Here is a 179466-nt window from a genome sequence, read left to right as displayed (position 1 = left end):
GCCCGTTCAGACTACAATTGATCCCCCGGATCAATTGCTTAACGTCTTCACCTCGTCAGCCGCATAACCTGAAGGTCGCAGGTTCAAATCCTGCTCCCGCAACCACTTGGGTCGAACAGAGTCTCGAACAAGCCGCCTCAGGGCGGCTTTGTTCGTTCTGGGCCAACCCAATCATCGCTGAAAGTGCCCCTTCCAGTTCGATCTGAACGCTATCCTGTTTATGTTGGACCGAGACACGCTCGATCAGGCCCCGGATGATCTCCAAAGCCCCTGTACGGATCGACGGATCCGATACGCGATAGGCTTGAGCATGCTCTTCACACACAGTGGCAGGTTTGACGCCCTGCCGGTTCTCCCGCAAGACCGGGGGGAAGGAGCGGGGGCCGGATATTGTCTTATGACAAATGGGGGTGTAGCGGAATTGGTCGAGAAGCGCCTTGGGCTTATCGAAAGGCTGTCCCGCCTTGAGGTCCGGGCGCCTGTCGCCGGCATTACCTTTGGATCAAGCGTCTTTGCGGAACAGTCTGTAGTTCGGGCAGCCGATCCGATGATGTATATCGTGCCCGGAGATCAACCGCTTCACGTGTCCGCACGGATATCACCGACAGATATCGAGCAGGTCTACACCGGTCGGGATGTATCGCTGATGTTTACCACGTTCAATCGACGCACGACTCCGGAAGTTGCAGGTAAAGTCGTCCGCGTTGCCGCTGATGCTGCGTGAGATGAAGCCACAGGTGAAACGTTCTACGAGGCGATCCTCATGCCAGACGTGGCAGCGCTCGAGGCTCTGGAAAATGTCTCACTTGTTCCAGGCATGCCGGCCGAAGCCTTCCTCAAGACCGAGAACCGGACTCCGCTAAGTTATCTGACGCAGCCGCTCGCTGTGTATTTTCAGCGTGCGTTTCGCGAGGATTAAATCACCGGCCCCAATAATGCCGGTGGTGCACACGTCCAATCTTCCAATTACGATAATGTTCTGTATCGGCTCTGATCAGGGCTGCGCTAAAATATATCAGTCTTGGACTACGCCGTTCTCAAAGGAAAAGAAAGCCGATGAGATTTGGGTGACCTTTTAACGCCAACTCGTTCGCCGACGTCTATTGAACCAAACTTTTCAACTCATCATGATGAATTAAAAACTGTGCACAGCAGTATCGTTAGGACGTCAATTTTGCGGACGTTCGGCAAAGGCCAAATCCTGCTCCCGCAACCACTTGGGTCGAACAGAGTCTCGAACAAGCCGCCTCAGGGCGGCTTTGTTCGTTCTGGGCCAACCCAATCATCGCTGAAAGTGCCCCTTCCAGTTCGATCTGAACGCCATAGAAAAGGCGACACTAGCGCGCTGACCCTGTCCGCCTTTCTTGCAGATTGATGCGAATGTGGCGCGGTATTAAGTTTGTTAATTCTAGCTGAGCAGAGTTGAGCACGATTCGACCTCATTGCGTCTCCCGCTATGCTCATTGATCCTTGTCAAGATTTGAGCGGGCAAGAAGTGGTACAATCAATGATAACTCAGGGGGGATTCATGGAAGAGTTAGTTGAAATCGGTAGATCCTTCGTCCAGGCCATGCGTGAGCGCAGGGGCATTGGAAGTGTCGATGAAATGTATGCCGAAAACGCACAGTCGATAGAGGCAGTCGTGCCTCCGGCTCGACAATTCCGCGTTTCAAAGGGGCGAGAAGCCATCAAGGGAAAAAGAGAGGATTGGTTGGCATCGCACGAAATCCAGGAACTCGACGTGGATGGTCCCTACGTCCACCCACCCAACCGCTTTGGAGTGCGTTTCAGGGCTGAAGTGATTCAGAAATCTACGGGTGAGCGCATTTCGCTGCGCGAGATCGCTTTGTATTCGGTGGCGGACGGCAAGATTGTGCTGGAAGAGTTCTTCATGCTGCCGAAATAAATAGAGCGACTGACAACAAAATCTATTTGTTGGTTTAATCAGTGCGCACGGCGCTGGGGCGAAGTGAAATTCCGGACGGAGGTCGGGAATGCGACACAGAACAGTGGCATATTATGTAGGAGTTGATGCTGACGACGCGTCGATTTTGGAATGCGCTAAAACTGCCCGCATCCAAAACGGCCACTTGATTTGTGTATTGATTGCGGCTTTACCCAACCTGCCTTATCTAAACTATGGATCAAACAGGTTCGTTGAGGCGGGTCTCCCTTCAAACTGGTTGGATGTTCTAGACGAAAAAAATGCCGCCTTGAAGTCCCGCGCCACCGAAGTTGAAGCGCTTCTGGCCGCGCAGGGTGTATCGGCAAATGTAAACGCCTTTATTGGATCTGGAACTGACTTACAGCATCTTGTGGCAGGCCAAGCCAAATGCTGTGATATCGCCTTTCTTGACGCTGAGTTGCGAAAAGATCCCGATTTGTTTCATAAGGTCGCGTACGGAGTATTGTTCCATTCTCCAGTCGCCCTAATGATCAATGGAGACCCGTTTGCCCAACGTGAACGCATTTTTTTAGCATGGAATGATAGCCTGCCTGCGTCTAGGGCTGCACATTTAGCTTTACCTTTTTTTCTGGCGGCCAAGAAAGTTGTGGTTGGGTGTTTCGATTTGCGGTCGTCTGATGACGTCGAAGGCGAAGAACCCGGAACTGACGTTGCTGGATGGCTCCGTCATCACGGTTGCAAAGTGACCGTGTCGCAGTTTCCGTGTGGTGGGGACTCGATCGAACGCTGCATTCAGGATAGCGCAACAGAATTGGGAGCCGATCTCGTTGTTATGGGCGCGTATGGGCATTCCCATCTGCGCGAGTCAGTCTTTGGGGGAACGACGCAAGCAATGTTGGAGCAGACAGGGTTGCCAGTGCTATTAGGACACTAATGAAGCGAACCGGCGACTGTGATTTTCTGGTAAATACGAGAGTAGCCAGCTGTTGTTAGGATATCGTTTGAGATTAATGCTGATTGGCCCGGCCGTTTCCACCAAGAAAATCTACCACAGTAGACGTTAATTCGTCCCAATCAGTAAACTCCCGTGCACCATCTCGTGGATCGATTTTTCGACCCAGCAAGACAACGTGCTTTAGGATCTCCCTCTCAAAATATCCGTAGCTTTCGGGCCTCACTGCGCCTGCGACCAACGCTGTTGCATCTGGTTCAAAACCTGTTCGCATTAGCATTTCGTTGAGATAGTCTTGCGCTTCTTCTCGACCTGACGCGAAAGCAGCTTTTAGACCGACGGAAAGCACGAGAGACTTTCGTTCCATTAGGGCATTTCTATTTGAAGCGACAAAAGTCTCGAATGACTCGGGATGCCTACGCTCGTGGACAGGGGCCAGAAGAACAACCTTGACCACATCGTCAAGTGATATGTGGCTGGACATTTCATCGGTATTGATAAGCTTTGCGTTGAATCCGGCATTCTTCGCGACACTGCTGATGAAGCGCGCAATCTTTGCTGTCTGGCCTTCGACTGTAGCGAAGGCGATGAGTACGATCATTCCGATCCTCCCATAAATCGGTCTGAATAGATTGCTGATTATGAATAAGTGGCTTGGTTTGCCCTTGATCTCCATCAAAGGCGTTACTTGGGAGCGTATCGCGAGAGTTGTGGTTCGCTTTTGCTGTCCACGCAAAGCATGTTTTTAAGGAAGATCGCAACGACCTACATCTCGAAGCAAGTCGGCTTTTCTGGGCTGACAATTTTTGAAGCTGGCTATGGCCCGATGGTTTGTTTTGCTACCTTAAGGAAAAGGCCAAAACAGCGACGAGGATTACAAAACTGATGCACCACACCGTGACCTTCACTTGTTGGCTTGCGGGCAGATTTCTGAGCAGTCTAGTCATAGTCAAACCTTTCAGACAAAATCCGGTGTGACGCGGTGCCCCGAGCGATCAGATGATCTTCGACGGCGTCCATCATGGCCGGGGGGCCGCAGAGAACAAAAAGCCAGCTCTCAAATTGTTCAGATGACAAATTGCGGTCCAACAGGGGACCGTCGATCAAACCAGTTTCGCCGCGCCAATCCTTGGGCGGTTCGGATAGAACAAATACTGTTTCTTCTTTGGACAACTCCCGAGGATAAACAATCTGCTCCTCCACCCGGTTGCCATAGATAAGCTTGAGATCGCGTTGTGTTCCGCTTAACCTTACTTGACGCATAATGCTCAACATCGGCGCGATACCCACACCACCTGCGATCAGAACAATGCCTTTCTCAGGACGGTGGCTGATCGACAAATTTCCGTGTGGGGCATCCAGATAGACAGGGGTTTGCGGAGCGATCTGTCCGAGACCGCATGTGAAATCCCCAAGTTCCTTTATCACAAAGGACACTTCGGGGCCTTCGGCTGGTGCCGAACTAATCGAGAATGGGTTCTCGTGCAGCGAGAAAGCACTGTGGCCGACATTTAGCCAAGCAAACTGCCCTGCTTCGAAAGTTAGTCCGGTGTGACCATCGGGCTTGAGCCGCAACTCCCATTGCTTTGGTGTTAGTCGACATAGAGAAGCAACGCGCCACGGCCTTTTCCTCTGACGCAAAGGGCAAACGAGATAGACATACAGTAAAGTCCCTACTGCAATAGTGGTCAGGGCAAGCCAGAGAAACGTCATTAGCGGATGTCCGCCGTAGCGCCCGGCATAGACTGTGTGGTGCAACAGCAGGCAGGCAATCACCAAGGCTCCCAGCCCGTGCAATAGGCGCCATGTCTCGTACTTGTAATCAAGGGATTTACGGGCAATTGCCGAGGCAACCAGAATGAACAGTAAAAAATATGCGCCGATGCCCGACGCCAGGGCAGAAAAGTCGGTCGAAATAGTAAGTTGACTTGTTTCATCCCACGGGCGGCGTCCGCCAGATGGCGTACCCTGGTACAGCAGCGGGTGTATTAGCGCAAAGCCAAGCGCTGTACGCGCCATCATCTGATGCACCCGCATAGTCACATCCATACCCAGACCGGAAGAGATGAATCTGAACCGCCCAGACAGCAAGAACTCAACTAGTATTATTGAAAAAGCAAGCATTCCAAGCCCGGACGCGAGCTCTTGATGAAATGATCGCGGTTGCCATCCCAGAGACCAAGAAAAACCCAAGGGGGCCAAGATCAGCAAAACGTAGATCAGCGCCAGATAAGGCCATTTCATACGGCTTTGCTCCAAATTTCTAAAGGTAGGCAACCCGGGCTCATTCAGAATAAACGCTAAGCTGACATGGGACTCCGATCAAGACTGCTGAGATTGGTCTGAATTGTAGCATGACAGGGCAAGAGTGTTTGCCGACGGTTCCCATTTCTGTTCGTCCGGTCGGTACGTGCGATCTGGCTGAAGCTGAGGCTGCATGCTTGCGCAAGATCAAGGTCATTGACCGCGTTTCCTGTCATAATGTTGCGCGCGCGAAATCCGACCAAAGGAGGAGGCTCAAAAAATGCTAGAAGACAAAAAGTCCCCGCAACTTTTCACTGGAACGCATCCGCTCTCCGACAATTTTCGACGTGAAATGGAAACCCTGATGTCGCGGTTTTTTGGGGGAGGATCACCTTTCCTACCTATGGAAACGGCTGCGCAACGCACGGGTTTTCCGTCTCTTGATATGACAGGCGCGATTTCTCCGGCAATCGATGTCCAAGAGACGGATTCTGCGATAGTCCTAACGGCTGAATTGCCGGGGCTCGAAGAGGATGATGTAGAAATTGAAATCAAGGATCGCAGGCTAATCCTGCGCGGTCAGAAGAAGATTGCGCATGACGAAACGGGCGATCTGCGTGTAAGCGAAAGAAGCTATGGCAGCTTTTCCAGAGCCATGTCGCTGCCAGATACTGTGGAAGTCGACAAGGTTTCAGCAACATTCGACAAGGGCGTTTTGCGTATTCAAATGCCGAAGACTGAACCTCAGGATCCAAGCCGTAAGATCAAGGTATCGTCGAAATAAACAGACTGTTGGCGCGATACGGTGCTTGCAAATGCCAAAGCAGAGGGCTGATCATGGATCGGCCTTCTTCGGACTGCGGTCTGATAGATGTGTTGGGTTGAATCCGGCAGACATCGCAGGTGCTTGTTTAAATGTGCTTTTTTGTACATTCGCGTCAAACCATGGGTTTGGTGTTGCGGCGTGATAGAATGCCCTCACGCGTTTGGATAGGGGGCCACAATGCGCAAACCAGAAGTGAGCGACATGACACCCTCAGTGAATGGTGGTGAAGGTGAGGTGCGGGCCTTTTTGGAGAGCCTTACAGGTCCATCGCGCGGAAACGTGAACTGGCTTGTCGACAATGCCCTGACTGTCTCTGTTGGTGATGGCAGGGTGTTAAGCATTCGACCTAAAGATGACCTGCCTCCCCATGACAACGATATTGCCACACTACAGTGGGCTGACGACGGTTACACAATAGCCGCATCGGTTGGGCGCAATGTATGGGTAAACGGGCAAAAAGCCTCTGCGGCGTCTCTTAGGCATGGTGACATGATCGAGTTCGGCGAAAAGGGCCCCATGTCTCGATACAGGTTGTGCGATCACTCATTTCCCGCACACCACACAGTCGAAGATATCCTCAGCGACGCATATGCTTACACCCGAACGAGCCGTCGACCCTTCGCCAAAAAGATGTCTGGTGCCTTGCGCGATAGTGGGCGGCGGCTTGCCTCTCAAACCACGATACTGTTCAGGATCACGGTTCTTGCAACGCTTCTTGTGATCGCGGGGTTTGGGTACCTGCTTTACCAAAACGACCGGCGCTTGGCGGATAGTATCGAACAGGAGTCCCGCAAGATCGAAGCGGTCGCGGTTATGCTTGCCCAGACGCGAGAAGATGCACTTACGCCTGATGACTTGGTTTCGTTGCGTGACGCTTTTGAGAACCAGGTTCTGTCGACCGAGCGGCGTCTTGGAACCTTGGAGCAACGCGCGGGGGCACCCACGCGAGTGATAGCTGCCTCCACTCGATCTGTCGCTTTCCTTCAGGGAGCTTATGGATTGCGCCACGTGGAAAGCGGGAAGATACTACGGCACGTTTTGGGACCGAACGGAGAAAACCTGAAAACCCCGTTTGGTCAGCCTTGGATCGAACCGGACGGGACCGGCGAACCCGCAGAGTTTCAATTCACCGGAACGGGGTTTTTGATCGCTGGGGTCCCGTTGATGGCGACCAACCGCCATGTCGCTTTGCCCTGGACCTCGGGGAACCGAGAAAAAGCGCTGAGCGACGCTGGTCTTGAGCCAGAGATGTTGAAGCTGCTGGCCTATTTGCCTGATCAGACGGAACCAATAGAGGCGCGGCTGCTTCGGTTCAGCGAAGCGGCAGACTTGGCGATTTTGGAAGTTGAGCCAAGCCGCGTTCAGGACCTTGGAATTCCGTTGGCGGATACCAAGTCGCGCGTAGGTGAAGAGCTTTATCTGTTGGGATACCCAACGGGTTTGAAAGCATTGATCGCGCAGGCTGGTCCGGGCTTTTTAAAGGGATTGGAGGCTGACGGAACGTTGAACTTTTGGTCGATAGCGTCCCGGCTTTCCACACAAAGCAAGATTCATCCGCTAGCAAGCCGGGGGATCGTTGCGCGGACAAGTGAGAGCGCCATCGTTTATGACGCTGAGACCACGACCGGTGGGAGCGGAGGACCAGTATTGAATCGGCGTGGTCAGGTCGTTGCCATCAATGCTGCGATCCTGCCCGAGTTCGGTGGTTCAAACATCGGCGTCCCGGTCTCACATCTCAGAGTTCTGCTGGGAGAGGTGGAAAGCCAGTAATCATTCGCTCGTTCGGAAGCGTGAGTTTTGTACGAAGAACACAGTAGCGAGTGGAACGATCACTGAGATCATGGCCACGCAGATCAGCAGGTATCCAAGTTGACTGTAGTCTGCGGTCGACGTGACCGCACCGGTTTCTGGATTTGTGACAGCGCGAGTCACAACGAATGTTTGGTTGAGGTATTTGGTGCTGAGGCTGCTGGCCGACAATGCCATGTTGGTAAACGATGCCATCACCGCAAAGAAGGTCGCTTTCAACTGAACAGGGGCATTGCGTGCAATCCAAGCCAACATCGGGACCATGGCAATCTGCCCAAGCGGCGATTCAACAGCTGTATCAAGAATGGCAATGAACCTTGCATCGACAACTCCGCCGGTACGCGCTGCCGTCCATTCATGCACGCCGTAATATAAGGCGAGGTTGGGCATGGCGAGAACGCCCGCGGCGATCGTTAACAATACCACCACATGCGCAATAGAGCGATTGGCCATAAATGGCCGGAGAACGATTAACCCCAACAACGCCAGCAGCGAAGTTAATAGTGCCAGGATTGCCAGGAACTGTTCATCGAACCCAAGTTCATCGATTTCAAACCAAGTCAGGCCTGGCCCCGGCAGAGGAACGGCACGGAATACAAAAATGATTGTCGCTGTCCCGATCAAGGCCATGGCTTGGGCCGGTTCCAGCTCTTTCAGCAGACGCGACATGAGGTACAGGATCACCGTTAGAGAAACCGCAAAGACTGTTTCTTGCGCAAACTCGAAATCGGCGGTTCCCAACACGATGCTAAGCACAACGAATGCCAGGCCGCCCAGTAATATGGACCATTTGACTTCGGTGACTTCATCCGGTGTGTGAGACGAGTGGCCGCGCTTGATAAGTTGACGCTGGAAAAAGCTGTGAAGAACCACTCCACTGACGGACAACACCGGGATGGCCAGAGCTATCAGGTACACTTGGCCATAAAGCGCAAGACGTTCCGATTTTTGCAGATCTTCAGTTCCAGAGAAAATCCAGATGTTCACAGCCGCAACCGCCGCAAACCCGGAAATGATCGAAACTCTGCCCAAGGTTTGCATTGTCGTGTGCTGTGCACGGGTTTCTTCAGGCGTAAACGGAAGGCCGTGCTGGTTAACCCTGGGGACCGCTTCGACCGTCATGGCGTCCGCAACAACGTCTTGAATGGCATAGCCTGAAGGCGCCAGCAGCAGGGCTAGGACATACCAGTCTTCCAGTGGCATGAAATTGGACATCACGGCAGGCGCGGTCACGAGACCGTACATTGTGAGCAAAGACAACGTGATCAGGGATGCGCCAAACAGGATCAGCAGGGACTTCCAGCGCCAAAACAGGTCCACGACATGACCAAGCGGCATTTTGAGTATCCACGGGATACCAGCCCAAAACGCGAGTCCTGCAACGAAAGAGGCGGATAAATCGAGATAGTCTTTTAGGAAAAAAGCGCCGACGACCGAGGTCAGGCCGGACACGCCGGCCGCGAAATAGACCATCAATGGCGGCAAATAGGACCATCGCAGCTGCTGAATCAGATCCACAAATGTTCTATGCCACCAGCCTGAGAGTTTTGATCCTATGGAAGTTTGGTCAGTCGTCATATGCTGTGGTAGCTCTTGGAAGCCTTTGGGTCGTTGTATTTAGTTAGAGAAATCCAGATCCGAAAAGCAATGCACTGGTGATCACCCCAAGGATCGGTACCACAAAAGGAACGCGGAAGTGCTTGGTGGCCTCATCCGGCTGCATCTTCAACAGGATCAGCGAAATGTTGACGAGCACAAAGACGCCCAGAACGATCTGGGATGTGCGCTCTGCCAAAGTACCAATCGGTATAGTTTGGGTCAGCAGAACGATGATCACCACGACCAGCAAAGTAGCAACTACTGGTGTCTGCGTTGCTTTCGGGACAATCGCCAGAACCTTCGGCAGATGGTCACGGTCAGCTAGTCCATAGATCACCCGCGAGGCCATAATCATCTGGATCAGTACTCCATTGACCGTCGCTACAATCGCGACCGCGGAAAAGCCCTGTTTAATCATCTCAGGGGCGTTTGAAAACACAAGCGCGAGGGGTGCTGCGGACGTCGAAAGAACATCAATCGGAACAACAAGTAGGACCGTCATTGAAGTTCCCAGATACAACACGGTTGCCAGAACGAGCGTTAGCAAAATCGCTTTTGGGATGGTGTGCACTGGGTCTTTCACCTCTTCCGCGACATTGGCCATGTCCTCGAAGCCAACAAATGCAAAGAAGGCGAGAAGTGATGCCGCGAAAATGCCTCTCCAAGCGTCGAGTTCCAGCGGCGGAAGCATCGAACTGATCTCGTATCCCTGCGGATCCTGGATCGACATGCCCCAGCCAATCACAAAGAGAAGACCTGCGATCTCGATGATCGTGATGACAGCCGCAACAAAGACCGACTCAGTGATCCCCCAAAGCGCGATTAGACCCATGATCAAAACGACGCTGATGGTCAAAACAGGGATCGCAAAACCGGTCAAAGCATGAAGGTATGATGCTGCGCCAATTGCAACGGCAGAGGCGGAGATAACGCCCGAGGCTGCCACCGCAAGCCCAACGAAAACCGCCATCCATCTTTTCTGAAATCCCGCTTCAACATAGGCCGCTTCACCTGCGCTCACTGGAAATCGAGTTGCGAGTTCTGCATAGGAAAGCGCGGTGAGTGATACGACGAGGGCGGCTACAACAAACGACAACGCCGCAAACGGTCCGGCAATGTCTGCTGTTGCACCGACCAAAACGTAAATGCCCGCGCCGACCGTTACCCCAAGGCCATAAAGCGTGAGCAATGGGGTAGTAAGGGCTCGTCTGAGTTTCTGTTCATTTGGATCAACAGAGTTCATAAGTGATTTCCGCCAACTGCCCATTCCGAACGTCGTCAGTAGCGTCCTTCTCTTTTTGTCTCGATTGGCGCAGCGGCTTAGTCCTATGGTCCAAGCCACACCGAATGCCTTATGTCTCAACGTCTGGGCGCATTGGGCGCCAATCAACTAACTGGGGGGCTCGCCATCACTCCTGCCGAGCCCCCGTGGGTGGAACCTCCACTCCTTCAAAATTCCGTTCACCTTTGTGTTTACTTGGGGACAGGAGGGTGAACGTAGAGTATGTTGAAACATTCGAATTTCACTATGTAAATCGTATTGGTGCTTTGATCTATGTCAATCAACTCGCGGCTTCTGGTCTGCGAGGCTGAACGCAAACCAACTATCGTTTGTCGTCGGACTTAAAGGCAAAGCAAACATGTTAGGTGTTGTGAGATTTAGGGTGGAAGGCAATTCGTGATGCTCTGGAACCTGTTACCAGCCCTGGGTGGCATCGGCCTATTCCTTATCGGCATGCTGTTGATGACGGACGGTTTGAAGGCTTTGGCAGGGGCGCGACTGCGAGATATTTTGGGCCGATTCACATCGACACCTTTTACCGGGGCGGTAACGGGCGCGGTCACGACAGCTGCAATCCAGTCTTCCAGTGCGACCACCGTTGCGGCCGTTGGATTTGTCGCGTCTGGTCTGCTCACGTTTCCCCAAGCGCTTGGGATCATCTTTGGGGCCAATATCGGAACGACGATGACAGGTTGGCTTGTCGCGCTTTTGGGGTTCAAGCTGGACTTGGGGCAAGTGATGTTGCCCGTTGTTTTTGTTGGGGCTTTGCTGGCGCTTTCGGGAAGGAAAGCGGTTGCCGGCTTTGGGCTGGCGTTGGCCGGATTCAGCTTGATTTTCATTGGGATCGAGCAACTCAAATCCGGGCTTGACGCCTTTCGCGGCGTAGTTACCCCTGCCGATTTTCCACCTGATACGCTGCTGGGCAGGCTGAAGCTTGTATTGATCGGTGTCGTTATCACCATGGTGACGCAGTCTTCGAGTGCTGGTGTTGCAACGGCATTGGCTGCGTTGAGCGCCGGTGCCGTGAACTTCCCCCAAGCAGCGGCTCTGGTCATTGGAATGGACGTGGGGACAACTTTCACCGCTGTTCTGGCCACCTTGGGCGGGGGCACGATGGCGCGCCGCACCGGTTTTGCTCATGTGATCTACAACGTGATGACAGGGGCAATGGCATTTTTTCTGCTGGGGCCGTTTACTGCGGTCTTTGTAAGCGCGACGGGGGCTGGAAACTCTCTCACTGCGCTTGTCGCGTTCCATAGTTTCTTCAATGCGATAGGCGTGGCGCTGATCTTGCCGTTCGCGAAACCTTTCGCCAGATTTGTTGAGGCGCTCGTACCCGACAAAGGGGCTGAGTTAACGAGACCTCTGTATCCTCTCGTCCTCGGGATGCCGGAAATAGCGGTGGATGCAGCAAAAGCCGCAGTCGAACAAATTGTAAGGGCCGAAGTGGCGCACCTTCGGTCATGTATCGGGGCATCTCAGCCAAGCGGACCCGACTATGGGCGGGACAGCATTGAGACTGCTGTATCGGAAGCGCGCTCGTACCTAGACAAGATTGAACTGCCCAGCAGGTCCGACGCAGAGATATCCAGCATCAAGGGTATGTACCATGTCCTCGACCATCTTGACCGGCTGCTTTACCGGTGTAGCCAAGATGATCGGATAAGCGAGTTACCAAAAGACCGGCGTTTGAAACGGCTTGCTTCGGTGTTGATTACAGCGACTGACGGCTATTTAGTGATCGACAATCCAGTGCAGTGTGAAAGCACGCTGAACCGTCTTCGCCGTTTTATGCGGCGACAGAGGAAACTTCGCAGAGACTTGCTCATCTCCGACGCTGCAACTGACAGTCTGCCGGACGACGTCGTTTGGGCTCGGTTGGATGCTCTCAGATGGCTGCATCGGGTGTCTTATCACCTCTGGCGAATTCGCTGGCATTTGAACGCATTGGAAGGAGTGCCGTCTGGGCGCAAGGGTGCTGAGGTCAATGACGACGTGGCGTAGTTGGAGGCTGGCCTTGATTCGATTTGGCACGTGCTCAAGCGCTATTCGACCTAAACGCCAATCTTCGTGCTGAAGGGTGCAACATGAGCGAGGTCAAAGAAGTTTCTTAAGGATGCGCATTAACAAGATTTGCATCCGGGGCAGCTAATTGGAGGAGCGTATGCAGATTGTTCGCGGGATTTTACTGGCACTGTTCGTCACGGGGCCCGTACTAGCGCAGGAGGTCAGCGTCGATGAGGGACGAGATTTGTACCGGACGTATTGCTGGCAATGTCACGGTTTCGAAGCAACCGGAGACGGGCCAATGGCGGAAATGCTTGCTATTCGAACACCTGACCTCACCAAATTGGCAGGCGAAAACGACGGTGTGTTTCCGATAGATCGTATAGCTGAACAGATTGACGGCCGTTCGCAATTGCTCGCCCATGGGGGCGAAATGCCAATCTTTGGTGCGGTGTTTGAGACAGACCAACAAATCGCGGTGGCTTTGCCTAGTGGGCAACGAATGATGGTAGGCCTGCCGTTGGCGAATTTGCTCGCCTTTTTGGAATCGATTCAGGCTGAATAGCCACGGGTCAATCTGCTAATCTGTATCAGCCGTGCGTCTGATTGACATGAGAGTCAGTGGCGGCCCCAACACTTCGAAGGCCACAGTGCTGGCAATAGTAAAGGCCATGATGGACGCGGCCCAATTCGGAAATTGCTCTCCGGCAACGAGGGCCATTCCTACCGCGACACCAGCCTGTGGCAACAAAGCGGGGCCGTACCAGCGGGTCTGATGGCGAGGCAGGCCGCCCAGTCTCGCTCCGCAATACCCTCCGACAAGACGGGCCACGGCGCGCAAGATCAGGAAAAGTGCACCAGCCCAACCCATCAAGCCGAAGGCTTCGATATCCAACGTGGCACCCGCCAACAGGAAGAACAGGATCATGAATGGCCACTGAATGTGCTCGATCTCATGAAAAGCACGGTCATGATGGCGGGCAAGATTCCCGATAGCTGCGCCCGCAACCATGCCTGCTACCAAGAATGAAACTTCCAGCCAAAGCGCGAGGCCCGCTGTCAGAAAGACTATACCCACTGCTTCTGCCTGCATCGGCTCTCCCGGTTTCAAGCGGCCGGTCAGGTAAGCGGATGGCACGCCTAGTGCGGCACCCAACAAAATAGCCCCTCCGAAATCCCACATCGCTGTGGTCGTGACTGTGGCCCAACCATCCGAATGACCGGCCAGAACTAAGGCGATGCTGAAAACGATCAGACCCCAAGCGTCATCAATTGCGACGACGCCCTTTAATGTCTCGGTGAAGCTGTTGGACACCCCAGATTGATTGATCACGTCTGTCATGGCGGCCGGAGCTGTAGCCGTAGCAATTGCCGCCAGCACCAACGCCAACCCGAAGGGCACGCCAATTGCGGTCAGTCCAGCAGACACAATAGCAAGGGTTGCAACCACGATTGAAATTGAAATCGTAAGGATGGCTCGACCATGCCTAACCAGGTTCTCGCGGGTCAAAGAACCCCCAAGAAGAAACGCGACCATCGTCAAGGCTACAATGGAAATCTCGTCGAACCACATTGCAACTTCTAGTGGGATCAAACCAATTCCGGCGTTCCCTGCGATCAGACCGAGGAAAAGTAAGGTTGTAACACGAGGAAGATGCGTGGCCCGGCCAAGTTGGTCAGCCGCCAATCCGGCAAGGAAGAGGATGCCAAGGGTAATCAAAAAGCCGGCAGTGTGCATAGAAAACCAAGCGTTAAGTTCTTGTCCAGACTACTCTAACTCCAACACTGCCTGCTAGGAACCGGTGTCGGAGAGAATGCGAATGTCCCGTCGCAGCCTAAGCTGAAGATCCTAAAAATAGGGATATTGATCTGTATTAAGGCGAGAGCGCGCAGCAGGTGGCACAATAGCTCATTCAGGAAACGAGGAGGAATTTTCGATGCCGACAAAGAAATCTAGCACAAATAGCCCGACCTCACTTGTGGATGTTTTCAAGCAAATGCAGCCGCCCATGTCTGGCAATCCGGCCTTCGGCGCCCAGATCGAACAATTTTGGGACGCGCAAGAAAAATTGCTCGAAGAAACAGAGGCCTTTGCGCAGCATTGGTTCGAACGGCGTCACGAGGCGGTTCGGACGGCTCTACAAGCTGCACGCAGAGTGTCTTCTGCGAACCCGTCCGATCCAACGAAAGCGCTTCAGAGTATGACGGAATGGCAGCGCCATTCGGCTGAGCGGTTGGTTGCTGACGCGCAGGAATGGTTCGAAACCGTGTCCCGTTGTGCATCTTATGTCACTGAAACCGAAGTTGCAGCTGTTGAGAAAACAGTTGGTGATGTTGCAGCCGCTACAAAGAGCGCGGGGAAATCTTCAAAGTCCGAGCCTGTTTAAGGTTTGTGCTGCCGAAAAACCAAACTGAAATCATCGGAGCAGTAGATAGGAGGTCAAATGTACAAGAACATCCTGATCCCGGTTGCTCTGGACCAAGAACACGATGCACAAGCGTCGTTTGAAGCCGCGCGCCAATTGGCTGATGCGGAAGCTGTATTCACCGTGATACACGTCCAAGAACCAATTCCGGCGTATGTAGGGTCTCAGATACCCCGCGAGGTACTTGCCAATACGCGGCATGAAATCCTGGAAAACCTGCATCAGACTGCTTCTGAAATTCCGGGCGCGAAGGCTCGGCTTATCTCTGGGCACGCGGGCAGGGCTATTGTCGACTTCGCAAATGAGAACGAGTCGGATTGCATCGTCTTGGCTTCGCACAAGCCTGGTTTTGAGGACATATTTTTAGGTTCCACTGCGAACAGAGTCGTGCATCACGCCAGGTGCTCGGTTCATGTAATTCGTTGAGCCAGTGTTAGCGGTGTGGCTTCCTTTTTGAGTGGCCCGTGAGCCAAATCAGATCGAGAGAATTGACCGCTGAGCCAAAGAACCCTTGGACCGCAGCTGACCTGCGGTTTCGAATTTATTGGAATGCTGGATTACTTTATTGTGCAGAGCAGTTGCTGGTCGGTCGCTTGGAGGCTTTCGACACTTGAGTTGCCTCGGAGCCTCAGTTTGTGTTTCGAGACGTAGTCTACTTTCCTTTTCTTCGATGGACGGTTGTTCGATGAAGGCCAAATCCTGCCCCCGCAACCAATAATCCCAGACAGATAGCAAAGCTCTAGCGCCGCCTTCGGGCAGTGTTTCTATTTGTGCCATCACAACTGGAAGCACTGTGAATGCAAACAGGAGCGAACTCACACTGAGGCGAACGCAGCAACAAACTCGTTGTTGCCATTGTTTTTGACGGTGCATTGTTGGCCGGACATGATCCCCAAACGCTCCTATCGCCTTTCCCTGTCTGACACGCTATTCTGCGGTGCAGAATGGCTGTTGGAGGCTTGATCTATGGGTGGTCGTATAATCTGTGTGGCGCAGCAAAAGGGCGGGGCGGGGAAGACGACGCTTGTCTCGAACTTGGCAATCGCCTTCCTGCAAGAAGGGAAAAGCGTCGCGCTTGTGGATACCGATCCGCAGGGAAGTCTTGGAAAATGGCTGGACGTGCGCGAAGAAACGTTTGGCGAGAACGCAGACCTTCGGTTTTCGACGGCGACCGCATATGGAATTTCACGGGCAATTCGTGGCGTCGGCGGGGATGCTGACATAGTGCTTGTCGATACGCCGCCCAAAGCCGACAGTGACGTGCGGTGGGTCCTGCGCGAGTCGGATCTTGTGTTGGTGCCGGTCTCGGCCAGTCAGGCGGATGTTTGGGCAACTCATGATATTCTGGATCTGGCTGATCGTATTGGGAAGCCGACGCAAATCGTTTTGAACCGAACCCGGGCCGGCACTCGCGTCGGTGAAGATGTTGCGAAATCCCTTAGCGAGATTGGCGCGGCGCAGTTTCAATCCTCATTGGCCAATAGGGTGATATATGCGGAAGCTTTAGGTCAAGGGCTGGGTGTGCTTGAGGCGAAGCGCGCCAGTTCCGCTGCGGAAGAGGTGCGCGCGCTTGCGGATGAGGTCGCGGGGCTTTTGAATGGCTGACCCCTGAAAGCCGCTCACTTGGAATTTTGCGGTCTTGGATCGTCTGTGGCAGAGAGCGTGAATGAACGAAACATCACCCAATCTGTTTTCGACGGTTTCAAGTGACTTTATCGCCGACTGGCTGTCGGCGTTGGAGCCACTTTGCACGGTTTCACATTTTGGGTCGTTATTGGAACGGTCCGAACTGCCGTCGGCGGGCGATACACGTCAGGACCGGGTAACGCTGGATCAGATTGTCGACCTGTATCAGCTGGCGGCTGTTGAAACCGGAGACGAGATGATGGGTCTTTGGTCGCGGCCGATTAGACCCAGAGCTTTGCAGCACTTGCTGACGTCTGTTCGCGAAGCGACGTCATTGTCATCGGCGCTCTAACGGTTCTCAACCTTCTGGAACCTGTTACTGGACGACTATCAGTTCAAATTGACCGAGGCCGATCAAGCCGTCGAACTGGCGCTTATGCCTGTGCACGAGGTCGAGGCCCAGCGGTTTGGTCATATGTTGATCCTAAAGCTGGCCCACGGCCTCATGTCCTGGCTGGCCCGAGGTGAAGTGCCTGTCAAAGCCGTGGGGTTTTCGTTCGACCGTCCGGTCTTTGACGAGGATTATTCGGTTATCTTTCCTGCGCCGGTATATTTCGCCCGGCCGGCCTCCTTCATTTCTTTTGACGCAAGTGTATTGGGTCCGATTCATGCCCGCCAGACGAGCGACCTAGACCTGTTTCTGGAAAATGCGCCAAGAGATTGGATATTCACGCGATCAAGTGAACACACCCAGTCTCTGCGGGTGCGCAGTTTCCTAACCAAAACGGGGTGGGATCACGCGAACCTGTCGGCGGCTGCGAAAGCAATGAATATGACACCGCGTACCTTGATGCGCCGATTGGAATCAGACGGCACATCCTTTCAGGCGATCAAAGACGCACTGCGCCGGGACATTGCTATTGGGCACCTTCAGGCAGGGCGCAAAAGCGTTGAGGCGATCGCTCAGGATCTTGGGTTTTCGTCGTCGGCCAGCTTTCACAAAGCGTTCCAAAGATGGACAGGGGCTGCTCCGAGTGCCTACAGGCGCTCGCCGATTGGATCTCGATAATTTTGTCACTTTTGGACAATTGTCTGTCGTCTCATGAGATGGCGAGCATCCTGACGCGCGGATAGAACCCTTAAAAATAAATGTAACGTTCAGTGTGCCGAATTCTCTTGCTTCTGGGGTGGTCGGTGGATTGACGATTTCGGGCAATATTGCTTGTGAAAGGACTTCTCATGACAGAAAAACTCGCCACAATTCTTGAGGCCGCGCGCCAGCATGCCGAGGATGTCATTGCACCCAACGTGGATTCATGGAACGCGGCGCGGGCCTGGCCTCGTGACGCCTCGGACAAGGCGGGTGCTGTCGGGTTGACGGGCCTGTACGCTCCTGAGGAGTGGGGCGGTCAGGGTCTTCCTTTGTCAGAAGGCATTCAGGTCTACGAACAACTGGGGCTTGGCGATGGCGCCTATGCTTTTGCATTGTCCATGCATAACATCTGCACTTTCGCCGGATGTGGTTACGGGACCGATGCATTCAAGGAAAAATGGGCACGTGATCTGACCTCTGGGCGCAAATTGGCGAACTTCGCGTTGACCGAGCCTCAATCCGGGTCTGACCCCATGAAGATGTACACCCGAGCGACCATCAACGGGGACGGTACGTGGACGATCAGCGGTGCCAAGGCATGGGTCAGCCTGGCGACTGAGGCGGATGTATATTTCACTGTCGTCAAGACAAGCGACGCGCCGGGCCACAAGGACATGGCGATGATCGCGATTCCCGCTGACGCACCGGGTGTCAGCTTCGGGCCATTGTACGACACACCCTCTTACGGTTTCCTCCCGATTGGTGAAATGTATCTCGACAAGGTTGTTGTCAGCGAAGACAACATCATTTTGCCGGTTGGTCAGGGACTTCAGGGATCATTGATGGCGATCGATATAGCCCGGGTTTCGATTGCTTCGGGGTGTTGCGGGCTGATGCAAGCGGCGTTGGATACCGCGCTATCCTATTCGAAAAACCGCAAGATGTTTGGTGGCACAAACCTTCAGCTGGATGGAATTCAGTGGATGCTGGGTGAGGTCGCGACCGAGCTTGAAGTCTCGAAGCTTCTGTACCGCAAAGCGGCAGAGGCGCTGGGAACGCCCGAAGGCCCGTTGATGGCAGCCCATGCCAAACGGTTCGTGCCGGATGCGGCGGTCAAGGCGGCCAATACCTGTACACAGGTTCTTGGCGGAATGGGCCTGCTGCAACCCTACGGGCTTGATCGCTTGTCGCGTCTGGCGCAGATGCTGCGTATTGTGGACGGAACGACCGAGATCAGCCGGGTTGTGATCGGCCGGGCGCTGCAGAAACGCGCTGCTGGTCTGCCTGATCTTCCGGTGCCTAAAGGGTTCGGAGAAACTGACGACGCCAGCCCATCCGTTGCGGCCGAATAAGTCAGATGCGGCGTGCCTGCCGGCACAAGACTGCAAAGCCCAGCTTTCGAAAGAAGGCTGGGTTTCTTGCTTGAGCGCAAGCCCGGGTCGGATCAATCTCTTGGTTTGCGCGACATTTTTTTAAGGCTCGCGGGGACTGCTGCGCTCACTTAGCCATCACCATGGTTTCGGTGCCTTGGGTTTAGATTGCGAAGAGGTGACGGACGCGTCGCGAACTTCCCCAGTGGAATTGCTGATTTGAGGTCACGTCCGCGTCGCGCTGGGTTTGCATAGGATTTTGCGCCTCAATAGCAGAGCTACTGACATTAACAAAGTTTAACTCTCCGCCCGACATTCGTTAATCGGGCCAACCTTTATCGACTGTGTACCCCGCAACATCACCTTAATGATAAAGGAGGAGAAGATGGACTACGCACAGACAGCCAGCCCTCGGAAGGGTTTGTTTTTTAGCTTGTTTTCGAACTATGCAGAAGCGCGCGTCGAACAATTTCGCCGTAAAATTTATGGCAATACAGTCCGCGTTTTGGAGAAGCTGAGCGATCAACAGCTGGAGGACATCGGCATCCCCCGGAGCGAGATCAAGCAGCGCGCGTATCAAAGCGTCTATCACCAGATGCCGTATGACCACCGCGTGCAATAAGCGTCGCATTGTTGAAACTGGATTTGAAGGTGGAGGGATATGATGCTTGATACACATACTTGCTCGGGCGCAACCCCAAGCACGAGCGCTTTGGTGCTGTTTGACCGGGCAATGAAAATCCATGCTATCCGTGCCGATATCGTTCGAGCCGCGCAAGAACTGAACTGCCTGAGTGATCGTCAGCTTTCTGAGATGGGGATCAATCGCACGGATATTGACGAGATGATCGCAAGGTATATCTGAGATGCCTGCCCCATCCCTTGCCGACAATGATGTAGGACGCGAGAGAACCAAAAAAGCCGCTCTGAGGGTTTCAGAACGGCTTTTATTCGCATGAAGGTTTGTGGTGTGGTCAGGCCTGGTGATCGACCACTTGCAGATGTTGGGCCAGCTTGTCGATTTCGGCCATCCAGGCTTGCACCAGTTTCGGATCGCTGGGGGCGGCATGCACTCCGGCGGGGATCGCGCGGTTCAGAACTGCCTCAACTGCCAAGGATACCGGGATCGAGACCAGACGCGCCATCGCCGTGCCTCGCGCGTCACCCCATGCATCCATGACATAGGTTTTGTGCCAGGTCTCGACGCCTTCTTTCTCGGCTTTCAGGCCCACGCACAGAACAACGCGGTCGGGCTCGCCTTCATCATAGGCGTTCTCATCCCAGAACTGGTCCGACATCTCTTTCAGACGCGCGTCGCCTTTGGGGCCGGACAGGGTCTCGATCTCGGTGAACACATCCGACCACGCATCGGCCCAGCCGTTCAGGCGCAGGGTGCCGCGGACGAATTCTTTGACCGGCCAGTGATCCTCGAACTGGTATTCGGCCATGAAGGGGATCGAGTCGCGGTTTGGGTAAACCTCAAAGCTTTCGGGTGTGGGCAGCGGCGCGACATAGCTGGTGATCGCGTCCCACGGGCGGGCCACATCCAGCGGGGCGTAGTCCCGGATGGATTTTGAGGGCGACCGCAGGGCTTTCAGAACGCCCAGCGGCGACCAGCTGAACTTGTAGCGGAACGGGTTGGGGTTTTTCGGGATGCCACCGCAATAGGAGATAAAGCTCAGGTGGTTTTGCGCATCGAACGCGTCGGACGCGCGATAATCGGCCACCAAGGCGTGCGCCATCAGGTGGTCAATGCCCGGGTCCAGCCCAACCTCATTGACCAGAGCCGCACCGGCCTCGCGGGCTTTGTCATCCAGCGCGCGCATTTCGGGGGCGATGTAGGACGACGAAACGAAATTCGCCTCTTTGGAGATCGCCAGTTCCGCCAGCGGAACGTGCCAGTCACCCGGCAGCATAGAAACGATCACGTCGCCCTTGACCAGCACCGCGCCCAAGGCGTCGATGTCAAAGGCGCGGATGTCGTCGGTCAGGTCTCCGACCTCAGCCTTGGCCTTGTCGATGGTCCGGTTCCAGACGGTGACCTTGTGACCGCCCTTGATCAGGCGGCGCAGGCCGGGGATGGCCGACAGGCCGGTGCCACACCAGTGAATCGTCATCTCTCAGATCCCTTCAATATGGGTTTTGTAAGTTGCTTCGGCCCGGCCCCAGACGCCGCTGTTCAGATCGGTCAGGCTCAGCAGGGAGGGCAGCAGCTGCGCGGCGTAGTCTTCCGAGCTTTCGACCGGCAGCATCGAGGGCAAGTTGTCGATGGCCATCACGTCCATCACCGGATCGTTTGCCACGCGCAGGGCGGGCGCGTCCCAAGTGGTCGCGCGGTCATAGACCGGCACCGGGTTGTAATCGCTGTCCGGGTCGCAGGCCACGTCGCCGATGGCGGTCAGGTTGCGCGGTGCGCTCAGCGCCTCGCGCGGGACAAAGACCGGTGTGCCGGGGCGGGCAAAGATGCAGTTCAGGAACAGGTCATGGTCAAGGATTTCGGGAAAAGGCCCGCCGCTGGCGGTCTCGGCCATGTCCCATTTGGTGACGGAAACGCCCATCGCCTCGCACATATCAGCCGCGCCCGTGCCCACGCGGCCCAAAGCGCCGATGACGATAGCGCGAGGGCGGGTGCCCGTGGCGCCCAACTCGGCCAGCAATTCGGCGTTCAGCGCGTCTTTGTTCGGGTACACCCCGACCGGAGGGCATTCCTGCCCCCGCTGCTGTGCGGCCCATGTTTTCAGCGTTACCGCCGCGCCCGCGTATCCGGCCCAATAGCCAAAGGCGGCGACCCGGCGGTCGTTTTCGTCCACCAGATATTCCAGATCATAAAGCGTGCCGCCCCCGGCCTTGAAGCGTTCCAACAAAGCCCGCCCGGAATGCTGCCCCTTATAGGCGTGGCCGAACATGATATGACGGTGGGGCAGGGGTGTCCCGTCCTCGGGCAGTTCTTTCAGGCCGAAGATGACCGCATCCAGCGGGGCCTCGGGCCAGGAATTCTCGGCCGCGATCTCACAGCCTGCGTCCGTATAGCCCTGCAACGGAATGGCGCGCACGGAACTTTCCTCGACCGTCACGCGGATGCCTGCGGCGATCAGGGCGGCGGCACCTTCGGGGGTCAGCCCGACCCGTTCCTCGTTCGGGCGCTGTTCTGCCCGGACCCAGAGATGTGTCATGTCAGTTCCTTTTGTTCAGAGCATCCCGGCGGCGCGCACGGCCTGCACGGACGCCCGCGCCTCCATCGCTTCGCGGAATGCGATAATCTTGGGAAAGGCTGTGACGTCAACGCCGTCGCCCTCCAGCCAGCTGCAAACCACATACAGATAGGCGTCCGCCAGTGAGACCTCATCCCCCAGCACAAATGGACCCCGCAGCCCGTTTGAGCAGATATAGTCACAGGACGCAGTCATCGTCTGCGCCACCTTGTCCTTCATGTCTTTCCAGCTGGATTTCTTGTCGGCCCACCGCGCCCCGCGCATCTTGTGGGCGTGGTTCACATGCATGGTCGAGGCAAGGTAATACATCACCTCGCGCATCCGAGCGGCCATGATCGGGTCCGAGGGCACCAACCCTGCCTGCGGCGCAATCGTGGCGACATAATCCAGCAACGCGCCTGTTTCGGTCAGAATGCCGCCATCCACCACCAGCGCGGGCACGCGGCCCTTGGGGTTGATCTGCTTATAGGCGGGTTTGGTCTGCTCACCCCCGGCAAAGTCCAGCTTGATCGCCTCATACTCCAGCCCGGCCTCTTCCAAAGCGATGGCCACGGCGACCGAGATCGTGCGGGGGGCGTAATAAAGCTGCATCGGGGCCTCCTTACAGGTGAGTTTGGGCGTAGTGCCGGTCGGGCGCTTCCAGATGGGGCACCGCGTTGAACAATACCGGACTCAACTGGCTGCCAATCGGATGCAGACGATGCATCGATGTGTTCATGATGGCAAGCGCCACCCGCGCCATCGCCGGAATGTCCAGCCCCATCGCCTGGCGCACTGCCATCGAAATCAGCGCGCCTGAGGTCACCACAATCGCCGGCCCGCCTTCGGTTCCGATATCGTGCAAGGCGTCTGCGACGCGCGCCTCGAACGCGGCAAAGGTTTCGGGCGCATCCGCGATCTGGCCATTGGCCCATGCCGTGAATGTCCGGGGCAGGTGTTCGACGAACCCCTCACGGTCGGTGGGAACCATAACGTTGTGCTGTTGTTCGAAAAGCTGCGCGAGGGTGAAATACTCGACCTCGTTCAGACGCGGATCGCGGATCGGCTCCGGCAATCCCATGCTCGCCGCTGTTTCCACATGCCGGGTCAGCGTGCCGCTGTAGACACGGGGATAGTGCGCGCGGGTGTCCTGCAGATGCCCGCCCAGCCAGCGTGCTTGCTGATGACCCAGATCGCTGAGTTTGTCATAGCTTTGCTCGTCTCGCGCGGCGGTGTTGGCCTGCCCGTGACGCACCAGTGTAATATGTGACATGGTCGTCCCTCTTGCCGCAAAGTCTTAGGGCAGGTTGTGGGCCGGGACCAGAGGCGTTTGGAATTCTGTTTGCAAAATCTTGGCCGTTCGAAGCTTTCCCCATGGTCAGTTTTTTACGCGGGACAGCGGGGTTTTCTATTGCGCTACGAAAAAAAGTTTCCTATAGGAAACCAAGCTGTGGCATGCGGGTGTATACACCATTCCCGAAGGTACTGCAGCCCACTCTGGCGTGGAACACGTGTCTAACTCTGTTGACTTACAGCAAAGGAGTGGGAAGCTGGCGGAACACCGCCTTTTTGCAGGACGGGGTGTTTGCGACAGTCTGTGACAACGGCTTAGGAAAGCGACCACCCATGACCGAGATTAAGCGCACGCCTTTGTATGATCTGCACGTTGAGTTGGGCGGCAAGATGGTTGATTTTGCGGGCTGGGAGATGCCGGTTCAGTATCCGCTGGGGATCATGGGGGAACACAAGCAATGTCGCGAAAAGGCGGCGGTGTTCGATGTCAGTCACATGGGTCAGGTGATCCTGCGCGGCGAGAATGTGGGCGAGAAGCTGGAAACGCTCTGCCCGCAGGCTTATGCTACGCTGAAGGACGGCAAGGCGCGGTACGGGTTCTTTACCAACCCGGAAGGCGGGATCATGGATGACCTGATCGTGTCGAATGCAGGGGATCACTACTTCGTGGTGGTGAACGCGGCGCTGCGTCATCAGGACATTCCGCATATGCGCGAACATCTGGACGGCGTCGAAGTGATCGAGATTTTCGACCGTGCGCTGGTTGCGGTGCAGGGACCAAAGGCCGAGGATGTGGTGGGCGCGCTCTGCCCTGTGGCGCGGAATCTGAAATTCATGGAAACCACTGTGGCGGATATCAACGGCGTTGAATGCCGTATCTCGCGCCTGGGTTACACCGGTGAGGACGGGTACGAGATCTCGATCCCCGAGGACAAGGCCATCGATATCACCCGCGCCTTTCTGGCGCATGAGGATTGTGAACCGGCGGGCCTTGGCGCGCGCGACAGCCTGCGGCTGGAGGCTGGGCTATGCCTTTATGGCAATGACATTGACCAAACGACCTCGCCGATCGAGGCGAGCCTTGGCTGGGCGATCCAAAAGCGCCGCAAGGAAGAGGGCGGCTTTCCCGGTGCCGACCGCATCCAGAAAGAACTAACTGAGGGCGCCGCACGCAAACTGGTCGGCATAAAACCCGAAGGCCGCGCGCCCGCCCGTCAGGGTGTTGAGATCCAGTGCACGGAAGGCAACACCATCGGTCAGATAACCTCTGGCGGGTTCGGCCCCACGGTCGGTGGCCCTGTGGCAATGGGCTACGTGTCCGCAGGCCATGGCGAGCCGGGCGAGGTGGTCAACTTGATCATTCGGGGCAAGCCGCAACCGGCGCAGATCGTGGCGCTGCCCTTCGTTACCCAGAATTACAAGCGTTGAAGTCAGGAGAAAAACCCAATGGCAACCTATTATTCCGAAGAGCATGAGTGGATTGACGTCGATGGTGACACCGCCACTTTGGGCATCACCAAACACGCGGCGGAACAGCTGGGCGATGTGGTCTTCGTGGAACAGCAGGAAGTCGGCGAAGAATTCGCCAAGGACGGCGAGATCGGCGTGATCGAATCCGTCAAGGCGGCGTCCGAGCTTTATGCTCCGGTTGATGGTGAAATCATCGAAGTGAACGAGGCGCTGGCCGACAATCCGGGCGCGCTGAACGAAGACCCAGAAGGCAATGCATGGATCTACAAAATCAAGATCACGGACGCGTCGCAGCTCGAAGATCTGATGGATGAGGCCGGCTACAAGGACTTCATCGGTTAATTCAACGGCGGATCTTTACACGGATCCGCCCTTCATCTGGCTAAAATACCTCCGCCGGAGGCTCCCGCAGCCTCCGCCGTGTCTGACTTATTCATAGGAGCGCTGCAATGGCTTTCAAACTGACCGACTACGAAGCCTATGACTTTGCCAATCGCCGCCATATCGGGCCCAGCCCGACCGAGATGCGCGACATGCTCAAGGTGATCGGCTTCAAGACGCTGGACGCGCTGATCGACGCCACCGTCCCGCCCGCGATCCGCCAGAAAGAGCCGCTGGACTGGGGTCCGGCGATGACGGAACGCGATGCTCTGTTCCATATGAAAGAGGTGGCGAGCAAGAACAAGGTTCTGACCTCGTTGATCGGGCAGGGATATTACGGCACCACCACGCCTGCTCCGATCCTACGCAACATTCTGGAAAACCCGGCCTGGTACACCGCCTATACGCCCTATCAGCCCGAGATCAGCCAAGGCCGGCTTGAAGCGTTGTTGAACTTCCAAACCATGGTCAGCGATTTGACCGGGCTGGACGTGGCCAATGCGTCCTTGCTGGACGAAGCCACCGCCGCGGCTGAGGCCATGGCGATGGCCAAGCGCGGTGGTCGGTCCAAGGCCAACAACGCCGCCTTCTTTGTCGACCGCAACTGCCACCCGCAGACCATCGCGGTGATCAAAACGCGCGCCGAGCCGCTGGGCATCGATGTGCAGGTGGCCGACCCGGATCAACTAGACGCGGGCGCGGTTTTTGGCGCGATCTTCCAATACCCCGGCACCCACGGCCATGTGCGCGACTTCACCGCCGAGATTGCGGCGCTGCATGAACACAAAGCCATTGCCATTGTCGCCGCTGACATCCTGTCGCTGGCGCTGCTGAAGTCACCGGGCGAGATGGGCGCGGATATCGCCATCGGCTCGACCCAACGGTTCGGCGTGCCGATGGGCTATGGCGGGCCCCACGCGGCCTATATGGCGACCACCGACAAGCTGAAACGCGCGATGCCGGGCCGGATCATTGGTGTCAGCATCGACAGCCGTGGCAACAAGGCTTATCGCCTGGCGCTGCAGACCCGCGAGCAGCACATTCGGCGCGAGAAAGCCAACTCGAACGTCTGTACCGCACAGGCGCTGCTGGCGGTGATGGCCTCGATGTACGCTGTCTATCACGGTCCCGACGGCATCAAGGCGATTGCGCAATCTGTTCACCGCAAAACCTCGCGTATGGCCGCCGGTCTGGAAGAGGCGGGCTTCTCGGTCGAACCCGAAGTGTTCTTTGATACCATCACTGTTGAGGTCGGCCACTTGCAGACGACCGTCATGGAGGCCGCCGTTGCCCGTGGCATCAACCTGCGCAAGGTCGGCGAGACGAAAGTGGGCATCAGCCTGGATGAACAGACCCGCGCCGAGACGATTGAGGCGGTTTGGGGCGCCTTCGGCATCGACCGGAAGGATGACAGCTCGAACGTCGCCTACCGCCTGCCGGATTACGCCCTGCGCGAGACGCCGTATCTGACCCACGAGATCTTCCACAAGAACCGGGCCGAGGCCGAGATGACCCGCTATATGCGCCGTCTGGCCGACCGCGACCTGGCGCTGGACCGGGCGATGATCCCGCTGGGGTCCTGCACCATGAAGCTGAACGCCACGGTCGAGATGATCCCGGTCACCTGGCCCGAGTTCGGCAATCTGCACCCTTTCTGCCCCGAAGATCAGGCGCAGGGCTATCACGAGATGATTGCCGATCTGAACGACAAGCTGTGCCAGATCACCGGCTATGACGCGATCAGCCAGCAGCCCAACTCGGGCGCGCAGGGCGAGTACGCAGGTCTACTGACTATCCGCAACTATCATTTCGCCCGCGGCGAAGGGCACCGCAATGTCTGCCTGATCCCGACCTCGGCACACGGGACCAACCCGGCCTCGGCGCAGATGGTGGGCTGGCAGGTGGTGCCGGTGCAATCGGATGAGAACGGCAATATCGACCTTGCGGACTTCCGCGCCAAGGCCGAGAAGCATTCGGATCATCTGGCCGGCTGCATGATCACCTACCCATCGACCCATGGCGTGTTCGAGACCACCGTGCAGGAGGTCTGCCAGATCACCCATGACCACGGCGGTCAGGTCTATATCGACGGCGCCAACATGAACGCCATGGTCGGCCTGTCGCGCCCCGGTGATATCGGCGGCGATGTCAGCCACCTGAACCTGCACAAGACCTTCTGCATCCCGCATGGCGGTGGTGGCCCTGGCATGGGCCCGATCGGCGTCAAGGCACACCTGGAAGAACACCTGCCTGGTCACCCGGAATACGGCACCGCCGTGGGGCCGGTCTCGGCGGCGCCCTTTGGCTCGCCCTCGATCCTGCCGGTCTCATGGGCCTATGTGCTGCTGATGGGTGGTGCGGGTTTGACGCAGGCGACCAAAGTGGCGATCCTGAACGCCAACTATATCGCAGCGCGTCTGCAGGAAGCCTATCCGATCCTCTACACCTCCGAGACCGGTCGGGTCGCGCATGAATGCATCCTCGACACCCGTCCGCTGGACGCCGAGGCGCATGTGACCGTCGATGACGTTGCCAAACGTCTGGTCGATTCAGGTTTCCACGCCCCGACGATGAGCTGGCCGGTGGCAGGCACCCTGATGGTCGAGCCCACGGAATCTGAGCCCAAGGATGAGTTGGACCGCTTCTGCGACGCCATGCTCTCGATCCGATCCGAGGCGCAGGATATCATCGACGGTAAGATCGATGCGGAGAACAACCCGTTGAAGAACGCCCCCCACACGGTGCGCGATCTGGTTGGTGACTGGGACCGGCCTTACAGCCGCGAACAGGCCTGTTTCCCTCCTGGCTCGATGGGCGTCGACAAATACTGGTCCCCCGTCAACCGCGTCGACAACGCGTATGGCGACCGCAACCTCGTTTGCACATGTCCGCCAATGGACGCATACGCGGAAGCGGCGGAATAAACAGAAAACCCCCGCCTTGGCGGGGGTTTTTCTTAGGGAACGAAGCCTTTTGGCACCCCGAATGGCGGGGAGTCCACGCTGGATCCCGTCAGTGCGTCGAGGAATGCCAGGAGACTCGCGATGTCAGCTTCGGACAATTCCAATGGCGTGATGTCTACCTTGCCGCGCACACGCGCCATTTCCAACCGGTCGTCCCAGACGACGAAATCGGCTTTGTGCAACCAAGGAACGTTCGGCAGGTCGGCCATATCACGATTCCATTTCGACAGGCTGTTTTCGGGGTTCAGGTGATGACGGATCATGCCCTCGAGGTCGGGGAAAGCTCCGTTATGACCATAGGGCGCCGTCAAGGCCACGTTGCGCAACATCGGCGTGCGAAAGCGATAGGCGTCCTCCAGCCGGTCGCTTTCCCCCATGCGGCCGACGTCGCGCACATAGGGGTCCCATTGCCGCGTGCGGCCCGGCCCAAAAGGGGGCAAGGCCAAGGCGTGAAATTCCTGATCTGACATCAGCGGCCCGGAATGGCAGGTCGAACACTGCGCTTTGCCATAGAAAAGATCCATCCCGCCCTTCTGTTCCGCCGTCAGCGCCGAGGAGTCACCCGCGAGGTATTGATCGAACGCGCTGTCGGTGCTGCGCCATTCAACCGCCATGAACGCGGCTAAGGCGTTGGCGATCTGGGTGATTGTGATGTCCTCGGTCGTGTTGACCTCATCAAAAGCAGCGACCATGGCCGGGCCATAGCGCGGATCGGTGCGCACGCGCTTGGCAAGGATCGGCCAGCCCAGATCAATTCGGTCGGCAACCGCTCCGGTCACCTGATTTTCGCCGACATTGCCGGCCATTTCGAATTGTGAGGTCAGCGGGATCAGCGCCTGTGCGGCGAGCAGCGAGTTCAGCCCCTCAGGCAACCATTCCTGCGCCGGAGAGTTAAACCCGTTGCCGTAGACATCCGAGATACTCAGGCGGCCATCGTGGAATACGGTGTGAATCTCTTTCGCGCCAAGGTTCCACAGCCCCGGTGAATTACGGGGGATGCGTTTGCGAATCTTATCGGTTCCTACGCCCGGTGTCCGATCTGGCCCCAAGCCTTGCCCGCCTTCACCAATACCCAGCGATAACCCGTCCGAGGTGCCGAAATCAGGATGATGGCAGTGGGCACAGGAAATGTTCTGGTTGCCCGACAGAATGGGGTCGTAAAACAGTTGATGACCAATCGCGGCCTGTTCCATATCAAAGAGGATAAAGTCATCATCGGTCAGTGGGCGCGGCAAATCCTGAGCCGCAGCCGCTCCGACGAAAAGGAAAAAAACCCCATGCGCCAGCTTGTATTTGCCCTTTGCCTTTTTGCGACCCCGGCGCTGGCCGAATTGGAACAAGCGCGCGACATGATGGAAGCGGGCGAATTTGAGGCCGCGCGTGAGGAACTGCTGCCAGCGGCGCGCTCTGGCAATGCCGAGGCCGAAGAACTGATCGGCGTCATGTACGGCCTTGGGCTGGGGGTCGAGCAGGATTACGAGCGGGCGTTTGACTGGTATCTGCGTGCTTCGATGAAGGGGCATCCGGGGGCGCAGTCGGGTGTCGGCTGGTACTATGAGCTGGGTCTGGGCATGCCCGCGCCCGATCTGGTGCGGGCGTATATGTGGTACACGCTCAGTGCCATTGGCGGTGATCCCGATGCGGCGATCAGCCTTGAGGAAGTGGTCAAGAAAATGTCGCCGGAGCAGATTGAAAGGGCGCATGTGCTGGTGAATGATTACAAAGGGTGGATGTACCCGTTTCGGTAAGGGCCGGACGCAGCGCCCGGCCCCTTTCGCTTAGTTCAGATCCGCATCGCGAGAGGCGTTGATATCGGCCTCGGCTGCTGCAACCGCTTCGGTCAGGGCGTTGAACACCTCGTCCCCGCGGGCCACGTTGGACTGGAACCAGTCATAGACCGGCGTTGCGGCTTCTTTGAACGCTGCTTTCTGGTCAGGTGTCGGCACATAGAGATCCCCGCCACCGGCGACGAAATCTTCATAAGCCTGGATCGACTTGCGCTTGGGCGAGGCAAAGGTGGCCTGCTGCAGAGCATAGAAGCCATCGACCACCACGCGGCGCATGTCCTCGGGCATCTCCTGGAACTTGGCGTTATTCATCCACCACAACGCACCCATGTAGGCGTGGCCGTCCAGCGTGACGTATTGCAGACCGGCATCGGGGAATTTCATCCCCATGATGTCGGTGATCCCGTTCTTGGACCCTTCAACCACACCGGTCTGGAAGCTGGTGAACAGTTCAGGCCACGGGATCGGGGTGGGCGATGCACCCAGTGCCTTGACCAGCTCTTGCGGCAGGTCAGCGACCACGGTGCGGATTTTCAGACCTTCCATATCCGCAGGTTCGGCGATGCGACGCTGGGTGTTGGCAAAGTTGCGCCAGCCGCCGGTGTTGCCAATGGTCATCAGACGGATCGCGCCGCCAGAATCCTCAAGCGCCATGTCGCGGACCTTGCGGGTGAAATCGCCGGACAAGACATGCTCGGCCACGCGGTCATCGGCCATCAGATAAGGCAGGTCCAGAACCTGCACGTAGGGGAAGATGCCCGACGCGCCGCCCGAGGTCGAAATATAGATGTCGATCGTGCCATCAGCCACGCCTTGCAGGCACTCGGCCCCGTTCGAGCACAGCTGCGTCCCGATGAACAGTTCCACCTCGATGGCGCCGTTCGAGGCAGCCTCGACGTAGTTCTTGAAGACGATCAGACCATCATAGTCTTCGTCGTTTTCGTTCGAGTTGGCTGTCGCGCGCAGGGTATAATCTGCGGCGGTGGCGGCAAGTGCGGATGCAGCCACCAGCGAGGTGGCCACCGCAGCGGTTTTGATGAAGTCTCTGAGCATTCGTTTCCTCCCTGTGATACTCAGTTCAGTTTGCAAATCCCGTTATCCTCGGGATCGTCATGGATAGTGCGGGGACATAGGTGATCAGGAAGATCACTATGATTTCGACAGCCAGAAACGGCAGGATCGCCTTGGCAATGGTTTCGACCTTTTCGCGCGATACGGCGGCGGCCACGAACAGCACCAGCCCCATGGGCGGAGTGGCCAGACCGACGGTCAGGTTAACGCTCATGATAATAGCAAAGTGGATCGGGTCCACGCCGAGGCTGGTAAAGATCGGGCCAAGGATGGGACCAAGAATGATGATTGCCGGGCCTGCGTCCAGAAACATGCCCACGACAAACAGCAACAGGTTGATCAGGAACAGCAGGATCAGCGGGTTTTCTGACAGGCCAAGGATCAGTGCCGCCAATTGTTCAGGCGCATGGCTAAGGCTGACAACGGTCTTGAATGCCATCGCCGCGCCCACCAGCAGCAAAACCACGGCCGAGGTCAGGCCCGCATTACTGAGGATCTCGGGCACTTCTTTCAGGGTCAGTGTGCGCAGGACGAAGAAGCCGATGATGAAGGCATAGCCCACAGCGACCGCAGCAGCCTCGGTCGGAGTAAAGATGCCGCCGAGGATCCCGCCCAGAATGATAACGGGGGTCAGCAGCGGGAAGAACGCCTTGAGACTGGCCTGACGACGCTCGCCCCATGTGTATTTGCGGCTGGCGACGGGGAAGTCGTATTTGTCGGCCATCACTTTGATCATCAGCATCAGGCCAACGCCCACCATCACACCCGGCACAATACCCGCAAGGAACAGGGCGGCCACGCTTTCACCCATCACATAGGCATAGATGATCATGATGCCCGAGGGCGGAATGATTGGCCCGATCACCGAGCTGGCCGCTGTGATCGCAGCGGCGAAGCGGCGGGTATAGCCCTGTTTTTCCATCGCCGGGATCAGCATAGACCCCAGTGCCGAGGTATCTGCGACCGCCGAGCCCGATAGTCCTGCAAACAGGATCGAACTCAGGACATTCACGTGGGCCAGACCGCCGCGCAGGTGCCCCATCAGGGCCTGCGAGAACTCGACCAGACGAATGGTGATGCCGCCACGGTTCATCAGCTCTCCGGCCAGCATGAAGAAGGGAATGGCCATCAACGGGAAGCTGTCCATACCGTTGTAGACGTTCCGGTACAGCAGAGTGATGTCGGCGGTCTGACCGTTCAGCCACAGCAGAATGCCGGGCGCGGCCAAAAGCGCGAAAAAGACCGGCAGGCCGATCGTCAGGAAAATCAGGAAGGTGGGCAGGAACCAGATCAGCATCTATTCAGCCCCCACCGGTGCATCTGCGATTTCGGGCAGCAAGTCCCCGCCGCCCATCATCTTGACGATCGACCGCAGGATAAGCTCGATATTGACGACTAGCAGAAGGATGACCCCCACCAGCAACGATGCCATCATCCAGCTGCGCGGGACGCGGTACCACTCGTCAAACCCCAGCGAGGTCGGAATATAGAGCGCCGCCGTGGCGAAGCGGCCGCCAAAACCCGTGACCTCGGACCAGCCGATATTCACGGCGACGGCCAACACTGCCAGCGAGACGAAAAGCAGAAACAGCATCAACACCTGCCCCAGCACGCGCGGCAGCATCATGGGCAGCATATCAATAGCCACAAACCCGCCGCGCCGGAACGCGGTGGGGGCCATCAGCCCGGTCATCCACAACATGCAGAAGCGCGCGGCCTCATCTGGCCAGGGTAGGGCGTTGCCTAAAACGTATCGGAAGAACACCTGAATCAGGATTGCGATCACCATCAATGCAATCGCAACGACACCAACCGCGCGGCCCAAACGCAGCACGGTTTCGTTCACGAATGCAATCGGCGCAAGCGCCGTTGCCAGTCCGCCCATGCGGATCCTCCCTTGTTCAGCCGCAGGTTTGTCCCGCGGTCGTCAAATCACGCCTAGTGCTGCGCGAATTGGCCGAGTTTCCCGGCGTAAAAGGTCAGCGCGTCTCCGTCCGCCATGCTGACTTTCAGGACTTTGCCCACCACGATCACGTGATCGCCTGCATCGTGATAGGCGTGCTGTTCGCACTCAAACCGCGCCAGACAATCCGGCAGCAGAGGTGTTCCGTTCCCGCAGCGGTCGTGGTCGATATCCCGCAGAGCGAATGCGTCTTTCGAGCAGCCAAAACACAGATCGGCCTGTTCCGACGATAGCACGTGCACGCTGAAATGGCGCGCCTTGTGGAAATAGGGGAACCGGCGCGAATTGCGGTCGCCTGCCCACATCACCAACGGGGGGTCCAGCGACAGCGATGAAAAGCTGTTGGCGGTGATGCAGACTGGGCCATCGTCGCTGTCACAGGTGACGATGGTCACGCCGGTCGCAAACTTGCCAAAAGCGTCCCGCAAGGTGCGGGTGTCGTCTTTGTGCGGGACGAATGTGTGAGTGATGTCCTTTGAGATTGCGTTCATCATGGTACCTCATGCCCCAGCGCCGCCTCGTACAGGCGGAACCAGCTTTCGCGATCCAGATTTACTTTCAATGCGTCCGAGATGCTTTTGATCCGGTCCAGATTGTTCGTGCCCATAACCGGAAGAATTCCTGCTGGGTGCGCCAATAGGAAAGCGATGGCGACTGCCGCGCGATCCACGCCGAATTCGGCAGCTATCTCATCTGCAACTATGCCGACCGGAGGGTTTCCGGCCATCAGCAACCCACCCCCCAGCGGAGACCACGCCATAACGTGCTGGCCGTGCTGCTGATGAAAGGCAAGATCGCCATTGGTGAAAGGGTCGATCTGACCCAGAGACAGCTCGATCTGGTTGGTGACCAGCGGCGTCTTCATCGCCGATTGCAGCAGGTTCCAGTCCCAGGGACGGAAGTTCGACACGCCGACAGCGCGCACCTTGCCACTGGCGACCACCTCATCCAGTGCGGCGCCGGTTTCATGGTGGTCCATGAACGGATCAGGACGGTGGATCAGCAACAGGTCAATATGGTCGATGGCCATCTCGGTCAGAGAAGTATCGACCGATTTCAGGATATGCGCGCGCGAAGTGTCGTAGTACTTGACCTTCGCGTCCGAATACCGTCCGCAGGGCGCGACGATATCGCATTTGGTGACGATCTCCATCTTTGACCGCAGGGTCGGATTGGCGCGCAGGGCCGCACCCAGAATGCCTTCGGCCGTGTAGTCGCCGTAGATATCCGCCTGATCGAAACTGGTGATCCCCTGATCCAGACAGGCTTGTATCTTGGCCTCGACATGCGCGGCCGAGGTGTCATCGTCATCCCCGATGCGCCACATACCATATACAATGCGGCTCAGTTCCAGCGTGTCGGATAGTTTCACACGTTGCATCAGCGACGAACTCCATTGCCCAGCGGGGTGGCCGGGGTCTTTGCAGGCACGCGCCCGTATTCTTCGGGCAGCGAGCAGGTTTTCAGATTGGGCAGGACGCGGGCCCCGAAATGCTTGGCCTCATCCATGTGCGGATAGCCCGAGAAGATGAAAGCGCGGATACCCATCTTCTGATATTCCTCGATTTTGGACATCACCTGATCGGTCGATCCGACCAGAGCCGCCCCACAGCCCGAGCGCGCGCGCCCAACGCCGGTCCACAGGCCCGGTTCGACATAGCCATATTCGTCCGCCAGATCGCGGTTCTTGGCCTGATGCGCCACACCCAAAGAGGTCGAGTCCAGCGCCCGTTCTCGGATCGCACGACCATACTCGTCATCCAGCTTCGAGACGATGTAGTCCGCATATTCCTGCGCTTCGGCCTCGGTATCGCGGACGATCATGTGAACGCGCAGACCGTAATCCAGCGTGCGGTTGTAGTTTTCAGCCACCGCGTGAACGGCCTTCATCCGCTCGGCCAGTTGATCCTTGGTTTCCGGCCACATCAGGTAGACATCGCAATGCTCGCCGCAAAGATCGAGCGCAGAGGGGGAGTAGCCTCCGAAATACAGCAGCGGACCTCCGGTCTGATAGGGCTTGGCCGGGTCAGTGGTCAGGCCAGAGAAGTTATAGACCTCACCCGCATGGTTGATCTCATCCTGTGTCCAGGCTTGCTTGAGAATCTCGACCACCTCGCGGGACCGCTGATAGCGGAACGCGCTGTCGGCCTTTTCGCCGGGGAAATCGGACGAGATGATATTCACCGTCAGCCTCCCTTGCAGCATGTGATCCAGCGTCGCAATGGTGCGGGCCAGCATGATCGGCTGCATCTCGCCGCAACGCACAGCAGCCAGCAGGTTGATCCGGTCCGTGATCGGCGCGCAGCCAGCCACGAAACTCAGCGTGTCCTGACCGACCTGATAGGAAGACGGGCACAGGATGTTGCGGAACCCTTGCGCCTCGGCTTCGCGGACGATGCCGGAACAATGCTCCCAACTCGACCGCAAGTCACCATCAGGGACACCCAGAAACTGATAATCGTCTGAGCACAGCGCGGCGAACCACGAAACCTCGGCCGCATCCAGATCGGGGGATGTGATGGGGACGATGGTCATTTGATTCGTTCTCCGTGCATCTTTTGACTTTCCTCTTGCGTAGCAATCACTTTGATGTAGATCAATAGTGTATCAATTTTTTCCACGACTCGGTGAAGCACCTCGAAAATGACTGCCAACAGCCGCAACCCCAACGCGCTGCCGATCTATGTGCAGATCGCCGAGCTTCTGATCCGCGACATTGCCGCGGGTCGGCTGATCGACGGTGAACGTTTGCCACCCGAACGAGACATGGCTGCGAACCTCAATGTCTCGGTCGGGACGCTGCGAAAATCGCTGGCGGAGCTTGAGAAAAAAGGGATGTTGGAGCGTATCCAAGGCTCGGGCAATTACATCCGCGAGACCGGGACGCAGAACAGCGTTTATGCGATGTTCCGGCTGGAACTACCCGAAGGCGGGGGCCTGCCGCGCGCGGATATCCTGTCGGTGGATCATCTGGAAAAGCCCTCAGATCTACCTGAATTCGGTATATCGCCCAATGGGTCGCGAGTGCGCCGGATGCGCTATTTGAATGACACAATCATCGCGGTCGAGGAAATCTGGCTGGATTATTCCGCCGGAAAGGTCGATCAGGCGCTGCTGTCGGATTCGCTTTATCGCTATTACCAGCAGCAGCTTGGGTTCTGGATCACGCGGGCCGAGGATCGGGTTTCGGTCCGTGCGCTGCCCCATTGGACGCCTGAGACCTTCACCAAACCCGCTGGCGAAACGGCCGGTTATATTGAGCGGTTCAGCTGGTCCGAGGGGCCAGAACCGGTCGAGTTTTCAAAAACGTGGTTCGACCCGGATCGGGCCACCTATGTCCAACGTCTGAAATAAAAGGAAAAACGCATGACCCGGACCTTCCATTACGGGCTGATCGGTTGCGGTATGATGGGGCAGGAACACCTGCATAATATCGCGTTGCTGGAAGGTACGCGCGTCTCGGCGATTTTCGAACCCGACGCCGCGATGGCCAAGGCAGCGCAGACGATTGTACCGGATGCGCAGATGGTGGGTTCGGTCGAAGATCTGCTGGCCGTGGATGATCTGGACTGCATCGTGATTGCCAGCCCCAACCATCTGCACGTGGACCAGATCGAGCAGATCGCGCGGGTGCGACCTTTGCCTTTGCTGGTCGAGAAACCTCTGTTCACCGACCCGGCAGATGCGGCGCGGCTTGACGCCATCCAGCGTGACTACCCTCATCCGATCTGGGTGGCGATGGAGTATCGCTATATGCCGCCCATCGCAGCCTTGATTGAGGGGGCGCAGGTGACCGGCGGTGTCAAAATGCTGACCATCAAGGAGCACCGCTTTCCCTTCCTGGAAAAGGTCGGCAACTGGAACCGCTTCAACCGCAATACGGGCGGTACCTTTGTCGAGAAATGCTGTCACTTCTTCGACCTCATGCGCCTGATCCTGCAATCGGACCCTGTGCGCGTGACAGCCAGCGGGGGGCAGGCTGTCAATCATTTGGACGAGGCGTATAACGGCGAAACACCCGACATTCTGGACCACGGTTATGTCATGGTCGATTTCGCCTCGGGTGCGCGAGCAATGCTGGAGCTGTGTATGTTCGCGGAAGGTGCGCGGTATCAGGAGGAGATCTCGGCCGTCGGGTCGGACGCGAAGATCGAGGCGCTGGTGCCCGGACCGGGCCGTTTCTGGCCCGAGCATCTTGGTGATGCGCCGGTGCCGCAACTGATCGTTAGCCCACGTGCGCCTAAGGGACCGGTCGCCAAGGACATCCCCGTTGATCCAACGCTATTGGCCGCGGGTGACCATAACGGGTCTACTTTCTATCAGCATCAAGGATTCCTAGCCGTCCTGCGTGGTGATAAACCCGCCCCCGAGGTGACTCTGCAGGACGGGATGTGGGCTGTGCGCATGGGTCTGGCCGCGCAAAAGGCGCTGGAGACCGGAGAGGCGGTTTGGTTCTAGAACTACTGAGCGGCCTCTTTCTGATGTGCCGACGCCAACAGTGTCGCCAGTTCCGGGCGGCATGAGCCGCAATTGGTTCCGGCCTGTAACGCCTCACCAATGGCTTCGACGCTCATCAGCCCTTTGGTCTCAATAGCGGTCAGGATGGTGTTCACGCCTACGTCGAAACAGGAACACAGGACCGGACCGGGATCGGGCCGGTCGGCCGGCGCGCGGCCTGACAGCAGGTCGGGCACCTGTGGCAGAGTCGCAAGATAGTCGCGCATCACCGCCACTGGCTCGGGCGAAATGAACAGTGCAGCGACCAGTTGTCCGTGTTCGTGAAACGCCAGCCGCGCCATGCCGCGCGCCGGGTCCTCAACTATGGTTGTCTGCGCCTCGGGCAATCCGAAAAGATCACGCGCGGTGGTTTGCCAGTCATTTATTGTGCCCATCCCGGCCAGCTCAGCGCGATAGCCGGTTTTGGTGGGGGTCTTCGCCCAATATTCGCAGGACGGCTGCATTTCGCGATCTGACACCGCAAACCCGTACCACTCGGCGTTGAACCGGGTGACATTTACAACGGACGCTTTGCTTTCGGGCTGCCCGGATACAGGGTCGGTCGCCGCAGCGACCACGGCGTCGATCCGGGCTGAAGGGGCGGTTTCTCCGGTCCAGTGTATAGGCGCAAAGACCTGTCCTTGTGTGACATCGCTGGTAATCCGCGCCCGCAGGATGGATGTTCCATGCGGGCTTGCGACCTGCACCAGATCGGCGGGGTTTATCCCCGTAACGTGCGCATCATCGGGGTGAATGTCCAAAAACGGCTCGGGCAGATGCGCGGACAGGCGCGCGGACATACCTGTACGGGTCATCGTGTGCCATTGGTCGCGCAGCCGACCGGTGTTCAGCCAGAACGGATAGCGCGGTTCTGTTTTGGCCGCAGGTGCGCGCGATGTAACTGGTAAAAGCCGCGCCTTGCCGTCGGGGTGATAGAATTGGCCATCCGCAAAGAACCGTCCGCCCTGCCGTGTCGCGGTGACAGGCCAGCGCGTCGGCTGAAGAGCGTCATAACCCACAGCATCCAAGTCGCTGAGGCCCGAGATATCGAAATCGCGTCCAAACTTGGCGGCAATGCCGGACAGGGTTGCATACTCACGAAAAATCTCTCCGGGCGTTTGATAATCGAAGGCCGAGGCCCATCCCATCCGTCGTCCGACCTCGGCCAGAATGTCCCAATCCGCGCGCGCTTGTCCCGGTGCGGGCAGGACCGAACGTTGTCGGCTGATCGTGCGGTCGGAATTGGTGACTGTGCCGTCTTTCTCGGCCCACGCAGCGGCGGGCAAAAGCACATCGGCCAGTCGCGCCGTATCGGTGCGGGCGGTGATATCCGAGACCACGGTGAACGAGCAGGCGGCGATGGCGTCGCGCACCGCGTCGGCCTCGGGCATTGAAACCACGGGGTTCGTGTGGATCACCCACAGCGCCTTGACGCGCCCGTCGCCCACGGCGCGGAACAGGTCCACGGCCTTGAGGCCCGGGGCCTCGGGCATGGTCGGGGCGGACCAGAAATCGCGCACGGCGGCGCGGTGATCGGCATTTTCGATATCCAGATGACAGGCGAGCATATTGGCCAGACCGCCGACCTCGCGCCCACCCATCGCGTTGGGCTGACCGGTGACCGACAGAGGCCCGCAGCCGGGTCTGCCAATGCGACCCGTGGCCAGATGGCAATTCAGGATGGCGTTGACCTTGTCGCTGCCCGAACTGGATTGGTTCACGCCCTGACTGAAGATCGTCACGACCTTTTCGGTGCCCATCCACATCTGGCAGAACTGCGCGATATCGTCGGGGTTGAGCCTGGTGACCGACACATCGTCGGCCAGCGCACTGTCCAGCGCCTCATGAATACCGGTGGTGTGGGTCAGGGAATCCGCATCCACCAAACCGGCAGTGTCGATTTGTGACAGCAGATGGTTGAACAGTGCGACATCACTGCCCGCGGCCAGCGGCAGGTGCAGATCGGCGCTGTCACAGGACGCCGTGCGGCGCGGATCGACAACGATGATCTTGGTCCCGCGCGCCTGCCGGGCTGCCATCAGGCGTTGATACAGAACCGGGTGGCACCACGCCAGATTGGATCCGACCAGCACGACCAGATCGGCCTCGTCCAGATCCTCATAAGTGCCGGGCACGGTGTCGGTGCCAAAAGCGCGTTTGTGGCCCGCAACGGTTGAGGCCATGCACAGCCGCGAATTCGTGTCGATATTGGCCGAGCCGATGAAACCTTTCATCAGCTTGTTGGCGACATAGTAGTCCTCGGTCAGCAACTGGCCCGATACATAGAAAGCCACTGAATCCGGCCCGTGTTCGGCGATGGTCTCGCGGAACCGGTCCGCGACCAGTTGCAGCGCGTGGTCCCAGCCAGTCTCTTTGCCCGCTACCAAGGGTGCTAGCAGTCGCTGCGACAGGCCCACCGTTTCGGCCAAAGCCGAGCCTTTGGAACACAGCCGCCCTTGATTGGCCGGGTGATCCGGGTCGCCGGTGACGGTCAGGCCACCCGCGCCATCCGGTTGCAGCAGAACCCCGCAGCCCACCCCACAATAAGGGCAGGTCGAGCGTGTGGCGCAGGCACTCAGGTCTTTCACGCGGCGCTCCTTTGCCCCAATGAGGTGCTGTCGAGCAGAATGCGCTCTCCGTCCAGCTGCACCGGGTAGGTGGCGATCTGGCCTTCATCCGCGCCTTGTGCCTGACCCGAGTTCAGGTCGAAAACCCAGTTGTGCAGCGGGCAGGTGACGGACTGGCCATGCACGATGCCCTCAGATAGCGGACCGCCCTTGTGGGGGCAGGTGTCCGAGGCGGCAAAGACCTCATCTTTGGCAGTGCGGAACAGGGCGATGCAGCCCACGGGCGTTTTCACCACGCGCGCGCCGCGCAGGGGGATGTCGCCGATATGTCCGATGTCGATCCAGCTCATTCTGCGGCCTCCAATGTCAGATCGGCCATGGGCGCAAAGCGCGGGGCCTCTTTGGCCTGCTCGGCCCATGGGTCTTTGCGATAGATGGATTGGCTGAGTTCAAACCGCTCAACCAATGCGCGGCGGTTTTCGAGGTCATCCACCACGGTTTCCTTGATCCAGTCGAGACCGACCTTCGCCATCCATTTATACAAACGGTCCAGATACTTGCCGCCCTCGCGATAGGCTTGGGTGACGGCCATCACGACCTCAATCGCCTCATCCTCGGTCGGAACCTGCACCAGCAGTTCGGTTTCCTTAACGTCCATGCCCGCCGCGCCGCCGATGCTGATCTGGAAGCCCGAGTCCACACAGACCACACCGATATCCTTGCAGGTCGCCTCGGCGCAGTTGCGCGGGCAGCCCGAGACCGCCAGCTTCAGCTTGTGCGGCGTCCACGAACCCCACAGGATTTTCTCAAGCTTCACGCCGAGGCCCGTGCTGTCTTGCGTGCCGAACCGGCAGTGATCGGTGCCGACACAGGTTTTCACCGTACGCAGACCCTTGGAATAGGCGTGACCTGAGACCAGCCCGGCCTTGTTCAGATCGGACCAGATATGGGGCAGGTCGGACCCTTTCACGCCCAGCAGGTCGATACGCTGACCACCGGTGACTTTGACAGTGGGCACATCGTATTTCTCGGCCGCATCGGCGATGGCGCGCAGTTCCGCTGGGTTGGTGATGCCGCCCCACATTCGGGGCACAACGCTGAAAGTGCCGTCTTTCTGGATGTTGGCGTGTTTGCGTTCGTTGACGAAGCGGCTTTGCGGGTCGTCCTGATATTCCACCGGCCAGTCGGCCAGCAGGTAGTAATTCACCGCCGGGCGGCAGACATGACAGCCGTTGAGCGTCTTCCAGCCCAGCTCCTGCCAGACGGCCTCCTGGCTTTTCAGCTCTTGCGATTTGATCAGGCGACGGACGTCTTCATGGGTCAGGTCACAGCAGCCGCAGATGGGCTGTGCAGTGGGCATCTGGAAGTCATCGCCCAGTGTGACCTGCAGCAGTTGCTCGACCAGTCCGGTGCATGTTCCGCAGGAGGCGCTGGCCTTGGTGGTCGCGCGGATGGCGCCCAGATCGGTTGCGCCGCCTTCGATAGCGGTGGTGATGTCGGATTTGCAAACGCCGTTGCAGCCACAGATTTCCGCCTCAGGCGGCAATGCTGCAACGGCTGAGAGAGGGTCCGCAGAGCCGCCCCCCTGATAGGCCGGGCCGAAGATCAGCGTCTCACGCATCTCGGACACGTCCTCACCATCGCGGATCAGGCCGAAGAACCAGTTGCTGTCGGCGGTGTCGCCATACATGACCGCGCCAACCAGCGTGTCGCCTTCTAGCACCAGCCGTTTGTAAACGCCGCGAGCAGGGTCGCGGAAGACGATGTCCTCGCGGGTCTCGCTCTCGGCAAAGTCCCCTGCACTGAACAGGTCGCAGCCGGTGACCTTCAGCTTGGTCGAGAGCGAACGTTGTTTGAACGCCGCATCCTCGCCCAGCAGGGTCTGCGCCAGCACTTTGGCCTGATCGTACAGCGGCGCGACAAGGCCAAAGACCTCGCCCTGATGCTCGACGCATTCGCCCACGGCATAGATATCGGCGTCCGAGGTGATCATCTGGTCATCCACATGGATACCCCGACCCACGGCAAGGCCCGTTTCCTGCGCCAGCGCGGTGTTGGGTCGGATGCCCACAGCCATCACCAACAGGTCGCAGGGCAATTCCGTGCCGTCCTCCAACAACAGCGCCCGGGCCTTGCCATCCTTGCCCGCGATTTCGGTCGATTTGGCATTCAGCAGAACGGTGATGCCTTTTTCTTCCAGCGATTTCTTGAGCAGATACCCTGCAGCAGGGTCCAGCTGACGTTCCATCAAGTGGCCCATGATATGCACGACGGTCACATCAGCTCCGCGCGCGGCCATGCCTGCGGCGGCCTCAAGCCCCAGCAAACCGCCGCCGATCACGACGACCTTGTTGCCCGCGCCCATGCCCATCATCTGTTCTGTGTCTTCCAGATCGCGATAGGCGATGACGCCGTCCAGATCATGCCCCGGCATCGGGATCATGAAAGGGTTCGATCCGGTGCCGAAGATCAGCTTGTCGTAAGGCACATGGCCGTACTCGCCTTCGACCACCTTCAGATCACGGTCAATTTTGACCACTTTCTCGCCGAATCGACAGGCGATGCCGCGCTCCGCGTACCAAGTGTCGTCATGGGTGACGATCTCTTCATAGGTCTGATCGCCTGCCAGAACCGGGCTCAGCATGATGCGGTTGTAGTTCCCGCGTGGTTCGGCGTTGAACAGGGTGATGTCGAACGCATCGGGGGCAGCGTCGGTCAGGTGCTCCAGCACCCGGCCCGAGGCCATGCCGGCTCCGATGACAACCAGTTTCTGTTTCATGTCATTCACTCCGCAGCGATGGCTTTGGGGGTAGGGGATTTGGGCTTGGGTTTCGCGCCGTGCTCGTATTCCTCAAGGAAATCCAACACCTCTTGCCGGTATTCGTAGTAGTCGGGATGGGCCAGCAGCGCCTTGCGGGTGCGCGGGCGCGGCAGGTCGACATTGGTGATCTTGCCGATGGTGGCCTGCGGGCCGTTTGTCATCATCACCACGCGGTCGGCCAGCAGGATCGCCTCGTCCACATCATGGGTGACGCAGATGGTGGTCACTTTGGTACGTGACCAGACTTCCATCAAAACCTCCTGCAGCTCCCATCGGGTCAGGCTGTCGAGCATCCCGAAGGGTTCATCCAACAGCAGCAGTTTCGGCGACAGGGCAAAGGCGCGGGCGATGCCAACACGCTGGCGCATCCCGTTCGACATGTCGGCGGCGGATTTGTCCATCGCGTCGGCCAAACCGACCCGTTCGAGGTAATATTCCACCACATCCTGCCGCTCGGCCTGGCTGGCGCGCGGATACACGCGGTCCACACCGACCGAGACGTTTTCTTTGGCGGTCAGCCAAGGGAACAGCGAAGGCGACTGGAACACCACGGCGCGTTCAGGGTCTGCGCCTTCGACGTGGCGGCCATCCAGCTTGATCGCACCCTTGGAGATTTCGTTCAGACCGGCGGCCATGGTCAGCACCGTGGACTTGCCACAGCCCGAGTGACCGATCAGCGAGATGAACTCTCCACGGTTGAGCTTCAGGTTGAAATCCTCGACCACGGTCAGCGGGCCTTTGGGCGTGGGGTAGACCTTGTGCAACTGGCTGAAATCCAGATAGCGATCTTCGATCAGACCCGACTGCGCCTCTTTCACCGCTGCCGGTACACCGTGGATCGGGGTGACGTCGGGCAGGGTCTTGGTGCCTTCGACCTTGGCCTCGATGCCCACATCCATCAGGTATTTCGTGACCTCGCCACGCAGCGCCTTGAACGTCTCATCATGGTTCATGGCGGACCGGTCGCGGGGGCGGGGGATCGAGACCTTGAACTCGGTCCCCAACGTGCCATCGGGGTTCAGCGGCATAATGCGGTCGGCCAGCAGGATCGCTTCGTCCACGTCATTGGTGATCAGGACACAGGTCTTGCGGTCGGCCTCCCAGATCTTTTCGATCTCTTCCGCCAGATTGCCACGGGTCAATGCATCCAGCGCCGACAAGGGCTCGTCCAGCAGCAGAACCTCGGGGTCCATCGCCAGCGCGCGGGCCACGTTCACCCGCTGCCGCATCCCACCCGACAGCTCGGCAGGGCGGCGACCAGCGGCGTGGCTAAGGCCGACCATGCGGATGTAGTGGGCAACCTTTTCCTCTTTCTCAGCCTTGGGCATCTTGGGAAAGACCGCGTCCACGGCCAGCCGCACATTGCCCGTCACCGTCAGCCACGGCATCAGCGAGTAGTTCTGAAAGATCACCCCCCGTTCCGGCGCGGGGCCGGTGATGGCTTTGTCGCGAAAGGTTACGCTGCCCTTGGAGGGGAATTCGATCCCCGCCATCAGGTTGATCAGCGTGGTTTTACCGGTGCCAGAAAAGCCCAGCAGTACCACGAATTCACCTTCCTGAACCGAGAGGTTGATGTCTTTCAGCACATCCGTCGCAGCGGTGCCGGTGCCAAAAGATTTGCTGACATTCTTGAAGTCGATCACAGCCATTTGGGTCACCGGTTGTTCGAGAAGGTAAACAGCGACTGCAGCGCATACATCACGCGATCCAGCAGGAAGCCAATGATGCCGATGGTAAAGACGGCAACCATTATCTTGGCGAGTGAGCTGGACGAGCCGTTCTGGAACTCATCCCAGACAAACTTGCCCAGACCGGGGTTCTGCGCCAGCATTTCAGCCGCGATCAGAACCATCCAGCCAACGCCAAGCGACAGACGCAGGCCGGTGAAGATCAGCGGCAGGGCCGAGGGCAGCACCAGCTTGGTGATCTTGGTATAGGTGTTCATTTTCAGAACTTTGGAGACGTTCACCAAGTCTTTGTCGATCGACGCCACACCCAGCGAGGTGTTGATCAGCGTGGGCCACAGAGAACACAGCGTCACGGTGATGGCCGAGATCAGGAAGGATTTCGCGAACCAGCCGTCATTGGTGACGTAAACGGCCGACACGATCATAGTCACAATCGGCAACCAGGCCAGCGGCGAGACGGGTTTGAAAATCTGGATCAGCGGGTTCAGCGCCGCATTTGCGGTGGGTGACAGGCCCGCAGCGATACCCAGCGGCACAGCGACAATAGTGGCGATCAGGAACCCGAAGAACACGGTTTTGATCGAGGTCCAGATCTGGTTGTAATAACTCGGTGCGCCGGTATAGGCGACCTCTTTGACTTTTTCGGGCTGGCCCGCGTCGATGAACTTCTGGTTGCGCTTTTCAACCATGGCCTCGAACTTGGCCTTTTTGGCGGCCTTGGCCTGCGCGTCCTGATGCAGGCTAATGGCTTCGGACCAGACCTGCGCCGGACCAGGCACTGCGCCCAGCGAGGTTTGCACCTTGGGTGCCAACGTGCCCCAGAGAACCAGAAAGGCACAGATGGCCAGCAGAGGCACGACCAGCAGGCGCCAAATTTCGCCCATCTGCGCGCGCGGGTTGTCGCCTGCACCGGCCTTCAGGATGGGGGTGATCCAAGCCAAGCCCAGAACCTGAAACCATTTATCGGCGGCGTTGATCCGGGTGAACAGGCGGGCGCGTCGGGCCTCGCGTTCAGCATCAGCGGATAGCGTATCGTGGTCGATGGCTGTCATCTTGCGGTCTCCTGGCCCGGTCGTTCAGCGCCGGGCGGGGGTGGAATTCTGTGTGAATGGGGAAGCCCCCCAGCCACCAAGGGCCGGGAGGCAGGGGAGTTAACCCTGAACTTCGGTGCCGACGACGACCTGTTCGCCTTTCAGGCCGATCGGCAGGCTTTGCAGATAGGCGTTGGGCTGACGGGCGTCATAGGGAATGCCGTCGATGATATCCTCGGCGGGCGTGGGGGCCTTGTAGCCGTCGCTGTCCCAGGGGAAGTCGGCCTCATTCGCCAGGCCTTCGTCGACCAGCATTTTGGCGGCGTCCAGATAGATGTCCGGGCGGTAGACGGACTTGGCGACCTCGTCATACCAGGCATCGGTCTGCGGTTCGGCGATCTGGCCCCAGCGGCGCATCTGGGTCAGGTACCAGATGGCGTCCGAATAGAACGGGTAGGTCGCGTTATAGCGGAAGAAGACGTTGAAATCGGGCACTTCACGCTTGTCGCCTTTCTCGTACTCGAATGTACCGGTCATCGAATTCGCGATCACGTCATAGTCAGCACCCACATATTCCGGCTGGCTCAGCATCTCGACCGCGGCGGGGCGGTTGGCGTTGTCGTTTTCATCCAGCCACATCGCAGCGCGGATCAGAGCTTTGGTAACAGCGCGGGTGGTGTTGGGGTACTGCTCGGCGAACTCGGCATTTATGCCAAAGACCTTTTCGGGGTTGTTCTTCCACAGCTCATAATCGGTGATGACCGGCACGCCGATGCCTTTGAACACGGCCTGCTGGTTCCACGGTTCACCTACGCAATAGCCATAGATGGTGCCTGCTTCCAATGTGGCCGGCATTTGTGGCGGAGGCGTCACCGACAGGAACACATCCGCGCCGATCTGGCCGGTTACGTTTTCAGGGCTGTAATAGCCCGGATGCAGGCCGCCAGCGGCAAGCCAGTAGCGCAGTTCGTAATTGTGGGTCGAAACCGGGAAGACCATGCCCATGTTAAAGGGCTTGCCTTCGGACTTGTATTTCTCGACCACCGGGGCCAGAGCCTCGGCACTGATCGGGTGCTGCGGGCGACCGTCATCCATTTTCGGGATGTTGGGCTTCATCTCTTCCCAGACCTCGTTCGACACGGTGATGCCGTTGCCGTTCAGGTCCATCGAAAAGGGGGTGATGATATGCGCCTCGGTGCCATAACCGATCGTCGCGGCCAGCGGCTGACCGGCCAGCATGTGCGCACCGTCCAGCTGTCCGTCGATCACGCCGTCCAGTAGCACTTTCCAGTTGGCCTGCGCTTCGAGCGTTACGAACAGGCCCTCATCCAGGAAGTACCCATTCTCATAGGCCACAGCCAGCGGGGCCATGTCGGTCAGTTTGATAAAGCCAAAGGTCAGTTCGTCCTTCTCCAGCTCCAGCGTTTCTGCCAACGCGGGGCTGATCAGGGCGGTGGTTGCGACAAGGCCTGCAAGCAATTTCTTCATGTGGGTCTGTCCCTTTCTTGGTCCCGGTCAACCGGGTTGGTGAAAAACAAAAAGCCGCTGCACGCTCTGGCCGGGAGGAGGTGACCAGAGAGTGAGCGGCTTTGCTCAGTCGTTCCCAAACTTTGGGAGGAATTCTTGCGACACACGCCTTTGTGTGCCGATGGGTCCAGAGTGGTAAATGCGCCGTTGCCGATCAAGCGATTTTGCTGCAACGCGGCGTTAAATGCTGCAATCGCGCGGTGTTGCGCTCGCGTCTGCCTAATTCTTAGGCGTCAGAAATCCTGAGGATCAAAAATGCGCCCATCCAAGAACGCATCCCGCTTTAGCGACAGCTGCCCGTTATGGGAAGCAACGGGCGTGGTCTCACGAATCGCGCCTTCCAGCTTTTCCGACGCACCGGGCAGATCGGCCCCCAATCCTGCTAGTTGATTGCGGTAGATATCGCTGCGGAACACGCTGCCCGCTTGGGCCAGCGCCAGATGTGGGTCCAGACCGTATCTTTGCGCCAGACGGTGGGCGATCCACTTGGCCTGACTGCGCCATGGGAAGTTTGCGGCCCCGTCGTGGAACTCGACAAATCCCGGCACCTCGCGCTGTTCGGCGTGGCCGGTGATGGTAAAGCGCCCCGAGAGCGCCCGGTCGATCAGTTCCGAAGGCAGGTTCAGATAGGTGTCTCGGGCAAGGATTTCAGCGGCGGCGGTGTGGCTGCCCGGCTGGCCCAGCCAGCGTCCGGCGCGCCAGACGGCCCGCATCAGCTTGCCCAGCAGGTGCGGCTCGGTATCCGCCCAGTCGGTGCGCACGGCCAGCACCTTTTCCGGCGCAAAGGCCCAGATCGCCTGACCGGGCAGCAGTAACGCCCCCGCCTGCGATTCCACAGCGACCGAACCCCAGGGTTCACCCACACAGAACGCATCCACATCACCCTCGGCCAAGGCCTGCGCCATCAGCGGCGGCGGGATGGTGCGCACCTCGACCCCGATTTTGGACAGTTCGGTGGCCTCAAGCCAGCAATGCAGAAGTTCCACATGCAGCGAGAACGGGAAGGGCACGCCGAAGACCAATGGCCCATCCGCGACCGAGGCCAGCGCAGTAGCGGCCTTGAACGGATCGCGGAAATCGAACTCATAGCCTGCGTCGCGCAAGCGGATCTCCAACGCGCGGCTAACACCGATCACATCGCCGTTTACCGATAGGACCGACACGGCGGACAAGGGTTGTGTCACCCCGCCCAGCCCCAAGGCCATGGCAACAGGGACCGGCGACAGCAGGTGCGCGGCATCCACCCGCCCAAAGGCCAGCATATCGCGCACGGATGACCATGAGGGCGCTGCGATCAGGTCCAGTTCGATCCCTTCAGCCCGGGCCAGACCCATCTCATGCGCCACGATCAAGGGGGCGGCGTCCACCAGCGGAACATAAGCAACGGGCAGCGTCACAGCGTTCATGACAACAGCCCCGAGGCCGTGACCAACGCCTCGGCCACGTCGGCGACGCGGCGGCCCTGATCCATCGCGGCCTTGCGCAGCAGGGCATAGGCCTCTTCTTCCTCAACCCCGCGCGCCTTCATCAGCAGACCCTTGGCGCGGTCGATCACCTTGCGTTCCTCCAGCGCACGTTTGGTTTCGGCCAGTTCGCGGCGCATCTGGCGCACGATCTGAAACCGCGCGATGGCGGCATCCAGCACGGGCTTCAGCCGATCCGGCTGCATCCCGTCAACCACATAAGCCGACAAGCCCGCCTCAATCGCGGTCGAGGCCAGATCTCCGGCTGCGCCTGAGACGAACATGGCCACGGGCCGTTCTAGAGGCCCGGATGCAAGCGTCAGTTCCTCAAGCATATCGCGGGTCGGGTTGTCGATGTCGATCAGCACCACATCCGGAATCAAGGCGGCAATCTTGCGCGCAAGGCTGGAGACATTGCCGATCACGTGCACATCATAGGCCCCGGACGCGTTGAGTGCGTCGACGATGGCAATCGCACGCTCGCGGTCTTCCTCTACTACGACAATGGTCAGGGTGTCTGGCATGGCACCTTTTCACCGGGTGGCTGCGCGATCTCAAGAGTTCGGTGGCTTTTCCGTCGGGACGCGAGACAGAGTGCCTAAAAAACAGTCAACCCCACCGCGTGAATGTTCATGGCGCGCAAATCTTTTCGCCTATCGGAAACCTATGACCGTGTGCGGAGCGAAAAGTGATGTCGTTTTTCGGCATTCAAACGTCTTTTCTGCTTGCTGCACTGCCGAGGGGTTTCTAGGTGTGGCGGCGGGACACCCCTCCCCAACGAGGGGCGTGTATCTGGAAGGGTAATACACATGAGCATTGAACAACCGGCTACGCGGCCGGCGAATCCGCGTTTTTCCTCGGGCCCCTGCGCCAAACCCCCCACATTTGATCTGAACAAGTTGGCCGATGCCGCGCTGGGCCGGTCGCACCGTGCTGCCGTGGGCAAGGACAAGCTGAAAGCGGCCATCGAAGGCACGCGCGAGGTGCTGGGTATTCCGGCGGATTACAAAATCGGTATCGTTCCCGCATCGGACACCGGCGCGGTCGAGATGGCGCTTTGGTCGCTGCTGGGCGAACGCAAGGTCGAGATGCTGGCGTGGGAAAGCTTTGGTGCCGGTTGGGTCACCGACGTGGTCAAGCAACTGAAAATCGACGCCGAGGTGAAAACGGCGGAGTACGGACAGATCGTCGATCTGGCCTCGGTCGATTTCGTCAACGATGTGGTGTTTACGTGGAACGGCACGACCTCGGGCGTGCGAGTACCCAATGGCGACTGGATCGCGGATGACCGTCAGGGTCTGACGATCTGTGATGCAACCTCGGCTGCCTTTGCGATGGACCTGCCGTGGGACAAGCTGGATGTGACTACGTTTAGCTGGCAAAAGGTGCTGGGTGGTGAAGCAGCGCATGGCATGCTGATCCTCAGCCCGCGTGCGGTGGAGCGACTGGAAAGCTACACCCCCGCATGGCCGCTGCCCAAGATTTTCCGCCTGACCAAAGGCGGCAAGCTGATTGATAGCATTTTCACCGGGGCCACGATCAACACGCCTTCGATGCTGGCGGTAGAGGATTACCTGTTTGCGCTGGACTGGGCGCGCTCGGTGGGTGGCTTGCAGGGCCTGATCGCCCGCGCCGATGCCAATGCCGGAGCGGTGCATGCGTTTTGTGACCAGAACGACTGGATCGCCAATCTGGCCGAGGATGTGGCGACGCAATCGAACACGTCCGTCTGCCTGAAATTCACCGATCCTCGCATTCAGGATGGCGCGACCTTTGCCAAGGCCGTGGCCAAACGGCTGGAAGCCGAGAATATTGCGCTGGACATAGGTGCCTATCGCGATGCCCCTGCGGGCCTGCGCATCTGGTGCGGCGGCACGGTCGAGACCTCGGACATTCAGGCCATGCTGCCCTGGCTGGCCTGGGCCTTTGAGGCCGAGATCGCTGCGCAATCGGCAGCCGCCTGACAAGATTTTTCGACGAAAAATCTGGGCCCGCCTGTGGCCCGGACATCTCCCTATATTCAAGGACCAGAGAAATGGCCCCCAAAGTACTCGTATCTGACAAGCTCAGCGAAACCGCCGTGCAGATTTTCCGCGATCGCGGCATTGATGTGGATTTCATGCCCGATCTGGGCAAGGACAAAGACAAGCTGGCCGAGGTGATCGGTCAGTATGACGGCCTTGCCATCCGCTCGGCCACCAAGGTCACGCCGACCCTGTTGGAGAAAGCCGACAATCTTAAAGTGATCGGTCGCGCCGGGATTGGCACAGACAATGTCGACAAGGAAGCGGCCTCGAAAAAAGGCGTGATCGTGATGAACACGCCGTTCGGCAACATGATCACCACCGCCGAACATGCCATTGCGATGATGTTCGCCGTGGCGCGGCAAATCCCCGAGGCCAGCGCCTCGACCCACGCCGGCAAGTGGGAAAAGTCCAAATTCATGGGGATTGAGCTGACCAACAAGACCCTCGGTGTCATTGGTGCAGGCAACATTGGCGGCATCGTTTGTGAGCGCGCGCTGGGCCTGAAGATGAAGGTCGTCGCCTATGATCCCTATCTCAGCGAAGAGAAAGCCGCCAAGATGGGTGTTGAAAAGGTCGAACTGGATGACCTGCTGGCCCGCGCCGATTTCATCACTTTGCACGTGCCTCTGACCGACCAGACCCGCAACATCCTGAGCCGCGAGAATCTGGCCAAGACCAAGAAGGGCGTGCGCATCGTCAATTGTGCTCGTGGGGGTCTGGTTGATGAGGACGCGCTGGCCGAGATGCTGCAATCGGGCCATGTGGCTGGTGCGGCCTTTGACGTGTTCAGCGAGGAACCGGCCAAGGAAAACGCTTTGTTCAACCTGCCCAACGTCGTCTGCACGCCGCATTTGGGCGCCGCCACGACCGAGGCGCAGGAAAACGTAGCGTTGCAGGTGGCCGAGCAAATCTCGAACTATCTGCTGACCGGGGCTGTTGAAAACGCTCTGAACATGCCCAGCGTCACCGCCGAAGAGGCCAAGATCATGGGCCCGTGGATCAAGCTGGCCGGGCATTTGGGTGGATTCATCGGCCAGATGACGGATGAACCGATCAAGGCGATCAACATCCTCTATGATGGTGTGGCCGCCGAGATGAACCTGGCCGCGCTGAACTGCGCCGTGGTTGCGGGGATCATGAAAAAGGTCAATCCCGATGTGAACATGGTCTCGGCGCCGGTCGTTGCCAAGGAACGCGGGATCAAGATTTCGACCACCAATCAGGACAAGTCCGGTGCGTTTGAGGGTTATATCAAAGTCACCGTTGTCACCTCGAAACGCGAACGTTCGATCGGTGGGACAGTGTTCAGCGATGGCAAGCCCCGGTTCATCCAGATTAAGGGCATCAATATCGACGCCGAGGTCGGGGCGCATATGCTCTATACCACCAACGAAGACGTGCCGGGCATCATCGGTGCGCTGGGTCAGACGATGGGCGAGAACGATGTGAATATCGCGAACTTTACCCTTGGTCGGTCTGAGGCAGGGGGCGAGGCCATCGCGCTGCTCTATGTCGATGAGCCGGTCCCGGCTGAAGCGCGCGCCAAGCTGGCCGAAACCGGGCTGTTCACTCAGATCAAGCCTTTGGTATTTGACGTGGCCTGATCTGCGGCAAAGCGGAAACAACTGATGCCCGCGCCGATGAATGCGCGGGCATTGTCTTTTTTAAGTTACTCAGATGCGCCACAAGACAGCAGAGTTTCAGGAAAGGTAAAGCCGTGACGCCCCCCATCTATGCCATCGGAGATATCCACGGGCAGCTTGACATGCTGAAAGACGCCCTGGCGCGGATCGAAGCGGATGGCGGGCCGGATGCGCGTGTGGTCTTTCTTGGTGACTATGTTGATCGTGGTCCGAGCAGTCGCGGCGTTCTTGACCTGTTGAACGAAGGTCAGCGTGCGGGTTGTAACTGGGTCATGGTCCGGGGCAATCACGACCGGATGATGGCGCGGTTCGTGCAGGATTGCGAGGTCGCGGACAGCCACTTGCCGGTCACGCTCAGTTGGTTGCATCCGCGTTTGGGCGGGCGCGAGACATTGGCCTCTTACGGTGTGGATGTCACCGACAATGACCGCATCATCCATGTCCATCAACGCGCGGTCGAGACTGTTCCACCGCAGCATCTGGATTTCCTCAATGCTCTGCCGAACTATCACCAAGAGGGCGAAATGCTGTTCGTTCACGCGGGTATCCGACCGGGCCTTCCGCTGGAGCAGCAATCCGAGAATGACCTGATCTGGATCCGCAACGAATTCCTGATCGAAGCCGCGCCGCATCCGTGGCTGATTGTCCATGGTCACACGCCTGTCGATCAGGCCGAGCATTGCGGCAACCGGGTCAATCTGGATGCGGGCGCAGGTTACGGCCGTTCATTGGCCACGGCGGTGTTTGAGGGGCGTAAGTGCTGGCTTTTGGGCCCAAACGGACGCGTGCCGCTTAGGTAAACAGCTCGGCGAAACGCTCGCGCAGGGCGTTTTTCTGCACCTTTCCCATCGTGTTACGCGGCAGCTCGTCCAGAACGATCAGCTTGCGAGGATGTTTGAAACGGGCCAGTTCGGCCTGCGCACGGGCCATGATCGCGTCCAGATCAAGAGTCGCGCCTGGTTCCGCCACCAGCAGGCCCACGGGGGTTTCGCCGAAATCCGGGTGCGGCACGCCGATCACGGCGCTTTCCAGAACGCCGGGCTGGTCGTCCAGTAGCATCTCAAGTTCCTTGGGATAGATGTTGAACCCGCCCGAGATGATCAGATCTTTGCCGCGCCCGACGATATGGACATAGCCATCCTCGTCCACGCGCCCCAGATCGCCGGTGATGAAAAACCCATCCTCGCGCAGTTCGGCGGCGGTTTTCTCGGGCATTTGCCAATAGCCCTGAAACACGTTTGGGCCGCGCACTTCGATCATGCCGATCTCACCCAGCGGCAGGGTCTCGCCGCTGTCGGGGTCGGTCACTTTCAATTCGACATCGGGCAGGGGGAAACCGACAGTACCGGCGCGGCGCTCACCGTCATAGGGGTTTGAGGTGTTCATGTTGGTCTCGGTCATGCCGTATCGTTCAAGAATGCGGTGGCCGGTACGGGTTTCGAACCGCTCATGGGTTTCCGCCAGCAACGGGGCTGAGCCCGAGATGAACAGCCGCATATGCCGGGCCAGATCACCGGTGAACCGATCATCCCCCAACAGGCGGGTGTAGAAGGTCGGCACCCCCATCATTGACGTCGCCTGCGGCATCAGGCGCATCATGTCATCCAGATCGAACTTGGGCAGAAAGATCATCGACCCGCCCGAAGCCAGCACAACATTCGTCGCCACAAACAGCCCGTGCGTGTGGAAAATCGGCAAGGCGTGCAGCAGCACATCATCTGCGCTGAACCGCCATTCCCGCACCAGCGTTTCCGCGTTCGACAGCAGGTTGGCCTGCGACAGCATCGCTCCCTTGGAGCGCCCGGTTGTCCCTGAGGTATACAGTAAGGCGGCCAGATCTTCCTCGGACCGGCGCACGGGTTCAAACGCGGGCAGCATCCCAAGCGCGCGTCGCATGAAACTGCCCGATCCATCGGCGTTCAGTGTTTCCAGCCGGGCGTTTTGGGCAGTGGCAATGGGGGCCAGACCCTTGGATTTCGCGTCATCGCAAACCACTAGCGCGGCTTCGCTGTTTTCGATGAAATATTGCAGCTCGGCCGTGGTGTAGCCGGTATTGAGAGGCAAAAAGATCAGTCCGGCCTGCGCGCAGGCGGCGTACAGCGCCAGCGCCTCGGGGGATTTTTCGACCTGAACAGCCACACGGTCGCCGGGCTCAAGCTCATACCCGATCAGCGCATTGGCCAGCCGGGCTGACATGTCCAGAAAATCGGCATGAGTCACAGTCTGACCGTTCGGAAGATGCAGGAACGGTGTGTCTTTGCCCGCGTGAATGCCGAACAAGCGATCGTAAAGCGGGTTGCTCATGACAGATGTTCCTTTCGCCAGATCAATTTCGTGGAAATCTGGCGCGGATCGGCAGGACGGTAAAGCCAATTCGTGACGAAATCAGAACTGCGTCGTCATGCGGTAGCCGGCCGCGAAATACATCTTGGCGAAAGTTACAGGCTGGCCTTCCAGCCAAGTGATGCGCTCACCGGTGAAAACGGGCTCGCCTTCAGGAACGTCCAGAAATCCGGCAACCATTGCGTCGGCACGGCTGGCCAGGAACGTCAGTTCGACATTTGTGAAAGGTACTGTCTGGATCAGCCATTCATTCGGTCCGATCTGCGAGAAATCCGCTTGCATCACTTGCGGAACGCTATCGACGACGATCCAACGGTCTTCGTATTGAAACGGCGTGTTGCCCGAAAAGTGCATGCACCTGACATGCATCACCGGTTGCCCCGTACGCAATGCCAGCCGGGCCGCCAGCCAGTCGGGCGCGTTTTCCTGAGCCGAAGAGACCAACGCATAGCGATAGGTCCCGCCAAGGGCCTCAACCTCGTCTCGGACCATCGGAATGGTAAATCTGGCTTGCCTCTGAGGGGCGCTCAGAACCCGTGTGCCTGCTTTGCGTCGACGCTCAAGATATCCTTCGTCGGCCAGTTCGCGCAGGGCGCGGTTCACTGTGGTGCGGGTGCATGAAAACTCGGCGGCCAGATCCTGTTCGTTGGGCAGCAGAGAATCCGGCCCCCAATCCCCGGACCGAATACGAGACAGGACCGTTCTCTTGATGTCCTTGTAGCTGGTGGTCTCGGATGTCTGGGTCATGTGCGTCCTGCTTTCAGGGATTCGTTTTAGACGTCAGTCAGCAGCTCGGCAATCGCAGCGCGGTAGGTATCTACAATGCGGTCGCGTGCGACATGGCGGCCTTCGCGCACCATGTGCCGCCCGGCGGACCAAAGATCCGTGACCAACCCATCGGGGCCCGCAAAACACAGCCCGTCCAGTACCTGATCATCCGTCAGCGGCCATAAGGACGGATGGGAGCGATCGAAGGCCACAAGATCGGCCAACTTACCAATGGCTATCGAACCAGAATCCCGATCCAACGCCTGCGCTGCTCCGCTGGTGGCGCCTGTATAAAGCGCATGGCCCACGGACCCTTCTCCGCGAACCAGAACAGCGCGTTCGCGGTCGCGCAAGCGTTGCGAATACTCCAACATTCGCAGTTCTGCGGGCAGTGAAATTCTGATGTTAGAGTCGGAACCAACACCAAACCGACCCCCTTCGTTGATAAAGGCGGAGCCGTTGAAAATACCGTCGCCAAGGTTCGCCTCGGTTATCGGACACAGCCCTGCTACAGCCCCGGATCGCGCCAGCATGCGGGTTTCGGCATCGGTCATGTGGGTGGCGTGGATCAGACACCATCTTTGGTCGACATCCATATTGTCCAACAGCCAAGCCACAGGGCGTTGGCCTAATGCGGCCTCGACATCGGTAACCTCTTGTACCTGTTCAGCGATGTGGATGTGGACCGGGCCAGTTGGGTCCAGTTGCATCAGCTGTTTCAGGTCACCGGGCGAGGTCGCCCTCAGCGAATGAGGCGCAACACCGATCCTGCTGTCTGCATGCGGCAGGATCGTGCGGCACTCTTCGGTCAGGTCACAATAGCGGTCCAAGCTGTTCCCAAATCGCAACTGCCCGCCCTCTAAAGCCTGTTGCTGTACGCCCCCGTAGGAATAAAGGACCGGCAGGTGTGTCAAGCCGATCCCGGTTTGATCCGCTGCGGCAAAGATTCGTTGGCTCAGTTCGGACAGCGTGTCATAGGGCTGCCCGCCGGGCTGGTGATGGACATAGTGGAACTCACCAACTGCGGCAAAGCCGGCCTCTTGCATCTCCACATACGTCAGCGCAGCTATGGCCTGGATTTGATCGGGCGTCAGCCTGTCGAGAAATCGATACATCAAGGTGCGCCAGGTCCAAAAGCTTTCACGCCCTGCCGCTCGGGTTTCGGTCATGCCGGCCATGGCGCGTTGAAACGCATGGCTATGCAGGTTTCCCGGCGCCGGCAGCAAAAGGTCGACGCAGGTATCCCCAGAGACTGCCGCGCTGGTTTCAAGTCCGGATATCCGGCGATTCCGAACGTGGACTCGTATGTTCTTAGCCCATCCCGTTCCCAACAAGGCTGTCTTCGCGTGGATCGTCATGGCATATCCAATTTGTGTAGACTTTAAATTTTTATAAGTATACTTAAAAATAAACAACCACGGAAACCGAAAAGAGCTTCGATGATGACAAATATGGTCATTTTTGCGGGAAATGTCGCAACCATGGAGTGCGACCGGGAGCCCTACGGTTTGTGCGTGGACTCAGCGATCGCGATCGAGGGTGGTCGGATTGTCTGGGTCGGATCGAAAAATGAGTTGCCCGAGCGATTCTCGGGCTGGGAGGCCACGGATTATGGTGAAAGGCTGGTGACCCCGGCCTTGATCGACGCGCATACGCATCTGGTGTTCGGGGGCAACAGGGCGGCTGAATTCGAGATGCGGTTGAACGGTGCATCGTATGAACAGATCGCGCGCGCCGGAGGGGGCATTCTGTCGACTGTGAGCGCCACCCGCGCGGCATCCGAAGAGGCGCTGTTGTCCGACGCTTTGACCCGTGCTGATGCTTTGGTGTCTGAAGGTGTCAGCTGTGTCGAGGTGAAATCGGGATACGGGTTGGACGTAGAAACCGAACTGAAAATGCTTCGGGTTGCACGAAAAATAGAAAAACTGCGCCCGATGCGCGTGAAGACCACCTTTCTTGGCGCGCATGCTGTTCCGCCCGAGTACAAGTCCCGCCCCAAAGACTATTTGACCGAGGTTTGTATCCCGACCCTGCACGCAGCCCACGCCGAAGGGCTCGTGGATGCGGTTGACGGTTTCTGTGAGGGCATTGCCTTCACCCCCGCCCAGATGGCGCTTGTCTTTGATGAGGCGCAATCTCTTGGTCTGCCGGTTAAGCTGCATGCTGAACAACTGTCCAATCTTGGCGGGGCCAGATTAGCTGCCAGTTACGGAGCACTGTCGGCTGATCATGTGGAATATCTGGATGAGGACGGTGTCGCGGCCATGGCGGAGGCGGGCACGGTAGCCGTGCTTTTGCCGGGCGCGTTTTACACGCTACGCGAAACTCAGGTTCCGCCCGTGAACAGACTGCGAGACAAATCCGTGCCGATGGCATTGGCGACAGATTGCAATCCGGGGTCGTCTCCGCTGACGTCTTTGTTGCTGACGATGAATATGGGGTGCACCATGTTCCGCCTGACGCCCGAAGAGGCGCTGGCTGGTGTGACCCGGAATGCGGCGCGTGCGCTGGGCTTACAGGACACGGGCGAAATCACTGTGGGCAAACGGGCGGATCTGGCTGTCTGGGATGTGCGGCACCCGGCTGAACTGGCGTATCGGATCGGGTTCAATCCCCTCCACCAGCGAATCTTCGGAGGGATGTGATGGCGCACCTCACCGTAACACCCGGAGGCGTAACCCTTTCGGAATTGGCCAAGATCTACTGGAATCGGCCATCTGTGCGACTGGACCCTGCCTGCGAAACTGCCGTGCAGCGCGCATCACAGCGCGTTCAGCACGCCGCCGAGGGCGACGTGGCCGTCTATGGCGTCAACACCGGGTTCGGGAAGCTGGCCAGCCACAAGATCGCCCCCAAGGATACTGCGGTTTTGCAGCGCAACCTGATCCTCAGCCATTGTTGCGGTGTTGGGCCGTCTGTCCCGCGCCGTATAGTTCGGCTTATGATGTCGCTGAAACTGCTGTCCTTCGGCCGCGGCGCGTCGGGCGTTCGATGGCAACTGATTGCGCTGTTGCAAGACATGCTGGCACACGATGTTATCCCGGTCGTTCCGGCGCAGGGGTCGGTCGGCGCGTCTGGTGATCTGGCACCCTTGGCCCATATGGCGGCGGTCCTGATTGGCGAGGGTGAGGCCGACTGGAACGGCAAGATGATGCCGGGGCGTGACGCGTTGAAAGCGGCAGGGTTAGAACCTGTTGCGCTGGGCCCAAAAGAGGGGTTGGCCTTGATCAACGGCACTCAGTTTTCGACAGCCTACGCTTTGGCGGGCATGTTCGAAGCCTGGCAAGCGGCGCAAACTGCGCTCGTCATTTCGGCCTTGTCCACTGATGCGATCATGGGATCTACGGCCCCTTTGCGGCCCGAAATCCACACCCTGCGCGGACATCGCGGCCAGACCGAAGCCGCCAGCGCCATGCGCGCTGTGCTGGCCGGGTCAGAGATTCGCGAAAGTCATCGCGAGGGAGACAGTCGTGTGCAGGATCCCTATTGCATCAGATGCCAGCCACAGGTCACGGGGGCGGCGATGGACGTCATACGTCAGGCCGCTGCGACTTTGGAAATCGAGGCAAATGCCGCCACTGACAACCCGTTGGTTCTTGAAGATGCGATAGTCTCTGGTGGGAATTTCCACGCTGAACCCGTTGGATTTGCCGCTGACATGATCGCGTTGGCGCTGTCCGAGATCGGCGCGATCGCGCAGCGCAGGATCGCCCTCATGGTGGACCCTGCGCTGAGCTTTGATCTGCCACCCTTCCTGACACCCGATCCGGGCTTGAACTCGGGCCTTATGATCGCCGAAGTCACCACTGCCGCATTGATGAGCGAGAACAAGCATCTTGCCAACCCATGCGTCACCGACAGCACGCCGACCTCTGCAAATCAGGAAGATCACGTTTCGATGGCTGCGCATGGGGCGCGGCGGTTGGGACGGATGGTCGAAAACCTGACCTACATCCTTGGGGTAGAATTGTTGTGCGCCGCGCAGGGCGTCGAGTTTCGCGCGCCGTTGGCGACCAGCGCCCCGCTGCAGCAAGTCATCAACCGACTACGCCGCGAGGTGCCTACATTGGATCAGGATCGCTATATGGCGCCAGACCTTGAGACAGCGAAAGCACTGGTAGCGCGCGGTGACATTCTGAAGGCGGCTGGCAACCCGATGCCAGAGTTGCGCTGATGCAGGTCGTTGGTGTCCAACAAGGTGACAGCCCGGTTGTGCTAGGCCAACCGCACGGCGGGACGTTGGTTCCGAACGAAATAGCTGGGCGATTGAACGCAGCGGGCGCTGCGCTGACAGATACGGATTGGCACATAAACAGGCTCTATGACGGGCTATTGCCGGGTGCGACCGTGGTGCAATCTCATATCCACCGCTATGTCGTTGATGCAAATCGCGATCCCGAAGGTGCCTCGCTTTATCCTGGGCAGAATACGACAACGCTCGTGCCCGAGACGGGTTTTGACGGTCAGCCGATCTGGCAAGCCGGTCAGGTGCCCTCAGCCGATGAGGTCCAGAAAAGGTGCAGCGCATACCACGCTCCGTACCACGCGGCGCTTGCGGCAGAGCTGGATCGCGTCAGGGCCAAGCATGGCGTGGCGGTCTTGTTTGATTGCCATTCGATCCGCAGTCGCATTCCGTTCCTGTTTGACGGTGTTCTGCCAGACTTGAACATTGGAACAGACGGCGGAACGACCTGCGCGCCGGAAATCGAGGCTGTTGCGTACGAATTTGCGGACTCGTCGCCGTATAGCACCGTTTTGAACGGACGTTTTCGCGGCGGGTGGACCACTCGGCACTACGGTCGACCGAGCGAATGTGTACACGCCATTCAAATGGAGATTGCGCAGTCCGCGTACCTAACCGCCGAGCGCGCGCCGTGGCGCTATGACACTGCGAAGGCCGACCGTCTGCGCCCGTGGTTGCGCGATATTCTGGATGCCATCCAAGACACAGTATTGGAGCTTACGCCATGAACGATCCCCGTAAGAACGCGCGAGATATCTATCCGCCGACTGGGCCAGAGCTGAACGCCAAAAGCTGGATGACCGAAGCGCCTTTGCGGATGCTGATGAACAACCTGCACCCGGACGTGGCCGAGAATCCGCATGAGTTGGTGGTTTATGGCGGGATTGGTCGCGCCGCACGTACATGGCAGGATTTCGACACTATTGTTGAGGGTTTGAAGGATCTGGAAGAGGACGAGACTCTGATTGTCCAGTCTGGCAAGCCCGTGGCCATCATCCGCACCCACAAGGATGCACCGCGCGTTCTGATCGCCAATTCCAACATCGTGCCGCATTGGGCCAACTGGGATCACTTCAACGAGCTCGATAAGAAGGGCCTGATGATGTACGGCCAGATGACGGCCGGCTCGTGGATCTATATCGGCACGCAGGGCATCGTTCAGGGAACCTATGAGACCTTTGCCGAGGCCGGGCGTCAGCACTATGGCGGCGACCTGACCGGCAAGTGGATTCTGACCGGCGGCTTGGGTGGTATGGGCGGCGCGCAGCCTCTGGCGGCCGTCTTTGCCGGGGCTTGTTGTCTGGCGGTGGAATGCAACCCCGACAGCATCGACTTCCGCCTGCGCACCAAATACCTGGATGAAAAGGCCGAGACGCTGGACGAAGCGCTTGAGATGATCGACCGCTGGACCAAAGCCGGTGAGGCGAAATCCGTCGGTCTGCTGGGCAATGCCGCCGAGGTTTTCCCCGAGATCTACCGTCGCATGGCCGAGGGGGGCATGCGCCCCGATATCGTTACCGATCAGACCAGCGCCCATGACCCGATCAATGGATACCTGCCTATCGGCTGGTCCATGGCACAGTGGCGGGAAAAGCGCGAAACAGAGCCTAAGTCGGTGGAAAAAGCCGCACGTGCGTCTATGAAACAGCATGTCGCGGCCATGGTTGATTTCTGGAATGCAGGCGTCCCGACACTGGATTACGGCAACAACATCCGCCAGGTGGCGCAGGATGAAGGGCTGGAAAACGCCTTTGCCTTCCCCGGTTTTGTCCCTGCTTACATACGCCCGCTGTTCTGCAAAGGGATCGGCCCGTTCCGCTGGTGCGCCCTATCCGGCGACCCCGAGGATATCTACAAAACCGACGCCAAGATGAAAGAGCTGTTCCCCGAGAACGAGCACCTGCATCGCTGGCTCGATATGGCGCAGGACCGCATCGCGTTTCAGGGTTTGCCCGCGCGTATCTGCTGGATCGGGCTTGGGGATCGGCATCGTGCTGGGCTCGCCTTCAATGAGATGGTGGCCAATGGTGAACTAAGGGCCCCTATAGTGATCGGGCGGGATCACTTGGACAGCGGTTCGGTCGCCAGCCCGAACCGCGAGACCGAGGCGATGCTTGATGGCTCAGATGCGGTCAGTGACTGGCCTTTGCTGAATGCGTTGATCAACACAGCCAGCGGGGCGACATGGGTGTCGCTGCACCATGGCGGCGGCGTTGGCATGGGCTTCAGTCAGCACGCGGGTGTGGTGATCTGCGCTGACGGGACCGAGGACGCCGCGCGGCGGTTAGAGCGGGTGTTGTGGAACGATCCGGCCTCGGGCGTGTGGCGTCATGCGGATGCCGGGTATGAGGCGGCGAAGGATTGCGCCCGTGCGCATGGGCTGCGGTTGCCGGGTATTCTGGGCTAGGGCGCATCTGTCCTCTGGCGAAAATGCTGCACCTGCGATATCTCGCAGGTGAGCTTGCCGGAGATTGAAGATGTATGTTGCCACCCTTTTGACCAACCCCGAGAAGAACACGTTTGATCAGGCGTTGGTCGACTCCCTGCGCAATGCTTGGGGCGGCGGAGATGTGCAGTGGTTGAGCCCGGATGAAGCCGCAGAGTTTTCGCTGGCGGGCTTGCCGGATAATCAGTGGGACGTGTGGGCTGATTTGCAGAACATGGGTGTCGATCTGGTGGTCCAACCCGCCGACGGTCGCCGCAAGAAGATGCTGCTGGCCGATATGGACAGCACCATGATTCAGCAGGAATGCATCGACGAACTGGCCGATGAGGCGGGCGTTGGCGAGCGCGTCAAGGACATCACCGCGCGGGCCATGAACGGCGAGCTGGATTTCGAGGGCGCTCTGACCGAGCGTGTCGGGTTGCTGAAAGGTTTGGACGAGGCCGTGATCGACAAGGTGCTGGCCGAGCGAATTACCCTGATGCCGGGTGGCAAGGAACTTGTTGGGACCATGCGGGCGAATGGGGGTTATGCCGCATTAGTGTCGGGCGGGTTCACGGCCTTTACGTCCAAGGTTGGGGCCGAACTGGGCTTTGATGAGAACCGCGCCAACACGCTGCTTGCCGAGGGCGGCAAGCTGACCGGTGATGTCGGGCGTCCCATCCTGGGTCGTCAGGCCAAGGTGGATGCTTTGGAACAGATCACTGCGCGGTTGGGTCTGTCCGAATCGGATGTGATCGCCGTGGGCGATGGCGCGAATGATCTGGGTATGCTGGGCCGGGCTGGAACCGGGGTGGCGCTGCACGCCAAGCCCTCGGTCGCGGGACAGTGTCAGGTGCGGGTAAGCCACGGAGATCTTTCGGCTTTGTTGTTCCTGCAGGGCTATGCACGATCTGAGTTTGCGGCCGGTTAACACAGCGCGGCTTTCTTTTATTTAACAAAAATGTTAAACAATGGTCATGAACACTCTTCTGACCACATTTTCCGCGTTGTCTGACGCAACGCGATTTTCCATCGTCGAGCAGCTTATGCAGGATGGAGAATTACCTGCCGGAGACCTGATCGAAGGACGCGGCATGTCCGGCGCCGCGATCTCGCGCCATTTGAAACTGCTGCGCGAGGCGGGGCTGATAAATCAGCGCGTGCAGGGCAGCCAGCGGATGTATTCGATCCGCGCCGAGGGGCTGCGGGCGATTGCGGAATGGACCATCTCGAAACGTCAATTCTGGGAAAGCAGCCTGGACCGCCTGGGTGATGCAATCGAAAAGGAGACCTCATGGCCGATTTGAAACTGGAGCGCGCTTACCCGCTTGCACCGGACGATCTGTATGCGTGGATCAGTACCCCCGACAAGCTTCTGCAGTGGTGGGGACCCGAAGGGATGCATGTGCCCGAGCACAACCTGGATTTCTCTCGCACGGGGCCGTGGTATTCGGTGATGCAAAATGGCGAAGGGCAGCGGTTCAAGGTTTCGGGTCACGTGACGCATGTCGATCCGCCCAAATCAGTTGGGTTCACATGGGGCTGGCATGACGATCAGGACCAGCGCGGAGCCGAAAGCCATGTGATGTTGGTGGTCGAGGCAGCAGAAGAGGGTGCAAAGTTGATCATCGACCACCGCGAGCTGGGCGATGACGAAATCGCAGCGAACCACAGCAAAGGCTGGACGTCGACGCTGAACAAGCTAGCGGCACAGCTGACATAGGATTTCATCAGGGAGGAAATAAATGCCACAGTTTCTATTTGTTTATCACGGCGGTCATACCCCGACCGACCCCGCTGAAATCGAAGCGACCATGGCCGCCTGGGGCGCGTGGTTTGGCGGAATGGGCGAAGCACTGGATATCCCCGGAAACCCGGTTGGCCAGTCTTACACCGTCAGCAGCAGCGGTGTTGTCGACAATGGCGGCGCCAATCCGGCCTCGGGTTTCACAGTTGTCAAAGCCGACAGCATGGATGCTGCGACCGAGATGGCCAAGGGCTGCCCGATGGTTGTGAACGGATCCGGTTCGGTCGAAGTGGCCGAGATTCACGAGATTGAGATGTAGCCTTTAGCTGGGGAACCCCGGTGCGGGTTTGATCACGCCGCATTCCAGCCCGCGACGGCTGTATTGCGCGGCGTTCAGAAATTTGCAGGTGGCTGGATGGTCGGCCTCCAGCACGCCCAAGCTGACCAGAATCGCGGCAATGGCACATTCGCTGGCGCGGGTGGCGCCGTCGGTGATTTTCAGTGCCACGCCCATGCGCTTATCCGGTAGGATCGCGACGAACACGGCCTCGGCACCGGTTTTGATGGCAACGCGACCACCCATGGCGCGCATCAGTTCGGTGCAGGCTCGGGTTTCACCGGCGACCAGCTCGGGGTGTTTCATCATTGCGGCCGTCAGCTGTTGCGCCGCGTCGCTGGCCCGATCTGACCGATCCGAGGCGCTGGCAAACCACGCCATCGAACGCGCCAGCCCCGCCAGCGAGGTCGCAAAGTTCGGGGCCGAGCAGCCGTCAATCCCATAGGCAGGGCTGGTCTCGCCGGTTGTTTCCTCCAGCGCGGACAGGCAGGCTTGTTGTACGGGGTGGTCGATTTCCAGATATTCCGGTCCGGCGCCCATATGCTGAGCAACGGTCAGAAACCCGCAATGCTTGCCTGAGCAGTTGTTGTGAATCTGACAGGGCGTGTCGTCGGCCAAAATTAACCCGTCGCGCGCAGCCATGTCCTGTGGCTCTTGCGGGCCGCAGCGAAGATCGGGTTCCGCCAGACCCAGATGGTCCAACCAGGCCGAGACGCGATCCGTGTGGATATGTGCACCGCTATGCGAGGCGCAGGCCAGCGCCAAGTGTTCCGAATTCAGCCCGTATTTTGCCGCAGCACCCGAGGTGATCAGCGGCAGCCCCTGAATCATCTTGGCCGAGGATCGCGGATAGATCACAGCGTTCGGGTCCCCCCAACTTTGAACGATCTGGCCGGTATCGTCGCAGATCACCGCATGCCCAAGATGTAGGCTTTCCAACAGGGGTCCACGCCACAGTTCTGTCATTGGTACGGCTTGTGTCATGCGAACCCTCCTAAACATGCGCAAAATTCTGCCAATCGCCCTTTCGCCTGTGGCGAAACCTGCGTTACAGTGTGTATGTCGGCAAACACCAGAAGACGCAACTTACAGACGAACCAGGCAGGGTTCGCACGCGACGATGGTGGGTATGAGGTAATAGTCGAGCTAGGAGGCTGGACGATGGGATCAAAGCTTGTCCGCGTGATCGCGGGCCTTTGCGTGGCGGGGCTGGCCACAACTGCAACCGCTCAACAGGCAACAAGCACCAACAGGGTGGCTGCCAAAACCGATTGGAGCGTTTTCGTCGAAGACGACCCAACCGAGTGCTGGAGCGTTTCTGCACCTAAAGAGACAGTGAATACCCGTGGCGGTCGCGTAGTCTCGGTGCGCCGCAGTGATATTTTGCTGTTCGTGTTCTACCGCCCCAACGCCGAGGTTAAAGGTCAGGTTACCTTTACGGGTGGCTATCCCTTCGCGGCAGGGTCAACCGTGAGTCTTGATGTCGATGGCACCAAGTTCGAGCTGATCACCGAAGGCGAATGGGCGTGGCCTGCGACCGAAGGCGAAGACCTGAAGGTTGTTGCCGCGATGAAACGCGGGACCGAGGCTGTACTGACTGCGCGCTCTGAGCGTGGCACGCAGACCAAGGACACGTTCTCATTGCTGGGGTTCACTGCGGCGATTGAAGACGCGGAAAAGCGCTGCACTAGCTAAACTGGGCATTTGCCTGACCGCTGCCCCGCCAGTTCGGCGGGGTTTTTGCTTTGTGACAAGGCATTGTGCAGCGTTCTGGAGGCGGCACCCGTATTCAGAACTTGATTCCGGTCAAAGAAATGAATGCAAATATCTGCATGTATAAGGCTCTGAACTAGTGAAGGAGCCCGAAATGCCAACGAAATCACTCACCACCGTCTTGATGATGGCCGCCCTTATCCTGAGTGCCTGCGAGAAAGAGGCCGATACATATCCGGTCACGGGCGAGCAATGCGGGCCGGATGATCCGGTTCAAACGCTGGACGCAACGGATTGCAATATCCTGCCACCGGGCATTTGACGCATGCGGGTCCCATCGTGGCACGGCCATGTCGTCGTGCCTGGGGCTTCGTAGCTTTGGGATGAACCCGGGCCTGTGCTAGTATTGGGCAACCAAAAGGGAGCTGCCTGATGCGCTTTGCATTTTTGATTTTGTTTCTGTCCTCCGCTGCCAGTGCCGATCCAGCACTAGAATGTCTGGATGCTGGGTCTCAGGTAGAGATCGGCGCATGCGTGGGCGCGATGGAGGACCGCGTCAATCAGGCGATAGATGCAAGTTACGACATCGCCATGCAGTCGGCCAAAGAACTGGATGATGTTACCGGACGTGTTGTGGCAGTGCCCGCGTTGGACAGCGCTCAGACCGCGTGGCTGGCTTACCGCGATGCCCAATGCGAGGCTGTTGGCGCGTCGTTCGGCGGTGGGTCAGGTACCGGCATTGGCATTACCGCCTGTCGGGTAGAGTTGGGCCGGGCACGTGTGGACGAATTGCTGCGCTACGCGAATTAAACGCGACGATTTCTTTTGATCTTTGCGCTAGGTCCTATATAGAGGCGCATCCCAAGCCAGAATCTGCCGAGATAGCCCCATGTCGCCCAAAGCGCCGATCACTCAAGACGTCCTGACCCTCCCTCGCAAACTGCCCGAGGGAAAGGTGAACCTTGTCGGCTTGACCCGCGACCAGATGCGTGCGGCTTTGATCGAACATGGCACGCCGGAAAAGCAGGCCAAGATGCGCACCGGTCAGATCTGGCAGTGGATCTATCAATGGGGCAAGCGCGACTTTGCGGATATGACGAACCTTGCCAAAGCCTATCGTGCCCAACTGGCCGAGAATTTCGTCATCGAAATCCCCGAGGTCGTGACGCGGCAAGTGTCCGAGGACGGCACCCGAAAATACCTGTGCCGCATCGCCGGCGGGCATGAGGTCGAGGTGGTCTATATCCCCGAGGAGGATCGCGGCACGCTGTGTATTTCCTCGCAAGTGGGCTGCACGCTGACCTGTTCTTTCTGCCATACAGGCACACAGAAACTAGTGCGCAACCTGACCGCGGCCGAGATCGTGGGTCAGGTAATGATGGCCCGCGATGATCTGGACGAATGGCCCACCCCCGGTGCGCCCAAGGATGAAACCCGTTTGCTGTCGAACATCGTTCTGATGGGCATGGGCGAGCCGCTCTATAACTTTGAAAACGTCCGCGACGCGATGAAGATCGCCATGGACCCCGAAGGGATTTCTCTGTCGCGCCGCCGGATCACCCTGTCCACGTCCGGCGTTGTCCCTGAAATCGCCCGCACCGCCGAGGAAATCGGCTGCCTGCTGGCAATCTCCTTCCATGCGACAACGGATGAGACCCGCGACGTGCTGGTCCCCATCAACAAGCGTTGGAACATTGAGGAACTGCTTCAGGCGCTGGCCAGCTATCCTAAAGTCTCGAATTCCGAACGGATCACGTTTGAATACGTGATGCTGGATGGTGTGAATGACAGCGACGCTGACGCGCACCGGTTGATCGACCATATCAAGCGCCACAAGATCCCGGCCAAGATCAACCTGATCCCGTTCAACGAATGGCCCGGCGCGCCGTACAAGCGCAGCTCGAACAACCGAATCCGGGCTTTTGCGAATATCATCTATCAGGCGGGCTATGCTTCACCCATCCGCAAGACTCGGGGCGAGGACATTATGGCGGCCTGCGGCCAGCTGAAGTCAGCTACGGAACGCGCGCGCAAATCTCGCAAGCAAATCGCAGCCGAAGCGGGGTTGGACAGGCAGTAAGCGCAATATTTCAGCGATATGTGAACAGATTTAATGCGCCGTCCGCTGTCTATTGTATGCGGAATTTGGTATGTTTGTCTGGCCTGAGTGGTTGAAGCACTGACATACCAGCGCCTGACCAAGCGCAAGCTTTACCCATTTTGGCAAGATTAAGCGTGGCCGCTATCCACTTGCCACTCACATGACGTGCTGCGTTCCTGTGAAACGAATTACCGGTTGGGCCATAGAATGCTATTGGAATTGATACGACGAATCCCCGGCATATTTCCGGGGCTATGTGTCGGCTGTTTGGTTGCAGTTTCTGCTGTAGCCCAGTCCGAGAGTGAAAGCGCACATCTTGCCATCGAAAATCCTGCTGAACTGTCCAAGGAAGAAGCGTCCGGCATCTATAGCTCGCTGCAAAAGCGCATGGCGCGGGGATATGCCTCCGCGCAAATGGAAATCATCAGAAACTACCAAAGCTGGCCGCTGTTCAATGATGCGCCTTACATCTCTGAGACACATGGCCGGCGGTTCGTGAACAGCTATGCAAACCGGATGGCACACAACTATGGCACTCTGACTGAGGGCGAAAAACTGCCCATGGGGTCTGTGTTGGCGAAGGACAGCATGACCGTCACGGATACCGGCAATACGCATCCCGGCGCATTGTTCGTAATGGAAAAGCTGGCCGAAGGCGTTAGCCCCGATACGGCGGATTGGCGGTACATCATGGTGATGCCGGACGGGTCGGTGTTCGGTGACACGATGGGAGATCGCTCAAGCGCCGTAGCCTATTGCCACGATTGCCACGAGGCTGTGGCTGATCGGGACTATACTTTTTATGTACCCGAAGAATATTTGGTGCAGAATTGAACCTTACTTTGACCCGAACCGGGCGATTCCGATCACATCGATCAGGTTTTGCCTGACTGGTTCCGGCTGCGCTTCGACGGCGCTCAGCACCTCACGCAGTTCGGCGCGCAAACCGTGCATCTGGTCGATAAGTGAGATCATCATCGACAGCGCGTCGGTCTCCATGTCGTATTGTTCATGCAATTCACAGGCCAACTCCAGCCGGGCCACGTCGAGGCTGTGGTAGACCAGCCCTTGTTCAGTGTTCTCAGGGATCACGATTTCGGCGGCCAGATACTCGGTCAACCGGGCCGAGGTCAGGCGGGTCACGGATGCGATCACTTCGGATTCGGTCAAGGTGCGGTTCATGACGGCATTCCTTTGCGAGGATCATAGCTGTGCGTGTCGCGCCAATTTTCCATGAAAGCCCTTAGGTCATCGTCGACCTGGTCGGGCATGGCGACGGTCAATTCGATCAGTTGGTCGCCCCGTTCGGCCGAGCCGCGTTTTTTGACCCCTTTGCCCCGCAACCGCAAGGTTTTGCCGCTGCTGGTGCCGGGCGGCACGCTGACGTTGACGCCGCCGTCAATAGTTGGCGCGGGGATTTTGCCGCCCAGAACAGCCTCGTCAATGGTGATGGGCAGGGTAATGTGGATGTCATCACCCTGACGTTCAAACACCGGATGAGGTGCGACTGTCACGGTGACCAGGGCATCACCTGCAGGCCCGTCGCCAAACCCGGGATCCCCCTTGCCGCGAAGTCGGATGGTTTGGCCGTCTGTAATGCCTGCCGGGATCTTAACCTCGATCCGGTCGCCGTCAGGCAATGTCAGTTTCTGGCTGGCGCCAAACACAGCATCTAGAAAGCTGATCTGCAGGCTGTAGCTGCGGTTATGCCCCGGCGCGTGGAAGCCCTGGTTGCGCTGGCCATAGCCGCCACGCCCGCGCATGAACTCGGCGAAGATGTCCGACATATCGTCCGAGTCTGCGGCGCGCCCACGATAAGGGTTTCCGGCGGCTTCGGCATAGTCGCGATAGTATTGCTGCTGGGCGCGTTCCTGACCCGAAGCGTCAATCTCGCCCCGATCAAACTGCGCGCGCTTTTCGGGGTCTTTCAGCAGGTCATAAGCGGCAGCTGCGGCTTTGAACTTGGCCTCGGCCTCGGCATCGCCGGGCTTTAGGTCGGGGTGGCAGTCTTTGGCGATGCGCCGATAGGCTTTTTTGATCTCGGCATCGCTGGCGTCTTTGGTGACGCCAAGGGCGGAATAGGGATCGTCGCTCATCTCACCTCTCGCGGCTCGGAGGAACAGGATGGTTTTATCATGCGTTTTCAACGGCCCAAAAGGAAGAGGCTTTTGAAACCGCTCGCAAATCCCTATAGATCTGCTAACATACGCATGTTTTTATAGATTGACCGGAGGCCCCATGACGCGCCGATTGAAATCCATTCTGGCCTTGCTGGCCGGGAACGCCATCGGGCTGCTGCTGGCGGCGATCCTATTGCCCGAGTTCGCGATCCGACCGATCTCGTTCATTGTGGTGGTGATCGTTTTCACGCTTATTCAATGGATCGCCGAGCCGCTGATCCTGAAACTGGGGGCAAAGCGCGCGCCTGCGATCAAGGGTGGCATCGCGCTGATCGTGACCTTTGTCGGCTTGTTGCTGACCGATCTGATCACAAACGGCCTGACTGTAGGCGGGATTTCCAACCTGCTGGCCTCAACCCTGCTGGTCTGGCTGGGGGCGTTGATCGCCAGCATCGTGCTGCCGATCTATGTGTTCACCGAGTTGCGCGAGCCCAAGAAGTAATCACAGCGCGTTAAGGCTGGCGTTTATCGCCTGCCACAACTCCTCGACCGGTTCACAGCCGACCGAAAGTCGGATGAAGGCTGGGTCCACATCGTCGCCCCAGCGCGCGCGGCGTTCAGCCGAACTGTGGACGCCCCCAAAGGACGTGGCAGGACGCAGCATCGGGCAGGCGTTGATGAAGGTTTCGGCTTTGTCTTCACTGTCCAGCGTGATCGACAACAGAAACCCGAACCGCGTTGTCTGCGCTTTGGCCAGCGCGTGCGCGGGGTCAGAGGGCAGACCGGGATAGCGGATGGCTTTCACCGCAGGGTGATCCGCTAGCCGCTCGGCCAGTACCTGCGCCGAGGCGCACATTCGGTCGAACCGCACATCCAGCGTTTCCAATCCGCGATGCAGCAGCCATGCCTCATGCGGGCCGGGGATCGCGCCCGAGACTTTGCGCCATTCCTCGACCCTCTCCATGATCTGCGGATTGCGGCTGGAGACATGGCCCATCAGCAGGTCGGAATGCCCGCCCATCGCCTTAGTGTCTGAGGCCACAACCACATCCACGCCCAGATCCAGCGGGCGCTGGCCCAGCGGGGTCATGGTGGTGTTGTCGGCAATCGTGATCCCGCCAGCAGCGCGCACTGCCTGTGCAATCGCGGGCAGGTCCATCATATCCAGACCGGGGTTCGAGGGGCTTTCGACAAACACCACATCGAACCCGTCAAATCCGCCCTCGGTAAACGCGGTCGTGGGGCGTTCGGTGACCGACACGCCCAGACCCGACAGAAATCGATCCGCCAGCACGCGGGTGACGTAGTAGCCGTCGGATGGGATCAGGATACGCGACCCGGCCTTGATGGCGGCAAACAAAGCGGCCGAGATCGCCCCCATGCCCGAGGGGAACACGAGGCAAGGCGCGCCCTCCAGATGGGCCAGAACATGTTCCAGATGCACCCATGTGGGGTTGTCGACGCGGCCATAGGTCGGCAGGCCATCCGGCGCGCCTGGCAGGTGGTACATGCTGCTTTGGGTCAAAGGCAGCGCTACAGGGTCGCCTGCATTCAGGGCATTGCCGCGCAGGTGCAGCATCTCTCCGGGTTTGGGGGCCATCTCTCAGCGCCCCGGAATGTCGTCGCGGGGCGGGGCGGGTTCCCAATTCTCGATGATGTCGACAGCCTCTTGCGCGGTGTCGACAAAGCGGAACAGGTCCAGATCTTCGTCCGAGATGGTGCCCGCATCTGCCAGCGCTTCCCAGTTGATGACTTTCTCCCAGAATTCACGGCCAAACAGCAGGAAGGGCACGCGGTCCATCCGGCCGGTCTGGATCAGGGTCAGCGACTCGAACAGCTCATCCATCGTGCCGAAGCCGCCGGGGAAGATGGTGATGGCGCGAGCGCGCATCAGGAAGTGCATCTTTCGGATGGCGAAATAGTGGAAGTTGAAGCTGAGCTCGGGCGTCACGTACTCATTCGGCGCCTGCTCGTGCGGCAACACGATGTTCAATCCGATGGAACAACCGCCTGCATCTTGCGCGCCGCGATTGCCAGCCTCCATTACGCCAGGGCCGCCACCGGTGACGATCACGTTCTCACGGCAGCCGGCCTGGTTCGACTTCTCGGTCATCAGCCGGGCGAATTCGCGCGCCTCGTCATAATACTCCGACAAATCAGCCAGCGTTTTCGTGCGGGCGGTGTGTTTCTGCGACGGTTCCGGGATGCGTGCACCGCCGAACATGACGATGGTCGAGGTGATCTGACGTTCGCTCATGATCATCTCAGGCTTCAGCAGTTCCAGCTGCAGGCGCACCGGGCGCAGCTCATCGCGGCACAGGAACTCGTCATCGGCAAAGGCAAGGCGATAGGCGGGGGAGCGCGTCTGCGGCGTATCCGGCACCTCGCTCGCGGTCGAGCGGTCGGTCTGCGCGTCGCGAAACGGGCTGTGGCGGTCTTCTCTCATAGGTGATCGATCCCTGCTTGCGTGTTTCCAAAACAGCTATAGGGTTCGCGGGCGGAGTGCCAGTCACGGAAGTACAAGAATGAATTGGAAAAACGAAATTTCAGCGGCCGCAGACCGCATCGCCGGATATGCTCAGGTTACACCCGTAGTGGAAAGCCATGCGCTGGGGCTGGACTATCCCGTCGAGTTGAAGCTGGAGCATATGCAGCACACTGGCAGCTTCAAAGCGCGCGGGGCGTTTAACACGTTGCTCAGCATGGATGTCCCCGAGGCCGGTGTGGTGGCCGCATCGGGTGGCAATCACGGGGCAGCGGCGGCCTATGCGGCGCAGACGCTGGGCTATCCGGCCAAGATTTTCGTACCCAAACTGGCGGGTCCGTCCAAAATCGCATTGATCGAACAAACGGGAGCGGACCTGAGTGTGGTCTCTGGCGAATACGCGAACGCGCTTACGGCGGCGCAAGATCATGAAGCGCAGACCGGCGCGATGCAGATCCACGCCTATGACGCGCCGGGCACCGTCGCCGGGCAAGGCACGTGTTTCGCCGAATGGGAGGCGCAAGGCCTGCAAGCCGACACAGTTCTGGTCGCTGTCGGTGGCGGAGGGCTGATCGCCGGAGCGCTTGCTTGGTTGCAAAATGCGCGCAAGGTCGTGGCCGTAGAACCCGAAACCTCATGTGCTTTGAATGCCGCCTTGCAGGCCGGTGAGCCGGTGGATGTCCGGGTGTCCGGGATCGCGGCCAATGCGCTGGGTGCGCGGCGTATTGGGTCAATCTGTTATGGGTTGGCTCAGGGCATGACCTCGGTCCTGGTTCCCGATGAGGCGATTGCCCAAGCGCAGCAACTGCTTTGGCAAACCCATCGCATCCTTGTCGAGCCCGCAGGCGCGACCGCATTGGCTGCGCTGTTATCGGGCGCTTATACACCTGCGCGCGGTGAAAAGGTTGCAGTACTGGTGTGCGGGGGCAACATCTCACCCGACCCATTTATGGGCTGAGAATGCGGCTTGTGATCAGTGACGGTGGATTTTATCTATAATTCATGAGCGCGACCATTGCCGACATTATCTATGACACCCTCAGCCAGCAAATCATTACCGGAGAGCTGAGCGCGGGGGAAAAACTGCGTCAGGACCACATCGCGCGGGCTTTTGATACCAGCCATGTCCCGGTGCGCGAAGCTCTGCTGCGTTTGCAAGCCCATGGGCTGGCCAAAAGCGAACCCCGACGCGGGATGCGTGTGACGCCACTGGATCCGGTTGAAGTGCGCGAAGTGATCGAAATGCGTGTCGCCCTTGAACCGTTGGCCTTGCAATACGCGGTGCAGAACATGTCGATGAACGCGGTCACCCGGGCAGAACAGGCGCGGTTGGCCTGCGATGCGGCTGAAACGATGCCCGAGTGGGAGGCCAAAAACCGCGCTTTCCACCGCGCCATTCTTGCACCATGCGCGCTGCCCCGGCTGCTGCGGACGATTGATGACTTGCACATTGCCAGCGCGCGCCATCTGTTCGCGCATTGGCGGCCAAAATGGGTGCAGCGGGCGGATACGGATCATGCGGCGATCATGCAGGCGATCCAAAAGAAAGACACCGCAGGGGCGGTTGGGCTTCTGGTTCGGCACATCCGGCGCGCGCGTTGACCACTGCTGTAGCCTTTGATTGCGATCGGCCCGACGCAAACGCGCCCACCTGCGTCGCATTGCGCCAAGGTTGGCGCTTGCGTATAGGCAACACCAACATGAACAGATTCGTCAGGGAGCCCCGAAATGTCCAACGCGCAACTGGAAGCCGCCATCGAAGCCGCCTGGGAGGCACGCGATACAATAACCCCCGCCACCACCGGTGAACAGCGTGAAGCCATCGAAGATACGCTGAATGCACTGGACAGCGGTTCCCTGCGGGTTGCAGAAAAGCTGGACAGCGGCGATTGGCACGTAAACCAGTGGGCCAAAAAGGCGGTTCTGCTGGGTTTTCGCATCAAGGACATGGAAATCCAAACGGGTGGCCCGCAGGATGGCGGTTGGTGGGACAAGGTGGACAGCAAGTTCGCCGGTTGGGGTGAGAACCAGTGGAAAGCCGCCGGTTTCCGCGCCGTGCCAAACTGCGTGGTGCGTAAGTCGGCTTATGTCGCGCCCGGCGTGGTCTTGATGCCGTCCTTTGTGAACCTTGGCGCCTATGTGGACGAAGGCACCATGGTCGACACATGGGCCACTGTCGGGTCCTGCGCACAGATTGGCAAGAACGTCCACCTGTCGGGCGGCGTTGGTATCGGCGGCGTGCTCGAGCCGATGCAGGCTGGCCCCACGATCATCGAGGACAATTGCTTTATCGGTGCGCGGTCGGAAGTGGTCGAGGGTTGTATCGTCCGCGAAGGGTCGGTTCTGGGGATGGGCGTGTTCATCGGCCAGTCGACCAAGATCGTCGACCGCGAAACCGGTGAGGTCATGTATGGCGAGGTGCCGCCCTATTCGGTGGTTGTGGCCGGTTCGATGCCGTCGAAAAACAATGTCAGCCTTTACTGCGCCGTCATTGTGAAGCGGGTAGACGAAAAGACCCGTTCCAAAACCGGGATCAACGAGCTGCTGCGCGACTGATCCCGAGCGTTCGCGGGAAAAGGTCATGTTTTGTGGATTTGGCCTTCTCCTGCAGTCTGAAGAATTGACCGGCTCTTTCTCGCACCTTTTGAGGTCTTCATGATTCCCGTTGACGTGGTCATTTTGTTCATGAGCGTTGCCATCGCTTTGGCCGCGGTGCCGGGGCCGGACAATATTTTTGTACTGACCCAATCGGCGCTTTATGGCCGGATGTCAGGGCTGATTGTGACGCTTGGCTTGGCATCGGGGCTGATTGTACACACCACTGCGGCAGCGTTCGGGGTTGCGGTGCTGTTTCAGACCTCGCAGGCGGCCTTTGCCATGTTGAAATATGCCGGGGCGGGGTATCTGGTCTATCTGGCGTGGAAAGCCTTCACGGCCACCGAAACCCGGCTGGACAGTGCAGATGCACCCCGTATCGCGACGCGCAAGTTGTTTCTACGCGGTTTGATTATGAATATTGCCAATCCCAAGGTGACAATCTTTATGCTGGCGTTTCTGCCGCAGTTCGTCGACCCGAATAACGGGCCGATCATTGGGCAGTTCTATCAGTTGGGCGCTCTGATGTTTCTGGCTACGGTCGTGGTCTTCGGTGCTGTGGCGCTGGCCGCGGGTACTCTGGGCGGGCTGCTGCGCGGGTCGCCGGGCGTTCAACTGTGGCTGAACCGGATCTCGGGCGTGATCTTCGTGGCGCTGGCGCTCAAACTGGCGACGGCCGAGCGTTAGTGCCCCGCGCTTGACCAACACGCGGCGCGGCGATAAGGCCGGGCGCATGGAAAAGCAAAAGAAACCCTCTCGTCAGCAAGTTTACACCCTGCTTGTGCAGATCGGTCGCAAGGAAGGCGATGGTTTGCCCGAAGGTGCAACCGGTGCAGCGCTGATGTGCTTTGCCAGTGGCGTGGACGAAGCCGAGGCCGTGCGTGAAACCGTCGCCATCCTGAAACAGGCTGACACAGCGCCTTTGGATGTGACCGGCTATGGCACGCTGGTTGAACGCGAGGCGCAGGGGCATGACATCGACCCGGATGAGCGCGCCCTGATGCAGCGCGCGCTGGATGAAAACGCGGTTATTGTCGCCCAGATGACACCGTTTTTCGGGGATGAGGAACCAGCTTAGTTCCGCGCCCCGAACCATTTGCGGTAGATCTCGTCATAGGTTCCATCTTCGCGTAGCGCCAGCAGCGCCTGATTGACATCCTCGACCAGAGGCGACCCGGTGGGAAAGGCTATGCCGTAGTTTTCGCGCAGGAACACCCCGCCCGTCATGGACGCGAATCTGCGTCCTTCGTGCGATGCATAGTAGGATAGGATGGGCGCATCAAAGACGATCGCGTCCAGTTCTTCGGCCCGGAATGCGTCCAGCAAGGGTTCAAGACTGTCGTATCCGGTAAATTCGATCTCGCGCCGGTTCAGGAAGCTGGCCGCAGTCGAGTTCGAGATCGTTCCGACCTGTTTGCCGTACAGATCATTCACCGAATTCACGTTGCCGCTGATCGCATCCACCGTCATCACCGAGGTGATCCGTGCGGTAAAGACAGACACGATGAACAGGGATGATACGACCAAAACAACACCCAGCAAGCGCCCAAAGGGCGTGCGCGGCATCCGTTCCTCGAACCCGCCATTCACGACCAGATTGAGCGCCCACCAGAAGGACGGAAACCACGCTTCGTCCAGCTTGCGATCGAAATAGGGCTGCGAGCGGCGCTCGAACACCCACATCAGCATTCCTCCGCCCAGCAGGATGGCAAAGGCCAGCCCGATTGCGATGAACAGCTCGACTGACAACAACGCCTGCAACAGTGACGGGCGGCGCATCGCGTCCGACGGCACCATGATCTGAAGCCCGGCCTCGAAAATCGGTTGACTGAAATCCATCTGGGTTTCACGCGCTGCCGTGATCGAGATATTGGCGATGGCCAAATCTGCTGATCCGTCCTGCACTGCGACCAGCATATCTCCGAACCCCTCGACCCGGTTGATTTGGTAGTCCCAGTCCAACGATTGTGCCAATGCAGCCAGAAGATCCATCGAGAATCCGGTCTCTGCCCCGTCCTCGACATACGAGAACGGTTGGCGGGTCACAGTGGTGACCGTCAAAGTCTGCGCCTGGCTTTGCTGTGCAAGAACGGCGAAAGTCAGGCAGATCCAAGCGATAAAAGCGCGTGTCATCGAAATTTACCTGTTTCGCGGCCCTCTAACGCGATTTCGAATTGGGCGGCAAGGCAATCGCAACGGAAACGCCAATGTTTTGTTGACATGTCAACGCGAGATAGACTGCAAAAAAGCGTGTGAAGCGTGCCGTGCGGGGGTTGGCAATCCCGCCAATTCGTTGAATCTGTGCGCGAAGATGCAGTTCAGTGCAGAGAAAGGGCAAGAAATGACAGATGCGGTAGAATTGACAGCGGACCTGATCCGTTGCCCATCGGTCACACCTGATGAAGGGGGCGCCCTTGTTCTGTTGGAAAAGCTGCTGGCGGAGGCGGGGTTTGCCTGCACCCGTGTCGATCGCGGCGGGATTTGCAATCTGTTTGCACGCTGGGGCGACAAAGGGCATCCGCGCAGCTTTGGTTTTAATGGCCATACAGACGTCGTGCCGGTTGGGGATGAGGCTGCATGGACCATGCCACCTTTCGGGGCCGAGGTGAAAGATGGCGTGATGTTTGGTCGAGGCACGACGGACATGAAATCCGGAGTGGCGGCCTTTGCCGCAGCGGCCGTTGATTTTGTGCGCGACACGCCGCCCGACGGGGCCGTCATCCTGACCATCACCGGGGATGAGGAAGGCGACGCGCTGGACGGCACCACCGCCCTGCTGGATTATATGGACAGTGCCGGGGAAAAGATGTCGGTCTGTCTGGTGGGCGAGCCGACCTGCCCCAACACAATGGGCGAGATGATGAAGATCGGGCGGCGTGGCTCGATGAACATCTGGTTCACCGTGACCGGGGTACAGGGTCACGCGGCCTATCCGCACCGCGCCAAGAACCCGATGCCCGCAATGGCGCGGCTGATGGATCGGTTGGCCAGTCACGAGCTGGATCAGGGTACGGACCATTTCGACGCCTCAACACTGGCCGTGGTGACGATCGACACGGGCAACCCGGCAACCAACGTGATCCCCGCGCAATCTACAGGAGCGGTGAATATCCGGTTCAACGATCTGCATTCTGGGGCCAGCCTCAGCGATTGGTTGCGGGCCGAGGCCGCTGCAGTGGCCGATGAGTTCGGGGTTGAGATCGACCTGCGCATCAAGATCTCTGGCGAGAGCTTTCTGACCCCGCCGGGGCCTCTGTCCGCCCTGGTCGCCAAGGCGGTTGAGGCGGAAACCGGTGTGGTGCCCGAGATGTCGACCACGGGCGGTACCTCGGACGCGCGATTTGTGAAGAACCACTGCCCGGTGGTGGAATTCGGCCTTGTGGGCCGCACCATGCATCAGGTGGATGAATGCGTCGAGGTGGCACAGATCGAACAGCTCAAGGCCATCTACACGCGCATCCTGCGGGACTATTTCGCCTAACATGCAGCGCACTCTCGTGATCATGGTGAAAGAGCCGCGCCCCGGTCGGGTGAAAACCCGGCTGGGCCGCGATATCGGTATGGTTGGGGCGGCTTGGTGGTTTCGCCACCAGACACGCTCGTTGATCCGGCGGCTGCGTGATCCGCGTTGGCAGATTGTGCTGGCGGTCGCGCCTGACCGCAAAGGTCTGACCAGCCGAATCTGGCCTGCTGATCTGCCGCGGGCGGCGCAGGGGCGCGGAGATCTGGGTGACCGGATGGGTCGGATGCTGCGCGGGATGCCGCCGGGGCCGGTCTGCCTGATCGGCGCGGATATTCCGGGCATTACCCGCAGCCACATTGCCCGCGCGTTCACGGCGTTGGGGTCCGCGCAGATGGCATTCGGCCCCGCCCCGGATGGCGGCTATTGGCTGGTGGGTGCGCAAAGATATGGCGCGCTTCCCAACAACCTGTTCCGCGATGTGCGCTGGTCCACCGAACATGCACTGGCCGACACGCTGGCCTCGATCTCCGGCGCACGGGTGGCGCTGCTGGACCCGTTGCGCGATGTGGACACGGTGGCGGATCTGAAACCCTGATCCGTTTTTGGTCATGACGCCGTCGCACGCCCGTGTTACGCCAAATATATGAGTCGTATCCCCACCAAGCAGGAGGTCCTTGACTGGATCTCGGCGAACCCCACCCTGACCTCGAAACGCGATATCGCCAAAGCCTTTGGGATCAAGGGCGCGGCGCGGATCGACCTGAAACGCATCCTGCGCGAGCTTGAGGCCGACGGCCATCTGGAAAAGCGCAAGCGCAGCTATGGCGACCCGGATCGTCTGCCGCCGGTTAGTGTGCTGCAAGTGAAGGCTCCGAACGCGGACGGAGACTTGTTCGCCCGCCCGCTGGAATGGCATGGTGAAGGGGTTGAGCCCATCGTCTTGTTGATCACTCGCGCCAGTGACCCGGCTCTGGGCGAGGGCGACCGGATTCTGGCCCGCCTGACCGTGGTGCATGAGGAAGACCACAATTATGAGGCACGCCTGATCCGCCGGATCGGCACCAACCCGCGCAAGATCGTCGGCATTTTCCGCAAAGGGGCCGAGGGCGGACGGATCGTGCCCATCGACAAGGCGGGCCAAAACGAATGGCTGGTGACCGATGGCGCGGTGCATGGGGCCAAGGATGGTGAGCTGGTCGAGGCCGAACAGGCTGGCCCCAAGAACCGCATGGGCCTGCCCCGCGCGCGGATTGTCGAACGGTTGGGTGATCCCACCGCGCCCAAGGCGGTGTCGCTGATTGCGATCCACCAGCACGGCATCCCGGATGATTTCCCCGACAAGGTGATCGATGAGGCCGACAAGGCCAAGCCCGTCGGCCTGAAGGGCCGCGAAGACCTGCGGGATATGCCGCTGCTGACCATCGACCCTTCGGACGCGCGCGATCACGACGATGCCTGTTACGCGCACGCTGATGACGACCCCAAGAACCCCGGCGGTCATGTAATCTGGGTCGCTATCGCAGATGTCGCCGCTTACGTGCAGCCCGGCACCGCGCTGGACCGTGAGGCACGCAAGCGCGGCAATTCCAGCTATTTCCCAGACCGCGTTGTGCCGATGCTGCCGGATCGTCTGTCGGGCGATCTTTGTTCGCTGCACGAAGGCGTACCGCGCGCCTGTATCGCCGTCCGGATGCAGATCGACGCCGAGGGTAACAAGATCGGCCACCGGTTTGTGCGGGGGCTGATGCGCTCGGCTGCATCTTTGCATTATGCCGAGGTGCAGGAGGCCATCGATGGCACCCCCAACGACCGCACCGGGCCCCTGTTGGAGACAGTGCTGAAACCTCTCTACGCTGCCTATGCCGCGTTGAAGTCCGCGCGTGCGGTGCGACAGCCATTGGAGCTGGACCTGCCCGAACGCAAGATCGTCCTCAGCGACACCGGTGAAGTGACTAGCGTGGCGTTTCGCGACCGGCTGGATGCTCATAAGCTGATTGAGGAGTTCATGATCCTCGCCAACGTGGCCGCCGCTGAAACGCTGATTGCCAAACGCCGCCCGCTGCTGTTCCGTGTCCACGAAGAACCCGCGCCCGAGAAGTTGGAAAGCCTGCGGGAAACTGCTCAGGCTGCAGGTTTGAACCTTGCGAAAGGGCAGGTGCTGCAAACACGTCACCTCAACGCGCTGCTGAACGCTGCTGCGGGCACTGAAGATGCCGAGTTGATCAACCTGACCACCCTGCGGTCGATGGCGCAGGCCTACTACAACCCAGAGAATTTCGGCCATTTCGGTCTGGCGCTGCGGAATTATGCACATTTCACCTCGCCCATTCGCCGCTATGCGGACCTGATCGTGCATCGGGCGCTGATCTCGGCCCATGGTTGGGGCAAGGATGGGCTGACCGAGGATGAAATCGCGCGACTGGACGAAACCGCCACCCATATCTCGGACACCGAGCGGCGTTCGATGATGGCTGAGCGCGACACAACCGATCGCTATCTGGCGGCCTATTTGAGCGAGCGGGTGGGCAATGAGTTCACCGGCCGCATCAGCGGCATCGCGCGGTTCGGGGCCTTTGTGAAGATGGACGAAACCGGCGCTGATGGGTTGGTGCCCGTGCGATCCTTGGGGCGTGAGTTCTTCCACTTCGACCGCGAAGCCGGGACGCTGATGGGATCAGACACCGGGTTGATCATCGCCATCGGTCAACGCGTCACCGTGCGTCTGACTGCGGCGACGCCGGTTACGGGCGGGCTGGAGCTGGAGCTGCTGTCCATCGACGATCAAGCCCTGCCGCGCGGCCGCGGCCCAGTGAAACGCGGCGCACGGCGAAAGGCGGTCAGCAACAAGCGCAAGAAAGACAAGATCAAACGCAAAGTCGAACGCAAACGTCGTCAGAGGTGATAGGTGAGCGCCCGCGCAATCAGCCATCCGTGGCGGTTCGCGTCAATCTGGCGGGGGTCGTCGAAAAGAACTGCCCGGTTGCCTTCCAGCCGATCCTCGTCTGGGAAGGACGAAGTGAAATCACTGATCAGACGGCTTTGGCAATGGACGAACAGTGCGAAACTGGCGGTCTTGTGGCCCCCTAACCTGATCGTGGACCCTTTGGGTGCCAAGTAGGCGGGTTGCCCCCAGCGCAAGGCTTCTTGCAGCGGTTGGGCGCTGGGAAGAGTTAGGGCCGTTTCAAAGATCAATTCACGCAGGGCCAGCACACCCTTGTGGGTGTCTGGCTTGTACCCGTCGAAAACGGACTGAACAGCGGGGTCTTGAAAGGGCGTCATAGGGGGATCGCCTGCTCTAACCGGTCCAAATAGCTGTTAAGCAAGCTATCGGTTTTGATGCGTCGCGTCAGCTGAGTTTCTTTTGGTGTCGCGCGCATCGCCGCCAGTACAGGCCCGACGCTCATATCTGCGGCGGTTGGGCTTTCACCGAACAGGAAGGGCGACTGCCACAGAAAAGCTGATATCGCTACGAGGTCACGTTCCAGGCGATCTGTGCGTTCAGTATCCGAGAACCGCGAGACACCGGCCCCGTCCATTCGCTTCATCACCGATTTGCGGATTGCGTGGGTCACGGGGCGACGGATCAGTGCAGGAACCTCGGTGAAGAACATATCGCGCAGGATCGGCCAGACCTCGTCATTGCCCCAGCGATCCAGAACGACGTGGTTATAGATATGTTCTTCGGCCATGCGGATCAGGGCGCGGGACTGGGCCTTTTGAATGTCGCTAAGGTCTGCATCGAAATTGGCCCCTTGTGTTTCCAGCCAGTCCCGGATCAGGTCGCTGTCGGCCACCAGCCTTTGAGACGTGCGCAAAACAGGCAATTTCTGGTGGGGCATCTTCGATGGGTTCAGCATATCGGACCGCTGCCAGCTTTGGCCGGACAGTTGCAACATATAAGCCGTTTTGACGCAAAAAGGGCTGGCGCTGAATTGGCCAAAGGCGGCAGGGAAGGTCAGAAGGGTCAGCATCGTTGGCTCCGGAGTCGTTAAGATGCCGTTTGGATAAGATGCCATAATGACAGTTTTTGTCATTAGCCTTAGTCTAGATTGCGATATGTCTCGCACCGCTCGCCTGTTCCAATTGATGCAAGCCTTGCGCTCTGGCCCGTCGCCCAAGACTTCGGTCCAACTGGCGCAGGATCTGGGCGTCTCAGCCCGCACCGTTCATCGTGACATCGACGCTTTGCGCGGACTGGGAGCTGTCATCGACGGAGAGGCAGGGTTTGGGTTCACCCTGATCGAGGATGCGACTCTGCCGCCTTTGGGCTTCACCGATGACGAGCTAGAGGCACTGGTTCTGGGCTTGCGCGAGGTGCAATCCATTGGCGATCCAGGTCTAGCAGATGCGGCTGGGGCGGTTCTGCGCAAGCTGCAGGGACGCTTGCCACACCGCCAGTCGCATCGCCTGTCACACGCCGTCCTGACGGCCACCCGGTTTGATCGCCCGACCCGGCCAACCATCGATGTGCGCGATCTGAGACAAGCCACATGGGATGAACGCACAGTCGAGTTTGCCTATACCGATGCCAAGGGGGATGCCACCCGTCGTCGGGTGAATCCGCTGAGTATCGTATATATGGACCGGGCAAGCGTTTTGATCAGTTGGTGCCATTTACGGCAGGACTTCAGAATATTCCGGCTGGACCGTATGCGCGACATGGCCCTGACCGAAGACTTTTTCCGGCCCAACAGGGTGCCTCTGCTTCGGCAAGCGCTGGATCGGTTGCGGGCCGAGCGGGCAGCAAAACTCCGCGAGGACGAAACCTGAGCTCTTTGTGATTTCGCCATTATGCGCTACCTTGGTGTTGAGCAGTAATCAGGAAAATCGGAATGCATAAATGCGTAAGCGGCGTCATGACCGCTGCATTATGGGCATCCATAGTGCAGGCGGATCCTATCAACTCGGCCAATGGCCCACAGATTCACGAGCTCGCATCGGCCGATGTCACCGTGTCGATACGGCCGGTTGTTCGGCCAGAGTTTAAGGAGATCCGCGTGTCAACTGAAGGGAATGCGCGCTTTCAGGCGTGGCTGGGAGTGTTCCGCGAACGCGCGTTGCAGCAAGGTATATCTGCGACGACGTTGGACCGGTCATTGGCGGGGCTGACTTACGATTGGGACGTTATCAAGCGCGATCGCAATCAAGCCGAGTTCTCGAAGCCAATCTGGGAGTATCTGGACTCTGCCGTATCAGACCGGCGAATTGCGAATGGACGCGCCGGGTTGGAGCGCCATGACGCGGTCTTGACCCGGATCGAAGCGCAATATGGCGTCGAGAAAGAAGTTGTAACGGCCATCTGGGGGCTTGAGACCTCGTATGGTTCGTTTCGGGGCGGAGATCAGACGATCCGGTCGCTGGCAACGCTGGCGTTCGACGCACGACGGGCGTCTTTCTTCGAGGCGCAGCTGGTGGCCGCCTTGCAGATCATTCAGGCTGGCGATGTCGCGCCCGGCGCGATGACAGGCAGTTGGGCGGGCGCAATGGGTCATACGCAGTTTATGCCGACCTCGTATTTGGAACATGCGGTGGATTTTGATGGCGACGGACGGCGAGATATCTGGTCCGACGACCCGACAGACGCTTTGGCTTCGGCGGCGTCCTACCTGGCGCGACATGGGTGGAAAAAGGGTCAACCCTGGGGGATCGAAGTGCAGTTGCCAGACGGTTTCGATTTTGCCTCGGCCAAGCGGGATCACAGGTTGATGCCATCCGAATGGGCCGCGCTTGGTGTTGTTGGACGTGATGGACAGGCCATTCCGGATCATGGGAAGGCGGCCATTCTATTGCCGGCAGGCGGGCAAGGCGTGGCCTTGATGATATTCGAGAATTTCAAGGTGATCGAGAAATACAACGGTGCCGACGCCTATGTGATCGGGATTGGCCATTTGTCGGATCGGCTGGTTGGCGGCGCGCCATTTCAGGCATCTTGGCCCCGCGATGATCGGATACTGAGCTTTACCGAAAAGAAAGAGCTGCAGAGCCTTTTGACCGAGGCTGGGTTCGATACCCAAGGAATCGACGGGCGCACAGGCCCGAATACTGTCAACGCGGTGCGGGCCTATCAGTTGGCGCAAGGTCTGGTGCCGGATGGTTATCCAACCCTACGGTTGCTAGAGCGGTTGAGGTAGGGGAGGGGGCTCTGCCCCCATCGCGGCAAGCCGCGATTCCCCCGAGATATATTTGGCCAGATGAAGCTGCGCGGATCAGCTGGCGGCTTTCATCAGCCCTTGTTCGATGATGTCGGCTTGAGCTTCGTCCAGCGATTTGTGGATGCGCACGAACATCTCGTCGATATCCGATGGGGTCAGGATCAGCGGAGGTGAGATGATCATCCGGTCCCCCACATGGCGCATGATCAGGTTGTTGCTAAAGCAACGGTCGCGGCAGACATAGCCGACGGTGCCGGGGGCTGAGGCGAACTTAGCGCGGCTTGCTTTGTCGGGCGTCAGCGCAATCGAGGCCATCATACCGACGATTTTCGCTTCGCCCACCAGCGGGTGATCGACCAGCGCCTCCCATTTTTCTTTCAGGTAGGGGGCGGCGACGTCGCGGACGTGGTCCACGATCTTTTCCTCTTCGAGGATGCGCAGGTTTTCCAGTGCCACGGCGGCGGCGACCGGGTGGCCGGAATAGGTGTAGCCGTGGTTGAATTCGGTGCCGCCAATCACCTCGGCGATCTCATCATTGACGATAGAACCTCCGATGGGCGCGTAACCCGAGCTGAGGCCCTTGGCGATGGTCATGATATGGGGGCGGATGCCCACGGTTTGAGACCCGAACCAGTTGCCAGTGCGGCCAAAGCCGCAGATGACCTCATCCGCGATCAGCAGGATATCGTATTTGTCGCAGATACGCTGGATTTCAGGCCAATAGGTGTCGGGGGCGACGATCACGCCACCTGCGCCCTGAACCGGCTCGGCGATGAAGGCCGCGACGCGGTTTTCGCCCAGTTCAAGAATTGCCTCTTCCAGTTCCTGCGCGCGGGCCAAACCGAACTCTTCGGGCGTCATGTCGCCGCCTTCGGCCCACCAGTTCGGCTGGTTGATGTGGTGAATGTTCGGGATCGGAATACCACCCTGCGCGTGCATCCCTGCCATACCCCCCAGCGAGGCCGAGCCAACGGACGAACCGTGATAGGCATTGTGGCGGCTGATGATGATATTCTTGTCTGGTTGGCCTTTTTCGGCCCAATAAGTGCGAACCAGACGGATATTGGTGTCATTTGCTTCAGACCCGCCAGCAGCGAAGAACACATGGTTCAGATCGCCAGGCGCCAGTTCGGCCAGCTTTTTAGCCAGCGCGATGGCGGGGACATGCGTGGTTTTGAAGAAGGTATTGTAGTAGGGTAGTTCGCGCATTTGTCGCGCAGCCGCCTCGGCCAGTTCGTCGCGGCCATAGCCGACATTGACACACCAAAGACCGGCCATGGCATCCAGGATTTCCTCGCCTTCGCTATCGGTCAGATAGACGCCCTTGGCGCGGGTGATGACGCGAGCACCCTCTTTCCCGAGCGCGCCATTGGCCGAGAATGGGTGCATGTGGTGGGCGGAATCCAGTGCCTGCAATTCGGCAGTAGGCATGTGATTTGTGATGGTCGACATCGGGGAATCTCCTGCAAGAGCGATTAGCGGTCACAATATGATCAAATTTTTTTCTGTCAATCGAATCGCATTTATCTAGGTAGATGACAAGGCACCTGCCATCAGCTCCATTCCCTGTTCGATGTCCTGCGCGGTGGCTTTCGCGACCCTGTCGGGGTCCTTACGGCGGAGCGCCGTTATGATATCTTTGTGGCGGTCGGGCAGGCTTTGGGTTCCGAAACGACCGCAAACGACACGCAGTGAAGGGCCGAACCGCAGCCATAACCGTTCCGCCAAATCGTTGAGAATCGGAGCGTCTGCGTAGGAATAGAGCGTTTCATGAAACAGGTGGTTGAGGCGCAGATATCCGCCGACGTCGCCGTCGGCGATGGTACGGTCCAACTGTTTATCGATCTGAGCCAGGTGATCTATTTCTACAGCGCTCATGTTGGTTGTCGCGCGTCTGGAAAGCTCTGATTCTATTGAAATTCTAGCGAAAATCATCTGCTGAACATCGCTATGTTTCAGCAAAGGTACGCTGACCCGGCGATTGCCCTGAAACATAAGTGCTCCGTCAGAGATCAGCCTGCGAATCGCTTCGCGAACAGGGGTCATGCCAACGTCCAGCGAATCAGTCAGCCCTTGAATGGTGACAGGCTGTCCGGGGACCAGATCGCCATACATGATCTGGGCGCGCAGCGTCTGATAGACCTGCTCGTGGGCAGGTCGTTTCTGATCATCGGCCACTGGCCTCGGTGCCTTATTTTTGATCAAATCCAATTGGTTTGCCCTGTTTGCGATTGTGTTGACTTGCCAGGTGCCTGACCTCGTGAAACCATACGACGGATCGGGGAAAAACGCAAAACTTGATCAAATCCAAAAAAACGGGAAAATACCCGCACACTTGCAGGGAGAATAAAATGTCAATCAAAACGCTGACACTGACAGCGGTCATCGCATTGGGGACTTCGGCGGCCTTCGCTGAAGAAGTGCGTGTCTACAACTGGTCGGATTATATCGACGAAGACCTTTTACAGAAGTTCGAGGAAGAAACCGGTCTGACGCTGATCTACGACGTGTTCGACAGCAACGAGGTTCTGGAAACCAAGATGCTGGCCGGTGGGTCTGGCTATGATGTGGTGGTTCCGTCCGGCACGTTCCTTCAGCGCCAGATTCAAGCGGGGGCTTTCCAGCAACTAGATACTTCCAAGCTGGATAACTCGGGGAATCTTTGGGACGTCATTCAGGAACGGACCGCAGGATACGACCCCGACAACGCCTTCTCGATCAACTACATGTGGGGAACCACGGGGATCGGCGTCAATGTTGGTAAGGTCAAAGAGGCGCTGGGCGATGACGTCGCGCTGAATAGCATGGAGTTGGTGCTGAACCCGGAAAACATGGAGAAGCTCGCCGGGTGCGGTGTGCATTTCCTGGATGCGCCTGCCGAGATGATCCCCATGACGTTGCAATATCTGGGCGAAGATCCGGACAGCCACGATCCGGACGTCATCCAGAAGGTCGAAGAAGTTCTGACCAGCGTGCGTCCGCATATCCAGAAGTTCCATAGCTCGGAATACATCAACGCTCTGGCCAATGGTGATATCTGCGTGGCCGTGGGTTGGTCAGGTGACATTCTACAGGCCCGCGACCGTGCGGCCGAGGCCGATAACGGGGTCGAGATAGAATACCATCCGTTCGCTGAAGGCTCGCTGATGTGGTTTGACCAGATGGCCATCCCGGCAGATGCTCCAAACCCAGAAGGCGCGCACAAGTTCCTGAACTTCATTCTGGATGCCAACAACATGGCTGCGGCGTCGAACTATGTTTATTACGCCAACGGTAACAAAGCCTCGCAAGAGTTCCTTGAGGAAGACGTGATCGGCGATCCGGCGATCTACCCGGACGACGCGACGATGCAGAATCTCTACATCACCACGCCCTACCCGGCAAAAACGCAGCGGGTTGTGACCCGTCTGTGGACCAAGATCAAATCGGGTACCTGATCCGATTTCCTAAGGCAGGGCGGGTTTCCCGCCCTGCCGTTTTTCTCAAGATTGCCGAACGGGGGCTGTAGTGAACTCTGACGTCTTTGCGCCGTGGGAAGACCCACAGGCGAAACCCTTGATCCAATTCCAGAATGTCACCAAGCGGTTTGGAGACTTTACGGCAATCGACAACCTGTCTTTGGATATTTTCGAGAAAGAATTTTTCGCTCTGCTGGGGCCATCGGGCTGCGGCAAAACCACGATGATGCGGATGTTGGCGGGGTTCGAAACACCCACCGAGGGCCACATCATGTTGGGCGGTCAGGATATCGACCCGATCCCGCCGAATAAGCGGGCGGTAAACATGATGTTCCAGTCTTACGCCCTGTTTCCGCACTTAAGCATCTGGGAAAACATCGCCTTTGGCCTGCGCCGGGACAACATGCCCAAACGCGACCTTGAGGACAGAGTCGAAGAAATGCTGCGCCTGACCCGGCTGACGCAATTCGCTCGTCGTAAACCGCACCAGATCTCGGGCGGGCAGCGGCAGCGGGTCGCTTTAGCGCGGTCTTTGGCGAAAGCGCCAAAACTATTGCTGCTGGACGAACCGTTGGGCGCGCTGGACAAGAAGCTGCGGCAGGACACGCAGTTCGAACTTATGGATATTCAGGAAAAGACCGGCACCACCTTTGTCATCGTGACCCACGATCAGGAGGAAGCTATGACCGTGGCCAGCCGCGTGGCCGTGATGGATCAGGGACAGCTGATGCAGGTCGCCACGCCGGACCGGATTTATGAGAACCCCAACTCGGTCTATGTCGCCGACTTTATTGGCGACGTAAATATCATCGAAGGCCGCGCCACCGCCAATGGCGAAGACACATATCAGATCGATTGGGCCGAAGGGCAGGCCCCGTTGACCGCGACCTCGGCCAATGGGTTCGCGCAGGGGCAGGCCTGTCATCTGGCGATCCGCCCCGAGAAGGTAACTATCTCGGCCGACCGCCCGGCGGACGCGATCAATGCGGTGCAGGGCAAGGTCCATGACATCGCCTATCTCGGTAACCTGTCCACCTATCACGTCGAATTGCCCAACGGCACGATCATCAAGGCGCAGACGGCCAATACCCGCCGTATCTCGCGTCGGTCCTTTACCTGGGAAGACCCGGTCTGGCTGTCCTGGACAGCAACGGCTGCGGTTCTGCTGGCCGACTGATGCGCCGCGCCTTTCTGATCGCCGTCCCATATGTCTGGCTGCTGGCGCTGTTTCTGGTGCCGTTTTTTATAGTCCTGAAAATCTCGCTGTCGGATATCGAACTGGCGATCCCGCCTTACACGCCAACGCTGGACTTCTCGCAGGGCTGGTCAGGAATCAAAGAGTTCTTCAGCCAATTGGATTTCGAAAACTTCGTCTGGCTGACCGAGGATGACCTGTATTGGAAAGCCTACCTCTCTAGCGTCAAAATCGCGGTGATTTCCACGTTTTTCACGCTGCTGGTTGGCTATCCCATCGCTTATGGCATGGCCCGCGCGCCGGTTGAATGGCGGCCGACGCTGATGATGCTCGTGATCCTTCCCTTCTGGACCTCGTTCCTGATCCGCGTCTATGCGTGGATGGGCATCCTGTCGAACGAAGGCTATCTGAACCAGTTGCTGCTTTGGACAGGGCTGATCTCGACCCCGCTGACCATTCTGAACACCAACACTGCGGTCTATATCGGCATTGTCTACACCTATCTGCCGTTTATGATCCTGCCGATCTATTCGGCGCTGGAACGGATGGACGAATCCCTGATCGAGGCCGCCGAAGACCTTGGTTGTTCGCGGGTTCAAGCCTTTTGGCTTGTGACAATCCCGCTGTCGCGCCCCGGTATCATAGCAGGCTGTTTCCTTGTGATGATCCCGGTGATTGGCGAATTCGTCATCCCCTCGCTTCTGGGCGGGTCAGGCACGTTGATGATTGGCAAGGTTTTGTGGGAGGAGTTCTTCTCGAATCGCGACTGGCCGGTGGCGAGCGCCGTGGCGGTAGTGCTTCTGCTGATCCTTGTGATCCCAATCGTGCTGTTCCAGCGAAACCAGCAGAAACAGACGGAGGCCGAGCAATGAACAGGCTAAGCTGGTTCAACGCGGTCTCGCTGACGCTGGGATTTGCGTTCCTCTATATCCCGATGATCATCCTGATCATCTTTTCCTTTAACGAAAGCAAGCTGGTCACCGTTTGGGCTGGCTTCTCGACCAAATGGTATGGTGAGCTGGTCCAGAACGAGGCGTTTCTTGATGCGGCATGGGTGACAGTCCGGGTGGCTGTGTTCTCGTCTACGCTGGCGACCATTCTGGGCACCGCCGCCGCCTATGTGCTGGTGCGCGGGGGGCGTTTCTTCGGTCGAACGCTGTTCTCCGGTATGATCTACGCCCCGCTGGTGATGCCCGAAGTGATCACCGGCCTGTCATTGCTGCTATTGTTCATAGGCATCGGGCTGGATCGCGGTATCCTGACCATCGTTCTGGCGCATACGACCTTTTCGATGTGTTTCGTATCGGTCGTTGTCTCGTCGCGCTTGGTCACGTTCGATCAGTCGCTGGAAGAGGCTGCTCTGGACCTGGGTTGTTCGCCCGCGCAAGCGTTTCGCCTAGTGACACTGCCGATCATTGCGCCTGCCGTGATTTCCGGCTGGTTGCTGGCCTTTACCCTGTCGCTGGATGATCTGGTGATTGCGTCCTTTACCTCGGGGCCGTCGGCCACAACCCTGCCGATCAAGATCTTCTCGGCAGTCAGGCTGGGTGTCAGCCCCGAGATCAACGCGCTGTCAACGTTGATGATCGCCGTCGTGACAGTGGGCGTCATTACCGCGTCGCTGGTGACAAAACGCGCCATGATGCGACAAAAGCAGGATGAAATGGCCGCGGCGCGTACCGAATGAAACGGCTGTTCCCGGACTACACTTATGGCCCCGGACCCCGGGAAGGTTGCTGGTGGGATGAAACCATTCCCAGCCTGAATTGGCCGGAAATGAAAGGAGACCTGACGGTTGATGTCGCGGTTGTGGGTGGTGGGTTCACGGGCCTTTCCGCGGCGCTACATTTGGCGCAAGCGGGTACGTCTGTTGCTGTGCTTGAGGCCGAGACGCCCGGCTGGGGCGCGTCCGGGCGAAACGGTGGGTTCTGCTGTCTGGGTGGTTCAAAACTCAGCCCGAAGGCAATGTCCCGCAGGTTCGGAGCTTCTGCTGCGCGTGAATACGGACAAGCCGAAGCGGACGCCGTTCATCTCGTGGCTGGTCTCCTAAGGAACCATCGGATTGAGGCGGATATCCATTCGAAAGGAGAAACCCAGCTGGCGCACAATGCGCGGGCCATGTCAGCCCTTAGGAAAGGTGCGGATTCGACCGGAGTTTTGCACGAAGCCAAGGACTTGCCCGGTCTCGGTTTTGGTGGCGCGTTTCATGGCGGGTATACGAACCCTGTGGGATTTGGCCTGAATCCCCGGAAATACTTGTTCGGACTGGCCGAAGCGGCGCAGCGAAATGGTGCAAAACTGTTTCAGAAAAGCGCCGTTCAGACACTGCAAAAGATCGCTCAGGGTTTTGAGGTCACAACACCTGTAGGGAAAGTGCGTGCATCAAATGTCCTGATTTGCACCAATGGGTATTCCAGCGAGGATGTGCCGAACTGGATGTCCGGGCGCTACATGCCCGCCCAGTCCACGGTACTGGTGACTCGTCCCTTAACCAATCTCGAGTTGGCGGCGCAAGGCTGGACCACGGATCAGATGTCTTATGACACGCGGCACCTGCTGCATTATTTCCGGCTGATGCCCGACCGGCGGTTCCTGTTTGGAATGCGCGGCGGGCTGCGATCCTCACCCCGAGCTGAGGCCGCGATTCGCCATAAGGTTCAACGTGACTTCACACAGACGTTCCCGGAATGGAGCGCAGTGGATATCACCAATATCTGGTCGGGAATGGTGTGTTTGACACGGGGGTTAACGCCCTATGTGGGGCCAGTTTCGGGCCAGCCTGGCATGTTTGCAGGGTTTGCGTTCCACGGCAACGGCGTCGCAATGGGGACTTATTGCGGGCGCGCACTTGCCCAGTTGGCCATTGGTCAAGGCCCGCAGCTTCCCACTCCGATGACGCGCACTCCTACCCGGTTTCCGCTGGGGCCCTGGCGGAGGGCACTGATGCCGCCCGCCTATTGGATGATGGGGCTTGCGGACATGTGACCCGGTCACAGTGACTCGAGTTCCAGTTCCAGACCCTTTGCATAGTCTTCGGCCCCGCGCTCGATACGCCACAGGCAATAGGCCGCCATGCGCCAGGCATACCAGGGACGCAACGCAAGATAGCGTGACGTTGTGGCCGGGTGATTATAGGCCGCCAAAAAGGCGTTTTCCTCATCGGAGGTCAGGGGCGCGCCGCGATAGACTTGCTGCATGGCAGGCGACAGGAACATGGCAAGGTCTTCGCAGGGGTCGCCCTGTGCGGGGCATTGCCAGTCGATCAAAGTCAATGCCGAACCGTCGACCAGAATATTGCCGGCCACCGGATCTCCATGGATCAAGCAGGTTTGGTGAGACGGCGGAACCGATGTCGTCGGGCGCATTCGGTTGAAGCGGGCCTTCATCGCGGACTCGCACCCGCTCAGAATGTTTAGCGTGTGAGCCTCCAAATCGGCGCTTCCGTTGCACCCGGCTGGGGCCTGAACCGGGATTTTAAGGTCGTGCAAATCGCGCAGTAATGCACCGACAGCCTCTGGCCCGGTCGACCAGGGCGATCCCGGCGCATGGTCGTAGAATACCCAATGACCCTGCCCATGCGTCCCGGTGGTTCGCAAACGCGGCACAAAACCGGTCTGTTCCAATGCGCGCAGACACCGCGCCTCAAGTTCGGGATCATTGCGAAACAGGGGATTGCACCGATTGGCACGGTAGAGCTTTAGGACTTTGTCACCATCTCCGCCGAGCACTTTCCACACCTGATTGGTGCGCCCGCCATACAAGGTGCGAAACTGCGCACCCGCTCCGATAAGCCCGGCGTCGCGCAGCCGGTTGACAAGGTCTTGTGGAGGAGGCGTCTGGTCAGGCAGCGGGATCACCGTTTGAAAAACGAGTCGAGGGTTGCAAACCTTTGGCCTGTCTCGCCTCTTAGATCAAGCGCCCGCTCTGACTGCAGTCACGTCTCCAACCGGCACAACCTCCCCGCTTTCCAAGGTCAGAAGGACAGCACCCTCTCCAATTTGTGCTTCCACCACCCGGTTGTAGACCGCGGCCAGCTGCTGTGACACAAGCTCTTCGCCGTCATAGCTTTCCAAAGTGGCCGAATAAGAGCCGGTTGGCAGGGGCGTGCCGATACCGTCTGTGCCTGCCCATTCGAACTCTGCCTGATCGGTCGGAACGGGGATGCGGTCGATCACTGCCCCGTCCTTGTCGCGGATGACCATGACGGCGCTGTCCGCCGCCGCGCTGGCCTGCGCAAGCAAAGTAACGGGCTGGCCATCAAAGCGGAACGCGGCCGGTGACCGGACTTCCATCCCGACCCAGCTGGCAAGCTCGCCCATATCCACGTTGCCCATCGACAAGGCCAGACCGGTCAGAAGGTCGTTGGTCTGGACCTGTTGCTCGACCATCGAAAACTGCGCCAGTTGCGAGGCGTATTCCGTCGAGTCCAACGGCTCAAGAGGGTCCTGATTCTTTGCTTGAGCCGTAAGCATCAGCAAGAAGGTTTCAAAATCCGAGGCCAACCCGGATGAAACCGAAGGTGCGGTGGTCTGTGCCGTGTTACCGGGTTGAGTTGCAGATTGAATAGGAGTGATCATTGTTAAAGCCTTATGTCGATGCGCCCTAGGGTGCCAATTATTGGTCGGGCCGAAGGGTCTGGTTGCGCTTGGGTCGCGTGTTCGGGTTCTGATGCCGCAGTGTGCGCATCGTTCTGTTCGTCCGATCCCGTGTCAGACGAAGTCCCGAGATCGAAAGACAAATCCCCCAGTCCAAGGGACTTGAACTCGGCCTCCAGCAACGAGATGTGCCGCCGCATCATGTCCAGTGTTTCGGGGCGTTCGGTGGCGATCGTCAGATGCAGCCCATCGTCACGGCCATTCATGACGATCGAAACACGCCCCAGTTCTTCGGGGTTAAGAGCGATCTCGATCATACCTGATTGCGGTCGCGCGTGGATTGCCGCAGCCATTTGACCCGCGACGGCGCGGGCCGTCTCGGCGCGAGCAGATGCGGTCAAAGCTTGCGCGGCCGCCAACGTATCGCGGGCTGAGGATGTGGGTGATACATCTTTGAAAGCCGAGATTTCGTCTAATTCGGGTGTGTTGGTAACGTCGGGGACAACAGGGTTTTTTCTGTCGCCATGATCTGCATTTGAACAAGGCTGGTCGCTGTATTGATTGGCGTGCGTGGCTGCGCGGCCGGAGCGTCCTGAACTGGCTCGACCAGATTCGGATCGGCTGCATTTTCTGACAGAACCGGTGTAGGCGGCTTCGACGTTTGAGTTGCTTGGGCCAGTGATGTCGAATTCACCGCCCGATTAACGTCAGGCGCTACGGGCACGGGAGTCTTGGTCGGTGAAACATGCGGCAGATCAGACGCGACACGGCCGGAATGTTGGGTTGGTTTATCCGACTTGACGATGATGGCAGCCGCCGCCTCGCCCCTGACCGCCGGTTTTTCCGGCGCTAGTGCATTCCCAAAATCTAGAATGGCGCGATCTGGTTGGACCTCAGGATTGCCATTGGCCAACGAGGTTGGTTGGTCACTTGGCAAAGGCTCGGCATCTGTAGGTTCGTCGCTGATGGGCAGCTCATGTTGTACCGCCTCAGCCTCTGGCGTCGGAACATCCGGCGTTTCGGCATCACCGGTGGTCGTTTCTGTTTGCTCGTCCAGAACGGATTGAAACGAACCCGCCTCTTTCTGTTCAGGCTGTTCCTGCGCGTTCTGGTTGCCTTTTGCATGGGTGGTCGGCGCTGACATCGCCGCTGTAAGAGGGTTGGGCATTTTGCTCCGACTCCGGTTGTGTGACCCGAAATCTGCCTGCAGGAAGTTACGTTTATTTTAACCGCTTTCGCCTTTGATCAAGAAAGTTCGACGTAAATTTCGGAGAAAACAATGCAGATCTCTGCGACCTTACCTACGCATCAAACACCCACCACATCCGACAGGCTGCGCTCTGCCGCGGTCGAGATTGAGGCAGCGTTTCTTTCGGAAATGCTCAAGTCGGCAGGGTTGGGTGAAGCGCGCAAAGCCTTTGGTGGCGGTGCGGGCGAAGACCAGTTCTCATCTTTTCTTGTTCAGCACCAAGCACGCCAGTTGGCCGAATCCGGTGGCGTTGGCCTTTCAGAAATTCTTTTGCGGTCCATGATGGAGAAAACCAATGCCGACAAAATCTGAACCTGATCTGGTGCAGTCTCTTGAAGAGGTTTTGGATCTGGAGCGCTCTGCTCTGATCGAAGGTGATCTGGATCGCCTTAATCATATGGTCCCTGCAAAGGAAAAACTGATTGGGGCGATCAACGAACTGGATGTGTTCGACAGCGAGGATTTGATTCGCGTGCAAAAAAAGGTCGAGCGGAACCAGGCACTGCTGAACAGCGCGGCGGATGGGATTCGCGCTGTGGCCGCGCGCATGGCCGAACTGCGCCGGGTGCGTCAGGAATTCAGCACTTACGGGGCTGATGGGCAACGCAACGGCTTCGCGGTCCGTAGTCACCCGAAACTGGAAAAACGGGCATAGATGTCGGTTTGATTCAAATCCGAATTTTTCCGCGTTTGGGTTTTAGCACTCCGTTAGGGGATCGGCGGCAAAGGTGGTCGGGCATCTGAAACAGCAGGTGGCGCGAACAGCCCGACGGCGGATCGCAATGATCAGAAAGACGTTAAAGCCCGCATGTGGTGCGGGGTTAGCACGGGCGCAAAGGGCCCATACGAAAAAAGGAAGAAGCTATGTCCAGCATTCTGACCAACAATGGCGCAATGGTTGCGCTGCAGACCCTGAAATCGGTTAACAAGAACCTGGCGATGACCCAGAACGCGATCTCGACCGGTAAAGATGTTGCTACGGCCAAGGACAACTCGGCTGTGTGGGCAATCTCGAAAGTCATGGAATCCGACGTCAAAGGGTTCAACGCGATCAAAGACAGCCTCGCCTTGGGTGAGTCAACTGTCGCGGTGGCGCGGAACGCATCGGAAACCGTGACTGACCTGCTGAACCAGATGAAAGGTAAGATCGTCGCGGCGCAGGAAGACAACGTGGATCGCGGCAAGATCAACGACGACGTGACCGCGCTGCGCGATCAGATCACCGCTGTTGTCGGAGCGGCCCAGTTCAACGGGCTTAACCTGGTTAACGGGTCGGCGGGTTCAGCTTCTATTCTGGCTTCGCTGGATCGTGACGCGACGGGCGCTGTTACGGCTTCTTCCATTACCGTCACGGGGCAGGATCTGTCGGTTGGGGGTTATACGGCCAATGACATTTTCTCGGGCAGCTCAGCGGGTGCCTCGGCCAACGGTGACACTGTCGCGATCGCGCTGGATAATGGTGGCGGTAACGAACAGATTGAAATCGCCGAAAACGCCACCGCCTTTGCAGCCGGAGACAGCGTTAGCCTTACTGTTGGCGACAAGACCGTGTCCTATACCGTGACCGCTGATGATGCTGCAGCGACAACAACGGCTGACATCGTTGCCATTGCTTTGAAAGGCAAAGTTGACGAGTTGGGTATCGCCGGTTTGACCGTGGATTATGACAGCGGCACACCAGGTACACTCGATTTCACCAATGCCGGTGGCAATGACCTGACTGTCAGTGGTCAGTTCGCCAATGCTGGTTCTGGTGGTCTGGGTGCTTTGTCTTCGATTGATGTGTCCACCGGTGCCGGTGCCACCGCCGCTCTGGGTACGATTGAGACATTGATCGACACGGCTATTGATGCCTCGGCGGCCTTCGGTTCGTCGCAGGGCCGGATCGAAACCCAGAAAGAGTTCATCTCGAACCTGGCGGACTCGTTCAAATCCGGTATCGGTTCGCTGGTTGACGCCGACATGGAAGAGACCTCGGCCCGTCTGCAGGCCCTGCAGGTGCAACAGCAGCTGGCCACCCAGTCGCTGTCGATCGCCAATCAGGCACCACAGTCGATCCTGTCGCTGTTCCGTTAAGTTCAGGAACCTGGACGGGGCGTGGTTTCGCGCCCCGTCCCTGATCGCCCGCAGACGGCCTATTGGAAGGATTTCAAGTGACTCCGCAAACTCTTGCACAGCGTGCGTATGCACAAACCGCCGCCCCGACCCGCACACCGCGAGACACCGAGTATGAGGCGATTTCAAAGATCACACATCGCCTTAAGGCAGCGGCTGCGCGCCAGAAATCGGATTTTGGGGCATTCGTTCACGCGTTGCACGAAAACCGCCGCCTGTGGACGGTACTGGCCAGTGGTGTCACAGATTCCGACAACGCGCTACCAAATGAGCTGCGCGCCCGGATTTTCTATCTGGCCGAGTTTACCGAACAACACAGCAGCCAGATTCTGGGCAACAAGGCAAGTGTTGAGCCATTGCTCGAGATCAATATGGCGGTACTGCGTGGTCTCCGTCAGAGGGGGACTGCCTGATGGGAGGACTTGTTCTAAAACTCGCCCCGAAAGAGAGAGTGTTAATCAATGGGGTTGTCGTTGAAAATGGCGATCGTCGAAGCCGATTTTCGATCATGACCCCACAGGCGAATGTGTTGCGTCTGCGCGATGCAATACACCCGGATGAGGTCAATACACCTGTCCGCCGTGTTTGCTATGCCGCCCAGCTTGTCCTGTCGGGCGATATGGAGCCGGGAGACGCCCGCCAACAGCTGTTGCGCCGGGTTGAGGAACTGAGCCAGGTGTTTACCGACGCAGATAGTCGCAAGGTTCTGGCTGAAGCGACCGAAGCGCTACTGACCGAGCAGTATTACAAATGTCTCAAATCCTTGCGTGCGCTGTTGCCGCGTGAGGAACGGTTGATGGCCTATCAGCAATGACATTCCAGCCGGTCATTCCCACTGGCGGCATTGTTGGCTGGCGTTTTCTGCAGCGCACTTATGACGTGCAGATCGAGAGCTTTGCATCGTCTGCCGTCAATGAGCGAGAGTCGCAATACTTCTTGGACAACATTGGCAAAGTGCAAACCGCCGAGGATTTGGTTTCAGACCGACGGTTGCTTCAGGTGGCATTGGGTGCGTTTGGACTGGAGGGTGATATCAACAATCGCTACTTCATCCAGAAAATATTGTCGGACGGAACCAGCGCGGATGACGCCTTGTCCAATCGGCTGGCAGATGGCCGGTACCGAGAGTTTTCCGAAGCTTTTGGTTTGGGCCCAGGTGAAATTCGACGCACAGGCCTAGTCACGTTGATGGAAGACATCGCGCGCGACAATATTGTCTCGCGGTTCGAAGTTACCGTTGGAGAACGCGACGATACGATGCGTATTTCGCTCTATGCGCGCCATGCTTTGGCTGATCTCGCGGCGGAAGACACAAGCGCGGATACGAAATGGTTTGATCTGATGGGTTTGCCTCCGTTGCGCAGCATGATGGAAACAGCGCTTGGTTTACCATCCAGTTTTGCGCAACTCGACCTGGACCGACAGTTAGAGGTGTTCAAAGACCGGCTGTCTCGCGCAACAGGATCAGAAGATCTGAGCCAGTTCACTGACGAATCTGCAATCGACCAATTGACGGACAGGTACCTTGCACGAAGTCAGATTTCCCAGCTGCAAAGCACGATCTCGCCGGCGCAAACAGCCCTGATCCTGCTGGGTGGTTAGCCATTGGCGTTACGCCAGCAGGATTAATCGAAACCCGTTCAAACAGGAACTGTGGTTTCAGCCGTTCAGGACGGCGTCTGCAGCCGTTCGCAGCGCATAGGACTCGACCGGTTTCGACACATTGTGAAGCTTAACATCACCCAGTGGGATAGCGTCGGCACATGCGGGAACAATATCGGCCGAAACCACGATCCGGTGATTGACTGTTTTGCCATATTCCCCAAGGCGTGCAGCAACATTGGCGGCTTGGCCGACCACTGTAAAATCCAGCCGTTCACGCGACCCGACATTGCCGTAAGTCACGCGCCCAAAGGCCACGCCGATCGAACAATCGCAATGAATTTCTGATACCGATTGACGCAACTCGCCCAGCTTTTCGACTATTTGCACGGCCGTTTTCTGCGCATTGTCACGTGCCGACTGGGCATCTTCCCCGGCGGGGAAGACAGCCAGAACCGCGTCTCCGATGAATTTCAGGACTTCACCTGCGTTCTCATGGACGATGTTTGAGACGGTTTCAAAGAAATCATTCAGAAGACTGATGTAGGTTTCCCGCCCCAACCGTTCTTCAAGGCTGGTCGAGTTGCGCAGATCACAGAACATGATCGCCGCATCAATCTCGTCCCCGTCACCCCGCCGGATTTCACCGCCCAGCACTCGCGCGCCCGAGCGTTTGCCCACATAGGTTTCCAGAAGGACCTGCGCGTTTTCCCGCTGCATGAACACCTCGTAGAACCGCGCGATGACCGAGGAGCATTCGAATACCAGCCCCAGATTCTCGGTGGTGAAGCCATCCGGATGGTCGCAGGTCAGCGTTATGACATTGGTGCGCCCGTCAGAAAACGGCAGCGGCATGGCGACGTAATCGGTCGCACCTTTGGCGCGCAGATCCTCAATAATGGGAAAGCTATTGTGCGGGTTCTCATCATTCAGGCGTTGTCGTACACCGCCCAACCCATTGGAAACATGGCGCAGTGGGCTGTTGATGTAAGCGGGATGATCATGGATTTCGTAGGTCGGCACATTGGTCGAAATCTCGTCTTTGTCCTTTTCCCAGATGTAGTGTTTGCCTGCGATCAAAGGGTGCAGTGACCAGACAAGAATACTCAGCCGCTGAATTGCGATCCCGTGTTCCAGCATCTTTTCTGCCAGCGCCTTGGTAAACTCCTCGGACGTCTTGATGTCCGAGGCCCCCCGCATCAACCAGTCGATCAGCGGGCCGCTTATATTGCCGTCATCTGGCGTCTTGAGCCGGTTATCGCCCAAATCCATCCGATCATAAGCGGTTGATGCAAACCCTATATGGCCCTGAATGATCTTGCTTTCAGGCAGGGCATCTTCGTAAGCCCAGACTGAGTTTGCCAAGGTTTCACCCGGCAGCAACACGTCCTGATAGGTGGCGGTGCCTTTGAACGGGCAGAAGGTTTGCAGATCGGTTTCAGCGCTCAGGTCGATCAGAACATCCTGGCGCGGGATATAGATCATCGGCGGCAACCGTGTTTCGTACATCACCTTGGCGTCTGCGCTTTGCGCCAGCAGGATGTCACCCCGGTATACCGAGACCAAGCCATTCAATCGTTCGACAGTGATTCCATAGCCACTGGACTGTGGTGCTGCGTGGACGTTCATAGGTAACCTCCTTGGCACAGGTTCCTAAAGGATGGGGCTTTTGCGCAGTTATTCCAAGGGGCGCGGTGCATTTTTCGAGAGCGTGAACCGCGCAATCAAACCATCTGAATGACGTCTTTCTCGATGGACAGCATGTACCCTTTTTTGGCGATGTTCTTGACCAGCAACTCGCTGACCATCTGATTGCCCAACGCATCCCGCAACCGTTTGATCCGTGTCGCGCCCGCGGCCTCGTCGCAATCGGCAGCATCCTTGCCTGAAATCACAGCCTCAATCTGAGCGCCTGACAGCATCTCGTCATCCAGCCGGGATTCAGCCAGAACAGACAAGGTCTCCATCGCGGCAGGGGTCAGTTTGAAATCCATGTTGTTGAGGTAAACAGTGTTTTCTTCGCGGCTGACCAAAAGGGACGTAACTTGTATACCCGTACGTTCGATCTGGGCCATGCGCCGGTTCAGCAAAACCAACATGACCAGAAACACAAGCGCAGTGACCAGCATCGCGCTGGCGAACACCAACAACACGAAAATCACCATCCGATAGCTTGAGAGCGTATCCGCAAACGCCGTGCCCGATTGGGCCAGAATCTCGAGCAGCCGGATTTCGGTCTGCGCGGTCAGATCGCTTTCGACAAACAATCGTTCGACGCGGGCGTTAAAGGCGTTTGCGTCGGGCAGAGTCCAGAATAGGAAGATGGCGGCCGTCACCAGAATCAACACGATTGCTGCAATTCCTGCGCCGACCAGACGTACTCCGGATCGTCGGGCCTCAGTAACGGAGATAGAATTGTCCGGCATTTGCCTTCCTTTTACCCAGCCCTTCCGGCCCAAACACCGACATCACGTTCAGCAAGGTCCAGCCCGACCCGCGCAGCCGTTGCGACACTTCTTGGGTCGCCTTGCCCTTGTCGCAGGCCGACACTTGCATCACCCCGTAGTGCAGGCGCAGGGGGTTGTCCTGTTTTGCCTTGTAATCGGCATAACAATCCGCCGCTGCCACCGAGCTTGCGACCGATATCAGGGCCAGAACAGCCAAGAAAGATAGGATCTGTTTCATAGGCCGCATCCTGCGCATGGCTTGGCCTGATATTCAATAACCCAAGGGGTTTTGGTGTCCTGATATTCGATAACATTTGCCCGTTATTGCTTGTCTGAGGGGGGCGTCCTCATTGTCGGTGCAACGAATTCGCGATCGTTCACGGATCGCCCCAGCACTAAAAGGACAAGCACCATGCATCGGAAATTCATCGCCCTGATCGTAGCAACTGCCATCACCATAACAGGTGTTTCAGTGTCGCAGGCGCGGGCCGCAGATGCCAAGGACATTCTGGGTGGCCTAGCCGCCATCGCGATCATTGGCGCCGGCGTGCACTACTACAACAAAGAAAAAGACAAAGACCGTGACCGTCGTCATCGTTCGCACGTTCAGACACCCAAGCCGGTTCACCCACATCACCCGGTTCGCCCGCTGCCCCACCGCGTGGCCAAGTATGATCTGCCGAAACACTGCCTGCGGACGTACGAGCGTTACGCGCCTCACCATGCGCTTTTGGGGCCGCGTTGTCTGAAAAAGTATTACAAATACACCAATAGCCTGCCGCAAGAGTGCAAAGTCGGTTTCTGGAATGGCAAAAAGGTCAAGCGCGCCTACGAGCCCGCCTGCCTGCGCCATCATGGGTACCGCGTGGTTTACCAGTAACCGTTTTCGAGCAGGAGCGGCGCCACAGAAGCGCCGTGCAGGAGAGGGTGGCGCAAGCTGCCCTCTCTTTTTTGTTGCGGACGGTGGCGAAACACGGTTTGCCAGAAAGGATGACGACTCCGAATTATGACATCGAACAATCAGTCAAAGCCCATGGGTATGTGCGGATCGCGGGCGTGGATGAGGTGGGTAGGGGCCCCTTGGCCGGACCCGTGGTTGCTGCTGCAGTGATTCTGAACCCTGGGGACATTCCGCAGGGGCTGAACGATTCCAAGAAGCTGACCGACAAGCGTCGCGCTGCGTTGGACACTTCAATACGTGAACGGGCCGAGTTTGCGGTGGCCCAGGCCACAGTTGCCGAGATTAATACACACAACATCTTGCGCGCCTCGCATATCGCGATGGAGCGCGCAGTGGCCGCCTTGGACCCGCCCCCGGATTATGTGCTGATCGACGGCAACATGATTCCGCGCGGTTTGTCGATCCCGGCGCAGGCGGTGGTCAAGGGGGATGGGCGGTCGGTCTCAATTGCAGCGGCATCGATCCTTGCGAAAAACTGGCGCGATCAGGCGATGGTGGATTTGGCGCAACAGCATCCCGGCTACGGGTGGGAGTCGAATGCAGGCTATCCGACAAAAATGCATCGCGAAGCGTTGCGAAATCTTGGTGTGACCCCACACCATAGACGTTCGTTCAAACCGGTCCACAATATCTTGTATCAAGAGTAAATCGTAAGCTGCTGATTCAAAAAAGAAATTGACGGCGATTCGTCTTTGACTCATCCTTGTCTCAACCAAATGAGCGCAAAAGCGCCGTGGATACTTGAGGCAGTAAAATGACGACAACCACCAAAAAGGGCGTAAAAGCGCTCCCTTTAAACACGATTCTATCCGGGGACTGCATCGACGTGATGAACAGTCTGCCCGAGGCGTCGGTTGACCTGATCTTTGCAGACCCGCCGTATAATTTGCAGCTGAAAGGTCAGTTGCACCGCCCGGATAACTCTCAGGTGGATGCGGTTGATGATCACTGGGATCAGTTTTCCAGCTTCGGGGCCTATGACCAGTTCACGCGCGAATGGCTGAAAGCAGCGCGTCGCCTGTTGAAGCCCAATGGTGCGATTTGGGTAATTGGTTCATATCACAACATCTTCCGCGTTGGCTCTGCCCTTCAGGATGCTGGGTACTGGATTCTGAACGACGTCGTCTGGCGCAAATCGAACCCGATGCCGAATTTCCGCGGTAAACGCTTTACCAACGCGCACGAGACGATGATTTGGGCGTCAAAGCGTGAAGGTGCGAAATACACGTTCAATTACGAGGCCCTGAAGGCGTTGAACGAGGGCGTACAGATGCGCAGCGACTGGGTGCTGCCGATCTGCACCGGTCATGAACGTCTGAAAGATGAAAACGGCGACAAAGCGCATCCGACGCAAAAGCCTGAATCGCTGCTGCACCGCGTGTTGGTCGGTTCGACCAATCCGGGCGATGTGGTGTTGGATCCGTTCTTTGGTACGGGCACGACCGGCGCGGTTGCCAAGATGCTGGGGCGTGAGTTCATCGGCATCGAACGCGAGGAAAGCTATCGCAGGGTCGCCGAAAAGCGCATCGCCAAGGTTCGCAAATTCGACCGCGAGGCGCTGGAGGTCAGCGCCAGCAAACGCGCCGAGCCGCGCGTGCCGTTCGGCCAGTTGGTTGAACGCGGCATGCTGCGTCCGGGGGAAGAGCTGTATTCCATGAACCAGCGTCACAAGGCCAAGGTGCGCGCCGATGGCACGCTTGTGGGCGACAACGTCAAAGGCTCGATCCATCAGGTGGGGGCGCATCTGGAAAACGCGCCGTCCTGCAATGGCTGGACCTATTGGTGTTTCAAACGCGACGGCAAGACCGTGCCGATCGACGTGCTGCGCCAGCAGATCCGGGCTGAAATGCACAACTGAATACCGCCGGTGCCTGTGGCCTGACACAAGGCACTAAGCCTTGCCCCGCCGTTCTCGGCGGGGTCTTTTGTTTTCATCACATTCCCATTTCGGTATGAATTCGATATAGCCCGCCGCGCACCGAGGGAGCCTCAGCCATGTCGGATACCACAGCCAGCGAATCCCGGTTTGGCCGGTTTTTTGTGACACAACCAGACAGCTACGATCTGGACAACAAATACACCGAGGCCGCTCTGGAAAAGCACAAGCGCGAAGGGTTGGAACTGGCCGTACGCGCACGTTGGGTCGCGATGGGACTAACCGGTGTGCTTTTGGTCTTTCTGAACCCCCAGTGGGAGGTGATGTGGTATCATTTCATTCTACTGCTGATCTGCGCAAACGGTTGGTTCATCCGACGTGCGGGCCGTGTCGGGCAATCGCGGGTCGAACTGCTTTTGATCTTTGTGGATCTTCTGATCATGACGCTGGGCATGATCATCCCGAACCCGTTCAGCGACGACGTCCGGCCACTGGCCATGCAGTACAGGTTCGATAACTTTCAGTATTTCTTCATTATTCTGGCGGCGGGAACACTTGCTTATTCCTGGCGGACAGTTGTGGCAATCGGGTCGTGGACTGCGATGATGTGGACTATTGGCTGGATCGTTGCGTGGTGGGTTGCGACTCCGATACCCGGTCTCAGCGAACGGGTTGCTCAGGCGTTGGCTGGCTATCCTGACGTGGCCGAGTTCATGGACCCAAACAGCTTTATGCCGTCGCTGCGCATTCAGCAGGTCATTGTGTTCGTGATGGTTGCCGTGACCTTGGGTATCTCGATGCGACGGCTGAACCGGTTGTTGATGACAAATGCCGGGTTGGAGCGGGAGCGCGCCAACCTGTCGCGCTATTTTTCGCCCAATGTGGTGGAAGAGCTGAGCCAAAATGATGAGCCGCTCAAACAGGTGCGCAAGGAAAATGTCGCGGTTTTGTTCATAGATATCGTTGGGTTTACCAAATACGCGGCCGGGCGCGATCCATATGAAGTGATCGAAGTCCTACGCGGGTTTCATGCCCGGATGGAGACCGAGGTGTTTCGCCATCACGGCACGTTGGACAAGTATCTGGGGGACGGGTTGATGGCCACGTTCGGAACTCCGGTGCCCACGCCGCTGGACGCCAGTAATGCTGTGGCTTGCGCGCGGGACATGGTGGGGGTCATCAACCGTTGGAATGTTGAAAGACGGCGGCTGGGCGAGCCGGAAATACGGGTTGGGATCGGTGTTCATTACGGCTCGGTCGTATTGGGAGATATTGGGGCGAACCGGTTGGAATTTGCCGTCATAGGCGATGCGGTGAACGTGGCCGCAAAACTAGAGGCGCTGACCCGCGATTTTGACGTCAAAGTGGTGCTGAGTGACGAAGTTTGTGCCCAGCTTTCCGAGGAAGGATCAAACGCTGCGACTTTGACCGAAGGATTTGTGCGACGTACAGGTCAGAGCGTGCGGGGTGTAGAACATCCGATGGATATTTGGGTGATGTAGGTGCTCCCGCCAGTCTGTACAGCATCAAAGATGCCCTAAAGACTGTTGGGCCGGGCAGCGCGCGGGAGCGCGCTGCGGTCATGCGGAGGGCAACGGGTTTCGCGACTTATTGTAGGGCGTCCAGTCGGTTATCTCGGGGTAGTATTGCCGCCTCCATGCCTTGACACGGGGGTTCATCACGCGCCTCCAAAGGGGCGGTATCATGGCGGCAACAGTCATAACGGGATAGCCGTAGGGCAGTTGCGGCGCCGCGTTCTGTGAATGGTGTTGCAGCAGGGGAAAGCGGCGGTTGGGTTTGTAGTGGTGGTCCGAGTGGCGCTGTAAATTGATCAGCAGCCAGTTCGACGCTTTTTGCGAGGCATTCCACGAGTGGCGGGGCTGGACATGCTCGTATTTGCCCTCGCCCAAGTGTTTCCGGGTCAGGCCGTAGTGTTCGACATAATTCACCAGCTCCAGTTGCCAGATCGCAACGCCCGCCTGAATCAGGAACAGGGCAAGGCCCGAAAGACCTCCGATCAGTAGGGCCAGCAGCAGCATTCCTGCCTGCAGCGCCCAATAGCGCCAGAACGGGTTTGCGCGGTCTGTCCACGGGCGATCTTTGCGGGCTAGCTTTTCGCGCTCGGCGCGGAAGGCCGAAGTTAGGCATTGCCACAGGACACGAGGGTAAAAGCGATGGAAGCCTTCGTTATATCGGGCGGTGACAGGATCTCGGGGGGTGCCGACAAAGCGGTGATGGACCAGCAGGTGTTCCGATCGGAAATGTGAATACAGCACCATCGCCAGCAAGATATCCCCCAGCCAGCGCTCAGCCCGGCCTTTTTGATGCATCAGCTCGTGGCTGTAATTGATCCCGATCGTGCCCGAGATTACGCCCATGCCAAAGAACAGCCCGATCTTGGACGCCGTGGACAGGTGGTTTGTATGTGTCGCGAACCAGATCAACCCGAACAGGGTCAGGAACTGAACCGGCACCCACGCTTTGGTCAACAGGATATACCAGTGCAGCGCAGTGTCGGGAGTGTCGGGGTCGGCGTTGCTTAGTTCCAGCCCGGTTAGCTTATCCAGTGCGGCAAAGGCCCACCATGTTGAAAGTGGCACCAAAACCACCCACCACCCGCCTAGAACAGCAGTGACCCAGATCAGTGGGATTAGCAGGAATGAAACCCAGAACGGCAGGGCTGATTGCCATCGGGACAGGATGTCTGGTGCGATCATGTATCAGGCTCCGCAGAGATTGAGGCGAGTCTAGCCACAGTTCGAATTGCTGTACAACGCGTTATCGACCGCGCCACAGGTCGTGCGCCTTGCGCATTACCGTTGGCAGATCACCTGGGCGAAACTGGTGTTTGTCTAAGATTATCAGACCGTCGGGCGACGTGTCGTCTGGCAGGTCGGTCGTCCAGACGCGCAAGATCAGATGAAAATGAGTGAAGGTGTGGCGCACCTCTGCAGGCAGAACTTGCCAATCGGCAGCAAAAGGGGGCGTTTCGACCGGCGCGTCGGACCAATCAGAGCCAGGCCAGCCTAGCATTCCGCCCAACAGTCCTTTGTCGGGGCGGCGTTCTAGCAAAACGGCCCCGTCTCGTCGCTGGGCGATGTAAACATGGCCGTATCGCGTTGGTTTTGGCTTCTTTGGCGTTTTGCGCGGCAGGTCCGCCTGTGTTCCGGCCTTGCGGGCCCGACAGGGTTCGCGCAAAGGGCAAATTCCACAGGCCGGAGATTTTGGCGCGCAGATCGTTGCGCCTAAATCCATCACGGCCTGAGCATAATCTCCGGGTCGGGCCTGCGGGGTGTGTGCGGCGGCCTTGTCTTTCAGCTGCGGTTTTGAGCCGGGCAGGGGGTCGTGTATGTCGTGCAGCCGTGCCATGACACGTTCGACATTGCCGTCCAGCACCGTCTCGGGGCGATCAAAGGCAATGGCCGAGATAGCGGCGGCAGTATAAGGGCCGATGCCGGGCAGCGTTAGCAAAGCTTCGTAGGTGTCGGGGAACTGACCGCCATGTTCGTCCGCCACCAGGCGGGCGCATTTCAGCAGGTTGCGAGCGCGGGCGTAGTATCCCAAGCCAGCCCACTCGCCCATGACCTGATCATCTGGGGCTGCGGCCAGCGCCTGCACCGTGGGCCAACGCGTCGTGAACCGCATGAAATAGTCGCGCACGGCGGCCACGGTGGTCTGTTGCAGCATCACTTCGGACAGCCAGACACGATAGGGGTCGGGCAGCACCCCGGCGGCCCGATCTGTGGGGCTGACGCGCCACGGCATCTGGCGGGCGTGGCGGTCGTACCAGCACAGCAATTCGCTGCTGACGTCAAATTCGCCTGTGTCACGCAATTTTTAATCATCTCCCTGTCGGGTTTCGCTGGCGCCCGGTGTTCTGCCCTCTACAATAGTGGTGCAGGAGTTGGAAACCAGATGCAGCGCAGACGTTCTTCGACCCGCGGGTTCAAACGCACCGCGACATTGCTGAATACGCAGATCAGGCGTGCGGGCGAAAGCCGCGGGTTTGCCGTGTCGCGCATCCTGACTCACTGGGCCGAGATCGTGGGACAGGATTTGGCCGCCATCGCGCGGCCGGTGAATGTGGGCTATGGTAAGGGCGGCATGGGGGCGACGCTGACTGTGCTGACTACCGGCCCGCAGGCACCGATGCTTGAGATGCAAAAGGAACAGCTGCGCGGCAAGGTGAACGCGGTTTACGGCTATAACGCCATCAGCCGGGTGCGTATCACCCAGACCGCTCCGACAGGATTTGCCGAGGGGCAGGCCAGTTTCGATCACAAAGCGAAGCCGGCGAAACCCATACTGAAACCGGAAATCGCGGCCGAGGCGGACCGGGCAGCGCAAGGCGTCCATGATGGCGATCTGCGTGCAGCCCTTGAACGTCTGGGCCGTAACGTTCTATCCAAACAAAAACGCTGAGAAAGGGCTGATTCATGAGCCGTATTGCAACCGGAATTTGCGCGGCCGTCGCCATTGCCGCAGGCGGCTTTTTGCTGTCGTCACCGAACGCGTCATTTTCGCTGATCGGCAGCGCCGAGGCGCAAGAGGCCGAGCTGGACACCTCGACCATCGTCGAGATGACCCTGGGGGCCGAGGACGCACCGGTCGAGATCATCGAATATGCATCCTACACCTGCCCGCATTGCGCGAATTTCCACAAAGGGCCGTATAAGCAGCTCAAGAAGGATTTCATCGACACCGGTAAGGTTAAGTTCACCTACCGCGAGGTTTACTTCGATCGCTACGGCCTGTGGGCCTCGATGGTCGCGCGCTGTGCCGGACCCGATAAATTCTTTGGCATCTCGGACCTGATCTATGAAGGCCAGTCCGAATGGACGCGCGCTGGCGGTCCTGCTGAAATCGTGGATGAACTGCGCAAGATCGGGCGTCTGGCAGGGATCGACAACGATCAGCTTGAAGCCTGTCTGCAGGACGGAGACCGGGCGCGTACTCTGGTCGCTTGGTATCAGGAAAATGCCGAAAAGGATGGTATCCAGTCGACACCTTCGTTCATCGTGAACGGTAAAAAGGTCGACAACCAGTCATATGACGAGTTCAAGAAGCTGATCGAAGCTGAATTGGGCAGTTGATATGGGTTGGCCGGTCTTAGGACCGGCCGCTACCTACGGCGACGGTGCGATTTTAAGTAGCATCTGCCTGACGTTATCGGCCTCATTGACACGCAAACGGACGGGCAACGTTATTACTTTGCTGCGAAAGGCGGCGGGCAAACGAACAGCATCTTTTTCCGTTGTGACCATTTGAGCGCCCAACAAACGTGCCTCGTTTTCCAGGCGGGTCATCAACGCCGAGGTCAACGGCTGATGATCGTCCAAGGCTTCGGCCCGCAAGAGTGTTGCGCCTTGATTGCGCAAGGTAGCAAAGAACTTTTCCGGGTGTCCGATACCGGCAAACGCCAATACGGGAGTGTCGCTCCAGTCCATACCCGTTTGCAGAGGCCCGACCGCACCGGTGACATTTGGAACAGTTAAATCCCCTGCCCAACGGTCTGAGAATTGGGCCTGTGCATCTGCGTCGCCCAACGACAAAACCAGATCGGCCCGCTGCAGTCCTACGTCGACCGGTTCGCGCAACGGGCCTGCGGGCAGGCACAGGCCATTCCCGAACCCGCGTTCCGCATCCACAACGATGACCGAGAAATCCTTTGCGACCGAGGGATTTTGAAACCCGTCATCCAGCACAATAACCGTTGCTCCAGCTTGGGCTGCGGCTTTTGCTCCGGCGGCGCGATCTTTGGCGACCCAAACATCGGCGAATGCCGCCAGCAAAAGCGGTTCATCGCCAACATCTGCTGCGGTGTGTTTGCCGGGATCGACGCGAACCGGCCCGTCCAGCGATCCGCCATGGCCGCGGGTGACCACATGGGTCTGATGCCAGGCGTCGCGCAGTTGTTCGATCATCCAGATGACCGTAGGCGTTTTGCCAGTGCCGCCTGCGTTCAGATTACCGACACATATAACCGGCACACCGGGGGCAAAGCCGAGATCGCTTGCAACGCGGCGAGCGGTTGCTGCAGCATAAAGGTGCCCAAGCGGCGACAGAAGCCGGGCCGCCAATGACGGTTTGTCCGGCGCAGTATTCCAGAAATCAGGTGCTCGCATGATCTTGGCCCCGCTGGTCCAGACTGTCCTGTACAATTTCGATCAGGTGATCCGTTTGCGGAGCGCCTTCTGACACGATTTCCCAACCCGCCAGAGCCATTCTCGCGGCCTCGTCAGGTGCCAGAAGTTCCACCACTGCATCGCCCAGTTCGGTCGCGGTGCGCACCAATCTAGCCGCACCTGCTCTGTTTAGCTGATCATATAGCTGCTGATGACGATGCACGAAAGGTCCGTGAATGACCGCGGATCCCAGAGCAGTTGCTGTCAGCGGATCGCGCCCACCCGCACCCCGTTCAAGTGAGCTGCTCATGAATGCTACGGGTGACAGACGATACCACAGACCCAGATTTTCAGGGTCCGATGTCAGTATAACCTGTGTTGTATCTTCGATTGTCCCTCCGTCGTCCCAATTGACGCATCTAAGGTCCATCGAGAGCAGCCTGCGATGCAGTGGTTCGGTCTCGGACATGTCGGCGACATGTAGGATAAGAGCCAAGCGCGGCAGCATCCGCATTGCCTGGCGGTGCGCGCTGAGGACCGAGATGAATTCCTTGTCCTGAACCCAGGTTGCCAACCACACTGGCCTGCTGGACAGCGCGTGCGTCATTTCGATCAATTCATCTTCGGGCCAGGGACTTGGATTGGGGCTGACGTGCAACGGCGGGGCCGTGTCGACTTTGGAGGCCGGGACGCCGAGCCTGCGAATGTGTCGAACTGTTTCGGGTGATGTGGCAAGAATTGTTTGAAAACAATCAAAGGTGTATCGTGTGATGTCGGGCAACCATCGTGCGCCGCGTGCCACGTGGATATCAATCTCGGCTTCGATCAGAATCAGGGGTAGCCCACGTTCTTCAGCGCGGGTGATCACGTTGGGCATTAACCCGCCACCGACCCATAGACCAAGGTCGGGACGCCAATGATCCAGAAATTCTCGTGCGGCACCAGTCTGTTCGGACGGTAGATTGACCAAAGGATGGCTGCTTGCATCCCAACGGATCAGGTCAGCTTGAGGGGGCGCAGTCAACAAGACCGACAGGTTGGGACGGGATTGGCGCAGACGTTGGCAGAAGCCCTCGACCACGCGCTGGCGATCCTGAGAGGCGATATGTATCCAGATCAGCTCACCTTCGGGGCGCGGGATGTAGGGTTTGTCCGTCCCGTTTGGAACGCCCCAGGACAGAACGCGATAGGCCGCAAGGCTAAGAGAGCGCGGTTTGCTCATGCCTGTATTCCTGGGCCTTCCGGAGCCAGTCTTTCCGACAATTGGGTGTGAATCCGCTGCCCCGCAGCGATGACCCCGTTCAGGCGCGGATTCGGGTTGTTGAACCGCAATAGGCCTCCAGTGCGATCAGTGCAGGCTCCTCCGGCCTCGCGAATGATAAGATCTCCGGCGGCGATGTCCCATTCCCAGCTCGGGCGTAGGGTCAGCATACCGTCGAACCGCCCCTGTGCTACCAGCGCCAGTCGATAGGCCAAAGACGGACGATAGGTCCGGATGAAGTCTGGCACATCTTGGTTGCGCCAGTGACGCGCGTCCAGATTTGGCTTTGCGGCCAGAACCTGTGAGGTTTCCAAGTCCAAGGCGCCGGACACCCTGATCGGCGCGCCGTTAAGCGTGGCCCCCTGTCCTTTGGCTGCAGCGTAAAGCATGTCGCGCAAAGGCAAATAAATCACTGCGGCCGTGACTTCGCCCTGCTGGGCGACCGCAAGCGAGTGCGCCCAGGTTTTTGACCCTTCCGCAAAACTGCGGGTGCCGTCGATCGGGTCAATGATGAACACGCGATCTTTGGACAGACGCGCCTGCGAGTCTTCGGTTTCTTCGCTGAGCCAACCGTAGTCGGGCCGCGCAAAGGGAAGGCGTTGTTCCAGCATTGCGTTCACGGCCAGATCGGCTTCGGTAACTGGACCGGCTCCGTCGGGTTTGTCCCAGCGTTGCGCTGTTGTGCCAGAGTACCGCGTTGCGATCCTTCCGGCCTCAAGCGCAGCGTCGATCAGCAGTTGCAGGTCAGTTGCCGGCAAGTGTCATCCCTTCGATCAGAACCGACGGCACAACGCGCGACAGGTAAGGTCGTGCGTCATTTGCCGGAATGATCCGCCTGAGCATGTCGCGCAGATTGCCCGCAATGGTACATTCGTTGACCGGGTAGGCGATCTGCCCATTTTCGACCCAGAACCCCGAGGCCCCGCGCGAGTAATCGCCAGTATTTGGGTTGATCGTGGACCCGATCATCGACGTGACCAGCAGCCCGGTGCCCATGTCACGCAGCAGATCTTCGCGGCTTTGCGTGCCCTGGGTCAGGCTCAGATTCCAATTGCTGGGCGAAGGTGGGCCAGACACGCCGCGTACCGCGTTCCCGGTCGAGACCATATCCAGTTTGCGCGCACTGGCCAGATCCAATGTCCAGCCAGTCAGGACACCGTTTTCGACAATAGCCCGGCGTTGGGTGGGCAGTCCTTCGGCGTCGAAAGGGCGTGATCCGGCAATGCGCGGACGATGCGGGTCTTCGATCAGGGATAAGTGGGCAGGAAGCACCTGCTCTCCCAGACAGTCGGACAGCCACGAAGATCCACGCGCGATGGCGGCTCCGTTGCTTGCACCCAGCAGATGACCGATCAACGAGGACGATATGCGTTCGTCAAACAGGACCGGGAACGTACCGGTCACTGGCTGGCGTGCGCCGACCAGCTGCACAGCCCGTTCACCCGCGCTGCGACCGATGTCATCGGGGCTGCGCAAATCGGACTGGAATGTACGGCTGTCGCCGTCATAGTCGCGCTCCATCTCGGTTCCCTCGCCCGAGATTGCAACGCAAGAGGTCGACCGGCTGCTGCGTTCATACCCGCCCGAAAAGCCGTTGGTCGCTGCCAGATGCACGCGGTGAACCCCGTAGGCCGCCGCCGCGTCCGATACTTGTGACACGCCTTGCACAGCCAGCGCGGCTGCTTCCGCCGCCAGAGCATCCTTTAGCAAGTCTTCGGCACTCGGCTCAGGCGTTGGATCGAACAACTCAAGTGCCTCTACATCCCAATCAGCTGCCAGCTGATCCGTCCGTGCCAGTCCGGTAAACGGATCCTCGGGTGCTTCTTTCGCCATAGCAACTGCTCGTTCGGCCATGGCTGTCAGGGTCTCGGGGCGGTTGTCAGAACTTGAAACGATCGCCTGACGCTTGCCCAGAAACACCCGCAAACCCAGATCAGCCCCTTCCGAGCGTTCCGCATGTTCCAACGCTCCGCCGCGGACTTCGACCGAAACGGATGACCCGTCAAGTACGATGGCGTCTGCAGCGTCTGCTCCGGCCTTGCGGGCGGCGTCCAGCAGATCTTGGCTGATATCTTCGGGCGTGCGGGTCATGAAACCTCCGGTATGGTTGTATTGGACCTAGCCTTGGACAGCTTGTCCCGCAAGGGCTGTGGGTGGATCAGGACCTTAGCAGCTGCGTGAAGGGTGCAAAAACTTTCGGTTTTCAGCAAAAAACCGGCTGCTAAGGACTGGGGCATGGGCTAAACCTGATTGCGAAATGAAGGCTCTGCACGGGTTGGCGCAGGGCAAACGGGCAGGGCAGTTTATGCAAGATCTTCTCTCGTTGCGTGGGGTTCGGATACCGAATGATCCGGATGTCATCACGCCTCAGGTTGCACGATCCATTCGCGCGGAACGGTACGAGAAGGACGAGGTGACCGGCCTGCCGAAATTCATCGATCCCGAGGACCGCGTGGTCGAGCTTGGGGCCGGAATCGGGTTCATCTCGTCCTATCTGGCAACCCAGTTGAATGTTCGTCGCGTTATGTGCATCGAGGCCAACCCAACCCTGTGCGACTTTATCGGCCGCGTCCATTCCGCGAACGGAATTGAAGGGGTCGAAGTTCTGAATGCGGTCGCGCTGGCGGACTCGCACGCATTGGGGATGTCGACGTTTTACATTCGTGATCCGTTCTGGTCGTCTTCTCTGGATCCGAAACCCGACTATGTACAAGAGGTCAGCGTGCCCGAACGGCACTTGTCAGAAATTCTTGGCGACTTCGACGCCAATGTTCTGATTGTCGATATCGAAGGCGGCGAGAAGTACCTGTTCGACGGAGCCAATCTGGCGAATGTGGACAAGGTCTATCTAGAGGTGCACACCCGCAAGATCGGGCTGCGCGGGATAAAAGCGTGTTTCGACCACCTGTCCGCCCTTGGGTTCGCCTATGATCAGCGCGTCAGCAGTGGCGGGTCTGTACTGTTTCGGCGCGTCGGCCGCAGGTAAAGGGGAAGGCCCCGACAGAAGCCTTCCCTCGATGGTTATTTGATACGCTGGCCGTTCGCCAGAATCTGGCCCTCTTCGGTGAATTCAATCTTGGAGTTCAGCGTGTCAGGTTCTTCGCCCGGAACCGCCATAAGACCCATCATCATGCGGGCACCCAATGCGTCGCTGTCCGACATCAGCCCCATGCCGATCAGCGTGTCGATCAACCCGTTCGCGCCGACAAGCTGCAGGTTCGCAGTACCTTTTGGCGTGGGCAGGCCGTCGAAAGCCTCGGTGTTTGCGTTGTCAAAGGCGAAATCGGCATCGCCGGTCAGCTTGGTTCCCACCAGCGAGATCAACAATTCGTTGATCTTCATCGAATGCAGCTCGCCCGGTGCGGTATCGGACAGGGCAAGTGTCTCAACTGCGTTGGGGTCAAAAAAGTTGGTCAGGATTTTCGCCGTACCGGTCGTGTCCAGCGCAATTGTTGCCGGGTCGCGAGGCAGAGCGCCTGCGGGGTCAAAGATGCTCCACAATACGTCAGACATAGTGAAGTCTGTCAGATTCATCGCAAAGCCAAAGGGTTGAATTTCTTCAGATTCCTGGACCGGGAACTCAAATTTCAAACCCGCATTTTCCATCGCGACTTCGATCGGGAACGGCAGGTCTGCCGTAGTCACAGCCACTTTGGTGCTGTTTTGTTCGATGTCGTACGCCAAGCGCTGCGCGTCCAGGCTGGCGGCTAGGCGCCCGCCTTGGGACTCGCTTCCCAGTGAAAACGCTTGGCCTTCGCTGGTTCCCGCCAAAGCGGATTTGCCTGAGTCGTAGGTGAAGCGGCCGGAAAAGGCGAAGCCGGCATCATAGAAAGCCTGCGGATCAGCGACGTCGAAATCTGATGGAATGACCGTGGTGCCTTCAAACGCGAGTTGTTGAAGCGCACCGTCCACATTGGCCGTCTCGCCGCTTTCGGGATCGTTGAAAACCAGCCCGTATGTCAGGTCGGCGGCTGTAAAGTTCTGGTCAACATCGCGGTTCTCACCGATTTTCATCCGCGAGCTTCCGCTTACGTCGTTCAATGCGATGCTGACGGCCAGCGCGTCCGCGGGCATTTCTTCGCCATTTACGGTAAACCCATCCAACTTGGCCCCAATCGAGCCAGCCGAATAGTCATATGTCATATCCTCGGGCGAGCCCGAGACAACCATCTTGAGGCCGGTATGGGTGTATAGGATTTCGGTCGAGAAGGTCTCGCCACTGCCATCACCCTTCACGGTCATCGGAAAGCTTTCGGGGACGTCTACACTGACGGTGCCGTCTCCGTTTTCGGTCAGGGTCATCTGAGGGACGACCATGTCAAAGGATCCATCCTCTTCCGGCAGAGCCATCGTCATGGTCATATCGGTGACTGTCAGCACATTGCCGTCTGCGGTTTCCTGAGCTTCCACAGTATAGCCCATTTGGGTCAGGTAGGATTTCCAATCATCCCAGACATCCTGCGCGGTGACATCAGCCAGCGCCCCCTGAGAGATTAAGGCATAGGCCAATACAGCACCGCAGCTGCGGTGAAGGAAAACGGACATTATAGAACCCTTCTTGATCAATTTTACAGGCATCGTCGTGTCTGTGACGGCGGGCGTCAAGGGGCAAGGACTGGACCCTTTCCCCCTTCGCGCGGTAGACGTTCACACAATCTCAAAACAACGGAGGTACAGGGTCCACATGCAAGGAAAAACCGTACTGATCACAGGGGCCAGTCGCGGCATTGGGGCCGAGGCGGGGCGCGTTTTTGCCGCAGCCGGGGCGAATGTCGCGCTGGTGGCGCGCAGCCGGGACCAGATTTCTGCACTGGCTTCGGAACTTGGGGACAACGCGATCGCGCTTCAAAGCGATGTCAGCGTGTTTTCGCAGGTCGAGCAAGCCATTGCCGATTGCGTGGATCGCTTTGGTGGGCTGGACGTGCTGATCGGCAATGCAGGGGTGATTGATCCGATCTTTCACCTCGGAAATGCGGATGCAGATGCGTGGGGCAATGCCATAGACATAAACCTTAAAGGCGTTTTCCATGGTATGCGTGCGGCCTTGCCGGTCATGCGAGCTGCTGGGGGCGGTACGGTGATCACTGTCTCATCCGGTGCAGCTTCGAACGCCATTGAAGCATGGAGTCACTACTGCGCCTCGAAAGCGGGGGCAAAGATGCTGACGGAGTGCTTGCATCTTGAGGAATCAATGCACGGCATCCGCGCTATGGGCCTTTCGCCGGGTACTGTGGCCACTGAAATGCAGCGGGTGATTAAGGCCAGCGGCATAAACGCGGTCAGCCAACTGGATTGGAGCGATCATATCCCGGCCGACTGGCCCGCACGGGCGTTGCTTTGGATGTGTTCACAGGATGCCGATGAGTTTTTGGGCACCGAGATTTCCCTGCGGCGGGAAGACATTCGAAAAAGGGTAGGTCTGACGTGATCGAACTGACACAGGTGGATGGTCTTTGGACCGTTACACTTAACAATCCCGACAAAGCCAACGCGCTGACCGGGGCCATGCTAACCGAACTCTGCCAGATTGCCGAGGCGGCAACCGATGCCCGCGCTCTGATCCTGACCGGGAACGGCAAGGTTTTCAGTGCGGGCGCTGATCTGGACGAAGCGCGGGCCGGTCTTGCAACTTCGGATCTGTGGGAGAGGCTTTCAGGGGCCATAGCTGCTTTGCCCTGTCTGACCGTCGCTGCACTGAACGGAACACTGGCCGGTGGGGCCAATGGCATGGTGCTGGCCTGCGACATCCGAATTGCGGTGCCGAATGCCAAGTTTTTCTATCCGGTAATGAAGCTGGGTTTTCTGCCGCAACCGTCCGATCCAGGTCGCATGGCGGCTCTGATCGGACCATCGCGTACGAAGATGATCTTGATGGCAGGGCAAAAGATCACCGCCAAGGACGCCTATGATTTCGGTCTTGTCGACCGCGTGGTCGAGCCAGACGCATTGATGCCAACAGCTTTGGAACTGGTTGCGGACAGCGTGGCCGCCGACCCGGAAACTGCCGCGGGTATCGCGGCGCTGTGCCCATGAGGCTGTCTGCTGTAAGGTTGCGTGTTGCCGATCCTGACCGGTTGGCGGCGTTCTACGGTGATACGCTGGGCATGTCCGCGCGTTCTCAGGGCGCTAGTCAGCGTGTGGGGTATACTGGTTTGGATGCTGACCTGGTCCTGATGCCCGGCGGCGGCGGGTACAGTCACGACCGCGGGCAACGGTATTGGAAGATCGGTGTCACAGTACCGGATGTCGATCTGGCGGTTAACGCTCTGCGCGCCAAAGGGGTCGAGGTTTCGGACCCCAAGCAGTTTCTGGACATCGGTTACCTGTGCCACCTGCAAGACCCCGAAGGGTTTGTGATCGAAGTGTTGCAGCATGATTTCGAAGGCAACCGGCCAGACAATGCTGCAAGCCCCGACGCGCCCTTTGCTGATGCGCGGATCGGGCAGATCACGTTGCGTACTGGCGATATCGCGGCCGAAGATGCGTTTTGCCGCGCGCAGGGCATGCGCTTAATGTCGATGCAGGATGTGGCACAGTACGGGTTCGATCTGCATTTCTATGCGTTTTCAGAAGATACTCCGCCAAACGCGGATTTATGGTCCGTGGAAAACCGCGAATGGCTTTGGAAACGCCCTTATACGACATTGGAGTTTCAGCACCTCGCTGGTGCCCAGTTTGCCCCTGTTCCTGATTACCGCGGGTTGGAGTTTGAAGGGATCGACAGGCCTCGTGCGGATGCATTTGGTGATCGGGTCTGGCCGGCTTGATCATCGCCCGCGTCGCTTGCCCGGAACTTTCGAGCGGAATCCGGGCGGGCGTTTGCGGACCCAGCTCAGGAATTTCTCAAGTCGGGGATGCGTGCGCAGAGTTTCGACCGTGTTATAGCTGCGGGCCAGTTCGGCCTCGGACAGGGTGGCGTGGACCTCTTTGTGGCAGATGATATGCAGCAAAACCGTAGGTCCGCCCTTGCCCCCTTTGAGTTTTGGGATCAGATGGTGCAGGCTGCCGCCTCCGTCTGGGATGGGGCGGTCACACAGCGGGCAGATGGGATCGCGATCTGACATAGGGCAGAATGTGCGCCCGCAGATGCGAAAAGCAAGAGGACGGCAATGGAGCAAGCGGTGGTAATCGGGGCCGGTCCTGCCGGTCTGATGGCGGCAGAGCAGCTGGCCGCAGCGGGCCATGATGTGCTGGTGGCCGAGGCCAAGCCATCGGTCGCGCGTAAGTTCCTGATGGCAGGAAAATCCGGTCTGAACCTAACCAAGGATGAACCGCTCCAGACGCTGATGCCCAACTATGGCAGTGCGGCGGATTGGCTGCATCCGATGGTGGCCGAATTTGACTCAGATGCCGTGCAGGACTGGGCGCGCGGGCTGGGGCAAGAGCTGTTCACCGGCTCGACCAGGCGAGTGTTTCCCAGCGCTATGAAAGCCTCGCCATTGTTGCGGTCATGGTTGCGACGGTTGGATGAAGCGGGTGTGCAGATAAGAACCCGCTGGCGCTGGCTGGGCTGGGATGGCGACGCGCTGTCGTTTGACACGCCCGAGGGGGTGCAGGCAATTGCATCTGACGTCACCGTTCTGGCGTTGGGTGGGGCAAGCTGGGCGCGGCTGGGGTCGGATGGGCACTGGGCGCAGGTACTGGCAGAGAAAGGTGTGGCGCTGGCCCCGTTTGAACCGGCGAACTCTGCCTTGTCGGTGGCGTGGAGCCCCCATATGCAACCTCATTTTGGCAAGGCGCTGAAAGCGGTGCGCTGGCTGGCCGGAGAGCTGGAAAGCCGTGGGGAAACCACGATTTCCGCCACCGGGTTGGAGGGCGGGGGCCTTTATTCCCTGACCCCGGCTCTGCGTTCGGGCGCGGACTTACATGTTGATCTGTTGCCTGATCTGGACGCGGCGACCTTGCAGGCGCGGCTTGCCGCAAAAAGCGCGAAAACCACGTTCACGCAATGGATGAAAAAGGCGCTGAAACTGCCGCCGCAGAAAATCGCTCTGTTTCACGAGATGTCCAAGCAAGCTGCCGTGTCGCAAGGACATGAGGTGGCGGCGCTCAAACGCCTGCCCATCGTTGGCGCACGCCTGCGCCCGATGGACGAGGCGATCTCAACTGCAGGCGGGGTCCAGCGAGACGCGTTGGATGGCCACCTAATGCTAACGGCCAAACCCGGTGTGTTCTGCGCCGGAGAGATGCTGGATTGGGAGGCCCCGACCGGGGGCTATCTGTTGACCGGCTGTCTGGCCACGGGCCGCTGGGCGGGGCACGGGGCCGTTCGGTGGCTGGATCGTTAGCGAGACCGGGCCAGCATCGCCAGACGGATCATGGCACGTTCAACCAAAGCCATAGCGGGCGCAGTTTGTCCGGCAGAGCGCAAGGACAGGTCCGTATCGGTCAGAACGGTCAGCGCGGTTTGCAGTTTTGGCGCGCCCCAGCCCTGCGCTTGCCGCAATATCCGGTCGCGCCGCTTGCCATAGACCGGCGGACGCAGCTTGCCGATGCCCTGCGCGGCCCCTCCGGGGTCCGAAGCGCAGGCATACAGAGTTCGAAAATGCCGTGTCGCGCCGATGCACAAGCTGACCGCGTTGGTGCCCTGCGACTGCAAGCGCCGGATCAGAGGGCCGATTTCGCCTGCCCGACCTTCGGCCACCACGTTCAGAACATCGTCCAGCGCTGCCTCGGTTGAGCGTGGCGCGCAGGCCTCGATATCCTCAATGCTTAGCTCGGCGCTATCGCCACGTTTATACAGCGACAGTTTCTCGATCGTCTGGGCAAAGTCGCCCGGGCTGATACCGGTGGCCAGCTCGGCCAGTGCCGACATTGCTTCGTGCGGGATTTTCTGCAACCCGGACTGACCTAAGATCCTTTCGATTTCTCCGCGCGAGGGCGGGTCGTCGTAAATGCCCACCGCATAGGCCGAGGTATGACCCTCGAACGCCTTGCGGATTTTCGAACTGGGCTTCAACTGACCCGCAGTGACGATGATCTGAGCATCGCCGGGGGCCCAATCCTGAAGCGCGGCAATGATCGCGGGGGCGGCAACATCGGTGGTGTCTTCGACAAAGACAGCGCGCGGGCCGGGGAAAAAGCCCACTGCCTTTACCGCATCCAGCAACAGTGCGGGATCGCCGCGCAGGTCGCCCCCCGGCATTCGGGTTAGGCGCATTTCCTCTTCGGCGTTCGCGCCGAGCAAGGCGGCCAGAACCTGTTGGCGCTTCAATGCCACTCGCATCGCGTCCGCGCCATAGATCAGCAGCCCGGCCTTTTCGGTGTCGGGCCGCGCAAAATACCCCTCAGCCTCGCGCGGGCTGAGCTTCATTGCGCAAGATCCGGTGTCGCGTAAAGCCGACTGACGATCTGATCTGACAGAATCACCATCAGACGTTCATTCGCGTCCCGTTCATCCGCCAGTTCGGATACCGTCGATCCTGCGGCCGAGAAACCTACGAAATCCGCGACCGAGCCAGAGGTGATCACCTGGCCCGTCGCATTGGATCTGAGTGCGAATTCCGCTCGTCCTTCGATCGTGTAACGATCCGTTTCATTCGTTTGCGTAATCGCCGCCCGTCGACGGACGGTCGACACATTGACGTTCAGCGCGTAGTCCGAGCCCGAACTTGCACTGCGGCCCAGCCTTTGTTCCAGATTTTGAACCAGAAGATAGCTGTTGACCGAGTTAGGGGCAGAAACCTCGACCCTGCCATTCAGAGCCGAACCCGATCCGCCGGGGGCGTAAACAGGCTCGAACCCGCAAGCGGCCAGCGCCAGCGGTAATAACAAAAGGGTTCTGCGATCAAACAACGACATTCACGATCCGGCCCGGCACAACGATCACCTTCTTCGGCGCATTGCCATCCAGCGCCTTTTGCACAGCTTCGGTGCTGAGCGCGATTTTTTCAACCTCTGCCTTGTCCATATCCTTGGGAACGCTGATTTCCGCACGGCGCTTGCCGTTGATCTGAATGGGCAGGGTGATGGTGTCATCGACCAGCATCGCTTCATCAGCGATGGGCCACGGCGCGGTGGCGACCAGACCTTCGCCGCCCAGCAGCTTCCACAGTTCTTCGGACAGGTGCGGGGTCATCGGCGACATAAGCTGCGCCAGTGTCTTTGCCGCTTGACGTTTGGCATCGGTGCCGGCCTTGGACTTCGCCAACGTGTTGGTGAAGGCATAGAGCTTGGCGATGGATGCGTTGAACCCAAAGGATTCGACCCCGCCCGACACATCATGGATGGCCTTGTGCATCTCACGCAGAAGGGTTTCGTCTTCTCCGTTGGCCGGAACGTCCGACTCGGCGATTTCCGATGCGATGCGATGTACGCGGCTAAGGTGCTTGAACGCGGCCTCAGCCCCGGATGCGGTCCACTCGACGTCGCGTTCGGGCGGCGAATCGGACAGTACGAACCAGCGCGCGGTATCTGCGCCGAAGGCCGAGATGATGCTGACCGGATCAACCACGTTCTTCTTGGATTTCGACATTTTGGCCGAGGGGATGATCTCGACCTCGGTGCCGTCGGCCAGTTTGCCGTCGGTCACGTCCTCTGGCAGGTGATAGACCGGGCGGCCATTGGCGTCGCGGGTCTGATAGATTTCGTGTGTCACCATGCCCTGAGTGAACAGCGCGTCGAATGGCTCGATGGCTTTCTTCGGTAGGTGGCCGGTGATCTGCATGGCCCGCGCAAAGAAGCGCGAATAGAGCAGGTGCAGAATCGCATGTTCGATGCCGCCGATATACTGGTCGACATTCATCCAGTATTCGGCCTCGGCCAGATCAGTGGGGGTTTCGGCGCGGGGCGCGGTGAAGCGGGCGAAATACCAAGACGAATCGACGAACGTGTCCATCGTGTCGGTTTCGCGCTTGGCCGGTGCTCCGCAGGACGGGCATTCGCAGTCGCGCCAGGTCGGGTGGCGGTCCAACGGGTTGCCGGGTTTGTCGAATGTCACATCGTCGGGCAGGCGAACCGGCAGGTTCTCTTTCTTCTCGGGCACCACGCCGCAGGCATCGCAATGCACGACGGGAATCGGGCAACCCCAGTAGCGCTGGCGGCTCAAACCCCAGTCGCGCAGGCGATATTTGGTGACACCTTCGCCCCAGCCCGCCTTTTCGGCGAAATCGACGGTGGTGTTGATGGCCTCATCACCCGTCGCCTCGGTCAGGCCGGCGAAGTGATTCACCCAGCGGACTTTCTCGGTTTTCGGCGGAACGAAAGCGATCTTGTCGACCGGGGTGTCATCGTCCAGTGCAAAGAACGTATCGACCACCGGCAGACCGTATTTGCGGCAGAAGTCCAAATCACGCTGGTCATGGGCTGGGCAGGCAAAGATTGCGCCGGTGCCGTAATCCATCAGGATGAAGTTCGCGATCCAGACTGGCAGTTCCCAATTCGGGTCCAGCGGGTGTTTGACGGTGATGCCGGTGTCATAGCCCAGCTTTTCTGCGGTCTCGATGGCCTCTTCCGTGGTGCCGCCCTTGCGGCATTCGGCTACGAATTCAGCGACTTCGGCGTTTTCAGCCTCCAGCTGCTTGGCAATCGGGTGATCGGGCGAGATGCCGACAAAAGACGCGCCCATCAGCGTATCGGGGCGAGTCGTGTAGACGGTGATCGGCTCGGCACCATCGGTGCGTTCAAAACTGAACTGCAGGCCGCGCGATTTGCCGATCCAGTTTTCCTGCATCAACCGCACCTTGGCGGGCCAGTTTTCCAGTGTGTCCAGCGCGCCGAGCAATTCTTCGGAATAGTCGCTGATCTTAAAGAACCACTGGGTCAGTTCACGCCGCTCGACCAGAGCGCCCGAGCGCCAGCCGCGCCCGTTTTCCACCTGTTCATTGGCCAGAACGGTCATGTCGACCGGATCCCAGTTCACCACGGCGTTTTTGCGATAGACCAGCCCGGCCTCAAGCATATCCAGAAACAACGCCTGTTGCTGGCCGTAATATTCCGGGTCACAAGTGGCGAATTCGCGCGACCAGTCGATCGACAGGCCAAGCGGTTTCATTTGCCCTCGCATGTCGGCGATGTTGCCGTAGGTCCAGTCTTTGGGATGGCCGCCGATAGCCATCGCAGCGTTCTCGGCAGGCATCCCGAATGCGTCCCAGCCCATTGGATGCAGCACGTTGTGCCCAGTCGCCAGTTTGTGCCGCGCGATCACGTCGCCCATCGTGTAGTTGCGTACGTGTCCCATATGGATTCGGCCAGACGGGTAGGGGAACATCTCAAGCACGTAGTATTTCGGCTTGTCCGCCTTGTGATTAGCGGCAAAGATTCCGGCCTTGTCCCAGGCCTCTTGCCATTTTGCTTCGATTTCGTTGGCCGAGTAGCGCGACATCATGCGGTCCTTCGTGAATGAAAACGCCGGGTGAGAGCCCGGCGTGGTATTAGTGTGATTTTCCGCAAGTTGCTAGAACTTGTTGTCCGCGATGCGCAGCTGGCGGGCTCGGGACAGGATGGCGTCTTCTACCGCGCGTGTGGTCGCTGCGCTGACCGGGTTGCCTCCGCTGGTTTGGAGTGCCACGGAGAGCGACCGCGCTGCGAGGGCTGGATCGCTGATGTGGACGGTCGCGCGATATTGGCGCCCGCCACCCGGTGGGGTGCCGTAACCCGTTACAATTACACCGGTAAACGGATCGACTTCCTGCACAGGCAGAAAGTTGAGAACATCCAGAGAAGCCGTCCACAGATAACGGTTCACATTCGCGACCTGCTCGGCATTGCCGGTATTGAAGACATCCCAGATGGTTGAACGATTTGGGTCGTTCAGTTCCCGCTCGTCCGAACGTCCACCATCCACGTTTCCAAGATTGGGGTTGGGGGCAGCGCTCCGATTCTGTCCGCAGGTCGACACGAGTGCGGTCGCTATGATCAAGCCGAAAATCGTCTGCAGGCGCATTGTAGAGGTGTCCTGTTTCACTGGGTCTCACTTGCTAGGTGATACTCCTAGACAAGGTCCAGTGCGGCAACAACCCTATTATTGTCACATACGGGTGGGTTTACTGACTGAAGAGGTCACAAAACTGACTGTGACATCCTTGCACCAATCTGTGGCCAATGCGGTCTTCACGTTTATGCCATACTTGCGTGAAGGGGGCAAAAAGAGCGAAACGGTTCCCGTGCTGAGACATGTGCAATGACACTTGTCGAGTTAGAAAACTTTGAAACCGAGGGAAACAAGATGAAAAAAGTTCTCTTCGCATCGACCGCTCTGATCGCAACCGCATCGGTTGCCGCGGCCGAAGTTAGATTCAGCGGTTATGGCCGCTTTGGTATTGGTTACCTGGAGGATCGTGGCTTCACGACCACCACCACCACTGCAAGCGGTGCAACCAACACTTTCTTCAACGAAGCCGACGAGACCATTCTGGTTTCTCGCTTCCGTCTGAACCTGGACGCAAACGTTGAAACCGACGGCGGCGTCGAGTTCTCGGGTCGTGTTCGTCTGCAGGCTGACGAAGATGCAAGCACCGGCGAAGCCAACTCGGCTGGCCTGAACGGTGCGCGTTTCTCGGTCATCTACGGTGGTCTGCGTGTTGACGCGGGCAACGTCGCAGGTGCATTCGACAACCTGGCAAACTACTACGGTAACGAGCCTGGCCTGGAAAACTTCATCGGCCAGTACTCGGGCGTTGACTATAACTTCCTGGGATACTCGTCGACCGGTTCGGGTTCGAACGCTGTGTTCTTCCAGTACGCAGTTGGTGACTTCGCATTTGGCGCTTCGTATGACCAAGCGACCATCTTCCAAGGTCAAGGTGTAAGCAACGACGCTGACCGTTGGGACATCAGCGCGACCTACACCTTCAACAACATCACTGCTGCTCTGGCATACGGTCAAACCGACTCGGACGGTATCCTGGACGACGATCCAAGCCTGCTGGTTCTGACGCTGGGCGCAGAATTCGGTGACTTCTCGGGTACTGTGTTTGTCGCAGACGATAAAACCGAAGTCGACGAAACCGACGGCACCGCATGGGGTGTTTCGGCGGCCTATAATGTTGGTTCGGCTCTGACCCTGACCTTCGCTTACGGTGACGGTAACGCGGACGGTGACCTGCAGCAGTACGGTATCGGTGCTCTGTACGACCTGGGTGGCGGTGCATCGCTGCGCGGTGGTATCGGCAACAGCGACTGTGACATCTGCGACGACTCGCAGCTGCGCGCAGACTTCGGTGCCCAGTTCAACTTCTAAGTTGATCTGAACCGCAAGGTTTAAGGGCAGGTCTTCGGACCTGCCCTTTTCTTTTTGATCGACATGGTGTTTTTCTGCCCCCAAGCTAGAATGAGGAATCCCATGTCACTGCAGGAAATCTCTGCCCGTATTGCCAAAGCCGAAACCGCCGCCGGGCGGCCGGAAGGTTCAGTTCAACTGATCGCCGTCTCCAAGGTGCAGCCCAACGAACGTATCCGCGATGTACTGCAACAGGGTCATAAGTGCTTTGGTGAGAATCGCGTGCAGGAGGCTGCAGGGAAGTGGCCCGAATTCTCTGCAACCTACCCCGATATTGACCTTCATCTGATTGGCCCCTTGCAAACCAACAAGGCCCGGCAGGCGATGGAGCTATTCAGCACAATTCATTCGGTCGATCGCCCGAAGCTGGCGAAAACTCTTGCCCGTTTGGCGCAAGAGATTGGGTCATGTCCCGACCTGTTTATTCAGGTCAATACAGGTGAAGAAGATCAGAAAGCTGGGATTCTCCCAGCTGATGCTGATGCGTTTATTGCCGAGTGCCGAGACCTTGACCTGCCTGTGAAGGGGCTGATGTGCATTCCTCCGGTGGAAGAAGAACCTGCGCTGCATTTTGCCTTGCTGGCCAAGATCGCCGAACGCAACGGTTTGGTAGGCTTGTCGATGGGTATGAGCAGCGACTTTGAGCGCGCAATCGCGCTGGGTGCGACCCATGTGCGGGTTGGATCTGCGATATTTGGCGCACGCGTTAAACCTCAGGAATGATCAGCCGCGTGCCCGGTTGAACATGGGCAGCAATCCAATGGAGGTGATCGCGCCGGAAGGCGACACAGCCTTCAGTTGGATAACCTGGCCGCCGCCATTGATGCAGAAAAATGGCCGACCCTTGCCCTGGTATTGCATTCGGCCAGTTCCAATCCGTGAGCAACACCAGATCATATAACGGGTCGGAACGGCGCAGCTTTTCGTGGCTGCAGGCGTAGGGCGCGCTGACCAGTTGGTTATATCGCGCGTCGCACACATCATCAGACCACAGGTCGCGGGGCCCGATCGGAATCGCCCAAGCGGTTGGGGGTGAAATCCGGTCTGGCCGATAAAGCATTCCGACGATTTGGTGCTCGCCAGTTGGGGTGGCGCCGTCGCCTTCGCGTTTTGTCGGACTACGCCCGCCTTTTCCGATTGAACATGGAAACATGCGGCCAGCGAACCGAACCCCACGAGGCGTCAGCACCAGATCTTTTGGCGTCACAGCAGATGGCCCGACTTGGCTGCTTTTGTAGCCAGATACCCTCGGTTATGTGCAGTTTCACCAACCTTGAGAGGTACACGTTCGGTCACGGCAATGCCGGTTTTTTCCATCATGGCGATTTTGGCGGGGTTGTTCGTCAACAAGCGCACCGCGTTGAACCCTAGCGACTTCAGGATATCTGAACCCAGCCGGAAATCACGTTCATCATCCTCGAACCCAAGGCGGTGATTGGCTTCGACCGTGTCAAAACCCTGATCTTGCAGGAAATAAGCGCGCATCTTGTTGGCTAGGCCGATCCCGCGCCCCTCTTGGTTAAGATAAAGCAGGACACCAGCCCCTTCAGATCCCATCTGCGCCAGCGCGCCGCGCAACTGTGGTCCGCAATCGCATTTCAGGCTGCCCATCAGGTCGCCGGTAAAACAAGCCGAGTGCAAACGCGCAAGAACCGGTTTGCTGCGATCCGGTCGCCCGATTTCAATGGCGTAATGCTCTTCACCCCCATCTTCGGGGCGGAAGACGTGCAGGCGTCCGGCCTCGGAAACCTCCATGGGCAGGCGCGCGGCGACTACCTCGTTCAGCAGGCTACGATCTGCCAGATGCGGGGCAGCGCGGGTATGGTCGATGCAGGTCAACCCGTTCGAGGCCGCAAAACCGCGCCCATCTTCGATCTGCACAACAACAGCAGAAGGCAGAAGCCGCGCGGATTTGGTAAGGGCAATGGCGATACGGTGAAGGTTCGCATTGCCCGTACGTTCGCTCATCAACGGCCCCTTCATCGGAGCGTTCAGGTCGTCCGAGGGGTCGGCAACGGCCTGAACCCAGGAAATATCGACGTCGGCCGGAACCACGACCCGCGCCAAATCACCGTCATAGGCGCGTGCCTTTAACGTCTCGGCACGGCGAACGGTGATGGCAACCACCGGGTCACCATCCAGGCCTCGCAAATCGGCAAGCCGTTGTGCGCTAAGTGTTTCTGCGGCAATGGCGACAACGCTGAACCCGGTGTCATCGGTCAGAACAACCGGAACGCCCATACGCAGGTCGGCCCGCGCCCGCGCCAGCAGTTCAGAGATATCCGGAATGAGACTCATGTATGTTACCCTATAACGGTCAAAACATCCTCTAGCGCGATCTGAAAGAAATGTGAAACAATTCCTACTCGCCGGACACGAGGGCGTGAGACGATTGCAGCAAACCTTGTTGAACGCGTGTTCTACGCGCAAGTGTCCGAAAAGGCTTAGGAGGACCGGGAATGGCACAGCTTAAGAAAATCCTGTTGGTGGATGATGACGAGGATCTGCGCGAAGCGCTGAGTGAGCAACTCGTGATGACCGAAGACTTCGACGTGTTCGAAGCGTCAGACGGTGCCTCGGCAATGGAGCGCGCCCGCGAGGCGATTTACGATCTGGTTATTCTGGATGTTGGCTTGCCGGATACCGATGGCCGCGAGCTGTGCCGCCTGATGCGCAAGCAGGGCGTCAAAAGCCCGATCCTGATGCTGACCGGTCATGACAGCGACGCCGACACCATCCTGGGCCTGGATGCCGGTGCGAATGACTATGTTCCTAAGCCGTTCAAATTCCCGGTTCTTCTGGCCCGCATTCGCGCCCAGCTGCGTCAGCACGAACAATCCGAAGATGCCGTTTTTGTTCTGGGGCCGTACACCTTCAAGCCCGCGATGAAGATGCTGATCACCGAAGAAGATCGCAAAATCCGTCTGACCGAGAAAGAGACGAACATCCTCAAGTTTCTCTATCGTTCGGCTGATGGCGTTGTCGCGCGCGATGTGCTGTTGCATGAGGTTTGGGGATACAACGCGGGTGTCACCACCCATACGTTGGAAACCCACATCTATCGCCTGCGTCAAAAGATCGAGCCCGATCCATCGAACGCGCGCCTTTTGGTCACAGAATCGGGCGGATATCGGTTGGTATCTTAACTTTGATGGTATGACGCAGATCAAAGTGATACTCTGAAGATATATTTAGGTTACTCCCAACCCGTGCATGTCCGGGTAATGACATGTACCTCCCTGTTGGACTGCCGGGCCTTTGGCCCGGCTTTTTTTGGCTCGAGCGCTCCCCCATAGTCTTGATCCAACTGCTTGACTTATCAGTGGTTCGCGGTGCCAATTCTGCCCAACGAATTGGGAGGCGTGAGACTTGGCAAACGAAATCTGCACTCTGTTGAATATTGAAAAACCCGTTCTGTCGGCCCCTATGGGTGGGGCCGCTGGACCTGAACTTGTTGCGGCTGTCTGTAATGCAGGCGGGTACGGAGTGATTCCCCTATGGGGTAAGCCTGCGGGTCAGGTCTCGGACGGGATAGATGCTGTGCGTGCGCTGACGGATCGCAATTTCGCCGTTAACCTGAACCTTGCCTTCCCGTACGAAGACCAGCTGCGGGTATGTATCGACAAGCAGGTTCACGCCGTTTCGTTGTTCTGGGGGATGGAACCTTCGGCCATCTCGCACGCCAAGAAAGGCGGGCTGTGCGTCATGGTCAGTGTCGGTAACGCTGCCGAGGCAAAGGCCGCGCAGGATGCCGGAGCGGACATCATCGTTGCTCAAGGGTGGGAAGCAGGTGGCCATGTCTGGGGGCAGGTCGCGACAATGGCGCTGATTCCGGCCGTCGTGGACGCGGTTTCGATTCCTGTTGTTGCCGCTGGCGGAATCGCCGACGGGCGCGGTATGGCGGCTGCGTTGATGTTGGGGGCATCGGCGGTTTGGGTCGGTACTCGGTTTTTGGCCAGTGCCGAGGCAACGATACACGAAGACTATCGTCGCCGAGTGCTGAATGCGTCTGAGGCGCAGACCGAATGGTACACTGATCTTTATGATGTGAAATGGCCGCAAGCACCACATCGCGCGTTAGCCAATTCTACCGCGCAAACGTGGAAAGAAGCAGGCTCGGCCGCTTCGGGGCATCGCCCGAACGAAGGCGAAATCATCGGGCAGCGCCCGGGTGGAGAGGACGTTGTCCGATACCAGAGCTATACTCCGTTGTCAGGGACAGAAGGGGATATCGAGGCGATGTCACTTTGGTCTGGGCAAGGTGTTGCAATGGTTCGTGACATCATGCCTGCCGCCCAAATCGTCGAGGAGATTTTTACCGAAGCGCAAGCGCTTTTGAACTCCGCCCCTGCTCGATTTTAGGCTGGGAAAGCGCTGCTTTTTCCGATGGCACCTTGTCTTCTACCGCGTTAACGTCGCGCGCAACCGCGATAAAGGAATCCCCCATGCCTTTCACTCTTGCCACCTGGAATATCAATTCAGTGCGTCTGCGCGAACCTATCGTGCTGAAATTGCTGCAGGAAGAGGCTCCCGATGTGCTGTGTCTGCAAGAGTGTAAATCACCCGTCGAGAAAATCCCGACCGAAGGCTTTGCGGAACTGGGCTATACCCACATGGTTGCGCGCGGGCAAAAGGGCTATAACGGCGTAGCTATCCTGTCGCGTATCCCGATGGAGGAGGTGGGCGACAAGGACTTCGCCGGTCTCGGCCATGCCCGCCACATTGCCGCGCGGCTGGAAAACGGTGTGACCATCCAGAATTTTTATGTTCCTGCGGGCGGTGATGTGCCCGACCGCGAGGTGAATGAGAAGTTCGGGCAAAAGCTGGATTACCTCGCGGACATGCGCGACTGGTTCCGCGCTGAAAAGCCCGAGAAATCCATTCTGGTTGGCGACCTGAACATCGCCCCGCGTGAAGATGACGTTTGGTCGCACAAACAACTGCTCAAGGTCGTCTCGCATACACCGATCGAAGTTGAGGCGCTGGCCGAGACACAGGATGCAGGTGGTTGGGTTGATGTCACCCGTCAGGATATCCCCGAAGGGCAGCTTTATAGCTGGTGGTCCTACCGCGCGCGCGATTGGGATGCGGCGGATAAGGGGCGGCGTTTGGATCACGTCTGGGCGACACCCGATATCTCGAACGCGGGGCATTCCAGCCGGGTCCTGCGCGACGCCCGCGGGTGGGAGAAACCCAGTGATCACGCCCCGGTTTTTGCTACTTTCGACCTATAACAGCACAAATCTGCCCTTGGTTTTCGCGACGCGCGGCTGCATATAAGGCGCAAGTTTGAACCGGAGACGTATCGCCATGGACCTTCTGAACACTGCCACCGGCCCTGCCGCCACTGACCTGATCAAGGACGGGTCCGAGGCCACGTTTATGGCCGACGTCGTCGAAGCCTCGCAAGACGTGCCGGTCATTGTCGACTTCTGGGCTCCGTGGTGCGGCCCCTGCAAAACCTTGGGCCCGATGCTGGAAGAGGCCGTCACCGCCGCCAAGGGCGCGGTCAAGATGGTCAAGATCAATGTCGACGAGGCGCAGATGATCGCAGGCCAGTTGCGCATTCAGTCGATCCCGACCGTCTATGCGTTTCACAAGGGCCAGCCTGTTGATGGTTTTCAGGGCGCGTTGCCGGGATCCGAGATCAAAGCGTTCATCGACCGCGTGATCGAAGCGGCGGGTGGCGAAAGCCCCGGGGGACAGTTGGACGAAGCCGTCGCCGCAGCCGAGGAAATGCTGGTCGAGGGCGCGGCCACGGATGCTGCTCAGACCTTTGCGGCCATTCTGGGCGAAGACCCCAACCACGCCGGTGCCTATGGCGGGCTGGTGCGCGCCCATATTGCTGCGGATGATCTGGAGCAGGCCGAGGCGATCCTGAACGGTGCTCCGGCCGAGATTTCCAACGCGCCCGAATTGGAGGCTGCCCATGCGCAGTTGGAACTGGCCAAACAGGCCGCCGATGCCGGCCCCGTGGCCGAGCTGAAGGCGGCGGTTGAGGCCGACCCCGACAACCATCAGGCCCGGTTCGATCTGGCGCAGGCGCTGCACGCGAACGGCGATGTGGAAGAGGCCGTCGCGCAATTGCTGGACCTGTTCCGTCGCGATCGCGAATGGAATGAAGGCGCGGCCAAGGCGCAGCTGTTCACGATCTTTGATGCACTCAAGCCCAATGATCCGATTGTTCTGAACGGGCGGCGCAAGCTCAGCTCGATGATATTTGCCTAATTTCCGATCAGAGCTACACTCGGGTACATGATGCATCCCGCCGACCTGCCGGAAACGGTTTCCGTATTCCCTCTGCCCGGGGCGCTGCTGCTGCCCCGCGCGCGCCTGCCGCTGCATATCTTCGAGCCGCGCTATCTGCAGATGCTGGATGATGCGTTGAAAACACCGGAACGATTGATCGGGATGGTGCAACCCAACCCGTCTGCCAGCGACGACGCGCGTCTTCACCAGATCGGCTGCGCAGGCCGTGTGACGCAGTTTTCCGAGACCGAGGATGGGCGCTATCTGATCACGCTGTCCGGTGTATCGCGGTTCCGCATCCGGTCAGAGTTGGACGCTTTCACCCCCTATCGCCGCTGTGCCGTTTCGTGGGAGGGGTTTGACCGCGATCTGGGTAAAACCGAACAGGATGACGGGTTCAATCGTCCACGTTTCCTGAACCTGTTGGAAAAGTTCTTTTCGTCGCAAAACCTATCGACGGATTGGGACACGTTGAAAGATGCGGATGATGAGCTGCTGGTGAATTCGCTGTCGATGTTGCTGGATTTCGACCCCGAAGAAAAACAGGCGCTACTTGAGGCACCCTGTCTGCGCACCCGCCGCGAGACCTTGGTAACATTGATCGAATTTGCCATGCGCGGCGGATCGAACGAGGACCACTTACAATGACTGAACACGCGTTTGACCGCCACATGCTTGAGGCGCTGATCTGTCCGCAGACCCACACGACCCTGCATTATGACGCGGACAAGCAGGAGTTGGTGTCGAAAGCCGCCGGGCTGGCGTTTCCGATCCGCAATGGTATTCCTGTTATGCTGGTCGATGAGGCGCGCGAGCTGGACTAGATCGCGCGGCCTTGCAGCAGTTTGGGCAGGTCTCCGGTCAACCCTGCGGCCTCGCGCACAAAGCCGCGCCGTAGGCCCGGCAGCGATCCGACGATCCCCATCCCGATATCGCGGCCCATCCGCAGCAGCGGATTATCGTTGGAAAACAGCTTGTTGAACACATCCGTCGCCATTGCCAAAGAGGCCGTGTCGAACCTCCGCCATTCCTGAAAGCGCTCCAGCACCAGCACCGATCCGATATCCTCGCCGCGCCGTCCGGCGAGCGTCAGAACTTCGGCCAATGCCCCCACATCGCGCAGACCAGCGTTCAGCCCTTGGCCTGCAATCGGGTGCATCCCGTGGGCGGCATCCCCGACCAGAGCCATGCGGTCACCGATAAAGGAATTGGCGATGGTCAGGTTCAGTGGATAGGTGAACCGGTCTCCGGCGATGCGAATGTCGCCCAGAAAATCGCCGAACCGAGGGCGCAGGATTTGTAGATAGTCGGCCTGGGGCAGCGCATTGATGCGCTCGGCAGCCTCGGTCCGTTCGCTCCAGACGATCGAGCTGCGATTGCCGGTCAGTGGCAGGATCGCCAGAGGGCCGGGCGGCATGAAGAACTGATGCGCGATACCGTGATGGGGCAGGTCATGTTCAATCGCACAGACCAGCGCGGTTTGGCCGTAATCCCACCCTATCCGCTTGATCCCCGCACGCACCGCTGTGCCACTGCGGCGGCCATCGCAGCCCACTAGCAGTCCGCCCGTCACAGCCGCGCCGTCATCCAGCGTCAGAGTTACGCCGGTGGCGTCGACCTCTTGCGCGACAACTGTGCGTCCGTTGATCTGCGTGATCCGGGGCTCCTCGGCCATGGCGTCCAGAAAGGCGCGGCGCAGGTGGCGGTCTTCGACCATAAAGCCCATCGGGCCCTCTTCGATCTCGGCATGGTCGAAATGCATGAAGAACGGAGAGGGGCCCGCGCCCGCATGTCCATCCGTGACCTTGATCTCCAGCATGGGTTGGGCGTGATCAGAGACCTTGTCCCACACACCCACAGCATCCAGCAGCCGTTGCGAGGCCAGCGCCAGTGCATAGGCACGTCCGTCAAACGCCGCGTTCTTGCGGACTTTTTGGGCCAAACTGTCGATGACGGTGACGGAATGCCCCGTCTGTGCCAGCGCCAAAGCCAAAGCCGGGCCATTCAGGCCGCCGCCTACGATCAGGATATCGGTCTTGTGTTCCATGCCCCGCAATATGCGCCCCCTTTCGGGATTGTCCATGTGCGGTCCTGTCGCTACCGTCCCGTCAGCAGAATTTTCCAAGGGGGCAGGGATGCAGGACTGGTTGACCATGACGGCGTGTGATCTGGGGCGGGGGATCGGCATGGGCCAGATTGACCCGGTCGAGCTGACCGAGACCTATCTGACCGCCATCGACGCCCATCCCTACCGCGACCGCATCTATGCGCGCGTCACCCACGACCGCGCCCGGGCCGAGGCCAAAGCCGCGCAGGATCGCGCCGCGCTGGGTCTGCGCCGGTCACTGCTGGACGGGGTGCCGATCAGCTGGAAAGACCTGTTCGATACCGCGGGCACCGGGACCGAGGCCGGATCGGCCCTGCTGAAAGGCCGGGTGCCGCAGGCGGACGCGGTTGTCGTGCGCAACGCCACGGCCATGGGCACGGTCTGTCTGGGCAAAACCCATATGAGCGAGCTGGCCTTCTCGGGCCTTGGTCTGAACCCCATCACCGACACGCCGCCCTGCATTGATGATGTGGAAGCCGTGCCGGGCGGGTCATCCTCGGGCGCGGCGGCCTCGGTCGCTTGGGGTTTGGCGGCTTGTGGGATTGGGTCCGACACCGGAGGCTCGGTGCGTATTCCCTCCGCATGGAACAATCTGGTGGGTCTGAAAACAACTGCAGGGCGGGTCAGCCTTGAAGGCACGGTGCCGCTGTGCCTGCGCTTCGACACCGTGGGCCCGCTGGCCCGGTCGGTTGAGGACGCGGCGCATATGCTGGCCCTGTTGGAAGGCGGCACACCCGCCGATCTGCGTGGGGCCAGCCTGAAAGGCCGCCGCTTTGCCGATCTGCAAAATATCGCCAAGGATAACCTGCGCGACACTCCTCGCGCCGCTTATGACAGCGCGCTGGAGCGTCTGCGCGATGCCGGGGCCGAGATCGTACCGCTGGAAGTGCCCGAACTGGCGGATGCGATGGCGCTGTCCGGTGTGCTTTACACGACCGAGGCCTATGGCCTGTGGCGCGATGTGATCGAAGCCAACCCGGACGCGATGTATCCAGAAATCCTCGAACGGTTCCGCACGGGCAAGAATGTCTCGGGTGCGGATTACATCGCGGCGTGGTCCAAGCTGAAGGCCTCTCGCGCTGCCTGGGATGCGGCCACATCCGGGTTTGATGCTGTTCTGGCACCGACTGCTCCGATTCTACCGCCTAATCTGGATCGGTTGCTGACCGATCACGACTATTACGTCACTGAAAACCTGCTTGCTTTGCGCAACACGCGGATCGGCAACCTGATGGGTCTGGCCGCGCTGACCTTACCGACAGGAACACCGGGCTGCGGGGTGATGATGATGGGCTATCCTGGGTCCGAGGAGGCTCTGCTACGGATCGGATCAGCGGCCGAGGCGGCATTGGCCTGAATGCCACAATCCCCTGATTTGCCATCACTTTGGCTGGACGAAACGGGGTGCGGCCTGTAACCTGCCTGAAAACGGGGCGCTATGATCCCGAACTTGAGGCAGTAGATATGAATTTCCCCGAGCGGTTTTCGAACCTACCGGAATACGCTTTCCCGCGTCTGCGCACCCTGTTGGACCACCATCAACCGGGCGGCGATGTGATTCACATGACTATCGGCGCGCCGATGCACGATTTCCCGGCCTGGGTGACGGATGTCATCTCTGAGAATGCCGCAGGGTTTCAAGGTTATCCGCCCAACGAAGGCTCACCCGAGCTGCGTGGCGCGATCACCGACTGGATCGCGCGCCGCTATGGCGTGACGATGGACCCCGACACCAACGTGATGGCCCTGAATGGCACGCGCGAGGGGCTGTATAACGCCGCCATGGCGTTGTGCCCCGAGGAAAAGAATGGCCAGAAGCCGGTCATCCTGTGCCCGAACCCGTTCTATCAGGTCTATATGGTGGCCTCGATCTCGGTCGCGGCGGACCCTGTTTTTGTATCGGCCACTGCTGCCACTGGACACCTTCCCGATTATGCAGGCCTGCCCGAGGATGTGCTGAACCGCACCGTCGCGGCCTATATCTGTTCACCCGCCAACCCTCAGGGCGCTGTGGCCTCACGCGACTATTGGGCCGAACTGATCGGGTTGGCGGAAAAGTACGATTTCCGCATCTTCGCGGATGAATGCTATTCCGAGATCTACCGTGACGAGGCACCGGTCGGTGCACTGACCGTCGCGCAAGAGATGGGCGCAGACCCTGAACGTGTGGTGCTGTTCAACTCACTCTCGAAGCGGTCGAACCTGGCTGGGCTGCGCTCGGGTCTGATTGCGGGCGGGCCGGATACGATCAAACGGGTCAAACAGCTGCGCAACTATGCCGGATCGCCACTGCCTTTGCCGTTGCAGGCCGCCGCCGCACGTGTTTGGGCGGACGAGGAGCATGTCATCCAGAACCGCGCGCTTTATCAGGAAAAATACGCCATCGCGGATGACGTGTTTGCAGGTGTGCAAGGCTATATGTCACCCGAGGCTGGGTTTTTCCTGTGGCTACCGGTCGATAACGGCGAAGAGACCGCATTGAAGCTCTGGCGTGAAACCGGGGTTCGGGTTCTGCCAGGCGCATATCTTTCCCAAGGCGATCCGGGACAAAACCCGGGCGAGCATTTTATTCGGGCCGCGCTTGTGGCTCCAAAAACAGAGTTGCAGCAGGGGCTGATTACGCTCCGCGACTGCATCTATTCGTGAGGTACGAGGGCAAAATGGCATCATTGAACGCGCGCAACCGCGATCCATTGCTGGACAGTACAACGCAAGCCGCCATTGAGCGGCGCAGCAAGGAATTGATTGGGATTGCCTTGATCCTGCTGGGGCTGGCAGCTGCTGCTATGATCTGGTCCTACACGCCGGATGATCCGAACTGGATGGTCTCGACCGATGCGCCGGTGCAGAACTGGATGGGGCGTATTGGTGCATCTATCGCGGCGCCCTTGTTCATGATCGTGGGCTGGGGCAGCTGGAGCATTGCCTTGGTTCTGATCGGCTGGGGCGTGCGATTTGCGGGACATTTTGGCGAGGATCGCGCGATTGCCCGGTTGATCTTTGCGCCGATCTGGATTGCCGTCGTCTCGGTCTATGCAGCGACCTTGGTGCCCGATGAGGCTTGGCGTTCGACCCATAGTTTCGGCCTTGGAGGGCTGTTTGGCGACACCGTCATGGGCGCGTTGCTAACCCTGTTGCCGGTCGCGTCGCATTTCGTGGTCAAGCTGATGTCGCTGGCCATGGCGCTCGGGATGCTGGCGCTGGGCATTTTCGTCTTGGGCTTTACGAAGGACGATGTGCGCAAAGGCTTCCGGGCGTTTTTGCTGGGCTTGGTGATGTCTTACGACGCGCTGATGAACCTGCTGGGCCGCAGTGCGTCGGCAACCGCGCAAGCGGCTCGTGACCGCCGCGCGCAATGGGATGAGCGCAAAGCCGCGCGTGTCGAAGCCGCCGAAGCCGTGTTCGACGATGAACTGGCTTACGCCGATCCGCCGTTCGAAGAGCCTCCGCTGACTGCGCCCGAGCCCGTGAAATCGGGCTTGCTGTCGCGTATCCCCGATCTGATCCGCCGCCCGGACCCTATGCCCGAGCCCGAATTGATCGACCGCGAGCCTCTCGCCGATTTTGAAGAGATGCCGGGCGAAGACCGCATCCGGTCCAAGATTTCCGCCGCTGTGCGCAACCGCAAGGTCGCCGCGGGTGAGATGGTACCTGAACATGACCCAAACCTGCCGCTGACCAAGGGGCGGGGACGTGGGCCCGATCCGTTGATCCTGAACTCTGGCGCGGGTGAATTGCCGCCGGAACCGCCGATGACGTCGACTGGTTTGCCACCCGAGCCGATGCTGACGGCAGAACCAACCGAATGGCATGAACCTCTGCATCAGGATTTTGCGCCCGAGCCGGACTATGATGAGGCCGTGTTCGAGGATGAGCCGATGGTTGAACCCGAGCCCGCCCCTGAGTCGCGCCCGGCGATGAAAATCCCGGTGGCTGAACCGCGCAAACCGGTTGTCGCGCAACCTGTGCGTCGCGCGCCGCAGCCTTCGCGCCGCGCGCAGGCCGAAGCGCAACCTGCGCTGTCGTTCGAGGACAAGCATTCCGATTTCGAATTGCCGCCTTTGGGCCTGCTGGCCAACCCCGCCAGCATTCAGCGCCATCACCTCAGCGATGAGGCGTTGGAGGAAAACGCCCGGATGCTGGAAAACGTGCTGGATGACTATGGCGTCAAGGGTGAGATCGTCAGTGTTCGCCCCGGTCCCGTTGTCACCATGTATGAACTGGAACCGGCACCCGGTCTGAAAGCCAGCCGTGTGATCGGTTTGGCCGACGATATCGCACGCTCGATGTCGGCGCTGTCCGCACGTGTTTCGACCCTGCCCGGGCGCTCGGTCATCGGCATCGAACTGCCCAATGAGAACCGTGAGATGGTGGTGCTGCGTGAAATCCTTGCCAGCCGTGATTTCGGCGACGGCAACCATGCGCTGCCGTTGGCCTTGGGTAAGGATATCGGCGGTGAGTCGGTCGTGGCGAACCTTGCCAAGATGCCTCACCTGCTGATCGCAGGGACCACGGGGTCCGGTAAATCGGTGGCGATCAACACGATGATCCTGTCGCTGCTCTATAAGTTGACACCCGATGAATGCCGCCTGATCATGATCGACCCCAAGATGCTGGAACTGTCGGTCTATGACGGCATTCCGCATCTACTGTCGCCCGTTGTGACTGACCCGAAAAAGGCGGTTGTCGCCCTGAAATGGGTCGTGGGCGAGATGGAGGACCGCTATCGCAAGATGTCCAAGATGGGCGTGCGCAACATCGCGGGCTACAACGGTCGTGTGAAGGATGCTCTGGCCAAAGGCGAGATGTTCAGCCGCACGGTCCAAACGGGCTTTGACGATGAAACCGGCGAACCCACCTTCGAGACCGAAGAATTCGCACCCGAGGCGATGCCCTATATCGTCGTTATCGTCGACGAGATGGCCGACCTGATGATGGTCGCGGGTAAAGAGATCGAGGCGTGTATTCAACGTCTGGCGCAGATGGCGCGGGCGTCGGGTATTCACCTGATCATGGCGACGCAGCGGCCTTCGGTCGATGTGATCACCGGCACGATCAAGGCAAACTTCCCCACCCGGATCTCGTTCCAGGTGACCTCGAAAGTCGACAGCCGCACCATTTTGGGCGAGATGGGCGCCGAGCAACTGCTGGGGCAGGGCGACATGCTCTATATGGCTGGCGGGGCCAAGATCACCCGCTGCCACGGCCCGTTCGTGTCGGACGAAGAGGTCGAAGAAATCGTCAACCACCTGAAACAGTTCGGCCCGCCCGATTACATGAGCGGTGTCGTCGATGGCCCGGCCGAGGAAAAGGCCGACAATATCGATGCAGTTCTTGGCCTGAATACCGGTGGCAACACCAATGGCGAGGATGCTTTGTACGATCAGGCGGTGGCGATTGTGATCAAGGATCGCAAATGCTCGACCTCGTATATCCAGCGGAAACTTGCCATCGGTTACAACAAAGCCGCCCGTCTGGTTGAGCAAATGGAGGACGAAGGCGTTGTTTCCGCAGCCAATCATGTCGGAAAGCGCGAAATCCTCATCCCCGAGCAATAGGATATTTAATAACAAGGGCAGAAGGCCTATCTGTGCCTTATGAAACAGATTGCTTTTGCCCTTGCTTTGACATTGACCGCACCCGCCGCGTGGGCCGCGGATAAGCTGCCATTGTCGCAGATATCAAACTATCTGAACGAGTTGAAAACCGTTCAGACCACCTTCACTCAGGTCAATGATGACGGGTCGCTCAGCACCGGTAAGCTGTGGATTGAACGGCCGGGCAAGATGCGGTTCGAATACGACCCGCCTAACAGCGCTGTTGTTCTGGCGCGGGCTGGGACGGTTCAGATTTTCGACCCAAAGTCCAATCAACCACCCGAGCAATACCCCTTGCGGCGCACACCGCTGTCATTGGTTCTGGCGAGGAACGTGAACTTGGCTCAGGCGAATATGGTGGTCGGGCACGACTTTGACGGCACGGCTACGGTTGTGACAGCGCAAGATCCCAAAAACCCGGATTCGGGCCGGATCGAACTGATGTTCACCGGCGATCCGGTAGAGCTGCGCAAATGGGTGATCCATGACAACGCAGGCAGCCAGACTACGGTCTTGCTAGGGCCGCTTGAGACGGGCGGGAACCTGGATAACAACCTCTTCTCGCGCCGGACCAGAAGCGGGTCAGGCAATCGCTGACCCGCTGACCTTTTAGTAACGGCAGCCTGACAGTTGTGCCTGATACAGTTTGGCGCGTGCATCTACATTGTTGGCGACGTTCAACAGCCAAGTTTTGCTGTAATGACTGCCGCGAGCATAGCCGGTATGGCCCTCATGATACGCCAGATACTGGTTACGCGTGTCGTGCAGTTGGATCCCATTGCGATCTAGACTTTTGGTCATGTACCAGCCGATAAAGTCGGACGCATCACGGATACGGTCCCGCTTGGCACGGCGTTTGCCGGTCTCGCGCTGGTATTCCTCCCACGTGCCGTCCAAAGCTTGGCTAAAGCCATAAGCGCTGCTTTGGCGGCCCATCGGGATGACACCCAGCACGTATTGGTGTGGAGTGCGCGCATCGTGCCGATAGCGGCTTTCCTGATAGATTGTCGCCATCTGTACGTGAACTGGGACACCCCATTTCCGCTCTGTGGTTTTGAATGCCTTGATAAAGTCGGGCCGCTCGCGCGCAATGCTGCACGCGTCATTCAGCTTGCTGGGCGGCTGTTTCGAGCCGCCACTACAGGATGCCAAAAGCAGCACCCCGAAGAGTACGATAAGAATTCTGCTCATGTGCCTCGTGCCTTTTTTCTTTATTCTAGCGCAGATTGAGCGTTTTGGAAATCACAAACGCTACAGCACAATAGCTAGAATTATGGGCATTGCGCCCACCGACAACACGGTCGAGACCATAACCATACCCGCTACTGCGTCCGCGTCGGCTTCGAACCGTTCGGCCAGCAAGTATGAGGTCACGGCCACAGGCGCACACATTTGCAGCACCAGAACCCCGAATGCGACCGAATCCAAAGCGAACGCCAGTGCGATACCCCAGCCAAGCGCGAAACAGACCGCCAGTTTCAACGCTGAAAGCCAGATAGCCTGCCCCAGTTTCCGGGTGGTCAGGCGCGCTATTGCGACGCCGACAGTGATCAGCATCATTGGAATAGCCATTTGCCCCAACAGATCCAGTGTATTGGTCAGGAACAGTGGCGTTTCCCACCCGCGCCACAGAAATAGCGCGCCTAGCAAAGTGGCCCATACCATCGGTTCGCGTGCTACTTTGCCAAACGCGCCTTTGCCAGCAACCAGATAAATCCCGTATGTAAAAGAGAAAAGTGCAGTGACGGCCAGAAAGATCACGGCAAATCCAAGCCCGGCCTGGCCAAAGGCAAAAATGCAAAGCGGTAGCCCCAAATTGCCCGTGTTTCCAAAGATGAGCGGTGCAAGGTAGGTTCTGCGATCCAGCCCGGAAAACCGCACAAATAAACCGAATGCGACAGCAAGTACCAGATGGCCAACAATGGCCGCCAGTGTGAACCGCGTCAGCTCGCCTGCGGGAATCTCAGTTTGCATAAGGGCAACAAAAATAAGGCTGGGTACTGCAAGCGTGACCGCCAAACGAGTCACGAATTCCAGTCGGTATTCGAATCCGAACCTGACCCACGCATAGCCGATTCCGGCTAAAAGAAAGACCGGAGCAACAATTTCAAACACTGTCAGTAAGAGGTTCACAGACTGTTTCCCTTAATTTCCGATCATTGATTGGCATTTCAGCGCATAAAAGAGTAGTAAGACCTTTGGGGGCTGAAGATATGCTGAAGACAAACGCCAAGTACCGTCTGGGTCAGGTGGTTCGCCACAAAAAACATCCCTTCCGAGGGGTCATTTTTGATGTGGATCCGGAATTCTCGAACACGGAAGAATGGTATCAAGCGATACCGGAAGACAGTCGTCCGCTCAGGGAACAACCGTTCTATCATTTGCTGGCCGAAAACGACCAATCCTTCTATGTTGCTTATGTTTCTGAACAAAATCTGGTTGCTGACCAGTCGGGCGAACCGGTGGAACATCCCGATATTCCCGACATGTTCGGTCCGTTCGAAAACGGTGCGTACCCTTTGCACTTTCACCTGAACTGACAACGGGGCAGCCGGCGCTTGGTCAGTAGCCAAGCGCGCAACCATCTTTTCTGGGATCGCTTGCGCCTTCAAGCACACCGTCCTCTTTGATGAGGATTGCCTGGGCGCCGCCGAGCGGGGTTTCCGGAATTTCAACTTTGTGACCCATATCGCCTAATTGTTCAGCCACCTTGCGCGGAATTCCGCGCTCGAGTTTCAGTACACCCCCATCAGCGAATGCGCGTGGCGCGTCGATGCTGGCCTGAAGGTCCAAACCGTGATCGGTGAGGTTCGACAACAGGCGCGCATGGCCGGTTGGCTGGAACGCTCCGCCCATCACGCCGAAGGGCATGGTGATCCGGTTGTCCTGCATGACCATGCCTGGAATGATGGTATGCATCGGGCGTTTGCCGCCGCCCATTTCGTTGGGGTGGCCCTGTTGCAGCGTGAATCCAGCGCCGCGGTTTTGCAGCAAAATCCCATATTTCTCGGATGCGATGCCCGAGCCAAAACTGTGGAAGATCGAATAGATCAGTGACACTGCCATTCGGTCGCGATCGACGACGGTGATATAGATCGTATCTTTGTGAATTGCTTCAGTGACCGGTGCAGCAGCGGGCATCGCGCGATTGGGGTCGATTAACGCGGCTAAGCTGTCGGCAATACCCTGATCAGTGAACTTCTGAGCCTGTGCCATATGATCGGGGTCAGCAATGAACCGGTTGCGGGCGTCATAGGCCAATTTTGAGGCTTCAGCCTCAATATGAATACGCTCGACCCCGAACGGGTCCATACCGGACAGATCAAAGTTCTTCAGAATATTAAGCAGAAGAATCGCCGTGGCCCCCTGACCGTTGGGCGGATGTTCGAACAGTTCGGTGTCATGGTACCGGCCGCTCACCGGTTTCGTCTTGGAAAAGGCGGTCGAGGCGAAGTCCGCTTCTGTATGTACGCCGCCGCGGCTTGTCAGGGCATCGATCATGTCCAGCGCGATGTCCCCGGTGTAAAACGCATCCCTGCCGTATTTGGCAATCTGCCGCAGCACCTGGGCCTGACCGGGCGCGCGAAAAACCTGCCCGATTTTGGGTGCGGCCCCGTTGAACAGATAGTGGTCTCGTGCGGCGCCTTGCAGGTTGGATGCGCCCGATATCCAGTCAAATGCCACCCGCGGCGCGACCGGAACCCCGATTTCGGCATAATGAACGGCGGGTTGAAGAATGGTTTCAAGCCCGAGTTTTCCCTCGGTATCAGCCAAATGGCAAAATGCATCCACCGCACCGGGGATTGTCACAGCTTCGGGCGTGTTCAAGGGGACAGTCTCCAAACCCTTGGCGCGCAGGTCTTGCGCTTTGGCCGAAGCAGGCGCGCGACCTGATCCGTTAAGAGCCCGAACTTTGTTTTCGCCCGCACGATTGAAAAGTGCAAAGCAATCGCCGCCGATACCGGTCATTTGCGGCTCGCAAATTCCCAACAAGACCGCTCCTGCGATCGCGGCGTCCATCGCATTGCCGCCCTGCTGCAGAATTTGCAACGCAACCTGAGCCGCCAAAGGATGTGACGTGGCACACATGCCTTCGGTCGCCAGAACCTGTGACCGGCCCGGTGTATGGAAATCGCGCATAGTGATGCTCCCGTGACTGAACGCGCCGAACGTATCGCGCGGGTTGGTGTTGTCCAGTCAAATCAAGGGGAAGTTCCTCGGCGCCGTTCACTGGGTGGGGGCTGTGACACTAGGCGCCGAGGGAAGCTATCTGAGCTACGAGTTAACTTTTGCTCTTTGTTTGCGGCGCGACAATGGTCTGATCTGGGCGTTATTGTGACATTTTCGGTCTAGCCCAAGCGTGGAAAGTCAAAGCGCAGGGACAGACGATTGCAGCCGTTCGTGTGTTCATAACGGATTTCGCTGGTCAATTCATGGATCAGAAACCAGCCAAACCCGCCTTCGGGCAGATCATCCAGCGAGGAGCCAAGCGGGGCAGGGACCCCGTCAGGTACGCGAAACCCCGGCAGTGGGTTGCCTGTGTCCGAGATCAGGATCTCAAGCCAGTTTTCGTGCAATCGGCATCTGACCTTGACCTTTGCCGGTGTAATTCCCGCATATGCGTGTTCAACGACATTATTGATCGCCTCGGCCAGCGCTATCTTGACGTCGGCGGCTTTGTGTTGCGGCAGGCCCTGAGCTTCTAGGCAGGTGCTAATTCTGGCGATGCCAGTGCTGGCTTCAGCCTCGGTCGCGGCAAAGTTCAAATCCATGCAATTTTCGTCACACATGGCCATTGCGCCCATTCAGATCCGTCAGTCCGCCGCAGCCGTCAGCGCATCGTCCAATGTCGGGTACAGCTTGAACACCGTATCCATGCGCGTTAGCCGAAACACCTTTTCGACAAATGGGTGCAGCCCGGCCAAATCCAGGCGTCTTTCGCTGCCGAGTTGCTTCATCGACGCCACGATGGCCCCAAGCCCGCTGGAATCAATGAATTCCACATCCGTCAAATCCAGAACGACCCGTGGCGCCCCGCCTTGTGCCGTGCTTCGCATGTCTTCTTTGAACTGGATGGCCATCGCGGCATCAATCCGGTCGGAATGGACCGTAATGACCTGCGTTGTGTCAGTCGTTTTGCTGGTCAGGCTCATACGCGACTATCCTTCAAACTGAAAATAAATGGTAGAAATACGCTAGACGGCAAATCTTACCATTCGGTATCCAAAGGTAGGGAAGTTGAGAGGAGCATCCGTATGAAACAGGTCGTGATCGCAGGGGCTGCACGCACTCCGATGGGTGGATTTCAGGGGATGTTCGACGGGGTCACCGCTGCCGAACTAGGTGGGGCCGCAATCCGTGCGGCGCTTGATGGTGCACAGGCCGACACAGTGGACGAGGTTTTGATGGGCTGCGTTTTGCCGGCCGGTCAGGGTCAGGCGCCGGCGCGGCAGGCGGGCTTTGCTGCCGGGCTTGGCGAGGACGTTCCCGCCACCACTCTGAACAAGATGTGCGGGTCGGGCATGAAGGCTGCGATGATTGCGTACGACCAAATCGCCTTGGGTCATTCCGACACGATGATTGCCGGCGGGATGGAGAGTATGACGAACGCACCTTATCTGCTGCCCAAGATGCGTGGCGGTGCTCGGATTGGTCATGGGCAGGTCGTAGACCACATGTTTCTGGATGGGCTCGAGGATGCCTATGACAAAGGCCGTTTGATGGGAACCTTCGCCGAGGATTGTGCCGAGGCGTATCAGTTCACGCGTGAAGAGCAGGATGAATACGCCGTGCGTTCGTTGTCCAACGCGCTGTCCGCGCAGGAAACCGGTGCTTTTGACGCCGAGATCACACCTGTCGTGACCCGCTCTCGTAAGGGAGAGATCACTCATTCGGCTGATGAACAACCGCAATCGGCGCGTCCCGAAAAAATTCCGACGCTAAAACCAGCATTTCGCAAAGACGGGACGGTAACGGCAGCCAACTCCTCCTCTATCTCGGACGGTGCTGCCGCTCTGGTTCTGGCGTCGACCGATGCTGCCGAGGCCCGCGGGCTTACCATACGCGCGCGCATTCTTGGCCATGCCAGCTTTGCTCAGGCACCGGGTTTGTTCACCACTGCTCCGGTTCCTGCGGCGCAGTCCTTGTTGGCTAAAATCGGGTGGTCCAAGGACGATGTGGATCTGTGGGAAGTCAACGAAGCCTTTGCGGTCGTGCCCATGGCCTTCATGCGCGAGATGGGCCTGCCCCGTGACATCGTCAATGTCAACGGAGGGGCCTGTGCGCTAGGGCACCCAATCGGCGCTTCGGGCGCACGGATCATGGTCACGCTTTTGAATGCGTTGGAAAAGCGGAACCTCAAACGGGGTGTGGCGGCCATCTGCATTGGTGGCGGTGAAGGGACGGCGATCGCAATCGAACGGGTTTGACGCTTTGGCGTTTTCGGCATAGGTCGCTGCACAAAGCAAATTGATCCGGACCAGTGACCATGACCGTCGACTATGCGCAGCTTGCTAAAGCCATTGCCGCTCTGACCGAGGGTGAAACGGATGAGGTCGCCCTGATGGCGACCGTCACCTGCGAGGTGCATCACAGCGATGATCGCTTTAACTGGACCGGGTTTTATCGGGTGACCGAGCCCGACCTGCTTAAGATTGGTCCCTACCAAGGTGGCCACGGTTGTCTTGTCATCCCCTTTAGCCGTGGCGTTTGTGGCGCAGCGGCCCGGACCCAAGAGGTGCAGCTTGTGGCTGACGTGGACGCATTTCCCGGCCATATCGCCTGTGCGTCCTCAACCCGGTCGGAACTGGTGCTGCCTGTCTTTGACGCGCAGGGTGAGGTGATCGCGGTGTTTGATATCGACAGCGATCTGCCCGATGCGTTTACTCAGGCAGATGCCGATGGGCTTGCCTCTATCCTCCGCGATGTGTTCGCACGCTGAGGTCGGTTAGCCCAGCAGCGGGGGCAGAAAGGTGAAGGCAGCATAGCAAGCAGCGGCCTGACCGATCAGGATTGCAAATAACCACCTCGAAAATCCCCGTTTGCGGGTCTTGTGGCGGAATATCCACCGCCCGACTATGGCTCCGGGGCTGCCACCCAGCGCAGCCAGCCATAGCAGAGGACGTTCCGGCACCCGGCGCTTGCGCCGCCGCGCGCGCAGTTTGTCCCAGCCAAAGGCCAGCAGGGTCAGGGTATTGATCGCCCACAGATACATTACTGCAATCCACATGCGTGACCGATACCGAACGTGGCCGCGTGACCCAAGTGAAAAAACGCTTGGTTTTTTCATCGATTCGCGCCATCGTGAAAAACAGGGATGAAATTTCACGACAACACGGAGCGGCAATTGAACTCTCAAGCCCCCCAAAGCGCGACCCTTGGTGCCGATATCCGCGCCCTGCGCAAAGCGCGCGGGCTGACGCTGAGCGAGATTGCTGCAAAGTTGAACCGCTCGGTCGGGTGGCTTAGCCAGGTTGAGCGGGACATGTCCGATCCGTCCATCTCGGACCTGCGGCAGATGGCCGATTGTCTGGGCGTGCCCATGTCGATGCTGTTTGCCCATTCCGCCGCCCCGGCGGATGAGCAGGGTTATGTGGTTCGCGCGGGCTCACGCCGTCCAATGGGATCGGGTGAGGAGGGGCTGATCGAAGAACTGCTGTCGCCTGATCTGACCGATGATTTTGAGATGGTGCATTCCACATTCGAGCCCCGCTCGCAGATGCAGACCCCCGCCAATCGCCCGACGCAAGAGGTCGGCTATATGATCTCAGGGCGGCTGGACCTGACGATTGGCGGGCGGCAGTTTTCGGTCGGGCCGGGGGACAGTTTCCGCATCAAACACGAACCTTATCACTGGGCGAACCCCTATGATGAGCCCGCCGTGGCCATCTGGGTCATCGCCCCGCCGGTGTATTGAATGAGCTTCGAGGCCTGGACCATATTCGCTCTGTTCTGGGTGGTGTTCGTCACCACACCGGGGCCGAATGCGGTCAATTGCATCTCAAACGGAATGAGCCTGCCCTTTGCCAAGGCGATGTTGGGCGTGCTGGCGATCCTGACTCAGGCCAGCGCCTTTCTGATCCTGTCCGCGCTGGGCGTCACGGCGCTGATCGCGGCCTCACCCACCGGGTTTTTCATCGCCAAACTGATCGGCGCGGGGTTCTTGATCTGGATGGGCATCCGCGGCTGGATCAATGCCAGCAAACCCGCGCCCGCGTCCGAGCGACCCGCGCGCCACGTCTATCTGCACGCACTGGCGGTGGCAACGATCAACCCCAAAAGCGTGGCCGGGTATCTGGCGGCGTTTTCGCAATTCGTTCAACCCGACGTGCCGGTCTGGCAACAGATGGGGGTGATCATGCCCACCGCGCTGGTCATCACAACGCTCAGCTACACGGGGTTCACCCTGCTGGGTGCGCTGATGGGCAAGGCTGCGCTGGGTGCTGTGTTCAACGTCTGGGTCCGCCGCGTGATGGCGACCTGTTTCATCATCTACGGCGTGATGCTGGGTACCAGCGCAACGCCTACAGCAAGGGGGTAAAGACATGCACACCGGTTCCTGCCTCTGCGGCAAGGTCGCCTACACCATTGACGGAGACCTCGCCGCACCCAACGCCTGCCATTGCGGCCAATGCCGCAGGCAATCGGGTCATCTGTGGGCCTCCTGCGAGACGCATGAAGACAACCTCAGCTTTACCTCCAGTGAGACGCTGGGTTGGTATCGCGCCTCGGACATCGCCAAGCGCGGCTTTTGCAGCGCCTGCGGCTCGTCCCTGTTTTGGCAGCACAATGATGAGGACACGATTGCGGTTTCAATAGGGTCTCTGGACGAGCCCACCGGGCTGAAACTCGCCCAACATATCTTCGTCGCCGACAAGGGCGACTACTACGACATTCAGGACGATCTGCCCCAGCGGGCATACTAACAGGGAAGCAAAACCATGAGTGATTTTCCAACCAAGGCCCGTGTGGTCATCATCGGCGGCGGCGTCGTCGGCTGTTCATCGCTTTATCATCTGGCCAAGAAGGGCTGGACCGACTGCGTTCTGCTGGAAAAGAATGAACTGACCGCAGGCTCGACATGGCACGCGGCGGGGAATGTGCCGACATTCTCGACTTCGTGGGCGATCATGAACATGCAGCGCTATTCGACCGAGCTGTATTCGCGCCTTGCGGACGAGGTCGATTACCCGATGAACTACCACGTTTCGGGCTCGATCCGTCTGGCGCACAGCGAGGAACGGATGCAGGAGTTCGAACGCGCCCTGTCCATGGGTCGTTATCAAGGCATCCCGATGGAGATGTGGACAGCGGAAGAGGCCAAAGAGCGCTATCCCTTCCTTGAAACCCATGATCTTGAGGGCGTTCTGTACGATCCGACCGACGGCGACATCGATCCGGCGCAGCTGACTCAGGCGCTGGCTAAAGGCGCGCGGGATATGGGGCAAAAGATCATCCGTTTCTGCCCGGCGACCGGCGTGACTCAGCATGACGATGGCACCTGGACTGTGCATACCGATAAGGGCGATATTGCCTGCGACTACGTGGTCAACGCCGCTGGGTACTATGCGCAGCGCGTGGGCGAATGGTTCAAACCCTTTGGCGGGCGTACGGTGCCTGCGATGGTCATGAGCCACCAATACCTGCTGACCGATGAAATCCCCGAGGTGGAAGCGTGGTCAAAGGAAAACGGCGGCAAGCTGCCGCTGCTGCGCGACGTGGATATCTCGTACTACCTGCGGCAGGAGAAGAACGGCTTCAACCTTGGGCCGTATGAGCCCAACTGCCAGGGCCATTGGATGACCGAAGACGATCCGATGCCCGAGGATTTCAGTTTCCAGCTTTGGAACGACGATCTGGACCGGATCGAAGACATCGTCACCGACGCGATGGAGCGGGTGCCGCTGATGGCAACTTCGGGCGTTGGACGTGTCATCAATGGCCCGATCCCTTACGCGCCGGATGGGTTGCCTCTGATCGGGCCGATGCCCGGCGTAAGCAACGCGTTTGAGGCGCACACCTTTACCTTCGGCATCGCGCAGGGCGGTGGCGCTGGCAAGGTGCTTGCCGAATGGATCGTCGATGGCGCGACCGAATGGGATATGTGGGCCGTCGATCCACGCCGCTACACCGACTACACCGATCAAGACTATTGCAACCAGAAGGGCATGGAGGTCTATGGCAACGAATACGCCATGCACTTCCCGCATCACGAATGGCCTGCGGCGCGCGACAAGAAGCTGTCTCCGGTTCATGACAAGATCAAGGAACTGGGCGGCGTTATGGGAGCCTATAACGGCTGGGAACGCGCCAATTGGTTCGCCAAGCCGGGCGACGATACCTCGCTGGATGCGACGCATACATGGGGTCGCTCTGGCCCGTGGGAGCAGCGGATCAAAGAAGAATGCGAGGCCGTGCGCGACCATTGCGGCGTGCTGGACTTGCCGGGTTTCTCGCGCTTCATGGTTAAGGGAGAAGGCGCGGCCGAGGCGCTGCGCGGGCTGGTGACGGGCGGTCTGCCCAAGGTGGGCCGGATCAATCTGGTCTATATCGCCGACGACCGGGGCCGCATCCTGACCGAGATGTCCTGCTTGCGTCTGGGCGAAGATGAGTTCGTCATGATCACCGCCGCCACCGCGCAATGGCACGACCGGGACATTCTGGTGAATGCGATGCCCTCGGGTGTCAGTGTCGAGGATGTTACCACCACACGCGACACGCTGATCGTCACCGGCCCAAAATCGCGGGACATCCTGGCGGGGCTGACCGATGCCGATCTGTCGCTGGGCTGGCTGACCCATCAGGCCGCCACTGTGGCAGGGAAACCCGCCTATCTGATCCGCGTATCCTTTGCTGGCGAACTGGGTTGGGAAGTTCACGCTCTGAACGACGACATGCCTGCGATCTATGACGCGATCCTTGAGGCTGGTGCCACGCCGTTTGGCATGTATGCGCTGAACTCGCTGCGGATCGAAAAAGGCTACCGCGCGTGGAAGGGCGACCTGTCGACCGATTACTCTCTGCTGGAAGGCGGGCTGGGGCGCTTCGTCAAACTAGACAAGCCGCAGGATTTCCCCGGCAAGGCCGCGATCCTGAACGAAAAGCAGCAGGGGGTGAAGAAGTCCTTCGTGACCCTGACGGTCGAGGCCGGTGACTGCGACGCACCCTACATGTCCTGCATCTGGCAAGGCGACCAGATCGTGGGCGAGACCACATCGGGTGCATGGGGCTATCGCGTTGGCAAGTCCATCGCACTGGGCATGATCAAGTCGGAATTGGCAAATCCGGGCACCGCGTTGGAGGTCGAGATCTACGGCCAGAAATACCCCGCTGTGGTGCAAGAGGATCAACCCCTCTGGGATCCGGCCAACGACCGGCTGCGGGCCTGACCATGGCTGTTCCGCGCGTCATGCAGGGCGTTCACCTGACCCGCCACGGCGGGCCAGAGGCGCTGGAGTGGCGCGCGGATATCCCGGTGCCACAACCCGGGCCCGGTCAGGTGCTGGTTCGGGTCGCGGCAGCTGGGGTCAACAACACCGATATCAACACACGTGTCGGCTGGTATTCCTCAGACATTACCGGCGCGACGGATGCGGTGGATCAGGAGGTCGACGCGGGCGGCTGGGGTGGCGCGTTACACTTCCCGCGCATTCAGGGCGGCGATCTGTGCGGCATCGTTGAACTTGCCGGACCCGAGACTGGGTTCCAACCCGGTCAACGAGTCACCTGCCCGATCAACCTGCCGCGCCCACGCCCCGGCAATCCGACAGGGTTCATCGCGCTCGGGTCCGAGATTGACGGGGCCTTCGCGCAATATTGTCTGGTTGAGGCGTCGGACCTGTATGACGTCTCGGCCTCACCGCTGTCGGATGCCGAGATCGCTGCCATCCCCTGTGCTTTTGGCACGGCGGAAAACCTGCTGACCCGCGCAGGCGTGACTGCAGGCCACAAGGTTTTAATCACCGGAGCTTCGGGCGGGGTCGGTCTGGCTGCTGTGCAACTTGCCCGGCTACGCGGAGCGACCGTGTGGGGTGTCACCAGCCCAGCCAAAGCCGATGTGGTCAAAGATCAAGGGGCAACGGATACGTTTGACCGTAACGCGCCCTTGCCGAAAGACATGTTCGATGTTGTGATCGACGTCGTCGGTGGCCCCGCCTGGCCCAACCTGATCCTGTCGCTGAAACCCGGCGGGCAGTATGCGGTATCTGGTGCCATCGCCGGCCCCATCGTTCAGGCCGATCTGCGCGATATCTATTTGCGCGACATCACCATCCACGGCTGCACCCATCAGGCCTTCGAGGTTTTCGGACGATTGGTCGAACTTATGAACGCAGGCCGGATCAAACCTTTGATCTCAAAAACCTATCCGCTAAGAGATATCGCCGAAGCGCAAGAGGACTTTCAGTCCAAAGCATTTGCGGGAAAACTGGTTCTCATTCCCTGAGGAAAGGTAAGGCTATGGCGGATATCACCCTGTTGGACGGCTCGATCGGGCAGGAACTGGTCAAGCGCGGTGGCGAAAAGCCCACGCCTTTGTGGTCAACGCGCGTGATGATAGATCAGCCCGAACTGGTGGGGCAAGTCCATGCCGATTACTTCCGCCGTGGCGCGACGGTGGCGACCACGAACACCTATGCCGTGCACCGCTCGCGCTTGGTGCGCGAAGGGATCGAGGATCAACTGCCCGCCCTGATCGACTCGGCGCTGACACAGGCAGAACGCGCGCGGCCGCCCTCGAGCGGGCGGATCGCAGGGGCACTGGGGCCGCTTCTGGCCTCATACCGGCCCGACCTGAAGCCCGATGTGGAAGACGCGGCCTTGAAATATGCCGAGCTGGTCGGTCTGATGAACGACCGGGTGGACCTATTCCTGCTGGAAACCGTCTCGTCCCTGCAAGAAGCCGAAGGCGCGTTGCGCGGGACGGAAAGCGCAACCAAACCCGTCTGGCTGGCGCTGTCAGTGATGGATAATGACGGCACCCGCCTGCGTTCGGGCGAGCATCTGGCGCAGGTCGCGCCTCTGGTCGATCGCTTTGCGCCGCAAGCGGTGTTGATCAACTGCACCCGCCCGGAATCGGTGATGCCCGCACTGATGATCCTTGAAACGATGGGCCGCCCTTACGGGGCCTATGCCAATGGCTTCACCGGCATCACACAAGGGTTTTTGGAAGACGCCCCCACTGTTGATGCGCTAGAAGAACGTCGTGACCTGACGCCTGAAGCCTATGCCGATTTTGCTATGTCCTGGGTCGAACACGGGGCCACCATCGTCGGCGGCTGCTGCGAGGTCGGCCCCGATCATATCGAGGCGCTGGCCCACGCGCTGCACGCCGCGCGACACCGGATCGTCTAGGGCGATGGCGGGTCAGCAGCATTTCGATATCCTCGTCGCCCCCGGCTATGTGCTGCTGGAACTGGCGTCGCTGGTCGAGGTGCTGCGGCTGGCCAATCGCGTCTGCCCGCACCCGCCCTTTACCTATGCGTATAAGTCGCTGAAGGGTGGACCGATCCATTCCAGCAGCGACGCGATGATCCAGACCGAGGCTGTCAGCACCCAGCCCAACGCGGATTACCTGTTTGTCATCGGCAATACCGACCCTGACCATCCCGACCTTTCGCTGGGTCGCGTGGTTTCGGATTACACATATCGTGGCGCACAGGTGTTCTTGCTGGCTGAAGCCGCCAGCCGTTACATCGACGAACACGGTACCGAGGATATGGCGACCCATTGGGAAAATGCCTCATTCCTGCGCGAACGCGGGGCCCGGTTCGAGGCGAAGCTCTCCATCGCCACACAGCAAGGCGCCGTTGTCACCTGTGCGGGGATGGAGGCGACGACGGATGTGGCCTTGTCTGTGATCGGCCGACACATCTCGGGGCCAGCCAAGATGACCGTGGCCGATATTATGCTGCACGAGAACATCCGCGATTTCTCCTCCATGCAGCCGTTTTCCGGCACACGTCTGACCGCCACCGGGGATGCCAAGCTGGACCAGTGCATCAAGCTGATGCAGGCCAATATCGAGGACCCTCTGCCGATCCATCAGATCGTCGAGGAACTGCATCTGTCCAACCGCTCGCTCGAGCGCAAGTTCAAGACCTTCTTCGGCACCACCCCCAACGGGTTCTACCGCGAGATGCGGTTGGCCAAGGCCAATAACCTGCTTCTCAACACCACCATGAGCGTGCGCGAGATCGGCCTTGCCTGCGGGTTCCCGAACGGGTTTTCGTCTGTTTACAAAAGCTTTTTCGGCGTCACGCCCTTTGTTCTGCGTCGTGAAAAGCGCGCGACACATCGGTGAAAATTACCGATTTTGTGACGCTTTTGGCGCATTTATTGTCGATCTTCCGTGGCATTTTGGCCCAAACCTGACAGCGCGGAGATTTCAGGATGGTTGATCTTCCCAACAAGGCCCGAGTGGTCATCATCGGCGGCGGCGTCATCGGATGCTCGGTCGCATATCACCTGACTAAGAAGGGCTGGAGTGATGTCGTTCTGCTGGAGCGCAAGCAGCTGACCAGCGGGACCACATGGCACGCCGCCGGTCTGATCGCGCAGCTGCGGGCGACGGCGAACATGACCAAACTGGCGAAATATAGCCAGGAACTGTACGGCTCGCTCGAAGAAGAGACCGGCGTGGCCACCGGGTTCAAACGCTGCGGTTCGATCACCGTGGCGCTGACCGAGGAGCGTAAGGAAGAGATCTACCGTCAGGCCGCTATGGCACGCGCCTTTGGGGTCGAGGTCGAGGAAATCTCGAACGAGCGTGTCAAAGAGATGTACCCCCATCTGAATGTAGAAGACGTCAAGGGCGCGGTTTACCTGCCGCTGGACGGGCAGGGCGACCCGGCCAATATCGCACTGGCGCTGGCCAAGGGCGCGCGGCAACGCGGCGGGATCGTCAGGGAACGGGTGAAGGTCACCGATATCGTCAAACAGGGGCGCAGGGTCACGGGCGTCGACTGGGTCGCCGATGACGGCAGCGCCTCGGGTCATATCGAGTGCGATATGGTGGTGAACTGCGCGGGCATGTGGGGGCATGAGGTCGGTCGAATGGCGGGCGTGAACGTCCCGCTGCACGCGTGTGAGCATTTCTATATCGTCACCGAAGGCATTGACGGCCTGACCCAGCTGCCGGTTCTGCGCGTGCCGGATGAGTGCGCTTATTACAAGGAAGACGCGGGCAAAATCCTGCTGGGCGCGTTTGAACCCAACGCGAAGCCATGGGCCATGGAGGGCATCCCCGACAGTTTCGAGTTCGACCAACTACCCGAGGATTTCGACCACTTCGAGCCGATCCTTGAGGCGGCAGTAAACCGGATGCCGATGCTGGCCGAGGCGGGGATTCACACCTTCTTCAACGGGCCGGAATCGTTCACGCCCGACGATGCTTATCATCTGGGCCTTGCGCCCGAGATGGACAATTATTGGGTCGCTGCCGGGTTCAATTCGATCGGGATTCAGTCCGCCGGTGGCGCGGGTATGGCGCTGGCCGAGTGGATGGACAGCGGTGAGAAACCCTTTGATCTGGGCGATGTGGATATCAGCCGGATGCAGCCGTTTCAGGGCAACAAGCAGTATTTGTTTGAACGGTCCAAGGAAACGCTGGGCCTGCTTTATGCCGACCACTACCCGTACCGTCAGAAAGCCACCGCGCGCGGCGTGCGGCGCACACCATTCCACCATCACCTGCTGGAACACGGTGCCGTCATGGGTGAACTGGCCGGGTGGGAGCGCGCCAACTGGTTCGCCAACGCAGGTCAGGAACGCGAGTACCACTATAGCTGGAAGCGCCAGAACTGGTTCGAAAACTCCGCCGCTGAACACCGTGCGGTGCGCGAGAATGTGGGCATGTATGACATGTCCTCCTTCGGCAAAATCCGCGTCGAAGGGCCGGATGCCGAGGCGTTCATGAACTACATTGGAGGTGGCGATTACTCAGTGCCCAATGGCAAGATCGTCTACACCCAGTTCCTGAACCGCACCGGAGGGATCGAGGCGGACGTGACCGTCACCCGTCTGACCGAGACAGCCTATCTGGTGGTCACCCCCGCAGCCACGCGCTTGGCCGATCAAACCTGGATGCAACGCCACGCGGGTGGGTTCAACGTGGTCATCACCGATGTCACCGCAGGCGAGGGCGTTCTGGCTGTCATGGGCCCCAACGCACGCGCGTTGCTGCAAAAAGTCTCGCCCGCTGATTTCTCGAACGCGGCCAACCCGTTTGGCACAGCGCAAGAGATCGAGATGGGCATGGGCCTCGCCCGGGCGCACCGCGTCACCTACGTGGGCGAGCTGGGGTGGGAGATCTACGTCTCCTCCGACATGGCGGGCCACGTGTTCGAAACCCTGTACGAGGCCGGGCAAGATATGGGCCTGAAACTCTGCGGCATGCATATGATGGATAGCTGCCGGATCGAGAAGGGATTCCGCCATTTTGGCCACGACATCACCTGCGAGGATCACGTGGTCGATGCCGGGCTTGGCTTTGCCGTGAAAACCGACAAGGGCTGCGATTTCATCGGACGTGAGGCGGTTATTGCCCGTAAGGAAAGCGGGCCGCAAAGCCGGTTGTTCCAGTTCAGGCTGACTGACCCCGAGCCACTGCTGTTCCACAATGAACCCATTCTGCGGGATGGCGAATATGTGGGTTATCTGAGTTCGGGCAATTATGGCCACACGCTGGGTGGCGCCATCGGTCTGGGCTATGTGCCCTGTGCGGGCGAGAAGGCTGCGGATGTGCTTGCCTCAAGCTATGAGATCGACGTCTGCGGCGTGAAGGTCAAAGCAGAAGCCTCGCTGAAACCGATGTACGATCCCAAATCGGAACGCGTAAAAGTCTGAAACGCGGAAAAAGGGGGCGCTGCCCCCGCAGCGGCAAGGCGCGAATCCCTGAGGTATTTGAGGCCAGATGAAGTGCAGGATCCGTGCTTCATCTGGCCAAAAATATCTCGGAGCGCGAGGCAGAGCCTCGCATGTTGGTTTGGTTCCAAACATGTGACGTATCAGAATTCCTGATGGCCGGCTTCACAGTTTTCGTGGTTTTCATAGGGCAGAGGTTTGCCGTAGAGAGTCCGATATCAATCGGAGACCCGCCGTGGCAAACACACCCATCCCACAGAATGCCGCAGACACGCCCAAGGGGTTGGTATTGGCTGTCACAGCCTATGTTTTGTGGGGATTCTTGCCGCTCTATATGAAAGCCATGGCGCATGTCGGGCCGATCGAGATTGTCTCGCACCGTATTATCTGGTCAGTGCCGGTGGCGGGGTTGCTGCTGGTCGCTTTGGGGCGGACGCAGGATTTGAAGGCGGCGCTGGTGAACCCGAAGATGCTGGTTATGGCGTGTTTGACTGCGGCGCTGATCTCGGTGAATTGGGCCATTTATGTGTGGGCTATTGCCAATGACCGGGCATTGGATGCGGCGCTGGGGTACTACATCAACCCGCTGTTCAGCATCGCCTTGGGCGCGGTGTTGTTGCGAGAGCCTTTGACCAAGACACAATTGGCGGCGGTGGCGATTGCGGCGCTGGGGGTGCTGGTGCTGGTCGTCGAAGCAGGCAGCTTGCCGTGGCCTGCGTTGGGTCTGATGGTCAGCTGGGGGTTTTATGCGTTTTTCAAACGGTCTTTGCCCATCGGGCCCAATCAGGGTTTTTTGCTTGAGGTGCTGATCCTGCTGATTCCAGCCCTGATGTATGTCACCTTGCTTGGCGTGAAGGGCACAGGGCATTTTGGCATGGGGCTTACGGACACCCTGCTGCTGGCCTGTGCTGGGATCGTGACGGCTGTGCCATTGTTGGTCTATGCAAACGGGGCCAAACTGGTGCGGTTGTCGACGATGGGCATCCTGCAATACATCGCGCCCACCATGATCTTCATCACCGCCATAGCTGTGTTCGGCGAGCAGATTGACCGGGGCCGCATGATCGCTTTCCCGCTGATCTGGACGGCTTTGGTCGTGTATTCGATCCCGATGATCCGGCAGATACGGGCTCAGGCCTGACGCAATAGGCGCGCGGCCTCTGCCGCCCATATGGCATAGGTTTTCGGGCTTGGATGATACCCGTCAGGTGCCGCAAGTGCCGGGTCGTCCGGCAGATCGAGAGTGAGATGTCGTGCCTGAGCGCAACTTTCCACGACATCTTGCAACCCAAGATCCAACCGGGCGGCTTGTTGGCCCAGTACCCAGGCCAGTGGTTGGGGCAACGCGGGGAAGCGGTTCATGTGTGGTACGGCGGTTACAACAACGCGCCGCGCGCCCAGCTTACCCGTCAGCAACGCAAGCAGCCGCGACTGCCGTTCTATGAAAACCCTTTGGGAAACAGCCCGCGTGACGTCGTTGACGCCCAGAGCGGTCACCGCCATGTCGAATTGCCCGTTCAAAGCCTGCAGGCGTTCGATCGTGTCCAGCGTCGTGTGCCCGGTTGTCGCCTCTAACCGCCACTCTACAGCGTAGTGGCGAGACAGCTCTCGGACCAGACACCCCGATAACGCTTGTGATTGAGTGCCTGCGCCGACACCAGCAGCTGAACTGTCCCCGGCAATCAGAAGACGCAATCGGGGACCGCGCCCTTCTCGCCCTTCACGTGGACCTGAGGGTTCGGGCAGGAACCGCGCGTTCCGGCGTACGGAAAGCCCCTGTGCCGCCAGCACGGGCAACAGGGGAACGCGTAAAAGTTGATCAGCGGCGAGAGGCATATCAGCTTAGAGCGTCTTTGAACTTGAGGAACCGCGCGTCGGTCATAACGCGCGACATCATCGCTTCGCGCAAGGCGCCAACGCTTTTGTAAGGGCGCATGACGACCTCGAAATCCTGGATCAGCCCGTCATCGTTTAGCGTGATCAGGTCAACGCCAACCGCATCCAAATCACCGATCTTGCACTGAAACTCCAGCGCCCAATCTTTGCCGCCCCCCATGATCCGGCGATAATGGAAATCAGAAAACACCTGCCCCACATGTCCTAGCACGGCCGCCACGGGTTCGCGCCCGGTCCATGTGCTGAAATAGGTGGGGGGCGAAAAACGCACGTCCTCGGCCAGCAACTCAAGGATCAGGGTTTCATCGCCCTTTGCGACGACCTCTTGCATACGCTCGATTGTTGGGTGCATTTGTTCTCCTCCGCTTTGGAACAGACTTGCCGAACCGCTCCGGGCAGGCAAGGACGACGTTGCGGGAGGGGGCGCGGTAAGATAGGCAGACGCGCATGAACGACGCCTATAATCCCCCTCAGACCCCACTGGATGTGCTGCACGAAGATGCGCAATTGATTGTGGTCAATAAACCATCGGGTCTGTTGTCAGTGCCAGGACGCGGAGAGCATCTGACCGACTGCTTGCTGACCCGTGTGCAAGCGGTGTTCCCTCAGGCGCTGCTGGTGCATCGGTTGGATCGGGATACATCGGGCGTGATGGTGTTTGCGCAGACGCCGCATGCGCAGCGTCATCTGAGTATGCAGTTCGAAAAGCGCCAGACCCGCAAGACTTATATCGCCCGCGTTTGGGGGAAGGTTGAGGACAAGACTGGCACTGTCAATCTGCCATTGATTGTCGACTGGCCCAACCGCCCCCGTCAGATGGTGTGCCACGAGACCGGAAAACCCGCCGTAACCGACTGGCGTGTGGTGAAACATGAGGGTGAGACGACACGTATCCGTCTGTTTCCGAAAACCGGCCGCTCGCATCAGTTGCGCGTACACATGCAATCGCTGGGTCATGCCATTCTGGGCGATCCCTTTTACGCGGAAGGGCCAGCGCGGGACTATCCGCGACTGATGCTGCATTCCGAAGAGCTAAGGTTGAAAAGCCCCGATGGCGGCGCGTCGATGAAGTTCCGCGCCGGGGCGGATTTCTAAGCCGTCCCGGTCCAGAGCAGTTTCAAATTTCCAAGCGAAAACCGCCTAATTCGTCGCCGCGGGGCGCAGGGTTGTCGAGTGGACATGAGTTCGCGTTCGATTTCAAACGCCCGCAGGTTGTGGTCCTGCGACCAACGCCCAAGTTGCAGTGTCATCATGACGTGATTGTCGCGGCTTGGCATGGCGGATCTCCTGTGTTGGTGATCCAATCTGGCGCGTCACTACTGACAACACCTTGTCAGGGGGGTGTGCTAAGGTGTCAGCAGAAAAACTCCGGAGACCGCCATGCGTCGCTCGACCCGTTTGTTTGAAATCATCCAGATCCTGCGCGCCACCGACGCGCCGGTCACAGCCGAGGCGCTGGCCGAAAAGCTCGAAGTTTCGGTGCGTACGGTGTATCGCGACATCGCGGCACTTCAGGCGCAACGCACTCCGATTGAGGGCGAAGCAGGCGTCGGCTACATGATGCGGCGCGGGTATGACCTGCCGCCCCTGAATTTCGACGCCGAAGAAGTTGAGGCGCTGTGGGTTGGCCTGTCAATGTTGGCTCGCACCGGAGACAGTACGTTGCAACAGGCTGCCGACCGGGTGTGCCGCAAGATCGAGGCCCTGCGCGCGCCTGCGGACTGGTTGCAGGTGGCGCCGTGGGGCGCACCGATCGACGATCCCGACAAGGGCTGTATCCCCGTTGTGAACTACCGAGAGGCCATCCGCGCCGAGCGCAAGATTCGCATCACCTACATCAATGCCCAAGAGGAAAAAACCGAACGTGTCGTGCGGCCTGTCGCTCTGATTTATCACATAGAATGCACCATGCTGGTCGCTTGGTGCGAGCTTCGTAGCGGGTTTCGCCACTTCCGCACGGATCGAATCTGGGCCTGCGAACTGATAGATGACCATTTTTGCGGTCAGGGAGAGCCGTTGCGCGCCATCTGGCAGGAACAAAACCAATGGGAGACTGGACCAAAAGCCCATTAGATGGCGGGTAACTGCCCATATCACCGCATTGTTGCTTGAGCCCGCCTGCACTAGGCACGATATACTGCCTCAAACAACATGGACCTAAAAAAGAGGTCCAGAGCAGAAGGTGAATTCATGACGATTTCCAAGTTTTTTGTAACCGCCGGGCTGTGCTCGGCCATGTTTCTGGGTGCTTGTACGGACCCCGGTACCCTGAACCTTCCGGCCGATCCGAACCAGAACGCCAAGCAAGGTGCAATTCTGGGCAGTATTGTTGGCGCGGGCGTTGGGGCGATTGCCAACGACTCGGACCCGCTTCTGGGTGCCGTGGCCGGTGCCGCAATCGGCGCAGCAGGCGGTGGAATCATAGGCAATCAGCTGGACCAGCAAGCGGCAGAGCTGCGGCAGCAACTGGCCAATGACGGCATTACTATTGTGAACGCAGGCAACCGCCTGATCGTGACCGTGCCCAACGACATTACTTTCAACACCGACAGCGCGACCGTGCGTCCGGCGTTGCGGGCCGATCTGGTTAAGGTGGGTCAGAACCTGACGCGCTATCCCAATTCGAACGTGCAGGTTATCGGCCACACCGACAGCGATGGCGAGGCCTCGTATAATCAGGGCCTGTCCGAACGTCGCGCGCGTTCGGTCGCGGATATTCTGCAAGCGAATGGCGTGAATGGCGCGCGGATCTCGACCATTGGTCTGGGCGAAAGTCGTCCTGCTGCATCGAACCTGACAGCTGCGGGCAAGGCGCAGAACCGTCGGGTCGATATCGAGATCATCCCCAACTGATCACATTGACCGAGCAGGGCGCCTTTTGGCGCCCTTTTGCGCACATTGACTGCGCGTCAGGTGGGCTTTGGTCCACGGCAAAGCCGCGCTAGGTATTGGGGAACACGCAACGGAGTTTCCCAATGGCCGAACCGATCCTTCTGAGCCTTTCCGGCTCACTTCGCGAAAGCGCGACCAACCGTAAACTGCTGCGCGAGGCCGCCCGGCTGTTCGAACCCGCCACCCATATCGAGGCAGACCTGAATCTGCCGCTTTACGACGGCGATCTGGAAGAAGGCGAGGGTATTCCCGCCGCCGTTCAGGTGCTGGCGGATCAGATCGCGCAGGCCGATGCGGTGATCATCTCGACCCCGGAATACAACAAGGGGCCGTCTGGCGTACTGAAAAACGCTCTGGATTGGGTCAGCCGAACCAAGGGTCGTCCCTGGGCTGACAAGCCTGTCGCTGTTATGTCTGCGGCTGCCGGACGGGCCGGTGGGGAGCGCGCGCAAATGGTTTTGCGCGGCTATATGGTTCCGTTCCAGCCGCGCATCCTGCAGGGCCCGGAAATCCATTTGGCTGACAGTTCGAACGAATTCGACGAACATGGCAAGCTGGTCAGCGAGCGCTATGAAAGTGCCCTGCGGACCCTGATGCAGAAATTGCGGGCGGAAGCGGGTCTTTGAAGGCCCTGATGGCTTGTTCTGCACAGGCGCGCTGCTTAGGGTTTTCTTATGACCGAGGATATCCTGACTGACACCCTGGACCCGGCGCGTGCCACCGCATTGCAGGCAACGCTGGGTCAAAAGCCAAGTGTAGCAGCCGGGTCCGAGTTGCCACCATTTTTTCATCACCTGTATTTCTGGTCTCCACAGACCCCAGATCAGCTGGGGCGCGACGGGCACCCAAAAGTCGGCGGGCTGATCCCTGACATGGGCCTGCCGCGCCGTATGTGGGCCGGGGGACGGTTGGAGTTTCATACGCCGCTAACAGCAGGAGCGCAGGCCGAGAAGCGGACGGTTTGCGAAAGCTCCGAGGTTAAGGCTGGACGCAGCGGCCCGCTTGGGTTTGTCACTCTGCGTCACGAATTCCACCAGAACGGAGCGCTTTGCCTGACGGAATGGCAGGATTTGGTTTACCGCGAAGACCCCTCGGCGAATGTTGTCCGGCCCGTCGCACCTCAAGCACGCGTGAATGAAACGCATCGGCGGGAGGTCGATTTCGATTCGACAGTGCTGTTTCGCTATTCGGCGCTGACGTTCAACGGGCACCGAATACACTATGATCTGGATTATGCCCGCGAAGTCGAAGGCTATGATGGGCTGGTTGTTCACGGCCCCCTGCTGGCGCAGCTGTTGATGTTGTTTGCACAGGATCAGATCGGCCCGTTGGCGCAGTTTTCTTTCAGGGCCTCTTCGCCTTTGATGCATTTTGAGCAGGCGGTTTTGTGTCGGAACGGCGCGGATATGTGGGTGCGTGGCCCGGACGGACGCCAATGTATGAGCGCGCAGGCCGTGCCCCGTTCAGAGTGAGGCTTCGGGCCGGAAGTCATCGGGGATGGTATCGCGTTCTTCCAACACCAGATCGGCCATCACCTCAGCGACTTTCGGGGCCATGCCAAAGCCGATCTTGAACCCTCCATTGGCAATGAACTGCCCCTGATGCAAAGGATGTGCCCCCAGCATCGGTGCACGACTTTTGCTGCGAGGGCGGACGCCGGCCCATCGTTCGATCACTTCGGCCCCATGCAGCACCGGCACCGCCCGCATGGCGCGTTCCAACACATCGTCCAGCGCAGCGTCCGTACCGGTTGGATCGTCATACTCTCGTTCCGAAGTTGAACCGATCGCCAGCGTTCCGTCCGCGTGAGGAACGAAATGAATGGCGTCTGCAAAAAGTTGTGGAACGTTACCCGCATCAAATCGCAGCAGGGCGGCCTGTCCTTTGACGCCGTTGCCGACTGTCTTTCCGAAAGCGCCGCTCAGTGCTTGCAGTCCGGCCAACCCGGTGGCGTGGATAACCTGACCTTTGTCAGGCGCTTCCGCCTGAACGTGCACGTCCATCACCTCTAACGCCGCGACCAGCGCGGCACAGGCCCGTCTGGGGTGCATCCGTGCGCTGAGCGTGTCGTGGATGACGAAATCGGTGGGGCTGGGCGGGCACCAAGCACCGATCTCCGAGGTTTTGACCACGCGCCATTCGGCATGGCCTTGCCACAAGTCTTGTGCCGTCCCTGCTCTCGCGTAGGCAAGGTCCAAGCTGCGTTGATCGGCAATGGGTTGCAGGCGACCTAACCGGGCATAGCCGGGCGAAACGCCTCCTGTCGCCTCGACCTGTTTCCAGAACGGTTCGGCCATGATCAGGCTGTCGAATTGAAAGGCTTTCTTAGCGTTCCAGTTCTCGGGCACATGCGGGGCCAGCGCACCCACTAGCCCGCCGCTAGAGCCCGCGCCGGGGCCGAAAGGGTCGACCACCTGCATCTTGGCGCCGCGCCGGGCGCAGGTCCAAGCGATGGACAGGCCAAAGATACCTGCACCCCGCACCGTCACATCGACCATTGCCAAACCTCATTTCCTTGTTCAGTGTCGCGCCGCTTAGCTAAAGGATTCCCCGATGGCAGACCAGCGTGCCGAACTGACATGGCGGGACGGGCAGATCCCCGTCTCGGACCGTTTCGATGACCCCTATTTCTCGCTCCAGAATGGGCTGGAGGAAACGCGGCATGTTTTTCTGGCGGGCAATGATCTGCCTGCACGGTTTGCGCCGGGATTTCGCATTGCCGAGCTAGGTTTCGGAACCGGACTGAACTTGTTGACTGTCTGGTCTGCGTGGGAAAAATCGGGCCAGTCGACTCCGCTGACCTTCACCAGTTTCGAGGCCTACCCAATGGTCCGCGATGACATGTCCCGTGCCTTGGCCGCATTTCCCGAATTGGCCCCATGGGCCGAACGGTTTCTGGCTACATGGCGGGGAGGCATTTGCGATTTGGGTACTCTGCACCTTGAGGTCATCGAAGGCGATGCCCGGCAAGCCCTGCCTGCGTGGCAGGGCCTTGCGGATGCATGGTTTCTGGACGGGTTTTCCCCCGCCAAGAACCCCGAACTTTGGGGTGCTGACCTGATGCAACAGGTATTTGACCATGCCGCCCTAGGCGGCACTGCGGCCACTTATACTGCCGCAGGGTTTGTGCGTCGCGGGCTGGAGGATGCGGGCTTTGCCGTCACCCGCGCGCCGGGTTTCGGCCGCAAACGCCATATGACCCGCGCTGCCAAATCATGAGTCAGCAAAACAACACCCGCGCGGGCATCGCGCTGATGATTTCGGCCACAGTTGTGTTTGCCTTGCAGGACGGAATCTCGCGCCATTTGGCAGGGACATATAACACCTACATGGTCGTCATGATCCGCTATTGGTTTTTTGCGGCGTTTGTCATCGCACTGGCCCTGCGCACACCCGGAGGGATCGCGGCCACTGCAAGAACCAGTCAGTTGGGGCTGCAAATCCTGCGCGGTGTTCTGTTGGCTGGAGAGGTCTGCGTCGCGGTTTATGCGTTTACCATCCTTGGGTTGATCGAAAGCCAGGCGGTTTTCATCTGTTATCCCCTGCTGATTGCGGCACTCAGCGGGCCGGTACTGGGCGAACAGGTTGGATGGCGGCGCTGGTCGGCAATTGGAGTGGGGTGCGTCGGGGTTCTGATTATCCTGCAGCCGGGCATGGGCGTGTTCAATCCGTGGGCGGTGATCCCACTGATCTCGGCCCTGATGTTTGCCGTCTATGGTTTGCTGACCCGATACGCAGCACGACGTGACAGCACCGCGACCAGCTTCTTCTGGACCGGTATTGCCGGGGCCGTTGCCATGACTGTCATAGGCCTGTGGTTTTGGGAGCCGATGGTCGGCGGCGACTGGCTTTGGATGGGTCTTTTGTGTCTCAGCGGCGTTCTGGGTCACTGGCTGCTGATCAAGTGCTATGAGATGGCCGAGGCCAGTGCTGTGCAGCCCTTTGCCTATTTCCACCTGATGTGGAGCGCAATCCTTGGCATCTCAGTCTTCGGAGAAGCGCTGCGGCCCGCAGTTGTGGTCGGGGCCGCGCTGGTGATTGCGGCGGGGCTGTTCACCCTATGGCGCGAACGCCGCCAGAGTTGACCCCGTGAGTTCTTGCGAAAACGGGACAGGCAAGGCGGGCCGCCCAAGCCGTGCGCGGTAAACCGGCAGGCTTTCGGCGACGCGCATCACATAGTTCCGGGTCTCGCTGAATGGGATAGTCTCAATCCAGTCGACCATGTCGATCTCACCTGCACGCGGGTCGCCATACCGATCCATCCACGAGATCGGCCTTCGTGGTCCAGCGTTATAGCCTGCGGCCATCATCACCACGTTGCCGTTGAAATCCTCGGCCAGACTAGACAGGTAGTTCGCACCCAGCTTGGCATTGTACTGCCAGTCCGATGTAAGGCTCGAGGTCTTGTGCCCGCTGAGAATCCCCATGTTCTTGGCGACCAACTGAGCGGTTGCGGGCATCACCTGCATCAATCCACGTGCGCCTGCACCGCTGATGACGACCGGATCAAACTCGCTTTCTCGGCGGGCGATGGCCAGCGTCATTTCCTTCGCCATTGGCAGGCCAAGATCGGCAACCGGATGCACCGGATAATACGCAGCGGGCAGCACGACACCGGTTTTGGCCGCCCGTTTGGCAATCATTACTGCCAGATGTGGCTGTTTCAGCTCGATCGCCAGATCACCCAATTGGTTGGCCTGCGTGTCGTCCAGATCTTCGACCAAGTGGGTCAGGAAGCGTTCTGATAGGTTGTCCTCGCCCGCACGCAGCAGCAGTAGACCCGCTTCCAGCACGCTGGAATCGGCAAATCCTGCCTGTTTCCAATGCGGGGCTCGGCGTGGGCTGGCCAATTCACCGTCAAAGGGTCGACCGATCCGTTCCGCCGCTAGCAAGCCATAGAATGAGGTCTGGTAGTCAGCCCCCATCGCATAAGCTTCATACGCCTTGTCCGCATCCCCCTGGGCCGCGTAGGCCCGCCCCAGCCAATAGCCGCCGCGCCCCTTCGAAATAGGGGACGCAACTGCATCCGAGAAGTTCTGGAAATGGCGTACCGCCGTGCCAGGATCGTTCAGTTTACGCAGCGCCAGAAATCCGGCCAGCCATTCCAGATCGGCATAGCCATAGCCCATCTCAGGCGTCATATGGTGGTTCGCTGCAATCTTGTAGGCTTTCGAGGCGCTACCATTGCGCATCTCAAGCCGCGCCAAGCGGCGGCGGCCCTCGGCCCATTTGTCGGGTTCCCCCAACGCATCCGGCCCGGTGGAACGCGCCAGCATCAGGTCAATTGCTCTGTCGTCCAGCTCTTTCTTGTCGCGCCAGACAAAGCGGTCAAAGGCCAGCCCCGGCGCGTCCACCAGTGATTTCGGAACCGCAGCGACCTTGCCATCGACACCCGGTTGCCGCTTTTGCAATGCAATTCGCGCCTCGGCCAGTTTACGCTGATCGGTACTGACCAAAGGCAACATCTGGCCAGCGCTAACCAGGTGACCGTCCCACAGCATCCGGTCCAGCCGCGCCGCGTGATGAGGTTTCAGTAACGATCCAAAGTTCTCAAGATAGTTCTTTTGCAGTCCGGACCCCATCGGCATGGTCCGCCAGGCGGCCACGATATCAGCCTCGGCATCCCCCGACCGCCCCTTGGCCTTCAGCGCCACAGCATAATTCAACGCACCCTCGGCGGTCTGGGGTGGAACGTCAGTATAGAATTTCACGACGCGATCCGGATCAGCTCCGGTAAAGGCTGGCTCGCTCTTGCGTCGCAGCCATGCGAGGCCGGGCCAATCGGGGCGTCGGTCCAGAAAAACCAACACATCGCCTGAAGTCCCGAAGCCTTCGCGCAACCAGTGCCATACGATAATGTCGCGCGATACCGACCCTCGGGCACCAGATTCGCGCAGGGCGGCGTTCCAATCGCCTTTGCGCATCTCGTAAAGACCCGCGCGCAGGTCGCCCACCGCGTCGGCCCTTGCTTGCCCGAATGAAACCAGAATCACAGCCGTCAAAAGCGCCAGAACGCGTGTCATGCCTTGCATTTCCCAACCAACCAAGGATAGAGCCATTCAGGATAAAGCTTGCATCGTCGGGATCAACACACATCGCAAATATTGTGATGACCCGCGAGGCAAAAAAACACAAACCGCACACCAAGGAGCGTGTCATGTTCAAAGGCTCAATGCCAGCCCTCGTCACTCCGTTCACTAACGGCGCGTTGGACTTGGATACGCTCAAACGTTTGGTCGAGTGGCACATTCAGGAAGGCTCGACCGGATTGGTCCCTGTGGGCACGACGGGTGAAAGCCCCACACTCAGCCACGAAGAACACGAAACCGTCGTGGCCGAGGTGGTCAAGGCAACCGCCGGTCGCGTGCCAGTGATTGCGGGGGCTGGATCGAACAATACCGTCGAAGCGATCCGCTTTGTGCAGTTCGCACAGACAGTTGGCGCGGATGCGGCACTTGTTGTGACACCCTACTACAACAAGCCGACGCAAAAAGGGCTGATCAAACACTTCCGCGCCCTGCATGAATGCGCGGGTATCCCGATCATCATCTACAACATTCCCGGCCGCTCGGTCATCGACATGTCACCCGAAACCATGGGTGAGTTGGCTAAACTACCGCGCATCGTGGGCGTCAAAGATGCCACAGGCGATATCGCTCGGGTCAGCCAGCAACGCGCGTCCTGCGGCTCGGAATTCTGCCAGCTATCGGGCGAGGACGCCACTGCGCTGGGTTTCAACGCCCATGGCGGCGTCGGCTGTATCTCGGTCACTGCAAACGTGGCACCCAAACTCTGCGCCGAATTTCAGCAGGCCACGCTGGATGGCGATTATACCAAGGCGCTTGCGTATCAGGACCGCCTGATGCCCCTGCACGAAGCCATCTTCATCGAGCCCGGCCTTGTGGGCGCCAAATACGCGCTTAGCAAACTGGGCCTGTGCAGCCCCGAAGTGCGCTCGCCTCTGACCGAACTGGAAGACAGCACCAAAGCCGCGATCGAAGCAGCCATGAAACACGCAGGCCTGTTGTAAAACCACGCTTCCACCCGGATCCGTTCTTCATCTGGCTACAAATACCTCGGGGGAGGAATTGGCCTTAAAGGCCAAGGAGGGGGCTGGCCCCCTCCATCAGCGTTTGCCGTAATACAGCCCCACGACATGTTCCGCCTGCGCGAAGAACAGCCAACGTGACGTGGCAACACCTGCGATATGGGACAAGACCGCGACGGCGGCAAAGGCATGGCTGAACGGCAGCAGCAGGAACAACACCGGTGCCATGAATGCCAGCACAAAGGAAATGATACGAAGTTTCTCAGCATGTTTGCGGCCAACCACATGCACGAACTCGCGCAGCAGATAGTTCGTACCGGTGTGCGGCGGTTCAAAAGCTCTGACGTCACCACGTGATCCTAAACCCGTGGCTGTTCCGATATCGGTGCCGGAGCGGGCCAAGGCAGTATCCCCACGCCACCAATACAGCGCTTGAATTGTAGCGGCGACCACAAGAAGTATGATGGAAACTGTGGTTTGTCCGGCCAGCAACGCGCCACCCGCCAAGCTGAAGCTCAAAAACATCGCCGGTGTCAGCGCCATGTTCCAGCGCGGGATTGTCTTAAGTTGGGTGTAAATCATCGAGGTCGTGAAAACCGTGGCCAATGAGAAAGCCGCGCCCAATAGACCTAAAGCACTCCAGCGTTGACCTGCGAAAACAACCCCAAGCGCATAAAGCCCCATCACGATCAAAGCGATCACGGCACACCAGCCTTCACGGCTGAGCCAGCTTGACCGCCACTGTGTAAACGCCTTCCACGCGCGTTCGGGGTGGCCAAGGTGAAAAGTCGAGGCCATCAAACCGCCAACCGACAACGCATAGGCGATCAAAAAGAAAACAAATGCCACCCAGCCCGAGACGTCAGGTACTCCCAGACCCAAAAAGAACAGAAGACCGAAGCCCAAGCCTGAGAGGGTGGTAAAGATGATGACAGAAGGGGCCGGATGCATCAGAGCTTCTCCAGTGCTTTATCGAGCCAGCCAAGGAACCCTTTCGGCTCTTCGGCCACAGGGGCCAGAAGGGGGGCGAGAATGTCGATCTGCTCCTCAATCTGATCCTTGGGGCGTGGAGGCAGGTATTTGTTAACAGGTTTGGTGCCCATCTCAGGCATCAGATCCATGCCTTCACGTTCGGCTACCAGTTTGCTGACATCGCTATTGGGGTCGCCAAGGTCTCCGAAATGGCGGGCACCGGCGGGGCAGGTCCGAACGCAGGACGGCACGCGATCCACCTCGGGGAGGTTCTCATTATAGATGCGGTCGACGCAGAGTGTGCATTTCTTCATCACGCCTTCGGCCGCATCCAGTTCCCGCGCGCCATAGGGGCAGGACCATGCGCACAACCCGCAACCGATGCAGTCGCTTTCATTGACCAGAACGATCCCGTCCTCGACCCGTTTATAGCTGGCCCCGGTGGGGCAGACGGTGACGCAGGGGGCGTCCTCGCAATGCAGGCAGGACTTAGGGAAGTGGATGAGTTGGGCATGACCGTCGGCGGGTTGCACCTCGTAGGAATGTACCCGGTTGAGGAATGTGCCTGAGGGGTCGGCCCCATAGGCGTCCTGATCCGACAATGGTGCGCCGTAGTTTTCAGTGTTCCAGCCTTTGCATGAGATCACGCAGGCATGGCAACCGACGCAGGTGTCGAGGTCGATAACCAGACCCATTTTGCGGTCCGTGGATTGGGGAAGCTGGGTCATGATTGCCTTGCCTCTGCGTTGGTGGGGAAGACAGGAGCGAGGGGCCAGCCCCTCGCGCTCCCCGAGGTATTTTGGGCCAGATGAAGAGCGGATAGGGTCATTTGCCCACCTTCCATGCCAGGTCCTTGGGGCCAGTGCCGACGGGGGACTGGATAGGATCGAATTCCGGCTGACTTTGGGCGTCCGAGGGCGGGGCGGCTTTTTCGAGTTTGACCTTGAGGTCGAACCATGCAGCTTGCCCCGTGATCGGGTCTGAATTGGCCCAGCGCATGCCATCACCTTTGGGGGGGAGGAGTTCGTGAATGAGGTGGTTCAGCAAGAAGCCCTTGGTCGCCTCGGGCGCGTCTTCCTGCAAGGCCCAGGCACCTTTCCGTTTGCCGATTGCATTCCACGTCCAGACGGTGTTGTCGTTGAGCGCGGCCATCTCCATCACCGGCACAGTGATCTCACCGTGGGGCGAGGTGACTTTGGCCCAATCGCCGTCTTCCAGCCTGTGTTCACGCATCAGTTTCGTGGGCACGTAGAGCGGGTTGCGACCGTGCAGCTGACGTAGCCATGCGTTTTGGGTGCCCCAGCTGTGATACATCGCCATGGGGCGTTGCGTCAGGGCGTTGACGGTGAATCCTTCGTTACCCTGCTGGTCGGTTTCGTACCAGATGGGCAGCGGGTCCATCGTGTCCTTGAGGCGTTTGCGCAGGTGCTCGGGGGGCTGGCGGTCCCCATGCCCTTCAGCGGCCAGCTGGAATTTGCGCATCGGTTCAGAATAGAGCTGGAAAAGATAGGGTTGCGGGCTGTCATAGAGGCCCATGCTGACGGCCCAGTCCTGATAGGCTGTGTTCCACGGTTTGTAGTAATCTGCGCCTTCGGGGATGTGGGCCACATAGAAGCCGCCATTGTCTATATAGCGGGTCAGCTGGTCTGGATTGACCGCTCCGCGCCCTTCTTTATCGCCATCCTCGCCCCGGAACCCGGCCAGCGGTCCGATGCCGGGCTTGCGTTCGTGGTTGACGATGTAGTCGGCGTAGTCTTTCCATTTGGGCGTGCCGTCTTCGTTTGTGAAGCCCGGGAGGCTCATGCGGTTTGCCAGTTCGATCAGAACCGACTGGAATCCGCGCACATCGCGGTCGGGTTCCACCACGGGCCAGCGGATGGCGTCGGCTGCGGCGTCGGCCTCGCAGATCGGGCGGTCCAGCAGCGAGATACAGTCGTGCCGTTCCAGATAGGTGGTGTCGGGCAAGATCAGGTCGGCATAGGCGACCATTTCCGAGGAATAGGCATCCGAGTAGATGATCTTGGGGATGACATATTTGCCGTCTTCGGTTTTGGCCGACAGCATCTCCATCACGCCCTTGGTGTTCATGGAGGAGTTCCACGACATGTTCGCCATATACATGAACAGCGTGTCGATCTTGTAAGGATCACCGGCGGCGGCGTTCGAGATCACCATATGCATCAGCCCATGGGCCGACATCGGGTTTTCCCACGTGAACGCTTTGTCGATGCGCTGGGCCGTTCCGTTTTCGTCCAGCAGCAGGTCTTCGGGGCCGCGTGGGAAGCCCAGATGCGGGCCTTCCAGTGGGCGACCCGGTCGGCGGTCGCCGTGCGGGGTGGGGTGCGCCTCGACCGGTTTGGGGTAGGGCGGCTTGAAGCGGAAGCCTCCGGGGACTTCGACCGTACCCAGAAGAATTTGCAGCACGTGCAGGGCGCGGCAGGTTTGGAAGCCGTTGGCATGGGCCGAAATCCCGCGCATCGCGTGGAAGCTGACTGGGCGGCCGGTCATTTTGGAGTGTTTTTCGCCCCGGAAGTCGGTCCATTCGTGATCCAGTTCGATGGCCTCGTCAAAGGCGACGCGGGCAATCTCTGCCGCGATGGCGCGGATGCGTTGGGCGGGGATGCCGCAGCGGTCGGCCACGTTTTCAGGTGCGTGCTCGTCGGACAGGTATTTCTCGGCCATCAGGTGAAAGACCGGGCGGTGGGTAACACCGTCTTTGTCATAGGTCGCTGACAGGTCCGGACGGACGCCGGGTTTGTCAAAGGCGGCGGGTTTTCCCGTCACGCGGTCGATCACTAAGGGCTTGCCGTCCGCGTCGCGCAGGAACAGGCCCTTTTCCGGGCCGTCTGTAGCGTTCACCAGAACCGGCGCGTTGGTGTAGCGGCCAAGGTAGGTGAGGTCGATCTTGCCCGCTTTCATCAGCACATGAATCAGCGACAGGATGAACAGACCGTCGGTGCCGGGCGTGATCCCGACCCAATCGTCGGCCACCGCGTTATAGCCCGAGCGGATCGGGTTCACCCCGATCACTCGCGCGCCGCGCGCCTTGATCTTGCCGATGCCCATCTTGATCGGGTTGCTGTCGTGGTCTTCGGCCACACCAAACAGCATGAACAACTTGGTGTGGTCCCAATCGGGCTGGCCGAACTCCCAGAACGCGCCGCCCATTGTGTAGATTCCGCCCGCCGCCATGTTGACCGAGCAGAACCCGCCATGGGCTGCATAGTTGGGCGTGCCGAAATTCTGCGCCCAGAAGCTGGTGAAGCTTTGGCTCTGGTCGCGGCCGGTAAAGAAGGCCAGTTTCTGCGGGGCAGTCTCGTGCAGCTCGTTCAGCCAGCCGACTGCGGTGCTGATCGCCTCGTCCCACTCGATCTCGCGGAATTCGCCCGATCCGCGTGGGCCAACTCGGCGCAGCGGTTTGCGCAGGCGTGAGGGCGCGTTGACCTGCATGATCCCGGCGCTGCCTTTTGCGCACAGAACGCCCTTGTTCACAGGGTGGTCGCGGTTGCCTTCAATATAGGCAACCTTGCCGTCCTTCATGTGGACATTGATGCCGCAGCGGCAGGCGCACATGTAGCAGGTGGTCTTGCGGACCTCGTCGGAAACCTTGGGCGAGGTGTCGATCACTGGCTGGCTCAAATGCGCCCCCTTTTTAGCTTGCGACCCGATCATTCCCACGTTTTGAGAAAAATCGGAATAATTTTTTCGTTGTCACGTCTTAGGACGACTTATGTCCCGGCATCATTGTGTTGCGCCTGAACGGCGGTGACGGCGATCATGTGCAGGATGTCTTCGGACGAACAACCGCGCGACAGGTCGTTCGCGGGCTTCGCCAGCCCTTGCAGTACTGGGCCGATGGCCTCGACCCCGCCGATGCGCTGGGCGATCTTATAGCCGAGGTTCCCAGCATTCAGGCTGGGGAAGACAAAGACATTTGCCTCACCTTTGAGCGGCGACTCTGTGGCTTTGGTGGCGGCGACTTCGGGAACGAAGGCGGCGTCGAATTGCAGCTCTCCGTCGATCAACAGGGTTGGGTCCTTGGCGCGTGCGATCTGTGTGGCCTCGACGACTTTGGACACTTTGGGATGTTCTGCGCTGCCCGAGGTGGAGAAGGACAGCATCGCTACGCGCGCCGTATCGCCGGTCAGGGTGGTGTAGGACTCAGCCGAGGCACGGGCGATTTCCGCCATCTCTTGCGCGTCGGGGTCCACGACCAGACCGCAATCGGCGAAGATGCGGGCGCCTTTGACGTCGTGGTGGTCCTGACAGAACAGCATCAGGAAGAAGCTGGACACCATCGCCGCCTCGGGTGCGGTCCCAATGATCTGCAACGCGGCGCGCACAGTGTCCGACGTGGTCTCGACCGCGCCGCCGACCGTGCCGTCGGCGATGTCCTGTTGCACCAGCATGGCAGCATAGGTCAGGCGGTTAGTAATCTGCTGGCGCGCCTCATCCAGCGTCAAGCCCTTGTGCTTGCGCCGCTCATACAGGGCCCGCGCAAGGCCGGGCGTCAGGTCAGAGGTGGCCGGGTCATGAATGTCGATCCAATCCGGGTCATATCCCTCATGTGCGTTGAGAAGGGCCGAAACCTCGGCCCTGTCTCCGATCAGTATGATCCGCGCAACACTCTCTTTCACGGCCTTGACGGCCCCTTCGACAACGCGGGGATCGTCGCCCTCGGACAGGGCGATGATCTTGTCCGACGCGCTTGCTGTCCCGAGAATGGCGCGCAGAGGCTTCACGCGGATTACGCCCCGGCCTGCGGGGTCATGTCATCGGCGGTGACGCCTGCAACGGCCACCGGTTTCTTCATCGCGTCGCGGCGGAAGGGCTCGCCCAGTTCCTGATTGATCATGGCTTCGATCAGGGTAGTGATGCCGTTCTTCTGGTCCTCGATGGCCTGATTCAGGGCTGCTGTCAGCTCGTCCATGGTGCGTGCCACCACGCCTTTCAGGCCGCAGGCCTGCGCGATACCGGCGTAAGAGACCTTGGTGTCCAGCTCGGTGCCCACAAAGTTGTCGTCGAACCACAGGGTCGAGTTCCGTTTCTCCGCCCCCCACTGATAGTTGCGGAAGACGATCTGCGTAATCGCGGGCCATTCTTCGCGCCCAATGGCGGTCAGTTCGTTCACGGCGATGCCAAATGCACCGTCACCAGCAAAGCCCACAACCGGCACATCCGGGCAGCCGATCTTGGCACCCATGATCGACGGCAGGCCATAGCCGCAGGGGCCGAACAGGCCCGGGGCCAGATATTTGCGGCCATCCTCGAAGGAAGGATAAGCGTTGCCGATGGCGCAGTTGTTGCCGATATCGGACGAGATGATCGCCTCTTTCGGCAGGGCGGACTGGATCGCGCGCCACGCCATGCGGGGGCTCATCCAGTCGGGCTTGGCCGCGCGGGCGCGCTGGTTCCATGTGGTGCCCGGATCGTCATCCTCGTGGTCCATGCTGGACAGTTGCTGCGCCCAAGCGGATTTCTTCTGAGCGATTTTCGCCTTTCGCTCATCGCGACCGGCGTCGCCAGCTGTATCGCCGAGATTTGCTAGAATGCCATTGGCCACCTTGGCCGCGTCGCCGATGATGCCAACCGAGACCTTTTTGGTCAGGCCGATCCGATCCGGGTTGATGTCGACCTGAATGATCTTGGCATCCGCAGGCCAGTATTCCATGCCGTAGCCCGGCAGGGTCGAGAACGGGTTCAGACGGGTGCCGAGGCACAGAACCACATCGGCCTCGCTGATCAGCTCCATCCCCGCCTTTGAGCCGTTATAGCCCAGCGGGCCAGCAAACAGAGGGTGCGAGCCGGGGAAGGCGTCATTGTGCTGGTAGCCGACGCAGACCGGCGCATCCAGACGCTCGGCCAGTGCCTTGGACGCCTCGATTCCACCTTCGGAAAGAACCACGCCCGCACCGTTCAGGATCACTGGATTCTTGGCGTTCGACAGCAGCTCGGCCGCCTGCGCTACGGCGCTTTCGCCGCCCGAGGGACGTTCGAATTCTACAATCGCGGGCAGGTCCACGTCGATAACCTGAGTCCACATATCGCGCGGGATGTTCAGCTGCGCAGGAGCGCTGGCGCGTTTGGCCTGCATGATCACGCGGTTCAGAACCTCGCACACGCGGGTCGGATCGCGGACCTCTTCCTGATAGGCGACCATGTCTTCGAACAGTTTCATCTGCTCGACTTCCTGGAAACCACCCTGACCGATGGTCTTGTTCGCGGCCTGCGGCGTGACCAGCAGCAGCGGGGTGTGGTTCCAATAGGCGGTTTTGACGGCGGTGACAAAGTTGGTGATACCGGGGCCGTTCTGCGCGATCATCATCGACATTTTGCCGGTAGCGCGGGTGTAGCCGTCGGCCATCATACCGGCGCTGCCTTCGTGTGCGCAGTCCCAGAACATGATCCCCGCTTTGGGGAACAGGTCCGAGATCGGCATCATGGCCGAGCCAATGATCCCGAACGCATGTTCGATCCCGTGCATTTGCAGAACCTTAACAAAGGCCTCTTCCGTGGTCATTTTCATCTGAGTGATCTCCGCGCATATGTGGAATGGCCGGGTCTCTTGCCCTGCCTTTAGATACGGTTTTGACGGATGGCGCGGGGCGGCGTTAGGGCCAGAATGCGCGGCGGAATAGGTCCAGTGTTGCGCTAACAGGCGCGGATTGCCTCGGCGATGCGTTTTATGCCCGGATTGATGCGATCCGGCGCGATCGAGGAATATCCCAGACGGTAGAAATTCTGCGGCCGGTCAGGGCTGGAAAAGAACGGAGCGCCGGGCTCGATATGAACGCTCTGACCCTGTAGTTCCTGTGCTAGCCGGGCCGTGTCCACATGATCCGGTGCCGACATCCAGATGGATGAGCCGCCCAGCACGCCGCGCCCGGCCACGGTCAGGCCGTGCTGTTCAACGGCCTGATCCAGCGCCGCGCGGCGTTGGGCCAGCGCTTTGGACATCCGCCGGATTTGCGCGTCATAATGGCCAAGGGACAGGAAATAGGCCGCCGTGCGCTGGATATGCCCCGGCGGGTGGCGCAGAACCAGCGACCGCAGGGCACGGGCCTCGCGGATGAACGGCTCGGACCCGACCATGTAGCCAAGGCGCAGGCCGGGGAACAGCGATTTGGAGAAACTACCCACATAGATCACCCGTCCATCCCGGTCCATCGATTTGAGCGCGGGCGAGGGCGCACCCAGAAAGGCCATTTCGAACTCATAGTCATCCTCGACCACCATGGCGTCCAATTCGCGGGCGCGGGCCAGCAGGGTGGTGCGCCGGTCCACGGGCATGGTGGCTGTGGTCGGGCTTTGGTGGCTGGGGGTGGTAAAGATCACATCAGTCTGATCGGGCAGCGCCTCGGGTGGCAAACCATCGCGATCCACTGCGACTGGGGCCACTTTGCAATCGGAATGGTTCAGCAGATCGCGCAGGGCGTAATAACATGGGTCTTCGATCACTGCAGTTCGGTTGTGGTTCAACAGAATGCGAGAGGCCAGCCAAAGCGCGTTCTGCGCGCCCATGGTGATCAAAATCTCTTCGGGGCGGGCGGCGATGCCGCGGCGGGGCAGGGTGTGGCGGGCGATGAATTCGACCAGAAGCGGGTCATCCTGATCCACGTAATCGCCGGTCAGAGAATCGAAATCCTTGTGCCCCAGCGCCCTAACTGCGCACAGGCGCCAGTTGGCATGATCGAACAGCGACCGGTCGGCCTGACCGTAGATGAACGGATAGCGGTAGTCGCGCCAGTCAGCAGGCTTGGTCAGGGTGTCCCCGTCCGAGAATCGGCGGGCCAGTGCCGTGGTCCAGTCAACCGTCTCGTCGCCGCGCGGGGTGGGCGTGTATTTCGGGGGCACTGGCGCGTTTTCCGACACGTAATACCCCGACCGGCCCTTGGCGGTCAGATAGTCATTGGCCAGCAGTTCCGTATAGGCCAGTGTCACCGTGATCCGGCTGACGCCCAGATGGGCCGCCAGTTTGCGGGACGAGGGCAGCTTCTCGCCCACATGAAAACGCCCCGACAGGATGCCTTCGGCAATCATTTGCTGGATCTGCGCCTGCAACGTGCCCTGACCGTTTAGTTCCAGAAAGAAGGTGTCGACTGAGATGCCCATTCAAGTCTTATAGGGTGGACTTATGCGGTGAGCAATCTGGACTTACGCGTTTTGTGGTTGACGGGTGCGCGACATTAATCTAAATAACTAGAAATCTAGTTTAATGGAGTTGCGATATGTGGGAAACTGCAGCAGCAGGATTTTCGGCCATGGGGTCCGAGGCCCGGTTGAAGGTTCTCAAAACGCTGGTCCGCGCCGGTCAGGCCGGGCTGACGGTTGGAGAGATTCAGGAACGCACCGGAATTGCGCCCTCTACTCTTGCCCATCACCTGCGATTTCTAGCCGCCGGAGGGGTCGTGCAGCAGGAAAAGATCGGTCGCACCACCATCAACCGCGCCAGCTATGACGAGCTGCGCGCTTTGGCGCAGTTCATTCTGTCCGAGTGCTGCGCCGACGAAGTCGGAAAGGCCGCAAACGATGGCTGAGTTAACGCAAAACCCGAAGGTCCAAGCCAAAGCTGCGCTGGAGTTGATCAAAACGCCCTGGGCAGTGATCGTGGCTATTCTGATCGCGGTTGCCGTTCTGGACCCCGGCAACTGGGGTGAGGTGGTAATCTTCGCGGGCAAAGCGCTGGCGCATACCGGGCAGTATATTCTGCTCGCAGTTCTGCTCCTATCCTACCTCAAGGCCACCGGTGCCGAGGTCATGGTCGCCCGTGCCTTTGAGGGGCGCGAGACGCGGATGATTTTCCTCGCCGCCCTGTTCGGTGGCCTTGCCCCGTTCTGTTCATGCGAGGTGATCCCCTTCATCGCCGGTCTGCTGGCGCTGGGCGCGCCTTTGTCGGCGGTGATGGCGTTTTGGTTGAGCTCACCGCTGATCGACCCGCCGACCCTGCTGATCACGGCGGGCGCGCTGGGTTGGCCGTTTGCCATAGGCAAGGCCGTCGCCGCCGTTGCTTTGGGCCTGTTCGGAGGCTTCGTGGTGCGCGCGCTGATGCGTGGCGGAGCGTTCGCCGAGCCTCTGCGTGTTTACAAACCCGCCGGGTGCTACGGCTGTGGTCCGAAACAGGACGACAAGCCGGTCTGGAAATTTTGGCAGGAACCGGAACGCCGCACGCGGTTCCGGGCTGAGTTTGTCCAGAACGGGATGTTCCTGCTGAAATGGCTGGCTTTGGCCTATGTGCTCGAGGCGCTTCTGGTCAGCTATGTGCCCGCCGACCTGATCGCGCGTGTGGTTGGGGGCGAAGGCGTCGTGCCGATTGTCATCGCGGCGCTGGTCGGAATGCCTGCCTATCTGAACTCTTACGTCGCACCGCCGTTGCTAGCGGGTCTGACCGAGCAGGGCATGAGCGCAGGCGCTGCCATGTCGTTCATGATCGCAGGCGCGGTCAGCTCGATCCCGGCGATGGCTGCCGTATGGTCGCTGGTCAAGCCACGGGTCTTTGCGACCTATCTTGGATTGGGGATTACTGGCGCGATCATCTCAGGGATCGTCTTCCAGATGATCTAAAGGAAAAACCGCCCGGAGATGCCTCCGGGCGGTTTTGCTTATTGGTTGGCCTCGCAGAGGCTCGGCATTTTGAAGCGGTACCTTGCTTCCCCGCTATTGACGTAAACGCGTTTTTCGACGCAGGCCGTATCGCCGACGGTGCGCGCCACGTGTTCCTTGGATTCGTC

General features: G+C 59.0%; 179 protein-coding genes and 2 pseudogenes (1 of these 181 cut by a window edge). 104 read left to right on the top strand and 77 right to left on the bottom strand.

The window, feature by feature from the left end; genetic code table 11:
- Positions 1 to 55: 55 nt before the first annotated feature.
- The gene (locus AC2FNR_RS14070; RefSeq protein WP_496849602.1) at positions 56 to 325 is read right to left on the bottom strand and encodes a hypothetical protein; all 270 of its coding nucleotides are present in this window, start codon (positions 323 to 325) and stop codon (positions 56 to 58) included.
- On the opposite strand from AC2FNR_RS14070, the pseudogene AC2FNR_RS14065 reads away from it, so the two are divergent.
- From AC2FNR_RS14065 to AC2FNR_RS14055, 3 genes and pseudogenes are all read left to right on the top strand, one after another.
- A pseudogene (locus AC2FNR_RS14065) lies at positions 221 to 919 on the top strand (beta-barrel domain-containing protein). The gene AC2FNR_RS14070 and the pseudogene AC2FNR_RS14065 sit on opposite strands and share 105 nt — an antisense overlap.
- 609 nt (positions 920 to 1528) lie before the next feature.
- Positions 1529 to 1906, top strand: coding sequence for a SnoaL-like domain-containing protein (locus AC2FNR_RS14060; RefSeq protein WP_496849597.1), 378 nt, complete (start codon positions 1529 to 1531; stop codon positions 1904 to 1906).
- A gap of 88 nt (positions 1907 to 1994) precedes the next feature.
- On the top strand, positions 1995 to 2840 hold the full coding sequence (locus AC2FNR_RS14055; protein WP_496849595.1) for a universal stress protein: 846 nt from the start codon (positions 1995 to 1997) through the stop codon (positions 2838 to 2840).
- A gap of 73 nt (positions 2841 to 2913) precedes the next feature.
- Here the strand turns inward: AC2FNR_RS14055 and AC2FNR_RS14050 are convergent, their stop codons facing one another.
- Together AC2FNR_RS14050 and AC2FNR_RS14045 are read right to left on the bottom strand one after the other, a co-directional pair.
- Complete coding sequence (locus AC2FNR_RS14050; protein ID WP_496849593.1) at positions 2914 to 3459, bottom strand: flavodoxin domain-containing protein; 546 nt, start codon at positions 3457 to 3459, stop codon at positions 2914 to 2916.
- A gap of 338 nt (positions 3460 to 3797) precedes the next feature.
- The gene (locus AC2FNR_RS14045) at positions 3798 to 4982 is read right to left on the bottom strand and encodes a ferredoxin reductase family protein (RefSeq protein ID WP_496849591.1); all 1185 of its coding nucleotides are present in this window, start codon (positions 4980 to 4982) and stop codon (positions 3798 to 3800) included.
- A gap of 400 nt (positions 4983 to 5382) precedes the next feature.
- Between AC2FNR_RS14045 and AC2FNR_RS14040 the strand changes: the two genes are divergently transcribed.
- On the top strand, positions 5383 to 5886 hold the full coding sequence (locus AC2FNR_RS14040) for an Hsp20/alpha crystallin family protein (protein WP_480866623.1): 504 nt from the start codon (positions 5383 to 5385) through the stop codon (positions 5884 to 5886).
- Positions 5887 to 6105: 219 nt separating this feature from the next.
- A complete protein-coding gene (locus AC2FNR_RS14035) occupies positions 6106 to 7698 on the top strand; it encodes a trypsin-like peptidase domain-containing protein (protein ID WP_480866621.1) in 1593 nt (530 codons plus the stop codon).
- Here AC2FNR_RS14035 and AC2FNR_RS14030 read toward each other — a convergent pair whose 3' ends face one another.
- A complete protein-coding gene (locus AC2FNR_RS14030; protein ID WP_480866620.1) occupies positions 7699 to 9315 on the bottom strand; it encodes an MFS transporter in 1617 nt (538 codons plus the stop codon).
- A 43-nt stretch (positions 9316 to 9358) separates the two neighbouring features.
- Entirely contained in the window at positions 9359 to 10579 is a 1221-nt protein-coding gene (locus AC2FNR_RS14025) for an APC family permease (protein ID WP_480866619.1), read from the bottom strand.
- Between the two features lie 438 nt (positions 10580 to 11017).
- Here AC2FNR_RS14025 and AC2FNR_RS14020 point away from each other — a divergent pair, with 438 nt between their 5' ends.
- Positions 11018 to 12622 carry a Na/Pi cotransporter family protein gene (locus AC2FNR_RS14020; RefSeq protein ID WP_496849588.1) on the top strand — a complete coding sequence of 535 codons (1605 nt, stop codon included), beginning with the start codon at positions 11018 to 11020 and terminating at the stop codon, positions 12620 to 12622.
- Between the two features lie 160 nt (positions 12623 to 12782).
- Positions 12783 to 13190 (top strand): c-type cytochrome, encoded by a 408-nt coding sequence (locus tag AC2FNR_RS14015; protein WP_170754750.1) that lies wholly within the window; start codon positions 12783 to 12785, stop codon positions 13188 to 13190.
- A 15-nt stretch (positions 13191 to 13205) separates the two neighbouring features.
- Here AC2FNR_RS14015 and AC2FNR_RS14010 read toward each other — a convergent pair whose 3' ends face one another.
- Complete coding sequence (locus AC2FNR_RS14010; protein WP_496849586.1) at positions 13206 to 14363, bottom strand: cation:proton antiporter; 1158 nt, start codon at positions 14361 to 14363, stop codon at positions 13206 to 13208.
- 199 nt (positions 14364 to 14562) lie between these two features.
- On the opposite strand from AC2FNR_RS14010, the gene AC2FNR_RS14005 reads away from it, so the two are divergent.
- The 8 genes and pseudogenes from AC2FNR_RS14005 to AC2FNR_RS13970 all read left to right on the top strand — a co-directional run bounded on the left by AC2FNR_RS14005 (position 14563) and on the right by AC2FNR_RS13970 (position 20005).
- The gene (locus tag AC2FNR_RS14005) at positions 14563 to 15012 is read left to right on the top strand and encodes a phasin family protein (RefSeq protein ID WP_496849584.1); all 450 of its coding nucleotides are present in this window, start codon (positions 14563 to 14565) and stop codon (positions 15010 to 15012) included.
- A gap of 57 nt (positions 15013 to 15069) precedes the next feature.
- Positions 15070 to 15477 carry a universal stress protein gene (locus AC2FNR_RS14000; protein WP_496849582.1) on the top strand — a complete coding sequence of 136 codons (408 nt, stop codon included), beginning with the start codon at positions 15070 to 15072 and terminating at the stop codon, positions 15475 to 15477.
- A gap of 540 nt (positions 15478 to 16017) precedes the next feature.
- A complete protein-coding gene (parA, locus tag AC2FNR_RS13995) occupies positions 16018 to 16656 on the top strand; it encodes a ParA family partition ATPase (RefSeq protein WP_170355495.1) in 639 nt (212 codons plus the stop codon).
- A 61-nt stretch (positions 16657 to 16717) separates the two neighbouring features.
- Positions 16718 to 17323, top strand: a pseudogene (locus tag AC2FNR_RS13990) (AraC family transcriptional regulator ligand-binding domain-containing protein); the annotation flags it as partial.
- Between the two features lie 180 nt (positions 17324 to 17503).
- Positions 17504 to 17746, top strand: coding sequence for a helix-turn-helix domain-containing protein (locus AC2FNR_RS13985; protein WP_496849600.1), 243 nt, complete (start codon positions 17504 to 17506; stop codon positions 17744 to 17746).
- Between the two features lie 170 nt (positions 17747 to 17916).
- Positions 17917 to 19122 carry an acyl-CoA dehydrogenase family protein gene (locus AC2FNR_RS13980; protein WP_496849580.1) on the top strand — a complete coding sequence of 402 codons (1206 nt, stop codon included), beginning with the start codon at positions 17917 to 17919 and terminating at the stop codon, positions 19120 to 19122.
- Between the two features lie 403 nt (positions 19123 to 19525).
- Positions 19526 to 19762, top strand: a complete 237-nt coding sequence (locus AC2FNR_RS13975) for a DUF1127 domain-containing protein (protein ID WP_170355492.1) — start codon at positions 19526 to 19528, stop codon at positions 19760 to 19762.
- A 42-nt stretch (positions 19763 to 19804) separates the two neighbouring features.
- A complete protein-coding gene (locus tag AC2FNR_RS13970; protein ID WP_170355491.1) occupies positions 19805 to 20005 on the top strand; it encodes a DUF1127 domain-containing protein in 201 nt (66 codons plus the stop codon).
- Positions 20006 to 20114: 109 nt separating this feature from the next.
- Here the strand turns inward: AC2FNR_RS13970 and AC2FNR_RS13965 are convergent, their stop codons facing one another.
- Genes AC2FNR_RS13965 through AC2FNR_RS13950 form a run of 4 tightly spaced genes read right to left on the bottom strand, consistent with a single transcriptional unit; the run spans position 20115 to position 23604 of the window.
- The gene (locus AC2FNR_RS13965) at positions 20115 to 21257 is read right to left on the bottom strand and encodes a saccharopine dehydrogenase family protein (RefSeq protein WP_496849577.1); all 1143 of its coding nucleotides are present in this window, start codon (positions 21255 to 21257) and stop codon (positions 20115 to 20117) included.
- Positions 21258 to 21260: 3 nt separating this feature from the next.
- Positions 21261 to 22313 (bottom strand): saccharopine dehydrogenase, encoded by a 1053-nt coding sequence (locus AC2FNR_RS13960; protein WP_496849576.1) that lies wholly within the window; start codon positions 22311 to 22313, stop codon positions 21261 to 21263.
- A 15-nt stretch (positions 22314 to 22328) separates the two neighbouring features.
- Positions 22329 to 22943 (bottom strand): glutathione S-transferase family protein, encoded by a 615-nt coding sequence (locus AC2FNR_RS13955; RefSeq protein ID WP_496849574.1) that lies wholly within the window; start codon positions 22941 to 22943, stop codon positions 22329 to 22331.
- Between the two features lie 10 nt (positions 22944 to 22953).
- A complete protein-coding gene (locus AC2FNR_RS13950) occupies positions 22954 to 23604 on the bottom strand; it encodes a histidine phosphatase family protein (protein ID WP_480866604.1) in 651 nt (216 codons plus the stop codon).
- A 353-nt stretch (positions 23605 to 23957) separates the two neighbouring features.
- Between AC2FNR_RS13950 and gcvT the strand changes: the two genes are divergently transcribed.
- The 3 genes from gcvT (at position 23958) to gcvP (ending at position 28399) form a co-directional block, all read left to right on the top strand.
- Positions 23958 to 25052, top strand: a complete 1095-nt coding sequence (gene gcvT, locus AC2FNR_RS13945) for a glycine cleavage system aminomethyltransferase GcvT (protein WP_496849572.1) — start codon at positions 23958 to 23960, stop codon at positions 25050 to 25052.
- An 18-nt stretch (positions 25053 to 25070) separates the two neighbouring features.
- A complete protein-coding gene (gene gcvH, locus AC2FNR_RS13940) occupies positions 25071 to 25436 on the top strand; it encodes a glycine cleavage system protein GcvH (protein WP_170355485.1) in 366 nt (121 codons plus the stop codon).
- A gap of 107 nt (positions 25437 to 25543) precedes the next feature.
- Positions 25544 to 28399 (top strand): aminomethyl-transferring glycine dehydrogenase, encoded by a 2856-nt coding sequence (gene gcvP / locus AC2FNR_RS13935; RefSeq protein WP_496849570.1) that lies wholly within the window; start codon positions 25544 to 25546, stop codon positions 28397 to 28399.
- A 32-nt stretch (positions 28400 to 28431) separates the two neighbouring features.
- On the opposite strand, the gene AC2FNR_RS13930 is transcribed toward gcvP, so the two are convergent.
- The gene (locus AC2FNR_RS13930) at positions 28432 to 29673 is read right to left on the bottom strand and encodes a cytochrome-c peroxidase (RefSeq protein ID WP_496849568.1); all 1242 of its coding nucleotides are present in this window, start codon (positions 29671 to 29673) and stop codon (positions 28432 to 28434) included.
- Positions 29674 to 29715: 42 nt separating this feature from the next.
- Here AC2FNR_RS13930 and AC2FNR_RS13925 point away from each other — a divergent pair, with 42 nt between their 5' ends.
- Complete coding sequence (locus tag AC2FNR_RS13925; protein WP_170355482.1) at positions 29716 to 30186, top strand: tetratricopeptide repeat protein; 471 nt, start codon at positions 29716 to 29718, stop codon at positions 30184 to 30186.
- 30 nt (positions 30187 to 30216) lie between these two features.
- On the opposite strand, the gene AC2FNR_RS13920 is transcribed toward AC2FNR_RS13925, so the two are convergent.
- From AC2FNR_RS13920 to AC2FNR_RS13895, 6 genes are read right to left on the bottom strand one after another with little or no spacing between them, the layout of a single operon-like run.
- Positions 30217 to 31278: a TRAP transporter substrate-binding protein gene (locus AC2FNR_RS13920; protein WP_170355481.1), complete on the bottom strand. Its 1062-nt coding sequence runs from the start codon at positions 31276 to 31278 to the stop codon at positions 30217 to 30219.
- 25 nt (positions 31279 to 31303) lie between these two features.
- Entirely contained in the window at positions 31304 to 32593 is a 1290-nt protein-coding gene (locus tag AC2FNR_RS13915; protein WP_496849567.1) for a TRAP transporter large permease, read from the bottom strand.
- The gene (locus AC2FNR_RS13910) at positions 32594 to 33181 is read right to left on the bottom strand and encodes a TRAP transporter small permease (protein WP_170355479.1); all 588 of its coding nucleotides are present in this window, start codon (positions 33179 to 33181) and stop codon (positions 32594 to 32596) included. It abuts the gene before it with no gap.
- 53 nt (positions 33182 to 33234) lie between these two features.
- Positions 33235 to 33750 (bottom strand): flavin reductase family protein, encoded by a 516-nt coding sequence (locus AC2FNR_RS13905; protein WP_170355478.1) that lies wholly within the window; start codon positions 33748 to 33750, stop codon positions 33235 to 33237.
- On the bottom strand, positions 33750 to 34640 hold the full coding sequence (locus tag AC2FNR_RS13900) for an aldo/keto reductase (RefSeq protein WP_496849565.1): 891 nt from the start codon (positions 34638 to 34640) through the stop codon (positions 33750 to 33752). Before AC2FNR_RS13900 ends, AC2FNR_RS13905 begins: the two co-directional genes overlap by 1 nt.
- Positions 34640 to 35794 carry an LLM class flavin-dependent oxidoreductase gene (locus AC2FNR_RS13895; protein WP_496849563.1) on the bottom strand — a complete coding sequence of 385 codons (1155 nt, stop codon included), beginning with the start codon at positions 35792 to 35794 and terminating at the stop codon, positions 34640 to 34642. Before AC2FNR_RS13895 ends, AC2FNR_RS13900 begins: the two co-directional genes overlap by 1 nt.
- A gap of 108 nt (positions 35795 to 35902) precedes the next feature.
- Between AC2FNR_RS13895 and AC2FNR_RS13890 the strand changes: the two genes are divergently transcribed.
- Both AC2FNR_RS13890 and AC2FNR_RS13885 read left to right on the top strand, forming a co-directional pair.
- Positions 35903 to 36613 (top strand): GntR family transcriptional regulator, encoded by a 711-nt coding sequence (locus tag AC2FNR_RS13890; RefSeq protein WP_496849561.1) that lies wholly within the window; start codon positions 35903 to 35905, stop codon positions 36611 to 36613.
- Positions 36614 to 36625: 12 nt separating this feature from the next.
- Positions 36626 to 37717 (top strand): Gfo/Idh/MocA family protein, encoded by a 1092-nt coding sequence (locus AC2FNR_RS13885; RefSeq protein ID WP_496849559.1) that lies wholly within the window; start codon positions 36626 to 36628, stop codon positions 37715 to 37717.
- 2 nt (positions 37718 to 37719) lie between these two features.
- Here AC2FNR_RS13885 and AC2FNR_RS13880 read toward each other — a convergent pair whose 3' ends face one another.
- The 8 genes from AC2FNR_RS13880 to AC2FNR_RS13845 all read right to left on the bottom strand — a co-directional run bounded on the left by AC2FNR_RS13880 (position 37720) and on the right by AC2FNR_RS13845 (position 49377).
- The gene (locus tag AC2FNR_RS13880; RefSeq protein WP_496849558.1) at positions 37720 to 40344 is read right to left on the bottom strand and encodes a molybdopterin-dependent oxidoreductase; all 2625 of its coding nucleotides are present in this window, start codon (positions 40342 to 40344) and stop codon (positions 37720 to 37722) included.
- Entirely contained in the window at positions 40341 to 40673 is a 333-nt protein-coding gene (gene nirD, locus AC2FNR_RS13875; protein ID WP_480866587.1) for a nitrite reductase small subunit NirD, read from the bottom strand. The genes AC2FNR_RS13880 and nirD overlap by 4 nt, the downstream gene beginning before the upstream one ends.
- Positions 40670 to 43102, bottom strand: coding sequence for a nitrite reductase large subunit NirB (gene nirB / locus AC2FNR_RS13870; protein ID WP_496849557.1), 2433 nt, complete (start codon positions 43100 to 43102; stop codon positions 40670 to 40672). The genes nirD and nirB overlap by 4 nt, the downstream gene beginning before the upstream one ends.
- Positions 43103 to 43107: 5 nt before the next feature.
- Positions 43108 to 44793 carry an ABC transporter ATP-binding protein gene (locus AC2FNR_RS13865; RefSeq protein ID WP_496849555.1) on the bottom strand — a complete coding sequence of 562 codons (1686 nt, stop codon included), beginning with the start codon at positions 44791 to 44793 and terminating at the stop codon, positions 43108 to 43110.
- Positions 44794 to 44798: 5 nt separating this feature from the next.
- Positions 44799 to 45884, bottom strand: a complete 1086-nt coding sequence (locus AC2FNR_RS13860; RefSeq protein ID WP_480866582.1) for an ABC transporter permease — start codon at positions 45882 to 45884, stop codon at positions 44799 to 44801.
- Between the two features lie 99 nt (positions 45885 to 45983).
- Entirely contained in the window at positions 45984 to 47351 is a 1368-nt protein-coding gene (locus AC2FNR_RS13855; RefSeq protein ID WP_480866580.1) for a CmpA/NrtA family ABC transporter substrate-binding protein, read from the bottom strand.
- A gap of 272 nt (positions 47352 to 47623) precedes the next feature.
- Positions 47624 to 48796 (bottom strand): ABC transporter substrate-binding protein, encoded by a 1173-nt coding sequence (locus tag AC2FNR_RS13850; RefSeq protein WP_170754700.1) that lies wholly within the window; start codon positions 48794 to 48796, stop codon positions 47624 to 47626.
- Positions 48793 to 49377: an ANTAR domain-containing response regulator gene (locus AC2FNR_RS13845; RefSeq protein ID WP_170754698.1), complete on the bottom strand. Its 585-nt coding sequence runs from the start codon at positions 49375 to 49377 to the stop codon at positions 48793 to 48795. The genes AC2FNR_RS13850 and AC2FNR_RS13845 overlap by 4 nt, the downstream gene beginning before the upstream one ends.
- Before the next feature lie 285 nt (positions 49378 to 49662).
- Between AC2FNR_RS13845 and AC2FNR_RS13840 the strand changes: the two genes are divergently transcribed.
- The 3 genes from AC2FNR_RS13840 (at position 49663) to AC2FNR_RS13830 (ending at position 53323) form a co-directional block, all read left to right on the top strand.
- On the top strand, positions 49663 to 50817 hold the full coding sequence (locus tag AC2FNR_RS13840; protein ID WP_496849551.1) for a phosphoserine transaminase: 1155 nt from the start codon (positions 49663 to 49665) through the stop codon (positions 50815 to 50817).
- Between the two features lie 71 nt (positions 50818 to 50888).
- A complete protein-coding gene (gene serA, locus AC2FNR_RS13835; protein WP_496849549.1) occupies positions 50889 to 52484 on the top strand; it encodes a phosphoglycerate dehydrogenase in 1596 nt (531 codons plus the stop codon).
- Positions 52485 to 52597: 113 nt separating this feature from the next.
- Positions 52598 to 53323, top strand: a complete 726-nt coding sequence (locus AC2FNR_RS13830) for a metallophosphoesterase family protein (RefSeq protein WP_496849547.1) — start codon at positions 52598 to 52600, stop codon at positions 53321 to 53323.
- Here AC2FNR_RS13830 and AC2FNR_RS13825 read toward each other — a convergent pair.
- From AC2FNR_RS13825 to AC2FNR_RS13815, 3 genes are all read right to left on the bottom strand, one after another.
- Positions 53316 to 54827, bottom strand: a complete 1512-nt coding sequence (locus AC2FNR_RS13825) for a malonate--CoA ligase (RefSeq protein WP_496849545.1) — start codon at positions 54825 to 54827, stop codon at positions 53316 to 53318. The genes AC2FNR_RS13830 and AC2FNR_RS13825 overlap by 8 nt on opposite strands.
- An 81-nt stretch (positions 54828 to 54908) precedes the next feature.
- Complete coding sequence (gene hutC / locus AC2FNR_RS13820) at positions 54909 to 55613, bottom strand: histidine utilization transcriptional repressor HutC (protein ID WP_496849543.1); 705 nt, start codon at positions 55611 to 55613, stop codon at positions 54909 to 54911.
- A 26-nt stretch (positions 55614 to 55639) separates the two neighbouring features.
- Complete coding sequence (locus AC2FNR_RS13815) at positions 55640 to 56992, bottom strand: formimidoylglutamate deiminase (protein WP_496849541.1); 1353 nt, start codon at positions 56990 to 56992, stop codon at positions 55640 to 55642.
- A gap of 81 nt (positions 56993 to 57073) precedes the next feature.
- Here AC2FNR_RS13815 and hutI point away from each other — a divergent pair, with 81 nt between their 5' ends.
- The 8 genes from hutI to AC2FNR_RS13775 all read left to right on the top strand — a co-directional run bounded on the left by hutI (position 57074) and on the right by AC2FNR_RS13775 (position 64368).
- The gene (gene hutI / locus AC2FNR_RS13810) at positions 57074 to 58279 is read left to right on the top strand and encodes an imidazolonepropionase (protein WP_496849539.1); all 1206 of its coding nucleotides are present in this window, start codon (positions 57074 to 57076) and stop codon (positions 58277 to 58279) included.
- Positions 58279 to 59808, top strand: coding sequence for a histidine ammonia-lyase (hutH, locus tag AC2FNR_RS13805; protein WP_496849538.1), 1530 nt, complete (start codon positions 58279 to 58281; stop codon positions 59806 to 59808). Before hutI ends, hutH begins: the two co-directional genes overlap by 1 nt.
- Positions 59808 to 60605, top strand: a complete 798-nt coding sequence (gene hutG / locus AC2FNR_RS13800) for an N-formylglutamate deformylase (protein ID WP_496849536.1) — start codon at positions 59808 to 59810, stop codon at positions 60603 to 60605. Before hutH ends, hutG begins: the two co-directional genes overlap by 1 nt.
- Positions 60602 to 62284 (top strand): urocanate hydratase, encoded by a 1683-nt coding sequence (gene hutU / locus AC2FNR_RS13795; RefSeq protein ID WP_496849534.1) that lies wholly within the window; start codon positions 60602 to 60604, stop codon positions 62282 to 62284. The genes hutG and hutU overlap by 4 nt, the downstream gene beginning before the upstream one ends.
- Before the next feature lie 70 nt (positions 62285 to 62354).
- Entirely contained in the window at positions 62355 to 63233 is an 879-nt protein-coding gene (gene serB / locus AC2FNR_RS13790; protein WP_496849533.1) for a phosphoserine phosphatase SerB, read from the top strand.
- Between the two features lie 46 nt (positions 63234 to 63279).
- Positions 63280 to 63609, top strand: a complete 330-nt coding sequence (locus AC2FNR_RS13785; RefSeq protein WP_170754677.1) for an ArsR/SmtB family transcription factor — start codon at positions 63280 to 63282, stop codon at positions 63607 to 63609.
- Positions 63597 to 64025 (top strand): SRPBCC family protein, encoded by a 429-nt coding sequence (locus AC2FNR_RS13780; protein WP_496849531.1) that lies wholly within the window; start codon positions 63597 to 63599, stop codon positions 64023 to 64025. Before AC2FNR_RS13785 ends, AC2FNR_RS13780 begins: the two co-directional genes overlap by 13 nt.
- A 22-nt stretch (positions 64026 to 64047) precedes the next feature.
- A complete protein-coding gene (locus AC2FNR_RS13775) occupies positions 64048 to 64368 on the top strand; it encodes a YciI family protein (protein ID WP_170355453.1) in 321 nt (106 codons plus the stop codon).
- Between the two features lie 3 nt (positions 64369 to 64371).
- Here the strand turns inward: AC2FNR_RS13775 and AC2FNR_RS13770 are convergent, their stop codons facing one another.
- Positions 64372 to 65370 (bottom strand): asparaginase, encoded by a 999-nt coding sequence (locus AC2FNR_RS13770; protein ID WP_496849529.1) that lies wholly within the window; start codon positions 65368 to 65370, stop codon positions 64372 to 64374.
- Positions 65371 to 65547: 177 nt separating this feature from the next.
- On the opposite strand from AC2FNR_RS13770, the gene AC2FNR_RS13765 reads away from it, so the two are divergent.
- From AC2FNR_RS13765 to AC2FNR_RS13745, 5 genes are all read left to right on the top strand, one after another.
- On the top strand, positions 65548 to 66081 hold the full coding sequence (locus tag AC2FNR_RS13765; protein WP_170754671.1) for an invasion associated locus B family protein: 534 nt from the start codon (positions 65548 to 65550) through the stop codon (positions 66079 to 66081).
- Positions 66082 to 66253: 172 nt separating this feature from the next.
- Positions 66254 to 66421, top strand: a complete 168-nt coding sequence (locus AC2FNR_RS13760) for a hypothetical protein (RefSeq protein WP_480866555.1) — start codon at positions 66254 to 66256, stop codon at positions 66419 to 66421.
- A gap of 110 nt (positions 66422 to 66531) precedes the next feature.
- Positions 66532 to 66909, top strand: a complete 378-nt coding sequence (locus AC2FNR_RS13755) for a lysozyme inhibitor LprI family protein (protein WP_170355449.1) — start codon at positions 66532 to 66534, stop codon at positions 66907 to 66909.
- A gap of 79 nt (positions 66910 to 66988) precedes the next feature.
- Entirely contained in the window at positions 66989 to 68179 is a 1191-nt protein-coding gene (rlmN, locus tag AC2FNR_RS13750; protein WP_353394159.1) for a dual-specificity RNA methyltransferase RlmN, read from the top strand.
- A gap of 228 nt (positions 68180 to 68407) precedes the next feature.
- On the top strand, positions 68408 to 69034 hold the full coding sequence (locus tag AC2FNR_RS13745; protein WP_496849525.1) for a cytochrome P460 family protein: 627 nt from the start codon (positions 68408 to 68410) through the stop codon (positions 69032 to 69034).
- A gap of 3 nt (positions 69035 to 69037) precedes the next feature.
- Here AC2FNR_RS13745 and AC2FNR_RS13740 read toward each other — a convergent pair whose 3' ends face one another.
- Together AC2FNR_RS13740 and AC2FNR_RS13735 are read right to left on the bottom strand one after the other, a co-directional pair.
- Positions 69038 to 69382, bottom strand: a complete 345-nt coding sequence (locus tag AC2FNR_RS13740) for a hypothetical protein (protein ID WP_170754661.1) — start codon at positions 69380 to 69382, stop codon at positions 69038 to 69040.
- Positions 69379 to 70296: a DnaJ C-terminal domain-containing protein gene (locus tag AC2FNR_RS13735; protein ID WP_496849523.1), complete on the bottom strand. Its 918-nt coding sequence runs from the start codon at positions 70294 to 70296 to the stop codon at positions 69379 to 69381. The genes AC2FNR_RS13740 and AC2FNR_RS13735 overlap by 4 nt, the downstream gene beginning before the upstream one ends.
- Before the next feature lie 142 nt (positions 70297 to 70438).
- On the opposite strand from AC2FNR_RS13735, the gene AC2FNR_RS13730 reads away from it, so the two are divergent.
- On the top strand, positions 70439 to 70822 hold the full coding sequence (locus AC2FNR_RS13730) for a hypothetical protein (RefSeq protein ID WP_170355445.1): 384 nt from the start codon (positions 70439 to 70441) through the stop codon (positions 70820 to 70822).
- On the opposite strand, the gene AC2FNR_RS13725 is transcribed toward AC2FNR_RS13730, so the two are convergent.
- On the bottom strand, positions 70823 to 71920 hold the full coding sequence (locus tag AC2FNR_RS13725) for a cystathionine gamma-lyase (RefSeq protein WP_480866547.1): 1098 nt from the start codon (positions 71918 to 71920) through the stop codon (positions 70823 to 70825).
- A 3-nt stretch (positions 71921 to 71923) separates the two neighbouring features.
- Complete coding sequence (locus AC2FNR_RS13720; protein WP_496849520.1) at positions 71924 to 72766, bottom strand: LOG family protein; 843 nt, start codon at positions 72764 to 72766, stop codon at positions 71924 to 71926.
- A gap of 79 nt (positions 72767 to 72845) precedes the next feature.
- Between AC2FNR_RS13720 and AC2FNR_RS13715 the strand changes: the two genes are divergently transcribed.
- The 5 genes from AC2FNR_RS13715 to AC2FNR_RS13695 all read left to right on the top strand — a co-directional run bounded on the left by AC2FNR_RS13715 (position 72846) and on the right by AC2FNR_RS13695 (position 76478).
- On the top strand, positions 72846 to 73763 hold the full coding sequence (locus AC2FNR_RS13715) for a threonine/serine dehydratase (RefSeq protein WP_496849518.1): 918 nt from the start codon (positions 72846 to 72848) through the stop codon (positions 73761 to 73763).
- 44 nt (positions 73764 to 73807) lie between these two features.
- The gene (locus AC2FNR_RS13710; RefSeq protein WP_496849516.1) at positions 73808 to 74407 is read left to right on the top strand and encodes a GntR family transcriptional regulator; all 600 of its coding nucleotides are present in this window, start codon (positions 73808 to 73810) and stop codon (positions 74405 to 74407) included.
- Positions 74408 to 74533: 126 nt separating this feature from the next.
- Positions 74534 to 75361, top strand: a complete 828-nt coding sequence (dapD, locus tag AC2FNR_RS13705) for a 2,3,4,5-tetrahydropyridine-2,6-dicarboxylate N-succinyltransferase (protein WP_170355440.1) — start codon at positions 74534 to 74536, stop codon at positions 75359 to 75361.
- A 99-nt stretch (positions 75362 to 75460) separates the two neighbouring features.
- Complete coding sequence (locus AC2FNR_RS13700; protein ID WP_353394145.1) at positions 75461 to 76087, top strand: LysE family translocator; 627 nt, start codon at positions 75461 to 75463, stop codon at positions 76085 to 76087.
- A gap of 46 nt (positions 76088 to 76133) precedes the next feature.
- Entirely contained in the window at positions 76134 to 76478 is a 345-nt protein-coding gene (locus tag AC2FNR_RS13695) for a DUF8846 family protein (RefSeq protein WP_496849514.1), read from the top strand.
- Here AC2FNR_RS13695 and AC2FNR_RS13690 read toward each other — a convergent pair.
- Positions 76475 to 77533 (bottom strand): transporter substrate-binding domain-containing protein, encoded by a 1059-nt coding sequence (locus tag AC2FNR_RS13690; protein WP_496849512.1) that lies wholly within the window; start codon positions 77531 to 77533, stop codon positions 76475 to 76477. The two genes, AC2FNR_RS13695 and AC2FNR_RS13690, sit on opposite strands and share 4 nt — an antisense overlap.
- 208 nt (positions 77534 to 77741) lie before the next feature.
- Here AC2FNR_RS13690 and dapE point away from each other — a divergent pair, with 208 nt between their 5' ends.
- Genes dapE through rnr form a run of 3 tightly spaced genes read left to right on the top strand, consistent with a single transcriptional unit; the run spans position 77742 to position 81765 of the window.
- Positions 77742 to 78881 (top strand): succinyl-diaminopimelate desuccinylase, encoded by a 1140-nt coding sequence (gene dapE, locus AC2FNR_RS13685; RefSeq protein WP_480866541.1) that lies wholly within the window; start codon positions 77742 to 77744, stop codon positions 78879 to 78881.
- 1 nt (position 78882) lies between these two features.
- Positions 78883 to 79458 carry a TIGR04282 family arsenosugar biosynthesis glycosyltransferase gene (locus AC2FNR_RS13680; RefSeq protein ID WP_496849509.1) on the top strand — a complete coding sequence of 192 codons (576 nt, stop codon included), beginning with the start codon at positions 78883 to 78885 and terminating at the stop codon, positions 79456 to 79458.
- A gap of 48 nt (positions 79459 to 79506) precedes the next feature.
- Positions 79507 to 81765 (top strand): ribonuclease R, encoded by a 2259-nt coding sequence (gene rnr, locus AC2FNR_RS13675; RefSeq protein ID WP_496849507.1) that lies wholly within the window; start codon positions 79507 to 79509, stop codon positions 81763 to 81765.
- Here rnr and AC2FNR_RS13670 read toward each other — a convergent pair.
- Complete coding sequence (locus AC2FNR_RS13670; protein WP_480866535.1) at positions 81756 to 82142, bottom strand: DUF1801 domain-containing protein; 387 nt, start codon at positions 82140 to 82142, stop codon at positions 81756 to 81758. The genes rnr and AC2FNR_RS13670 overlap by 10 nt on opposite strands.
- Positions 82139 to 82834, bottom strand: coding sequence for a glutathione S-transferase family protein (locus AC2FNR_RS13665; protein WP_496849505.1), 696 nt, complete (start codon positions 82832 to 82834; stop codon positions 82139 to 82141). Before AC2FNR_RS13665 ends, AC2FNR_RS13670 begins: the two co-directional genes overlap by 4 nt.
- A gap of 85 nt (positions 82835 to 82919) precedes the next feature.
- Here AC2FNR_RS13665 and AC2FNR_RS13660 point away from each other — a divergent pair, with 85 nt between their 5' ends.
- A complete protein-coding gene (locus AC2FNR_RS13660) occupies positions 82920 to 83633 on the top strand; it encodes a helix-turn-helix transcriptional regulator (RefSeq protein ID WP_496849503.1) in 714 nt (237 codons plus the stop codon).
- 62 nt (positions 83634 to 83695) lie between these two features.
- Positions 83696 to 84994 carry a lytic murein transglycosylase gene (locus AC2FNR_RS13655; protein WP_496849501.1) on the top strand — a complete coding sequence of 433 codons (1299 nt, stop codon included), beginning with the start codon at positions 83696 to 83698 and terminating at the stop codon, positions 84992 to 84994.
- Between the two features lie 75 nt (positions 84995 to 85069).
- On the opposite strand, the gene AC2FNR_RS13650 is transcribed toward AC2FNR_RS13655, so the two are convergent.
- Complete coding sequence (locus AC2FNR_RS13650; protein WP_496849499.1) at positions 85070 to 86467, bottom strand: aspartate aminotransferase family protein; 1398 nt, start codon at positions 86465 to 86467, stop codon at positions 85070 to 85072.
- Positions 86468 to 86542: 75 nt separating this feature from the next.
- Complete coding sequence (locus AC2FNR_RS13645) at positions 86543 to 87226, bottom strand: GntR family transcriptional regulator (RefSeq protein ID WP_170754627.1); 684 nt, start codon at positions 87224 to 87226, stop codon at positions 86543 to 86545.
- 140 nt (positions 87227 to 87366) lie between these two features.
- On the opposite strand from AC2FNR_RS13645, the gene AC2FNR_RS13640 reads away from it, so the two are divergent.
- The 5 genes from AC2FNR_RS13640 (at position 87367) to AC2FNR_RS13620 (ending at position 92653) form a co-directional block, all read left to right on the top strand.
- Entirely contained in the window at positions 87367 to 88452 is a 1086-nt protein-coding gene (locus tag AC2FNR_RS13640) for a polyamine ABC transporter substrate-binding protein (protein WP_170355429.1), read from the top strand.
- A 70-nt stretch (positions 88453 to 88522) separates the two neighbouring features.
- On the top strand, positions 88523 to 89650 hold the full coding sequence (locus tag AC2FNR_RS13635; protein WP_353394122.1) for an ABC transporter ATP-binding protein: 1128 nt from the start codon (positions 88523 to 88525) through the stop codon (positions 89648 to 89650).
- Positions 89650 to 90540, top strand: a complete 891-nt coding sequence (locus tag AC2FNR_RS13630; protein WP_353394120.1) for an ABC transporter permease subunit — start codon at positions 89650 to 89652, stop codon at positions 90538 to 90540. Before AC2FNR_RS13635 ends, AC2FNR_RS13630 begins: the two co-directional genes overlap by 1 nt.
- Positions 90537 to 91355: an ABC transporter permease gene (locus tag AC2FNR_RS13625; protein WP_170724572.1), complete on the top strand. Its 819-nt coding sequence runs from the start codon at positions 90537 to 90539 to the stop codon at positions 91353 to 91355. Before AC2FNR_RS13630 ends, AC2FNR_RS13625 begins: the two co-directional genes overlap by 4 nt.
- Positions 91352 to 92653, top strand: a complete 1302-nt coding sequence (locus tag AC2FNR_RS13620; RefSeq protein ID WP_496849495.1) for an NAD(P)/FAD-dependent oxidoreductase — start codon at positions 91352 to 91354, stop codon at positions 92651 to 92653. Before AC2FNR_RS13625 ends, AC2FNR_RS13620 begins: the two co-directional genes overlap by 4 nt.
- A gap of 5 nt (positions 92654 to 92658) precedes the next feature.
- Here the strand turns inward: AC2FNR_RS13620 and AC2FNR_RS13615 are convergent, their stop codons facing one another.
- From AC2FNR_RS13615 to AC2FNR_RS13600, 4 genes are all read right to left on the bottom strand, one after another.
- The gene (locus AC2FNR_RS13615; protein ID WP_496849493.1) at positions 92659 to 93525 is read right to left on the bottom strand and encodes a phosphotransferase family protein; all 867 of its coding nucleotides are present in this window, start codon (positions 93523 to 93525) and stop codon (positions 92659 to 92661) included.
- A 54-nt stretch (positions 93526 to 93579) separates the two neighbouring features.
- On the bottom strand, positions 93580 to 94245 hold the full coding sequence (locus AC2FNR_RS13610; protein ID WP_496849491.1) for a flagellar hook capping FlgD N-terminal domain-containing protein: 666 nt from the start codon (positions 94243 to 94245) through the stop codon (positions 93580 to 93582).
- 2 nt (positions 94246 to 94247) lie between these two features.
- Positions 94248 to 94664 (bottom strand): flagellar hook-length control protein FliK, encoded by a 417-nt coding sequence (gene fliK, locus AC2FNR_RS13605; RefSeq protein WP_496849490.1) that lies wholly within the window; start codon positions 94662 to 94664, stop codon positions 94248 to 94250.
- Positions 94665 to 94735: 71 nt separating this feature from the next.
- On the bottom strand, positions 94736 to 95431 hold the full coding sequence (locus AC2FNR_RS13600; RefSeq protein ID WP_496849488.1) for a hypothetical protein: 696 nt from the start codon (positions 95429 to 95431) through the stop codon (positions 94736 to 94738).
- Between the two features lie 111 nt (positions 95432 to 95542).
- Between AC2FNR_RS13600 and AC2FNR_RS13595 the strand changes: the two genes are divergently transcribed.
- The 6 genes from AC2FNR_RS13595 to AC2FNR_RS13570 all read left to right on the top strand — a co-directional run bounded on the left by AC2FNR_RS13595 (position 95543) and on the right by AC2FNR_RS13570 (position 99229).
- A complete protein-coding gene (locus AC2FNR_RS13595) occupies positions 95543 to 95824 on the top strand; it encodes a rod-binding protein (protein ID WP_170355422.1) in 282 nt (93 codons plus the stop codon).
- Positions 95808 to 96167 (top strand): flagellar export chaperone FlgN, encoded by a 360-nt coding sequence (locus AC2FNR_RS13590; protein ID WP_170355421.1) that lies wholly within the window; start codon positions 95808 to 95810, stop codon positions 96165 to 96167. The genes AC2FNR_RS13595 and AC2FNR_RS13590 overlap by 17 nt, the downstream gene beginning before the upstream one ends.
- Positions 96168 to 96376: 209 nt before the next feature.
- Positions 96377 to 97588: a flagellin N-terminal helical domain-containing protein gene (locus AC2FNR_RS13585; protein ID WP_170355420.1), complete on the top strand. Its 1212-nt coding sequence runs from the start codon at positions 96377 to 96379 to the stop codon at positions 97586 to 97588.
- A 77-nt stretch (positions 97589 to 97665) separates the two neighbouring features.
- Complete coding sequence (gene flaF, locus AC2FNR_RS13580) at positions 97666 to 98040, top strand: flagellar biosynthesis regulator FlaF (protein ID WP_496849486.1); 375 nt, start codon at positions 97666 to 97668, stop codon at positions 98038 to 98040.
- Positions 98040 to 98441, top strand: coding sequence for a flagellar biosynthesis repressor FlbT (gene flbT / locus AC2FNR_RS13575; protein WP_170355418.1), 402 nt, complete (start codon positions 98040 to 98042; stop codon positions 98439 to 98441). The genes flaF and flbT overlap by 1 nt, the downstream gene beginning before the upstream one ends.
- The gene (locus tag AC2FNR_RS13570) at positions 98438 to 99229 is read left to right on the top strand and encodes a DUF1217 domain-containing protein (RefSeq protein WP_496849484.1); all 792 of its coding nucleotides are present in this window, start codon (positions 98438 to 98440) and stop codon (positions 99227 to 99229) included. The genes flbT and AC2FNR_RS13570 overlap by 4 nt, the downstream gene beginning before the upstream one ends.
- A gap of 57 nt (positions 99230 to 99286) precedes the next feature.
- Here AC2FNR_RS13570 and AC2FNR_RS13565 read toward each other — a convergent pair whose 3' ends face one another.
- The 3 genes from AC2FNR_RS13565 to AC2FNR_RS13555 all read right to left on the bottom strand — a co-directional run bounded on the left by AC2FNR_RS13565 (position 99287) and on the right by AC2FNR_RS13555 (position 101914).
- Positions 99287 to 100858, bottom strand: coding sequence for a DUF427 domain-containing protein (locus AC2FNR_RS13565; protein ID WP_496849482.1), 1572 nt, complete (start codon positions 100856 to 100858; stop codon positions 99287 to 99289).
- 95 nt (positions 100859 to 100953) lie between these two features.
- Positions 100954 to 101655 carry a winged helix-turn-helix domain-containing protein gene (locus AC2FNR_RS13560; protein WP_496849480.1) on the bottom strand — a complete coding sequence of 234 codons (702 nt, stop codon included), beginning with the start codon at positions 101653 to 101655 and terminating at the stop codon, positions 100954 to 100956.
- Positions 101627 to 101914 (bottom strand): hypothetical protein, encoded by a 288-nt coding sequence (locus tag AC2FNR_RS13555; RefSeq protein WP_170754613.1) that lies wholly within the window; start codon positions 101912 to 101914, stop codon positions 101627 to 101629. The genes AC2FNR_RS13560 and AC2FNR_RS13555 overlap by 29 nt, the downstream gene beginning before the upstream one ends.
- A gap of 174 nt (positions 101915 to 102088) precedes the next feature.
- On the opposite strand from AC2FNR_RS13555, the gene AC2FNR_RS13550 reads away from it, so the two are divergent.
- From AC2FNR_RS13550 to AC2FNR_RS13535, 4 genes are all read left to right on the top strand, one after another.
- Complete coding sequence (locus tag AC2FNR_RS13550) at positions 102089 to 102556, top strand: hypothetical protein (protein ID WP_496849478.1); 468 nt, start codon at positions 102089 to 102091, stop codon at positions 102554 to 102556.
- Positions 102557 to 102666: 110 nt separating this feature from the next.
- On the top strand, positions 102667 to 103284 hold the full coding sequence (gene rnhB, locus AC2FNR_RS13545; protein WP_496849476.1) for a ribonuclease HII: 618 nt from the start codon (positions 102667 to 102669) through the stop codon (positions 103282 to 103284).
- Between the two features lie 107 nt (positions 103285 to 103391).
- A complete protein-coding gene (locus tag AC2FNR_RS13540; protein WP_496849475.1) occupies positions 103392 to 104495 on the top strand; it encodes a site-specific DNA-methyltransferase in 1104 nt (367 codons plus the stop codon).
- Positions 104496 to 104632: 137 nt separating this feature from the next.
- Positions 104633 to 106015 (top strand): adenylate/guanylate cyclase domain-containing protein, encoded by a 1383-nt coding sequence (locus tag AC2FNR_RS13535; protein WP_480866509.1) that lies wholly within the window; start codon positions 104633 to 104635, stop codon positions 106013 to 106015.
- 78 nt (positions 106016 to 106093) lie between these two features.
- Here AC2FNR_RS13535 and AC2FNR_RS13530 read toward each other — a convergent pair whose 3' ends face one another.
- Together AC2FNR_RS13530 and mutY are read right to left on the bottom strand one after the other, a co-directional pair.
- The gene (locus tag AC2FNR_RS13530; protein ID WP_496849473.1) at positions 106094 to 107230 is read right to left on the bottom strand and encodes an alkane 1-monooxygenase; all 1137 of its coding nucleotides are present in this window, start codon (positions 107228 to 107230) and stop codon (positions 106094 to 106096) included.
- 61 nt (positions 107231 to 107291) lie between these two features.
- Positions 107292 to 108347 carry an A/G-specific adenine glycosylase gene (mutY, locus tag AC2FNR_RS13525; protein WP_496849471.1) on the bottom strand — a complete coding sequence of 352 codons (1056 nt, stop codon included), beginning with the start codon at positions 108345 to 108347 and terminating at the stop codon, positions 107292 to 107294.
- A gap of 81 nt (positions 108348 to 108428) precedes the next feature.
- Between mutY and AC2FNR_RS13520 the strand changes: the two genes are divergently transcribed.
- Together AC2FNR_RS13520 and AC2FNR_RS13515 are read left to right on the top strand one after the other, a co-directional pair.
- The gene (locus tag AC2FNR_RS13520; protein WP_496849469.1) at positions 108429 to 108935 is read left to right on the top strand and encodes a DUF721 domain-containing protein; all 507 of its coding nucleotides are present in this window, start codon (positions 108429 to 108431) and stop codon (positions 108933 to 108935) included.
- A gap of 14 nt (positions 108936 to 108949) precedes the next feature.
- A complete protein-coding gene (locus tag AC2FNR_RS13515; RefSeq protein WP_480866502.1) occupies positions 108950 to 109606 on the top strand; it encodes a DsbA family protein in 657 nt (218 codons plus the stop codon).
- A gap of 33 nt (positions 109607 to 109639) precedes the next feature.
- On the opposite strand, the gene lpxK is transcribed toward AC2FNR_RS13515, so the two are convergent.
- Genes lpxK through AC2FNR_RS13495 form a run of 4 tightly spaced genes read right to left on the bottom strand, consistent with a single transcriptional unit; the run spans position 109640 to position 113990 of the window.
- Positions 109640 to 110638, bottom strand: coding sequence for a tetraacyldisaccharide 4'-kinase (lpxK, locus tag AC2FNR_RS13510; RefSeq protein ID WP_496849467.1), 999 nt, complete (start codon positions 110636 to 110638; stop codon positions 109640 to 109642).
- Positions 110625 to 111860, bottom strand: coding sequence for a 3-deoxy-D-manno-octulosonic acid transferase (locus AC2FNR_RS13505; protein ID WP_496849466.1), 1236 nt, complete (start codon positions 111858 to 111860; stop codon positions 110625 to 110627). Before AC2FNR_RS13505 ends, lpxK begins: the two co-directional genes overlap by 14 nt.
- A complete protein-coding gene (locus tag AC2FNR_RS13500) occupies positions 111857 to 112657 on the bottom strand; it encodes an inositol monophosphatase family protein (RefSeq protein WP_496849464.1) in 801 nt (266 codons plus the stop codon). Before AC2FNR_RS13500 ends, AC2FNR_RS13505 begins: the two co-directional genes overlap by 4 nt.
- On the bottom strand, positions 112644 to 113990 hold the full coding sequence (locus AC2FNR_RS13495; protein WP_496849462.1) for a TldD/PmbA family protein: 1347 nt from the start codon (positions 113988 to 113990) through the stop codon (positions 112644 to 112646). The genes AC2FNR_RS13500 and AC2FNR_RS13495 overlap by 14 nt, the downstream gene beginning before the upstream one ends.
- A 166-nt stretch (positions 113991 to 114156) precedes the next feature.
- On the opposite strand from AC2FNR_RS13495, the gene AC2FNR_RS13490 reads away from it, so the two are divergent.
- A complete protein-coding gene (locus AC2FNR_RS13490; protein WP_496849461.1) occupies positions 114157 to 114885 on the top strand; it encodes an FkbM family methyltransferase in 729 nt (242 codons plus the stop codon).
- Between the two features lie 35 nt (positions 114886 to 114920).
- Here the strand turns inward: AC2FNR_RS13490 and AC2FNR_RS13485 are convergent, their stop codons facing one another.
- A complete protein-coding gene (locus tag AC2FNR_RS13485; RefSeq protein ID WP_496849459.1) occupies positions 114921 to 116444 on the bottom strand; it encodes a DUF2125 domain-containing protein in 1524 nt (507 codons plus the stop codon).
- Positions 116445 to 116583: 139 nt separating this feature from the next.
- Here AC2FNR_RS13485 and AC2FNR_RS13480 point away from each other — a divergent pair, with 139 nt between their 5' ends.
- Genes AC2FNR_RS13480 through AC2FNR_RS13470 form a run of 3 tightly spaced genes read left to right on the top strand, consistent with a single transcriptional unit; the run spans position 116584 to position 118666 of the window.
- Positions 116584 to 117327, top strand: coding sequence for an SDR family oxidoreductase (locus AC2FNR_RS13480; RefSeq protein WP_480866490.1), 744 nt, complete (start codon positions 116584 to 116586; stop codon positions 117325 to 117327).
- A complete protein-coding gene (locus AC2FNR_RS13475; RefSeq protein WP_170754589.1) occupies positions 117324 to 117932 on the top strand; it encodes an enoyl-CoA hydratase/isomerase family protein in 609 nt (202 codons plus the stop codon). Before AC2FNR_RS13480 ends, AC2FNR_RS13475 begins: the two co-directional genes overlap by 4 nt.
- Positions 117929 to 118666 carry a VOC family protein gene (locus tag AC2FNR_RS13470; RefSeq protein ID WP_496849457.1) on the top strand — a complete coding sequence of 246 codons (738 nt, stop codon included), beginning with the start codon at positions 117929 to 117931 and terminating at the stop codon, positions 118664 to 118666. Before AC2FNR_RS13475 ends, AC2FNR_RS13470 begins: the two co-directional genes overlap by 4 nt.
- On the opposite strand, the gene AC2FNR_RS13465 is transcribed toward AC2FNR_RS13470, so the two are convergent.
- Positions 118667 to 118963, bottom strand: a complete 297-nt coding sequence (locus AC2FNR_RS13465) for an HNH endonuclease (protein WP_170355396.1) — start codon at positions 118961 to 118963, stop codon at positions 118667 to 118669. It abuts the gene before it with no gap.
- 45 nt (positions 118964 to 119008) lie between these two features.
- Here AC2FNR_RS13465 and AC2FNR_RS13460 point away from each other — a divergent pair, with 45 nt between their 5' ends.
- Positions 119009 to 120187, top strand: a complete 1179-nt coding sequence (locus tag AC2FNR_RS13460; protein WP_496849455.1) for a TIGR03862 family flavoprotein — start codon at positions 119009 to 119011, stop codon at positions 120185 to 120187.
- On the opposite strand, the gene holA is transcribed toward AC2FNR_RS13460, so the two are convergent.
- From holA to AC2FNR_RS13440, 4 genes are all read right to left on the bottom strand, one after another.
- Positions 120184 to 121212 (bottom strand): DNA polymerase III subunit delta, encoded by a 1029-nt coding sequence (holA, locus tag AC2FNR_RS13455; RefSeq protein WP_496849453.1) that lies wholly within the window; start codon positions 121210 to 121212, stop codon positions 120184 to 120186. The genes AC2FNR_RS13460 and holA overlap by 4 nt on opposite strands.
- The gene (gene lptE / locus AC2FNR_RS13450) at positions 121209 to 121700 is read right to left on the bottom strand and encodes an LPS assembly lipoprotein LptE (RefSeq protein WP_496849452.1); all 492 of its coding nucleotides are present in this window, start codon (positions 121698 to 121700) and stop codon (positions 121209 to 121211) included. The genes holA and lptE overlap by 4 nt, the downstream gene beginning before the upstream one ends.
- On the bottom strand, positions 121687 to 124221 hold the full coding sequence (gene leuS / locus AC2FNR_RS13445; RefSeq protein ID WP_496849450.1) for a leucine--tRNA ligase: 2535 nt from the start codon (positions 124219 to 124221) through the stop codon (positions 121687 to 121689). The genes lptE and leuS overlap by 14 nt, the downstream gene beginning before the upstream one ends.
- Positions 124222 to 124293: 72 nt before the next feature.
- Positions 124294 to 124782 (bottom strand): DUF3576 domain-containing protein, encoded by a 489-nt coding sequence (locus AC2FNR_RS13440; protein ID WP_170355391.1) that lies wholly within the window; start codon positions 124780 to 124782, stop codon positions 124294 to 124296.
- Between the two features lie 282 nt (positions 124783 to 125064).
- On the opposite strand from AC2FNR_RS13440, the gene AC2FNR_RS13435 reads away from it, so the two are divergent.
- The gene (locus AC2FNR_RS13435; protein ID WP_480866481.1) at positions 125065 to 126078 is read left to right on the top strand and encodes a porin; all 1014 of its coding nucleotides are present in this window, start codon (positions 125065 to 125067) and stop codon (positions 126076 to 126078) included.
- A 102-nt stretch (positions 126079 to 126180) separates the two neighbouring features.
- Positions 126181 to 126840, top strand: coding sequence for a YggS family pyridoxal phosphate-dependent enzyme (locus AC2FNR_RS13430; RefSeq protein ID WP_480866479.1), 660 nt, complete (start codon positions 126181 to 126183; stop codon positions 126838 to 126840).
- Here AC2FNR_RS13430 and AC2FNR_RS13425 read toward each other — a convergent pair.
- Entirely contained in the window at positions 126824 to 127324 is a 501-nt protein-coding gene (locus AC2FNR_RS13425; protein ID WP_170355388.1) for a L,D-transpeptidase family protein, read from the bottom strand. The two genes, AC2FNR_RS13430 and AC2FNR_RS13425, sit on opposite strands and share 17 nt — an antisense overlap.
- Positions 127321 to 128415, bottom strand: a complete 1095-nt coding sequence (gene ribA, locus AC2FNR_RS13420; RefSeq protein WP_170355387.1) for a GTP cyclohydrolase II — start codon at positions 128413 to 128415, stop codon at positions 127321 to 127323. Before ribA ends, AC2FNR_RS13425 begins: the two co-directional genes overlap by 4 nt.
- Positions 128416 to 128576: 161 nt before the next feature.
- Here ribA and AC2FNR_RS13415 point away from each other — a divergent pair, with 161 nt between their 5' ends.
- The 6 genes from AC2FNR_RS13415 (at position 128577) to AC2FNR_RS13390 (ending at position 133190) form a co-directional block, all read left to right on the top strand.
- On the top strand, positions 128577 to 129263 hold the full coding sequence (locus tag AC2FNR_RS13415) for a response regulator transcription factor (protein WP_170355386.1): 687 nt from the start codon (positions 128577 to 128579) through the stop codon (positions 129261 to 129263).
- A 223-nt stretch (positions 129264 to 129486) separates the two neighbouring features.
- A complete protein-coding gene (locus AC2FNR_RS13410) occupies positions 129487 to 130479 on the top strand; it encodes an NAD(P)H-dependent flavin oxidoreductase (protein ID WP_496849446.1) in 993 nt (330 codons plus the stop codon).
- An 83-nt stretch (positions 130480 to 130562) separates the two neighbouring features.
- Positions 130563 to 131351, top strand: coding sequence for an exodeoxyribonuclease III (locus tag AC2FNR_RS13405; RefSeq protein ID WP_170355384.1), 789 nt, complete (start codon positions 130563 to 130565; stop codon positions 131349 to 131351).
- 76 nt (positions 131352 to 131427) lie between these two features.
- The gene (trxA, locus tag AC2FNR_RS13400; RefSeq protein WP_480866474.1) at positions 131428 to 132345 is read left to right on the top strand and encodes a thioredoxin; all 918 of its coding nucleotides are present in this window, start codon (positions 131428 to 131430) and stop codon (positions 132343 to 132345) included.
- A 27-nt stretch (positions 132346 to 132372) separates the two neighbouring features.
- Positions 132373 to 133014, top strand: a complete 642-nt coding sequence (locus AC2FNR_RS13395) for an LON peptidase substrate-binding domain-containing protein (protein WP_170355382.1) — start codon at positions 132373 to 132375, stop codon at positions 133012 to 133014.
- Entirely contained in the window at positions 133011 to 133190 is a 180-nt protein-coding gene (locus AC2FNR_RS13390) for a Trm112 family protein (RefSeq protein ID WP_170355381.1), read from the top strand. The genes AC2FNR_RS13395 and AC2FNR_RS13390 overlap by 4 nt, the downstream gene beginning before the upstream one ends.
- On the opposite strand, the gene AC2FNR_RS13385 is transcribed toward AC2FNR_RS13390, so the two are convergent.
- A complete protein-coding gene (locus AC2FNR_RS13385) occupies positions 133187 to 134449 on the bottom strand; it encodes an FAD-dependent monooxygenase (RefSeq protein WP_496849443.1) in 1263 nt (420 codons plus the stop codon). The genes AC2FNR_RS13390 and AC2FNR_RS13385 overlap by 4 nt on opposite strands.
- A 52-nt stretch (positions 134450 to 134501) precedes the next feature.
- Here AC2FNR_RS13385 and AC2FNR_RS13380 point away from each other — a divergent pair, with 52 nt between their 5' ends.
- The 4 genes from AC2FNR_RS13380 to AC2FNR_RS13365 all read left to right on the top strand — a co-directional run bounded on the left by AC2FNR_RS13380 (position 134502) and on the right by AC2FNR_RS13365 (position 140667).
- Positions 134502 to 135830: an amidase gene (locus AC2FNR_RS13380; protein ID WP_496849442.1), complete on the top strand. Its 1329-nt coding sequence runs from the start codon at positions 134502 to 134504 to the stop codon at positions 135828 to 135830.
- Between the two features lie 107 nt (positions 135831 to 135937).
- Positions 135938 to 137119: an aminotransferase class I/II-fold pyridoxal phosphate-dependent enzyme gene (locus tag AC2FNR_RS13375; RefSeq protein WP_170756525.1), complete on the top strand. Its 1182-nt coding sequence runs from the start codon at positions 135938 to 135940 to the stop codon at positions 137117 to 137119.
- A 14-nt stretch (positions 137120 to 137133) separates the two neighbouring features.
- Positions 137134 to 140031 carry a DNA translocase FtsK gene (locus AC2FNR_RS13370; protein ID WP_480866468.1) on the top strand — a complete coding sequence of 966 codons (2898 nt, stop codon included), beginning with the start codon at positions 137134 to 137136 and terminating at the stop codon, positions 140029 to 140031.
- A 39-nt stretch (positions 140032 to 140070) separates the two neighbouring features.
- Positions 140071 to 140667, top strand: a complete 597-nt coding sequence (locus AC2FNR_RS13365) for a LolA family protein (protein ID WP_496849441.1) — start codon at positions 140071 to 140073, stop codon at positions 140665 to 140667.
- 12 nt (positions 140668 to 140679) lie between these two features.
- On the opposite strand, the gene AC2FNR_RS13360 is transcribed toward AC2FNR_RS13365, so the two are convergent.
- Both AC2FNR_RS13360 and AC2FNR_RS13355 read right to left on the bottom strand, forming a co-directional pair.
- Positions 140680 to 141261: a transglycosylase SLT domain-containing protein gene (locus AC2FNR_RS13360; protein ID WP_170355376.1), complete on the bottom strand. Its 582-nt coding sequence runs from the start codon at positions 141259 to 141261 to the stop codon at positions 140680 to 140682.
- Positions 141262 to 141321: 60 nt separating this feature from the next.
- Positions 141322 to 142203 (bottom strand): AEC family transporter, encoded by an 882-nt coding sequence (locus tag AC2FNR_RS13355; protein ID WP_480866465.1) that lies wholly within the window; start codon positions 142201 to 142203, stop codon positions 141322 to 141324.
- A gap of 80 nt (positions 142204 to 142283) precedes the next feature.
- Between AC2FNR_RS13355 and hspQ the strand changes: the two genes are divergently transcribed.
- The gene (hspQ, locus tag AC2FNR_RS13350) at positions 142284 to 142610 is read left to right on the top strand and encodes a heat shock protein HspQ (RefSeq protein ID WP_170355374.1); all 327 of its coding nucleotides are present in this window, start codon (positions 142284 to 142286) and stop codon (positions 142608 to 142610) included.
- A 22-nt stretch (positions 142611 to 142632) separates the two neighbouring features.
- On the opposite strand, the gene AC2FNR_RS13345 is transcribed toward hspQ, so the two are convergent.
- From AC2FNR_RS13345 to AC2FNR_RS13335, 3 genes are all read right to left on the bottom strand, one after another.
- Positions 142633 to 144210, bottom strand: coding sequence for a gamma-glutamyltransferase family protein (locus AC2FNR_RS13345; protein ID WP_496849440.1), 1578 nt, complete (start codon positions 144208 to 144210; stop codon positions 142633 to 142635).
- Between the two features lie 209 nt (positions 144211 to 144419).
- The gene (locus tag AC2FNR_RS13340; RefSeq protein ID WP_234899500.1) at positions 144420 to 144842 is read right to left on the bottom strand and encodes an ATP-binding protein; all 423 of its coding nucleotides are present in this window, start codon (positions 144840 to 144842) and stop codon (positions 144420 to 144422) included.
- A gap of 42 nt (positions 144843 to 144884) precedes the next feature.
- The gene (locus AC2FNR_RS13335; protein ID WP_170527408.1) at positions 144885 to 145223 is read right to left on the bottom strand and encodes an STAS domain-containing protein; all 339 of its coding nucleotides are present in this window, start codon (positions 145221 to 145223) and stop codon (positions 144885 to 144887) included.
- Between the two features lie 102 nt (positions 145224 to 145325).
- Here AC2FNR_RS13335 and AC2FNR_RS13330 point away from each other — a divergent pair, with 102 nt between their 5' ends.
- Complete coding sequence (locus AC2FNR_RS13330) at positions 145326 to 146498, top strand: thiolase family protein (RefSeq protein ID WP_170754548.1); 1173 nt, start codon at positions 145326 to 145328, stop codon at positions 146496 to 146498.
- A gap of 59 nt (positions 146499 to 146557) precedes the next feature.
- On the top strand, positions 146558 to 147010 hold the full coding sequence (locus tag AC2FNR_RS13325) for a GAF domain-containing protein (protein ID WP_170754546.1): 453 nt from the start codon (positions 146558 to 146560) through the stop codon (positions 147008 to 147010).
- A gap of 6 nt (positions 147011 to 147016) precedes the next feature.
- Here the strand turns inward: AC2FNR_RS13325 and AC2FNR_RS13320 are convergent, their stop codons facing one another.
- The gene (locus tag AC2FNR_RS13320; protein ID WP_480866460.1) at positions 147017 to 147358 is read right to left on the bottom strand and encodes a DUF1294 domain-containing protein; all 342 of its coding nucleotides are present in this window, start codon (positions 147356 to 147358) and stop codon (positions 147017 to 147019) included.
- A gap of 57 nt (positions 147359 to 147415) precedes the next feature.
- Here AC2FNR_RS13320 and AC2FNR_RS13315 point away from each other — a divergent pair, with 57 nt between their 5' ends.
- The 9 genes from AC2FNR_RS13315 (at position 147416) to rarD (ending at position 158071) form a co-directional block, all read left to right on the top strand.
- Positions 147416 to 147985: a helix-turn-helix domain-containing protein gene (locus AC2FNR_RS13315; RefSeq protein WP_170783659.1), complete on the top strand. Its 570-nt coding sequence runs from the start codon at positions 147416 to 147418 to the stop codon at positions 147983 to 147985.
- Entirely contained in the window at positions 147986 to 148609 is a 624-nt protein-coding gene (locus AC2FNR_RS13310) for a LysE family translocator (protein ID WP_480866458.1), read from the top strand.
- Positions 148610 to 148613: 4 nt separating this feature from the next.
- Entirely contained in the window at positions 148614 to 148994 is a 381-nt protein-coding gene (locus AC2FNR_RS13305) for a GFA family protein (RefSeq protein ID WP_496849436.1), read from the top strand.
- A gap of 15 nt (positions 148995 to 149009) precedes the next feature.
- Entirely contained in the window at positions 149010 to 151457 is a 2448-nt protein-coding gene (locus tag AC2FNR_RS13300) for a GcvT family protein (protein ID WP_496849434.1), read from the top strand.
- A gap of 2 nt (positions 151458 to 151459) precedes the next feature.
- Complete coding sequence (locus AC2FNR_RS13295) at positions 151460 to 152512, top strand: alcohol dehydrogenase family protein (RefSeq protein WP_480866452.1); 1053 nt, start codon at positions 151460 to 151462, stop codon at positions 152510 to 152512.
- A 14-nt stretch (positions 152513 to 152526) separates the two neighbouring features.
- Positions 152527 to 153420 (top strand): homocysteine S-methyltransferase family protein, encoded by an 894-nt coding sequence (locus tag AC2FNR_RS13290; RefSeq protein ID WP_480866450.1) that lies wholly within the window; start codon positions 152527 to 152529, stop codon positions 153418 to 153420.
- Positions 153421 to 153424: 4 nt separating this feature from the next.
- A complete protein-coding gene (locus AC2FNR_RS13285; RefSeq protein ID WP_480866449.1) occupies positions 153425 to 154369 on the top strand; it encodes a GlxA family transcriptional regulator in 945 nt (314 codons plus the stop codon).
- Between the two features lie 89 nt (positions 154370 to 154458).
- On the top strand, positions 154459 to 156912 hold the full coding sequence (locus tag AC2FNR_RS13280; RefSeq protein WP_496849432.1) for a GcvT family protein: 2454 nt from the start codon (positions 154459 to 154461) through the stop codon (positions 156910 to 156912).
- A gap of 253 nt (positions 156913 to 157165) precedes the next feature.
- Positions 157166 to 158071 (top strand): EamA family transporter RarD, encoded by a 906-nt coding sequence (gene rarD, locus AC2FNR_RS13275; RefSeq protein WP_496849431.1) that lies wholly within the window; start codon positions 157166 to 157168, stop codon positions 158069 to 158071.
- On the opposite strand, the gene AC2FNR_RS13270 is transcribed toward rarD, so the two are convergent.
- Both AC2FNR_RS13270 and AC2FNR_RS13265 read right to left on the bottom strand, forming a co-directional pair.
- Positions 158062 to 158766 (bottom strand): SGNH/GDSL hydrolase family protein, encoded by a 705-nt coding sequence (locus AC2FNR_RS13270; RefSeq protein ID WP_496849430.1) that lies wholly within the window; start codon positions 158764 to 158766, stop codon positions 158062 to 158064. The genes rarD and AC2FNR_RS13270 overlap by 10 nt on opposite strands.
- A gap of 1 nt (position 158767) precedes the next feature.
- Positions 158768 to 159178 carry a nuclear transport factor 2 family protein gene (locus tag AC2FNR_RS13265; protein WP_480866443.1) on the bottom strand — a complete coding sequence of 137 codons (411 nt, stop codon included), beginning with the start codon at positions 159176 to 159178 and terminating at the stop codon, positions 158768 to 158770.
- 95 nt (positions 159179 to 159273) lie between these two features.
- Here AC2FNR_RS13265 and AC2FNR_RS13260 point away from each other — a divergent pair, with 95 nt between their 5' ends.
- The 5 genes from AC2FNR_RS13260 to AC2FNR_RS13240 all read left to right on the top strand — a co-directional run bounded on the left by AC2FNR_RS13260 (position 159274) and on the right by AC2FNR_RS13240 (position 163190).
- Complete coding sequence (locus tag AC2FNR_RS13260; RefSeq protein WP_496849428.1) at positions 159274 to 159921, top strand: RluA family pseudouridine synthase; 648 nt, start codon at positions 159274 to 159276, stop codon at positions 159919 to 159921.
- A 285-nt stretch (positions 159922 to 160206) separates the two neighbouring features.
- Positions 160207 to 160899, top strand: a complete 693-nt coding sequence (locus AC2FNR_RS13255) for a helix-turn-helix transcriptional regulator (RefSeq protein ID WP_480866439.1) — start codon at positions 160207 to 160209, stop codon at positions 160897 to 160899.
- A 117-nt stretch (positions 160900 to 161016) separates the two neighbouring features.
- Positions 161017 to 161679, top strand: a complete 663-nt coding sequence (locus AC2FNR_RS13250; RefSeq protein ID WP_170355355.1) for a YiaD family glycine zipper/OmpA-like lipoprotein — start codon at positions 161017 to 161019, stop codon at positions 161677 to 161679.
- Between the two features lie 122 nt (positions 161680 to 161801).
- Positions 161802 to 162344, top strand: coding sequence for an NADPH-dependent FMN reductase (locus tag AC2FNR_RS13245; protein WP_480866436.1), 543 nt, complete (start codon positions 161802 to 161804; stop codon positions 162342 to 162344).
- A 48-nt stretch (positions 162345 to 162392) separates the two neighbouring features.
- Positions 162393 to 163190 (top strand): HTD2 family dehydratase, encoded by a 798-nt coding sequence (locus tag AC2FNR_RS13240; RefSeq protein WP_496849425.1) that lies wholly within the window; start codon positions 162393 to 162395, stop codon positions 163188 to 163190.
- On the opposite strand, the gene AC2FNR_RS13235 is transcribed toward AC2FNR_RS13240, so the two are convergent.
- On the bottom strand, positions 163182 to 164216 hold the full coding sequence (locus AC2FNR_RS13235; RefSeq protein ID WP_496849423.1) for an NAD(P)/FAD-dependent oxidoreductase: 1035 nt from the start codon (positions 164214 to 164216) through the stop codon (positions 163182 to 163184). The two genes, AC2FNR_RS13240 and AC2FNR_RS13235, sit on opposite strands and share 9 nt — an antisense overlap.
- A 55-nt stretch (positions 164217 to 164271) precedes the next feature.
- Between AC2FNR_RS13235 and mnmC2 the strand changes: the two genes are divergently transcribed.
- Entirely contained in the window at positions 164272 to 164937 is a 666-nt protein-coding gene (gene mnmC2 / locus AC2FNR_RS13230) for a tRNA (5-methylaminomethyl-2-thiouridine)(34)-methyltransferase MnmC2 (RefSeq protein WP_496849421.1), read from the top strand.
- Positions 164934 to 165803: a DMT family transporter gene (locus tag AC2FNR_RS13225; RefSeq protein WP_496849419.1), complete on the top strand. Its 870-nt coding sequence runs from the start codon at positions 164934 to 164936 to the stop codon at positions 165801 to 165803. The genes mnmC2 and AC2FNR_RS13225 overlap by 4 nt, the downstream gene beginning before the upstream one ends.
- On the opposite strand, the gene AC2FNR_RS13220 is transcribed toward AC2FNR_RS13225, so the two are convergent.
- Entirely contained in the window at positions 165777 to 167741 is a 1965-nt protein-coding gene (locus AC2FNR_RS13220; protein ID WP_496849417.1) for a lytic transglycosylase domain-containing protein, read from the bottom strand. The two genes, AC2FNR_RS13225 and AC2FNR_RS13220, sit on opposite strands and share 27 nt — an antisense overlap.
- A 134-nt stretch (positions 167742 to 167875) precedes the next feature.
- Between AC2FNR_RS13220 and dapA the strand changes: the two genes are divergently transcribed.
- Complete coding sequence (gene dapA, locus AC2FNR_RS13215; protein ID WP_496849415.1) at positions 167876 to 168748, top strand: 4-hydroxy-tetrahydrodipicolinate synthase; 873 nt, start codon at positions 167876 to 167878, stop codon at positions 168746 to 168748.
- Between the two features lie 96 nt (positions 168749 to 168844).
- On the opposite strand, the gene AC2FNR_RS13210 is transcribed toward dapA, so the two are convergent.
- From AC2FNR_RS13210 to pdxR, 6 genes are all read right to left on the bottom strand, one after another.
- Positions 168845 to 169717: a dimethyl sulfoxide reductase anchor subunit family protein gene (locus AC2FNR_RS13210; RefSeq protein ID WP_170754507.1), complete on the bottom strand. Its 873-nt coding sequence runs from the start codon at positions 169715 to 169717 to the stop codon at positions 168845 to 168847.
- Positions 169717 to 170466, bottom strand: coding sequence for a 4Fe-4S dicluster domain-containing protein (locus tag AC2FNR_RS13205; protein ID WP_170355347.1), 750 nt, complete (start codon positions 170464 to 170466; stop codon positions 169717 to 169719). The genes AC2FNR_RS13210 and AC2FNR_RS13205 overlap by 1 nt, the downstream gene beginning before the upstream one ends.
- A 97-nt stretch (positions 170467 to 170563) precedes the next feature.
- Positions 170564 to 173410: a molybdopterin oxidoreductase family protein gene (locus AC2FNR_RS13200; RefSeq protein WP_496849414.1), complete on the bottom strand. Its 2847-nt coding sequence runs from the start codon at positions 173408 to 173410 to the stop codon at positions 170564 to 170566.
- A 56-nt stretch (positions 173411 to 173466) separates the two neighbouring features.
- Positions 173467 to 174480 carry a phosphate acetyltransferase gene (pta, locus tag AC2FNR_RS13195; protein WP_496849412.1) on the bottom strand — a complete coding sequence of 338 codons (1014 nt, stop codon included), beginning with the start codon at positions 174478 to 174480 and terminating at the stop codon, positions 173467 to 173469.
- Between the two features lie 5 nt (positions 174481 to 174485).
- A complete protein-coding gene (xsc, locus tag AC2FNR_RS13190; protein WP_170754499.1) occupies positions 174486 to 176264 on the bottom strand; it encodes a sulfoacetaldehyde acetyltransferase in 1779 nt (592 codons plus the stop codon).
- A 125-nt stretch (positions 176265 to 176389) separates the two neighbouring features.
- Entirely contained in the window at positions 176390 to 177850 is a 1461-nt protein-coding gene (gene pdxR / locus AC2FNR_RS13185; RefSeq protein ID WP_170355343.1) for a MocR-like pyridoxine biosynthesis transcription factor PdxR, read from the bottom strand.
- Positions 177851 to 177966: 116 nt separating this feature from the next.
- Here pdxR and AC2FNR_RS13180 point away from each other — a divergent pair, with 116 nt between their 5' ends.
- Positions 177967 to 178275 carry an ArsR/SmtB family transcription factor gene (locus AC2FNR_RS13180; RefSeq protein ID WP_170355342.1) on the top strand — a complete coding sequence of 103 codons (309 nt, stop codon included), beginning with the start codon at positions 177967 to 177969 and terminating at the stop codon, positions 178273 to 178275.
- Positions 178268 to 179299: a permease gene (locus tag AC2FNR_RS13175; protein WP_496849410.1), complete on the top strand. Its 1032-nt coding sequence runs from the start codon at positions 178268 to 178270 to the stop codon at positions 179297 to 179299. Before AC2FNR_RS13180 ends, AC2FNR_RS13175 begins: the two co-directional genes overlap by 8 nt.
- A gap of 38 nt (positions 179300 to 179337) precedes the next feature.
- Here the strand turns inward: AC2FNR_RS13175 and AC2FNR_RS13170 are convergent, their stop codons facing one another.
- Positions 179338 to 179466: the end of a hypothetical protein gene (locus tag AC2FNR_RS13170; protein ID WP_480866414.1), read on the bottom strand. 264 nt of this gene lie beyond the right edge of the window; the window shows 129 of its 393 coding nt (coding positions 265-393); the start codon falls outside the window, past its right edge; the stop codon is at positions 179338 to 179340.

It is taken from the genome of Ruegeria sp. SATB045 (assembly GCF_059613525.1).
The sequence above is the reverse complement of the archived record's forward strand: the minus strand, read 5'-3'. Positions and strand labels throughout refer to the sequence as shown.

Coding starts and splice junctions, on each gene's coding strand:
- AC2FNR_RS14060 (WP_496849597.1), top strand. CDS start 1,529: ATGGAAGAGTTAGTTGAAATCGGTAGATCCTTCGTCCAGGCCATGCGT.
- AC2FNR_RS14055 (WP_496849595.1), top strand. CDS start 1,995: ATGCGACACAGAACAGTGGCATATTATGTAGGAGTTGATGCTGACGAC.
- AC2FNR_RS14050 (WP_496849593.1), bottom strand. CDS start 3,459: ATGATCGTACTCATCGCCTTCGCTACAGTCGAAGGCCAGACAGCAAAG.
- AC2FNR_RS14045 (WP_496849591.1), bottom strand. CDS start 4,982: ATGCTTGCTTTTTCAATAATACTAGTTGAGTTCTTGCTGTCTGGGCGG.
- AC2FNR_RS14040 (WP_480866623.1), top strand. CDS start 5,383: ATGCTAGAAGACAAAAAGTCCCCGCAACTTTTCACTGGAACGCATCCG.
- AC2FNR_RS14035 (WP_480866621.1), top strand. CDS start 6,106: ATGCGCAAACCAGAAGTGAGCGACATGACACCCTCAGTGAATGGTGGT.
- AC2FNR_RS14030 (WP_480866620.1), bottom strand. CDS start 9,315: ATGACGACTGACCAAACTTCCATAGGATCAAAACTCTCAGGCTGGTGG.
- AC2FNR_RS14025 (WP_480866619.1), bottom strand. CDS start 10,579: ATGAACTCTGTTGATCCAAATGAACAGAAACTCAGACGAGCCCTTACT.
- AC2FNR_RS14020 (WP_496849588.1), top strand. CDS start 11,018: ATGCTCTGGAACCTGTTACCAGCCCTGGGTGGCATCGGCCTATTCCTT.
- AC2FNR_RS14015 (WP_170754750.1), top strand. CDS start 12,783: ATGCAGATTGTTCGCGGGATTTTACTGGCACTGTTCGTCACGGGGCCC.
- AC2FNR_RS14010 (WP_496849586.1), bottom strand. CDS start 14,363: ATGCACACTGCCGGCTTTTTGATTACCCTTGGCATCCTCTTCCTTGCC.
- AC2FNR_RS14005 (WP_496849584.1), top strand. CDS start 14,563: ATGCCGACAAAGAAATCTAGCACAAATAGCCCGACCTCACTTGTGGAT.
- AC2FNR_RS14000 (WP_496849582.1), top strand. CDS start 15,070: ATGTACAAGAACATCCTGATCCCGGTTGCTCTGGACCAAGAACACGAT.
- parA (WP_170355495.1), top strand. CDS start 16,018: ATGGGTGGTCGTATAATCTGTGTGGCGCAGCAAAAGGGCGGGGCGGGG.
- AC2FNR_RS13985 (WP_496849600.1), top strand. CDS start 17,504: ATGAATATGACACCGCGTACCTTGATGCGCCGATTGGAATCAGACGGC.
- AC2FNR_RS13980 (WP_496849580.1), top strand. CDS start 17,917: ATGACAGAAAAACTCGCCACAATTCTTGAGGCCGCGCGCCAGCATGCC.
- AC2FNR_RS13975 (WP_170355492.1), top strand. CDS start 19,526: ATGGACTACGCACAGACAGCCAGCCCTCGGAAGGGTTTGTTTTTTAGC.
- AC2FNR_RS13970 (WP_170355491.1), top strand. CDS start 19,805: ATGCTTGATACACATACTTGCTCGGGCGCAACCCCAAGCACGAGCGCT.
- AC2FNR_RS13965 (WP_496849577.1), bottom strand. CDS start 21,257: ATGACGATTCACTGGTGTGGCACCGGCCTGTCGGCCATCCCCGGCCTG.
- AC2FNR_RS13960 (WP_496849576.1), bottom strand. CDS start 22,313: ATGACACATCTCTGGGTCCGGGCAGAACAGCGCCCGAACGAGGAACGG.
- AC2FNR_RS13955 (WP_496849574.1), bottom strand. CDS start 22,943: ATGCAGCTTTATTACGCCCCCCGCACGATCTCGGTCGCCGTGGCCATC.
- AC2FNR_RS13950 (WP_480866604.1), bottom strand. CDS start 23,604: ATGTCACATATTACACTGGTGCGTCACGGGCAGGCCAACACCGCCGCG.
- gcvT (WP_496849572.1), top strand. CDS start 23,958: ATGACCGAGATTAAGCGCACGCCTTTGTATGATCTGCACGTTGAGTTG.
- gcvH (WP_170355485.1), top strand. CDS start 25,071: ATGGCAACCTATTATTCCGAAGAGCATGAGTGGATTGACGTCGATGGT.
- gcvP (WP_496849570.1), top strand. CDS start 25,544: ATGGCTTTCAAACTGACCGACTACGAAGCCTATGACTTTGCCAATCGC.
- AC2FNR_RS13925 (WP_170355482.1), top strand. CDS start 29,716: ATGCGCCAGCTTGTATTTGCCCTTTGCCTTTTTGCGACCCCGGCGCTG.
- AC2FNR_RS13920 (WP_170355481.1), bottom strand. CDS start 31,278: ATGCTCAGAGACTTCATCAAAACCGCTGCGGTGGCCACCTCGCTGGTG.
- AC2FNR_RS13915 (WP_496849567.1), bottom strand. CDS start 32,593: ATGCTGATCTGGTTCCTGCCCACCTTCCTGATTTTCCTGACGATCGGC.
- AC2FNR_RS13910 (WP_170355479.1), bottom strand. CDS start 33,181: ATGGGCGGACTGGCAACGGCGCTTGCGCCGATTGCATTCGTGAACGAA.
- AC2FNR_RS13905 (WP_170355478.1), bottom strand. CDS start 33,750: ATGAACGCAATCTCAAAGGACATCACTCACACATTCGTCCCGCACAAA.
- AC2FNR_RS13900 (WP_496849565.1), bottom strand. CDS start 34,640: ATGCAACGTGTGAAACTATCCGACACGCTGGAACTGAGCCGCATTGTA.
- AC2FNR_RS13895 (WP_496849563.1), bottom strand. CDS start 35,794: ATGACCATCGTCCCCATCACATCCCCCGATCTGGATGCGGCCGAGGTT.
- AC2FNR_RS13890 (WP_496849561.1), top strand. CDS start 35,903: ATGACTGCCAACAGCCGCAACCCCAACGCGCTGCCGATCTATGTGCAG.
- AC2FNR_RS13885 (WP_496849559.1), top strand. CDS start 36,626: ATGACCCGGACCTTCCATTACGGGCTGATCGGTTGCGGTATGATGGGG.
- nirD (WP_480866587.1), bottom strand. CDS start 40,673: ATGAGCTGGATCGACATCGGACATATCGGCGACATCCCCCTGCGCGGC.
- nirB (WP_496849557.1), bottom strand. CDS start 43,102: ATGAAACAGAAACTGGTTGTCATCGGAGCCGGCATGGCCTCGGGCCGG.
- AC2FNR_RS13865 (WP_496849555.1), bottom strand. CDS start 44,793: ATGGCTGTGATCGACTTCAAGAATGTCAGCAAATCTTTTGGCACCGGC.
- AC2FNR_RS13860 (WP_480866582.1), bottom strand. CDS start 45,884: ATGACAGCCATCGACCACGATACGCTATCCGCTGATGCTGAACGCGAG.
- AC2FNR_RS13855 (WP_480866580.1), bottom strand. CDS start 47,351: ATGAAGAAATTGCTTGCAGGCCTTGTCGCAACCACCGCCCTGATCAGC.
- AC2FNR_RS13850 (WP_170754700.1), bottom strand. CDS start 48,796: ATGAACGCTGTGACGCTGCCCGTTGCTTATGTTCCGCTGGTGGACGCC.
- AC2FNR_RS13845 (WP_170754698.1), bottom strand. CDS start 49,377: ATGCCAGACACCCTGACCATTGTCGTAGTAGAGGAAGACCGCGAGCGT.
- AC2FNR_RS13840 (WP_496849551.1), top strand. CDS start 49,663: ATGAGCATTGAACAACCGGCTACGCGGCCGGCGAATCCGCGTTTTTCC.
- serA (WP_496849549.1), top strand. CDS start 50,889: ATGGCCCCCAAAGTACTCGTATCTGACAAGCTCAGCGAAACCGCCGTG.
- AC2FNR_RS13825 (WP_496849545.1), bottom strand. CDS start 54,827: ATGAGCAACCCGCTTTACGATCGCTTGTTCGGCATTCACGCGGGCAAA.
- hutC (WP_496849543.1), bottom strand. CDS start 55,613: ATGACCCAGACATCCGAGACCACCAGCTACAAGGACATCAAGAGAACG.
- AC2FNR_RS13815 (WP_496849541.1), bottom strand. CDS start 56,992: ATGACGATCCACGCGAAGACAGCCTTGTTGGGAACGGGATGGGCTAAG.
- hutI (WP_496849539.1), top strand. CDS start 57,074: ATGATGACAAATATGGTCATTTTTGCGGGAAATGTCGCAACCATGGAG.
- hutH (WP_496849538.1), top strand. CDS start 58,279: ATGGCGCACCTCACCGTAACACCCGGAGGCGTAACCCTTTCGGAATTG.
- hutG (WP_496849536.1), top strand. CDS start 59,808: ATGCAGGTCGTTGGTGTCCAACAAGGTGACAGCCCGGTTGTGCTAGGC.
- hutU (WP_496849534.1), top strand. CDS start 60,602: ATGAACGATCCCCGTAAGAACGCGCGAGATATCTATCCGCCGACTGGG.
- serB (WP_496849533.1), top strand. CDS start 62,355: ATGTATGTTGCCACCCTTTTGACCAACCCCGAGAAGAACACGTTTGAT.
- AC2FNR_RS13785 (WP_170754677.1), top strand. CDS start 63,280: ATGAACACTCTTCTGACCACATTTTCCGCGTTGTCTGACGCAACGCGA.
- AC2FNR_RS13780 (WP_496849531.1), top strand. CDS start 63,597: ATGGCCGATTTGAAACTGGAGCGCGCTTACCCGCTTGCACCGGACGAT.
- AC2FNR_RS13775 (WP_170355453.1), top strand. CDS start 64,048: ATGCCACAGTTTCTATTTGTTTATCACGGCGGTCATACCCCGACCGAC.
- AC2FNR_RS13770 (WP_496849529.1), bottom strand. CDS start 65,370: ATGACACAAGCCGTACCAATGACAGAACTGTGGCGTGGACCCCTGTTG.
- AC2FNR_RS13765 (WP_170754671.1), top strand. CDS start 65,548: ATGGGATCAAAGCTTGTCCGCGTGATCGCGGGCCTTTGCGTGGCGGGG.
- AC2FNR_RS13760 (WP_480866555.1), top strand. CDS start 66,254: ATGCCAACGAAATCACTCACCACCGTCTTGATGATGGCCGCCCTTATC.
- AC2FNR_RS13755 (WP_170355449.1), top strand. CDS start 66,532: ATGCGCTTTGCATTTTTGATTTTGTTTCTGTCCTCCGCTGCCAGTGCC.
- rlmN (WP_353394159.1), top strand. CDS start 66,989: ATGTCGCCCAAAGCGCCGATCACTCAAGACGTCCTGACCCTCCCTCGC.
- AC2FNR_RS13745 (WP_496849525.1), top strand. CDS start 68,408: ATGCTATTGGAATTGATACGACGAATCCCCGGCATATTTCCGGGGCTA.
- AC2FNR_RS13740 (WP_170754661.1), bottom strand. CDS start 69,382: ATGAACCGCACCTTGACCGAATCCGAAGTGATCGCATCCGTGACCCGC.
- AC2FNR_RS13735 (WP_496849523.1), bottom strand. CDS start 70,296: ATGAGCGACGATCCCTATTCCGCCCTTGGCGTCACCAAAGACGCCAGC.
- AC2FNR_RS13730 (WP_170355445.1), top strand. CDS start 70,439: ATGACGCGCCGATTGAAATCCATTCTGGCCTTGCTGGCCGGGAACGCC.
- AC2FNR_RS13725 (WP_480866547.1), bottom strand. CDS start 71,920: ATGGCCCCCAAACCCGGAGAGATGCTGCACCTGCGCGGCAATGCCCTG.
- AC2FNR_RS13720 (WP_496849520.1), bottom strand. CDS start 72,766: ATGAGAGAAGACCGCCACAGCCCGTTTCGCGACGCGCAGACCGACCGC.
- AC2FNR_RS13715 (WP_496849518.1), top strand. CDS start 72,846: ATGAATTGGAAAAACGAAATTTCAGCGGCCGCAGACCGCATCGCCGGA.
- AC2FNR_RS13710 (WP_496849516.1), top strand. CDS start 73,808: ATGAGCGCGACCATTGCCGACATTATCTATGACACCCTCAGCCAGCAA.
- dapD (WP_170355440.1), top strand. CDS start 74,534: ATGTCCAACGCGCAACTGGAAGCCGCCATCGAAGCCGCCTGGGAGGCA.
- AC2FNR_RS13700 (WP_353394145.1), top strand. CDS start 75,461: ATGATTCCCGTTGACGTGGTCATTTTGTTCATGAGCGTTGCCATCGCT.
- AC2FNR_RS13695 (WP_496849514.1), top strand. CDS start 76,134: ATGGAAAAGCAAAAGAAACCCTCTCGTCAGCAAGTTTACACCCTGCTT.
- AC2FNR_RS13690 (WP_496849512.1), bottom strand. CDS start 77,533: ATGACACGCGCTTTTATCGCTTGGATCTGCCTGACTTTCGCCGTTCTT.
- dapE (WP_480866541.1), top strand. CDS start 77,742: ATGACAGATGCGGTAGAATTGACAGCGGACCTGATCCGTTGCCCATCG.
- AC2FNR_RS13680 (WP_496849509.1), top strand. CDS start 78,883: ATGCAGCGCACTCTCGTGATCATGGTGAAAGAGCCGCGCCCCGGTCGG.
- rnr (WP_496849507.1), top strand. CDS start 79,507: ATGAGTCGTATCCCCACCAAGCAGGAGGTCCTTGACTGGATCTCGGCG.
- AC2FNR_RS13670 (WP_480866535.1), bottom strand. CDS start 82,142: ATGACGCCCTTTCAAGACCCCGCTGTTCAGTCCGTTTTCGACGGGTAC.
- AC2FNR_RS13665 (WP_496849505.1), bottom strand. CDS start 82,834: ATGCTGACCCTTCTGACCTTCCCTGCCGCCTTTGGCCAATTCAGCGCC.
- AC2FNR_RS13660 (WP_496849503.1), top strand. CDS start 82,920: ATGTCTCGCACCGCTCGCCTGTTCCAATTGATGCAAGCCTTGCGCTCT.
- AC2FNR_RS13655 (WP_496849501.1), top strand. CDS start 83,696: ATGCATAAATGCGTAAGCGGCGTCATGACCGCTGCATTATGGGCATCC.
- AC2FNR_RS13650 (WP_496849499.1), bottom strand. CDS start 86,467: ATGTCGACCATCACAAATCACATGCCTACTGCCGAATTGCAGGCACTG.
- AC2FNR_RS13640 (WP_170355429.1), top strand. CDS start 87,367: ATGTCAATCAAAACGCTGACACTGACAGCGGTCATCGCATTGGGGACT.
- AC2FNR_RS13630 (WP_353394120.1), top strand. CDS start 89,650: ATGCGCCGCGCCTTTCTGATCGCCGTCCCATATGTCTGGCTGCTGGCG.
- AC2FNR_RS13625 (WP_170724572.1), top strand. CDS start 90,537: ATGAACAGGCTAAGCTGGTTCAACGCGGTCTCGCTGACGCTGGGATTT.
- AC2FNR_RS13620 (WP_496849495.1), top strand. CDS start 91,352: ATGAAACGGCTGTTCCCGGACTACACTTATGGCCCCGGACCCCGGGAA.
- AC2FNR_RS13610 (WP_496849491.1), bottom strand. CDS start 94,245: ATGATCACTCCTATTCAATCTGCAACTCAACCCGGTAACACGGCACAG.
- AC2FNR_RS13600 (WP_496849488.1), bottom strand. CDS start 95,431: ATGCCCAACCCTCTTACAGCGGCGATGTCAGCGCCGACCACCCATGCA.
- AC2FNR_RS13595 (WP_170355422.1), top strand. CDS start 95,543: ATGCAGATCTCTGCGACCTTACCTACGCATCAAACACCCACCACATCC.
- AC2FNR_RS13590 (WP_170355421.1), top strand. CDS start 95,808: ATGCCGACAAAATCTGAACCTGATCTGGTGCAGTCTCTTGAAGAGGTT.
- AC2FNR_RS13585 (WP_170355420.1), top strand. CDS start 96,377: ATGTCCAGCATTCTGACCAACAATGGCGCAATGGTTGCGCTGCAGACC.
- flbT (WP_170355418.1), top strand. CDS start 98,040: ATGGGAGGACTTGTTCTAAAACTCGCCCCGAAAGAGAGAGTGTTAATC.
- AC2FNR_RS13570 (WP_496849484.1), top strand. CDS start 98,438: ATGACATTCCAGCCGGTCATTCCCACTGGCGGCATTGTTGGCTGGCGT.
- AC2FNR_RS13565 (WP_496849482.1), bottom strand. CDS start 100,858: ATGAACGTCCACGCAGCACCACAGTCCAGTGGCTATGGAATCACTGTC.
- AC2FNR_RS13560 (WP_496849480.1), bottom strand. CDS start 101,655: ATGCCGGACAATTCTATCTCCGTTACTGAGGCCCGACGATCCGGAGTA.
- AC2FNR_RS13555 (WP_170754613.1), bottom strand. CDS start 101,914: ATGAAACAGATCCTATCTTTCTTGGCTGTTCTGGCCCTGATATCGGTC.
- AC2FNR_RS13550 (WP_496849478.1), top strand. CDS start 102,089: ATGCATCGGAAATTCATCGCCCTGATCGTAGCAACTGCCATCACCATA.
- rnhB (WP_496849476.1), top strand. CDS start 102,667: ATGACGACTCCGAATTATGACATCGAACAATCAGTCAAAGCCCATGGG.
- AC2FNR_RS13540 (WP_496849475.1), top strand. CDS start 103,392: ATGACGACAACCACCAAAAAGGGCGTAAAAGCGCTCCCTTTAAACACG.
- AC2FNR_RS13535 (WP_480866509.1), top strand. CDS start 104,633: ATGTCGGATACCACAGCCAGCGAATCCCGGTTTGGCCGGTTTTTTGTG.
- AC2FNR_RS13530 (WP_496849473.1), bottom strand. CDS start 107,230: ATGATCGCACCAGACATCCTGTCCCGATGGCAATCAGCCCTGCCGTTC.
- AC2FNR_RS13520 (WP_496849469.1), top strand. CDS start 108,429: ATGCAGCGCAGACGTTCTTCGACCCGCGGGTTCAAACGCACCGCGACA.
- AC2FNR_RS13515 (WP_480866502.1), top strand. CDS start 108,950: ATGAGCCGTATTGCAACCGGAATTTGCGCGGCCGTCGCCATTGCCGCA.
- lpxK (WP_496849467.1), bottom strand. CDS start 110,638: ATGCGAGCACCTGATTTCTGGAATACTGCGCCGGACAAACCGTCATTG.
- AC2FNR_RS13505 (WP_496849466.1), bottom strand. CDS start 111,860: ATGAGCAAACCGCGCTCTCTTAGCCTTGCGGCCTATCGCGTTCTGTCC.
- AC2FNR_RS13495 (WP_496849462.1), bottom strand. CDS start 113,990: ATGACCCGCACGCCCGAAGATATCAGCCAAGATCTGCTGGACGCCGCC.
- AC2FNR_RS13490 (WP_496849461.1), top strand. CDS start 114,157: ATGAAGGCTCTGCACGGGTTGGCGCAGGGCAAACGGGCAGGGCAGTTT.
- AC2FNR_RS13485 (WP_496849459.1), bottom strand. CDS start 116,444: ATGTCCGTTTTCCTTCACCGCAGCTGCGGTGCTGTATTGGCCTATGCC.
- AC2FNR_RS13480 (WP_480866490.1), top strand. CDS start 116,584: ATGCAAGGAAAAACCGTACTGATCACAGGGGCCAGTCGCGGCATTGGG.
- AC2FNR_RS13470 (WP_496849457.1), top strand. CDS start 117,929: ATGAGGCTGTCTGCTGTAAGGTTGCGTGTTGCCGATCCTGACCGGTTG.
- AC2FNR_RS13465 (WP_170355396.1), bottom strand. CDS start 118,963: ATGTCAGATCGCGATCCCATCTGCCCGCTGTGTGACCGCCCCATCCCA.
- AC2FNR_RS13460 (WP_496849455.1), top strand. CDS start 119,009: ATGGAGCAAGCGGTGGTAATCGGGGCCGGTCCTGCCGGTCTGATGGCG.
- holA (WP_496849453.1), bottom strand. CDS start 121,212: ATGAAGCTCAGCCCGCGCGAGGCTGAGGGGTATTTTGCGCGGCCCGAC.
- lptE (WP_496849452.1), bottom strand. CDS start 121,700: ATGTCGTTGTTTGATCGCAGAACCCTTTTGTTATTACCGCTGGCGCTG.
- leuS (WP_496849450.1), bottom strand. CDS start 124,221: ATGTCGCGCTACTCGGCCAACGAAATCGAAGCAAAATGGCAAGAGGCC.
- AC2FNR_RS13440 (WP_170355391.1), bottom strand. CDS start 124,782: ATGCGCCTGCAGACGATTTTCGGCTTGATCATAGCGACCGCACTCGTG.
- AC2FNR_RS13435 (WP_480866481.1), top strand. CDS start 125,065: ATGAAAAAAGTTCTCTTCGCATCGACCGCTCTGATCGCAACCGCATCG.
- AC2FNR_RS13430 (WP_480866479.1), top strand. CDS start 126,181: ATGTCACTGCAGGAAATCTCTGCCCGTATTGCCAAAGCCGAAACCGCC.
- ribA (WP_170355387.1), bottom strand. CDS start 128,415: ATGAGTCTCATTCCGGATATCTCTGAACTGCTGGCGCGGGCGCGGGCC.
- AC2FNR_RS13415 (WP_170355386.1), top strand. CDS start 128,577: ATGGCACAGCTTAAGAAAATCCTGTTGGTGGATGATGACGAGGATCTG.
- AC2FNR_RS13405 (WP_170355384.1), top strand. CDS start 130,563: ATGCCTTTCACTCTTGCCACCTGGAATATCAATTCAGTGCGTCTGCGC.
- trxA (WP_480866474.1), top strand. CDS start 131,428: ATGGACCTTCTGAACACTGCCACCGGCCCTGCCGCCACTGACCTGATC.
- AC2FNR_RS13395 (WP_170355382.1), top strand. CDS start 132,373: ATGATGCATCCCGCCGACCTGCCGGAAACGGTTTCCGTATTCCCTCTG.
- AC2FNR_RS13390 (WP_170355381.1), top strand. CDS start 133,011: ATGACTGAACACGCGTTTGACCGCCACATGCTTGAGGCGCTGATCTGT.
- AC2FNR_RS13385 (WP_496849443.1), bottom strand. CDS start 134,449: ATGGACAATCCCGAAAGGGGGCGCATATTGCGGGGCATGGAACACAAG.
- AC2FNR_RS13380 (WP_496849442.1), top strand. CDS start 134,502: ATGCAGGACTGGTTGACCATGACGGCGTGTGATCTGGGGCGGGGGATC.
- AC2FNR_RS13375 (WP_170756525.1), top strand. CDS start 135,938: ATGAATTTCCCCGAGCGGTTTTCGAACCTACCGGAATACGCTTTCCCG.
- AC2FNR_RS13370 (WP_480866468.1), top strand. CDS start 137,134: ATGGCATCATTGAACGCGCGCAACCGCGATCCATTGCTGGACAGTACA.
- AC2FNR_RS13365 (WP_496849441.1), top strand. CDS start 140,071: ATGAAACAGATTGCTTTTGCCCTTGCTTTGACATTGACCGCACCCGCC.
- AC2FNR_RS13360 (WP_170355376.1), bottom strand. CDS start 141,261: ATGAGCAGAATTCTTATCGTACTCTTCGGGGTGCTGCTTTTGGCATCC.
- hspQ (WP_170355374.1), top strand. CDS start 142,284: ATGCTGAAGACAAACGCCAAGTACCGTCTGGGTCAGGTGGTTCGCCAC.
- AC2FNR_RS13345 (WP_496849440.1), bottom strand. CDS start 144,210: ATGCGCGATTTCCATACACCGGGCCGGTCACAGGTTCTGGCGACCGAA.
- AC2FNR_RS13340 (WP_234899500.1), bottom strand. CDS start 144,842: ATGGATTTGAACTTTGCCGCGACCGAGGCTGAAGCCAGCACTGGCATC.
- AC2FNR_RS13335 (WP_170527408.1), bottom strand. CDS start 145,223: ATGAGCCTGACCAGCAAAACGACTGACACAACGCAGGTCATTACGGTC.
- AC2FNR_RS13330 (WP_170754548.1), top strand. CDS start 145,326: ATGAAACAGGTCGTGATCGCAGGGGCTGCACGCACTCCGATGGGTGGA.
- AC2FNR_RS13325 (WP_170754546.1), top strand. CDS start 146,558: ATGACCGTCGACTATGCGCAGCTTGCTAAAGCCATTGCCGCTCTGACC.
- AC2FNR_RS13320 (WP_480866460.1), bottom strand. CDS start 147,358: ATGAAAAAACCAAGCGTTTTTTCACTTGGGTCACGCGGCCACGTTCGG.
- AC2FNR_RS13310 (WP_480866458.1), top strand. CDS start 147,986: ATGAGCTTCGAGGCCTGGACCATATTCGCTCTGTTCTGGGTGGTGTTC.
- AC2FNR_RS13305 (WP_496849436.1), top strand. CDS start 148,614: ATGCACACCGGTTCCTGCCTCTGCGGCAAGGTCGCCTACACCATTGAC.
- AC2FNR_RS13300 (WP_496849434.1), top strand. CDS start 149,010: ATGAGTGATTTTCCAACCAAGGCCCGTGTGGTCATCATCGGCGGCGGC.
- AC2FNR_RS13295 (WP_480866452.1), top strand. CDS start 151,460: ATGGCTGTTCCGCGCGTCATGCAGGGCGTTCACCTGACCCGCCACGGC.
- AC2FNR_RS13290 (WP_480866450.1), top strand. CDS start 152,527: ATGGCGGATATCACCCTGTTGGACGGCTCGATCGGGCAGGAACTGGTC.
- AC2FNR_RS13285 (WP_480866449.1), top strand. CDS start 153,425: ATGGCGGGTCAGCAGCATTTCGATATCCTCGTCGCCCCCGGCTATGTG.
- AC2FNR_RS13280 (WP_496849432.1), top strand. CDS start 154,459: ATGGTTGATCTTCCCAACAAGGCCCGAGTGGTCATCATCGGCGGCGGC.
- AC2FNR_RS13270 (WP_496849430.1), bottom strand. CDS start 158,766: ATGCCTCTCGCCGCTGATCAACTTTTACGCGTTCCCCTGTTGCCCGTG.
- AC2FNR_RS13265 (WP_480866443.1), bottom strand. CDS start 159,178: ATGCACCCAACAATCGAGCGTATGCAAGAGGTCGTCGCAAAGGGCGAT.
- AC2FNR_RS13260 (WP_496849428.1), top strand. CDS start 159,274: ATGAACGACGCCTATAATCCCCCTCAGACCCCACTGGATGTGCTGCAC.
- AC2FNR_RS13255 (WP_480866439.1), top strand. CDS start 160,207: ATGCGTCGCTCGACCCGTTTGTTTGAAATCATCCAGATCCTGCGCGCC.
- AC2FNR_RS13250 (WP_170355355.1), top strand. CDS start 161,017: ATGACGATTTCCAAGTTTTTTGTAACCGCCGGGCTGTGCTCGGCCATG.
- AC2FNR_RS13245 (WP_480866436.1), top strand. CDS start 161,802: ATGGCCGAACCGATCCTTCTGAGCCTTTCCGGCTCACTTCGCGAAAGC.
- AC2FNR_RS13240 (WP_496849425.1), top strand. CDS start 162,393: ATGACCGAGGATATCCTGACTGACACCCTGGACCCGGCGCGTGCCACC.
- AC2FNR_RS13235 (WP_496849423.1), bottom strand. CDS start 164,216: ATGGTCGATGTGACGGTGCGGGGTGCAGGTATCTTTGGCCTGTCCATC.
- mnmC2 (WP_496849421.1), top strand. CDS start 164,272: ATGGCAGACCAGCGTGCCGAACTGACATGGCGGGACGGGCAGATCCCC.
- AC2FNR_RS13225 (WP_496849419.1), top strand. CDS start 164,934: ATGAGTCAGCAAAACAACACCCGCGCGGGCATCGCGCTGATGATTTCG.
- AC2FNR_RS13220 (WP_496849417.1), bottom strand. CDS start 167,741: ATGACACGCGTTCTGGCGCTTTTGACGGCTGTGATTCTGGTTTCATTC.
- dapA (WP_496849415.1), top strand. CDS start 167,876: ATGTTCAAAGGCTCAATGCCAGCCCTCGTCACTCCGTTCACTAACGGC.
- AC2FNR_RS13210 (WP_170754507.1), bottom strand. CDS start 169,717: ATGCATCCGGCCCCTTCTGTCATCATCTTTACCACCCTCTCAGGCTTG.
- AC2FNR_RS13205 (WP_170355347.1), bottom strand. CDS start 170,466: ATGACCCAGCTTCCCCAATCCACGGACCGCAAAATGGGTCTGGTTATC.
- AC2FNR_RS13200 (WP_496849414.1), bottom strand. CDS start 173,410: ATGATCGGGTCGCAAGCTAAAAAGGGGGCGCATTTGAGCCAGCCAGTG.
- xsc (WP_170754499.1), bottom strand. CDS start 176,264: ATGAAAATGACCACGGAAGAGGCCTTTGTTAAGGTTCTGCAAATGCAC.
- pdxR (WP_170355343.1), bottom strand. CDS start 177,850: ATGGGCATCTCAGTCGACACCTTCTTTCTGGAACTAAACGGTCAGGGC.
- AC2FNR_RS13180 (WP_170355342.1), top strand. CDS start 177,967: ATGTGGGAAACTGCAGCAGCAGGATTTTCGGCCATGGGGTCCGAGGCC.
- AC2FNR_RS13175 (WP_496849410.1), top strand. CDS start 178,268: ATGGCTGAGTTAACGCAAAACCCGAAGGTCCAAGCCAAAGCTGCGCTG.